Consider the following 226,100-nt stretch of genomic DNA (forward strand, 5'->3'; position numbering starts at 1 on the left):
ATTGGGTCTTAACTGGAATTTAAAGGCTTGTAGACGTTTCATATTACCTATTATACTTTGGTCCATGAAAAATGAAACTAATATTCGCCTTGGCAGACATTGTGTATTCCTGATACACGTCCATTTGGTCTTTGTCATAAAATACAGGCGAAAAATATTTGATCAGGATGCCATTGAAAAATTGCGAGGCTACTTTGCCAGTGTTTGTGCTGATTTTAATGTTGAACTGGTTGAAATGGATGGGGAACGGGATCACGTTCATTTACTGATTAATTACCCGCCAAAACTGGCGATATCTAATCTGGTTAACAGCCTTAAAGGGGTATCGAGTCGATTACTTCGACGTGATCGTCCTGATATTGCCCAACATTATTACTACAAGGGGGTTCTTTGGTCGCCGAGTTATTTCGCGGGGAGTTGTGGTGGCGCACCAATATCCATTATCCGCCAGTACATTGAGCAACAGGAAACACCGAGTTAGTTAAAAAACCGCGCCTTATATCCCCGACCTGAAGGACGGGGTTTTACGGTGCTTTGGATAAAACGACAAAAAAGAAGCCAGTGCAAATAATGTACTGGCCTCTTTTTTTAATTACGGTCAATTTAAATCATGGTGAAAAACGCAATGGGGATTATGCTTCTTCTTCACCACGGTATTTATCTGCAGTCTCTTTTAATAACTTCTGCAATTCACCGCGCTGATACATTTCTAAGATAATGTCACAACCACCGACTAATTCACCATCCACCCATAACTGTGGGAAAGTTGGCCAATGAGCATATTTTGGTAGCTCTGCACGAATATCAGGGTTTTGCAAAATATCGACATAAGCAAAACGCTCACCACAAGCAGAAATCGCTTGAACGGCTTGTGCAGAAAATCCACAGCTTGGTAATTTTGGTGATCCTTTCATGTATAACAGGATGGGATTTTCTTTGATTTGGCGTTCAATTTTTTCGATAGTCGTCATTTATTAAGTCCTTACAACCTTTTTATATTCAGTATGTTTTATATTGAGGAAAACATGAAAGAAGAATACCACTTTATATAAGAAAGCTCTATATAAGTTTAGTTATGTATCTAAATCAATAAATTACGGATAAATTACTCTATAATTGATGAGAAAACATACGACAAGGCATGACGATCTGAGGACAAATAAAATAAGATTAATGTTGGCTTAGCGAAAAATGCCGTAAACCCTCGCCCAATGTGAAGTACCCCCATAAAAAACACCTAAATAAACGCATAAAAGCACAACACTATTTCCTAGAAGGAATAAATATTATTTATCACGTAAATAAGTGGTTTGGACTAGATTTTCTAGTAATACTTCATTTTTAATCACCTTGAAATTTAATGGCTGTTTTAGCTCGCCAAATAAAGGTGTTCCACCGCCAAGTAAGATCGGAAAGCGGGTGATAATCATTTGATCTATTAAATCTTCATTTAGAAAACTTTGAACTGTCACACCGCCATCAATATAAAGTTCATTAAATCCCTTAGCATTCAATTCGGTAATAATATCTTGCAATTCACCTTTAACTAAAAATACTTTTCCGTTATAACCATTTGGAACAGTTGTCATAGAATTACTCAGTACAAACACGGGCTTTGTGTAAGGCCAATCACAATTAAAACTCAGTATCGTGTCTAGCGTATTACGTCCCATAACTAACGCATCAATTTTCTCCATTAAAGTGATAAAACCTGTATCAATATTATTTGGATTTGGTATTGAATATAACCAATCGAGCTTGCCTTGCCTATCTGCAATATAACCATCTAAGCTAGTTGCAATAAATACAATATTTGCCATAAATATCTCATCAAATTCTTTGTAATTGAATAAATCCAAACTATTACTTACAATAATTCTACAGTATAGAATTATTGTAAGCTTATTGGAGTTATTAGATGAATGTCAATGAAAAAAAACGAGGAAGACCCGCAAGAGCACATTCACAGCTAAGCGCTGATGCTATTTTAAACAAAGCCAAGATTTTGATGCAAAACGACGGAAAAGTGCCTAGTATCCGATCGTTAGCAACACAATTAAATGTAGATCCCATGGCAATCTACCACTACTTCAAAAATAAAAATTCACTGCTAGAGACACTAGCTACGTCACTTACAGAAGAGATCTATATTCCTCAAGCATATTCTGACTGGAAAGAAGAATTAAAATATTTATGTGTCAGTTACGTTGAAATATTATGTAAATATAAAGGATTACTGAATATTATACTGACTATGTCATTACAAGGTCCTGCTCAAATATTTGCCAAACGATATAAAATTATCATCTCGCCTTTAGCTCTTCCTAAAAAAGTCGAAGAAGATAGCCTAAATTTAATCGCTGATTATTTGCACGGTTTTACTATTTCAATCAGTTGTAATCCAGACAAAGGTATTATTAAAAATGAAATGATGTATGGTCCATTAGAGCTAATCTGTCATTCATTAGGAATGACCAAAATGTAACGACAAGATGCCAATATTCACATATAGCGCAATGATTACAGTAAAGAACACCAGATAATGTTTTAGTCGACGGATATCTGATGTCCCTGATCACACAAATTTTCAACGTCAATATCAATATCTCGTTAAATTGGATATTGATAAATTTCGTTATTTAATAGGCTTAACAATAATATCCCAACCTGTAGTACCTGAAGCGTGGTAATAATAACCGGCTTTTAATTGCTCTGGTTTTTTACTTGGCCCTTCAGCAACTAAAGTAGATTTCGTTGAGTTATTATCAATACGAATTACACCACCGCGAATACGATCTAATTCATTACCATTGAACAAGGTAATTTGTGGTGAGAAATGCGCATCACTTAAATCAATATGAATAAAAGTGTGCCCTGCATCATAAGCGGCTTTTAATTCTTTATCCGTAATGTCTTTACCATTCTCAAAGGGTAAATCAAAAAATGCTTTTGGATCAATTTTAGCAGTCATAAATACTCCTTTTTATGAATAAACATCAATTGTTAGTTCAATTTAAATTATAGATCATAATTAAGCATTCGGATAAATATCCTGCTCACGCTCTGTGATATATATATAAATTATTTATATATTCAATAAATTAACGTACCTATCTTTTGTTTTGCTTTTATTCAATAGAGATAAAACAATAAGTAAAATTAACTAATTATCTATATATATAAAAATGAGATGTTATTTCTCATAGGGATCTGCCATTATCATGGTTTCGTCAAAACTCGCTTATTTAAACTTATGAGTATTTAGTAATGGAAATGATTTTACTGTTTCTGATTGTGGGATGTATTACTGGATTTTTTGCCGGATTGTTAGGAATTGGTGGTGGAGCCATTATTGTTCCTATTGTGATGTATGTTGTTAGCCAACAAGCTATCCCTGCAGATATGGTAATGAAAATCGCCCTCTCAACCTCTTTTTCTGTCATTATATTTTCTACCGCCTCTTCTGCTTATTCGCATAATAAACATAAAGCGATTTTATGGTCACAATTTCCGCTCCTCGCTGTAGGCACTCTTCTCGGTATGCTAGTTGGGACATTCCTAGTACAAAAACTCTCAAATACCCTATTGCAAATTATCTTTTGTATTTTTATGGCCTATACCATATATGGATTACTGACCAAGAAAAAAGAAGCTGAACGTGTTGAGAATGCCCAAGATCCGGTTGTTTCAAAACCAGCACTGACAACCGGTGGTAGCTTAGTGGGTTTTATTTCAAGTTTTATTGGTATAGCTGGTGGCACCATAACAATACCGCTATTAAGCCACTGGGGGTTTAATACCCGTAAATGTATTGCAACATCATCAATGCTAGGTGTGATTATCGCCACTATTGGGACTGTTATGGGGATCGTTTATGGTTGGCAACAAACTGAATTAGCAGACTATTATTTAGGCTTTGTCTATCTACCTGCTTTTATTGGTATTAGTATTACCAGTATACTTACAGCCCCTATCGGCGTAAAAGTTGCCTATAAACTACCTATTGCCAGAGTACGCCAAATATTTGCCCTATTCTTATTAATCGTCATGGCTAAAATGTTATATACCCTGATATTGGGATAGTGTTTTAACACTTTACCTCTATCTTAGTGAGAGATACTCTTATCAATATAACTAATCTATATGTTCTATACTAATAGATAAAAGATATTTAGCTGTTATTTCAATGAATTTTTGTTAAAATAATTAGCAAAATAGTAACAACTTAGTGAGTTCATTTGCCTCATTTTATCAATTCAGTTGAATTAGATGGAATGGTTTAAGGCACAAAACCCGAAAATGATAGGATAAAGGAGTACGCAATGTCTTTCGAATTACCAAAATTACCTTATGCGTTAGATGCTCTTGAGCCACATATCTCTAAAGAAACATTAGAATACCACTACGGCAAACACCACCAAACTTACGTAACCAACTTAAATAACTTGGTTAAAGGTACTGATTTAGAAAATAAATCTTTAGAAGAGCTCATCAAAACTACTGAAGGTGGTATTTTCAATAATGCTGCTCAAGTTTGGAACCATACATTCTACTGGAATTGTTTAGCACCAAACGCAGGCGGTGCACCAACAGGTAAAATTGCAGAAGCAATCAATAAAGCGTTTGGCTCTTTTGAAGAGTTCAAAAAACAATTTAATGATGCAGCTGCAAAAAACTTTGGTTCAGGTTGGACTTGGTTAGTGAAAAAAGCAGATGGCTCATTAGCCATTGTTAATACATCTAACGCTGCAACACCTGTTTCTGGCGAAGATAAACCACTGTTAACTGTTGACGTCTGGGAGCACGCTTACTACATCGACTATCGTAATGCACGTGTGAAATATTTAGAAGAGTTCTGGGCACTGGTTAACTGGTCATTTGTTGAAGCAAATCTTGCTTAATTGACTGTTTCAGAGATGGGAAAACCATTTTTGATAATCTAATAACAAAGGGCCTAGTGCCCTTTGTTATATTGATATATTTGATTGCTCACTTTGGATAGCTAAAATTTAAGCAATTAACAATCAAAACAATAAACTTGCATATATTACGATCATAACCAGTGCTGCTACTGCGGTACTTAAACCAAATTTCAGATCCGTATCCATCTATTTCTCCCTCAAAATGATTATAATACTCAGATTAAACCATAATCTTGTCATGGTTAATTATTATTACATATCAAGTTTTGCTAAAATAGCGACTAGAGCACAATTTATAACATTGATTAATACTTTCACTTTTGAGCTAGATCATACAAAATTCACAGCTAATCGCTAAATTATTGCCAGTGTTTGCCCTATATATGACTATACTGGCAGTTAAACCATAAAATGAATTAAAAGAGACCAATGAAGGTCAGGAGTTTTCCACACCATGGCAACAATAAAAGACGTGGCAAAACGCGCAGGCGTATCAACCACGACTGTTTCTCATGTGATCAACAAAACTCGTTTTGTTGCTGAGAACACAAGAGCGGCAGTTTGGGCTGCGATAAAAGAATTAAATTATTCGCCAAGTGCTGTCGCACGTAGTTTAAAAGTCAATCACACTAAATCTATTGGTTTATTAGCCACGTCCAGTGAAGCACCTTACTTTGCTGAAGTGATTGAAGCTGTTGAAAATAGTTGTTATAGCAAAGGCTACACGCTAATTTTATGTAATTCACATAATAATCTTGATAAACAAAAAGCTTATTTAGCTATGTTGGCACAAAAACGTGTTGATGGTTTATTAGTCATGTGTTCAGAATATCCCGATCATCTTCTTTCTCTCTTAGAAGGTTATCGTAATATTCCGATGGTCGTCATGGACTGGGGAAAAGCCCGTGGTGACTTTACTGATACCATTATTGATAACGCATTCCATGGTGGCTATATAGCCGGTCGTTATCTTATTGAACGAGGTCATCGTGATATTGGTATTATCCCCGGCCCTCTAGAGCGAAATACCGGAGGCGGTCGTTTACAGGGCTTTTTAAAAGCCATGGAAGAAGCGAAAATTACGGTAAAAGAAGAGTGGATTGTACAAGGTGACTTTGAACCTGAATCTGGTTACAAAGCCATGACCCAAATGCTCAATCAAAAGCAACGCCCTACTGCCGTATTTTGTGGCGGTGATGTTATGGCGATGGGGGCAATATGTGCAGCTGATGAATTAGGATTACGTGTTCCTGCCGATATTTCCATTGTCGGCTACGACAATATCCGTAATGCACGCTATTTCACACCAGCTTTAACCACGGTTCACCAGCCGAAAGAGCGTTTAGGACAAATGGCTTTTTCCATGTTACTCGACCGTATTGTGAATAAACGCGAGGATGCACAAACTATCGAAGTACACCCGCGTCTAGTAGAACGTCGCTCTGTTGCCGATGGTCCATTTATTGATTATCGTCGCTGATCCCCTTCATTAACGAAGCCATTCCTCATTTAAGGTTTGGCTATCGCCTAGATAATCTAATAGCCAAGTTAATGCCGGCGATTCGCTTTTATCAACCCATGTTAGACAGCACGGACTGTCTGGCAGGGGTTGTGCTAAGGTAAGGGTAACCAACTTACCTTGTTCGATTAATGGCTCCGCTCGGTGCCAAGGCACCATACCAACACATAATCCTGCTAATAAACACTCAAGCCCCATATCCCATGAAGGTACTATCATTCGGCGCTGATTATTTAATGCCCAAGTATCTCGTTTTGGTAAACTACGTGAGGTATCTTCTAAACATAAACTAGGATAAGGCCGTAACTCATCATCGGTTAATGGATGTGCCGCGCTTGCAAGAGGATGATCAGCATGACACACACATCGCCACGGCATAAAGCCCATATCTTTAAAACTATAACGTTCACCAATAGGTGAAGCTCTGGTGGCACCAATAGCCAAATCAACACGCCCGTTCACTAATGAATCCCAGACACCGTTAAAAACTTCAGGATAAACATAGAGTTCGATATCAGGAAAATGGCGATAAAAGTCCAGAATAAGTTGCTGTGTTCTAGCCGGTTTGACAATACCATCCACGGCAATGCTAAACTGCCCCCGCCAGCCATTTGAGACTTGCTGGCACATATGGCGAGTGTCATTCATTTTTTTGATAACAGAACGGGCTTCTTTAATAAAGATCTTACCCGCATCGGTTAATTCAACATCACGATGCCGGCGTTCAAACAAAGGAACGGCAAGCCATTCTTCTAATTGTCTCACGGTGTAACTCACCGCGGAGGGTACTCTGTGCAATTCTTGAGCGGCTGAGCTAAAACTCCCCGTTCTAGCGACAGCATCAACGACCTCTAGCGAGTATTCTGACCACATAATATTTATTCCTTTGAATTTTTTTCACAGCATTAACCAAATATTCCCGTTTCACAAGTAAAATCACTCTTAGCTACAATATATAAAATGTTTTACATCACATAACATAGAAAATTAAAATGACTTTAAAGAATTCCACACAATCAAAAACACCTTCTCTCTTTATGGTGTATCTCGCCTGCCTTAGTATGCTGGGCTATTTAGCTATCGATATGTATCTGCCTGCATTTGGTATGATGCAACGCGAATTATCAATCAGTGAAGGCGCAGTCAGTAACAGCTTAAGTATCTTTCTATTTGGCTTTGCTGTCGCTCAACTACTTTGGGGGCCACTCTCAGACAAATTGGGGCGTAAGCCTATTTTACTTATTGGGCTAAGTTTCTTCTCCCTAGGTTGTCTAGGTATGCTTTGGGTAGACAGTGCTGCCGGTTTACTAACCATGCGCTTCTTACAAGCCTTTGGCGTCTGCTCTGCAGCCGTTATTTGGCAAGCACTAGTGATAGACCGTTTTGATGAGTCTCGCGCTCAACACGTTTTCGCATCAATTATGCCATTGGTCGCCCTTTCCCCAGCCTTAGCGCCACTCATTGGTGCTTTTCTGTTAAACCACGGTGGCTGGCGCATGATCTTTATGTTGCTGATGGCAATTACTCTTGTATTAATGCTACCCACATTGATGCTAAAAAATATTAAACAAAAATCAGTTATTGATGCAGGCCCATCTACAGTATCATTTTTAACTTTGCTTAAGTCACCTATCTATGCTGGTAACGTATTAGTTTACGCGTCCTGTAGTGCGGGTTTCTTTGCTTGGTTAGCAGGCTCTCCGATTATCCTTGAGAAGATGGGTTATTCACCACAAGATATCGGCTTAAGCTATATTCCACAAACCATCGCATTTATGGTAGGTGGTTATGGTTGTCGCATTTTATTATCAAAGATGTCGGGTAAGACACTGTTACCTTTATTGTTAATTGGCTACGCAGTGAGCATGACAGCGTTGTTCTTAGTCGCCAAATATACACACCCAACATTAACAACAATTTTAATTCCATTTTGTATTATGGCTGTGATGAACGGTGCTTCTTATCCCATTGCTGTCTCTAATGCGCTATCAGCCTACCCGGAAGTGAGTGGTAAAGCTGCCGCATTGCAAAATGCGCTACAATTAGGTCTATGTAGTTTAGCAAGCTTTATTGTCTCAGCCTTTATTAGCCAACAGCCATTAATTAATACCACAGCGATTATGGCACTCACGGCTATTCCAATGGCGCTGGGTTACTTTATTCAACGTAATAAATCCGTTAGCAAACACACAGTTCAGGCGACAGAATAACGCCGCACCCTGCTTTTAGGAAAAATCTTAAAAAAGGCCATTTATATAAAATGGCCTTTTTATTTTCTAGAGAAAACCTATTTACATCTCTATACTTGTTCAAACGCTTAAGCGTTTTATTCATTTTTCTTTCGGATTTTGAGGCATTAAACAGATAATTTGCTGATTATGTCAGATTAGTTCTCTTAATAATTTTATTCATTCAATCTGTGTTGAATTCAATATTGTTTTAACTCTACCAATCTGCATTATCCTTTCTTGCTTCATGCCTCAAAACCCGCTTAGTTTACGCCGGAGAGTATATGAGTACATCTTGTGTAGAAGAAGGCCGAAAGACCTCCAATGATCCTTATCAACGGATCGCATCAGAGCTGCTCGCTCAAGCAGACATTCATATCAATGGTTCTGAACCTTATGATATCCAAGTGCATAATAAAGATTTTTATAAAAGAGTATTACAACAAGGCTCATTAGGTCTCGGTGAAAGCTATATGGATGGTTGGTGGGACTGCGAACGTCTTGATATATTCTTTCATAAAGTTTTACGAGCAGGTCTTGAAAATAAATTGCCAAGTAACTGGCGCGATATTTTAAAAATAGCCATGGCACGCATTTTTAATTTACAAACACAAAAAAGAGCGTGGATGGTGGGTAAAGAGCATTACGATTTAGGTAACGACCTCTTTACCGCAATGTTAGATCCTTATATGCAATATTCCTGTGGATATTGGAAGGATGCGGATAGCTTAGAAGTTGCTCAACAGCACAAACTCGACCTTATTTGCCGTAAGTTAGAGCTAAAACCAGGTATGACATTGCTCGATATTGGCTGTGGCTGGGGTGGTCTTGCTGCTTATGCTGCCAAAAACTATGGCGTTTCTGTTACAGGGGTGACCATCTCAGTTGAACAACAGAAATTAGCACAAGAGCGCTGTAAAGGTCTTGATGTCAATATCATCTTAGAAGATTACCGTGACTTAAACGAGCAGTTCGACCGTATCGTTTCTGTTGGTATGTTCGAGCATGTTGGCCCGAAAAACTATGCCACTTACTTTGATGTCGCTCGTCGTAATATCAAAGAAGATGGACTATTTTTATTACATACCATTGGTTCTAATCACAATAAAGTTAATGTCGATAGTTGGATAAGTAAATATATTTTCCCTAACGGTTGTTTGCCGTCTATTCAAAAAACCGCTGAGGCAATGGAAAATAAATTTGTTATGGAAGATTGGCATAATTTTGGTGCCGATTATGACAAAACCTTAATGGCATGGTATGAGCGTTTTTTAGCTAGCTGGCCTGAAATTGAATCTAACTATACACCTCGTTTTAAACGCATGTTTAGCTACTACTTGAATGCTTGTGCGGGTGCTTTCCGCGCCAGAGATATTCAGTTATGGCAAATTATGTTAAGCCCGAAAGGTAGAATAGGTGGATTACGCACACCTCGCTGATTTTTAGCTATCAATAGAGGTAAAAATCCCGTTTTCCATAGACTGAAAAACGGGATTTTTTAATTCTAGTCGTCTGATAACAGACTATATTATTTTTCGTTTTCTTCTTCGTGTGTTGCTTGAAGCTTAACCGTTAATGCTTGTTGCGCCATAACACGCTCTACGGTATCAACAATCGCCTGAGTTTGTGGATCTAACTCAATATTAACTTTATCCCCCAAACGCTTACGACCTAACGTCGTTCTATCGCGAGTCTCAGGGATCAGATGGACACAGAAACGATTATTAACCACATCACCAATAGTTAAACTAATACCATCAATGCCAATAAAACCTTTATGCAAAATATACTTCATCAATGTCTGATCAAAAATACGAAACCAGATCTGTAAGTTATTTTCTGAAGTAATAATTTTCGCAATTTCAGCCGTAGTGACAATATGACCAGACATCACATGACCACCAATTTCATCGCCATATTTGGCCGCTCGTTCAATATTAACTTCTGAACCAACCGTTAACTCGCCCAAATTAGTTAAGCGCAGCGTCTCTTTCACTAAATCGAAACTAATTTTATTGCCATCGATTTTTGTGACGGTTAGGCAACAACCATTGTTAGCGATCGAAGCTCCTGTTTCTAAGTTATTGACTAACTCGGAAGGTAATTCAATGATATGGGTACGGAAATCACCTTTATCTTCAATGGCAATAACACGTCCTTTTCCCTGAACAATACCTGTAAACATCTCACATCTCCTTGGACTGATAAGCGAGTTTATCTTAATTAATTTAGTGTAATCAGGATAACATAAGTGATATTACACAAAGGGATCATTATTGCCTTCTCCCCTTATGATGTTTGCCATCAAATATAACGTAAAACCACTTATTTACTTATCAAAATTCTGTGGTTGAAAAACGTCATATCTTTCATTGATAATTAAACATTTATCATTAGAATATGTTTGCTTAAGGATTATTTTACGCCATATTAACATGTGACGTTCTTTCCTCCCTTCCGTCTTATTATAATGAATAAAGGTGTATGCGTGCAGAAGTATATAAAAGAAGCGCGTAGCTTACTTGCTCTTGGTATCCCTGTTATCATCGCTCAATTCTCCCAAACTGCTATGGGAGTAGTTGATACCGTGATGGCAGGTGCTGTCAATGCCACAGAAATGTCTGCGGTTGCTGTAGGTACGTCGATTTGGTTGCCAACGATTTTATTAGGTCAAGGTATATTAATGGCATTGACCCCCATCGTTGCACAATTAAATGGTTCAGGACAACGAAAGCATATTGCTAATCGTACACAGCAAGGTTTTTGGCTTGCCACTTTTTTATCCATCATGGTCATTGCCATTCTTTATAACAGCCGTTTTATTATTGAAGCGCAACATGATATCGAGCCTGAGCTTGCAGAAAAAGCCATTGGATTTATTCATGCCATTATGTGGGGGGCTCCTGGTTGTCTCTATTATCAAGTGCTGAGAAGCCAATGTGAGGGATTATCAAAAACAAAACCAGGCATGATCATCGGCTTTATTGGATTATTAATTAACATTCCTGTTAACTACGCCTTTATTTACGGTAAATTTGGTGCCCCACAATTAGGTGGGATTGGTTGTGGTGTGGCAACCGCCTCTGTTTTTTGGGCGATGTTCTTAATGATGCGCTACTATGTGCGTCGAGCACCAACACAACGGGATGTTATGCCCAAAAAACGCCTAGTGTTACCTGAATTCCACACAATAAAACGTATTACATTGTTAGGGTTACCTGTAGGGTTAGCACTATTTTTTGAAGTAACACTGTTTGCTGTTGTGGCATTATTAGTCTCACCATTAGGTGTAACGGCTGTTGCAAGTCACCAGATAGCCCTTAATTTTAGCTCATTAATGTTTATGTTCCCTCTTTCCTTGGGAATAGCTGCAACAATTCGTGTGGGTTATAACCTTGGGCAACGTTCTACAGAGCAAGCTCGTACTTCAGCCATTACAGCCCTTGCTGTCGGATTAATGCTGGCAAGTTGTACCGCTATTTTCTCTATTATTTTTAGAGAAAAAATTGCTTTAATGTATAACGATAATATTGAAGTGGTGACATTAGCCTCTCATCTTATGTTATTCGCCGCACTTTATCAGTTGTCAGATTCCGTACAGGTTATTGGTTCAGGGGTATTACGGGGTTATAAAGATACTCGCTCTATCTTTTTTATTACCTTTATCGCTTATTGGGTAATTGGTTTGCCTTCCGGATATCTCTTGGGACGAACGGATTATATTGTTGAAGCAATGGGGCCTGCGGGGTTCTGGATTGGTTTTATTTTAGGTTTAACCGCTTCTGCAATTATGATGGGAACACGTATTTGGTGGATCCAGCGTCAATCTGATGAGGTTGTCTTATTACGCTCGGAGCGTTAATACTTCCATTAAAGCGTTATTTTTTGGCAAAGGAATGACACAAATATCAACAAATAGCTTTAAATACGAGCAGTTGAATACAAATTTGTGTTTTTCCTCTTGCCAGAAGCAAATCATCTCGCTAATATTCGTCTCCGTTGTCACCCAGAATAAAGAATGCGTCCATAGCTCAGTTGGTTAGAGCACCACCTTGACATGGTGGGGGTCGGTGGTTCGAGTCCACTTGGACGCACCATTTACTCTGAACAACATTTCAATACAGTGCGTCCATAGCTCAGTTGGTTAGAGCACCACCTTGACATGGTGGGGGTCGGTGGTTCGAGTCCACTTGGACGCACCATTTCTCTTTCTTAATTCTTGTTATATTTCGTGTTACCTCCCCTACACCACAACAAAATAATTACGCAAAATTTAATTGCGCAACAAAACGCTTAAAAAACAAGCAATCAGAGCCCTATTTTGATCACATCACTTAAATTTACCTTTTTTCGATTTTCTTCATGGAAATTAACCTCTATAATACAAAACATAATTTTGTTGAAAGGTTTCAGCGTATTGATTTACAGGCATCTTTAGAAAACAGAACAAATGAATCATGATAGACTATAATGTAAGATGTCTAGCAATCTTTTATACAAAATAGTGACAAAATTTTTATCATGTTGTTGGAGCCACTCACATGTTGCGCAACTTATTAGCTAGAAATGAATGCACTTATCGTGTTTCGCACTGTTAAGATGATTGATATAACCCAACAACATTAATCCTTATTCATCCATTACAATAGAATCATTAATAGACTGCCATGAAAAAGACAAAAATTGTTTGCACCATCGGGCCAAAAACCGAATCTGAAGAAAAACTGACTCAATTACTGGACGCAGGCATGAACGTAATGCGTCTAAACTTCTCTCACGGTGACTATGAAGAGCATGGCAACCGTATCAAAAATCTGCGTAATGTCTGCGCAAAAACAGGCAAAAAAGCAGCCATTTTATTAGATACTAAAGGACCTGAGATCCGCACCATTAAATTAGAAGGTGGTAACGATGTCTCTTTAGTTGCAGGTCAGACTTTTACCTTTACAACAGATACTTCTGTTGTTGGTAATAAAGATCGCGTTGCGGTCACTTATGACGGTTTCGCAAGAGACTTAACTGTCGGCAATACCGTATTAGTCGATGACGGCCTTATCGGTATGAAAGTCATTAAAGTCACTGATACTGAAGTGGTATGTGAAGTACTCAACAACGGTGATTTAGGCGAAAATAAAGGCGTTAACTTACCAGGTGTTTCTATCGGCTTACCGGCATTAGCAGAAAAAGATAAACAAGATCTTATCTTTGGTTGCGAACAAGGCGTTGACTTTGTTGCCGCTTCTTTTATTCGTAAACGTTCAGATGTTGAAGAGATGCGTGCTCACTTAAAAGCACACGGTGGCGAAAACATCATGATCATCTCTAAAATTGAAAACCAAGAAGGTTTAAATAACTTTGACGAAATTTTAGAAGCCTCTGACGGTATCATGGTTGCACGTGGTGACTTAGGTGTTGAGATCCCTGTTGAAGAAGTTATCTTCGCACAAAAAATGATGATCGAAAAATGTAACGCTGCGCGTAAAGTGGTTATCACTGCAACACAGATGTTAGATTCCATGATCAAAAATCCACGCCCTACTCGTGCAGAAGCAGGTGACGTTGCCAATGCTATTTTAGATGGTACTGATGCTGTTATGCTATCCGGTGAAAGTGCGAAAGGTAAATATCCAGTAGAAGCTGTGACTATTATGGCGACTATCTGTGATCGTACTGATCGCATCATGAAATCACGTTTAGAGTCTTACCAATTAGGTGCTAAATTACGTGTAACAGAAGCTGTTTGTCGTGGTGCTGTAGAAATGGCGGAGAAATTAGATGCTCCTCTTATCGTTGTAGCAACTTATGGCGGTAAATCAGCGCGCTCTATCCGTAAATATTTCCCAACAGCGCCTATCTTAGCATTAACAAATAATGAAGAGACCGCACGCCAATTACTGTTAGTAAAAGGTGTGACAACACAATTAGTTAATAAAATTGCTTCTACTGATGACTTCTACCGTATCGGTAAAGATGCAGCATTATCAAGTGGCTTAGCCCATGCAGGTGATCGTGTTGTTATGGTTACAGGTGCACTGGTTGATAGTGGAACGACAAATACTTCATCAGTACACGTTCTGTAATACTCGATTATAGCTAATTTGTAATTAAAAAATTTAAGCCATCCGTTTTAACGGATGGCTTTTTTATCGCAACTTTTTTATAAAAAACATCACTTTGACCTACTGCCAAAGAGATTATTTCTGTTGCTGACTATCATGATCTGTTTTATCTATTGGCACTAAATAATGCGTTGAACGAGCACGAGGATGGATAAAAAAGTGTCCTTTCGGTGCATTATGACTCTTAATGTGGATCATCGATACATTGGTTTTATTACCTTTGCGAGAGCACGCATAAATAATAAAAGGTAAAGCAAAAATAATAATAAAACTCACCACTAGCAATGAAACATACGTTGTATCACTACTGCCACCCGGTAAAGAGCTAGGCGGGAAGAATGAAACAACAAAAGCTAAAATAGACACAATCAGACCGACAACGGCCACTAATAATTTAACACCTTTACCACCGGGAATATTAAATGCACGTTTTTTATCAGCTTGCTTGCAAACCAAATGCATATAGCCAATAAACAGCATGAAATAGCTACATAAATAAATCACCACCGTCAGCGCTAAAGCAATAAGAAATGACATATTGCCCCCACCACCGGTGTTAGTCAGTACCACTATAGCAATAGTAGTAATAATTAGCTGAGTGATCACTAAAGCTACCGGTACACCATTTTTATTTACTTTAGCCAGTGTTGGCGGAAGAATACCTTGTTGTGCGGCCACAAACATTCCCCGTGAAGGCCCTACGATCCACGATGCAATTTCAGCCAAGACGCCAAGCAATAATAGTGCAGCAATAATTTTAACCGCCCAAACTAATCCGCTACTAAAATGGCTGACTAAAACACTAAAGGTTTCAACCACCCCCGCAGATAAGTTGATTTCGTTATGAGGGATCACTGCCGCAACAGATAAACCGCCAATAGAGCTTAAGCATATTGCCACAATCATTAATAAAAACATGGCAAGTGGATAATCACGGCCCGGATTTTTCATTTCGTTGACGTGAGTGGCTGAGGCTTCAACGCCCATATAGCTTAAAATAAAGGCCACAAAAACCACTAAAGTACCAATCTGAGTAAAATCAGGGAAAAAGGTTTTGCTGCTGATTTCTATTGCTAAAGGCGCACCACTGACCAGATAACTAATAGCTAAAAGCACTAAAATAATTGCCGGTAATAATATCCCTGCGAAGAAACCTAATTTAGCAATAGTAGCCGTGTATTTAGTTCCGCCAAATTGAGTTAAAGCTAATCCCCATAAAATCACTAATGCGGCAATCGTTTTGGTGAGCGGATCGGTATTTAACTCAGGCCAATCAAGAATATAAGATAATGCCCCTAATACGAAATAAAGCATTGGAATAAAACCAATCGCTATTTGTAAATAACCAAAAGAGATCGCCGCAAATCCCCAGCGCTCCCCTAGCGTATTAGATACCCAAGCAAATACGCCCCCTTCTTGCCATCCTTCAACGGTTGCCATTTCAGCTGCACATAATGCAACAGGAATAAACCACAACAAACCGCCTAGTAATAAGAAAAAGACTAGACTAAAGCCGGAAGTTGCAAAAGTTGGATACTCATAGACCGCCATCACCATGGATGCAGTTATGGCAAAAAAACCTAATAACGTGAGCTGTTTTGAGGCAGAACTTGTTGCAGATGTCGCCATGCTCATTCTCCTACGTGTATACAATGAAATAATGGTGTGCAGATAATCAAGGCTGGAGAAAAAGAGTCTATTTCTCCAACCTATTACCAAATAAAAGAGCCTGTTTAGCTGTGGTTAAAACCACCGCCGTCCTCTTCAGATAAAGGTGTGCTGACAGGATGTTTTTCGAAATAATCGAGAGTACGTTTCATATCTTCTATCAGTAATGTCGCCAAATCTAAACTCACACCATGACGAACAAGAATACGTTGAATAACTAAATCTTGGCGATCTGCAGGCATAGAATAAGCGGGTACTTGCCAGCCACGGCTACGCAATTTATCAGCGATGTCATATAAGGAGTAGCTTACCTTAGCCTCTTTTTTCAGTTTCCACGCTAATGCAGGTATTCCTTTTTGACTATCACCACTGAAGATCATTTCAAAAGGCCCTAGCTTTTCAATTTCTCGAGCAAGGTATTGCGCGGTGTGATAACAGGCATTGTGGATCTTCGCATACCCTTCTCTACCAAGACGCAAGAAATTATAGTATTGAGCAATAATTTGCCCACCGGGACGTGAGAAATTAAGCGCAAAGGTTGGCATATTACCGCCAAGGTAGTTCACATTAAAAATAAGCTCTTCCGGTAAGTCTTTAGCTTCACGCCATACTACCCAACCAGAGCCCAATGGCGCTAAACCAAACTTATGGCCTGATGAGTTAATGGATTTAACACGCGGCAAACGGAAATCCCATTCTAAATCAGGTGCACAGAAAGGCGCTAAAAAGCCACCACTCGCACCATCGACATGAATAGGAATATCAAGTCCGGTCTCTTTTTGTAGTTGATCGAGTGCATCATGTACCGCTTTTACTGGCTCATAAGTACAGGTGAAGGTCACCCCTAATGTTGGCACTACACCGATAGTATTTTCATCAACACGTTTAATGACCTCTTCAGGACTCATCATCAAGCGATCACCTTCAAGCGGGATCTCTCTGAGTTCAACGTCAAAATAACGGGCAAATTTATGCCAACAGACTTGAACTGGCCCACAAATAAGATTAGGTTTATCTGTCGTTTTTCCAGCAGCAAGGCGTTTTTTACGCCATTGCCATTTTAATGCAAGTCCCCCCAGCATTGCCGCTTCAGAGGAGCCAATGGTTGAACAACCTAGGGTATTGAGTGGATCGGGTGAGTGCCATAAATCAGCAAGCATATGAACACAACGGTTTTCAATTTCTGCCGTTTGTGGATATTCATCTTTATCTATCATGTTTTTATCGATAGATAAATTCATCAAATCACGGATCTCATCATCTACCCAGGTTTGACAAAATGTGGCCAGATTTTGTCTTGAATTGCCATCTAGCATCAGCTCATCCCTTACAGCATCAAAAACATGACGAGGATGGCTCTCTTGTTGCGGAAAATGTGTTTTCGGTAAGGATTGTGATAAATCAACCGATGCATAAACATCATCGAGTGAGCTATAACTTGGCGTTTTTTTATTCATCTTGAAATTACCCTTACTAATTATTATTACATTAGTGACTAAATGATTTTAAATACCTACTTTAAAAGATAGTCTAATAATTCCAGTAATGAAAAATTTTTTATATTTTATGAAAACAATGAGAGTATATTTATCAAATCAGATTTAACACTCCACAAGAAATAACAACCCATTGATTTTAAATAATATTAATAATATCCCACTTGCTTTTATGTTAATTTGTTTATGTACATTTAGAATAAAATATTTGTACTATAATAAAACTTGAATTATGAGAAATAACCGTTATAGCATTAAGTAATAACACTTAATTTAAAATATAAATGTAAATAAAATTTTAAATCTAAGTTTTAAAATTAATAATTATTTAATTTAGATTTGATTTAATAAGGAACAATAAAAGATGATAGAAAATAACCGACACCCCTTCGCTTGCACAACACTTGCGATTACTGACAAGAAAAAACGTGTTTATCATGGTCGGACAATGGAGTTTTCATCTGATGAGCCAACGTCTATCTTAGCTTATTATCCACAAGGTCATACTTTTCAGCAAAATGCCCCTGATGGAACCCCCGGATTAAAGTACAGCGTTAAATATCCTTTTATGGCTATTACCGCTCCTATTAACTTATCGGGTACCAAAGATGTACTTGAAGGTGTAAATAGTCAGGGACTCTCTTTTAGCTTAAATATGCTACCTAACTCTAAGTTAGATGATCTCGATCCCCAATATTATGCAAGCTCTGTTCCTATTGCTGCTATTGGTGAGTGGGCATTAGGGCAATATGCGACGGTTAAAGAGTTAAAAGAGATTATCCCCCAAACCCATTTTTGGTCACAAAAGCTATTATTGTTACGTAACTTACCAAGCCCTTTCCATTACGCATTTTATGATAAAACCGGTGATTGTATTGTTGTCGAAGTCTCTGATGGTAAATTACATATTTATGATAATCCTACCTATTGCATGACCAATGGCCCTATTTTCCCGTGGCATTTGACTAATTTAAACAACTACACTCATCTTTCTAATATCAACGTTTCCAGTAGCACATTAGGTCGTATTAAAATCAACCAACCTGATAGTGGTATTGCGTTAGCAACATTACCTAGCTCAGATACTTCTGTAGATAGATTTATTCGTGCAGTTTATTATTCAACCTATTACCACAAAGTTTCTGATCCCGATAAACAGCTTATTGAGCTTGCTCATATCATGAATCGCTTCGATCGCCCTAAAGATGCAACCATTGATCCACTATTAGGTAATGATACGCTAACTAAACTTCATACTAGTGAATTTTCTGTCTGGACGGCGCTAACTGATTTAGAACGGGGGATCTTTTTCTTCAGAGGCTACAACAACTTAAACTTTCAAAAGTTCACACTTGAGTCATTTAAAAATGAAAGTAGCGCGGTTTTTATTAAGGTCAATTTGGAAGAGGCATTGTAAAATGCTTTAGATAGAAACTAGAATAGTTTAGCACGGAGAAAATTTTTTTATATCAGACTTTTACGAATAAAAATCTTTTGTGAAATAACACGCATTTTTTATACTGGTTATTTGCTTGTTGTAGGTTATTTTTCATATTGTCATATAAAGAGTAAGTAGTTATAGCTAGTTATAAATAAATTCTGTATTTTCTTATAACTGTGCCATACTTACTAGTGGCTTCATACAAAATGCTACTTGTTCCTTTAAACAAACTAATAATAGAGGTTGTCACAATGAAAGCAAAAATTGTACTAGGTGCGGTAATTCTGGCTTCAGGCCTATTAGCAGGTTGTTCTTCTAGCAACAACGCACAATTAGACCAAATCTCTTCTGATGTAAACCGTTTAAATACGCAAGTTCAACAACTAAGTAGTGATGTTCAATCAGCTAACGCTCAAGCAAAAGCCGCTTATGATGAAGCAGCTCGTGCTAATCAGCGTCTAGATAACCAAGTAACTACTTATAAAAAATAATTTGACTGCTTAATAAGCTGAAAACGTTAAGTTAGCTTTAATTAATAATAAAAAGCAGATACCTATGAAGTATCTGCTTTTTTTCATCATTGAATATCTATCATCAATATGCGGTTACATCGACCGGTATACCTGAACGACGAATAATTTCTGCATCCACTTTTGCTTTATCCACTTTGCCACTTTCATACCAAGCCGTAAATTGTTTAGTAAACGTTAGGGGCATCGTCTGGGGATCGTCATCTTCATTTTGTGAGAGTGGTTGGTGCACTTCAATAAATTGCTTACCATCTGCAGTCTCAGTAAATTTAATCGGTTTATTGATCACTTGAACCCGACTGCCTTTGGGTACCACATTAAACAGTGTTTCAATATCATCAGGACGTAATCTAATACAGCCAGAACTCACTCTTAAGCCAATACCAAAATCGGCATTAGTACCATGAATAAGATACTCACCACGACTGTGTGCTAATCTTAACGCATATGCCCCCATTGGATTATCTGGCCCTGCTGGTACCACTGCCGGTAACGTGATCCCCTTAGCCGCATAATTTTTACGAATATTGGCTGTCGGCGTCCAAGTCGGATCTTTAATCAATTGAGAAACAGATGTCACCATTTCAGGCGTTTCCCGCCCTAATTGGCCAATACCGATAGGATAGACATCAACTGTTCCCCCTTCTTTGGGATAGTAATAGAGGCGCAATTCTGCCAGATTAATGACAATACCTTTACGCACGGTATCAGGTAAGATCATTTGTAAGGGAATTTGTAGTGTTTTGCCCGCTTCGGGTAATAGAGGATCAATACCTGGGTTGGCTTCCATCATATTTAGCAAACCCACTTGATATTGTGCAGCGATCGTTTCTAAAGAACGTTTATCATCAGGAACGGTGTAAGAAACATTTTCCCCAATGATACGTGAACCATCCGTAGGTAGCAGGTATTCATGTGCATAAGTTAAGTGACTGCTCATCCCTAACAGCGATGCACCCAATAAGGTTAACCATTTCTTCATTGTTGATCCCGTGTGTTAGCAATAAAATAAACTGACTATTATCATGATAACATTCTCATCGTTATGATTATCATATAATAAGTCAGTTTAGAACATTAATATGGGATCGGGTAACATTTATGCTACAGTGTATTCCGAAAAGCGTTTCATTAACCGTGTTACCATAGCGTGTAGCCCTTGAGTACGAGATGGCGTCAAATGACTTTCCAGTGCTAATGTCGAGAAATAGTGGTTAACATCAGTGGCGAGAGCTTGCTCTACCGTTTTACCTTGAAAAAGAATAATCACTAATGCCACTAATCCTTTTACAATACCTGCATCGCTATCACCGGCTAAGATCAGCTGTTTATGCTCATCTAATTCAACCGCTATCCAGACTTGGCTCTGACAACCTTCAATAAAATTAGCCGCCGTTCTTTGTTCATCTGTTAATGGTGGTAAGCGTTCTCCTAGCTCCATCATATAAAGATAACGTTGCTCCCAATCCTGACAACGAGAAAAATTGCGTAATAATTTTGCTTCATCAGGCAAAGCCGCAATTGCCATGAATAACCTCTTTTTTAATTGTTAGCCTAATAGTTTTTCAATGCGTAACAACGCATTAACCAGTGCATCAATATCCGCTTTATTATTGTACAATCCCAACGAAGCGCGACACATGGCAGGAACCTGATAATAGTCCATAATTGGCATTGCACAGTGATGACCTGTACGAATAGCAATGCCATAGTTATCAAGAAAAGTCCCCACATCATAAGCGTGATGCTTACCTAAATTAAATGCTATCACACCTTGACGTGCTTCATTACCATAAAGCGTTAATGATTTTACTTTGGTTAATTGTTGTTGTGCATATTGCATTAAGCTATTTTCATATGCAGCAATCTTATCCATACCAAATTGAGCAAGATATTCCAAAGCTGCCCCTAAGCCAATGATACCGATAATATTAGGCGTTCCAGCTTCAAATCGCCACGGCGCATCCGCGTAGGTAATATCACCATTGATATGCACATGTTTTATCATAGCGCCACCCCCTTCCCATGGAGGTAATTCATCAAGTAGCGCTTTTTTGCCATATAGCAAGCCAATCCCTGTCGGCCCATAAAGTTTATGACCACTACATACAAAAAAATCACAATCTAACGCACTAACATTGATAGCTTGATGCATCGCACTTTGTGCCCCATCAACTAAAATATGTAACTCGCCCCCTTGCTGAGCCGAATACTCTCTAGCTTGGCAAATAATTTCAGCAATAGGATTGACGGTTCCCAGTACATTAGACTGATGAGTGATCGCCAGTAACTTAGTTCTGTTATCAATTAATTGGGGTAATTGCGCTAAATCGAGTTGCCCATTAGCGAGCAGAGGAATAACACGGACATGAAAACCATACTGTTTTGCTAACATATACCACGGCACTATATTCGCGTGGTGTTCCATTTCAGTAATGATAATGTTATCACCATCATTTAGGAAACGATGGCTATAACTGTAAGCGACTAAATTGATCCCTTCTGTCGTTCCTTTTACAAAAACGATTTCTTCTTCGCTCTTTGCACCTAAGAAATGTGCTGCTTGCTTACGAACATTCTCCACTAAGGTAGTGGCGTTTGCACTTAATGTGTGAATGCCGCGGTGAACCGCGGCATATTGTGTTAAGGCAAACTGTTTTTCACGCTCCATGACACAAGCGGGTTTTTGCGCACTTGCGGCACTGTCGAGATAGACTAAAGGTTTTTCTTTCACCTGTTGGGAGAGAATAGGAAAGTCATCCCGCGCTTTTTCAATGGAATGTGTCATCATGCCTTTTTATACCTCTGATAAGCGTTGATTTATTCTCTCTAGAACATGAGTTTTGATCACACTATTTTCTAATGATTCCGTTAATTCGGCAGCAAATGCATGAATGATCATTTTGCGAGCTTCACTTAACGCAATACCTCGTGAACGTAGATAAAATAGTTGCTCATCATCAATACGCCCAACCGTTGCACCATGACTACATTTCACATCATCAGCATAGATCTCAAGTTGTGGCTTAGTATCAATTTGTGCTTTATCACCTAATAACAAGTTGTTATTGGTCATTTGACCATCTGTTTTCAGCGCTTGAGAGGTGACTGTGATCATGCCATTAAATACGGCTTTCCCTGCATCCATTGCAATACTTTTATGTAATTGACGGCTTAGGCAATTTTTCTCACCATGCACGAGCCAAGTACGAGTATCGGCAATTTCGTTCGCTTTGGGTAATACCACACTATTCATTGATAGCTCACTGTTCTCACCCGTCAGTGCAGCGCTAGTATGATGACGACTCAGTTTATTCCCCAACAAGAATGCATAACTATTAACACGAGCATCTCGTCCAATGCTTAAATCGTTATGGGCAAAATGTTGGCTAATGCCATTTTCAAAACCAAGTTTAATATGGTTGAACGAGGCATTATCACCAATAGTGGCGGTTAATCTCGCCCCGGTAAAATGACGGTTTTCACCATCACTACTAATATAGTGTTCAATCACTTGCATCTGAGCATTAGCGCCAACATCAAGATGGAAACGATAGTTAGCACTGTTAACTTCTTGCCCTACATGACCTTGTGTAATATTAAGGATATAAAGCGGTTTATCTGCCACTACGCCTTTTTTCAAGGTAATGAATAGCGGCTGCTGCGCTAAACTTTCAACTAAATGCAAGAACACTTCACCATTAATGGCTTGCGGTAATTCACTTTGGTTATCCAGTAATGTCACTTGGTATGGACCAAAATCTTGACTACTTTCAGCCGGTGAAAATGCACCATTAACCATCACGATACGGTAGCAATCGAATGAGAGTGCCCGTTGCTCAATTAAATCTTGTACCTCAAAAGGTGGCAACATTTGATATTGCTGACTGAGCGTCTCATCTAATGGCGTATAATGCCAATCTTCGTGTCGATAAGCTGGAAAACCCACTTTTTCCACTTGTAGCCAGTGATTACGTGCATTTAAATTATCTTCCCCTTTACGCTGTTGATATAGCGCAGAGAATTGTTTTAATGCCTGTTGATTACGCTGTTCTACTTGATGCTGTTTTTCACGTTTCTCATTGAGGGTCAATAAGCCAGCCATAACCTTGTTCCTCCAATTTTTGTGCTAATGAAAAATCACCTGATTTAATGATTTTTCCTTGGTAAAGCACATGCACATAATCAGGTTTAATATAATCAAGGATACGTTGATAGTGAGTCACCACGATAAAGGCGCGTTTACCATCACGTAAGCTATTGACACCATTAGCGACAATTTTTAGCGCATCGATATCAAGTCCTGAGTCGGTTTCATCTAAGATGCACAGTTCAGGTTCAAGGGCGGCCATTTGCAAAATATCGTTACGTTTTTTCTCACCACCGGAAAAACCTACGTTAACAGAACGAGTTAACAAATCTTGAGGCATATCCAATAGTTTGATTTTATCTTCAATAAAATCTTCAAAATCAAAGCGATCTAACGGCTCTTGGCCTCGATATTCTCTTACCGCATTGACTGAGGATTGTAAGAAAAACTGGTTACTGACACCGGGGATCTCTACCGGATATTGAAACGCCATAAAGATACCTTCACCCGCTCGCTCTTCAGGCTCTAATTCCAGTAGATCTTTGTTTTTAAAAGTCACACTACCTTCATCAACTTCATACTCTTCGCGACCTGCTAAGGTTGCGGATAATGTACTTTTACCAGAACCGTTTGGCCCCATGATAGCGTGCACTTCGCCGGCACGTACTTGCAAATCTAATCCTTTAAGAATTTCATTGCCTTCAACACTGACATGTAAATTTTTAATATCTAACATAATATATGCCTTCGGTATTTTTATACCCAGAATTTGGTTAATGGTTAACCAACGCTATGTTCTAAGCTGATTGCTAATAATTTTTGTGCTTCTACAGCAAATTCCAGCGGTAATTCTGAGAACACGTCCTTACAAAATCCATTGACAATCATTGAGATTGCATCGTCTTCACTTAATCCACGTTGACGGCAGTAAAATAACTGATCTTCACCAATACGTGACGTTGTCGCTTCATGCTCTAATTGTGCTGAGTTATTCATGACTTCAACATAAGGGAAGGTGTGAGCACCACACTCTGTGCCAATTAACATTGAGTCACATTGTGTGTAGTTACGTGCATTCTGCGCACCAGGTAACACTTTCACCAAACCTCGATAACTATTTTGACTTTTACCCGCAGAAATACCCTTAGAAATAATAGTTGATTTGGTATTTTTACCGATGTGGATCATCTTGGTTCCCGTGTCAGCTTGTTGGTTACCATTGGTCAGTGCCACTGAGAAAAATTCAGCCGTTGAATTATCTCCTTTTAAGATAACACTTGGGTATTTCCAAGTGATCGCTGAACCTGTTTCAGATTGAGTCCACGACATTTTAGCGTTCTCACCTTCACAAAGGGCACGCTTAGTGACGAAGTTAAGAATTCCGCCTTCGCTATCACCGCCAGAGAACCAGTTTTGTACCGTGGAATATTTCACTTCGGCATCTTTATGAATGATAACTTCAACAACGGCAGCATGAAGCTGATAGCTATCACGTACAGGTGCTGAACACCCTTCGATGTAACTGACGTAACTTCCTTCATCCGCAATTAAAATCGTACGTTCAAATTGGCCTGTTTGTGCCGCATTAATACGAAAATAGGTGGATAATTCCATAGGGCAGCGAACACCTTTAGGAATATAAACAAAGGTACCATCAGAAGCGACCGCCGCATTAAGTGCTGCAAAATAGTTATCGTGGCTAGAAACAACTGTACCTAAATATTGGCGTACTAATTCGGGATATTCTTGAATCGCTTCACCGAAGGAGCAGAAAATAACACCATGTTTAGCTAGCTCTTCACGATAAGTGGTAGAAACCGATACTGAGTCAAAAATGGCATCTACAGCCACTGACTGCCCTTCTCTTACTGGCACGCCTAACTGATTAAATGCGTCTTCAACTTCTTTAGTTAAATAATCTTGGGTTTCTTGTGTTGAGACTGCTTCATTGTTACCACTAGCACAACTGCCATTGGCACAACAAGCACCGCAAGATGGCGCTGAATAATAACTATAATCTTGATAATTCAGCGATGGATAATCTGCTTTTAGCCAATGAGGCTCTTCCATCTCTAGCCAATGACGATAAGCATCAAGACGAAACTCTAGCATCCACTCTGGCTCATTTCTTTTAGCTGAAATAGCTCGCACAACCGCTTCATTCAACCCTTTATCTAACGTATCGGTTGAGATATCGGTATAGAACCCTTCTTTATAGTGATGATCACTGAGCCAGCCTTGAACTTCATCACCAATTTCAACATTGCTCTGAGACATAATCTGACTTCACTATGTTATACCCCAAAGCTCTCACCACATCCGCAGACGTTCTGAGCTTTAGGATTATTAAATTTAAACATCTGATTAAGTCCTTCACGGACATAATCAACAACTAAACCATCAATGAATGGCATGGCTTTTAATGCAACAAATAACTTGGCACCATTATGTTCATAGACAAGATCGTCCTCTGAGGGGCCTGCAGCAAGCTCAATAACATAACCATAGCCCGTACAACCTGATGGCTTAATACTTAAGGAAAGTCCCTGACTTTCAGGGTTTTTCTCCACTAATTGGCAAATATGTTTCGCTGCACTATCAGTCAGCACAATGCCTTGCCAAGCAGTATCATTTAGAGAAAAAGTTTCAACATTGTTTGTCATTACTGACCTCATTTCGAAAGGAGATTAATATCTTTCCTGACTCTAATGGTAATGATAACCCTTATCACTTCAACCCTGTCTTTTGAAAGGATATTATAAAATCGTTTAAAAATTGCTCTTTTTTTGCTTTTTAATTGTTAAATATAGCGCTTAATAAATTGAAATGTAACAATTTTTATCTTTTTTCATTACAAAAATAAAACTTTTTTAAATTCCTTTATTTCGCACAATACGCATAAAAGTTGCAAAGCAAATACATTTTATACCTTTGTCACTGAAATGTAGAGAAAAAGCATAAAAAATCAACAATTGATAATCGCAAAATATTTTCTTTTTATGCTTATACTGATAGGTAAGATAGCACCACTTTTGTGATAACTTCTTATTGTATTGTGTGCTTTTATGACTTATTGATTGATACTAATTGAGTTCACATACCTATTAGTACAATCAATAACTTCTTGATTATTATTACTTTTATTTTCAGCAATAAATTGTAATTGCCATACACGATTTGTGTTAGTATCCGCAATTAATACCCCTTCATAGCTCACTTTCTGATTAGACAACTTTCCTTCAAAGAAAATTTGTCGAGCTGGCATTTCTGACACTGTGAAAGGCTTTATTGTTGTTGAAGTTTCTTTCATGCCATCAATAGTGGAAATATTATCAACGATACCCTGTGCTCCAGTATCAATATCATAACTCATCATATCGTCAAGTTTAAAATAAACTAAACGAACTTCTGATAACTGACATACTGGTTTGGCTTGATAAACTAACATCTGTGATGTGACATCTTGGACATGATCAGGTAATAATTGAAAATAGTGTTCTGTATCATCTCTATTTAATGAGAATGAAGTTGGATACGCGATATTAAACCCCGACATAGTACGTACAGGATAATTTATTATCTCTTCACTCTTATTGTGAGTTGATTCGTTATCACATGCTGTAAGTAATAAACTACCGATTAAAATAAAAACGCTTTTATAATTTAGAATGGTTGATGTCATTTTTTCTTACTATTAATAATAATGAAGATAATAATTATCATTAAAATTTAAACTTAAATAAAGATAATTTTTTCACATTACCTAATTTCAATAAATAAAAAACGCCTAAAGTGAAATAATAACCTTAGGCGTCTATTATTAATTAACGAATTAAACAATAACCGCAGTTGTTAAACGTGAAATACAGACTTTACGGTCAGCGTCATCAAAAATTTCTATTGACCATACTTGATGTGTACGACCTAAATGAATAGGTTTACAGACACCTTTTACAACCCCTTCTTTTACTGCTCGCATATGGTTGGCATTGATTTCTAAACCCACCACTTTTTGTTCACCTTCTGTGCATAAATAGCCAGCAATTGACCCTAAGGTTTCAGCTAATACCACAGAGGCGCCACCATGTAATAAACCAAAAGGCTGTTTAGTACGCTGATCTACTGGCATGGTGCCTTCAAGATAGTCCTCACCCAGTGCGGTGAGTTCTATACCAAGGTGCCCCACCATATTATTTGGGCTAATATGATTAAGTTGTCCTAATGTTGTTTTTCGTTTCCATATCATTGCATAATCTCCAAAAGCGCCTGTAGTGGATGTTTTAACTCAATATTATCAATACGTTTTACTTGGCTACGACAAGAATATCCGGTACTCAAGCAACGTGCTGTAGGGAGAGTTTTCAATGCATTTCCCCATGACAGTTGATAAATTCCCAATGAATTTTTATAGTTATTCACTTCATGCCCATAAGTGCCCGCCATACCACAGCACCCCGTAGTTACCACTTCAAGTGGTTGACCATAACGTTGAAATATCGCTTGCCACTGTTGCATACTTTGCGGTAATGCCGTTGACTCAGTACAATGACTAAAAAGATACCATTTTTCAGCATTTTCGCAGATCTCAATCGGCTCACTGACTAACTGATTTAGCCACTCATGAACCAGTTGAACCTTAAAGTTACCGCGTTTATCCCCTAATATCTCCCGATATTCATCGCGGTAGCAAAGAACTAAAGCGGGGTCGACTCCTACCATTGGAATGGACAACTGTGCAACTCGATTAAGCATCGTTGCTGTTTTTTGTGCAGTTTTACTAAATTGCTGTAAAAAGCCCTTAATATGCTGTGCTTTTCCGTTAGGTGAAAAAGGCAATAGCACAGGTTTAAAACCAATTTTTTCAATCAACTTAATAAAGTCAGCAACCACTTTAGCATCGTAATAACTGGTAAATGGATCTTGTACCACGATAACATAATGGCTTCGTTGCTTTTCTGATAACTGCTCTAACTCTTCCAAGCTCATCGCTAATGCGCTATGTCCAGCTAACTGCTGCTTTAATGTCGGAGATGACAATAGAGGCAGATCTACCATACCAATAGTACGTTTACTCAACGATTGCACCAATGGTTGCTTAATAAAGAAATTAAACAGACTTGGTACTTTTGCCATTAACGGTGTGGTGAGTTCGACATTTGCCACAATATGATCTTTTAGCGGACGTAGATAGCGTTGATGATATAACTGAGTAAATTTGGCTCTAAATGATGGCACGTCAATTTTAATCGGGCATTGTGTAGAGCACGCTTTACAGGCTAAACAACCATTCATTGCTATTTTTACCTCATGAGAGAAATCATATTCTCCACGTTTAGCTTTCCATGTATTGCGTGTTTTTTCAATCAATCCCCGTAAGCTAGGTTTGTTATTTGTAAGACTTGTTTCTAACTGCTGAGGGCTTACTCCTTGCTCTGTAAGTAGACGTAACCACTCTCTGACTAATGTCGCTCTGCCTTTAGGTGAATGAATACGTTGTCCAGTTATTTTCATAGAAGGACACATTGGGCTTTTAACATCAAAGTTAAAACATAATCCATTACCATTACACTCTAATGCACCGCGAAAATCTTCGCGAACCGATACAGGAATGGTGCGATCAAATGTGCCACGTTTAATAGCATCGACCTGTTTCATTGGCGCCTCAACCTCAAGAGGAGGACATATTTTCCCTGGGTTAAGTCTATTTCGAGGATCGAACACCGTTTTTATTTGACGTAATTCGTGATAAAGGGTTTCGCCAAAGAATTCTGGACTATATTGCGCTCTAAAGCCTTTTCCATGCTCCCCCCATAGTAAGCCACCATATTTCGCCGTTAATGCAACAATCTCATCAGAAATGGTTTTCATGAGTTGTTCTTGTTGCGGATCACACATATCTAAAGCAGGTCTCACATGCAATACGCCAGCATCAACATGACCAAACATACCGTAATTGAGCTGATAACTATCAAGTAATGCCCTAAATTCAGTAATATAATCCGCTAAATGCTCTGGTGGCACACAAGTATCTTCAACAAAAGGAATGGGTTTAGCATGCCCTTTAGCATTACCTAATAGCCCTACTGCTTTTTTACGCATGGCATAAATACGGTTAATATCGGCGAGGTTATCACAAACCTGATAACCGATAACGCCCCCTTCGCCATTATTCATCAGCTTATCTAAGCGCTGACATAAATCCTCCACTTGTGAGGCAATCAGTGTTTTATCATCACCGGCAAACTCAACAATATTTAGCCCTTGCATATCTTTATCGGGCACATCCGTAATCAATGCATTAACGGAATGCCAGACAATATCTTCTCGAGCAAGGTTTAATACTTTGGAGTCAACAGTTTCAACAGAAAGCGCCTTTGCTTTTACTAAAAACGGCGCGTTACGCAATGCGGAATCAAATGAGTCATACTTCACATTCACTAAACTGCGCTGCTTTGGAATGGGGGTAATATCGAGTGTTGCCTCGGTAATAAAGGCCAAAGTCCCTTCTGAGCCGGTTAGAATACGCGTAAGATCAAAATGCTTCATATCATCGCTAAACACATGGCGTAAATCATAGCCCGTTAAAAAGCGATTCAATTTAGGAAATTTTTCGAGAATAAGCTGACGTTGTGCTTTGCAACGGGATAATACCGTTTGATATATCCGACCAACAGCAGAATCTTCTTTCGCAATAGTTTCAGCTAAAGCGCTGTCCATCGCGCGAGTTTCAAGCAATTCTCCGCCTAGTAAAACGGCTCTGACGCCTAATACATGATCGGAGGTTTTGCCATATACCATAGAGCCTTGCCCTGAAGCATCGGTATTGATCATTCCCCCTAATGTCGCACGATTACTGGTAGACAGTTCTGGCGCAAAAAAGAAACCATAGGGTTTTAAAAACAGATTAAGTTCATCTTTTATCACACCGGCTTCTACCTTTACCCATCGCTGTTCTGGGTTTATCTCAATAATACGTTTCATATAACGAGATAAATCCACCACGATACCCTCGGTTAACGCTTGACCATTAGTGCCGGTTCCGCCACCTCTTGGTGTCAAAGAGAGGGAATGAAAACGAGGTTCATCCACTAAACGTGCTACAATAGTCACATCCGCTGTAGAACGAGGAAAAATAACCGCCTGTGGTAGCAACTGATAAATACTGTTATCTGTTGCCATAGTGAGTCTATCGGCATAAGTGCTCGATATATCACCTGTAAAACCATTTTGTCGGAGTGTATTTAAAAATTCGGTTGTGAGTTCACTGACTTGCGGTGCTTGCGATATACGTGGGATCATTTGTTATAGCTCTTTAATCTAATTTATCCACATTGCTTTATTAAAACTATCTCAATGTATGCCAAGAGGTGCAATAAATTGAATTTGCACTTTCAGACCGATACCTGTTCACCTTATCATACAATTCTGGCAAATTGCGTAGTGACATAAACAACATGATATTTGCCATGTTTATTCATCTGCTTTTAGCATTTTATTCGTGTAGGGATTTAAAATCATGGAAAAACCGCAGATCCATACAGATATACCCAAAATTTTATTCACCGTTCTTTTTATTTCTTTTTTTATTATCGGTAGTTTTTGGATCCTGAATCCTTTTATCGTTGGTTTTATTTGGGCTGGCATGATAGTGGTTGCCACTTGGCCTTTACTCATTATTTTAGAAAAACGAGTAAAATATCGCTGGCTATCAACCATGATCATGATGATTTTAATATTACTGATTTTCGTCATTCCGATTATTTTGTTAATTAGTAGTGTTATTGACAACAGTGCTCCATTGATTGAACTAGCAAAATCACCTTCAGATATTCAACCACCACAACTGCTATGGTTGAAAGAGATCCCCATGGTTGGTAATACGCTCTATGAAACTTGGCACTCTATTCTCGTTTCTGGTGGTAATGCCTTAATGGCGAAGATCCAACCCTATATTGGACAAGCAGCAAATTGGTTCTTTGCACAAGCCTTAAATATTGGCCGTTTTGCGCTTCACTTAGTTGTCATGTTACTTTTTTCAGGATTACTCTTTTTACAAGGTGAAAATGTTGTTGCTTGGTTACGCCATTTTGCTGTGCGTCTTGCCGGACAACGGGGTGATGCAGCCATTTTATTAGCCTCCATGTCAATTCGCGCAGTGGCGCTGGGTGTGGTGTTAACTGCGCTGATCCAAGCCGTTATTGGTGGTATTGGTTTAGGTATTTCGGGTGTGCCTTATGCCACAGTGTTAACGGTATTGATGTTTATTTGCTGCCTTGCGCAATTAGGACCTTTGTTCGTTCTGGTTCCTTCTATTCTATGGCTATTTTGGACCGGTGATACTACATGGGGTATCGTCATGATCATTTGGGGTGGGATTGTGGCGACGATGGATGGTGTACTACGTCCATTCCTCATCAAAATGGGAGCTGACCTACCTATGGTACTGATTTTGACCGGTGTTATCGGTGGTATTTTAACACTCGGTATGATTGGTCTGTTTATTGGCCCTGTTGTATTAGCCGTAGCACACAGTTTATTGAATGCGTGGATCAATGAAGTTCCTAAACCCGATCCAGATTTAACAGAAACTGTAGAATTTATGAATAAAAACTTTATAGAAAAAGAGTAAATAATATAAAAGCATGTAAGTATCAACACTTACATGCTTTATAAGTATTACTTAAAACTTTAATAAAGATTATCAATTTATGAGTATTTTATTATTTTTATATCTTGAAATTTACAATTTGAAACAATTCTTATTTTTTTAAACCTGTTTGCTACCAGCGAGTTATATTCACTTCTTAATATCCTAATATTTTTTTGATTGAGATAATTCTTAGAGAATAATTAACTCATTTCTCTTAATATAAATCTCATCGAAACGAATGTTTCATTTAATTAATGGTTTTGCCTATTTTATTAATAGATTAAAAGGCGAGACCAAAGTATATAAAATATTGCTGTGTGTAGTCTTTGCCTGTCAGCCCATGATAGGCTTTTTTTTTATCTATTATTTATAAATAGTATAAAAAAAGCTCACATTATTTTGTGAGCTTTTAATTATTCAATAATAATATAATTATTGTTGTGCTAATTTCACCCAGGTTTTAATAACGGTATCTGGGTTTAAAGATAAGCTATCAATACCCTCTTCCATTAACCATTGTGCAAAATCTTCATGGTCAGAAGGGCCCTGTCCGCAGATCCCGACATATTTACCTTGACGTTTCGCTGATTGAATTGCCATAGATAATAGCGCTTTTACCGCATCATTACGTTCATCAAACAGTGATGAGACGACACCAGAATCACGATCTAAGCCCAATGTTAACTGAGTCATATCATTAGAGCCGATAGAGAAACCATCAAAATGAGCCAAGAATTGATCGGCTAATAAAGCATTGGATGGAATTTCACACATCATAATCACTTTTAAGCCATTCTCACCACGTTTTAAACCATTACGTGCTAACTCATCTATCACTTCTTCTGCTTGGCGCACCGTACGTACAAATGGGATCATCACTTCCACGTTAGTTAATCCCATCTCATTACGCACACGTTTCACTGCTTCACACTCGAGTGCAAAACAACGACGGAAATCATCCGATACGTAACGACCCGCACCACGGAAACCTAACATAGGGTTTTCTTCATCAGGCTCATAGCGATCGCCACCGACTAAGTTTGCATACTCATTTGATTTAAAATCAGACAAGCGAACAATGACACGTTTTGGCCAGAATGCTGCAGCGAGTGTTGCGATACCTTCGGTTAATTTACCAATATAATATTCAACAGGTGATGCATAACCCGCCATCATTTCATCAATTTCAGCTTTTAGTGCATCTGTTTGATCTTCGTATTCGAGTAAAGCGCGAGGATGCACACCAATCATACGGTTGATAATAAACTCTAAACGCGCAAGGCCTACCCCATCATTTGGTAACCCAGCAAAGTCAAAGGCGCGATCAGGATTACCGACGTTCATCATGATTTTTAAGCCAAGTTCTGGCATGTTATCGATTGCGGAGCTTTGAATAGAAAAATCGAGTTTCCCATCATAAACAAATCCGGTATCCCCTTCAGCACAAGAGACGGTGACCACTTGCCCTTCACTAATACACTCCGTCGCATCGCCACAACCTACCACTGCTGGAATACCTAATTCACGAGCAATAATTGCCGCATGACATGTTCTTCCACCACGATTAGTCACAATCGCAGAGGCTTTTTTCATGATAGGCTCCCAATCAGGATCTGTCATATCGGTGACCAACACATCACCCGCCTCTATTCTATCCATCTCACTTAAGTTATGGATAACCTTAACCGTACCACTACCAATACGATGACCAATGGCACGACCTTCTACAATCACAGTGCCTGTTTCATTTAACTGATAGCGTTCCATGACTTGTTGGTTAGAACGAACTGTTTCTGGACGCGCTTGAACAATATATAGACGACCATTATGACCATCTTTAGCCCACTCGATATCCATTGGACGTCCATAATGTTGTTCAATCAATACCGCTTGTTTTGCTAGCTCTTGCACTTCATCATCAGTTAAAGAGAAACGATTGCGCAATGCTTCTGGCGTATCTTCAATACGGACTTGTTTACCATGCTCAATGCTATCGGCATAAACCATTTGGATCTTTTTAGACCCTAGGTTACGGCGCACAATTGCCGGTAAACCTTTCGCCAAAGTTGGTTTATGAACATAGAATTCATCTGGGTTAACCGCCCCCTGAACCACCATTTCCCCTAAACCATAAGCAGAGGTAATAAAGACTACTTGATCAAAGCCTGATTCAGTATCAATAGTAAACATCACCCCTGATGAGGCTAAATCAGAGCGAACCATACGTTGGACACCGGCAGATAAAGCAACACCGCGGTGATCGTAGCCTTGGTGAACACGATAAGAGATTGCGCGATCATTAAACAGTGAAGCAAACACATGTTTAATCGCAACTAAAATTGCATCGATACCTTGAACGTTTAAAAATGTCTCTTGTTGGCCGGCAAAAGAAGCATCAGGCATATCTTCAGCGGTTGCTGATGATCGTACTGCAAATGAGGCTTCAGATTCACCTTCACTTAAGGTCTGATAAGCATCACGAATATCTTTCTCAAACTGAGGGGTAAAAGGTGTATCAATCACCCATTGGCGAATTTGGTTACCCGCTTGTGCTAATTGATTAACATCATCAACATCAATACTATCAAGTAGCTCATAAATACGCTGATTAATACCACTTTGTTCCAGAAAATCATTAAACGCTTGCGCTGTGGTGGCAAATCCATTAGGAACAGACACACCCAGTTCCGCAAGATTAGTGATCATTTCACCGAGGGAAGCATTTTTCCCACCAACACGATCAACGTCATTCATACCCAATTGGTTATACCAAAGTACATTGCACGGGGTGAGGCTATTGCTGGACATTGAGAACAATCCTTTTTTAAACAAATGAGAGAGAGAAAAAAAAGAAAAACCCGCTGTCAAAACGACAACATAAATAAGCGTATCACAATGTTATGGAGAATATAGAAAGGTGAATCGATCAACCAGAAAACTTTATTTTTTTATCCTTTATAATCACTAAAAATACTATAGATAATATTGTCTGAATTGCTAATTCAGCTAAAAAAAAGGTGAGAGGAATGATATTAAGTTTGAATTCAATTAACTGTGATAATAATGAACTTGTTGATAGAACTGTTTTTTTTATCTCTGACGGCACCGCTATTACTGCAGAAGTCTTAGGCCATGCGGTACTCTCACAATTTCCATTAAAAATGAAAAGCTATACCTTACCTTTTGTATCTTCTGTAGAAAGAGCAGAAGAAATAAAAAATAAGATTAATGAAATTTATAAAAAAAGTGGCGCCAAGCCTCTGGTTTTCTACTCTATTATTAGTCCTGATGTAAAACGAATAATAAATAGTAGTGAAGGATTCTGTCAGGATATTGTGCAGTCATTAGTTCTCCCCTTAGAAAAAGAAATTGGCGTTCAAGCGCTACCTCAATTAAATAAAACGCACGGTTTAACGGAAAAAAATCTCAGCAAATATGATGCTCGAATTGCTGCTATTGAATACACTTTATCTCATGATGATGGGATCTCTTTACGCAATCTCGACCAGGCGCAAGTGATCTTAATCGGTGTCTCACGCTGCGGTAAAACCCCTACCAGTTTATATTTAGCGATGCAATTTGGCATTCAAGCGGCTAATTACCCTTTTACTGCTGATGATATGGATTTTTTAAAATTGCCTCCTGAATTAAAAGAGTATCAACATAAATTGTTTGGCTTAACCATTGCTCCAGAACGCCTTGCTGCTATCCGTAGCGAACGTCGTGAAAACAGTCGTTATGCATCTATTCGTCAATGTCGTATTGAATTAGCGGAAGTTGAAGCGCTATTTAGGAAAAATAACATTTCTTACCTAAATACGACAAACTACTCTGTTGAAGAAATTTCCACTAAGGTAATTGATTCTATGGGATTAGCCAGAAGAATGTTCTAGAGACAGTAAGTCATTTTTTATTTATTTTTCACCAATAACAGTGTTGAAATTAGCTGAATTTCGTTTATTGTGATCTTAATCACTGGGTAGACTTACCCTGTATTTTTATTGAGATAAATTATGTTAAAAACAGACGAATTACGGACAAAGGCTTTAGCCAGCCTAGTAACGCCGGAAACGTTAGCTAATGAGTTACCCATCTCACAAGAGATTATCAGTAATATCACTTCTGCCCGTCAACGCATTGAAGCTATTCTCACTGGTGAAGATAAACGACTATTAGTTATTATTGGCCCTTGCTCTATACATGATCCCAAGGCAGCTAAAGAGTACGCAACAAAACTAAATCAACAAAAAGCGCGTTTTCATGACCGTCTAGAAATCGTGATGAGAACCTATTTTGAAAAACCGCGTACCGTTATTGGTTGGAAAGGCCTTATTTCTGATCCTTTCCTTGATAACTCTTGTAATGTTAATGAAGGCATTCGTATTGCAAGGAAACTGCTAATTGAGATCAACGCATTAGGACTTCCCTCAGCCACTGAATTTCTTGATATGGTCACGGGACAATATATTGCAGATTTAATCAGCTGGGGAGCAATCGGGGCAAGAACAACAGAGAGTCAAGTTCACCGTGAAATGGCCTCCGCCCTCTCTTGCCCTGTGGGATTTAAAAATGGCACTGACGGTAATATACGCATTGCGATAGATGCCATTCGTGCCGCTCGTGCCAGTCACACCTTTTTATCACCTGATAAAACGGGACGTATGACAATTTACCAAACCAGCGGAAATCCCTACGGTCATATTATTATGCGTGGCGGTAAAAAGCCTAATTATCATGCCAGTGATGTAGCAGATGCTGTTGATGCACTGAAACAACTTGATTTACCTGAACACTTGGTCATCGATTTTAGCCATGGTAATTGTGAAAAAATTCATCGTCGCCAACTTGAAGTTGCACGCAATGTCGCTCAACAAATTACGGATGGTTCACAAGCTATTGTCGGTGTTATGGCAGAAAGCTTTTTACAAGAGGGATCACAGAAAGTCACAGCAGATAAGGTGCTGACCTATGGACAATCGATCACTGATCCTTGTCTCAGTTGGGAAGATACCGAACAATTACTGGAATTATTAGCTCAAGCGGTTGAAAGTCGATTTAAATAATATCGCCAAAAAGGAGAGTGTTACCTCTCCTTTTTAACTTACACAAAAAGTCGTTATCCATCTTCATTAAGCCTTATCTTCTTCCACAGCTAATCAACTGTATGATTTTTATTCTAACACCCTATTTTTGTTGTTCTTTTGTTACTAATCATCTTAAATTTAGGCGTTTACGTTAAAAAAAGCTTGTCTAAAATATTCTGATAACGATAATGATTATCATAATCATAACCTCTATCAGTATTGCTATTGAAATGAATAAAAATGTTCATAATTTAAACGATTCATCGATAACACGTGAAACAAGCTCCCCAGTCATTCAATCTATAAATAGCATAGAATTACTGGGTAAATCGGGCGTGGTTTATATTCAACATAACGGAGAGTTGTATCAGTTACGCCAAACAAAAACAGGAAAACTTATCCTAACAAAATAAATATTTAATCCCTTTTCGCAAGCCACCTATTTTGCTAGGCAGCCAGCTAATTCACTCCATATACAAGGACTTTTATGGATATTAATGGTATGTCTATGCTGAAAAGAAATTTCAAATACTCCACATTAGCTACAGCAATTTGTCTGTTATACGCGCCGACTACTTTTGCTCATATTGAAAAAGTAGAGACAGATACATTGACTGTTATTGGGCAACAAGACAATCAAATAACGGATTTTCAATCTGTCGTCGATACCCGTTCAGCACAAGCTCAAACCGCATCTACCACGGGACAATTGTTAAAACAAATCCCGGGGATCACCGTATCAGGGACGGGGATCACCAATGGTGGCAATATTATGATGCGTGGTTACGATCAAAGAGGTGTCAAAATCTTTGTGGATGGTATTCATCAACCTATTGATAATACTATGAACAAGCTTGGTGGCCTTTTTATTGAACCTTCACTTATTTCGCGCGTTAAAGTCAAACATGGTGGCTCTTCGGTTAAACATGGAAGTGGCGCGCTAGGTGGCGTTGTTTCGTTCTCAACTCTCCATCCAAATGAGTTATTAGACGCCAATAAAAACCTTGGTGCTAAATTATTTAGCTCATTCTCTTCTGCGGATAAACATTTTTCTTATGGTGGTGTGATCGCAGGTAGACATCAGTTAGTGGAAGGGTTATTGGCTTATAGCCAAAGAGAGCGTGGCCCGATACGTATTGCTGATGACTCAATATTAAATAACCACGAACGTATCAAAAATTATTTTGCAAAAGCCTATGTTTACCCTACAGAGGAACAAACAGTTATTTTTTCTGCCCGTCAATATAATAATGCAGGAGAGCAAAGAGAAGTTTTAAATCGAATGGGAGGGTTTGGAAAAAGAGACAGTAATAATATGTATCGAGCCACCAAACAAAATGATATCTCACTCACCTATCATTTAAATCCAAATAATTATGATTGGCTCGATCTGAGCACTCAACTTTATTATTCTCAGTTTAAAATTGCGCATACGTTTCTGACGGATACACGCAAAGAAATATATCCAGACATAGAAAGTGTGCTAGGTAATTCTGAAAAACGTACCCAATATACCTATGGTATGAAAGTAGAAAACGCCTTTAATTTAAATTACTTTCAAGATAGGTTGACTCAATCTGTGATTATCGGCATTGATGCTGAAAAACAGAAGATGGTATCGAATAATAAGGCTAAAAATTTCCCTTTATCACATATGGATAATGCCTCAGGTTGGGTTCATAACACGTTCAATACCCCTCTATTACCCATTACTTTAATTGCGGGTCTTCGTTACAACTATTATCAAAATGTCCCTGATAACAGTAAAACTTTAGATTACTACAAAGACTTAAATAAAAAAGGAGACATGACCTCCGCCGACAAATATCAAGAAACATATCAAAATATTTCTAAAAATATTGCGTTACGTCTCACACTGACCAAATGGTTACAGATCTATTCTTCTTATTCTGTTGCCTTTAGGGCGCCGACTTTAAGCGAAATGTATAATGACTCAGTACATTTCACTATAATTTCCCCTTTTAATAAGAAAAGCTATGATGCTCGTTGGGTTCCAAATTCCACATTAGAACCAGAGACGAATAGAACATGGGAACATGGTATCAATTTACAAAAAAATGCGTTGCTTTTTACCAATGACCAGCTAAACATTAAAGCTTCATATTACAGCACTGAATCGATTGACCACATTACTTATCAACAGTGGTATCATAGTCGTAAGCCTATCCAATTAAAAAATAGTCATATTGCGTTATCTCCCATTAAAGATGCTCGTGAACCTTTATTATTTCAATCAGTTAACTTGCCTAAAGCGCTTATTCACGGCTTTGATTTAAGATTGCTATATTCTCATCCATACATCGCTATGGGGGTAAATTACAATCAAACTAAAACCTTGGAACTGTCGTCTCTAGAGACTATTTCAATGGTGCGCCCTGAAACATTAACCGCTTTTATAAATGTACCCATTATCAAAACACCATTTTCTGTTGCTTGGTCAGGAAAGTTTGCCGGTCCAACGGCCAAAAAAGGCACACATAAATACCCTGGTTCAGAGGAAGTGACTACTCGATTAAAAGAAGATCTTCAGCAATACCCCGGCTATGGTGTGCATAGTTTTGCAGTCAACTATCAATCCAATAATAAAGATATACAAGCCTCATTGGTACTCGATAATGCATTCAACAAATTGTATTACTCAACGGTAGGCGTACCTCAAGAAGCTAGAAATATCAAAATGTCTGTCAGTTATCGCTGGTAAACAATAAAAAGAGCAATGATTTTTATCATAACGGGCTGTTGAGTTTAGCAGCCCATTTTAATAACGGAGATCGACCTGTATGTCTCAATCATCGCGATGCATAAAGGTGAGTGTTTTAGTTGTTGCAACAGCGATTAGCAGTGCATTCGCTGAAAATAAAAATCAAATCTATGGAGAAAAAAATAGCGGGGAGAGAAACACACAAATAATAACGGTTTATGCAACAGGTAACGAGCGAGATAGCTTTACATTACCTATGATGTCGACCGTCATAAAAAATAACAGTGCTTTGACAGAAACGGCTGGAAGTGCCACTGAATTGTTGCGTCATATACCAGGCATTTCAATATCAGGAGCTGGCCGCACAAACGGTGAAACTATTAGTATGCGTGGCTACAGTAGTAACGGTGTTTTGACACTAGTAGATGGCATACGCCAAGGTACTGATACAGGTCATATTGACAGTATTTTTGTCGATCCTCTACTCATTAAACAAGTTGAAGTGGTTCGTGGCCCTTCAGCACTTTTATATGGTAGTGGTGCTCTCGGTGGGGTTGTGGCATATGATACCGTTGATGCCAGCGACTTGCTTGCAAAAAATGAACATGGTGGTGTGCGTGTTACCGCCCTTGGTAATACGGCACAACAGAGTCAAGGATTTGGCATTACCGCTTTTGGTCAACAAGACAATTTCGATGGATTACTCGCCCTCTCCGCTCGTGATAAAGGTACAACTCGCTATGGAGGCGGTTATCGTGCGCAAAACGATGAAACAATCATTAACTTATTATCTAAAGGACGTTGGTTTATTGATGATAGCAATACGTTAAGTGGCCAATTACGCTATTATCATAACAACGCACAACAGCCTAAGGATCCACAACTCGCCAATAACCCAACACCGGCTAATGTAGCGACAAATCGTACTACAACACAAAAAGATGCACAGTTAACCTATCAATATCATCCTAGTGATATGTCATGGATTAACCTAAAAACACAAGCCTATTACAGCGAGGTAGATATTAATGCGAAAACACAACAAAAAGGATTTGAAGGTAGAGAGCAAAAAACCTATGGCATTAAACTTGAAAATCGCACTCAATTAACCACCTACCCCTTTGCTGCTCACGCTTTAACTTATGGCGGTGAGATCTATAAGCAAAAGCAATCACCCAGTGCAAATGCCGAAAGCTTCCCTAAAGCAGATATTCGTTTTATGTCAGGCTGGTTACAAGATGAAATGACTTTACGTGATGTACCCATTTCATTCATCGTCGGTACAAGGTTTGATAAATATAGCAGTCAAAATGATCGTTATGATGACATCAGCGCTGATAAATGGTCATCAAAAGGAGCCGTTAGTATTACACCCACAGATTGGTTAATGCTTTATACCTCTTATGCTCAAGCTTTTAGAGCACCAACAATTGGCGAGATGTATAACGATGCTAAACATTTTGATGCCCCATTCCCCGGAGCACCAACCAATTACTGGCGCCCTAACCCTAATTTAAAGCCCGAAACCAATTCAACAACTGAATACGGGTTCGGTTTTCAATTCGACGACTTATTATCTAATAATGATAATCTGAAAATTAAAGCTGCCCATTTCAATACGCGTGCAAAAGATTATATTGATACAGATGTCGCTATTTTTCAGGGATATACACAATCGACGAATATTCCAAGAGCAACTATTTGGGGTTGGGATATCGAGATGAATTATCAATCGAAGTTCTTTAGTTGGGATTTGGCTTATAACCATACAAAAGGAAAAGATAATGCCAGTAATGCCTCTATTACCTCTATTGAGCCAGATACATTAACCAGTCGCCTCGATATTCCCGTACCCAATAGTGATTTTTCTGTAGGTTGGGTGGGACAATTTACTAAAAAAACAGATTTTACAAAACATGATCGCTTTAATCGCCCGACCAATCGCCAACAAGCGGGTTATGGTGTCAATGATTTCTACCTCCGTTATGAAGGTAGTGCTTCATTAACAGGGCTAACAACCTCACTGGTACTGGGTAATGCATTTGATAAAAAATACTACTCTTCTGCGGGTATTCCTCAAGAGGGCCGAAATGCAAAAGTACTGGTGAGTTATCAATGGTAATTAACAATAAAATAAACGAAACAATAGGAGTTTCCGTGACTAAACCTCTTTATGAGAGCTACCTGCAAGCAAAAAATGAAAAAAAAGCATCTTATGCGCGTGATTTAGCAACTTACCTTAATGTAAGTGAAGCTGAGCTTACTCACGCGCGTGTTGGGCACGATGCTAAACGCTTACATGGTGATGTTCGTGATATTTTAACCGCTCTCGCAACCGTAGGCGAAGTGAAAGCCATTACTCGTAATGAAATTGCGGTTCATGAACATCTTGGTGAATATACCAATGCTCGTTTTAACGATCATGCAGGATTGATCTTAAACCCTCGAGCCCTCGATTTACGCTTTTTCTTCTCTCATTGGGCAAGTATCTTTGCATTAACCGAAGAGACGGCTCGTGGCATTCGTCATAGTATTCAATTCTTTGATCTTCATGGTGATTCTCTCCATAAAGTGTATACCACTGATAATACTCATATGGACGCATGGAATACCTTAATCGATACTTATTTATCACCAGAAAATCCCGTATTAGAGATTACCCCCGCTAAATCTTTTACTGATGCACCGGTAACAACGGCATTAGCACAACAGTTAGAACAGCAATGGCGCTCGATGACTGACGTACATCAATTCTTTAAAATCCTGCAAGAAAATAATCTCAGTCGCCAGCAAGCGTTCAAAGCGGTCAGTGATGATTTAGCTTATCAAGTAGATAATAGTGCCTTAAAAACATTATTAGCACTGGCGAAAGAAGTACAAAATGAAATTATGATTTTCGTGGGTAATCGAGGTTGTGTACAGATCTTTACCGGTAAAATTGATCGTTTAGTACCTCATCAATTTGAAAATAGTGAACAAGTATGGATTAACATTTTTAATCCTGCATTTACACTGCATTTAATTGAGAGCGAAATTGTGGAAAGCTGGATCACTCGTAAGCCAACCCAAGATGGTTTTGTCACAAGTCTTGAACTATTTGATAGCAAAGGTCAACAGATTGCTCAGCTCTATGGACAACGCACTGAGGGAACAAAAGAACAACAACAATGGCGTGAGCAACTCAACGCTCTTGCTAAAATAGCTTAATAGAAGGATAGCTCAATGAAAAAATGGCTTCTTTTGATCCTGTGTAGTTTGATGACATTCACCAGCCTCGCTAAACAACGTATTGTCACTATTGGTGGTGATATTACTGAAATTGTTTTTGCATTAGGTGCAGGCGATCAGGTCATTGCTAGAGATAGTACGAGTTTAGTACCAGAGCAAGTTAAATCATTACCCGATGTGGGTTATATGCGCATGCTCAATCCTGAAGGTATTCTTTCGGTTAAACCGACGCTGATTATTGCTAGCGAATTAGCTCGCCCTTCTTTTGCATTACGTCGTATCGAAAAAGCTGGTGTACCTGTTGAAACTATTACGGGTACACGTTCATTAGAAGCCATTAATGAAAAAATCGATGCCATTGCAACCCTCTTACAAAAAGAAACAGAGAGTCAGCAATTAAAAGAAAAGCTCACTCAATCTATTAATCAAATTGCCACGACGCCTATTGATAAAAAAATTATTTATATCATGAGCCATGGTGGTGTTGCCCCTATGGCTGCCGGTCAAAATACTGCTGCAGATACGATTATCACACTGGTAGGCGGAAAAAATGCTATGCAAGGTTTTAGTAGTTATCGCCTATTGTCACAAGAAGGGGTTATTGCCAGCCAGCCTGATATTTTGTTGGTCACTAAAGAGGGAATAAAAGGTATTGGAGGTATCGAAAAACTGTGGGACTTGCCCGGCATAAAGTACACCCCCGCAGGTAAAAATAAGCGCTATATCGTTGTTGATGATATGGGTTTATTAGGCTTTACCTTATCAACCCCCAAAGTTATGCAACAAATTCGTCAAGCATTGGAGCAATAATGTCTCGTTTTCGCTCACCGTGGATGAGTATTGCCATTTTACTCATCTTATTTACCATCATTACGCTTATTTCTGTTAATAGCGGCCCGCTAGCACTCTCATTTAGTACTTTATGGGATCGCTCTTTTGATGATATAGAGTGGCAAATTTGGCTTGATATTCGTTTACCTCGAGTACTATTAGCTATTCTCGTCGGTGGCGCTTTAGCCATATCAGGCACCATCATGCAAGGACTATTTAGAAACTCACTTGCCGATCCTGGATTACTAGGTATTAGCAGTGGTGCTGCGCTAATGGTCGCTATTGTGATTATTTTACCCTTCTCTTTTTTATCCGTATTTTCTTTCTACAGTCATATTATTGCCGCCTTTATTGGCGGCTTAATAGTGGCAATGATTATTTTTTCATTGCATCAATTAAGTGATGGTAACTTGGCAAGATTACTCCTAGCGGGAATTGCCATTAATGCGCTTTGTATGTCTTTTATTGGTGTATTGAGCTATATCAGCACAGATCAGCAACTGCGCCAATTTTCACTATGGATGATGGGCTCTTTAAGTAAAATAGACTGGAACACCTTGGCGATTGCAACTCTCGTGATTATTCCCATTAGTGCATTAGCCTGTTGGCAAGGTCATAAACTTAACCTATTACAACTCGGTGATGAAGAAGCACATTATTTAGGGTTAAATGTAAGAAAAACAAAATTTATTTTACTACTACTCAGTGCCATTTTAATCGGTTGTGCCGTTGCATTAAGTGGTGTTATTGGGTTTGTTGGTCTTGTGGTGCCCCACCTTATTCGTATGCGATTAGGCAGTAACCATATTTGGTTATTACCGGCCACCCTATTAGGGGGAGCAATACTCTTATTAGCCGCAGATACCCTGTCAAGAACCTTGGTATCCCCTGCGGAAATTCCTGTAGGACTTATTACCGGACTTCTTGGTGGACCTTATTTTCTTTGGCTTATTTTACGACAACCAGCAGGACGCATGTCATGATGGAAGATCAACACACTCCATTATTATATGGCAATAACTTGAGCTATAAAATCGGCAATAAAACTATTCTTGAGGATGTTTCTATTGCACTTAACACCGGTGAGCTTGTCACAATCATTGGTCCGAATGGTGCTGGGAAATCATCATTATTACGTTTATTGACCGGCTATACCCCCCCGACACAAGGAGAATGTTTTTTTAAAGGGAAAACTTACTCACAGTGGAATAGCCAATTATTAGCGCAAAACCGTGCTGTTATGCGACAAAACAGCCAGCTATCATTCTCTTTTTCTGTAGAAGAAGTCGTCGCTATGGGAAGAGCGCCACATGGGCAAAAACATAAACAAATCGCAATAGAAACCGCGCTATTACAAACCAATTGTTTAAAGCTCAAAACAAGAGATTACCGTCAATTATCAGGTGGAGAGCAACAAAGAGTGCAACTTGCTAGAGTGCTTGCTCAACTTTGGCAACCGACACCTGAGAATGTTGCGCTATTTCTTGATGAACCCACATCGGCACTTGACCTCTACCACCAGCAACAAAGTTTGCGTTTATTAAAGCAACTGGTCAAAACGCAAAATTTGATGGTGTGTTGTGTTCTGCACGATCTCAACCTCGCCTCCCTTTATGCTGATCGTATTTTATTACTGCATCAGGGAAAATTAGTTTGCGAAGGTACACCTCAAGATGTGCTCACCGCTGAGAATATTGAAAAATGGTATGGCGCCGAGGTCAGTGTTAATACTCATCCTGAGTTATCTCAACCTCAAGTTTTTTTACGCCCATAAATAATAAAAGAGAAAGGACTGAGCCCTGTTGAATACAGAGCTCAGTCCTTAAAAGACGCTTAATAACATAATTTCTATTGGATAATTATTACCTTCACCAAATAGAGTATTACTGCAATGGTAAAGCAAAACTCACTTTTACCGTCTCCATGGGTACTTCTGTTTTTATGCTTTGAATGCTAGGAATTTGTGTTAAATAATCAGCGTGAAAACGGCGATAAGTGGCGAGATCTTTTGTCACAATGCGAATAAGTGCATCACATTCTCCCGCCATTAGATGACATTCAACCACTTCGGGTAATACTTTTATCGCCTTTACAAATTCTTCAATAGTTTCAGCATCTTGTGCTCTGAACCAAATTCGCGCAAATAAAGATAATCCTGCATCAACTTTACTACCATCTAATACGGCAACATAACGCGTGATCACACCTGACTCTTCAAGTAAACGTACACGACGTAAACAAGGAGATGGTGAGAGTCCCACTTCTTTTGCCAGTTCGATGTTTTGAATTTTGCCATCGCGCTGTAACACTTGCAAAATATGCTTGTCTATCTTATCCAATTTTATTGACATCAAAGATTAACCTTAGTTCTATTTGTGGAATTTTATTGCCAATTAATTATTTTTGTTAGCAACAAAGCAACCCGATTTTTACGAAAATATCATATAATTTTTCAGCTAAATTGCACAGCAAAAACGATATTTTCTTCAATTGCTCAATCAGGTGAAAAAGATGGAATTTAACACTTTGTTATTCTTTGCCCTTACAGTACTGCCTTTAATTTGCACACCTGGCCCCGATATTCTTTTTATCTCCTCACAAGGATTAGCGGGAGGAATAAAATCAGCGTGGTTTGCCAATATCGGTGTCATTTCAGGTTATATCACACATGCTATTCTTAGTGCTTTGGGTCTTGCAACGATAATGGCAACCTCTCCCATTTTCTTTTATCTACTAAAGTGGCTAGGTGTGATTTATATTACCTACTTAGCAATCAAAATGCTGATATCTGCATGCCAAAAAGGCCAACTCGCACTAAATGCAGATAAAAAAACACATCTCTTTCGCAAGGGCTTTTTAACGAGTTTTCTTAATCCGAAAGGCTTACTCGTCTATCTGGCTATTTTACCAAATTTTATCAATAACCAGAATGATATCGCTATGCAATCTCTGCTTTTATCTGGGATATTTATCACTATTTGTCTATTTATCTATGGCTTTTTAGGTACGATTTTCGCTTATATTGGTTTAAAAGGCGGATTAAGTGATAAAGGACGCCGTTATAATGATGGCATTGCCGGCAGTTTACTCACCTTTGCAGCCGTTAATTTAGCCCTTAATTAGAGGGCTAGCATCACTTTATAGTGATATTTGCTCAATGCCGTGCAATATGACCATTTAACTGATGAATACGTACGCTAATGTGCTATTTACGACGTAATTTTCGACACCCTTCACCAATAATTTGCATTCCTTTTTCAGTCTGACTATTCCATTGAAAAGAAGAGTTTAAACGAAAAGCATGATTAAACTGTGAACTGGTCGAAAACATAGCACCTGGTGCAATACTCACCCCTCTTTCGAGAGCAAAATGGTACAATGTATTAGCATCAAAGCTTGGCTCGAATTCTAGCCATAGGAAATAGCCTCCGACAGGAATATTCACTTTAACATCTTTAGGCAAATGCGTTTGTATGGCCTGTAACATACGATAACGTCTCTGCTCTAATAATAATCTTAAGCGACGTAGATGCCCGTCATAACCCCCTTGTGATAAATAGTCAGCAATAGCTTGTTGTGTTGGCATACTCGCTGATACAGTACTCATCATTTGTAACTGCTGTATTTTAGTCGCATGTTTTCCGGCTGCGACCCACCCGACTCGAAATCCTGGCGCTAAACATTTAGAAAAAGAAGCGCAGTGCAATACGCTATTGGATTTATCAAAGCCTTTCACAGGCATTGGCGCTTTTGGACTATTATACAGTTCACCATAGACATCATCTTCAATTAAGGTTATCTGTTTTGCCGCTAAAATTTCCACTAGTCTGATTTTATTTTCATCAGGCATAGTGCCACCTAATGGATTTTGGCAATGACTCATCAACCAACACGCTTTAATGTCGTATTGTTCTACCACCTTTTCTAACTCATCTAAACAAATGCCTGTCACCGGATCGGTTTTGATAGCAATCGCTTTTAATCGTAAACGCTCTATCGCCTGTAATGCACCATAAAAAGCAGGAGATTCTATGACAACCCAATCTCCTGGCTCAGTAACAGCTTGTAAACTAAAACTTAATGATTCCATCGCACCTGCGGTGATCACAATATCGTCAGGCGATACATGAATACCTTGCAGTGCATAGCGTTGGGCTATATTACGACGTAGTTTTTCATTACCAGGAGGTAAATTAATCACTGAACTTTGAGGGGCTAAATGTCTAGCGGCAGAGGCTAATGCTCGGCTTAATTTAGGTTGTATGAATAAACTGGGATCTGGAAAGGCGGAACCGAACGGAATGATATTGGGATCTTTACAGGCTTGAAGAACATTGAATATAGAGGCGCTTATCTCAACATTTTCACTCATATGTAGCCCTTTGCTGGCAGTTACTTGAGCAAAACCGGTATTGCGATGTGCAACATAATAACCTGATTGCGGACGAGCGGTGATCCACCCTTGACTTTCTAACAGTTGATAAGATTGTAAAACGGTCATTAAACTCAAACCTGATTGTTTAACCGTATCCCGTAATGAGGGTAAACGATCGCCTGATTGCCAAATATTATCTTCAATTTGTTGGCGTATCTGTGCCGCAAGCTGTTCATATCGAGTCATATTTACCTATTCACCCTCAAACTGTTATAGTCATTTTTAAACTTATTGTCACTATTATAGTTTACTGTCATATGGTCTACTTATCCACACGATTTACCTGCTATTTACAGATCAGCGCGATTTGTATATCAAAATAATGAGGTTGTTTATGTTTGGGTTAAGTGCCTTTGATTTGGCGCGTATCCAATTTGCGTTTACCGTTTCTTTCCATATTATCTTCCCCGCAATTACTATAGGGCTAGCCAGCTTCTTAGCTGTCTTGGAAGGCTTATGGCTAAAAACTCGCAATAAGGATTATTTAGCGCTATTCCATTTTTGGTCAAAAATATTCGCTGTTAACTTTGCTATGGGCGTCGTCTCTGGTCTCGTTATGGCATATCAGTTCGGTACTAATTGGAGCTTTTTCTCCGATTTTGCCGGCTCTATCACCGGCCCTTTATTGACTTATGAAGTACTTACAGCATTCTTCTTAGAAGCTGGATTTCTAGGTGTGATGTTATTTGGCTGGAACAAAGTAGGTGAAAAATTACACTTTTTCGCCACTTGCATGGTGGCATTGGGTACATTAATGTCAACATTTTGGATTTTAGCCTCCAACAGTTGGATGCAAACACCACAGGGATTCGAAATCGTCAACAATCAAGTAGTTCCCGTTGATTGGCTAGCGGTTATTTTTAATCCTTCCTTCCCTTATCGTCTTGCTCATATGGGCGTTGCTGCATTTCTTGCTTCGGCATTCTTTATTGCCGCCTCGGCTTCATGGCATTTATTAAAAGGCAACAAGACCTCTGCAATGAAGAAGATGCTCTCGATGTCTATATGGATTATCTTAATCTTAGCGCCTATTCAAGCACTTATTGGTGATATGCATGGTTTAAATACGTTAAAACATCAACCCGCCAAAATTGCCGCGATTGAAGGGCATTGGCAAAATAATCCTGGTGAGGCTACACCGTTAATTCTATTTGGTATACCGGATATGGATGAAGAAAAAACCAAATATGCTCTTCAAATTCCTTATTTGGGTAGCCTGATATTAACTCATAGTTTAGATAAACAAGTACCAGCACTAAAAGAATTTCCTAAAGATGATAGGCCAAATTCACTGATTGTTTTTTGGTCATTTCGTATTATGGTCGGCCTTGGCATGCTGATGATTTTAGTGGGTGTATGGGGCACATGGTTACGTTACAAGAAAAAATTATATCAATCTAACCTCTTCTTGCGATTCACTTTTCTAATGGCACCTTCAGGATTAATTGCCATTTTAGCGGGTTGGTTTACTACAGAAGTAGGTCGACAACCTTGGGTTGTGTATGGGATACAACGAACACGAGATGCGGTATCTGCTCATGGTGAAATGCATATGAGCATTAGCCTACTGATTTTCTTTATCGTTTATGGATCTGTATTCGGAATTGGATATGCCTATATGTTAAAACTTATCCGCAAAGGTGCGCCGGAGGTTCAAGATGGGAATTGATTTACCCGTTATTTGGTTCATCATCATCATATTTAGCACATTAATGTATATTGTGATGGATGGTTTCGATCTCGGCATTGGCATGCTCTATCCTTTTATAAAAGAGAGAGAAGATCGCGATTTAATGATGAATACTGTCGCCCCGGTATGGGATGGCAATGAAACATGGCTAGTTTTAGGTGGTGCGGCGCTATTTGGTGCGTTTCCTTTAGCGTATTCAGTGATCCTTGATGCTTTAGCCATGCCTTTAACTATCATGCTAGTTGCGCTTATTTTCAGGGGCGTTGCTTTTGAATTTCGCTTTAAAGCCGATGACACTCATAAAGTTTTTTGGGATAACGCCTTTATTGTCGGCTCTCTATTAACCACCTTTATGCAAGGTATAGTCGTCGGTAGTATTGTTCAAGGTTTACCCATTATTGACCGTACTTTTGCAGGAAGCTATTTTGATTGGCTATCACCCTTTGCCCTGTTTTGTGGCTTTGGTCTAGTCATTGCCTACTCACTGTTAGGGTGTGGCTGGCTCATTATGAAAACTCAAGGCCATTTACAACAGAGTTTGTATAAAGTGATCTTGCCATTAACGTTCGTTATGCTAGCAGTGATAGCCATAGTCAGTTTATGGACACCATTAGCACAACCGGCGATTGCTGAACGTTGGTTTTCACTACCCAATATTTTCTTTTTCTTACCTGTACCACTGCTAGTGTTATATAGCGCTTGGTTGATTATTCGCGCAGTAAAGAAAAAAGGTCATTACTTACCTTTCTTTGCTTCTCTAGCGATTATATTTCTTGGTTTTACTGGGCTAGGGATTAGTATCTGGCCAAATATTATACCGCCGGCAATTAGTTTTATCGATGCATCAGCACCACCGGAAAGCCAAGGTTTTATGCTCGTTGGTGCGCTATTTATCATTCCCATTATTCTCGTTTATACATTCTGGAGTTATTACGTATTCAGAGGAAAAACCAATTATGAAGAAGGCTATCACTGATCCGAACCCTGAAACAAAACCCTCATTACTGAAAAAATGGGGTTGGTTAATTACCATTTGGTTTTGTAGTGTTTTAGCGCTATTTGCCGTTTCTTCGCTATTTCGTTTTTTAATGACGGCAGCGGGAATGAAAGTAAAGTAAAAAATCAATCAGGTAATATAAAAATAAAGCGGGATAAATTCCCGCTTTATATTAGTTAAAAAAATTCCTCTTTTTAACTCGCGTTACGGTTAGTGACTCTCCCCTCATAAAAATACAAGCGCTTTAATTTGTTGATTTTTATTTTCTTTATTTACATCTTATTTGAACTACATCACGCTTCGACAAGTCAATCTTATTCATGGCTTTACTAAATTAGTGTTAATAGTGATAATGACTATCATTATTGATTGTAAATGATAATATATAACAAGTAATAAATAGCTTAGATGGGTTGGATAAACGTGAGTAATCAAGACAGCACACAACAAAAGAATATTTATCGTCCTGCACCACCTCGTTTGGTGCAAGTAAAACGTATAGTAGATATCACGCCGGGCATGCGCTCTATTACCTTTACTAGCGATGACTTGGACAATTATCCAAGTCACACAGGGGGTGCCCATTTAAAAATATTTTTACCTGTAGAAGGTCAAACTAAACCAACAATTCCAACACTCACTGACAAAGGCCCTAGTTGGCCCGAAAACCAACCAAGAGCGATAGTGCGAACATACAGTGTGCGAGCTATTCGTCCCGAATTAAAAGAGCTTGATATTGAATTTGCGGTTCATGAAGATGCAGGGCCGGCCATTAATTTTGCTTTAAATGCCAAGGTAGGTGATTATATTGGCATTACTAATCCCGGAGGGCCTGATCCCCTATTGGCTCCCGCTTCTCATTACTATATGGCAGCCGATCCCAGCTCATTACCCGCTTTAATGGCATTAATTGAAACAATGTCACCCGATGTACAGGGTAAAGCGGTGATCCGCATAGAAAATGAATCTGATCGCCAAATTATTGATGCTCCTCAGGGACTAGAAATTGTTTGGTTAGTCGGCTCTGTTGAAACACAAACTCAGCCTCTGATTGATGAATTTATCTCTTGGTCGTTACCAAAGGAAGATGTGGCATTTTGGATCGCCGGAGAAGATAAAATTATCCGTGCACTAAGACGTTATATTCGTCGTGATAAAGGCTATGAGCGCGGACAGATTTATGCTATCCCTTATTGGCGTTTTGGCTTTAATGAAGAAGGTTATCATGCAGAGCGTCATCATGTTATGGATAATGAAGATGTAAGCTAGGCGTATTTTAGATAAAACGAGTTGGCTGTACCGGCAGCATATTAAGACCCTCATTTAATATGCTGCCTTTTTATAGGAATGATAATAGCGAAGAAATCTTTAATATTTAACTTATATAAACAATAATTCACCTAATACAACTCCTGACAAAACAAACAAAAAAACTATCAACTCATCAAAATTAAATAAATAACAGAAATAAAACCCAATTTACACAGTCAATTCAAACAAAAAAATATAAACCATTAAGCCAATCAAAAGTTTTCACTAAAATAATATTTAATTATTATTGAAACAGAACAGTAATTTAATTATTATACCGCAGCTTGACGTTACTCTTTATTAGCTAAAAATAACATATTGAACTTAATTTATTTATATTTTTAGAGTGAAGAATTCAAAAACAATAGCAAATAATAATTTTATTATCTTCAATTGATTATTAGGATTTGACTAAGTCAAAAAATAATAGAGATTAACCTAAATCTATGTATTTTTACTATTGAATTAAGGATGAAAAATGAATTGGTACCTAGAGGTTATTAAAAATAATTACGCTAATTTTTCAGGCCGTGCGCGCCGAAAAGAATATTGGATGTTTATAGTGGTAAATACCATTATTTTAGCCGTGTTATATGGGATCATGTTTTCTTCTATCGACAGTTATACTGGTGAAATGAGTGGCACAGGCTTTGCTGCTTTGATTATTATCGGTATCTACTCTTTAGCAACTATTATTCCTAATATTGCAGTCACAGTGCGCCGTTTTCATGACCAAGATAGATCTGGTTGGATGGTTTTATTATCATTTATTCCTTTCGTTGGCGGACTGATCCTGTTTATTTTTATGTGTTTAGATGGTACTAGAGGTGAAAATAGATTTGGTCTTGACCCTAAAGCTTAATAGCTAATTAATTTCTATCTTAATACAGTAAGTAAACTATTTATATAATTTACTTACTGTGTTGATTCTCCTTTCTCTTACAGTCGCTTCTCTTATCCCCTATTAGCATAGGATTTTATACCTGATTATTTTAAGTAATATTATGCTCATGTACGCCATATAGTAATTTAAATAACATGAATGTTTTTTATCGGCAGCATATTAATACTCTTATTTAATATGCTGCCTTTTTTATTGCTATGCTAAAGAAATATTTTAATCACTATATGCTGTTAATACATGCTGACATAGACTGGAACGCACACAATCTTCTTCATTAAATTTAATGACACCAACACGATCATTAGCTTGAAAACGACTTAGTGCATCAGCTAATCCTGAGTTTACATTGGCAGGTAAATCGCATTGCGTAATATCACCGTTAACAATCACTGTCACATTTTCTCCCATTCGCGTTAAAAATAATTTCATTTGATTAATGGTGACATTTTGCGCTTCATCCAATATGACAAATGCATTTTCAAAAGTACGTCCTCTCATATAGGCAAATGGGGCTATTTCAACTTTGCCGATTTCAGGCCGTAAACAATATTGTAAAAAAGAGGCACCTAAACGTTTAACTAATACATCATAGACGGGACGAAAATAAGGCGCGAATTTTTCTGCTATATCGCCAGGAAGAAAACCTAAATCTTCATCAGCTTGTAATACAGGCCGAGTAACAATAATTCGCTCTATCTCTTTATTAATAAGGGCATCAGCAGCCATTGCTGCACTTAAAAACGTTTTACCACACCCCGCTTCCCCTGTCGCAAAAACTAAATTTTGATGTTTAATAGCGTTCATATATTGGCGTTGAACTTCATTACGAGGAGAGAGTGTTCGTTGATCACGTTTCTCTCTCGCCATACCAATTGTTTCTAGATCCCCAAATCCTGGTAAAACCATAACATTATCTCGATGGGCGGCATTACGTTGCTCTTTACGTAATGTACGTTTATTTTCTCTACGTAAACGTGTTGCTGCTTTTTGTCTACTCATAATGGTATTTACCTTTGTTAGTCTCAAAAAGTCATCAGATCAATCATTGTTTGACTAGAAAATAAGGTGAGCCTCCCTCAGACTCTATTGCGCTGTAGAAAACAAAAAAGCTGGTCACAAACTTGAGCATAAAACATCAATGCACAGTTGCTACCAGCTTTGTCTTGGTGATTTAAAATTTTGATTGCTTCTGTCATTCATATTCCCCATCATGGAGTTAGAGTGAAAATTAACGAAGCTTTATGACAGTATAATGACAGAACAAAAATTTTTTCAATATTTAAGTCATTAATAACGCGATTAAGTTAACATTTTGCTAACAAAGAGCGCTATTGAGGGGAATAAAATGCGTTTTTTAAAATTACCTTTTATTTATTGGCTGCTACTCAATTGCATCCCATTTATTGGCTTTGAACTACACTCAGGCAATATAAAACCCGGTGTTTTTTTCTATTTAGGTGCCCTAACGATCATCACTTCAGGGATTTGGCTATTTTTCTGCCTTTACTTTTTTATCAAACATAATACATCTCCTAACCCTCACCAGACACCGCGCCAGTTAGTCACCACAGGTCCATATAAAATAAGTAGAAACCCCATGTATCTTGGCTTTCTCGATATTAGTATTGGGCTGTTTTTTATTTTTGGTAACTGGGGATTTTTAGGGGCTGCGCTTGCCTTCTACTTTATTACCGATCGCTATACTATTGTGCAAGAAGAGAAAATATTAAGTGAGCGGTTTCCACAAGCGTGGCGACAATATTGCCGCCACGTTCGACGCTGGATATAACAGATGTAGACTAAAGCGCTTTACAGTTATTTGCTAATCGGTAACCCGCTTTAGTTGCTTCATTTTCGGTTTTAAAATATACCGCATTTTTATCTGACATGGTTCTATAACCAGTACAGTGTGAAAAATGATAAATTTTACTATTTAGATTACCTTTGATCTGCTCATCTTGGGAGACTGTGGGCGCTTTAGGCATTTCTATTTTGTCAGTTGTAGGACGATATGTTGCAGTTAATCCTGCACCACTATTTTTATGTCCTAACTGCCACTTCATTTGTCCCGTAACAAAGGGATTATGATGCCCAACAATGTTAGCAATTCGATTATCTCGCTCTCTTTCCCACGGTGTTGGTGGGTAAGCTTTATCCCATGCCATAAAAAGCTGTTGTTGTTGACGTGACATTGAGAGGTTATAACGATCATGCAAGTAGAAATAGACACGTGCAACTTGGCCTTTCACCTCATTACGAGGCTCAAAGGTGCGAGAAGCAAAATCGACCCGACTGCGACACTGGCCATATTGATAAGGCGCTTGAGATGATAATTGACCAAAGCTAAAATTACTGCGATCACCATTCACCTCTCCAATCGAAGGCGCTAGATTATGTAAATCAGCCTCAATTTTGCCAAAAATAGGATCGTTTTTAACACAGTTAGCTCGCCCACCATTTTGCCAGCATTGACGTTGATGACCAAAAACCCAAGCAGGGACGATATGTTCCCATTCAATACGTGAAGCTCGGGTGGCTTGTGCCCTCACTTGATAACCACAACTGGCTAAATTAACACGTCCCCCTGATTTTCCTACCCACTCCCAATGACAACCACAATACAGCGTACCTTGGTTGTTTTGATTTTGATCATAATAAATGCGTTCTCTGGCTAGCTGTTTTGCTTTAGTGAAATTTTCCGGTGCCTGTGCGGATACATTTAGCGTAATAATAAATAAACCTAACGCTAAAACAATATAGTGTAATATTTTTCTCAAAGTGCTATCTACCTTATACTCTCTTTTATTAAACCTAATAAGATTTATTATTAAATAACCAACTAATAATCTTATTTTTATTTGCGCTTACCATACCTTTTTTATTTATTTGAAGATATCTTTTTAATTCATTTTTTGATGGATTTACTAAAACAATACAAATGAAAAGTGCTAGAAAAAGGCGCTATTCATGTCATTGTGTAAAAACATCTTTGCTATGGTTTAAAGATTGGTATTTTAATGGAATAGATAAAATGAATGAGAATATGCTGAATTTAATGAATGAGCTCGTGGAAATAACCAAAAAGCATGCGAACAATGAAGATGTTAAAGCGCATGCTAATTTAGAGTCAGAAAATAAATTAAGAATTCAAATTATTATTTCTGGTAAAAACGAACTGGATATTACATTAAATTCGCTACAACATGCGGTATAAAGCATTTATACACTGGGACGTTTACGATATAACCACAATCCCGGTAAAGATAGCCCAATAGAAAGAGCACCCACAATAAATGAAGCTTTAAGAAAATTAGTCACTAAAGCTTCAAAAATTTCTTCGCTATAGCCTATTTGAGTTAACTTCACCACTGAGATCATCGCAACATAAGCATTGATCCCAGGAAACATAGGAATAATTGCTGCAACAGTGAAAACTTTTGGATGAGCTAGCCACCAGCGTGACCATTGAATACCTATACAACCGACTAGAATAGCGGCACAAAAGCTTGCCCACTCAATATTCATACCACTTATCATTAATACCGTACGAGAGCCATGCCCTATTGCACCTAACAACGCACAATATTTTAATGCACGTAACGGTACATTAAATACCATTGCAAACCCCACCGCAGGTATTGCCGCTAAAATCATATCTTCAATTAGCGTTAGAATAATGTTGATTATGCCCAATCTCTTAACTCCCATACTGCCATCGCTAAAATAACCCCTAAGCAGGTAGCAAGTGTCAACATCGTTGCCATCGCCCAGCGTGCGAGTCCTGTATTAACATGACCTTTAAACATATCAGCAACAGCATTAATTAAAGGAAATCCAGGAACTAATAATAGAACGCTCGCGGCCATTGATATAGTGGCAGTAACTTGAAAATAAGGGAGTTTTAGCAATAAACCTGAGACTGATGTCGCAACAAATGCCGTAATACAAAAGTTGATTAAAGGATTTACTTGACGATGAGTGAGGAGCTGACGAACCCACATTCCCATTCCTCCCCCCAAAGCAGAGACTAAAAAGCCATCCCAATCACCGCCATTCAATTTGGAAAAACATCCACAAGAAAGTGCAACCATAACAATAATTATCCAACGTGGATAACGTAGTGGTTTGATATGTTCAAAACGTTTCCTTGCTTCATCAATATCCGCGAGATGATGCTCAACTAAAATAACAATGTGCTGAACTTCGGTAACAACATGCATATTGATACCACGATCAACAATTTTTCGTGTTGAGGTTTGGCAATGACCATTAACTATTGTCGTTAATACCACCGCATTGGCTGAAATAGCCGTTTCAACTTGATGAACGCCTAAAGCCAGCCCAAGTCGCGTTGAGAGCTGTTCAACCAACATACTTTCAGCACCATGTTGTAACAACAATAGCGCCGTTTGAATACATAATTTCGTAATTTCACGCTGTTTATCTTGTGAAATGGCATATTCTTCAGCCATTATCTGATTATCCATACTACGCCTTAGTATTTATCAAAAAACGCGCCATAACCAATTGAAAGCTTATCAGTATAGTTCAATCATGACGCTATCGTCTTTCTATACTATTATGAATAATTAAAATATTTAAGGCTGAAAGTAGATCAAAGTTTTCTCTTACTATCATATGATTGTAATAAATATAAAATATAGTGATTATATTTCTCAAATAGTATTGATATTAGTCATCATATGTTGCCAAAGGAAATCAAGATCTTCCGGAATTGATTGTGAGTTAAACAACTGTTTTTTAAGTTCTTTTTCTTTTATATTACCAATATGAGAAATAAGCACAGGATAAACTACATTTTTAAAAAAATGTTTCCCGTGTATATATTGTTTTAATTGTTGATCTACTGTGCATGCATTTATTTCTTGCTTTTTATGCTTGAGTTTTTCTAATAATTGAGAAGGCTCAAGATATTGATGCCACTTTTGTAAAATTTGTTCAATTTTTACTGTATCATTGCTTGTATTAAGTTCTAATAACGATTCTTTAAATCCCAAACTTCTTAATCCTTCCCATAAAGGATTAATGATTGCCCATACCGCAGCATGATTTCGCCAATTTTCAAGCTGAGTCTCGATATCTTTCCTTAATGTTTCACATCCATTTTCTATGCTATTTTTCTTATTTTCAGGTAATGCAGACCAAATTTCATCAGGAAGAACAAGATAGTTCTCAATACAAAAACGAGGAAGGATGAATAAATTGGGTAATTGTTCTTGTTTTTCCTCAATTTTAGCATTATCCCATTCATCTCTATCGACAATACCAAGCCAATCTTGTTCTTGGGCTAAAATATCCAACACATTTTGTTTCTTGCCCGTGCTAGCAATAACCCAATACTGTTCCCAACTAGGAAACTTTTTTCTTAAAAAAGCGCCAAAAGCTAACTCATCATCACTGCCTTCAACTAATAATACTTTTTTAGTTGAGCTACCTATTTGTTGATCTTTTATTCGATTAATTGTTCCATCAATTTTCGACATTCACCGATCCTTTTAGCAAAGTAAGATCAATACGTGAACCAAAATTTTCATAGCGTTGCCAAACTTCTGTTGAGTGTGACGTTAAAATTAACTGCCCTTTCTTATTAGCCACAATATTTTCGATAGCCGCTAAGAGAGGTGCGATAACAGAAGGATGTAGATGTAGATCAGGTTCATCTATTAATACAATTCCTCCTTGTTTTAGCCAACGTTGAATTGTAAATAACATAATAAGTATTTGATGTTCGCCAGAACTTAACTCATCAAACGTATGTTGCCTTCCATTTGATAAAATAATCTGTTGACGCGTACCTGGAAGAATTTCACTATCAATTCTTTTATCTGAAAAAAAGTAATTTAAACTCTTTATCATGTTAGGGTATTCATTAGGCAGTGTCGCTTTTAAATTAAACAGTGAAGTTTCTATTTGCCCATTCCAATCATTAGTCACCGTATAAGTCGCGAGCCATGCTTGGTTAAGATCGTCTGGGTATAATGATTTTCTCGTTGCTGTTGGATTTACCCATTTACGCGCTTCTGCATCTAAATAGACAATATTAGGAATAGATAATTCTGGATCCAATTCATTATAAAGTGATTGAATACGTCTTTTCCCTAAATATTTATAGGTCTCAATCAAATTATCATTATGTTTATTTTCACTAGATGGAAAATATAATTTATTTTTCTTTTTATTATTTGAAATTTCACCTATCCACATTACATCTAAATAGTTTGTTACTACTTGGGTAAAAAAATCATCTGAACCATAAAAAAGTCCAATTTTAATCTTATCATCAGAAGAAAGATTAAAATCTTCAAAAATAATAGCGATCCCTCCCCAACGTTCTAACCATTTTCGTGTATTGCTCGCTGTAGCTAACGGTTGTTCAGTACTTAGCCAAATACCTAATGCTTCCCATAAAATAGCTATGCCCCGTAATAAAGTCGATTTACCACAACCATTATTACCGGTAAATAAAACTTGAGCTTCAATCTCATTAGACCAATCATCTTCTAACTTAATAACACCATCAGCTAATGGTCCTACAGATTGTGTGTAAATTGAACTAATTCTCATTGGAATGCCCTGAAATGTTTACTTTAATAGCTAAAATACCATCTCTTTATTCTCGCGTCTTTACCTCTTTCACACAACGATAAAATATTGTCTTTCTGTTGTTAACTTACATCATCAATATGACTATTACGCTTTCAAATTAGTATAAAAGCACCCTAGGATGCTTTTATACCTAACTTAGATTATTCATAATCCTTTATTTATTATTTATTGCCCAGCAGTTTATTAGCTTGAGCATAAGCCCCATCAAGGGTTTCTTCAACAAAGATAGGTACACCGTACACCGCAGAAACAACGGGAGATAACTGCATCAGTTGCTCTTTATCATTTGTTTGTTGATTGACGGTCATGATCATTCCAGCACAATATTGACTTAATGGCATTTTCCCTGTTTTCAGCCAGCGTCTAACGGCTTTCATGCCCTCCATATCCTCTTGTTCATTTTTCTTGTTGATAGGTGGGTAAACCAATACAAAGTTTTGTTTTTGAGCAAGCACTAAGTCCATTTCAGCAATCCAGTTATTAGCATGCTCTAACGTTTCTGGGAAAACCTGCATGGTAATAATGGGAAATTGGTCAACAGACATTATTGTAAAATTGTTATTATTCAACATATTGTTATCTCTCAGTCATTATCTTTACTTTAGATTAGAATAATTATCATTTACATTCAATAAAAAGGCTCTTTATTAGTGCACTGATCGCATTAATAGACAATTTTTGTCAGCAATAAATTTATATCGACTTATATTATATTTATTCTTTTAATATATAAAACACTATAATTATTTTATATATTCTTTATAATTATTTTATTTTTAATAAATAAGCTATTCATAAAATGACCTCTTTATAAATTTGAAAATATATTTGAAGTCATTTAAAGATTATAATGACAGGATTCATTAATTTATAACTAAGAGAAAAATTAATATGGTAAGTTTTTTGAGAACAAAGTCCGCTGTCTTATTATCAATAGTTATTTTTCCTATTTTCTTTTTATTATCAGGCTGTTTTTCATTCGGGTTAATGTTATCAACTAAAAATGATAATGGTTATCATCGTTCTCATTGGAAAGGCGATTCAATTACCGCACTCTCTCTAGCAAAAGATAGTAACGGTACTAGCGGATGGGTATTTATTGGTGATCATTTTGATTATTTATTAATAAGAGGTGGAGATAACGCAGTAAATATTTTAAGAGATCCGCTTATCCACCATGATAAATTGAGCGTAGAAAATCCAGTTGAATTTATTATTGATAATCAAAAGAAGCAATTTAATGGGAAAATTAAAATAAATTATAACTGGATAACTCAAACCGATAAAGAAGCAGCACTAACTTACGGTTTTATATGTAAAAAAGATATAAACACCTGTTCACTAAAAATAGATAATTTACTTGGAACAGTTCATCAAAAAAATAAAGAACAAAAAAATGAGTATTTACTACCTTTTAACCATCCCTTTAATGTTGAATTCTACCAATACAAAGAAAATCTTATTGGTGCCAGCACACCAAGAATATTATTACCCGTTACTTTGGCGCTAGATATAGTTACATCTCCTTTACAATTGCTGATGATCCCAATACTAAGCAAGTAGTATCGATAAAATAATTGATTATCAAACACTAAATATTCTAGTTTGATTAATAAGGAGATAGCGTTACCTCTATCTCCTTTTATACCATATTATACTATGATGTTAGCCTATTTCATCGCTTATAGGATTAACGCACAACCAACACAGATTGTTTGGCGTAAGCCACAATTCCTGATGCATTAGAGCCTAATAAATGAGTTGAAATGCTAGGACGACGAGAGCCAACGACAATTAAATCCGCTTTAATTTTTTCTGCCAGCTCTAACACTTTATCTCTTGCTGAGCCAAATGCGGCAGAGAAATCAACTTGCTCTTTAGGTAAATCTACAGAATTAGCTAATTCTTGCAGTTGTTCTTGAACTCGTTCAATCGCTTTATTAGCAAAAGAGCTTAACATATCATAATGGTAGCTATAACTAATTGAAAAACGTGAAACATCAGGAATAGCATGAAACAAATGGATCTTAGCCCCTTCAAGCTTTGCAATATAAACAGCGTGTTGTAAAGCCTTTTCGGTTAATTCATCTTCTGAAATATCCACGGGCACTAGAATTGTCTTATACATAGCAACTCCTCATTATTAATTATCGTCTGTTTGTTATTTTGATTTTTTCAACCAACAGTATGATTGCTAATCCTCTTCAAGATGCCATTTATGTAATTGTCGATGAATAAAAGGGGTCACCACTAATCCAATCGATAAAATAAAAACACACTGAAGAAACAAACCATAAATCGCAATAAAAAAACGCCCTGTTGGTGTTGCAGGCGCAGGCTCTACCGGTTGACCACTTAACATTGATATTGCGTTTAATGAGGACTCCATAAAAGTATGTCCTTCAATAAAATAGAACCCTAGCACGCCCGGTAATAATCCTAAAAAAAAGAATACAGTACCTATTATATAGTAGCGTAGAATACGTAGAATAAAATGGTCGAGCCTTAAAAGTTCTTGTGTAAATTTTTCCATCCCATTGACTCTATTAATGCGCAACCCAATGAAAATAATTTAATAATGGTAAAATAGATAATTTAAAAGAGAAAAAATAGGTTATGAAACCTCATAACCTATTAGCATGTGTCAATTAACGAACCACTAACACAGAAATATCTGCATAACGAACAACGCCTGCGGCCGTAGAGCCTAATAAATGTGTGCTAATGTTGGGTCTGCGAGAGCCGATAACAATTAAATCTGCTTGAATATCTTTTGCTGTCGTTAAAATTTCATCACGGGGAGAGCCAAAAGTGACAGTGTAAGCCACTTTTTCAGCAGGCAGATCCACCGAATCCACCAGCATTTGCATATCATTTTCGGCTTTTACTGTCGCTTTGTCTTTAATTTCGGGATAACCCAGTGAATAAGCATTAATAATGGCTGAAGAGATAGGAAGCACATGGATAAGATGTAAATTAGCTCCTGTTTCTTTGGCTAAATAAACAGCATGGCGTACTGCTTTACTGGTTAACTCTTCTTCTACAATATCGATAGGCACTAAAATTGTTTTATACATAATAACTCCTCTCAACTCTCCATTTGCCTTAATAGTATCGCAATAACCTCAAGATTACTGTGAGTCAATTAACTAAAACCAACCTAATATCAATTATCAATCGGCTTTAAGTATTAATGAGTTACTACAAAAAATAAACTACTCAGTTAAAATAAATCAGCGCTGTGCTGTTGGTGGGTTGCCCACATTTGGTTGCGAACCGCACGGATGGTATCAATAAGCTCTGATGCGGTTAATCCTATTGGCCCTATTCCTTGTTTTATTAATTGGTCTGCGGCTATACCATGTATCCATACGGCACTCGGCACAGCCTCTGCGATTGGCATACCTTGTGCTAAAAAACTTGCCATGACACCGGTTAATACATCACCGCTCCCTGCTGTCGATAATCCACTGTTCCCTGTTGTATTTACTGTGATATTTCCTTGAGGTGAAGCAATCACCGTTCCTTGTCCTTTCACTATGGCCCAGCAATGATATTGGCGTGTAATTTCTATTGCTGCTTGTTGACGGTTATTTTGAATATCAGCAACATCACAATGAAGTAAAGTTGCGGCCTCTTTCGGATGGGGCGTTAATACACAATTAGCGGTTAACTTAGTGTTAATATGCGATAAGTTTAATTGAGCCAATAACACCAGCGCATCGGCATCAAAAACATAAGGTATTTTCTCGTTACGTTGTGCTAGTACTGTAGTCAGCAATTGTTCCGAATCAGGTGAAAGCCCTAAACCACAGCCAATCGCCCATGCTGATATTTGTGGTTGTTCTAATAATGTTATGGCTGTTTGTAGCATCAGTTCGGGTGCACTATCAATAAAAGGCAGTGGCAATTGTGGTTGTGCAAAGCCCAAAAAGACTTTACCACACCCTGCTTTAAGCGCACTTTTTCCCGCCAAAACAATCGCACCACTCATGCCTTCTGAGCTGCCGATAATGGCTAATGTACCAAAAGTGCCTTTATGTGTATTTCCCATATTTCGCTGAGCGAGTGCAGGATAGTGAGATATTGCTTGTAATAGTTGCTCTCTGTTCATCTATTATTCCTCATATTCCTCACCTTTTATTGCTGAGTGTTTATTTTTATATCAAACCGCATGAAACGGTAATGGGTAATTTAAAGTATAGCGTGATATCGATGACATAATCATAATAAGAGTGTGCTAGCGGAAATGATTTCTTATCTACTATTTGTTTATTCGTTTTATTCATTTATTTCTTTTATGGGCGGTAAGAAAAGCTATTCATACCAGATGAATACAATGTTATTCTGTTACTAGGCATTATTTTTAGGTTAATAAACAAACGATATAAAGGGAAATTCACCATGAATGAGAAGTTTAAAACACAAGCAGATGTTGAAACATTAGCGCAAGAAGTTGCATGCCTAAAAACGCTTGTGACTTATATGTTAAAAGCATTAGGTCAAGCAGATGCTGGACGCGTTATCTTAAATATTGAGCGAGCTATTTCCGAAGTTGCTGATGAACAACAAGCAGAAACCTTCCGCAACACATTAAGCCAAATTAAAACAGCTTATCGTCAATAATGATATTGACGTCATCAAAGTGCAATTGCGCATGATTTTAATTTATTGTCGCTTCTTTTTGTGCTGCACAAATAAGCAAAAAGTAAATCTGAAAAGTCTATATACTTAATTCCGAAATAAACCATTCTTTATTCATTTAACTGCCCCTCTATTGTTATAGAGGGGATTTTTTTATCTGTAATAAATAACTAATGTTAATCCTATTCTGATTTAACGCTATATGGGTTTATATGTTACACTTACAGTGTACGCACCAAAAATAAACCATGAGGCTTATAATGAAACCACTTCTGTTATCCCTGCTTTTACTTCCTGCTGTTGCATTTGCTAACCCAAGTAAAATGGCTGAAGATTATTGCAATACATTCAAAGATATCTCAGTAAAAGCTTATGATACTAATGAAGCGCCTGAGAAAATCGCCAAAGACGCATTAGCAACATTGAAATCTCAAAACTTTGATTTTGCAAAACTAGATGCAACGGAAGCTGATTTTTCTAATGGCACCGTTGAAGTTGTTAAATCTTTACGTGATGCAAAAGCAGAAATTGGTTCACGTGAAGAGTTCCAAGAAGGCTTAACGCAAATTGTTGCTGCATGTAAAATTCAAATGGATTCTGTTTTACAAGAGCAGAAAAAATAATCCATTGACTGCCTTAAATGATTAAGCGCAGAGTCCAAGGAGCAGAAATAATCCTGCTCTTTTTTTATTAAAACTCCCCTATTTCATTTCTTACGTTTAACCCTGCTAACTTTTCCCTGCCGCTATTTATTGTGCATGATAGTATCTATCTATTGCTATTAAGGTTTATAATACTTTAGTAAATAATCATTAGAACTGGCCATAACAAGGAGATATTGTGAGCAACGAACAATCCATCCAGCGATTAAGAAGACTACGCCAGTCAGAGAACCTGCGCGCGCTGTTTCAAGAAACGACACTCAGCAAAAATGATCTAGCCCTACCTATTTTCGTTGAAGAAGGCTTAGAGGATTATCAGCCGATCAAAAGTATGCCAGGTGTGGTACGTATTCCTGAAAAACGCCTTGCTTATGAAATTGAGCGTATCGCTAAAGCGGGTATCAAAACGGTCATGACCTTTGGTGTCTCACACCATCTTGATGAAACAGGTAGCGACGCTTGGAAAAGCGACGGTCTAGTTTCTCGCATGTCTCGTATTTGTAAAGATGCTGTACCAGAAATGATTGTTATGTCAGATACTTGTTTCTGTGAATATACTTCACATGGGCACTGTGGCGTTTTACATGGTGAACATGTCGATAATGATGAAACTATCCATAATTTAGGTCTACAGGCGGTTGCCGCCGCACAAGCTGGTGCTGATTTTATTGCTCCCTCTGCCGCAATGGATGGTCAAGTTGCCGCTATTCGTGCTGCCTTAGATAAAGCAGGATTTACCGATACCGGTATTGTTTCCTACTCAACTAAATTTGCCTCTGCATTATATGGTCCATTCCGTGATGCTGCTGGCTCTCGCTTAATTGGTGATCGTAAAACATATCAAATGAATCCGATGAATCGTCGGGAAGCTATCCGCGAATCATTGATTGATGAGCAAGAAGGTGCGGATATGTTAATGGTTAAGCCTGCTGGTGCTTATTTAGATATTATTCGTGATGTTCGTGAACGTACACTATTACCGTTAGCAGCCTACCAAATTAGTGGGGAGTATGCGCAAATCAAATTTGCTGCATTAGCGGGTGCTATCGATGAAGATCGCGTGGTAATGGAAACACTAGGCTCCATTAAACGCGCAGGTGCTGATTTAATTCTCTCTTACTTTGCGCTTGATTTAGCAGAAAGAAATCTACTTTAATCACCCTTGTATCTAGATGACAAGTGAATAGATCACTAGGAATCTTCAGTATATGACTAACCCCACCACTAAAAACATGGCGGTTAGATACGCTAAATACTTCAAGTTATAACGATAATTTGAAGTATTTTTCACCCTATATTATGAGGCGACTATGGATAACTGTATTTTCTGTCAAATTGTAGCGGGAAAAGCACCTTGCCATAAAATTTGGGAGGACGAACATCATCTTGCGTTTCTTTCAATCTTCCCTAATACCAAGGGTTTTACGGTTGTTATTCCGAAAAAACACTATCCAAGTTATGCTTTTGATTTAAGTGATGAAGCCTTAGCGTTATTGATCATTGCCACTAAAAAAGTGGCAAAAATCCTAGATAAAACATTCTCAGATGTGTCACGCACGGGGATGTTTTTTGAAGGTTTTGGCGTTGATCATGTTCATAGCAAACTCAGCCCAATGCACGGTACGGGTGATATGACAAAATGGGCGCCCATTGAAAACAAACAAAAGATTTTCTTTGATAACTACCCCGGCTATCTTTCATCTCATGATTTTGAGCGCGCAAATGATGAGGAATTAGCGCAATTAGCTGCGCTTATTCGCCAAAATAGTCAGTAATTAATCCAGCCATAATAAACTAATAGCAATAACGGATAAGCATTTATTACTTATCCGTTATTAGTTAATATTGCACAATTATTCTTTATTTATACGTAATTGGTGTTGGCTTAGCTAACATAATTTCTGTCTTAGCCGGCTCGGTTTGTGCAATCACTTTACCGTGACGAATAGAGTAACGTACAGGGACTTGACGACGTAACGCATCAAAACCATTTTCAGCAGGAAGAATAATAAAGTTAGCACTATTACCGACTTCCACACCATAATCCGTTAATGCTAATGTTTTTGCACTATTATGACTGATAAGTTGTAATCCATTATCAATTTGCCCATAGCCCATTAACTGACAAACATGTAACCCCATATGCAGCACTTGTAGCATATTTGCTGTACCTAATGGATACCATGGATCAAAGACATCGTCATGACCAAAGCAAACATTAATACCACTCGCTAACATCTCTTTGACACGGGTGATCCCCCGACGTTTTGGATAACTATCAAAACGCCCTTGCAAATGGATATTCACTAATGGATTGGCTACAAAATTAATGCCTGACATTTTTAATAAACGAAATAAACGCGAAGTATAAGCGCCATTATAAGAGTGCATAGCGGTTGTATGACTTGCTGTCACCCGTGAGCCGATATTTTCTTTATGTGCTAATGCAGCAACGGTTTCAACAAAACGCGATTGTTCATCATCAATTTCATCACAATGCACATCAATAAGTCGATCGTATTTCAGCGCTAATGCGAAGGTTTTATGTAGTGACTCCACGCCATACTCACGGGTAAATTCAAAGTGCGGGATTGCCCCCACAACATCCGCACCTAATTTCAAGGCCTCTTCTAATAATGCTTCACCATTAGGGTAAGATAATATCCCTTCTTGGGGAAATGCCACAATTTGTAAATCAACCCAAGGTTTGACTTCTTGTTTGACTTCTAACATGGCTTTTAAAGCCGTTAACGATGCATCAGAAACATCAACATGGGTTCTTACATGCTGAATACCATTGGCGATTTGCCATTGTAATGTTTGCCACGCCCGTTGTTTAACATCATCATGGGTGAGTAATGCTTTTCTTTCTGCCCAACGCTCAATACCTTCAAATAAGGTTCCTGATTGATTCCAGTTTGGCTGTCCTGCTGTCTGCGTGGTGTCTAAATGTATATGAGGTTCAACAAAAGGAGCGTGAACCAATCCACCTTGTGCATCTAACCCTTGGGGATGAAAATCGCTTTGTGGTTGTGGCTCAATGGCTGCAATCTGGTTATTTTTAACTGTAATGCGCCATAAACCTTCTTTTCCAGCTAAACGAGCATGATTAATTTGTTCTATATTTTTACCCAGCATGACTTATCTCCGCTTGTCGAGCTGTACGACGATTTAATATTGGATTTAATACCGCGTAACTGATTGCGCCACCTAATACGGCATTAACAGGTACGATCCCTGGTAACCAGTGACCGGCAGCAATACCGATAGCCACAGCAAGTAAGGCTACCCAGTTCACATTTTGCATCTTGTCAGCGTTGAATTGATTATACCGCGCTCTATTCATCAGATAATCTGCAATAATAACGCCACCTACAGGGGGGATCGCCGCGGATAGAAAGGTTAACCAACCAACAAAATTATTATAAAGCCATAGCGCACACAATGTACCGATAATGCCATTAACCACAGATAACTTTTTACTCGATAACCCTGTGATATTGGCAAAACCTAACCCTGATGCATATAACGCATTATCATTGGTCGTCCAGATATTTAAACCTAATACAATGATCGCCGGCAGTAATAAACCTTGCGCTATCATCACATCGGAAATATCCGCCATGCCTAATGATGCCGCTCCCGCAGCACCAAAGACAAACATCAAAGTATTTCCTAAGAAAAAAGCCACAATAGCGACAATCACGGCAATTTTAGGGTTACGTCCAAAACGAACAAAATCCGCCGTTAATGTACCGGCACTGATAAAAGAGCCTACCACCATGGCAAGGGCTAAATTAAAATCGAGTTGTTCGGCAGGCTTCACTGCCATTAGTGTATTAAGCCCTCCCATATCATGTACCGCAAGATATACAGAGTAACTTCCTAGGATAGCAATAGCAGGAACCGCAATAATGGAGAGAATAGTTAATGCAGAGATACCAAAAAACACAGTGATAGTCATTAAAATTCCTGATATCGCAATCAGGAGATTAATATCAATCCCCGTGGCTTTACCAACGGGAATAGCAAACATCGCAACACCGACACCAAACCAACCGACTTGTGTACCACCGAGTAAAAATGAGGGGAGCCAAGAGCCTTTAATACCAAAAGAGTAACGAGCAAGAAGATGAGTGGTGAGACCTGTTTTAGAACCAATAAAACCAAGAAATGCGGTGTAAATACCAAGGAGAAGATTACCGATAAGAACTGCGAGGAAGAAATCATTAAAGGAGAGACCAGTACCAAGAGCGCCGCCAGTCCACATACTGGCTGAAAAAAACGTTAATCCCAACATCACAAAGGTTAACGCTAATCCACCCTTTCTTGCGGATATGGGCACCGGGCCCTGACTATAATTGTTGTCCTGAGACACTTTAACCCCCTATTCATTTCACCAGGCCAAAAAATCTGACGCATTCTATCGGCATAAAAATTTTATGCAAACGTTTTCGTACTCTGTTTATGATAATTAATGGGATCGGTGATAGAAAAAAAATTGATATATCTCACATCAATCCTGATGTTATGGTTGTTTTACTTGAGTCACTCGACTTATTTAAAATGATTGTGAAAAGGAGATTGCTTTAGAAATATTTATGATAACAATGGAAGGTTCATAATCATTTAATTATGAAAAAATACATAAATAATATTTAATAAAACTTAAAAAAATAAAATAATAACGAAAAAAGAAGCTTTACTTTCAGTCACAAAAAAGAGGAATTTTCATTCCTCTTGACTATTGTTTTGATAAGTTAATTAATTTCTTCTGGCAGGTGAATGACCAGCAACATAGTAATCTGCTTGGCTTGCTGGCAATGGTTTAATGCCTTTAATTTTATCTGCCATTTTTTCAGCAATCATAATGGTTGTCGCATTTAAATTGCCAGTAATTATATTGGGCATAATGGAAGCATCAATAACTCTTAAGCTTTCTATACCATGAACGCGTCCGGCACCATCTACGACGGCCATTTCATCATTTCCCATTTTACAACTACCACAAGGGTGAAATGCTGTTTCTGCCCGTTCACGTACAAAAGCATCCAGCTGTTCATCCGTTTGAATATCTTTCCCCGGACTAATTTCTTCACCGCGATAGGGATCTAATGCAGGTTGCGCCATAATTTCTCTCGTGATACGAATAGCAGCCCTAAACTCTTGCCAATCTTGCTCTGTTGACATGTAATTAAACAAGATGCTTGGATGCTGATGCGGATCTCGTGAGGTTATTTTTATACGTCCACGACTGGGTGAACGCATCGACCCCACATGAGCTTGAAAACCATGCACTTCCACTGCATTACTGCCATTATAATTAATCGCCACTGGTAAAAAGTGAAACTGAATATTTGGCCAAGCAAACTTTTCACTTGAGCGAATAAAACCCCCTGCTTCAAATTGATTGCTCGCCCCAATACCCGTTCCTTTAAATAACCACTCGGCACCAATTTTAGGTTGGTTATACCATTTTAACGCTGGATAAAGTGAAACGGGTTGTTTGCATTCATATTGCAGATACATCTCTAGATGATCTTGCAAATTCTGCCCCACGCCCGGTAAAACATGTACTGGTGAAATATCAAACTCGTTGAGAACATCTTCTGGGCCGACACCTGAGCGTTGTAAGATTTGTGGTGATGCAATCGCCCCGGCACAAAGCAGTATTTCTTTACGTGCTTTCACATGCTGTGGCGTGGTATTCGTTCCTTTAAAATAGCGCACACCACTTGCTTTTTTACCCTTAAATTCAATAATATCGGTTGTAGCATGTGTCTCAATAGTTAAGTTTTTGCGCGATTTAGCTTGGTCAAGATAGCCCCGTGCCGTACTGGCTCGACGCCCATGGGGGGTTACCGTTCTATCCATAGGGCCAAATCCTTCTTGCTGATAACCATTGAGATCGTCAGTTCTAGGATATCCAGCTTGTACACCGGCTTCGACCATCGCATGGAATAAAACATTATTCCCCTTTTTCGGGGTAGTCACACTAACAGGCCCACTATCACCATGATAATCATTAGCCCCAATATCTCGGGTTTCTGCTTTACGAAAATAGGGTAAGCAATTTAAATAATTCCAATCTTCAAGGCCGGGTAATTTGGCCCACTCATCAAAATCCATCGCATTACCACGAATGTAACACATACCATTAATGAGTGATGATCCTCCTAATCCTTTACCTCGACCGCACTCCATGCGGCGGTTATTCATATGTGGCTCAGGCTCTGTTTCATAAGCCCAATTATAGCGTCTACCCTGTAACGGATAAGCTAATGCTGCTGGCATTTGTGTGCGAAAATCGAACCTGTAGTCCGGTCCTCCAGCTTCAAGGAGCAGCACAGTAACATCAGGATCTTCTGTCAAGCGGGTAGCAAGAACGTTACCGGCTGAACCAGCACCGATAATAATGTAGTCATAGACCATTGTTATCTCCTCTGTTTCAGTCATTAAAATTAAAAATAGAATGGATTAAAAAACGGATGAAAACTCCCCAAGTTCAACTTGAATAGATTTGATTTGAGTGTAATTTTGTAGTGTGACAAGCCCATTTTCACGGCCAACACCGGAATGTTTATAACCACCAACAGGCATTTCTGCTGCAGATTCACCCCAAGTATTGATCCAGCAAATTCCGGCTTCTAATTGATGTATAACGCGATGTGCCGTTGTCAGATCTCGAGTCACCAAGCCTGCGGCTAATCCATAGACACTATTATTGGCGCGTAAAATAACTTCATCTTCTGTTTGATAACTTAAAATGCTCATTACAGGGCCGAAGATTTCGTCCTGCGTGATTTTCATATCATCAGTACAATCGGTAAATACCGTTGGCGCCACATAAGCCCCTTTCGCCAATGCACCAGCGAATAAACGTTCACCACCACAAAGTAGTTTTGCACCTTGAGCTTTACCTAACTCGATATAGCTTAAAACTTTTTCAAGATGAGGGAAGCTGACTAATGGTCCAAAGTTGGTATCCATTTCCAGTGGTGAACCAACGCGAATACGAGAGACACGCTCAATGATTTTAGCTTCAAAAGCTTGTTTTAACTTTTCTGGCACAAATACGCGTGTTCCATTGGTACATACTTGTCCTGAACTATAGAAATTAGCCATCATGGCGATATCGGCTGCGGTATCAAGATCGGCATCATCAAAAATAATTAACGGTGACTTACCACCTAGCTCCATAGTGACATCTTTTAAGCTTGATGAAGAAGCGCTCGCCATCACTTTTTTCCCAGTATCGATCCCCCCCGTAAATGAGACCTTAGCGATATCAGGGTGCTGCGTTAGCCATTGCCCTACAGTGGCATCACCCGTTACCACATTAAATACCCCTTGAGGCAAGCCCGCTTCAGTATATATTTCAGCCAATTTTAATGCCGTTAATGATGTCATTTCACTCGGTTTAAAAATCATCGCATTACCTGCTGCTAATGCAGGTGCTGATTTCCATAACGCAATTTGAATTGGATAATTCCATGCACCAATGCCGGCAACAACACCTAATGGCTCACGACGGGTGTAAACAAAAGCGCTGTCACGTAGTGGGATCTGCTCCCCTTCTAGGGCAGGAATAAGACCCGCATAGTATTCCAATACATCAGCACCGGTGACAATATCGACATAACGTGTTTCAGACAGGGGTTTACCGGTGTCTAACGTTTCTAAATGCGCTAACTCATCATTACGTTCACGTAAAATATCCACGGCACGTCGAAGAATACGGGAGCGCGCCATCGCAGGCATGGCAGCCCATATTTTTTGTCCTTGCTTTGCACTTTCTACCGCCCAATTAATATCTTCTTCACAGGCTGATTGTAAATGTGCAATCACCTCACCTGTAGCAGGATTAATTGCGGCAAATTGTTCACATTCAGGTTGTGCGCAATCAACATATCCACCATGAATATAAAGCTTGTGTAACGGTGGGTTTTGCATATTTTCTCCTTTATAGTGAGTAAGTTAAGTCTGTTTATCCTGGCAAAGATTAAGTTGCATATCGATATACTCATCAGTAATTTTTTTTGCTTCTGCTAACGAAAATGGCTCCTCGCTAAGGGCACTACGTAGCCATAAACCATCGATTAAAGCGGCCAAGCCTTTGGCGGCTAAGCGTGCTTTATCTTTTGTTAACGCACGTCCAAATTCATAACAGAGATTAGAGTACAAACGTCTATCATTAACTTTTTGTAAACGATGCAAATTAGGCTGATGCATGCTACTTGCCCAAAAAGCCAGCCAAGTTTTCATCGCGGTTTCACTGGTTTGTGACGTATCAAAGTTACCATCGACAATGGCTTGAATACGCAATTTAGGCTCAGCATCGCTTAAAATACGTAATCGCATTGCGACGGCAAAACCTAACTGATATTGGATATGGCGCATTGCCGCTTCCAATAAACCATTTTTATCACGGAAGTAGTGGCTTATAATGCCATTAGATACCCCGGCCTTTCGTGCAATTAATGCAATGCTGGCATCTTGCATTCCGACCTCATTAATCACCGCTAATGTCGCCTGAATTAATTGCTGTTTACGTATCGACTGCATCCCTATCTTCGGCATGTTTTCAAGACCTAAAAAATACATTGAACACTTTTATTAAACGTTTTTTTAATTGAACATTCAATCAATATTAACTATTGTTTATCACAATTAATTCACAAATGACATAAGGAGCAGATCGTGAAAATTTGAATCTTTGCATATAAATCAATTGATTAGCAAAGAATGCAACTTTTAACTTTTAGATGAATAAATTTTTGGAATTTCTGATGACAACTCTTAATAGCTCAAAAAAACCACAGAAAGACAAGCTCAATTCTGTTGTTTTTTTCGCTTCCGCAACGCTGATTTTAGCGTTCTCTTTTTTCACTATTTTAATGACAGATACCGCCAATGCGTGGATCATTAAAACACTAGGTTGGGTATCAAAAACCTTTGGTTGGTACTATTTATTAGCGGCAACTTTGTACATTGTTTTCGTTATTTTCGTTGCCACATCTCGCTTTGGTAATATTAAATTAGGCCCAGAACAATCAAAGCCTGAATTTAGCGTATTAAGCTGGTCTGCTATGTTGTTTGCTGCGGGGATCGGGATTGACTTAATGTTTTTCTCAGTCGCTGAGCCTATTACCCAATATATGCTACCGCCTACTGGCGAAGGTGAAACAATAGAAGCAGCCCGTCAGTCGATGGTGTGGACATTATTCCACTATGGCCTGACGGGCTGGTCTATGTATGCACTGATTGGTATTGCACTCGGGTATTTTAGTTATCGTTATAATTTACCCTTGACCATCCGCTCTGCACTTTATCCTATCTTTGGTAATCGTATTTATGGCCCCATCGGTCATACTGTCGATATTGCTGCCGTATTGGGTACTATTTTTGGTATTGCCACCACCTTAGGTATTGGCGTAGTACAACTTAATTATGGATTGAAAGTTCTCTTCGATTTACCGCAAGGGTTAGGTGTACAAGGTGGTTTAATTCTACTTTCCGTAATTATGGCGGTGATCTCAGCCACATCAGGCGTCAATAAAGGCATACGTATTCTTTCAGAATTAAATGTATTACTCGCTTTAGGGTTAATTTTATTTATCCTATTTGCTGGTGATACTGAATTTTTATTAAATGCGTTAGTACTTAATGTCGGTGATTATGTAAATCGATTCTTAGGAATGACACTAAATAGCTTTGCTTTTGATAGACCGACGGATTGGATGAATAGCTGGACACTTTTCTTCTGGGCTTGGTGGGTTGCTTGGTCACCTTTTGTGGGCTTATTTTTAGCACGTATCTCAAGGGGGAGAACTATCCGTCAATTCGTTATAGGCACCTTGATCATCCCTTTTGTATTCACGCTATTATGGTTGTCTATCTTTGGTAATAGTGCACTTTATGAAGTGATCCACGGTAATCAAACCTTTGCTGAAACAGTATTAGCCTCACCAGAAAAAGGCTTTTATTCTCTACTTGAACTCTATCCGGGATTTGGTTTAACCGCTTCCGTAGCGACTATTACAGGATTACTTTTCTATGTAACCTCGGCAGACTCCGGTTCATTAGTTTTAGGTAATTTCACTTCTCAACTGAGTGATATAAATAATGATGCCCCAAATTGGCTGCGCATATTCTGGTCTATCGCTATTGGTCTATTAACATTAGGTATGTTAATGGCAGACGGGGTTTCTGCTTTGCAAAATACCACTGTTATTATGGGATTACCTTTTAGCTTTGTTATTTTCTTTATTATGGCAGGACTATATAAGTCATTAAAAGTAGAAGATTTTAGACGCGTCAGTTCATTAAACACCAATGCGCCAGCACCTCTTTATGGTAACACCACCATGAACTGGAAACAGCGTCTAGGTCGAGTGATGAATTTCCCAGGTACTACCTATACCCAACGGATGTTAGATTTAGTTTGTACCCCAGCGATGCAAGATGTGGCTAATGAGCTGTCATTACGTGGTGCAAATGTCTCGTTTAATCTTTACCCGTTGGAAGAAGAGCCTCGTTTAAACCATTTAGAATTAGTGGTTGATTTAGGCCAAGAGCAACATTTTATTTATCAAATATGGCCACAAAAATATTCAGTACCTGCATTTACTTATCGTGCTCGTCGAGGTAAATCCCATTATTACCGGCTAGAAACCTATTTATGGGAAGGTTCACAGGGTAACGATTTAATGGACTATACCAAGGAGCAAGTGATCAGTGATATTCTCGACCAATATGAAAAACACTTAAACTTTATTCACTTAAGTCGTGAAGCGCCCGGTGCAACATTAACATTTCCAGAATCAAATTAATTAGCGACTGAGCTATCTTATCTCTCAAGGGAACCCGTTTTATCGGTTCCCTTTTTTATTAGCCTGCATCACACACCTCATGCAATACATCGCTATTTTCTGACTTTATTTCATATTGACATGCTTAAGCTAATTCCTAAAAACTGACCTAACAGTGAATAAATAATCAAAATTAAAACATATTTATTTACTTATTGTGTTTTTTTAGTAATCTACATAAACAATAAAAATGTAGAATAATTTACTTGGGAAACATCACATGAATCGTCGTTCATTTTTAACATCATCAAGCTTAGTGATCGGGGGACTTTCATTAAGTTCGTTTGTTAGCGCTGCCTATGCCGCAGAAACTTCAAACCCTAAACAGCTATTTAATGCAGAAAATCCTTTACTGTTAAACTTTAATGAAAACTCGCTAGGCATGTCATCCAATGCCAAACAGGCGATTATTGATGCACTTCCCCATGCTTTTCGCTATCCAGATGATGCGCGAAGCACACTTATCAGTGCATTAGGTGAAGAATTTAAGCTATCAGACAAACACATCACTCTAGGTAATGGCTCCTCTGAAACCATACAAGCAGCCGTACAATATGTGGCTAATAAAGCGCAAAAAGCAGGTAAAACAGTACAACTGATTGTGCCTGATCCAACGTTTAATTATGCCGAACTTTATGCTGAACCTTTAGGTGTTAATATCGTAAAAGTGCCGGTTGATAACACATTGGCTTTTGATTTAACCGCCATGCAGAAAAAAGCACAAGCATTTGATGGTATTAGCATGGTATATCTGTGCAATCCTAATAACCCAACCGCAATGCTGACACCAACAGCGGCATTAACAAATTGGATCACCTCAGCAAAAGAAAATGTCTTTTTTATTATTGATGAAGCTTACGCTGAATTTGTGACAACACCTGAATTTACCAGTGCGATAGCATTAGTTGCTCAAGGTTATAAAAACTTGATTGTTACCCGTACATTTTCAAAAATTTATGCATTAGCTGGATTAAGGGTAGGCTATGGTGTGGCAGCCCCTGAGGTAATTAGTGAAGTAGATAGTTTCGTTTCTATTGATAATACCAATACTGCCGGTGCTGTTAGCGCATTAGCCTCGTTAAAAGATCACGCTTTTGTGGCATATAGTCGCAAGTCAATTGATGTATCACGACAAATGGTGGTTGATACTTTAAACGCCTTAAATATCGAGTATGCACCTTCTCACGCCAACTTTATTTTTCATAAAGTCAAAGGTGATGTGAAAACTTATCAAGAGAGAATGAAAGCGGCAAATATTATGGTAGGACGTGAGTTTCCTCCCGCATTAGGTTGGAGCCGTTTGACCTTAGGAACCCCTGAGGAGATGAGTTATTTTGTCGCGACATTAAAAGAATTTAGAACTAAAGGATGGATATAATCCTCTACAACCAATAGTTATAAATGTATTTAAAAGGGAACGACACAGTTCCCTTGTTATTTACAGATATTCTAAAGAAAATAATACTTCACCATTTGCACTTCCCCCAACTACGTCCTTATTAGTTGCGATATATTGCGCATAAAAATCGAGAGAAATATTATTAGTTGTCTCTACAGGGTAAATCATACTACTTTTTCCCGGTAATATTTTATTCTGATTTTTATCTAAAATAGCAATACCTATATTTTGAGCCGCATTTTTTTCTGCCAACTTAAACAAGGTACTATCCTTACTGTCAGTATCACCACTAAACATTACTTTTACACCGCTAGTAACAATACTGCAATCAGTTAAGTTAAGTGTAAACTTTACTGGCTCTGTTGTATTTTTTTGCTGAAAATCTTTTGTTCCCCAAACCCCTAAGTCAACAAATTTATTTAGCGAATCAGGGCTGACTCTACAAGTATTTGCCACAATGTTCGCTTTTATAACAATATTTGTATTAGCTAATTCTGCTGTTGCATCTTTAGTAAAAAATACTGTATATCCGCTAAAAAGTAGCATTCCCCATAATAGAAAGCGCATTATTTTTCTAGTATGTAATAACTCATTCATGATATTAGCCTATTAAAATTAAGGGAAATCAACTCTTAGAAAGCCACTTGATGTGACAGCGCCTTCAGTTGGTGTTTTTCCATCAATACTTACGGGATAAACATTAATCGTGACATTAGCATCAGCATTTTGGTTGAGTCTGAAAGGAATAAAACTTGATAAATCATTAGGTGTTAATTCAGATCCACTTGAATTAGCAACCACAAAGCCAACACTTTTATTATTAGAAACAATAGCATTACCTTGAACTGAATCTGCTTGTAATCGCATTGTTAAATCAGCACTGGCATCTATATTGTCACATTGAATACTTAAGTTTCTAGAAACCGTATTAACTCCTTCGGCTTTTTTCCCTGCTACTTTAAAACTTGATGCAGGAATATTGTCAAAATCAATATTCAACACTTGCCCTGAATTAATAACGCAAGATTGTGGAACTGTCATTGAAAGATTTAAAAATAGCTTTGTAATGATAGTTTGTTTAGTTGCACAATTCTGTGGTTGGCAAAAACCAAATTCGCCTACAAAAATATTTTTTACATAGGTACCAGAAATAATAGCCTTGTCAATTTTTATTCTGGTTTGATACTTTCTTACAGAAACGACGCTTTCTTCGTTTTCAGTATAAGTACGGGCACCACAAGTAGAGCTTAGCGTAGGTACATTATAAGGGACATAAATTGTTCTACAATTATTAGTCATTCTTAACGCAACAGAAATATAGTCATCTATCTTAGAATAAATCCAGTCATTATTGCTGGTATTTGCACTAGGAATATTACCATTGGAATATGTCGCCCATGTTTGCGCTTGCCCCGCATTCCATCTTAATGTAATTCGATTGGACAAAGTAATATCAGAAGCATCTTTAGTAACACCGACTTTATTTTCCGTCTTTGATAGTTGTCCACTAAGCGTGGAATATTCATTCGCATTACAACCACTGACACAGCTCACAGCGACTGCATTATTTGAAATAATGGCTATTATTGTAAACAATACTATTCTAATCATAATAAAATCCGTAAATATGCTTGTTTTTAATATTGGCATGTGGAAGAAATAAAATAGATACCTTTTTCTTTTGATGACTTCTCATTAATTTGGTAATCAAATATACATTGTTGATCAGCCATTTTTCCCCATTTTGCTTTTAGCCTACCAACAGGTGCTAAACCAGAGATAAAAACATTCCCATTATCGCCAACAATACCACTTACGGAACGCTCTTCATCAACAACCATCGCACCGAAAGGTATAATAGCGCCATCTTTTTTGCTTAATGTAACCATTGCTCGATAGCCAATATTCGTTTTAAAATTAGCTTCAACCAATGCCCCTTTAGTAGGAACTACATTAATAATCGTATTTTCTAATTCAATATTTTCTTCTAATGAATTAACATCTAATGAAACTCGATTATTTTTATATGTTGAAGCAAACGGTAAGACGGCATAACCTTTATTATCAGTTAATATACCATTTGCATTTTCTACTTTAATATTATTAGCATCATTTGCTTTAATAAGAATATTGGTATCCCCTAAAGGTTGAGTTAAAGTAATACCTCCTGCATGAGCAACAACACCACCATTTAAACTATAATTAAACTCATGCCAATCATTACTATAATTATATCCGCTACCTATATTAGCATATTTACCTTTATAATTAGCATAAACCATTCCTGAATAACCAGAACCATTATGCGTATATCCTTGTTGAATATTATAATTTAAATTATTGTCTTCAAGGAGAGTTCCTGTTAGTCCCACTTGATTGACCCAAACATTGTCATCGCTTCTATTCATTGAGTAAACAGCATACATACTATTTCTACTTGAATGTAAGTCACTTACAGTTTGTTGGTTAAATACATCATTAAGAGGAATTGATATATTAAAAGCTACATTTTTATTATCACCACGCATACCCGGTGATTTTAATTTCGATAAACTAAGACTATAATTTATCCTATCAATATTAGCATTATAACCCAGTTGCCATAACTGTTCAGTTTCAGTTGTGCGCCAATAGTTTTGGTAAGAGCCTAAAATATACAAAGAACTATTATTGGTAATTTGCTGATTTATATTAAGTTGAAACCTCCCTTTTTTAGAATAATTTAAATTATAGTAGTTAGATAAGTTATCCTCATCTCTTATTATTCCATTATCTGTTACTATTTCACGCCCTGCCATTTTTTTATAACTAACTTCATTTAGGGTATAATAGCCTTGCGTTGAATATCGATACCCCATTATTTGAAAGTTAGTGCCTGTGCTATTAATCGATTTAGCATAAAGTAATCGGAATGACTGCCCTTTTTTATGCTCATCGTTTGGCAATATACTATTCGCCTGTATTACATCTGCTGATATCGCCCCAAAGGTGCCTAGATTACCACCTAAACCAATCGCATAGGCTTGATAATTATTTGAAAATTGGCTTCCTCCATATAACGTCATATTATAAGGTAAGCCATATACTAAACTTAATTGACCAAAATTAGGTTTATCTTGATAATCTGCTCCGCTACGAAATTCCCCTCCAATCAATTCGTATTTTAAGCGTCCTTCACGTTGTAAAATAGGCACATTTGAATAAGGTACAACAAATTGTGTAATTTTACCGTTATTCTCTTTGATTGTGACATCTAAATTACCGCTACTTGATGTGGCATAGAGATCTTTTATTTCAAATGCACCTGGAGGTACAGAAATTTGATAAATAACAAAACCATTCTGCTTGACTGTAACAATAGCATTGCTATTCGCAATACCCTTTATCGTAGGTGCAAATCCTCTCATGCTATCAGGCAACATATTATCATCAGATTCTAGCTTAATCCCTCTAAAACCAAGACTATCAAAAATGGTTCCATTAGAAAAAGAGTCACCAAGGGTTAATTCTGCACGTAATGGAATAATAGGTTTTTGTACATATGTTCTTATATTTCTCCATTTATTTTGCTTACTTTCACCACTAGCATAGTTCCATGAACTTTCATTTCTAAATCGCCATGAACCAAGATTAATACCAGGATTTAAGTTTAAAAAATAATTATTATTATCAACGTTATCCTTAAAGTTCTTACTATTTCTTCCTGTGAAATTATAATTTAGTAAAAACGCATTAATTCCATTATCCCATTTTTCAGGTGGGATAAAGCCACGAACATTATTTTTAAACATTATTTGTGGAATACTTAAAAATAATTTTTGTCCTTCAAAATCGAATTTAACACTTGAGTTTTCTATTTTATCTAAAATATTCTCACAAGTACTATCTTTACTTTCTACCTCTTCTGATTTCTTTTTGCTATTTTCAGTTAAAGTTACTCCAAAATTTGTCAAAGTTTTATTATCTATACAAGGTAATAAACCTGTATCATCGGATGATGCATCGCTTTCATAAAATATTAAATTTTTTGTTTCAACATATTCATCGTTTACATAAATTTCTACTGAATACATTCCTTCAGGTTGGCCTTCACCTTTATCAAATCGAGATAAATCTGCTACTTCATGATCAATATTTGAAATTAAGTTAGGATTAAAAAAACTATCCGCATACACCACACCAGAAAAGCATGTACCTAAAAAGATATATAAATTAAAACATATAGTTTTAGATTTTAGCATAATAAAGCCTTATCATTAATGAATGTTATAGCATTACTTACCAATCTGTTTCGTTACTTTGGGTGTACTAGCACCATAATCATTAATAGTTTGATAAGATATTTGACTATAGTTAGGCTTGCTGACTTTAATCATTACTGTTCCCATAGGAGGAACCATAATACTATTTAGCTGTTCATTATCAGCTTCTAAATTAATTAATGTCGCATAATAAGGTGAAGGATTATTTACTATTATGTTTCCTTGTGATTTTTTAAACTCAAGACTATTAGGTACATCCTCTATGTTAAAATTTAATCCTTGAGGTCTAATAAAAATTTTTATTCTAGATAATACTGCTAGCTGTAATATATTTTTATCTTTTATTTCTTCTCGCTCAATTTCAGGGATTGCTTTTGTATTTAACCAGAACAAACTTTCTCTATCATTTGGTAATGCCTTACCAGCATAAATTATTCTTAGCTTGTTTTCACTTTCTGGTTTGCTGACAAACAGTGGTGGTGTAACAATAAATTCATTACTTTTTTGATCTTGGCTATCATCAATCCATGATTGCACTAAAAAGCGTAATCTTTTATCTGTATTATTAAGAGTAATTGACGTCTGTTTTGCATCCATAGGATAGACTATGCGTGTTGCAGCTAATGCAACACCTCCCGCATATGATAGCGATGAAAAACTGAAGAGAAAAAATAACGCAATAAAGTGTTTAGATATTAAATGCATATTAACCTCAAATGATAGGTTTATTTATTGATAATTGAAAACAAACCAAACTACGCTGTCAGCTTTTCCACCGATAACGTTTTCTTTCGTTGCCAGATAACTTGCTTTAAATTTTAGTTTTAATTCATTCTCTTCAATAAATTTATACTTATTGAATTTATTAGGAATAATTATTTCACCTTCATCATTAAATAATGCAACACCTAATCCTGAAGCTGAATTTTGTTGATCGGTGATGCTAAATAATCGTTTATCATTATTGTTTACATCACCTATAATAATTATACTGACTTTATCCGTAATACTTTTATTACATCCCATTAATTTAATAAAAAATGGAATTTTTATAGATTGACTTCCTACTCCATGAAATTGGTTACTACTAATAACACCAAGATCAACAATTTGATATTCACTTTCAGAAGATACTGTACAAGCAGGCTCTACAATTCCCCCTTTAAAAGTCACAATACCATCGTCTAAAGAAATATTTTCCCTGTCATTAGAATAGGCTGTAAATGAAAGAGTAAAAAATAGGACAATAGAATATATTAAACTATATTTCATATTTCCCTCGATATAAAAGTATGACCTTTATCAGGTCATACTTTAAATTAATCCAATTTATTTATTCATATTGCATTTTGAAAGTTACATCAGCATCAGCATGACCAGGGGTAACGGTATCTAATGTAGATTTATAACGTGCAACAAAGTTAAGTGTATTTGATCCATCAATTAACTGTTTTGCTGTAGAAAAAACAGAGCCGTCTGGTGGTAACACTTTTCCTGTATGGTCTGTAATTTCAATACCAACGCCCGTCGCAGCACCCGCACCACCTGTTGTAATGTTGCTTACAGCTAATACTGTTTTATCATTTGAATCACTTACACCTGAAAATGAAACTGAGGCATTCTGTGCGACAGTCGTATCACAAGCTTCTAAATTGATATAAAAATCAGTATTACCAACTGTTTTCCCTACACTATCAAATTGTGCGGTACGATATTGTCCAATATTAACAGTTTGATCTATTGATTTTGTACTAACAACACATGCAGCATTAACAATTTCTCCAGTAAAATTAATTTTACCACCATTAACAATAGTCGCTGCAGAAGCAACACCGCTCAGTGATAAAACAGATACTGTAAATAGAGCTTTAACTAACATCTTTTTTTTAAGCATTGACTTTTCCTTTTACATTACAGGTAAATATACACAACAACTTCACTTATAAATTAAAATAGTAAATCTATATTAGATAACAATATTTGAATCCATATACTAATTATATGATAAAGCGTTAACTGCCTTAATAAGGGTAATTTAATAAACATTAAATAAATAGGATTTTAATTTTAAATAAAATCCCTATTAATTAATTCATTGATATACTTGCCACCAATAATATTATTTATCTTACATTTAAATAATATTCTCAAAGAATGGAATATTATTATCAGAATCATATTTTATTTTATATTTTAATGTGATAACTCTTTTGGAAACCTTTTCAAAGAAATCACTTATTGAAATATCAAATATATTTAGTATGTGAAAAAGTATATCAATAGGTATTTTATTTATTCCTCGTTCATAACGAGAAATTTGTTGTTGAGAGATATTCAATAATTTTCCTAACTCAGCCCCCGTCATAGAATTACGTTGCCTTAAAAGAAAAAGTTCATATCCAATCGAATGACAAAATATTTTTCTTTCTGAAATATATTCAAAATTCAATGAGAAATTATTTATTTCCAAAATTCACTTCCTCAACTGTATTTGCATTTAATTTACTTTATGAGATTAATAAAATCAATTATTCAAAAATTTCTAACGAATTAAAAACCTCATAATAAAACACTAAATAAGAGTAGGTAAATATACTCATTTTATTTGTATCAGGGAGTTAATTGATTATCTAATTTGAATAGTCGTTTTAAGGCAGTGATTAATTCTAAAATTACGGAAAAATAGACACAAATAAGACATAATAATCTATTAATAAAAACATATTAAATTTTTATTAATTTTTAATAGAAATATTTTTTATTGTTTTTGCCTACTGTAAAACCAAGGGTTAGTACAAAACTTATACTTTTTGTTTCAAATGTTATTTTAACAAAGTTACAATAATAAGTTTTATTAATGATTACGCCTTTATATCTCATCCTAAAAATTTTTACTTGATATAAATTAATATTTATTTATTTTTTTGGTACTGATATTTGTAATTAGATAAGTTTTTTTAACCATTATTTTATATTATTAAAAAATAATATTTTTATAACTATAAAAACTTTTGATATTAAAATTACAAACTGATAGAAACAAAATAACTTATTGATAATAAATGATTTTTATTATTACCAACACTTTCATATTTAAAAAAATGATAATATCAAATAGAAAATAAATTTTTAGAAAAAATCTATTACAAATAAGTTTATTTGAATATTAAATTTTTGAGCCATATGCTTTATATATAAAGAAAAAGGGCCTGAATAAATTCAGGCCCTTTTTCCTATTAATATAATTTTATTATTTATTAAAGCGGATCGACTTTTAAACAAGATACCGCATGGCGGAAACTTCCCTCTAATAAGGGGCGCGTTTTAGCACATTCTTCATCAGCCATCGGACAACGTGTACGGAAAATACAGCCTGATGGTGGATTAATTGGTGAAGGAAGCTCTCCTTCTAACAAATCAATATGCTTGTTACGCTCTTTATCCGGATCAGGAATAGGCACCGCTGACATCAATGCTTTGGTGTAAGGGTGTAATGGGTGATGATAAACTTCATCATAAGTCCCCAATTCCACCGCATGACCTAAATACATCACTAAGACACGATCTGAGATGTGTTTCACTACCGCAAGATCATGCGCAATAAAGATGAGCGATAATCCCATCTCTTTTTGGATATCTTTCAGTAGATTGACTACCTGAGCTTGAATAGAAACATCCAGTGCCGATACAGGTTCGTCACAGATAACCAGTTTTGGCTCTAAGATCAGTGCGCGAGCAATACCAATCCGTTGACACTGTCCACCAGAAAACTCATGAGGATAGCGGTTAATTAAGTTTGGTAATAACCCGACTCGCATCATCATCGCTTTGACTTTCTCAACCACTTCAGCCTGTTTCATTTTCGGATGATAGGTTTTTAGTGGTTCAGCAATAATATCGCCAATCGTCATTCTTGGGTTTAAGGAGGCAAGTGGATCTTGGAATATCATCTGAATATCTTGACGAACATCGCGCCACTGTTTATTGCCCATGCCTAATAAGTCATTGCCTAACCAAGTGACTGTACCACCCGATGCTTTAACTAAGCCGATAATGGCACGCGCAAAAGTTGATTTGCCACAACCTGATTCCCCTACTACACCTAAGGTTTCACCTTCGTATAAACGTAAGGTAACGCCATCAACGGCTTTGAGGCTTTTTTTAGGTTGCCAGAACCACTGTTTATTATCTTGTACATCGAAATAAACTTTTAGATCGTTAACTTCGAGGATCACTTTTCTATCTTGTAAGGTGGCTTGGCTCATACTAACTCCTCCGCCGCTTTAAAACAGGCTCGTAATCTTCCCTGAGCAAATTGTGTTAATTGAGGTTCACTATTCAAACACTGCTCTGTTGCATATTGGCAACGAGGCTGGAATGGGCAACCTTTAGGTAAACGCAATAAGTTAGGAGGATTACCCGGAATGGTCGCCAAACGTTCATCTTCACCATCTAAACGAGGTACTGCTTGCAGCAACCCAATAGAATATGGGTGTGATGGTTGGTAGAAAATATCTCGCGCATTACCATATTCCATGGTTCGCCCAGCATACATTACCAGTACTTTGTCGCAAATACCCGCAACCACACCGAGATCATGGGTGATCATGATAATGGCTGTATTAAGCTCTTTTTTTAGCTCGTTTAGCAGTGTCATGATTTGTGCCTGAACAGTCACATCCAGTGCCGTTGTTGGCTCATCAGCAATTAATAGTTTTGGCTTACATAATAGTGCCATCGCTATCATTACCCGTTGGCGCATCCCACCAGAGAACTCATGGGGATACATGCCCATACGTTTATGGGCTTCGGGCATTTTTACTGCATCAAGCATGCGAACTGATTCCGCATATGCATCATTTTTACTCATACCCTTATGAAGCATAAGCACTTCTATTAACTGAGTGCCGACTTTCATATAGGGGTTAAGTGAGGTCATTGGATCTTGAAATATCATGGATATTTCTTCAGCACGCATTTTGTTTAATTGACTTTGGCGTAAGTTTAAAATTTCACGACCATTAAAATGCGCACTTCCAGCAGTACGACCGTTTTTAGCTAATAATCCCATTAAGGCGAACGCAGTTTGCGATTTCCCAGAGCCAGATTCACCGACAATTCCTAAGGTTTCCCCTGCAGATAGCTCAAAGTTGAGTTTATTTACTGCGGTTACATCCCCATCTGGAGTACCAAAGGTGACACAGAGATCTTTTACACTTAACAATGGCTTATTTGTTGAATTTGTCATCATGTTCTCCTTAACGATCTTTCGGATCTAACGCGTCACGTAAACCATCACCGATAAAGTTAAAGCAAAACAAGGTGACAACTAAAAATGCAGCAGGGAAAAGTAATAACCAAGGAGAAACTTCCATTGAATTTGCACCATCACTCAGTAGTGCTCCCCAACTACTTAATGGCTCTTGTGTGCCTAATCCTAAGAAACTTAAAAATGATTCAAATAAGATCATGCTAGGAACCAGTAATGAAGCGTATACCACAACAACACCTAATACATTCGGCACGATGTGTTTAAGGACGATATTACGTGATGACACACCACAGACTAACGCCGCTTCAATAAACTCTTTACGTTTTAAACTGAGTGTTTGTCCCCGTACGATACGAGCCATATCGAGCCAAGATACCATGCCGATGGCAACAAAGATCAGTAAGATATTTTGCCCAAAAAAGGTCACCAGTAAGATAACAAAGAACATAAATGGGAAGGAGTTTAATATCTCCAGTAAACGCATCATCACTGAGTCAACGCGCCCACCAATATAACCTGCCATCGCGCCATAGAGGGTGCCAACAATCACCGCGACAAATGCCGCTGCAATACCTACCATCAGTGAAATACGTCCACCAATTGCTACACGAACTAATAAGTCACGTCCTGATGAGTCAGTGCCAAAATAGTGCGCAGAGGCAAAATCAGGTGGCATTGACATCATTTCCCAATCCGTATCGTCATAAACAAAAGGCGATAACATGGGGGCGAAAATGACAAAAAGTAAAATACAAAATAGTAGTACTAGGCTGGTGATCGCCGCTTTATTGTGCATAAAACGACGACGGGCATCTTGCCATAAACTACGACCTTCAACATCTAGCTGCTCCGAGAAATTCCCCAGAGCTTCGCTATTTTCTTTCATCGATAACATAACGTGCTCCAGTCTCTATTAATAACGAATTTTCGGATCGATTACGGCGTATAAAATATCAACAATGGCATTAAATAAAATGGTTAAACCACCCACAATAATGGTTAAACTCAATACCAATGAGTAGTCTCGATTTAATGCACCATTAACGAAAAGTTGACCAATACCCGGTAATCCAAAAATGGTTTCAATGACCATAGAGCCTGTAATAATCCCCACAAATGCCGGCCCCATATAAGAGATCACTGGCAGTAATGCTGGTTTTAACGCATGACGTAGCACTATGCGTTTCATTGGTAAGCCTTTAGCTTTGGCCGTTCTGATAAAGTTTGAGTGTAAAACTTCAATCATAGAACTACGTGTGATACGCGAAATACTTGCAATGTAGGAGAGCGATAATGCAACCATCGGCAGTAACATGTACTGAATTTGCCCACCATTCCAACCTCCCGCCGGTAACCAACGTAAGGTAATCGCAAAGATAAGCACTAATAGTGGCGCCACCACAAAGCTCGGTATCACAACCCCCGTCATGGCAAATGTCATGACGGTATAATCCCATTTGGTATTTTGATTCAGTGCGGCTATCACGCCTGCCCCCACACCAAAAATAACCGCTAATACAAAGGCCGATAGCCCTAATTTTGCAGAAACAGGGAATGCTTTACCGACTAAAGTGTTAACACTGTAGTCTTTATATTTAAAAGAAGGCCCTAAATCCCCTTTCGATAATTGAATTAAATAATCGAAGTATTGTTTGTAAATGGGATCGTTTAAATGATATTTCGCTTCGATGTTGGCCATAACTTCAGGGGGTAATTTCCTTTCCCCAGTAAAAGGGCTACCCGGCGCTAAGCGCATCATAAAGAACGAAATCGTTATTAGAATAAAAAGTGTCGGGATCGCTTCCAAAAAGCGACGAAAAATAAATTTGAGCATTGCCCGTTCCTATAACACAAACCTATTCAGGCGTGGTGATAAAAAGACCTCGCTTAACTTAAGCAAGGTCTCGCCCGATTATTTAGCAATAATATACAAGTCTTTAGTATGTAAATTATCCAGTGGATCTTTACCAGAATAACCACCGACATAAGGTTTAACCAAACGGGTGTTTACGTAGTAGTAAAGTGGAACAATGGCAGAATCTTTATCTAATACACCTTCTGCTTTTTGATAAATTTCTGCACGTTCATCATCCGATTTCACGCGTAAAGATTCTTTCATATACGCATCAAATTGTTTGTTTTTATAGTGAACGGTATTATTACTGCTGTAAGACAGCATCATGTTAAGGAATGAAGAAGGTTCGTTATAATCTGCACACCATCCTGCACGTGCAACATCATAATTACCTTGGTGACGTGTATCTAAGAACGTTTTCCACTCTTGGTTTTCAAGAGAAACCTCAGCACCTAAGTTTTTCTTCCAAATAGAAGAGGCCGCAATCGCAACTTTTTTATGTAGATCAGAGGTGTTATACAGTAACTTGAATTTTAATGGATTGGCTTTGTTATAACCCGCTTCTTCTAATAATTGGCGCGCCTTTTCATTACGTTGCTCTTGGGTCCAAGAAGCGAACCACTCTGGTTTACTCTCTTTAATGCCATCGGTGAAAGGCGGTGTAAATCCGTAAGCAGGGATATCACCTTGGTTTTTCACTTTATAAGTGATGATATCTCTATCCATAGATAGTTTTAGTGCTTCACGTACTCGTGGATCGTCAAAGGGAGCTTTCTCATTATTAATTTCATAATAATAAGTACATAAGTATGGGCTGATACGTAATTCATCTGGGATCTCTTTTTTCAATTTTTGGAAAAATTCAATCGGCAGATTGCTATAAGTCATATCGATTTCACCCGCACGATAGCGGTTTACATCGGTGACTTCTGATGAGATAGGTAAAAAAGTAACTTTATTGATAACCGTATTTTTATTGTCCCAATAGGTTGGACTACGCTCTAATTCAATACGTTCGTTTACCGTCCAATTTTTCAGTACATAAGCACCATTGCCAACAAAGTTCGCAGGTTGCGTCCACTTTTCACCAAATTTTTCAATTACTTTTTGATTCACTGGCGACATCGAGGAGTGAGCTAGCAATTTAGGTAAATAAGGTACGGCCTCTGATAATGTGATTTCTAATGTATTATTATCAAGCGCTTTAACACCTAGTTCCGTCGGTTTTTTCTTACCGGCGATAATATCGTCAATATTAACAATATGGGCATATTGTAGATAGCTTTCATAAGGTGATGCTGTATTCGGATCTGCTAAACGTTGCCAGCTATAAACAAAGTCTTGCGCTGTTACAGGGTCACCGTTTGACCATTTCGCGTCTTCACGAATTTTAAACGTCCAAACGGTAAAATCTTTATTTTCCCAGCTAGTCGCAGAGCCCGGTAGAATTTCACCATCAGGCCCTACAATCGTGATCCCTTCAAATAGATCTCGTGCTAATGCTGATTCAGGTACACCCTCAATTTTATGAGGATCAAGTGATTGTGGCTCAGAGCCATTATTACGCACTAACTCTTGTTTATCAGCCAGTTTTACCCCATCAGGCACAACAGCCGCAGTAGCATTGAGCGCCGTAAAACCAAAGATAGTACCAATGGCGATCGCTAGCGCACTTTTTTTAGTTACATTTATCATCTTATCAAATACTCCCAGTTAGTGAGTCGGCCATTGTTCGGCCTTCCTGTGATGCTTCGCTGTGTTTTTGGAACGTTTTACACAACTTATTGTTTTACAAAAAAATAAAATATTGTTTCGGATTGACTATCTATGCTTAACTGCATGATGTCTTTATCATTTTTGTGCCGTTATATTTTGTGTAGTACTTTTTATGCTGTACTTTTTTAAATTGCTTTTGCTAATTAAAATCAGATATAGCTATAGATGCGTTATAACTTACCAGTTTTATTTATCTGCCTTTATAAAATAGCGCTTTAAGTCCGTATAATCAAAGGGGTCTTTACCGGTAAATCCGCCCACTTTAGGACTGACCATTCTGACACTCACACGATAATAGACTGGTACAATAGCGGAGTCCTTGTCTAACAAGGCTTCAGCACGTTGATACAGTTGGTGACGCGCTTCATTATCAGTGGCCAGTAACGCATTTTTTAATGCGGCATCATAATCACTATTTTCATATAAAATAGTATTTAGACTGCTAGTGGAGAGGAAAGAGTTTAAAAATGATGTTGGTTCATTGTAATCGGCACACCATGTTGCCCTTGCTACTTGGTAATTACCTTGGTTACGATTTTCTAACGTCGTTTTCCACTCTTGATTTTGTAAAGTGACATTAGCACCAATATTCTTTTTCCACATAGAAGCGGCAGCAATAGCTTGTTGCTTATTCTGATCGGATGTGTTGTACAGCAATGTAAAAGATAATGGGTTTTGGCTGTCATAACCGGCTTCTTTTAATAATTCACGCGCTCTTTCATGACGCTGTTGTTGCGTCCAACCTGCCCATTTAGGGGGTTTAAACTTGCCATTATTAATAAAAGGTGGAGTAAAAGAATAAGCCGGTATTTGCCCTTGCCCCATGATCTTTTCCGCGATAATTTCTCTATCTAAACTTAATTTTACCGCTTCACGCACACGGGGATCATCAAAAGGTGGACGTTTATTATTAAGCTCATAAAAGAAAGTACATAGGTAAGGCGTAACATGTAGATTCTCTGGTTGCTCTTGTTTCATCTTTCGATAAAGCGTAGGAGGAATAGCGCTATTGGTGATTTGAACTTCACCGCTACGGTAGCGATTAATATCACTGGTTTCTGAACTAATAGGTAAAAAAGTCGCTCGTTCAATAATGGTGTTTTTGTTATCCCAATAAAGTGGATTACGTTTTAAAGTGATTTTTTCATTAACCACCCAATTATCAATTAAATACGCCCCATTACCGACAAAGTTTTCCGGGCGAGTCCAATTGACACCATATTTTTCAACAATCTCTTTTTTAACTGGTTTTAATGAGGTGTGGTTTAGCATATCCACCAGATAGGGAACCGGTTGTGTGAGCGTAACTTGCAAAGTATGTGGATCAATTGCTTTTACCCCTAGACTCTCTGGGGATTTCTTGCCTGTCAGAATATCTGCAACATTTTCCACATAGGCATATTCAAGATAACTGGCATAAGGCGAGCCAGTTTGGGGATCAGTTAATCGACGCCAACTATAAACAAAATCATCTGCAGTAACCGGTGTACCATCACTCCATTTCGCATCATCGCGTAAATAGAAAGTCCATGTTTTATTGTCTTCTGAACTCTCCCATTTAGCGGCAACCCCCGGCATACTTTCGCCATTAGGCCCCATATAAGTGAGCCCTTCTAATAAATTTAAAATAATATTACTTTCTGGTACCCCTTCCACTTTATGTGGATCAAGGGAGGAAACTTCAGTGCCATTATTAATAACAATATCTTGTTGTTTCGCAAGAAGAGTACCTTCTGGAGGTATTACCGCATGAGAAAGAAAAGAGGTCAGCGCAAGTGATATAATGCTGACAGGAAACATCATTTTTAACATAACTTTCTTTTTCATGGGTACCTCTCCTAATAAATAATCATCTATAGCGGGGTTACTCAATTTACATATAAATTATTTTTAAATAATATTCAGATATTTCATGCTATTTAATATGTTGAGATAATTGTTAGATAAAATTAATAACAATATTCTTCTTTTTTACACTTATAGTGAATTTTGTCAATTAGTGCGGTGTTATTATCACTTAAACTTTACTAAGCCCAGTAGACTTCTATCTTATGAAAAAAGAAAATTCTCATCACGGTATCTACAACAACAAATAAACATTTAATTAACACCGCGCAACTTTTATAGATAGAAAACCTACATAGCTCACAAAATTAATATAATCAGATGGGTTTTTAGCGAGGATACAGAACTTTATGATGTGTTCGGTGTAAGTTTTTTTTCACGCAACTTGATTATAAACAATAACAAATCTGTCTTTAAATGACAGAAACTGGCTAATCTAAAAATACCGGTAGATTAATAAAAAAACATTTTTATTATTTGTTTTTAAAAATTAATATATTTTTTGAAATGCAATTAAAATCAGTACTATTTTCATTTATATCCCGATGAATTAGCAAAAAAATATCCTTTATCGTTGTTATGAACCATAAAGGATATTCTGAGCGTTAGCCTACTTATTCAAAATTTTTGCTTTAATTAGCTAAAGTCGTACCAAACCATTGTAGCTTTTGATTTAAACTGACGACTTCACCAACAATAATTAATGCAGGACTTTGCATTGAGTTTGCCATTTCAGCCAGTTGCTGTAATTGACCAACAACCACTTTTTGTGTCGCCAGTGTACCTTTTTCTACTATTGCCACTGGCATAGTGGCACGCATATGCTGATTAAGTAACATTTGCTGAATGTAATCGGCTTTACTTAGCCCCATATAAAAAACCAAAGTTTGGTTATCTTGTGCGATACATTGCCATTGTGCGTCGTTCAGCCCTTTTCCATGCCCAGTAATAAAACGTACACTTTGTGCATAATCCCGATGTGTTAATGGAATACCGGCATAAGTGGTACAGCCTGATGCCGCAGTAATGCCGGGCACCACAGAAAAAGGTATTTGATGCTCAATTAAAGCTTCTAACTCTTCACTTCCTCGACCAAATATAAAAGGATCACCCCCTTTTAACCTCACTACCCTTTTCCCTGCCTTAGCGTGATTAATAAGAATTTGGTTAATCTCCTCTTGAGGAACACAATGAAAACCAGCTCGTTTACCAACATAAATACGTTCAGCATCTCTGCGCACTAAATGCATAACCTCATCAGAGACTAATCTATCATAAACCACGACATCGGCTTGCTGACATTGTTGCAGCCCTTTAATAGTCATTAATCCTGCATCTCCAGGGCCTGCTCCCACCAACACCACACTCCCTTGGGGTTGGTTATTTTCCGCTAGCAATGTGCTGATACGTTGTTGAATACCGTTATCTCTACCTGCATCAATTTCCGCTTGTAGCGCTTTATCTGCAAAAAAACGCTCCCAAAAATAGCGTCTAGCACTCATGGTGGCAAAACGTTGTTTAACTTGCTCACGTAATTTCCCTGCTAACTGCGCTAAAGCGCCTAGCGAGTTGGGCAACCACTGTTCCATTTTTTCACGTAAGATGCGTGCAAGTACTGGGGCTTTTCCTCCCGAAGAAATCGCAACCATAATAGGGGAACGGTCAATCACTGAGGGCATAATAAAGCTAGCTTGCTTGGGCGAGTCAACCACGTTACAAAAAATGCGTTGTTCTGTGGCCTGCTGATAGACAAGTTGATTCACTTGCTCATTATCTGTGGCCGCAATGACTAGCCATTTGTCAGCTAAATCAGCAACACTAAATTCAGCCATGAAACACTGCAATCGTTGCTCGTTTTGCCACTGCATAAATTGTGGTGTGAATGTCGGTGCAACGACGGATATAACCGCTCCCGCTTCCATCAGTAAACGTGCCTTACGCTCTGCCACTTCACCGCCACCTACTAATAAACAAGGTTTATTGTTGAGCTGACAGAATATTGGAAAATAATCCATCTGGGTCCCCTATTTATTGGTTTTATCAATGACACGAACGCACACTGACTGTATTACCTTCGACTTTGACTTCATAATGAGTAATTGAATAGTGCTCATCTTCAAGGCAATAACCATCTGTTAAGCGAAAATGCTGCTTTTTCAATGGACTGACGATATATAACTCATTGTCGTGCTCTGCAATTAATCCCCTTGATAAAACACTCGCTTGCGCGAAGGGATCAATATTGCTTAATGCGTAGAGCCGTTCATCTTGGTATGGACGGAAAATAGCCACCTGATCTTGCTCCACCAGCGCACAAACGCCAGTTCCCACAGTGATGTCATCTAATTGGCAAACCGCTATCCATTGACTCATGATTGCGTCTCCTCTGTTACCATTTTGATATCAATACGTTCATGCACGCGGGCAGGACGATGCTGAGCACGCTCTTTTACCATCTGTATATTAGGATCGGGCATCGGATTGTTAATAAAGTGCGCAAAACGTTTCAATGCTTGTGGTGAATCAAGGGTTTCTTGCCACTCACAGGCTACGCGCTCTTGTAAAACTTTAAGCTCTTTTTCTAACTGTGCATTTAAGCCTAACTTGTCGTGAATAATGACTTCACGTAAATATTCAACGCCCCCTTCTAGGCTTTCTAACCAAACGGAGGTTCGTTGTAATTTGTCTGCCGTACGGATATAGAACATCATAAAGCGGTCAATATAATGGATCAGCGTTTCTTCATCTAAATCCGCCGCGAATAGATCGCCATGACGCGGTTTCATGCCTCCATTACCACCAAAATAGAGATTCCAGCCTTTTTCTGTGGCAATAATCCCTACATCTTTCCCCTGAGCTTCGGAGCATTCACGGGTACAACCAGATACCCCAAATTTCATTTTATGCGGCGTGCGGATCCCTTTATAACGATGTTCTAAAAAGACACCTAATCCAACACTATCGCCAACCCCAAAACGACACCAACTGTTTCCTACACAAGTTTTTACCATACGGATCGCTTTGGCATAGGCATGGCCTGTTTCAAAACCCGCGGCAATTAATTTCTGCCAAATCGCCGGTAAATCTTGCTTCTGTGCACCAAACATCGCCATACGTTGAGAGCCTGTGATTTTGGTGTATAAATTGTATTCTTGTGCAATTTGTCCAATCGCAATAATACCCGCTGGCGTAATTTCACCGCCAGGGGAGCGTGGAATAATAGAGTAAGTGCCATCTTTTTGCAGATTGGCGAGGAAGTTATCATTCGTATCTTGTAGCGCAACTAAGTCATCACGCAAGATATAGTCGTTCCAACACGAAGCCAGCAGAGAGCCGACGGTTGGTTTACAAATTTCACAGCCATAGCCTTGACCATGTTTTTTCAATAGTTCATCAAAGCTTTTCAGCCCTTCAACACGAATAAGATGATAAAGCTCTTGGCGAGAATAGTGAAAATGTTCACAAAGGTGATGGTTAACTTCAATGCCTTGTTTTGTGAGTTCCGCATTTAATACTTGAGTGATAAGCGGAATACATCCCCCACACCCCGTTCCCGCTTTTGTTTCTGCTTTAATCGCCGCAACCGTATGACAACCACGCTCAATAGCTTGAATAATGTCGCCTTTGCTTACATCAAAACAGGAGCAAATTTGTGCTGTTTCAGGTAATGAATCAACCCCGATAGCCGGTTTACTTCCAGCATGAGCAGGTAAGATTAATGTGTCAGGATGTTCTGGTAATTCAATTGTATTTAATGCTAACTGTAACAGATTGCCATAATCTTCCGTATCCCCAACCAATACCGCACCTAATAGGTATTTATTGTCTTCACTCACTATCAGGCGTTTATAAATCTCTTTACCTTCATCAAGATAAATATAGCTACGACAACCTGTTTGGCGACCATGGGCATCACCAATTCCCCCTACATCAACCCCGAGTAGTTTTAATTTTGCACTTAAATCCGCCCCTTGGAATGCAGTCTGTTGACCTAATAGATGATCAACGGCTACCTGAGCCATTTTATAACCCGGGGCAACTAACCCAAATGTTTGGTTATGCCAAGAAGCACACTCCCCAATGGCATAAATATCTGCATCTGAGGTTTGGCAATAGTCATTAATCACAATCCCCCCTCGTGGGGCTATATCGAGAGAACATTGACGTGCTAATTTATCTTTCGGGCGTATCCCGGTTGAAAATACGACAAAATCAACCTCAAGTGAGGAGCCATCGGCAAACTGTAATGTTTTTCGCGCATTTTCCCCTGTCGATAAGATCGCTTGGGTGTTTTTCGCTGTGTGTACTTTAACCCCCATGCGCTCTATTTTACGTTTAAGTTGCTCTCCTCCCATGCTATCAAGCTGTTCTGCCATTAGCGTTGGCGCAAATTCAATCACATGGGTTTCAATACCTAAACTTTTTAGCGCACCAGCGGCTTCTAAACCTAACAGCCCGCCGCCAATAACCGCCCCTTTACGGCTTAAACGAGCACAAGCTTCAATCGCATTTAAATCTTCGATAGTTCGGTAAACAAAACAATCTGGTGAGTTGTTTCCATTAATAGGAGGAACCCATGGGTAGGAGCCTGTTGCCATGATCAATTTGTCGTAGCTAACACAACGCCCAGTATTGGTGTGCACCACTTTTTCTTCACGATTAATGGTGATCACACGCTCACCCACTAATACTTCAATATGATGTTTCTCGTAATAGCCGGGTTTAACTAACGAGAGCTCTTCAGCGGTGTGATGAGAAAAATAGGAAGAGAGATGGACTCTATCATATGCAATACGAGGTTCTTCACAAAAGACGATAATATTGAACGTTTCATTGCCGCCCTTATCAATCAATTCTTCTATATAACGGTGTCCAACCATGCCGTTACCGATGATTGCGAGTGTTTTCTTGCTCATTTTTGCCTCAGATCTAAAGGTATCTAAGGTTAAAATACGAGGCTACTCATAAGAGATATTGATGAATATCAAAGACAGCTTAATCAATTCAGCCAATACAACTTAATAGTCAACATATTACTACCAAAGTAGTATTTTATTCGTCGTTTGTTGCGATTAATTATTCCTCAACCATAATTAATTCAAAAGGCTTATAACGAGGTGTTATATATAAGTGTAATAAAAACTTTGCGAAATGCGCTTATTTTGCCTAAGTTAATTTCCAAAAGTAATAACTAATAAGTTATTGACATAATAACGAAAGCGAGACTATTTCAGGGAGCGTCCAATGAAAGTGAAAACCAAATTATTATCATTACTTGTGATGGGTGCTCTCAGTGCCCCTGTATTGGCAGCAACACCTGCCAATACATTGATTGTAGTACAAGGCCTTGATGATATTGTTAGCCTTGATCCTGCTGAAAGTAACGAGTTATCAAGTATTCAGACCGTACCAAGTTTATATCAACGTATTGTTCAGCCTAACCGTGACAATCCAGAAATTAACGAGCCAATTTTAGTCGAGAGTTGGCAGGCTCACCCTGAACAAAAATCTATCGTCTTTAAAATTAAACAGGATGCAAAATTTGCCTCCGGTAATAGCGTACGCCCAGAAGATATTATCTTCTCTTACCAGCGTGCAGTGACGATGAATAAATCCCCTGCTTTTATTTTAAATGTGCTAGGTTGGAAAGCAGATAATATTAATACCCTATTGAAAAAAGTCAGTGATAAGGAGATTGAAGTACGTTGGACAGCAGATGTTAGCCCTGATGTGGTACTTAACATCCTTTCTACACCAATCGCTTCTATTGTTGATGAGAAATTGATTGCCGCACATATTAAAAATAATGACTTTGGTAATAATTGGCTAAAAATGAATTCGGCTGGTAGTGGTGCTTATAAAATGCGTGCCTACAAACCTCGCCAAGCCATTGTGTTAGAAGCTAACCCTCTTTCACCGACCGGTGCGCCTAAGATAGCCAATATTATTATCAAAAATGTGCCCGATCCCGCTTCACGTCGTCTGTTAATTGAAAAAGGCGATGCGGATATTGCCCGTGACTTAGGTACAGACCAAACTGCAGCATTAGCAGGTAAACCTGGCATTCAAATTTTAAATATTCCTTCTGCTGAGCAAGTCTATATGGCGTTTAATACCGGTAGCGGAAATCCGCTTCTTAGCAATCCGGCATTTTGGCAAGCAGCACGCTATTTGGTCGATTATAAAGGGATCACTAATGACTTAATGCGTGGGCAATATTTTATTCACCAAAGTTTCTTGCCGGTAGGATTACCGGGGGCATTAGAAGATAATCCATTTAGTTTTGATCCGCAAAAAGCGAAAGATATCTTAGCAAAAGCAGGAATTACTCATGCACGTTTTACTCTCGATGTAGAAAACAAAGTTCCTTACATCACCGTTGCACAATCTATTCAAGCAAGCTTTGCACAAGCGGGTGTACAGGTTGATCTGTTACCTGCTGCCGGTAGTCAAGTTTATAGCCGAGTGAGAGCAAGGCAGCACCAAGCGGCGATCCGTTTTTGGATCCCCGACTATTTTGATGCTCACTCCAATGCTAGCGCTTTTGCCTATAATGACGGGCAATCAAATACCGTGGCTTGGTTAAATAATTGGAATATTCCTGAGTTAAGTAAACAAACACTCGTCGCCCTTAATGAAGCGGATAAGGCTAAACGTCAGTCCCTTTATACTGAAATGCAAAAAGAGCTACAACGCAGTTCACCTTACGTGTTTATCGACCAAGGCAAAAATCAGATTGTATTACGGGATAACGTGAAAGGTTATGCTCAAGGTCTAAATGCCGATATGGTCTATTACGACAAAGTCACTAAGTGATCATTTTCCTGCCGCCACTCACAATCATGCTATTGTGAGTGGTCTATTTTTTGCGATTTCAAGGCTGTTGCCGTATGAATACACTCACAATATCCACTCGCCTAAAAGGCCAGTTGTTTACCTTGGTTCAAGGTATATTGACATTGGCGCTAACACTTTTAGGGTTACTGGTTATTACTTTTACGCTTTCTGCGTTTTCCCCTGTTGATCCTGTTTTACAAATTGTTGGTGATCACGCCAGTATTGAAACTTATAATCAAGTAAAACATGAGTTAGGGTTAGATTTACCCATCTACATGCAATTTTTCCACTATGTAGAAGCACTATTGCAAGGAAATTTAGGTACGGCGACGTCAACGGGTCAACCGGTATTTGATGATTTAATCGCCACCTTTCCAGCCACTTTAGAATTAGCCACTGTCGCCTTAGTCATTGGCGCTAGTTTGGGGGTTTTATTTGGTGTGTTATGTGCGCGTTTTGTTGGCACTCCCTTTGATTTTATCTTACGTTTTTTAACGCTATTAGGTAGCTCAGTCCCTATTTTCTGGTTAGGTTTAATACTACTCCTTATTTTTTATGCCACATTGCAATGGACAGCAGGCCCAGGACGTTTGGATGATATCTATCAATTTACCATTGAGCCAGTAACCGGCTTTGCCTTGATTGACACCCTACTGGCAGGTGATAAAGATGCCTTTCTAAACGCCCTATCACATCTCATATTACCGGTTTCTCTGCTAGCCTATTTTGCACTGGCATCTATTACCCGTTTAACACGCTCTGCCTGTTTAAATGAGATGAATAAAGAGTATGTCACTCTCGCCAGAGCAAAAGGGATTGGCGAATTACGTCTTTTATTTACCCATGTATTACCTAATATTCGCGGTGTGTTGATGACCATTATCGCCTTGTCTTATACAGGGATGTTAGAAGGTGCCGTATTAACAGAAACGGTATTTTCTTGGCCGGGGATTGGTCGTTATCTCACAACGGCTCTCTTTGCGGGTGATACCACCGCAATTATGGGGGGCACACTTGTTATTGGTCTATGTTTTGTGCTGATTAATAATATGACAGATATCGTTATTCGTCTGACTGATCCGAGGTTACGCTAATGTCACTCTCCTTTTTAACAAAAATAGCGCGTTCACCTTCAGCGTTTATCGGTCTGTCATTGCTGCTCCTTCTGCTACTAATTGCCATTTTTGCCCCTTGGTTAGCGCCTTATGATCCGAATTGGCAACACGCTGCACAACGCTTATTAGCCCCTAATGCCGCACACTGGTTAGGTACTGATAGTTATGGTCGCGATATTCTTTCACGCTTAATTTATGGTACACGCCCAATGTTAGGTTTGGTGGGTCTTGTTGCCTTGATAACACTACCATTAGGGCTATTTATTGGCATTTTATCCGGTTATTACGGCGGTTGGACAGAGCGGATTTTAATGCGTTTTACCGACATCATTATGTCTATGCCCTCCTTAATTTTAGCCTTTGCCTTTGTCGCCATGTTAGGGCCGGGATTACTTAACGGTGCATTAGCCCTTGCACTTACAGCATGGCCGGCTTATGCCCGCCAAGCCCGTAGTGAAATTCAACACTTACGCAATAGTGATTACCTTGCAGCCGCTGAAATGATGGGAATTAAAGGTATTAGACTATTATGGGGGCATATTCTTCCTTTATGTTTACCTTCTGCCATTGTACGTTTAGCCCTTAATTTAGCGGTGATCATTCTTGCTGCAGCAGGTTTAGGTTTCCTTGGGCTAGGTGCTCGCCCTCCCATGGCGGAATGGGGAGCAATGATTGCCGAAGGGATGCCCGTTATTTTTGATCAGTGGTGGGTGGCCGCTATTCCGGGTACGGCAATTTTAATCAGTAGCCTTGCTTTTAACTTATTGGGAGATGGATTACGCGATGTATTAGGAGAAAGCCATGAATAAAGCCCCTTTAATCGAAGTCGATAATCTGTGTATTGATTTTCCACGTGCTAGAGTGGTGAATAATGTCTCCTTTCAGTTAGGACAAGAGCGGTTAGCACTGGTGGGTGAATCTGGTTCAGGAAAATCGATGACGGCACGCTCATTAATGGGCTTAGTGCGTAAGCCGGGCAAAGTTTCTGCTGATAAATTGCATTTTATGGGGGACGATCTACTCGCTTATTCTCCTAAGCAATGGAACCAGTTACGAGGAAAAACAATATCAATGGTATTACAAGATCCTCGTTATGCATTAAACCCAGTGAAAACCATTTATCAGCAAGTAGAAGAAACGGTAAAACTCCATCAAAAATTATCCCATAAAGAGCGACATGCATTAATTACTGAAACTTTGCTTTCCGTGGGATTACCGGAACAGAGTATTTCTCGCTACCCCGGTGAATTATCGGGCGGTATGGGACAACGCGCGATGATCGCTATTGCGCTGATTAATAACCCAGCGGTACTGATTGCGGATGAGCCAACTTCCGCACTAGATGCACAGCTACGACATCAAATATTAGAACTTATCATTACCCAATGCGCACAACGAGATATGGCTTTGTTGTTAATTAGCCATGATCTACCTTTAGTGGCTGAATATTGTGATCGTGTTATGGTCATGTATCAAGGGGAGCAAGTGGATGAACTTGAGGCAAAAGCATTACCTCAAGCCACACATCCATACACCCGCACCTTATGGACCTGTCGCCCTAATGCGAGTACCTATGGCACACAATTACCGGTATTAGATAGAACACTGAATTTTAAAGGTACACCTTATGCTAATTGATATTCATCATTTACGCGTTCAATTTGAACAAAATAGACAGATTAAGCAGGTGGTAAAAGGTGTCAATCTACAAGTTAAACAAGGCGAAACCTTTAGTTTAATTGGTCGTTCTGGTTGCGGTAAATCAACTGTATTACGTGTTATAGCCGGATTATTACATCATTGGCAAGGGGATATTAAGTTGTTAGGGCAAGCAATTAAGCCACAGCAACGCTTTCAAGGTAAGTTACGCCGTAACATACAGATGGTGTTTCAAGATCCCTATGCTTCATTACACCCTCAACATCGGATAGAACGAGCATTTATTGAGCCGTTAAAAATTCATCATATTGCTTATGATAAAACAACAATAACCTCAGCGTTAGAGCAAGTCGGTTTAGAAGGCGATATTGCTTATCGTTATCCACATCAACTATCAGGTGGACAACGTCAACGTGTGGCTATAGCCAGAGCATTACTGTTGCAACCACAGTTGTTATTGTTAGATGAGCCAACCTCTGCACTGGATATGTCGGTACAAGCAGAAATTTTAAATCTGCTTAATACCTTAAAAAAACAACATAACATGACTTACCTTTTGGTCAGCCATGATGCAGATGTTATTGCACATATGTCGGATAGCGCAGCGCTAATGGAAGAGGGTCAATTGACTTGCTATTATGATAGAAAAGCGCTTTCTCAAGGGCTTCATCGTCTTGATTAATTAAAAATAGCCACAAAAAAGATAACAAAGAGAGAAATGATAAGAGCAGTATTAAATATCAATACTGCTCCTTTGGTAATATTACACTGTGCTTATACTAATAATCCCGGAAAAATAGAACGTAACCCGGTGACAATAAATTCAATACCTAACGACATCAACAATAACCCCATAATACGCGTGACAACGTTGATACCGGTTTGACCTAAGTATTTAACTAATAAAGTGGCACTACGAAACAGTAACCAGCAACAAAAAGCAAAAAAGATACTGGTCGCAGCAAGACCTAAGAAATTAGTCACCCCTTCCCAGCGTGAACTCCAAACAATACAGGAGCTAATTGCACCAGGACCTGCCATCAACGGTAATGCTAAAGGCACCACCGCAACACTGCTACGTACTGCTGATTCATTTTTTTCTTGGTTATTTTGTTTATCTTCTCCTAAGCGCCCATTTATCATGGTCATTGCGATTGTCACTATCAGCATCCCCCCAGCGATACGAAATGAGTCAATAGAGATGCCAAAAATACTCAGTATCGAATCACCTATTAATAGGGAAATAACCAAAATAATCGCAACGGAGCCATTGGCAATTAAGTTTGTTTTATTACGTCCTGCATCCGTTTGATAACTCGTCATACTGATAAATACAGGCAAGATCCCTATCGGGTTTACAATAGCAAAAAGACCGACAAAAAATTTAATATAACCGGATAAATCCAGCAGTGCCCCCATGAAAAGCCCCTTCTTGGCTAATAAACATGCGAATTATGCTCTAAAAGATAGAGTAACTCCAAAAAATGCGCGTTACTTTAAATCAATAAACCAGTTAATTCTATTACTTAACATTATTTTGGCTAAATTTTTCGCTAGTAAACAACCATAACTCTAGTGATTTAATTTTATATCCTAGAGAGTCTTACAACAAAAAAATAGTCCATTTATTTTTGTAATTAATTATCATTACCATTTAAACACTTGCTGAAAGGTGTCAGCTTGCTATTATTGTGATGTAGATCACTTTAATTAATTAGAAAGATGATAAGCTGTCATCATTCAGAAAAAGGAGATCTTTTTAAAATATATTTGTATTTGTTATTGTTTTTTCTTAGCTTTTTAAGCAAATTAGAGCTTCTAATAATAATGACTTAAATAAGTATAGAAATTTTGATTTGAGCTATTCTTATTTAGTGATGATTTTACCGGCTAATTTGCTTAAAAAGTTTAACATTTTATCAGGAGTCTCTTTATGTCTGTAACTAACGTTACTGAACTCAATGATCTGGTTGCTCGTGTAAAAAAAGCTCAGCTTGAATTTGCTAACTTTTCTCAAGAAAAAGTTGACGCAATTTTTCGTGCTGCTGCATTAGCTGCCGCTGACGCCCGTATTCCTCTTGCAAAATTAGCTGTTGAAGAGTCTGGCATGGGTATCGTTGAAGATAAAGTGATCAAAAACCACTTTGCTTCAGAATATATCTACAATGCGTATAAGGACGAAAAAACCTGCGGTATTTTGTCTGAAGATTTAACCTACGGTACTATCACTATTGCTGAACCTATCGGTATTATCTGTGGTATCGTGCCAACCACTAACCCTACTTCTACCGCTATTTTTAAAGCATTAATCAGCTTAAAAACACGCAACGGTATTATTTTCTCTCCACATCCACGGGCGAAATTAGCCACAAACCGTGCGGCTGAAATTGTGTTAAACGCTGCAATCGCCGCGGGTGCACCAAAAGATATTATCGGCTGGATCGATGAACCTTCAGTGGCATTATCCAATGCATTAATGCACCATGATGATATTAACCTGATCTTAGCAACAGGTGGCCCAGGAATGGTAAAAGCCGCTTACAGTTCAGGTAAACCTGCTATCGGTGTTGGTGCGGGTAATACTCCTGTTGTTATTGATGACTCAGCAGATATTAAACGTGCAGTTGCTTCTATTTTGATGTCAAAAACCTTTGATAATGGGGTTATTTGTGCTTCAGAGCAATCTGTTATCGTCGTAGACAGTATCTATAAACAAGTTCGTGAACGTTTCGCCACTCACGGCGGCTACATGTTAACCGGTAAAGAGTTAAAAGCTGTTCAAGATATTATCTTAAAAGATGGTAACTTGAATGCGGCCATCGTTGGTCAACCGGCAGTGAAAATCGCAGAAATGGCCGGTATTGAAGTGCCTGTTAACACTAAGATTTTAATTGGTGAAGTTAAAGAAACTACTGATGCAGAACCTTTTGCTCACGAAAAACTATCTCCTCTGTTAGCAATGTACCATGCACAAAACTTTGAAGATGCGGTACATAAAGCAGAAAAATTAGTTGAAATGGGCGGTATTGGTCATACTTCTTGTTTATATACCGATCAAGATAACTGTCCTGAACATGTTGCCTACTTTGGCGACAAAATGAAAACTTCCCGTATTTTAATCAATACACCGGCATCACAAGGGGGTATTGGTGACTTATACAACTTTAAACTCGCTCCTTCTCTCACTTTAGGCTGTGGCTCATGGGGTGGTAACTCCATTTCTGAGAACGTAGGGCCAAAACACCTTATCAACACTAAAACCGTGGCGAAAAGAGCAGAAAATATGTTGTGGCACAAACTTCCTAAATCAATTTATTTCCGCCGTGGTTGCTTACCTATTGCACTGGAAGAGATTGCAACTGATGGTAAAAAACGCGCATTTATCGTTACAGACAGTTTCTTATTCAACAACGGTTACGTTGATGAAGTGACCAATGTACTGAAAAAATTTGGTGTTGAAACGGAAGTTTTCTTTGAAGTTGAAGCAGATCCCACATTAAGTGTCGTACGCAAAGGTGCAGAGCAGATGAACAGCTTTAAACCTGATGTGATCATCGCATTAGGTGGCGGTTCACCAATGGATGCGGCTAAGATTATGTGGGTAATGTATGAACACCCAGAAACACACTTCGAAGAATTAGCATTACGCTTTATGGATATTCGTAAACGTATTTATAAATTCCCGAAAATGGGTGTGAAGGCTCAAATGGTAGCAATTACCACAACATCAGGTACAGGCTCTGAAGTTACACCATTTGCTGTTGTGACTGATGATGAAACAGGCCAAAAATATCCATTAGCAGACTACGCATTAACGCCAGATATGGCGATTGTAGATGCCAATCTGGTGATGAATATGCCTAAATCACTCTGTGCTTTTGGTGGTTTAGATGCGGTGACTCACGCATTAGAAGCTTATGTTTCTGTATTAGCCAATGAGTATTCTGATGGTCAGGCACTGCAAGCTCTGAAATTGCTGAAAGAATATCTGCCAGCAAGCTATCATGAAGGTGCTAAAAATCCGGTTGCTCGTGAGCGTGTCCACAATGCAGCCACCATCGCAGGTATTGCATTTGCTAACGCCTTCTTAGGGGTTTGTCACTCAATGGCGCATAAATTAGGCTCTGAATTCCATATTCCTCATGGTCTTGCCAATGCGTTATTAATTTCTAACGTTATTCGTTATAACGCGAATGATAACCCAACAAAACAGACTGCATTTAGCCAATATGACCGTCCACAAGCACGTCGTCGTTATGCTGAAATTGCTGATCACTTAGAACTGTCTGCTCCTGGTGATCGCACTGCAGCTAAGATTGAAAAACTGTTAGCTTGGTTAGAAGAGATGAAATCTTCATTAGGTATCCCTGCTTCTATCCGTGAGGCGGGCGTACAAGAAAGTGATTTCTTAGCGAAAGTGGATAAATTATCAGAAGATGCGTTTGATGATCAGTGTACTGGTGCTAACCCGCGTTATCCGCTGATCTCTGAGTTAAAACAACTGTTATTAGATTCTTACTACGGCCGCGAATTTAACGAGCACCCGGTTGCTGAGGTAAAAGAAGCGAAGCCTGCTAAAAAAAGCAGTAAGAAATAATAGCGCTATCTCTGTATTAACAGATTAGCCTTCAATCTTCGATGATTGCTTTACTATAAAACCAGCCACAAGGCTGGTTTTATTTTGTCTACCAATGGATAACAATAATGTTCTAATCCCCTTATCTCTCAATTTATTTTTCTTCCTTATATTTAATATGACGTCCAGCAAGATAGATGAGAGCGCCGCCTTGTGATTATCACTTTTAGGTATACGTTGCTAAAACAGCACCAATCGCCCTCTCCCTCATTTTTATCAACATCCATCTCTTTATTCAGCTTAACCGTGATTAAGCGCTTAACGTGCTTTACAGCGCTTTGATATCTGATTACCTAGAAATGAAAACGCTAAAATTTCTCATTGAGTTAAACCGCACTACTCAATTACTCCTATGATAAGGCTTATCACACAAAAATGAGAGTTGAGCAAAAGTAGGCACTATTAATGTAATAAAATGAGGTGCTTATTTTTTAATAAGCACTTTTTACCGCAGCACCATAAAAAAGAGAAATATCAAAAGATTTTGATCTATCGAAGAAAGGAATAAACTTATAAAAATAAAATTTCAATAAAATATTATCGAACTCACTTTTGCTTATTAAGCGGTATATAACATTAAAAGTAGGGGCTATTTGTGTATTTTTTATCTAATTAATACTACTTTAGTGGTAATTCACATGTTTAAATTTGGCCTATTAAGCACAGTTTCCTCTTTTTTACTCATAACGAATATGAATATTTAGATATAAACATTTCACCTAGCCCATTAAATGGTTGAAATATTTTTTCACTCACAAGCATTTTTTCTCTTCTTTATTCAGTTTTATTAAACTATAAATAATGGCGAAGTATCAAATGTCATCATCTTAGAACATTTGTAAAAATCAATATCTACATCACAAAACAAAGAACCTACGTATATCTGATTACCTTTTTATTGATTAAAGATAATGAAACGGAGAAAACGAATAAATGTTTCTAGAAAAAAACTAACATTTTTTTACATTATTGATGCTATTTTCAGTTATGAATTATAAAATACAGTAAATATAAAACGTAACTTCTAAAAATAGATAACCTTTTTTTAGTATAACAAGAGATAACATTTATTTAGACGATTATATTTCCCCCTCTCTATTCCCGCACCAATTAACAATAGAGAAGAGGAATTTTGCATTATAACTGTTCAATTCGTCCTTTTAACGTAGCCTCTGTATAATGTTTTCGGCACACTGAAACATATTTTTCATTACCACCTATTTCCACTTGTGCGCCGTCTGAAAGTACTTTCCCATTTGCCGCTAATCGTAATACTTTATTTGCTTTACGCCCGCAGTAACAAACTGTTTTAAGCTCAACGAGCTTGTCAGCCCATGCAAGCAAATAAGCACTACCGGTAAATAATTCACCTCTAAAATCCGTTCTTAAGCCATAGGTTAAAACGGGTATATCATAACTATCGGTAATTTCACAAAGTTGTTCTACATGTGCTTTAGTCAAAAATTGGCATTCATCAATCAAAACACAATGAATAGGCTCTTTATTATTTTCAGCTAAAATAGCATCACGAATATTCATATCATCACTGAAAAGCAATGCATCAGCACTTAACCCTATCCTTGAGGTTACTTTTCCCTTGGCAAAACGCGTGTCTATCGCTGCCGTAAAAATCAAAGTTCGCATTCCTCGCTCATTATAGTTATAAGAAGACTGCAATAAAGATGTTGATTTTCCGGCATTCATAGCTGAATAATAAAAGTAAAGCTGAGCCATCAGCTCTCTCCTTAAATAGTGTGTATTATCGCGGGAAGCAGTTTAACATAAACAAACGAGAAGTTATCAACGACAACTATTTATAGCCTTTATTTCTATAAAAGATATAGCGAAAAAAGCGCAGGATCACTGATGAGGCAAATTTTTTGTTTAAAAAATAAATAGCCTTAATAGGTACTTAACATATTAACCCCGCCTTTGATATACAGTTATTAAACTATGAAAGTTACTCTAAGCGCATTTTTAGAAAAAAATCCGTTATTATAAAAAAGTAGACAACGTTTTCTATTCTTTTACATTAGCGCTATCACCAGTTAAAAGATGTATATCATTACTAATATTTCCTTTATTGGCGAAAGATGCCCCAACTTTTAATATTTTTTTGTAAAGATATTCGTTTTAAAAAAAGAAAATTTACGTTTGGTTTGTATTTAGCTATTGCAGAATTTTAAATAGCAATCTATTATTAGTATTACATCAGCCAACAACATTTATTTGAGACCAGGAAAATGAGCGAATCTTTAAAAATATTAAATAACATCCGTACTCTTCGTGCACAGGCAAGAGAAACTTCTTTAGAAACTTTAGAAGAAATGCTTGAGAAACTTGAAGTCGTTGTTAATGAACGCCGCGAAGAAGAACAAGCAATGCAAGCTGAAATTGAAGAACGTCAGCAAAAATTACAAAAATACCGTGAGCTATTAATTGCCGATGGTATTGATCCAACTGACCTGCTTGAAGCTGCTGGCGCAAGCAAAACTGGTCGTGCTAAACGTGCAGCACGTCCTGCTAAATATTCATACGTTGATGATAATGGTGAAACTAAAACTTGGACAGGCCAAGGCCGTACACCAGCTGTAATCAAACGTGCAATTGAAGAAGAAGGCAAATCTTTAGAAGATTTCCTCATCTAATTTAATGCATACTCTATTTAAAATACCCTTTTAAAAATTAAAAGGGTATTTTTCTTGTTTAGTCATTTTTATTAAACGAGCGTTTAACTTTAATAGGCTGATGAAGCTTTTAAATAAAAAGGGCTTTACAAATATAGTGAATGCATTGATAAAATTAATTAGTTAATTTTATAATAAAAAAGGAGCTTTAAGGCTCCTTTTTGTCTTGTGCATTATATCTATGCTCTGATTATTGCTGGTAATAATCTACATACCAATCCACAAACTGCTTCACACCATACTCTACTGCAGTGTTGGGTGAAAAACCTGTTGTCTGAGCTAAATCGCTACAATCAGCACAGGTTGAAAGTACATCACCATCTTGCATCGGCATTAAGTTCAATTTAGCTTTAATATTGAGTGATTTTTCTATTGCTGTAATAAAATCCATTAACTTTGTAGGTTGCCCATTACCCACATTATATATTTTATAAGGTGCAGAACTTGATGAAGTTTCCCCCTGCTCTACGGTCCAATTTGGGTTGGGTTGAGGAATAATATTAATTAAACGTACCACAGAACTGACAATATCATCGACATAAGTGAAATCACGGGTCATATTTCCGCCATTATAAACATCGATAGGCTCACCCGCTAACATAGCTTTAGTAAATTTAAATAGAGCCATATCAGGACGCCCCCAAGGACCATATACGGTAAAAAATCGCAGTCCTGTTGTGGGTAGCTGATATAAATGAGAATAGCTATGAGACATTAATTCGTTTGCTTTTTTCGTCGCAGCATAAAGTGACACCGGATGATCAACACTATCTTCTGTAGAGAAAGGTTGCTTTTGATTTAAACCATATACCGAGCTTGATGACGAATAAATCAAATGCCCAACGTTATGATGGCGACAACCTTCTAATATATTAATATGGCCTACAATATTAGCATCGATATATGCCATTGGGTTTTCAATTGAATAACGAACGCCAGGCTGAGCCGCCAAGTGAATAACTCGATCAAAACGGTGATCAGCAAATAATTGCGCAATACTCACTGAATCTGTAATATCAATTTTCTCAAATTGGAAGTTATCCAACTGATTAAGTTTAGCTAATCGTGCTTCTTTTAAGCGCACATCATAATAATCATTGAGATTATCTATCCCGATAACATGATAACCCATTTCTATCAAACGCTGGCTTAAATGATAGCCAATAAATCCTGCTGCACCTGTTACTAATATTTTCATATTATACTCAAATAACCCAATTAATTGATTTCTGCGCTAAACGCTATCATGCTTAATATCACCTCAATTAACATCATAACGCTTAACCTAGTCAATGCCGATATATATATCAATATTAGCACTGTAATTTATCATCTTTTATAGCGGTACTTTTAAGCTTTAAGCCATAAATAAATGCCGCACCACATTATAAAATTAAAATGACAGTGCGACACTATTAACAAGATAAATCGTTAAATTTTGTTACTCAACACATTAAGCTTGCAGTGATTTTATCCATTTCGTGAACTCTTCGCCAAACTCTTCGTGCTGTAAACCATATTCAACAAAAGCTTTCATATAGCCTAATTTATTACCACAATCGTGGCTTTTCCCTTGTAGGTGATAAGCTTCTACAGGCTCTTTTTCAATTAACATTGCAATCGCGTCAGTTAATTGAATTTCATCCCCTGCTCCTGGTGCAGTTTTGGCTAATAAAGGCCAAATGTTTTCAGACAACACATAACGACCAACAATAGATAAATTTGAAGGTGCTTCTTCTTTCTTCGGTTTTTCTACCACACGAGTAATGGGTTTACTGTCGCCAGGCTGTAAATGTTCTCCCATGCAGTCAACAATCCCGTAGTTAGATACTTCCTCTTCAGGAACAGGCTCTACTAAAATTTGACTTGCGCCAGATTGTTCAAAATGAGAAAGCATCTCTTTTAAATTAACCTTAGTCAGATCAGCACTATATCGGTCTAAAATAACATCCGGCAAGATAACAGCGAAAGGCTCATCACCCACCAAAGGTTTTGCACATAAAATGGCATGGCCTAACCCTTTTGCTATTCCTTGGCGAGTTTGCATAATAGTAACGTGACTTGGACAAATACCTTGTACTTCTTCCAACAACTGACGTTTAACTCGTTTTTCTAAAATAGCTTCTAATTCAAAACTGGTATCAAAATGGTTTTCAATAGAATTTTTTGAAGAGTGTGTAACTAGCACAATTTCATTGATGCCAGCTGCAATACATTCATTAACAACATATTGAATTAAAGGTTTATCAACAACAGGTAGCATCTCTTTTGGGATAGCCTTGGTGGCAGGCAACATTCTTGTTCCTAGCCCTGCAACAGGGATCACCGCTTTTCTTACTTTACGCACCACTGATGACATTACTCTTCTCCTACAAATTAAGTACCATGATATTCCTATGATGTTATGGTACATATAAAAAAATAATCGCCAGAGTATACCAGCTAATATCTACGGATAAACAGAGCATCATCGCTTAATTGAGATTGTTCTTCATTTATGTTTAATATATGTGCAATAACAGATTTTATTTAATCTAAATTTAACGTTTATGTATAGGTGAGAACATTAAATTAATTTTATGGTAGTGATTCCAAATTTTACATTGCCAATCTATTCCCACACACTTTATTTGGTTAATATATAAAGAGTGTAGTGTTCCTAAAGGTACACCACTATTTAAAACATATTTTTTATTCTCTGTTTTTATTTCAGCTCGTAGTCCTGCTGACGCTAATAATATATTTTTTTCCTTGGTGTGGTAATAACCTAAAATTAGCGGGAATGATCCTCTCACCCCCATATCCTCAAGCATTTTATTGATTTTATTCAATATGTTATACATACTAGGTAAGAAGCGTCTTTTCTCAGTAGCTTTTAGGAAACGATTAAAAACCACCCTTAAAAGCAGCGCAACGAGTAACCCATTTTCTTCATCATTAGAGACGTCAACACAGTAAAAAATGATTTGATCTTTTGATAAAGTCGCTATATCAAATAACAACCCCATTTGGGATGCATCATTTAATTGACGATAATTAACATTATATCCTGCGACAATTTGTTTAACTTGCGGTTGCATCTGTTTAACAAAGGATTGAATATAATGAGGCTGTTCTCGTAAGTTATTCCAAAGAGGTCCAAGTTGTCCCCTTGCAATTAATTCAGACTCAAAAAAACCTGGACATAATACTTCAATGACCTTCTGTTTTAACTTAGCTAAATTAGTTACGGGCTTAAGAAAAACGTCCTGAGCGCCAAAGCGCAACATATCATCAATTTCAGCCATGTTGTCAGTACATGAAATAGCAATAACAGGAAAAGACCAGTGACGCTGCTCTAGATGACATAAAAAAGTCGGCCCATTCATAACAGGCATTCTGATATCACATAAAATAAGATCAGGTCTTAGCCCCTCTTCAAGTAACAACAATGCTTGGCTACCATTGTCAGTCGCATAAACGCAAGCCTTTTCGTGTGAAAAATACTCAGTGAGCATTGTGCGAAATACAACCTCATCATCAATAATGAGAATTTTTTTACCGACTAAGGCTTTATTCATTAGTAATACCCATAACTATCATTTCACTTGCGGTTTATTTAGCGTTACATTATTAGTTTAGTTCAACATTGACGTTTATTATTCCTAATCGCTATTTTTCTGATGGGGATCGTCGTATAAAAATGGATCAGGACATTACCTTGTCAAATTTATGCCCCTGCAATAGCCAATTGCCTTATAGTGAGTGCTGTGAGCCTTACTTATTAGGGACAAAAAATGCCCCTACAGCTCAAGCGTTAATGCGCTCTCGCTATAGTGCTTTTGTGACTCATAATGCAGATCACCTAATCAAAACATGGCACCCTTCGTGTCGTACACCTTCTTTACGGGATGAGTTAATCGCCACGTTTCCCAATACACAATGGCTAGGGTTACATATTATATCGGCACAAGAAAACCCTCGTGATAACGAAGCCTTTGTTGAATTCTCAGCTTGCTTTATTGAAATAAATGCTGATGATAAGCAGTATCTACATGAACGCTCTCGTTTTCTAAAAATAGACGACTGCTGGTTTTATATTGATGGTGTACAGCCTAAAGTAGGACGAAACGATCCCTGTCCTTGTGGCTCAGGCCGTAAATACAAAAAATGTTGTGAACACAACAGAAAATAATTGCAAACACAGAAGTAAATTAAAGGATTTATCCATACATGCAACACCAAAATACTCAAAAGAAAATACTACGTACTATTTGTCCAGATGCGAAAGGGCTTATCGCAAAAATTACTAATATTTGTTATAAACATCAGCTCAATATTGTTCAAAATAATGAGTTTGTTGATCATCGCACTGGCCGCTTTTTTATGCGCACTGAGCTAGAAGGTATTTTTAATGATGAAACCTTTTTAGCCGATTTAGATGATGCACTTCCACAAGGCTCACAGCGAGAGCTTAATACTGCCGGTCGCCGCCGTATCGTCATTATGGTCACTAAAGAAGCCCATTGTATTGGTGACCTCTTAATGAAAAGTGCTTTTGGTGATCTGGATGTTGAAATTGCAGCAGTTATTGGTAATCACGACACGCTAAAACACCTTGTTGAGCAATTTGGGATCCCTTTCCATCTCATTAGTCATGAAGGGTTAACCCGTGATCAGCATGATGAAAAACTGATAGCACAAATTGACCAATACAAACCTGATTATGTGGTATTAGCTAAATATATGCGTGTATTAACCCCCGCATTTGTACAACATTACCCAAATCAAATTATTAATATTCATCACTCTTTCTTACCTGCATTTATTGGCGCCCGCCCATATCATCAAGCCTATGAACGTGGTGTAAAAATTATTGGCGCCACAGCTCACTATGTAAATGATAATTTAGATGAAGGCCCTATTATTACTCAAAATGTAATAAACGTAGACCACACTTTTTCAGCAGAAGATATGATGCGCGCAGGACGGGATGTAGAGAAAAACGTACTAAGCCACGCCCTCTATTGGGTGCTCTCGCAACGTGTTTTTGTCTATGGCAACAGAACAATTATTTTGTAGGCTTACCCGTTTTAAATTAGTGTAACTACGACACAAGCCTAAAGTAACAAGAGCCTGAGATAGTTATTTTATCACAGGCTCTTTTTATTTTTTGTTACACATCCAAGTCAATCACTATAGCTTTCTATCTAAAATCAATACGATATAGCACAACAGTTAAGCAAAGCGGATATTTTTACAGCAGTTGATCGCTTTTTCTTAAAATAGCACTTTACACATCTCAGGTATTTGGTATTATTGCGCCCGCTGTCACGGACAGCAAGACAATTTAATGTTGGTGGGATACCCAAGCGGCCAAAGGGAGCAGACTGTAAATCTGCCGTCACAGACTTCGAAGGTTCGAATCCTTCTCCCACCACCATCTTCAATACTCTTCACTATTTTTTCATTCCAATTCTTTTATTAAATCAACAAACCTGTTCAATATACTCGAGTGGTATTTGGATTTATAGATATAACAATTATAAATCAGCTCCGTTTGTGTTAAAGGTATAAAGCACAGTTGCTTTTCATCCTCACTTTTAATCGGGTTTTCATCAGTAAATAATAGCGAATGGTGAGTTTGAATAAAGTTTAAACAACAATTTAAATCATCCATCAATCTAATACTGACAGGTTTACCCTGATCCGCTATTTCATTTTCTAATTTCTTTATTTTTGCTGTTTTATATAAAGCGGGATCACATAACCAAATATTTTCTTTTAGCAATGTATTGATATTCTCTTGTGCTTTTTGTGCTAAGATTTGTTGGCAACATATTCCTAGATATTTATTTTTAACTTGATGTATTAAGCTAAACTTTTCACTAATAATTTTATCTGAGCTTAAGATTAACGTGTTTCCATCATAATCTGGTATCTCTTCAAAATTATCTTTCGAAAATCTCATCATATTTATATGTGAACAATTCTTATTGGCTGCTTGATAGAGTGCTGTTAAATATTGACTTTTACCCCAATCATAATAAACATGAATGCTATTATTAATAACGCCCGATGTGTGTTTTTTTGTTATCTCTTTTTCTTGCAGATAAAGTGATTTTAAATCATTATAGAGTTCTAACCCTTCTTGCGTTAAACTCATACCAAACTTTTCCCGCTTAAACAAGCGCTTCCCTAGCACGGCTTCAAAATCTTTGATTGATTTCGCTACAGGTGGTGTCGTTCGGTTCATCACACGAGCAGCTTTACTTAAGGATCCATTTTCAACGACGGCCATAAAGGCCTCTAATTTACGAGAAAAAAACATAATCCACCATTCCTTTGCTGTGTTAAACAAAACAATTAAATTAATTTTATTAATATAAATAAAACACATATTAACTGAAAGAAATCCATGCGAAATAAATATTATTTTTAATTATCTTCACCTCCTATAAATATAATTTATAATTCAATTGATATTTTTATTCTGTCATTTTGCTTTACATATAAAAAATGATAATACTTATATTCTTCTATCAAAGAATAGTTTATGTTTCTACTTTATTTAATTAATATTTTTTGTTAGGCATAAACTTATTAATATTATTAGTTGCCATACATTTTGCTATTTGGCTACGATTTATCTATATCACGCGATTATATCTCGATGACAGGTATTAACATTGGTATGTAACCGACTTACATTTATTTCATTATCCTGTTAGTATAAGTTATCCTATTATTCAATCTATAAATGGTTATAGTCACATGAAATTTGTCTCATTCAATATTAATGGATTACGTGCTCGCCCTCATCAGCTCGAAGCCATTGTAGAAAAACACCAACCCGATGTTATTGGACTGCAAGAAACAAAAGTTCATGATGATATGTTTCCATTAGAAACTGTCAGTGCCTTGGGCTACCACGTTTTTTATCATGGACAGAAAGGCCATTATGGTGTGGCTTTGTTAACTAAGGCGAAACCTGTCGCGGTACGTAAAGGATTCCCTGGTGATGGTGAAGAAGCTCAGCGTCGTATGATCATGGCGGACATTGAAACCCCCGCTGGATTATTAACGGTAATGAATGGTTATTTCCCTCAAGGTGAAAGTCGTGATCATGAGACAAAATTCCCTGCTAAAGCAAAATTCTATGCTGATCTACAGCAGTATCTGACCACCAGCTTAACGCCTTCCTCTCCCGTACTGATCATGGGGGATTTAAATATTAGCCCAACCGATAAAGATATCGGTATCGGCGAAAATAATATGAAACGTTGGCTAAAAATGGGTAAATGTTCATTTTTACCGGAAGAGCGAGAGTGGTTAGCAACGCTTATGGGTTGGGGATTAACCGATACTTACCGCGCCCAACATCCTGAAGTCGAAGACCAATTTTCTTGGTTTGATTATCGCTCAAAAGGCTTTGATGATAACCGAGGCTTACGTATCGATTTACTGCTAGCAAGTCGTTGCTTAGCAGATAATTGTATTTCAACCGGCATTGACTACGATATTCGTGCGATGGAAAAACCTTCCGATCACGCACCTGTTTGGGCCGAGTTTAAGCTTTAATTCCCTCTCCCCCCTTATTGATAAACCCCACTTTAAATAGATTAAAAGTGGGGTTTGTTTATATATTAGTTAGCGTCTTACACAATCAACTAAGCATCACTCTTTATATTGCGATTCGTAGATTGAGACTGCGCTGAACGACTTTTCCCTTGTGCACTTTTTTTCGTCGCACCTTTACGTTTTTTATTCTGCGCAGGCGCAGGCAGGTTTCTAAACGCTTGAATATTAGGACGACGTTTAGCTTGAGTAATTAATTCAAATAGTGTGTTACTTAATGGCATCATAAAATCTTGATACTTAAATTGCTTCTCACTAATTTGCGTTAATATTGATTCCCAATGAGCGGTCATATCGGGTAATGTCGCCATATCTGGTAAAACATGAATTAATGCTCTTCCTGCTGGTGTCGAGTTGATAGCTCGCCCTTTCTTTTGCAGAAAGCCACGTTTAAACAGTAATTCAATAATACCAGCCCTAGTCGCTTCAGTACCTAGCCCATCCGTCGCTCTTAGGATTTTCTTTAGCTCTTTGTCTTGCACAAAACGTGCAATACCGGTCATAGCCGAAAGTAGCGTAGCATCTGTAAAAGGTCTTGGTGGTTGGGTCTGCTTGGCAACAATTTCGCCTTTTTCACAAAGTAACTCATCACCTTTAGCCACAATAGGTAAGGCGCTACCATCATTTTCCGCATCTTGCTCTTTACTACCTAATAAGGTACGCCAGCCGGCTTGTGCTAAAAATCGTGCCTTAGCAATAAACTTTCCATTTTCAATATCGAGTTCAATCACACATTTGCGGTACACCGCATCTGGCATAAATTGCATTAGATATTGTCGGGCGATCAAATAGTAAATATTCTTTTCATTTTCACTTAATGAAATATTACCTGTTTTCGCAGTAGGAATAATGGCATGGTGCGCATCTACTTTCTTGTCATCCCAGCAACGGTTCTTTTTATCAATATCTAATGTTTCTTGTGGTAAAAGACTATTATCATGCACACTAATGGCATTCATCACCGCATGACGCCCAGCAAAGTGTTCATCAGGCAGATAGCGACTATCGGAGCGTGGATAAGTAATAAGTTTATGCGTTTCATATAAGCGTTGACATGTGTCTAACACTTGTTGAGCGCTTAAACCAAAGCGTTTCGCCGCTTCAATTTGTAAAGCAGATAATGAAAAAGGCAAAGGTGCTATTTCAGACTCTTGTTTATCTTGATAATCGGTAACATTAGCAGGCTTGCCAGCTATTCTATCAACAACATGCTCTGCTAATTTGCGATGTAATAAACGCCCTTCTTCATCTTGCCAAGGCTCGCAGTGTTCACTCGGCTGCCAAATAGCGGTAAATCTCTCATCTGCAGGAGTAACGATATGCGCTTTGACTTCAAAAAAATCTTTCGGTACAAAGTTTTCAATTTCTTCATCACGGCGTACGACTAAACCCAGCACCGGGGTTTGTACTCGCCCAACAGAAAGTACGCCTTGGTAACCATTGCGCTGTCCTAATAACGTGTAAGCGCGTGTCATGTTAATGCCATATAGCCAATCCGCCCTCGCTCTTGCTAAGGCAGAAACACATAATGGAATAAATTCATGATTGTAGCGGAGCTTATCAATTGCTCGAGATACCGCGGCGGGGTTTAAATCGTTAATCAGGCAGCGGCGTGCCTGTTTTCTTTGAGCATCACTAATATTAAGGTAATTAAGTACTTCATCTACTAACAGTTGCCCTTCGCGATCGGGGTCTCCTGCGTGGATCACTTCATCGGCTTGTTTTAGTAATGTGTTGATCGTATCTAGCTGTTTTTTCACATCAGCGCGCGGTTTGAGTTGCCATTTATTCGGAATAATGGGCAAATCATCTAACGACCAACGCGCATAGCGCGGATCATATGCATCCGGCTCAGCCTGCTCAAGTAAATGACCAACACACCACGTCACATACTGGTTATCACCACAAACAATAAAACCATCACCACGTTTATGCGGTTTTGGTAATACATCAGCAATAGCTCGAGCAAGGCTGGGTTTTTCTGCAATAAATAATCTCATTACGTTAGTTTGTCACTTCAATTAACGCTCTTCCTGCTTTCGGCTCTGTTAATTCACCGATCGAGGTCAAATCAATATTAAAGCGTTTAGCAACTTCTTTTACTTGCTCAACGGCTTCTGGCTGTACTGCCAGTAATAAGCCACCTGAAGTTTGCGGATCACATAATAATTTACGTTGCATTTCGCTGATATTACCAATCAAATGGCCATAACTTTCAAAATTACGTTCAGTACCGCCCGGTACACATCCTTGCTCTATATACGCTTCTACTTCAGGTAATCGTGGTACTTGTGAAAAGTGAATAGTGGCTTGTAATCCAGAGCCTTCACAAATCTCGCTAAGGTGACCTAATAGACCAAAACCTGTCACATCGGTCATTGCCGTGACCCCTTCAATATCAGAAAAATCAGTACCGGCTTTATTCATACGGCACATAATTTCAGTAGCTAGGCCTTGATGCTCAGGTTTTAATAAGCCTTTTTTCTCTGCGGTAGTTAATACTCCAATACCTAAAGGTTTAGTTAAAAAAAGTTGGCATCCTGCTTTAGCAGCACTGTTTTTCTTAATTTTACTCACCGGTACAACGCCCGTTACCGCTAAACCAAAAATAGGTTCAGGAGCATCAATCGAATGCCCACCAGCAAGGGAAATCCCTGCTTCTTGACAGGCAGCTCGTCCACCTTCGATAACTTCACGAGCAATTTCAGGCGCAAGTTTATCAATTGGCCAACCTAAAATTGCTATTGCCATAATAGGTTTACCCCCCATAGCGAAAATATCACTAATCGCATTAGTCGCCGCAATACGCCCAAAGTCATAGGGGTTATCAACAATTGGCATAAAAAAATCAGTGGTACTGATAATTCCAGTGCCATTACCTAAATCATAAACAGCGGCATCATCTTTCGTTTCATTACCAACCAATAAATGGGGATCGTGAAACTTAGCCTGTTCACTATGTAAAATCGTTTCCAAAACTTTTGGTGAAATTTTGCAGCCACATCCGGCACCATGACTGTATTGTGTTAAACGAATTGCTTCAGACATAACATGTCATCCTTTTAAAAATAAGTCACAAAATCAGTTAAATCAGCAGGAGAAACCGTTGTAGGTGCTTTCAATGCGGGAGTACCAAGATATAAGAAACCAACAATATGGTCGTGCTCTCCACAACCTAATCCCGCTCTTACCACTGGATCATGAGTCCAAGAGCCTGAACGCCAAATACCACTATAACCTTGTGCCACTGCAGCCATTTGCATCGCCTGAACACAACAGCCTGCCGCAACAATTTGCTCCCATTCAGGAACTTTAGGATGCGCTTTAACTTTGGCAATCACGGTAATAATTAAAGGTGCACGAAAAGGTGCGTTTTTTGCTTTTTCTTCTACTTCAGCACCTAGTTGACTCACCACCGCCGCTTTATGTAATAATTGACTAAAACGCTCAATACCATCCTCTTTCATCACGACAAAGTGCCAAGGTTTAAGGGCGCCATGATCGGGGGCTCTCATACCAGCTTGTAAAATAGCTTCAAGCTGTTGGTTATTTGGGGCTGGAGTAGTCAGTCGAGACGCTGAACGTCGATTTAAAAGCAGTGTTAATGCATCCATTTTTGTATTCTCCTGTCAGTATTATTGTAGCAAAATCCCTTAAGAGCAGGGATAGACAGTTGTTATCAATTCGCAGTATAACAAAATGTTATATTACCACCACCGAGAAATTTAAGCGGATATTTTTAGCTAAAATAGGATTGTACTTAAGCCAATATTGAGCGTTTGTTCAAAATATGAATGTGTTAGCTTTTAGGTGTAATACACTGCCCAAGCGCAATAAAATACGTGACAGACTTTCGCTAGTCGCTATATTAGAATGGTGTTTAAATATTTGCAGTCTAAGTAGTCAATCGAGTTTTGTTATTAAAGGATCGAAGTGAGATGTAGGGAATATTAGCGTTTTTTATTCTAAAAATAGCCGTGACCTTTGCTGTCTATTGTTCACCTGCAAGGCATACTCTCATGTAAATAAGGTATGTTGTGGCTATACAGCTAATTTCTTGAGTCGCTCAATATTGAAATAAATACTTTAATAATAGAAACTTAAACCTTTACCATCAATTCTAGCATAACTGTTTAGGATTAATTTTTAGCTTTACATGATGTGGAGATAATATGAGTAAAATTATGGAGTTAATCGGCACTATTTTTCGATTTAGTTGGCAGGCGATTAACTTTATCAGGAAACTAATCTTAAACGTTATTTTCTTCTTTCTACTTTTTATGGGTGTAGGACTCTATTTCATCGTCCAAGAAACGCAAAAACCTACCGATTATCAAGGTGCATTACTGGTTGATTTAAAAGGCGTTATTGTTGACCAAACAGCTAACCAAAATCCTTTAGGGCAAATGAGCCGAGAGCTTTTGGGTGTTTCGGGTAGCCAGTTACAAGAAAATTCGTTATTCGAAGTCGTTGATACCTTACGCAAAGCAGCGACTGACCCCAAAATTAAAGGAATGGTACTAAAACTTGACGAATTTGCTGGGGCAGACCAACCTTCACTCAATTATGTTGGTAAAGCGCTGACTGAATTTAAAAAAACAGGTAAACCTATCTATGCGATTAGTGGTTATTATAGCCAACCGCAATATTACTTAGCCTCTTATGCAGATAAAATTTATTTAGCATCACAAGGTGCTGTGGGTATTTATGGTTTAGGTTTTAGTAATCTCTATTACAAATCGCTATTAGAAAAACTTAAAGTTAATACCCATATATTCCGTGTGGGAACCTATAAATCAGCTGTTGAACCGCTGATGCGCGATAATATGTCTGATGAAGCCCGAGCCGCATCTAGTCGATTAGTTTCCGTACTCTGGTCTAATTATTTAACGCAAGTTGCAGAAAATCGTAGTATTACCAAGGAAGATGTTTTCCCTGGTGCAAAAGAGATGATAGTTGAGTTGCGTAAAGCCGATGGCGATAATGCTACTTATGCACTTAATCGCAAATTGGTCGATACTGTTAGCTCTTATGCCCAATTTGAAGCGGATATGAAAGAGACCTTTCAATGGGATCATGAAGCTAAGCAGTTTAACAATATTAGTATTTATGATTATGCTGATAACCTCACCGCATTCGCCCCAGAAAACGAAGACGGCAATATTGCGGTTGTGGTCGTTCAAGGCGCAATTATTGATGGTGAAAGCATTCCTGGCTCCGCAGGTGGTTCAACCATTGCTAATCAAATCCGTCAAGCGCGTTTAAATCCTAATATTAGAGCATTAGTATTACGAGTTAATAGCCCCGGTGGTAGTGTGTCTGCATCTGAGCAGATCCGCAGTGAAATAGCCGCCTTTAAACAAGAGAAAAAACATGTCGTGGTTTCAATGGGCGGAATGGCTGCATCAGGGGGATATTGGATCTCTACACCTGCGAGTAAAATTATCGCTAGCCCTTCAACATTAACAGGCTCTATTGGTATATTTGGTGTCATCAATACCTTTGAAAATAGCTTAGAATCAATAGGTGTGCATAGTGATGGCGTGAGTACATCACCTCTTGCAGGGCTTTCGGTAACCAATAAATTACCAGAAGATTTTTCAGAGCTATTCCAACTTAATATTGAAAGTGGCTATAAAACATTCCTGAAATTAGTAGCTGAATCACGTAATAAAACACCGGCACAAGTTGATCGTATTGCGCAAGGTCGTGTTTGGGTTGGCGTTGATGCTAAACAAGTAGGATTAGTTGATGAATTTGGTGATTTCGATGATGCTATTAATGCAGCTGCAACCATGGCAAAAATCAAACAACCAGTCATTGATTGGATGAAACCGGAATTAAGCTTATCAGAGCAAATATTAATGAGCTTATCGGCCAATGCAAAAGCTATTATTCCTGATCCATTACAAGCCTATTTACCTGCACCGGTATTTAAAGAAGTTAAAACACAAACTGAGTTTTATCGTAATATGAACGATCCGCAAAACCGCTATGCGTATTGTTTATCTTGTGGTGATATTCAATAAATAAGTGTGCTCCCGCTCAATATGAGCGGGATTATCTTAGCCTTTGATTATTTTTTAGTTATTTTGCTAAATGGTGTAAATAATGATTTAAAACATCAATTGCTGTATTTCAATTGTGCTTTTTGTCTCCCCTTTCTTTTTTTATTCTGCAAACCCCCTATAATCAACTCTTTCTTATCGCTTAATTCATAAGAGTGTTAGGTCTGATGCAAAAAAAATCTATTTACGTTGTGTATACTGGTGGAACTATCGGTATGCAACATTCTGATCACGGCTATATACCTGTATCAGGACATTTACAACGCCAATTAGCTAAGATGCCCGAATTCCATCGTGAAGAGATGCCCAATTTCACAATCAAAGAGCACCTTCCTTTAATTGATTCATCAAATATTACCCCCGAAGATTGGCAATCTATCGCTGATGATATTAGCGAGAATTATTGCCACTATGATGGTTTTGTCATCTTGCATGGTACCGATACCATGGCATTTACCGCTTCTGCACTTTCCTTTATGTTTGAGGGGCTGGCAAAACCAGTTATCGTCACCGGCTCTCAAATTCCATTAGAAGCTTTACGCTCAGATGGACAAACTAACCTATTAAATGCTCTCTATATTGCTGCACATCATCCGATTAATGAAGTTGCACTGTTTTTCAACAATACTCTGTATCGTGGTAATCGTGCGATAAAAGCACATGCAGATGGCTTCAATGCTTTTGCTTCTCCTAATAGTGCGCCTTTATTAGAAGCAGGCATTAATATTAAAACGTTTAAAATAAACCCATTACCTAAGCCAAAAGGTGAGTTTATTGCTCATCATATTACCCCTCAACCAATTGGTGTGGTGACAATATATCCGGGACTTTCTGATGAGGTGGTGAAAAATATCTTAATGCAACCCGTTAAGGCACTTATTTTGCGCTCTTATGGTGTGGGTAATGCCCCTTCTCATCCTGCCTTGTTATCAACGCTACGCGAAGCAACTGAGCGCGGTATTGTCGTTGTTAACCTAACACAATGTATTTCTGGTCGTGTCAATATGGGGGGCTATGCAACAGGACAAGCACTCGCCGATGTTGGGGTGATCAGTGGTTATGATATGACTTTTGAAGCAGCGTTAACTAAACTCCACTATCTACTTAGTCAACAATATAGCTATACTGAGATCTGCCGTTTAATGCAACAAAATCTCCGTGGTGAAATGACATTAAACGATGACGACTAGGTCTAATCAAAGGTAACTCCTGTGAAAAATTCAGCGTTATTATTAGTTGATCTACAAAATGATTTCTGTACCGGTGGCGCATTGGCTGTTAAGGAAAGTGATACTGTCATAGATACGGCAAATCGGCTTATTGATTATTTTCAACGCCATCAGCGTCCTATTATTGCGAGCAAAGATTGGCATCCCGCAGATCATCTCAGCTTTGCAAAAAATTCAGGTACTGTTGTTGGCGAAGTTGGCCAATTAAATGGCCGTCCACAAGTTTGGTGGCCAGTGCATTGTGTACAAAATAGTCATGGCGCTGATTTTCATCCCTTATTAAGGGATGATTTAATTAGTCATATTATTTATAAAGGTCAAAATCGACTTATCGATAGTTATAGTGCTTTTTTTGATAATGACCATGAATATCAAACAGGATTGCATACTCTTTTACAAAGTATGCAGATCGAGCATCTCACCATTTTAGGGATAGCAACTGATTATTGCGTTAAATTTACCGTGTTAGATGCATTACAATTGGGTTATCAAGTATCAGTGGTTATGGATGGTTGTCGAGGTGTCAATATTCAACCAGATGATAGCCAGCTCGCATTTAATCAAATGCAACAACATGGGGCAGTTTTAGTTGATTCAGTAACAGTGCTTAAAAGTAACAAATAATATAAACAACATGATTAGCAATTATCATTCTCTACTTGTATGAATAGTAGAACTAAAAAGTGGTGATTTATCAAAATAAATCACCACCGTTACGCTAACTTTCATTATTTAAATTTAAAAACGTCTTAATCATCATCCATTGGTGTTAATGTGGCTAAACGTTCAGCTTGAAATTGCGCTTTTAGCTCTTGTTTGCTTTTCATCGTAATTTGTCCGTTTGTGCCAACCGTCATATGTTCCGGATTATGGTTATTCTGCGCTTGCCATAAGAGAACAATTTGCATGCAATGCTCTTTTTGCTCTGCCGTGAGTGCAACGCCGTCTGGCCATTTACCTAGCTCAACTGCGGTAGAAAGACGTTGATAAATCTCAGGTGTGACCATTGAAATTAAATCATTAACTTCCATTGATTGCTCCATATATCAAATTACCACGCAAAAGCTGAATCGTTTTTTTTATTTGTTAATTCATTGTTAATAGTAACTGTTTAGCCCTTTTGCACTTCACCTGTTTCTGTATTGCTAAATGCCAAAGAGGCAGAATTAACACAATAACGTTGTCCTGTCGGTGCTGGGCCATCATTAAATACATGCCCTAAATGAGCACCACATTGATGACAGCGGATCTCTGTTCTTTTCATATTATGCGAAAAATCATCAAGATAAAGAATTGCATCATCACTTACAGGTTGATAAAAACTTGGCCAGCCACATCCTGCATCAAATTTAGTTTCCGAATAAAACAAAGGCGCAGAACAACATAAGCAATGATAAATACCTGTTTCTCTATTATGTAATAATTTACCACTAAACGGCGGTTCAGTACCCCGCTGTTGCGTCACATAATGCTGCATTTCATTGAGGTTTGATAAATCAATGTGATTGTTATCACTTGAAATATGCACTTTTTTTTCATTATTGCTCATAAACACCTCACACTGACAAAAATGTTTTTTAAAACAACAGCAAATAATAACAAAGATTTAACAACAAATCTGGAAAATATAGTCTAAAATCAATGAGAGTAATCTTTAGTTTTTGAAATGTGATACATTTCACATAACGGAGCAAAGGTAACTTCATTTATCGGCAATGATCCCGATAATACACAGCGTAATATTTATCTAAAACGACCAATCCTTAAGCAAAAAGTGTTTTTTTAATTGATTTTTTGCAATTATTGACACGATTCCGCTTGACGACTGGCGCGGTTTTGGTAACTTTAGAAGCAACTTTTTAATTCACTAATAAAGCTGGTGGAATACATATGACTATCAAAGTAGGTATTAATGGTTTTGGTCGTATCGGCCGCATCGTTTTCCGTGCTGCACAAGAACGTTCAGATATCGAAATCGTAGGTATTAACGATCTGTTAGACGCAGAATACATGGCATACATGCTGAAATACGATTCAACTCATGGTCGTTTCAACGGTACTGTTGAAGTAAAAGATGGCCACCTCGTTGTTAATGGTAAAACCATCCGCGTAACATCAGAAAGAGATCCAGCAAACCTGAAATGGAACGAAATTGGTGTTGATGTTGTTGCTGAAGCAACTGGTCTGTTCTTAACTGACGAAACTGCACGTAAACACATCCAAGCTGGTGCGAAAAAAGTTGTTCTGACTGGTCCTTCAAAAGACAGCACACCTATGTTCGTTATGGGTGTAAACCACAAATCATATGCAGGTCAAGATATCGTTTCTAACGCATCTTGTACAACTAACTGCTTAGCGCCTTTAGCAAAAGTTATCAACGACAAATTCGGTATCGTTGAAGGTCTGATGACAACTGTTCACGCAACAACTGCAACTCAACGTACTGTTGATGGTCCTTCAATGAAAGACTGGCGTGGTGGTCGTGGTGCTTCTCAAAACATCATCCCTTCATCAACTGGTGCTGCTAAAGCAGTAGGTAAAGTTATTCCTGAACTGAACGGCAAACTGACTGGTATGTCTTTCCGTGTTCCTACTCCTAACGTTTCTGTTGTTGACTTAACTGCACGTCTGGAAAAACCAGCAACTTATGCTCAAATCTGTGAAGCAATCAAAGAAGCTGCCGAAGGCGAACTGAAAGGCGTTCTGGGTTACACTGAAGATGCAGTTGTTTCAACTGACTTCAACGGTGAAGTATTAACTTCAGTATTCGATGCTAAAGCAGGTATCGCGCTGAATGACAACTTTGTTAAATTAGTTTCTTGGTACGATAACGAAGTTGGTTATTCAAACAAAGTTCTAGATCTGATTTCTCATATCTCTAAATAATTAGAGTTTAGAAAGCCAAGATTGATTTTAGAGCCACCCTTTCGGTGGCTCTTTTATTTTTTTACTCGGCAGTTTATTGTATTCAAATAGTCCGCGACATAAGGTTATAAAATAATGAATGAGAAAATTTTTTCTTTGCCAGTTATTGAACAAATATCACCTTACTTAAGTCGACGCCAATTAGGTGAACTCCCTATTCTGGTGATCTCTCACCCCAAAGTACGTGCGGCTATTAGTCTTCAAGGTGCCCATCTTATCGCATGGCAACCCGCACAAACGCATCCCGTGTTGTGGCTTAGTGAAGATGCCTTATTTACTCCCGGTGTTGCTATTCGTGGTGGTATCCCTATTTGTTGGCCTTGGTTTGCCTCAGCGGGAACACCAAGCCATGGATTTGCACGTATCTTACCTTGGGAATTTAGTGCTCATTCTGAACAAGAAGACGGAGTGCTTATCACCATGACACTCAAAGAAAGTGCACAAACTCAAAAGTATTGGCCTCATGAATTTACTGTTATTGCTCGATTTAAATTAGGTGATACCTGTGAAATTGAATTAGAGTCATACGGTGACTATGAAGCCACTGCGGCGCTACACTCCTATTTTAATGTCAGTGATATCGATAAAGTTTCCATTACAGGCCTTGGTGGTCACTATATTGACACAGTAGCGGATAAAGAAGTTTATACCGACGAAACCGCCCTACGCTTTAACGGCCGTACTGACAGACTTTATACTGAACCTGAAGATTTTAATCTTATTCATGATGATGGTTGGGATCGTACTATTGAGGTTCACCATTATCATCACAGTGATGTCGTTTGTTGGAATCCGGGTGCAGAACTCGCCAGTTCAATGAAAGATATGAGCTCAGGTGGTTACCGTAAAATGGCATGTGTTGAAACAGCTCGTATTCATCGTCCACTTAAGCCGGATAATGTTCATCCTGGACGTTTATCTGCTGTGATACGCGTACGCAAAAATATTGCTGAAAAATAGTTTGCCACTCTACTTTGTCGAACGAAAAAAGCTTCGAACAAATTCGAAGCTTTTAGTTATCGAAAGCAACTTAACTTACCGTTTTACCGTTTTACCGTTTTACCGTTTTACCGTTTTACCGTTTTACCGTTAGAAAGTATAAGTGACACCTGTCCATAAAATAGCCGTTACCGATTTATTTACCATCGGGCTATCTTTAACTTCGCTGGGTAAGCGATCCACTCGTCCCATCGCGAAGAAATCCCAGTTTTCAGCAAACTTATAGTTAGCTGAGATTTCAACATAAGGTCTCCAGCTATCATTTGGTCGATATTCTGCTAAACCACTACGCTGAGATTCTCCCTGACTAATCCCATATGCGTAACGATTCTGCTTTTTATTTTCCCAAACAGCACCAATTCCCGGTTGAAGTGACCAATTGCCTAGTTCAAAAGGATAAAGGTAAGCAGCATCAGCAATAATGCCATTACTTTTACCTAAAAGATCACCAGAAATAATCCCTCGTAAACTTCCCCATGACTCATGATGTTTATAGGTAAATCCACCCATGACGGTATCACGGCGACGATTAAGTTTTTTCATCTGCTCATCATCAGAGTCACTTGGTTTAAATGCTTGTGGGTAATAGTGAACATCGACAGACAGCTGATCTTTCGGTGAATTCCATAAATAATATCCTGCGGCTAATGTCGCAAAATAGAAATTTTCAGATTGATAATTAACCAAAGGTACAGGTAATAAATAGTCTTTAGATTTAGCACCCTTATAAGGTGTTACTTGTGATAATACAGAACCCCCTATTGACCATTCTCCCGCGAAGGCTGTCGGTGTACTCAATCCAGCGATTATGGCTAAAGAAATAACAATTTTCTTTTTACTCACGATGATTTTCCATATTGTCTTTGATAAAACAGTGACCAAAAAACGACTGTTGTTATGGTGCACTAAAAGTTAGCTAATAGATTACAATCATTTTATTTTTTACATAAAATGACTGGCAATAAGTGCTTGTCCTAATGCAATTCCACCATCACCAGATGGCAATATCATAGGGGTTAATACCTTTTTATTGTTTAATTTTTGCTTAAACAGATCCTTAAGTAAGATATTATTGAAAACCCCTCCTGTTAAAACAATAGTATCAATCTGATGTTCTTGCGCAGCTTGCAGAGCAATATCACCCAAACTTTCGGCTAATAAATAGTGAAATAACCAAGCCTTCTCACTGGTATTCAATGTGATGCTTTCCCATTGTGACCAGAAAATGGACAAATCAACATGCTTATCTTTTACAGGCATTAAATGTCCATATTGCTTGATGATATCAGCATACCGATCTACGTGACACTGTAACGCAGCGCTTTGTAAGTAGCATGCCGCTTCGCCTTCCCAGCTTATTTGTTTAGGTGATAATCCCAAAGAGCAAGCAACTGCGTCAAATAATCGTCCACAAGATGATGCTAGCGGTGAATTTAAACCACGAGCCACTGCCTTACTCAAAATCTGTAACTCAGTGAGCGGAATTGCTTGGGTGATAACACTACCTTGCCAATCTTTTGTAAAAGTAGCTAAATGTGCGAACCAATTTCGCCAAGGCTGTATTGAAGCTAAATTTCCTCCCGGCATAGCAACCGCAGGTAGCCCGCCAATACGTTGGGATTTTTTATAATCCACCAGCAAACACTCGCCTCCCCATAAAGAGCCATCTTGTCCATACCCTAAACCATCAAGGGCTATACCAATTACTGCGCCTTGTTGCTGTGTATGTCCATGCTCTGCTAAACAAGAGACAATATGTGCATGGTGATGGGGAACTTCTATAACAGGAATATGTTGCTGTTCAGCTAGCTGTTTACCTATTTGATGGCTGATATAATTAGGATGAGCATCAATGGCAATCGCTTTGGGCGTAAAACGATAGATCTGTTGAAACAGCGTGAGCGATTTCAGTAATTGTTGCCTCACACTTAAATCATCTAAATCACCTAAATGCGGCCCCATAATAGCTTGGTGCTCTTTTAAGAGACAAAACACATTTTTCAGATCCCCTCCTAAAGCCAAAATTGCAGGTTGTGCATCAAAAGTGGTTGGCAATGCGATAGCATCTGGTACATAACCCCGTGAACGGCGGATCATCACACACTGATCATCTTCAATACGCACTAATGAATCGTCCGCTCTTTGTATAATCTCCCTATTATGCATTAGAAATAATTCTGCAATATCACCAAGCTGAGTTAACGCCTCTTCATTGGTTAATGCAGGAGTGTGCCCCGTGGCATTACCAGAGGTCATGACTAATGGAATTTGTGTTTCATGTGCGAGAAGATGTTGCAAAGGATTAGCTGGTAACATAACACCCACTTCTGTTAATCCAGGTGCAATCAGTTCACTTAATGAAATAGGGGCGATTTCTTTAGGAATAAGTACGATAGGTGCTGCGGTACTGGTTAATGTTTCTATCACTTTTGAGTAAAACTCGGCATTATCGTCCGGTTTTTGGAGCTGCTCAATCCCGGTTAACATCACCGCAAGTGGTTTGGCTGGACGATGTTTACGCGCTCTTAAACGCGCAACACTTTCACTATTGCGTGCGTCACAGACTAAATGAAAGCCACCAATGCCTTTTACAGCAACAATTTTCCCCGCTAATAACGCCTGACAAGCTTGCGTTAATGCCCGCTCTTTTATTGCAAGTTGTTGCCCTTGATGATCTGACAACCAAATATGAGGTCCACAGACAGGACAGGCATTAGGTTGTGCATGAAAACGCCTATCTGCGGGATCTTGATATTCATGTTGGCAAGTCGGACAAAATGGAAATGCAGACATAGAGGTAAAAGGCCTGTCGTAAGGCATTTTTTTTATAATAGTAAAACGGGGGCCGCAATGGGTACAGTTTATAAAAGGATAGTGATAACGACGATTTTGTGGATCAAACAACTCATCAATACAAGCCTGACAAGTCGCTGCATCAGGTACAACTTGTGTATCCATTTCTCCACCACCACTTTTTACAATAGTAAAGTCCGTGGGGAGTTGCTCCCATTGATAAGGTGTTTGTTCAATACGTTCAATGCGTGCAAGAGGAGGACATTGAGCTGTTAATGCATTAATAAAGTGTTGATTTTGCGGTGATAACGTTAAGTGGATCAATACTCCTAAGCTATCATTACTCACCTGCCCTAATAAACCAAAATGATGTGCTAATTGCCAAACAAAAGGGCGAAAGCCAACACCTTGAACCTTTCCTTTCACACGCAATGTAATGCCGTTACTCATAGGATCACCAAATCAAAATAAGTTTAAGCTTATTCTAGTTTAGTGATTATTAACAACTTTCATTTAGATCAGAAAAAGTAGAGTTTGCTACATTTATCGTCACCTCAACCGCCACTCGCGGTGCAATAGCGCACAGTAATTCATAACCAATAGTGCCACAAGCCAGTGCAACTTCATCAACCGGTAATTGATTTCCCCATAGCTCAACAGGGCTTCCATGTTCAACATCCGGCAAATCGGTTACATCAATAGTAAGCATATCCATTGAAATACGCCCAACTAATTGTGTTTTATGTCCTTTAACGATAACGGGTGTACCATCTGGGGCATGCCTTGGATAACCATCAGCATAACCACAAGCGACAACAGCAATTCTCATATCACGTTGTGCGGTATATCGGCTACCATAACCAATTTGTTCACCTTTTTTTACTGACTGAATAGCTAATACTTCACTGTTAAAGGTCATCACAGGTTGCAAATCAAAATCAGCAATATCTTGCCACACCCCTGAGGGGGATACACCATATAAAATAATACCGGGACGAACCCATGAATGATGGGTTTGTGGTTCAAATAAAATAGCCGCAGAATTGGCTAAACAGCGCGGTAAATCATTCACCATTGAGCTATCAATAATCTGTTTTTGTGTCGCCATATTCAGCCCTGAATCAGCATTAGCAAAATGGGACATTTGTACAATAGAGCCAATATTAGTTATGCGTTTTGCTCTTTGTATAGCTTGCTGATAGTTTTCTGGTCGGTAACCTAACCGATTCATGCCACTATTGAGTTTCAGATAAATATTGATAGGCCGCTCTAATTGCGCTTGCTCAATGGCTTCAAATTGCCAATCAGCATGCACAACCGTCGTTAATGAATAACGCTCTAATAAATACACATCATCTGGTTTGAAAAAACCTTCAAGCAAAAGAATGGGGCCTACCCATCCTTGCTCTCTTAGCATAATTGCTTTATCTAATTCAATTAAGGCAAAACCATCGGTATGACTTAATGCAGGCCAAACACAAGAAAGACCATGTCCATAAGCATCAGCTTTAACCACTGACCATACTTTACTTCCCTGCGCTTTCGATTTGATCACCGAAAGATTATGACTCAGCGCATCTAAATTTATGCTAATTTTGGCAGGTCTGGACATCGTCTCTCCTTAATTAATAAACAGCGTCAAGTTTTTGCCCTGGACGGAGCAATTTAGTATTAAATCCATCGATATAACGGAACACGGAGAGATCATCTGCAGCAATTGCCGTTTTATTACCTGATATTAAATCAGCTAACAGCTGTCCTGAGCCACATGCCATCGTCCATCCTAATGTACCATGCCCCGTATTTAGGGATAAATTACGATATGCGGTTGGCCCAACTATCGGTGTACCATCTGGCGTCATTGGCCTTAAGCCTGTCCAGAATGTGGCTTTACCGATATCACCACCACCCTCATAGAGATCTTGAACAACCATTTTGAGCGTTTCACAACGTGATTTTAAAATATTCAAATTAAAACCTACCACTTCCGCCATACCGCCCACACGAATGCGATTATCAAAGCGAGTCACCGCAATCTTATATGTTTCATCTAAAATAGTGGATGTTGGTGCTCTGCTTGCATCAATAATAGGCATGGTTAATGAATAGCCTTTTAAAGGATAAACCGGAATTGTGATTTTGTTTTTCAAAAATTCAGTCGAGTACGATCCCATGGCGACAACATAGTGATCTGCGGTTAATAAACCATCATGGCATTGTACACCGGTGACTTTATCACCATCAAAAAGTAGGTGTTTTATTTCTTTATTAAATAAGAAGGTAACCCCGGCCTCTTCAGCCATTTTAGCCAGTTTCTTAGTAAAGATTTGGCAATCACCCGTTTCATCATTAGGAAGACGTAATCCTCCGGTAAGTTTATGACTCACATGCTCTAAAGCGGGTTCTGCTGATTTTAGTTGCTCGGCTGTTAGCAGTTCATAAGCCACACCTTCTTGCTTTAATACAGCGATATCATTAGCGGCATTATCAAATTGTTTTTGATCACGAAATAGCTGTAACGTTCCCCCTTGGCGTCCTTCGTATTCAATACCGGTATCTTGGCGTAATTGACGGATACAATCACGACTATACTCAGCAATACGCACCATACGACTCTTATTCATCGCATAATGAGAAGCATCACAATTACGTAGCATTTGCCACATCCAGCGTAATTGGAACAGTGAGCCATCAGGTCGGATCGCTAAAGGTGCATGTTTTTGAAACATCCATTTTACTGCTTTTAATGGAATACCCGGGGCACCCCAAGGTGTTGCATAACCCGGAGATATTTGCCCTGCATTACCTGCACTCGTCTCTTCTGCCGCACTACTTTGCCTATCGACAACAATGACTTCATGCCCTTGTTGTACTAAGTACCACGCACTTGTTACACCAATAACGCCGCCACCTAAGATGATCACTTTCATGGCTAGACTCCAAATAATTTACATTAATATAACATAAGAATAATATTCCATACACAAAAAGCCAGCACAGAATAATCATCTAGCACCACAAAAAAGCAAATTTTAGAGTCAAATCACATTTAATTAGTAATAACAGTGTTAGTTTTGCAGAGCAATTATTAATTCTATTTAAAAATCAAATTGATAGAGTATTTATCGCTTTTTATAAAAATAATACATAAATATATTATTCAAATATAAATTAAATAAGCCAATAAAAACCCATCATGCGATTTTTATGAAAAACCAAAAAACTTATCATTATCAGAACATAATATTAAGATGAGATATGTTTCAAATTTTTTTTACTAAAAATAGCCAAATTAAAGTATCACCTAAAAATGGCTGGTTAAACTAGGCTTGCTGTTTTTAGCCCGCTATTCTTTCACTTCTCCAATAATAGTCATCATATTTCTATTACTACCATTTTCTGGATAATAAAAAATCAGCACTGGATCAATAAGATCCAATGCTGATGTTAAGACAGGATAAACGCGATGAATTAACGTTTTACTTCTTCTAAGTCACTAGGTAGTGGCGATTGAAGCTCATGCCAAATAATGCCACTCTCTTTTCCGTATTGGCGAACGCAATCCATAACGTGCTCAGTATCTTTTTGCTCACATAGTAACGCCAATTTTTTATAAAATGATAGCGCCAACTCTTTCGCCTGAACATTAGAGAAATAATAACGCCCTACACGGGTATATAATCCCTTAAGTCCGTTTAAGATCAATCCATAAATAGGATTACCGCTGGCAAATGCCAAACCACGGAAAATGTTATAGTCCAACTCACTAAACTCATCAGCACTATTTTCAGTCGTTAGTTGATGAGTCAGTACTTCTAGGGATTTTTCTGGATTATTTTTAAATGCCGTGCGAATAAAAATTGCTGAGATATTCGTTCTTACGGCTAATAAATTATCGATTAATTGTGGCACGCGATCATGATCAAGACGCGCGACAGTTTCAAGAATATTAAGACCTGACGTTTCCCAAAAGTTATTCACTTTAGTTGGTTTTCCATGCTGGATAGTTAACCAACCATCACGAGCTAAACGTTGTAAAACCTCTCTCAATGTCGTTCTTGTCACACCAATTAATTCGGAAAGCTCACGTTCTGCGGGCAGAATAGAACCTGGTGGAAAACGGTTGTTCCAAATACTTTCAACAATGTACTCTTCCGCAAAACCTGCGGGGCTTTGAGCCTTAATAACCATATTTTTATTTCTTCCGAAGCGTTTTTTCTGCTAATAATAGAAAAGATAATATCAGAATGCTTAATTTTGATATAGCTCAACCATCGCTAAATAGTGAATGGCATCATAAAACATGACACTGTTTTATCAATTTATTATTTACGAATACGCTTAATTTCACAGCGATTAGAGCGTATTATGACTAGATTGCGCATTTTAGGCGCCTAAAATCTCTATTCGGAGGATAAAAAACATAATGGATATGAGTATAAGACAAGCATTACTGAAAAATTTCATGGGGAACTCCCCTGATTGGTATAAGCTTGCTATTATTACTTTTTTAATCATCAACCCACTGATTTTTTTCTTTGTTGACCCTTTCATTGCTGGCTGGCTACTCGTTGTTGAGTTTATCTTCACTTTAGCCATGGCATTAAAATGTTATCCGCTACAACCAGGGGGATTACTTGCTATTGAGGCCGTCATTATTGGTATGACAACGCCGAAACAAATAGGTCATGAAATAGCCAACAACCTTGAAGTCATTTTATTACTGGTCTTTATGGTTGCGGGTATTTATTTTATGAAGCAATTACTTCTATTTGCTTTTACAAAATTACTCCTCTCTATTCGATCTAAACGCTTATTATCATTAGCATTCTGTTTTGCTAGTGCCTTTTTATCTGCTTTTTTAGATGCTTTAACCGTGATTGCCGTGGTGATCAGTGTTTCTTTAGGCTTCTATTCCATCTACCATAACTTTGCCTCTAACCAAGCTGATGCAGAGTTAAGCAATGATGGCTTTATTGATAGCACAGAGAAAAAACAGACCTTAGAACAATTCCGTGCTTTCTTACGTAGCTTAATGATGCATGCCGGTGTTGGTACAGCATTAGGTGGTGTGATGACGATGGTTGGTGAGCCACAAAACTTGATCATTGCAAAACACCTAGAATGGGATTTTGTCACCTTCTTTATCAGGATGTCACCCGTTACTATTCCCGTTTTCTTTGCTGGACTTGCAGTATGTTATTTGGTTGAGCGCTTTAAGCTGTTTGGTTATGGTGCCGAGCTACCTGAATTAGTGCGTAAAGTTCTCACTGATTACGATAAAAAGAACAGTGAAAAACGAACTCAACAAGAAAAAGCCCAGTTATTAATCCAAGCATTAATTGGTATTTGGTTAATTATTGCACTGGCCTTACACCTTGCTGAGGTCGGTATTATTGGTCTTTCTGTTATTATCTTAGCCACCACTTTCTGTGGTATCACTGAAGAGCACGCTTTAGGTAAAGCTTTTGAAGAAGCACTGCCTTTCACCGCATTACTTACAGTATTCTTCTCCGTTGTTGCCGTGATTATTGATCAACAGCTATTTGGTCCTATTATTCAATTTGTTCTACAGGCATCAGAATCTTCACAACTGTCACTCTTTTATCTCTTTAATGGCCTACTTTCTGCCATTTCAGATAATGTATTTGTGGGTACAGTCTATATCAGTGAAGCATTAAGCGCATTGCAAGAAGGATTAATTAGCCAATCTCAATATGAACATATTGGTGTCGCAATTAATACAGGGACTAACTTACCGTCAGTGGCAACGCCAAACGGACAAGCGGCTTTCTTATTCTTATTAACTTCTGCATTATCCCCGCTGATCCGCTTATCTTATGGACGTATGGTGATGATGGCACTTCCTTATACCATCGTTATGACACTATTAGGATTACTGGCTGTAGAATTCTGGCTCGTGCCTATGACACATTGGTTATATGAAATTGGCTTAATCGCTATTCCATAAAAAACCATCATGAAATGAGTATTTTTTAGGGCTTTTAATGTTTAAAAGCCCTATTTTTTCATAAAAACACCTATTAATGTAAATATTTGTGAAATAAGAGATTTTACCTTTTTTTTAGTCTAGTTTTTAGGCAGAATAACAACTTATTTCAATATTATCATGGACATTGTTATGTTGAGTGCTCTTCGTCACTGGTCACAAAGTCGTTTTTCATGGTTACTGCTGGCATTAACGGCAATTGGTCTTGAAGGTGCGGCATTGTATTTTCAGTACGGAATGGAATTAATGCCTTGTGTGATGTGTGTTTATCAGCGCATTGCTGTATTAGGGATCTTAGTTGCCGCATTAATTGGTTTTTCTTCGCCAAAACTGACACTAATGCGCATGGCGGGTAGTTTTTTATGGCTTTATGCCTCATACCGCGGTATTGAACTGGCTTGGGAACATACGCAACTTATTCTTAATCCATCACCTTTTGCAACTTGTGATTTCTTTGTTACCTTGCCTTCTTGGTTTGCATTGCAAGATTGGTTCCCTGCCGTATTCCAAGCATCGGGGGATTGTTCTGTTAGCCAATGGCGGTTCTTGTCATTAGAAATGCCACAATGGATGTTAATTATCTTTTCTGCTTATTTTATTGTTGGTTTATTAGTATTAATCAGCCAAGTCACCTCTTCTTTTTCCAAAAAAGACTAACATACGCTACTGTTAGCTATAGAAAGATAGAACGCAGATAAATTATTATCATCACAAAAATAGGCGCTTAATCAGACATTAAGCGCCTATTTTTCTAATTATCATTTATTTATGCATATTCCCCAAGCGTATTAACCTGGAATACAGGCACCATCAATCAACGCTTGTTCACTACAACGTTTACCATTAGCAAATTGACAAACGGGTGTTTGACCGCCGTGTAATTCATAAGTTAACGCAGGCACTCCACCAGAAAATATACAGGTCTCTTTTGCTGGTTCCTCTAAAGGAATAGAAGGTGTGGTCGCTATCGTTTTATTGCTATTAATCACTTGAGCGGTGGTATTTTGTGTTTGTTTAGATTGACTACAACCAGTAAGAAACGCAAAGCTGGTCAACATCAACAAAAAACACGTTGTTTTCATTTTTCTTTGCATTATAAAAACACCTAAATATCTCTGTTATTTCTGATTAGTGTGAGGTGCTATTGGAAAGTAAGTTAATCACTAAGACGCCGGCAATAATTAATGTCATACCGACGATGGCGGGTAAATCGAGTTTTTGTTGATAGACAAAAACAGCCGCAACAGAAACTAAAACAATACCTAATCCGCTCCAAATTGCATATGCAATACCCAGTGGCATGACTTTCACAACCTGAGATAGCGCCCAAAAAGAAAAACAATACCCCACCACGACGACAATAGATGGATATAATCGACTAAAGCCATCGGATGCTTTTAACACCGTTGTTGCAATAACTTCAGATATAATGGCTAATATTAGGTAAGTTAATCCATTCATTTCTTCGCCCTACTAAGATCCAAATTCAATTTTGTGAATTCTATCACAAGATATTTCTGTGATATCTATTTTAGAACAACAAAAAAGGCATCTATTCAGCGCAATAGATGCCTTAAAATGCTATTTATAGGTTTTGTTTAATGGAGCCGGTTTTTTTCGCGAGGTTTGCCTCCCATCGCAACACGATAACGGGTAAAAATAAAGCCACACCACGCTAGTGCAATAATACTTAAGGCTGTTCCTGCATAGCCGATATTTGGCATTCCCGCGTGCAATATTACTTGATTACCTAACAAAGCCCCTGCCCCAATACCGATATTAAAGATACCTGAGTAGATCGACATGGCGATATCTGTTGCATCAGGTGCTAAGTCAATCACTTTAACCTGCAATCCTAACGCAATACACATAAAGCCTATCCCCCAAAAGATGATTAAGGCAATAAATGTGAGTGTATGTTGGCTACTTATCATCAGCGTACTTAAGCATACGGTTAAGAGAATAAGTGCAAAGAATAAGAATGAGGTTGGCATTTTGGTACTATAGCGACTAAATAACACACTCCCCAAAATTCCTGCACCGCCAAAAATCAGTAATACAATAGTGGCAAAATTTTCATCTAATTTTGCAATATCAATAACAAAAGGCTCAATATAACTATAAGCAGTAAAATGAGCGGTCACTGCGATCACCGTTAGTAAGAAAATACCCACTAATGGTGCTCGTTTTAGCAATATTGGGACACTTTTTAACGAGCCGGAATGTTCACTGGGTAATAAAGGTAAATAGCGCATTAAAGCAAGCATGGTTATCAGCGCCAGTACACCTATACCCAAAAAGGTAGCTCGCCATCCTAACCATTGTCCAACCACCCTTCCCAGAGGTAAACCCAGCACGGTAGCTAGTGCAACACCGGTTGCTAATAAACTTAATGCTTGTGCTTTTTTACCATGGGGTGCCATTCTTATTGCTAATGAGGCAGTAATCGACCAAAAAACAGCATGAGCAAAAGCGACTCCAATCCGCCCTACAATTAGCGAATTAAAATCCCATGCCACGCCAGATAAGACATGGCTTAGAATAAATACAATAAACAAAATAATCAGTAGCTTACGTCGCTCTACTTTGCTGGTCATTATCATTAATGGCAAAGACATTAGGGCAACAACCCAAGCATAAATAGTGATCATCAACCCTGTTTGAGCCGGCACCATGGCAAAACTTTCAGAAATATTACTTAACAATGCAACAGGTACAAACTCTGTCGTATTAAATACGAAAGCAGCAAATGATAGAATAATTACCCTGATCCACGCCGTTTTACGGCTTACTTCATTAACGCTATTGGGTGTGGTGATATTCATAATTGTTTAAATACTTTTCAGTGAATTTTATAAATAGATAAAAGATACTTATGTACTACTGCCAGTGAATTTCATAAAAAGAAGCGCAAATACCCATCGTTATATTTTATAACATCTAAATAGAATAGATAATAAAGTGTGTTTTATAAAGCGATAAGTAAAGATAAAAACAAACTAATGAATAGAAAAACATCTGACTAAAACGAATCAGCCTATTATGTTAGCATAGGCATAACGCTAAATTAAATCCCTACATTGGCTTCTTTTTAACGTTAACATTTTATTTGGATCGCAAAAGGGAGATCGGCAAGGAAAAATAGCGTTACTGAATCACATTTTTATTAATAAAAAATGATAACCATTTCATGCTATTATAAATAGATCTTCACGGGCTTATTGTTGCAGTTAGTCTAATAATAGAGAGTCTATATTATAAAAATAAAGAGAATAACTATACAGTAGCTTAATACTTATGGATTAATTCTGTCTATAAATTGAATAGCTTGCTCACAGGCAAAGCTTTGGGCTGGAGATGAGCTATCATTAAGGCTATTTTTAATAGAAAAAATTTGCTCAATTGATGACCGAGGAAGTAACAAACTACCTTCCGCTAGTGCTTTTTCAACACTGTCTAATTTAGACACGAGTTGATTACAAGTTTCACTGTTTTCTAATGATTGATAACGTGCCATGACATCATCACGCTTACCTTTGACAAAAGAAAACATATCGTTGATTTGTGTTGAGGAGTTTTCAATAACATTACGGCTATTATTCCAAGCAGCAACGGTATCTTCTTTAAATACAGAAACAACTAGGATTGCAACAAAAATAGCAATCATAATAGTCAATGATATAATTCCTCCTGCAATAATAATTATTTGTTTCATGAAAGCCCCCGCATCACTAATCACCTTTATATCTGTATATAATTAAAGTCATTCATATTCAATATTGATTACAATTCTTTTTAATTTTTACATTTTATTACGCAGACAGGTAGCCCTATTGGCATAAGAAATAATTTATTATTATAATTTAAATATTGTTAAGTTATTATACTTAAATTCTGATTTTAATTATTATTTGGATATACGTTAAAAATAAGATTTATCGCAAGTATATCTGGTTTTCATTATAGCCATTATAACGATTATTTATTCAAGCATATTGATAATACTTTATAAGATGAAACGTCATTAAAAGTAAAGTATTCTAAACTTTTAGTTGTAACCTTGACCTTCCCCTAAGGGGGATCTTTAGAATAAGAATAATTCATACAATATAAAGGGAACACTGATGAAAAAAGTTTTACCTATCGCCATCGTTTTAATGGGTTCACTCTCTTTTGGTGCAATAGCCAATAATTCACATATGAATATGAGTACTAATGTGGCACAGAGTAACTCTCCTATGAACCAAGAGCTCATGGATTCAATGAATAAAATGCATGAAAATATGGCAAAAGGAATGAATAGTGATAATGCAGATGTTGCATTTGCGCAGGGAATGATCGCTCACCATTTGGGAGCAATTGATATGGCAAAAATCGAGCTAAAGTATGGTACTGATCCTGAAATGCGCAAATTAGCACAAGCTATTATTGATGCACAAGGCCCTGAAATTGAACAAATGCAAAAATGGTTAGAAAAAAATAATACCAATATGCAAAATAACTAATATTTGAAACGCAGGCGTTCTATTAAGGAAAGTCTGCGTTTTCTTACATTGCCATGTCATTAACCTGTAACTATTAGCGAAATAACGGCATTATATCTTCTCTATGTAACGTTATTGCACTATTAAACATAAGTATACCTAAAAATATAAACAATATTCCTGCTAATAGACGTAGTAACTCCGCCATATACCTAAAAGATAAATTAGTATTTTTTACCGAAAACCGATAAGCAACATTTCGCATATAATAAACTGTTAATGCAATTGCAGTAATGGTTAAAGCCGTTCCTATTGCCATTGCAATGACAGCTGCTATTCCCCAAAGATAGATATTTAATGCATATGAAAATAACAATACTAACAATGCGCCAGAGCAAGGGCGGCTACCAATAGCGAATAGTACCAACAATTGTGCCGACCAATTCCCTTGTAATTCATTGGAAGTCACCACATGTTTATGACCACAACATGATGTTTGTGAGATGGTTTGATTGCTTTTATGTTTATAGAGATATCTAGATCGCTTGATGATAGGTGTTGCCTGTTTAATATAAAAAGCACGCTTTTTATAGTCTGACAATAAACGACGAATAGACTGGATAAAAATAATAATGCCAGATAATGAAATTAATAAATAGCTACTATTTTCAATGTAATGACTCGCTATTTTTAAATGAGAGCTTGATAGGTTTAATATTATTAATATAACAGTAATGATAACTATGGCAACTGTACCTTGTAGCAATGAAGCAAGGACACTTAACCACGCACTTTGTTTTAATTTGGTCGGGTGAGTAGCAATATAAGTACTAATAATGACTTTTCCATGCCCAGGGCCAACAGCATGCAGTAACCCATACAAAAAACTAACACCTATTAATATAAAGCCTACTTGCCAATTATTTTCGCTAATATCTTGCATTAATTCTGCAAGATAGCTATTGATAACTTTTTGCCATTGAACATTAAAATAAGTTAGTTCAGACCAATAATAAGCAATCAATAACAAACAACTGGCTATCACTGTGAGTAAGCTAATTAGTAGTCCCCTTTCCTTCGTTATATTTATTGGCATAATACTTGTACTCGTTGTGTAAAAGAGAGCCCTAAATTTAAATCACTATCAGCAGAGCCATTGATATCTAATGATTGTGCATATTCTTTTAAACTTTCATCAGCAAAAGGTTCAATCAGTTTGTGTTTACAATCAGCGATCATTTCTAAAGGTAATATGATCTGTGTATTGTCACGATAGGTCATGCTGACATAAAAAGTGGGATCATAAGTTAAAAGTTCAAAATGATGTTTAGCGAATGGCAATGGGGTGATAAATAGCACATCAAAGCTAAACTTCACCTGTAACTTCTCTTTTATAAGAGTGTAATGGCTTGGTATACGACGAAACTTTTGTTTTTTCCCATCCATATAAAACTCGGAAAAATAGTTCTGAGACAATATATTGCTCATTAATCTCGCCGCCTGTTTTTTCCAAATATCACTTTCTGGTTGCGCATTATATATATCGTACAGAATATCCATTGAGGTCATCGGATCCATAACCCAAGAAAAAGTTAATCCAATTAACTTATCATCTTGTGTATTAAAAGTTGTTTGCATATCAATAAAGCTATGAGGATGTGCTAAAACTTTTGGTGTAGTCATCAATAAAAAGAAAGACATCAATATCGAAACTACTCGCCAAGAGAAATTTTTAAAATTAACTATCCACATAAACAAAACCACCCATGATATTTTGTTATAATATAACATCACGGATTTGTAAAATGATAGTCATTTTATGAAATTATTCTAGGTGTGTTATAACTTGGTTTAGTGAAAGCGAGGTGTTTAGAAAGCAAAAAGCCACCCTATTGGGTGGCTTAGTATTTTTAACTTACTAAAGTAGTAGTAAAGTTTTATATGGTGCCCAGGGCGGGACTTGAACCCGCACAGCCTAGAGGCCGAGGGATTTTAAATCCCTTGTGTCTACCGATTTCACCACCTGGGCTAAATTGTATTTATTTATTTTTGGTACTTATTTATTAGTTAAGTACATAATAAATAAACTTAAATCATTTTTTGTTTTAACTTTATGTAGCTAATAACAATATTTATTACGCTAAAACTACTTTTCCTATACCAACCACCAGCGTTGTGGTTAGAAGAAAAAACGGACCTAAATTAAGGTCCGTATTTTATATGGTGCCCAGGGCGGGACTTGAACCCGCACAGCCTAAAGGCCGAGGGATTTTAAATCCCTTGTGTCTACCGATTTCACCACCTGGGCTAAATTCTGTGGTGCGTCCGTAAAATTATAACTAATTTTTACTGGTAAGGACGATTAACTACTTCCCAATGCCATTATTTATGGTCTTTTTACACCACTCTCTCAATTAGGAGTGGTGCCCAGGGCGGGACTTGAACCCGCACAGCCTAAAGGCCGAGGGATTTTAAATCCCTTGTGTCTACCGATTTCACCACCTGGGCATTTATGGAGGCGCGTCCCGGAATCGAACCGAGGTACACGGATTTGCAATCCGCTGCATGACCACTCTGCCAACGCGCCTCAACTGCTCAATCTCTTAAGAGATTGGAGCGGGAAACGAGACTCGAACTCGCGACCCCAACCTTGGCAAGGTTGTGCTCTACCAACTGAGCTATTCCCGCTTTACCGAACTTGCTGATTTACTTATTTATTTCTGTAAACCGTTGTGCCTTTCGATGCGTTGCATTCTACTGATTTCCTGAATCTAGTCAACACTATATTTGCATCTTTTTGACTGTTCGGTGAATTTTCAGTCATTTCGATCAAGCTTCACGCAAATCTGACCATGCAGCACTCAAATATTGGAACATAGACCAGAATGTTAATACCGTCGCAATGTATAACAATACAAATCCGAACCACTCAGCTTCAATAGTCGGACGCCATAATAGCACAACAAGTGCACCCATTTGTGCGGTAGTCTTCACTTTTCCGATCCAAGAAACTGCCACACTATTACGTTTACCTAATTCAGCCATCCACTCTCTTAGTGATGAGATGATAATTTCACGTGCGATCATGGTCGCTGCCGGTAAAGTGATCCACCATACATGATAGTGTTCAGTAATTAATACTAATGCTGTAGCAACCATTACCTTATCCGCAACCGGATCAAGGAAAGCCCCAAAGCGAGTGGTTTGCTTCCAACGGCGGGCTAAAAAACCGTCAAACCAGTCAGTGGCGGCAGCTACCATAAAAATAATGGCACAAATAAGGGGAGCATCTTTAAATGGTAAATAAAACACCAAAACAAAGAATGGAATTAAAGCGACACGAAATAAAGTTAGCCAAGTTGGAATATTTAGTTGCATAGCGTTCTACACGACCTAGAAAAGTGAGAGTTATTAATATGGTGCATCAATACACTTAGTGTTTCAACGCATTAAAAATTTTTTCTGCTAACGCGGTCGAAATTGTGGGAACTTTCGCAATTTCTTCAACGCTTGCATCACGTAAAGCTTGTAAACCACCCATATACTTCAATAGCATTTGACGTCGTTTTGGTCCCACCCCCTCAATCGATTCTAGAGAGCTGGTGTTTTTAACCTTAGCACGACGCTGACGATGCCCCGTTATTGCGTGACGATGCGACTCATCACGAATATGTTGGATCAAATGTAACGCGGGTGAATCAGAAGGAAGTGCCACACCTTCGCCTTCTGGTTTAAAAAATAGTGTCTCTAACCCCGCTTTACGATCACTCCCCTTCGCGACACCAATTAATTTAGGGTGTGATTTATCCCAATCGACATCAAGTGATTGAAATACGTCAATGGCTTGTGCTAATTGCCCTTTACCACCATCGATAAAAATAATATCAGGTATTTTACTCTCTTCTAATGACTTGCCATAACGACGAGTCAATACTTGATTCATCGCAGCATAATCATCCCCCGGAGTGATCCCACTAATATTATAGCGCCTGTATTCCGATTTTAATGGGCCATTCATGTCAAATACGACACATGAAGCCACAGTTTGCTCTCCCATAGTGTGACTAATATCAAAACATTCCATTCGTTTTATCTCTTTCATCTCTAAAAGTGACATTAACGAGTTATAACGTTGAGAAATGGTTGATTGTTCAACTTGCTTAGTAGCTAATGCCGTAGCTGCATTAGTTCGTGCTAGTTTTAAATAGCGTGCTCTATCACCACGGGGTTTGGTTTGGATATGGATCTTACGTCCTGCTATCGAAGAAATTGACTCCGCTAAAATCGTTTTATCTTCAAGATTAAAATCGAGCAAAATTTCTGTGGGTAAAGTGCGGATCGCACTGCCTTGTAAATAAAATTGTCCAATAAAGGTTTGTACCACTTCGTCTAATGATGTATTTGCCGGTACTTTAGGAAAATAACTACGACTACCAAGCACTTTACCTTGACGGAAAAAGAGCACATACACACAAGCAATAGCACCATTAAATGCCACGCTAATCACATCGAGATCATCGCCAATATTAGCCACAAACTGTTTTTCAGTAACTTGTCTTACCGCGTGAATATGGTCACGAATACGCGCAGCCTCTTCAAAGCGTAACGCTTGGCTTGCCTCTTCCATCCGTTTAATTAAGCCTTCAATCACTTGGCTGTCATCGCCGGATAAAAAAAGACGCACATAATTGACTTGCTGGGCATATTCTTCATCAGAGACATAGCCTTTTACACAAGGGGCGAGACAACGGCCTATTTGATATTGTAAACAAGGGCGTGAGCGATTGCGGTAAACACTATCTTCACATTGACGAATAGGAAATAATTTTTGCATTAAAGCTAATGTTTCTCTCACCGCCAAAGAGTTAGGGAAAGGGCCAAAGTATTCCCCTTTAGCATGTTTAGCACCACGATAACTCGCCAATCTTGGGTGTTTGTCTGCACTTAAATAAATATACGGATAGGACTTATCATCTCGTAGTAACACATTATAACGAGGCTGATAACGCTGAATATAGCTATGCTCTAAAAGTAGCGCTTCTGTCTCCGTATGTGTCACGGTAACATCAATATTGGCAATACATTTTACTAATGCTTCTGTTTTACGACTATTCACCTGAGCACGAAAGTAGCTTGATAATCGTTTTTTCAGATCTTTTGCTTTTCCAACATAAATAACGGTGCCTGAGGCGTCATACATTCGATACACACCCGGTTGACTCGTTACTCGACTTAGAAATGCTTTAGCATCAAATATGTTTTCCACTTTGTAAGTAACTCTCTATCTCGATTAACCCATAACGAACTGCTATATGAGTTAATTCTACATCACCTGAGATTTTAAGTTTACTAAACATTCGATAACGATAGCTATTTACTGTTTTAGTACTGATATTCAGCTCTTGTGCAATTTGTGCTATTTTTTTCCCTCTTATAATCATCGACATTATCTGTAACTCTCTTTCAGAAAGATGATGTAGCGGATTTAAGTCTGCTTGTACTTTCGTTAATGCAATATCCATAGCAATTTCTGGGCTAATATAACGTTGACCAATACAGACTTGTCGAATGGCCTGAAGCACATTCGCAGCAGAGGAATCTATAACGATAAACCCTTCAATACCTAACTGTAGCAATGTGACGGAAAGTATTGAGTCTATTTTAGGCGAAATAACCACTATTTTTATAATGGGAGAAAAACGTTTAATTCTTTTTATTACATCTATTAAAGAGACAGTAGGTAAAGAATAAAAAATAATAAGATTGACAGAATATTGTCTGCAATAACGAAAAGCTTCACTTTCATCATTCATAATCTTACGAATATTAATTTTTTTAATCTGGCAAAGTAATTTTTCTATACCTAAACTAAATATTTCAACTTGACTGATTACTAGAGTATTTATCAACGATATCAATCCTTAAAAATATTTAATAAAATTAAAAATAAATCAAGGCAATAAAATTTATAATGACAAATGCTATTATAATATCGTTAGAATTTCCATATTTTTATTTTTTATTCACGCAATAATGATATTATAAAGAAATTATTATTTTTATCGCATTAATTAATAATGTATTTAAATTATACACACATTTATAAAGAATATAAAATAAAGCTAATAACATATAATAATAATTAATTATAGGAATAAAGTACTTCCTATATAAAATATAAGAAGCACTTTAGTACTTTAAAAATGATCAAATGTCACCGCTTTATCAAAAGATAATTTACCTAATCGTGGAAAAGGTTTTCCTTTACCTTTACCAATGGCAATCATTAAACAGATAGCATAGTGCTCAGGCAAGTTAATCGTTTTTGCTACCTCTGCAAAATCAAACCCATCCATAGGACAAGAATCCAAACCGCGCTCTTGTGCTAATAACATCAGTGTTTGAGCAAACAAACCCGCACTACGCATAATCTCATCCCGTTGTACTTGTGGTTTATTACGATAATAACTATCAACAGCACTGCACATAATATCTCTGACTTCAGGGGTAGCATCTTGCCAAATTGTTTTAACTTCACTCTCCCAAACATTGAGATCTGCACATAAAACAATCAGCATAGCAGAGTCTGTTATTTGAGGCTGATCCCAACCCACTTTTCTTAATGCTTGACGTTGCTTAACATCATCAACAACCAAAAGACGCCAATGCTGCAGATTAAATGCACTTGGCGTATATTGTAACGCATCTTCAAGTAAGGCTTTTTTCTCTTCTTGTGGTATTTTGAAATCAGCATCAAACTGTTTTGTTGCACGACGGTTTTTTACTGCATCGATTACATTCATTATTTTCCATCCATTTGCTAATCATTGACATTTATTTATCTATTATAGAAGAAATGCGTTCAGTATACAGACTGTGCTATTATTTCTAATTATCTTTGTTAATTAACCAGTTATAACAAAAAAACACTAGTTAATAACAAAATATCGTTATAATAGTATTATCAAATATACGATAACCCTTTATTTTTTCTATTTGTTTTTAAGCGTAAAAGAAGGCGAAAACAATTGATTTAAGCCTAACACTTAAATTTGAAAAAAGGGTATCATCAAAGGCTACTATTCAATATAACAGACCTTGCAAAGTATATTAACCCTATGAAATTAAATGATGAATTAACTAATTCTATCGCATCAGTCACAGAAGCCGCTGCTATTGCGGCTATGCCATGGGTAGGTAAACAAGATAAAAATGCGGCAGATGCTGCTGCAGTTGCCGCCATGCGAGAGCGCCTTAATAGCCTTAATATCAATGGCCAAATTGTTATTGGTGAAGGTGAAATTGATGAAGCACCTATGCTCTATATTGGCGAACCAGTAGGCAACGGCCAAGGTGAAAAAATAGAAATTGCCGTTGATCCTATCGATGGAACTCGCATGGTCGCTACCGGTGAAAATAATTCTTTGGCTATTTTAGCCGCAGGTTTTGAAGGTAGTTTTTTACAAGCACCCGATATGTACATGGAAAAACTGGTTGTCGGTAAAAAAGCAGCAGGTGTGATCGACCTTAACCATTGCCTTGAATATAACCTTGATGCTATTGCACAAACATTAAATAAATCATTAAGCCAGTTAACACTCGCGATTTTAGATAAACCGCGCCATCACGATATTATCATTGATTTGCGTAATAGAGGTATTAATGTCATCACTTTGCCGGATGGCGATGTGCTTGCTTCTTTATATGCCACAATGCCTAATAATCCTATTGATGTTATGTACGGGATTGGTGGTGCGCCAGAAGGTGTAATTAGTGCCGCTATTGCTAAAGCTTTAGGTGGTGATATGCAAGCACGCCTTATTACCCGCGATATTGCTAAAGGTAATAATGCAACAAATAGAGAAATTGCAGCACAAGAAATCTCTCGATGCCATAACATGGGAACTGATGTTAATATTACATTGCCACTTGAAATATTGGTGCGCCATCAGGATGTTATGTTTGCAGCAACCGCAATTACTGCCGGTGACCTATTATCCGGTGTCACTGAACAAAGCGATTATTTGCGTACACACTCGTTAGTGATTAATGGCTCCACACACTCATTACGTTATATCGAAAACTATCATTTACGCTAACACGAGAATAACAACTAAAAAAGCGACACGGGCTTACGTGTCGCAAAATGTATTTAAGGGGTATTTATAGTTATAATTAATTCATGCTAATAAATTAGCTGGATTATCAATACACAGCTTATCTATTATCGCCTTATCAATGCCACGCTGTGCTAATAATGAAAGAAAAACGTTAGGCACAAACCCCCAACCATTTCCGCCATTTTTTGCCCACATCTGTTTTAAAAACACATCATGACTTAATACAATTTGGTTACCATAACCTCTTTCTATTAAGGTTGCGACAGCTTCAACCGTATCCATCACACTGGGTGCGGCGCCTTCTTTAGGGAAAGAAATATCAAGACCTATCATGTCAAATTCAAGCCAAACACCTCGATCAAGCATTTTGCATTGATAATCGATATCTTTACCAGAAGGATCTGAATGGGCTAACGATATTTTGGCTGGATCACACCCCATTTCTGTTAAAAGAATATCTAATACTTCATCACCACGGCGTTGCCAACCTGGCATATGAATATTCATTGAGGCATAAGGGTTATTATTTTGAGCCAGTGCAGCGGCACGTAAACTATTTTTTTCACCATCTGTAAAGAAAGGAGATACACCAATTTCGCCAATCATACCAGCACGAATATCTGTGCCGTCAATGCCGATATTTAATTCATCATCGATCATTTTTGCCATCGCATCAATATCATCAGCTAGGCGTTTTCCTTCAAATTTCTCAATATAAAGGCCGGAAGAAGCAACAACATTAATCCCCGTTAATTCTGCAACTTGTTTTAATTTTCTAATATCACGACCAATTGACGATGAACCTGTAGCATCAACAATCGTTTTGCCCCCAAGCTCTTTAAAATTATTTAATTCAAAAATAACGTCTTCAATAGGTTTTTTATCCATATTATCGCAACAACAATATGGATCGTATTTTAGTCCCCACTGAATATCTGCACTGACTTTTTTATCTACTAAAACGTGTGAGAATTCATAAAAAGGTTCATCAACAACGCCAGATAAATCATTAAATAAATGTTCGTGAGGTAGTGTCAGCCCCATATCCGCTTTTTTAACCGGACCCGTTACCGTTTGAATATAGCCTTTCATGATTATGCCCCTGCTCTTTTTACTGATTTAGTCGCTTTAAACTCAGGAATGGTAGTAACAATGGCGCCGACTAAGGCAAATAACGTACCGATGATTGTGACTAAATAAACAGTATTTCCTAACGAAGGTAATAATAGGTCAATTAATACCGAACCCAGTAATTGGCCCGCAGTTGATGCAACACCTAACATCAGTAACCCTAAGCCTCGTACTAAAATAGCCATTAATGCAATAGACATTAACCCTAAAGGCCCACCTAAATACATCCACCATGTAGCAGGAAGCTCCAGTGTTATATGCCCTAACGCCATACGTACTACTAACGCAATCGTTAAAACAGTAAATCCAACAATAAAGTTCCAAGTAATAGAAACCATCATCGAACCTGTTGCTTCAGCCACTTTTGAATTACCTGCTGGTTGCCATCCCGCTAATAAACCCGCTAAAAAAGGTAGAATAGCTAAGTAAATAAAAGAGGTTGAATGCCACTGTGGAGAAACGACAAAAAGAGTAGCAACAACAGCTAATACGGCACCTAATACACGATATGGGGTGAAGTATTTCTTCTCATCCACACCTATACCAAAGCGGTCACATAATAAACCAGATAATAACAGTGCTGAAATTAATGCTGTTTGGAATGTGGCTATTCCTAATGCACTGGCTGATGCTCCTTCAGAAAAAACCACCATTGCGCCACAGAGGCCAGCAAACCAGTTCCATAATGGAATTTTACGTGTTTTAATTAATGTCGGAATAGAAGCAAATTGCTGACGATATTGTTTTTTGGACATAATGATAAAAAACATGACCACTAAACCACTGGCAAAAGAGATAACTGCACTAGCATTACCGTCTTTTAATACATGTCCCAGTTGCCCATTCACCGCAGACTGCATTGGTGATAGCATCCCTGCTAACACAGTTGCTACCATCAGCAAGGGTGTTGATAAATTTTTTGTACTCATAAGATGTTCCTTTTGGATTATTGACTATGAGTGATTTCTTTTTTATTTTTCAAGTAATCGGTTATTTTGTTATTAGCGCAGAGTGTATCTCCGCGCTTTTTTACTTTTCTTACTGCTATTGTTATTAAGAACTAACGTGCGATTTGCTTTAGAATATTGACCCACATATCAGCATAATGTGGCCATGCTAAAAACTCTTTGCTCCCCCAATGCGGTGAACAGTCACTCATAAAACAAGCTGTTTTTCCTTTTTCAAATTGACCAAACACCAGTAGTGGATCTTCGCCAATATTCAAAACCGTTTCAGTGTTATGTTTAGCGAACACTTTGTTATAACCAAGGAACATCGGCCATTCACTAAAACCTTTTATCGTGGCATGCTCTGCATTAACTGGAGTTGCGAATACTCCTTCTGGGGCTTCCACCCGATCGTCACCCTCTAACATTTCAACAGGTAACACTTGTGCCAATAAGGTATTTTTATAGTTTGCTTTCGCTTCAATACCCATAAATGATAGATAGCCGCCAATCATTAATAAGCCACCACCATTAGCAACAAACTGTTTAATCAGCCCTAATGCATTTGGAAGTACTTTCATGTTGTAGAAAGTATCGTTTTGCAAGAGGAAAGTATTAGCACCAATATCACTGATCACGATGACATCATATTTTGCTAATTCTTCATCAGTCTGAGGAAATGCAACCTGAACGGTATGTGCAGGCATATAATCAACTGCTACCCCTTTTTCCCTTAAACAATTTAATAAAAAAGTAGCACCTTCCTCATATTTACTAGAAGTGAAACTGTCGTAGCCTTTTGAGTGGATCATATGAATGTGCCATGACTCACCAATAAATAAGATTTTCATTTTTTTTCCTCTTTCAAAAAGATTATTTATTCAGGGGATTGAGTGACAATCTGTGAATATGTTGTTTGATTGATGCGATGCATGACATTAATATCTTCAGGCATTTCTGAAGCATTACTCGTCTCAACAGCTAGTGATGCAAAAGCTGATGCATAGCGTAACGCGTAAGAAAACTGCTTTCCTTTTGCTAGTGAGGCTGCTAGTGCACCATTAAAAGCATCACCAGCGCCCGCTGTATTTTTTACCACCGCAGGATAAGCTGGTGAGTAAATATATTTATAACCGTCATAAGCTAATGAACCTTTACTACCTAAAGTAATGACAACTTTATTAACACCTTTTTGATAAATAGCATTGGCTGCATTTTTAGCAGATACTAAATCAACAACTTCAATACCTGATAATAAGCTGGCTTCTGTTTCATTAGGTGTTAATATATCTAACATTGGCAATAGCTTATCAATAACTTTATTGTAAGGTGCAGGATTTAAAATAATAGGAATATTATTTTCATTTCCGATTGAAATAATTTCCTTTAATGCTTCAATATTAGTTTCTAATTGCAATAAAATTATATCGGCATCTATAATTTTATCTTTTTGTATTTTTACCTCATCAGAAGAAATATCCATATTAGCCCCTGAATAAATAGAAATAATATTTTCACCACTCTCTTCTGACACAAAGATTGATGCTGTTCCAGTTTGATGATTTTCAGTTTGATATATCGTTGATGTTTTTATTCTTGATGATGATATAAAATTTACTGCATAATCACTAAACTGATCAGTACCGATTTTGGTGATAAAATGCACCTGTGCATCAGCATAACTTGCCGCTAATGCTTGATTACATCCTTTACCTCCTGGTGAGAAGATAAATTTATTCGCCAATAAAGATTCCCCGGTTTCTGGCAGTCTGGGCAAATAACTAATCATATCAACATTAAATGAACCTAATACACATACTTTATTTACTGCCGGCTGCCCCGCTAAATTAATTTTATCAATTTGATCATTACATTCTAAAAATTGTATGATTTCTTTTTTGGCAACTTTGTCTAATGTTTCAAATTCAATAAAGGCCCCACCATGGCATCTTTTAATTATTCCTTTCTCAGCCAATGTATTTAAATCTGATCGTATGGTTTCTTTGGTAACACTAAGCTCTTTTGCTAAAACAGAAACTTTTACTGCACCATGACCTTTGATCAGATTAACAATTTTTTTATGACGCTCTGCTTTCATTTAATGTTACCTCTATGGCAACAACTTTAATTTATTAGTTGTTATGGGATTGTGATTACAATCATATGTTATTTATTAAAAGCAAAAAAAAGCAGAAACACAAAAATAAAAAACAAAAAAAAGCAGAAATAAATAATGATAGTAATAAGATTACTTAATATATAGAAGCCATCTCCCCTCTCATTAAAACACAAATAAAATCAAATAATAAAATAACAAACACTATATTGATTATAAAACAATCTAATATTAATTATTTGCTTTTTAAAACTTAAATAATTAACTTAAAAAACAATAAAAAATAAAAACCTTATTTTATAATAATTTAGAGTTATTAGAATAATCAAAAATAAAAATAATCATCACTATGTTTAAATAATCAACTATTTTAGTGAATCGAGCAAAGCTTAAAATAAATTAATCTTCCATTTTTATAGTTCATAAATTAGTACAATTCTTCTTACCATTAAAATGTATAGCCAATGATAATGTAAATTAATCATGTCAACTTATAATTAGAAATACAGATACAATGATTAAAATAGAAGCAGTTTTTATTGTCTCATTTTGTGAGGTAGATAACATTAATAACAACAGTCATTGAACAAACTAAGTATAAATAACCTATTTTAAGTAGGCAAAGTAAGTAAAAATCTTGCTTTATTTATTGATTTATTTTTTTACTCGTCAATCTTTGGCTTATTTTGTAAATAGCTGAGAATACTAAAGCACTAACAGCAACTCACTGATACAAAATATAACTCCAATAAAAAATAAAAACTTAGATATAAAAACTAAAAATCACAAAATTCAAGAAGATAAAATCAGCAACAATGTGTTCTAAAATATCTAATACCTAAATAGATTGTAAAACAACCTATTTATCAGACATATTCCGACACATTTATTTTCTAGCGATGTTTAAACTTAGTGTCTAAGATTATAAATATAAATTGAGCACCAATAATCTGATAAATACACAACGTAAAGACATAAGGATATACCTATGAAAATAAAATCACTTATTGCTATTTCATTATTAAGTGTTAGTGCTTCTCTTTTTGCCGCTGAAAGCACCAGCACAACACAACAAGTTCAGGGCGTAACTCAAGCACAAAAAGATCTCAATGATTATGAAAAAGTCATGGTAGAAAAAGTTTGGGTTACCACACAAGCCATTGACGAGAAAGGCAATAAAGTTGACGCTAATAATCCACAAGTCAGTAATTATTTTGGCCTAGCAGAATATTATCCTAATGGCACTTTTATTATGTTTACCCCTGAAGGTAAACAAAAAATGCAAGGGGATTGGTCAATGTCTAATGATGGAAAAACGCGTACATTAGTTGCCAAAGATGCACAAGGAAAAACACTATTTACTCGTGATGTAGAAAATATCACCATCAATAATGATGAGTATACCTATCGTATTTACCCAACTGAAGGGGATAATACTGTTTATTTTGATATTATTCATCACGTTAAGAAGTAATCATAATACGTTGTTTCACCTGTTATAAATAATTAAGGGCTATTTTATGGTAAGTAAAATAGCCCTTTTCTTAGTTGTATGATCTTAATATAACTAGCCTTAAATCAAATTTTGAGCTTCCCCATCAACCCAATAAATCACGTTAAGCGCTTCTTCTGGTGTTGGGACTTCCAGTTTGCTCAACATTCTTTCCATCACTTTATCGGGAACCGCTTCCTTTCTTGCGCTGTTTTGTTTTTTCCATTGCAAATAAGGGACTTCAATATATACCAATGTCACTTTAGCTTGATAACGATAAAACAGAGCAATAAGTTGATTACGCATTTGTTTAGTAATATTTGTTGCATTCCAAACAAAAGGCTTATGCTCTCTTAAATATATTCTCGCTTGCTCTTTGGCAAGTTGTGCAATCCATCCATTCGCATCACGATCATCTGGTTTTATATTATGCTGCTGACGTAATGCATCTAAACTTACCACAGGCATATCTGCACAATATTGGCGAATATAACTATCTTTGCCCATTCCCGGTAGCCCACAAAGCACAATAACTTCACTTCCTTGCTCAGGATAAGGTTCATAGTGAGGATCGACATTATTTTCACTATGAAAATAGTGAAATCGAGCGCCATCAGAAATAAATCGTGCGGGTGTTCTCCAACAATTTAATTCTTCACAGTAAAGTGTAAATAACGCTATTTTATCCAATAAAGCGGGCTTATCTTCACAGCTTCGTCCCAGAACATCCGCCTTAGCCAGCAATGCCAATAAATAGCAATCTACTCTTAACGAAGCCGCTAATAAGGCTTTTTTAGGATCGGGTTTATCCATTAACCATAAAGGTAATCCGTGATAGCGTACTAATGCCGCAATCTGTTCTCTATCAATAAAGCTAACCGGCACTTTTTCATATAAAAAACGTCTTGTCGTTAATTCTCCTTTACGAGCATGGCCTGGCGAAATAATTCGCCCATTCTCTTCACGGGTAGTTGAACGTTTTTCTACATCATGTAAAAGTGCTGCAATCCATAGAATTTGTTGCTCTCTTTCTGACAGCTCTTGGTATTCAGGGAGTGATTTTATAGCGTGGATCACCTGCTGTGTATGAATAGCTACATCACCTTCAGCATGGTGGATCGGATCTTGTCTAACACCGGACATATCACTAATTTCATCATAGTACTCACCAAGTTGTTCCCATGACATTTCGCTATGTAATTTTTTATGAAGCATCATGAGACTCCTGTGTTTTTTCCCAAATCAGTGGCGCTCTTTTCCAATTACGTTTCCAATGCACATCTGTTTTAACATGATCTTTTCTCACATATTTAAACACCCGATGTGAAAATTCATCTAATGAAAATGCTTGAGCATCTCGTGTGACAATGCCTTCCATCGCACTTGGTTTCTTGGTTAACACATCTCGTGATTGAAAAGAGCTATGCTTTTGTGCGTGTAAAACAATATTCTTTTCAAACTCTATTTTATTTTCCGATTTTGGTAGCGAGATTTCCGGTACGGTGGGTAAATCAAATAAAGTGGCATAAAATTGCACTTCTTCCCAACTTAGCCATTTATCCTGACAACGTATGGCAAAAACATAGAAATACTCTTCCAAGTGTTGGTATTCAATAGAATGAATGGCATAAAGATTTTCACCAAAAATATCTAAATTACCTAAATCATTTTTGATGGATTGCCAACGCTGGCGTAGTTGTACTGTCCATGCAGATTGTGTCGGAGTCGCATGAGAGCGAGCAAAAACCCCCATTCGATTTAAGCAATTATTTTCACCATCTAATTTTTCAGTATGAATAAGATGCTTTATTTTGCAGATATCTTGCCACCAATTGGCATTAATACGATCATCGCTTGTTGTGCCTGGTGAAAAAGGATAGTGATATGTTCTGTCATATTTTTTTGATTGATTATTCATTGTGTTATACTCATTAAGTAACAGGAACCCTACTAAATTTATATTAAAATTCAGTGAGTATATTTATCTGTATTTGCACTATTTATCTTCAGTGCCTTAATGCGTATTACATAACCACAACCTAATAACTCAAAAATAACAAAAGAAATAATTTTTGACATACTACCTGTATTATCAAGATAGCACTAGAAAAAAATGTTTATATTTATTATTCATTTTCTCTCAATTTTTTTCGTTATTTAACACTCCATGATGATTGTTCATCTATCCTTAATAGGGTGACAACGCTAATAATGTCACTCTATGGGTATTTATACTTAAATAATGATAAATATCTTAATCCTCAGTCGCTGTTTACATAACGATATTGCACATGGGAGGTAGTATGTATCACGATCTTCAAGGAAAAGTTGCTGTAGTAACAGGTTCGTCACGAGGAATTGGTGCAGCAGTAGTGACGAGATTAGCTCAAGAAGGAATGAACGTTGTTATCAATTATCACTCTGATGAAAATGAAGCTCAAGCATTAGCCGATAGCTTAAATAAACATGGTAAAGGTAAAGCAATTATTTTTGGCGGTGACATTAGTGATGAAAAAATTGCTCATAACTTTATTTATAAAGCGATTGACCACTTTGGTCAGCTCGATCTTCTGATCAATAATGCGGGAATTGAGACACAAACCCCTTCCCATGCAGTGAATTTAGAAGATTGGCGTAAAATTATTGATATAAATTTAACCAGTTATTTTCTAACGGCTCGCTCCGCATTGAAATATTTCGTTGAGAATAAGATCAAAGGCAATATTATTAATATGTCTTCTGTTCATGAAGTGATCCCATGGCCGACTTTTGCTAGTTACGCTGCCAGTAAAGGTGGCGTGAGAATGTTAACGCAATCACTAGCTCTTGAATATGCACACTATGGTATTCGTATTAACGCCATTGGCCCAGGTGCTATTAATACCCCAATAAATAAAGAAAAAATGCAAGATGATGCGTTGCGCAAAGAATTAGAAGAGATGATCCCAATGAAATATGCCGCAGAGCCTGAAGCAGTGGCTAATGTTGCTGCTTGGTTAGCATCGGAGCAATCTACTTATATTACTGGACAAACTATTTTCATTGATGGCGGTATGACACTTTATCCTTCATTTCAAGGTGGAAAAGGTTAAAGCCGTTCACTGTCGTCCATACCGTTAAGATAACCTTCTTTCCAAATTTTGCGGTTTATTTATACTTATTCTTTGGGAAGAAGGCTTTTATCCTTAATTTATTCAATCAAAATAACATTTTCGGAATGGATAATATTATCAGGAAAAATAAGTGCTCTTTCAGAAATAAACGGCATATGTAATGTACGTGTGCCCGTTGAAATAGAAACCCCTGCTTTTAGCCATGCATCAGCCACCAGCTCTGTACAATAAACACCTTTATCTTGCTGAATACTGAAGTTTTCCCCTACTCGATTTAAAACAGCTTCTAACGCTTGTTGTCGTGCTTGTTCGCTTCCACGCACTTGGTAAAAGCGTACAGAATTAGGCTTAGCACGACTGATAAAGAAATCCAAACTATCGATAGTAACACCATCTTTACTATCAGCATGTTCACTGGGTGTTGAGTGAACAACCTGTATACCTTGCTCAGTTATCCACAACATTCCTACGTGGCTGAACCCGCTGTTATCAACTTGCTTTATTATGTCGCTAATAACTTCATCACCATCGCGAAAAACCAGATCACCACTTTTTAACTGATGAGGCAAAGCGAGCACAGTCAATGTGCTCGCTAAGTATAAAGTTAATGCAAGAGTAAAGCGTATTATCACTTAACTTCAACTTTCCATTTGCCATCAACTTTGATCATATTTTGGTTTTCTGTTTTTTCTTCACCATTTTTCAACACTGTTTTGAGTGTGACAACGGCTTTATTTTTATCTTCGCTGTATTCAACTTTTGCTACTTCAACCTTACCCAAGCCACCTTGCTCTTTAATTTTTTTGCCCGCTTCAGCAACGATCATTTTAAATTTGCCGGTAATTTGCTCTGCCATTGGATCTTTTTCTAAATCACCAAAATACATTAATGACACAGCCTTATCACCATCACCGGAAGCGACAGCTTCAATAAATTCAACCGCGGCTTTTCCTGCTTCGTCTTGTTTATCACCACATGCAGATAATGTCATCATTGCCACCGCAAGAAACATAAATCCCATCATTTTCTTTAACATAAATTCACCATCACCATAAATATTTAATTTAATACAATAAGCATCTTATATAAAAAGGAAAACCATCTCATACAACACACTAATTTATTTATAAACTATGTTTGTGCAATAGAAAAATAACTTTTCTATCGCGGAATTATACGTGACATTAATAGGTTTCGTCATAAATTTTTTTTAATATAGAATAATCCTAGTAAAAAATATTTGAAAAAATCCCCCCAACAATCGAGTAAAATATTTCTATCTATATTTATAAAAAAATATTGAATATATAATGAATCTAAAAGTGAGCAGAAACATTATTGCCATATAAAACTTTTTTATGTTCTATTTTTGTATTTTAATCTCGAAAAAAGAGGATCGGCAACGCATCACGCTGTCGCCATTAACACATTCAATAAAAATAGTTATCTGTTAGCGAAATAGGTAAAATGCCATATCATTGACAAAGCTTATTTTAAAACACACAAATACAGTATGTTGCAAAATCAGTTACGATAGTGATACAAAATTACAATAATGTTTATCTCAATAAAACAAATCTATTTGTTTTTTAATATTTAATCATGATATGACAACACGATTTTCTAAGTAGACCTATAACATTTCGGTGTAAAATACAAATAAAGACTAGAAATTTTGTGACACAATGCGCCTTTTTACACCATTAAGTCAATTTAAGATAAATAGAAACTGCATTTTGGATCATGAATAGGTAATCTAGCCATCTGATTTCAATGACCAAACATGAATAGTTATAAGGGTATGCTATGTTTACTTCACAGCTCATGCTGGTCGGTTATGTTTTATTAGTCAGTCCATGCGGGCATGATTCTTGTGATGCGGTTCCAGTAACAGAAACCATTTATACCAAAGATGAATGTACTATTCGCTTAAACTATCTCAAAAAGAAAAGACCCGATCTCTATATTTTTTGTGGTGAAGTATTACGTGATCCCGAAGTGACCGATGAAAATCCATACCTAACACCGCCAAATAGCGCCGATGATGTCTTTCAATTAAAATAATCACCCTTTTTCGTTGAACACCCCACAAAATACAATTTAATTTGTTTTCTAGTTACGGTATACTCTTTATACTTAAAATATGTAAGGACACGTATTAGGAGTCACTCATGTCTATTGCAAAACGCACCAAAGACAAACGTATTGCGTTAGGTTTAACACAATCTGAGCTTGCTACCTTGGCTGGTACAACGCAACAATCAATTGAACAGCTTGAGAGTGGCAAAACCAAACGCCCTCGTTTTTTACCTGAATTAGCAAAAGCGTTAAATTGTGAATTATCGTGGTTGCTCGAAGGGGATAATAAACAAACACACGCGTCTGAAATTCCTCCCCAAGATGAATGGCATTCAGTCAGTGAATGGGATAACGATACCCCTCTCAATGCTGATGAAGTCGAGATCCGTTATTTTAAAAGTATTGAACTTGCCGCTGGTGATGGCTGCTGTACTAACGAAGATCATAATGGTTATAAATTGAGATTCTCCAAAAGCACACTACGCCGCTATGGCGCTTCACCACAAAATGTGATCTGTTTTTCCGTCTATGGTGATAGTATGTCTCCGGTTATTCCAAATGGTTCAACAGTGACCGTTGATACAGGTAATACGCGGATTGTGGATGGCGGTATTTATGCTATCGAACAAGATTCATTATTTAGAATAAAATTACTCTACCGTCAGCCAGGCGGAAAATTAATTATTCGTAGCTACAATAAAGATGAATTTCCTGATGAATTTGCAGAAATTGATTCCGTTAAAATTATGGGACGCGTTATTCACTGGTCTGTGATGGCTTGGTGATCATCTGCATATTTTTATTTTAGTTTTTACTTTCTTGCACAATTTTTCCATTAGATAATAACAGCGTTTTATCTGCTAATGCTTGCAATTCACGAGGCTCATGAGTGACTATTATCATCGTTATCTGCTGTTTTTTTAATGAGATAATAAGCTCCCACAGCTGATAACGTGTTTCCCAATCCAAACTTGAAAAGGGTTCATCCATTAATAACAGTTTGGGTTGGCTAATGAGTGCTCTTGCTAATGCAACTCGTTGCTGCTCTCCCCCTGATATTTGAGATGGATAACGTGTTGCTAAATGAGCAATTCCCATCTGTTCAAGTAACGCTATCTCTTTTTCTTTACTGCGCTTTTGCTTGGCCGCATATTGTGCCAGCCATAAATTTTGCTTTACAGTGAGAAAAGGGAATAAATAAAGACGCTGATTTAAATAACGACAGGGGCGCTGCCAAACAGGTAATTTATTCATATTTTGGTTAGCTAAAACAATATCCCCTGTATAGCCGGTATAACCCGCAATAGCATTGAGTAACGTTGTTTTGCCGCTACCTGATGAGCCACTGATCCCTAAACAACACCCTTGCTCTAGGTGTAATGAAACCTCGGTTAAAATACCGGTAGTCAACGAGTGAATGGTTAACATGCTAATTTCCTATCACGCTGTAAACGGTGTAAAGCAAACAATAGAGTAATTGCAATTGCTATCAGTACTAAAGCGCAACCTATCGCAAGCGAGAAATCACCACTCGCTATATTTAAATAGATTGCCATTGGTAAGGTTTCTGTTTTTAATCGTGTGGCCCCTGCCAACATTAATGTTGCCCCAAACTCCCCTAATGCTCGAGAAAAAGCCACAATACAACCACTGATTAATACAGACCAACAAAGTGGGATCTCAACCAAAATAAGCGTTTTTGTTGGTGTTAATCCTAAATTCTGTGCGGTTTGAATATAAGCAGGATCAATAGCTTTAAACGCCGCAAGGCTATTACGCATAATGATTGCACTTGCAACATATGTTTGAGCAATAATAATCCCCAAGGGAGAAAAAAGGGCACGAGATAATTGAGGGAAAACCCCTGTTAAAGGCCCTTGATGACCTAACAATAATAATAATCCAATACCTATTACCAAAGGAGGCGTGACTAAGGGTAAATCGAGTAACGCATCAATAAAACGCTGTCCTTTAAATGACGATCTTGCCATCACCCAAGCTGCAGGTACAGCTAAGAGCACGGCTAAACACAATGATGTTAACGCGGTGCTCAGTGACATCAATACGGCAAAATGAAATTCAGCATCAGTAATAACCATGGTGAGTTCGTGATAAGAGAGTTGGCAAATTAATGCAATAAGTGATCCCAATATCAAAAATAATAATAATAAAAGTGGTATTAGTGCCCAACGATACACAGTGAAGCCTTCTCTTAATTTACTGATGACATTTATTGTAAAAATGAAAAAAGCCACCTGTGAGCCGGTGGCAAAAATACAAATAATGTGAGAAAAATCTATGGTTTTGAAATAACAGGTAGAAAACCATAATCAGTAAAAGCCTTTATTCCTTCGGGACGAGAAAAATAATCAGCCAATTGTTGTGCTTGTGTGGGATTTGTTGAAGTTTTTAATACCGCTAATGTCGCAATTTCTTCGGGGCTTCCTTCAGGTATGGGTAATAAAACTAATTTATCTTGATTTTTCATTGCATCAGCGTAACCAATAATGGCAGCATCAACCTCACCATTTAATAAATACATAAGTAACTGTTTAATGGTTGCTGTACGAACAACCACTTTATTTCGTAACTGCTCACCTTGGCCTGACGCTTCGATTAATTGTTCACCGCTTTTACCTAATGCAATTGCTTTTGCATCTCCCATACCTAATTTCAATGAACTATTTGCAAGATCTGTAATAGTTTTGATCTCCCCGATTTTATCTTTTCTGACAGCAATAACAGGAATATGACGCACAATAGGATATTGGCTAACCACCTGATTTTGTTTCGCTAATTTTTCTACATACTCTTGAGAGCCAGGAAAAAACAGATCACCTTGTTGAGTGAGATTAAAGCGTGTAAGAATTTGGCCTGAACCGCCATATTCGATAGTCACTGTATTGCCGGTTTCTTTTTCAAATAGACCAACAACTTGCTCTACAGGCTGTTTTAATCCTGCGCCAGCATAAAGATGAAGCTCTACAGCAAAGCTATTATGGCAAAATAATCCTAGCGCAAAACCTAAACCTACCAAAACTTGGCGTTTCATAACATCCTCAAACACAATATCGTTATATAATTTTTTATATAATGATAGATATGAGAAATTAAGGCAAGATCTTAGTAAGAAAAAAACAGCAAAGTGTTAGCAAGCTATCATTTTACTTTTCATCTCTAATTTATTTATTAAGATATTTTTATCACTCTGTACCTAGAATAAAAATACATAATCACTCATATTTTAATAAGCGATCTAGATGAAAAATAACAGCGATATTAATAACAAATCCTCGTTTAAACGAGGATCTCACTATTAAATACTCAATTCCAATAATGCTAATGCCGTCACTTCATCGATGACAATATCTGTAGCATATCCCCCTTTTATTGCGCCTATGGTTGCAGCAACATTTTCAACGCCTCCAGCAATAAAAATACGCTGTGGGATCTGTCTTAACTGTGCAAGACTAATTCCCATAATTCTAAGGTCGATATCAGAAAGCAGAGGATTACCTTGTGCATCATAGAATCGACCACAAATGACACCAACAGCACCTAAATCGCGATATTGTGCCATCTCATTTGTGGTGAGTACGCCTGTTGTAATCAAAGGATTGTCATCTTGAGTATTACCCACTACAAACAAAGCTTTATTACATTGATTTAAAGCAGAGAAATTACGCCGTATTATGGGTTCTGCTTGTAGTTCCATTGCCAAACGTGCATTTGACACTACAGCCGGCACATGCAAATTAATACTGCAACCTGAAAACTTATTGGCGATCAAAGCGGCAGATTCCGCAGTAGTAAAATCAGGTTGTGGAGCTACAGCCCCAATCATTTGTAACACGGTGACATTTTCTAGTGTTTTAGTGGGGAGATAGTGCCCTAGTTTATGGATTGTTCTTCCCCAAGCTACGCCTAAAATATCATCATTGCTGATTATCTGAGAAAGATACATAGCCCCTGCTTTAGCTAATCTTTCTCGATTCATATTTGATGTTTGTTGCGATTTATTCTTTTCTTCATCAGGTAAAATAAGCACATTATTAAGATTAAATTTTGCTTTTATTCTGATTGAATAATCAATCGTAGAAAATACTGATGAATCCAAGCTTATATTAACGAAACCTTTTTCTCTCGCGAGATGTAAATACTTCACAACAGTCACTCGAGAAACGCTCATAATATTTGCAACTTCACTTTGACTGAGTCCGTCCTGATAGTAAAGCCATGCAGCATAAAGAACGGGATCATTATCAAATAAACTCGCATTTTTTAGCGAATTATTATCCATTTTAAACCCCACTATTTTTTATAAATCTTATTAATAATTAATTTATTTTATATTTACGATATTGCAGAAGGTAATAACAATTTTTATTGAATATGTTCTTATAACACAATTAGATACATTTCATTTAACAACTACTAATATCGGCAAATGGGTGTTTTTCTTTACAAAAAGAAACTCAAAATATGTAAAATCCACTTAATAATGCCGTAATTATCTCATATCGAGAAAGTTTTTTTTGAAAATATGTTTTTATTCGGTTAAAAAGAGAAATCTTAGCGTTAAGTTTTAAAAAGTTTTATTTTGATGATATTAAAGTTAATTACCCTATAACAAATTAACCGTAGACCCATTAATACAGAGGAAAAATATGATTATCGCTTATTCAACAGCCCCTAATGAAACTGTCGCCCATGAAATAGCTCACCATCTTATACAGGCGAAGCTTGCAGCTTGTATTAACGTCCTTCCTAATATCAAATCTATCTATCATTGGAATAATGAAATTGTTGAAGATAATGAGGTACTTATGATGATCAAAAGCGAGAGTTCAAAACAACAGATTTTGATTGATACACTAGTAAAAATGCACCCTTACGATACACCAGAAGTCATTATTGTCCCTATAGAAAATGGGTTTCATGGTTATCTAGAATGGATACATCAAAGCCTAAATTAATGATTATTTCATTGCATTATTATCTTATTTCATCTTATTTGTGATAAAAATGATAGAATTTTGTAAATAAAACAATACTTACAATCTCAATAATGAGACAAATAAACAAAGTAAAATATTAAGATTAATTACTATTTAACTGCTAAATCATTTTTAAAAACTTTTCTTTTTGAGATTATATTTATATTCACAGAAAAAATATAAACAATAAATTATTATTAAATTTTTATAAGTCAAGGAAATGAACAATAATACGCTAATGAGCAAAGGAAAAAATAAAAAAACAACAAACTGGTTTTTATAGGTTATTATCCTAAAGAATAAATTTAACCGATATCTTACCCTAGTTATTTTCTGTTATAATTAACAAGCTTTCTCTATATTACATGTAAAAAAGGAGTGAGTTGTGAAAACAAACAGAGTCGCAAGACGTATTTTAGGTTTACCTTATAATTTAAGTCGGTCTAAAAAGAAAGTGCGTTTTTCCATTATTACGCCTACAGAAAGTGATAATCTTCCCGCAGAGTTAAAAAATGCAACTCGGATCTGTTTAAAACAAGATTTCAGAAAAAATGCGCAAAATAAGCGTATTTATATGAAATTAACCGATGCTTATCCAGATTATCTTCTAGTAAGTTAATTACTTATGCCTAATGTTAGATTATAAATAACTTTTATTTTATTATTTATAACTAATAGTTTATCCCTTACAACCTTGTAAGGGATAATAGTATTCTATTATTGATATAATTCTTTACGAATATTCACTAATACTTGTTTAATTAATTCGGGATTGATTTTTTCTGGTAATTGACTTTGTTGAAAAGCTTGCTCAATTTTTTCTATTAATATTTTGCTTCGCTCAAATAATGTTTCATAACTTAAAGCACCAGATTTAATTTCTAACAATTCATCCCTGTTATCACACCAAACTTTGACTTTTTTTTCAGTGTCAATTCCTAATGCAATATAAAGCAACCTAAAAGTGTGCATCATATTTTTACTATCGTAACTTCGTCCATGTTCAATATTTTGCTGATAGCGGGCTTCATTACGCTCTTCAACCCATTGCCAATAAGCATGATACTGCTTGCAATAGGTACTGTAGCCGTCTTTATTAAAACTAAGATAGGCTTGTAATATGGCTGTTTCAGAGACACTGCTTAGTAAAACATCGGTAGCATTATCTTTTTTTATTACGCCTTGATAATCACTATTTGGATCATAAAAAACTGCATAAAGATTTTGTGCATGATTGATTTTAACCAACCCAATATTTTGCTGCTCCCAACAACGTTTTTTAAGCCAATTATTCAGTAATAGGCTTTTTCCATCTTCAATGATATAACAGAAATCAAGGATTGTTTTTAACTCTTTATCTATAGGATCCATGATCTTCTTATTTAACCCTTGCGCTTTTTTTATTTGCCCTTGAGCATAATGCACAAAAGTCTGTACGCATTCCTTTGATAAAAACCATTCTGGGTTAAATTGCATAAATAATGGATGACGATAAATAACAACATGCTCTGGTGCATTTAATAATTCTAAAATATTAGGATTAGACGCACACAGTAATTCAACAAATCGCCCTAATTCATAATAAACGATATCATTAGTTTTATTACTTACTTGTGGCACATAATCAGAGCAATAAAACATCTCTTTAGGTAGATAAAAAACACCTTTAATATCAGTATCTGAACTGTCTGTTGCCAAATTTTGTGAACGACTACCTGAAATTGTTTCAAATAAAAGGTAAGGCTTTATATTGTCAATGGTCAGTTTCATCAAGTATTTTCCTAAACCAATTATTTAATATTTCACTATCTGGTACGGTGCGTTTCGCTAATTGAGTTGCTGTTTCTTGCCATAAAAAAGTGATCAGTTTTTGCATATTATCGGTTGGTAGCCAAGTAAAGTGTTCATCTTTATCTGCTTTAAAGCTCACTAACTCTCGAATAATTATTTGCTCATCTGTGGTTAATATATTTATTAGCTGATTAAGCTCCATCGGTGGGATATTCCCCGTTTTTACTGTCCAATAAGCAGCTAAAAGTGAACGTAATAGATAGAAATATTTTTTTAATTTTATGGGTTCATCTATCGCTTTACTTGCATGACTCTCTTCAAAATGATGTCTACTAACGGCTTTTGCGATCCCTCTATAATGATGAACAATGATTTGGGGTTGATAATATAATTGTGCCAACTCAAATAATTCTTTTTGGATACCAGCATATTGTTGATAAACAATAGGTGATTGTAACCACTCAAATAAGATAGCATTTGACTTACGTAATAGATGCAATGCTTTCGTAATATCCCAAGCTCCTACATCAAACCAATTATTTTCTATCCACTCAAATGTTTCTTTAGGTTTATCAATTGAAAGATATGCATTGCGAGGCCGTATAAAAATACCACGTACATCATAGTCACTATCCGTTGATGCGAAGCCCCAAGCACGGCTTCCACTTTCAGCAACATAAAGTAGTTTTATTTGATGCATTTGCTCTATTTGTGGCAGTTTTTTTAATATCTGATTATGCATGATGATGTTACTCGGTATTTCCTTACAACTCTTAAATTTAATAATGTTGCCAATTATGATGATGACTAGAGCTAACAATAGCAACATAACTACTTTAGTGTCTTAATTTTATAATTTATTTTTTGATACCGTCTCCTATACCGTCATTTTTTTCGGTTTTTGTCAACCATTAGCAACCATAGAAAACAAAAAAGCCACCAGTAACATACTGATGGCTCTTGGTTTTTTAACCTTTATCAACTATTGCTGATAAACGTTATTTTATTCCCACTCAATTATATTCTAGTAACTTAACTAACTGATAAATATAAATTATATTTAAATTAGATATCACTAACACCGTCATCGATACCGTCATTATGAAATCTGTCTACTTTTTCATCGGTAAGAATTGAGGAGTTTTTCCTTTGCTTTCAGCTCTGAAATACAAAGGTTGAGTGTTCTGGTATTTTCATCTGCACGCTGAGCTTCACGCCCATATCGTTCAAGTGTTTCTCGTAGTTGTCGAGAAAGTTCACTGGCTTTGGCTTTCTCAATTCGGCAGGTATTGGTGTTATCGGTACTTGCAACTTCTGTTTTCGTGGTACCGGTTGAGAGCTGCACCCTGTCAAAGTGATTAAGAACACGATCAAGCAAAGCATCTGTGCGTATCGTATCATGCTGTTGTGCATCATGATATATCTCCAACCTATTCTGCTGTTCATTGTCTGCTTGTTTACGCAGATCAATATTTGTGGCCACATCCTTTTCATCTAATTGATTACCTACAATCTGTTTACTCATTGCTCGGTTATCAAAATAAATACCGCCAGCAACAAAGCCAGCGGTAAAGGAAACAGCCAAAGCAATTAACGCTATGACGGTTTTATTCATTAATCATCACCATTATTAAATTAATGAAAAGGCTCTATCGAAAACATCATCAACATAAGGTTGTTGAGCATTTTCAACAGAAATGATTGCTTTTGCCATTTTGATTGATGTTGATTTATCAAATAGGTTTAAGCATTCGTGACGTTCAAAGCCAGTATCCTTACAAACTCGTTTAATATAATTTTCAGTATGGTTGTTATCAGATGATGGCGCCCATCGTTCTATGATTTCTTCAACAGTATCTATTTTGTCACAACCAACATTAGGCTTACCTTTTTGCTTACTATAAGTTTGAAGCAATTTCATTAATGCCCGAACACCATAATAAACATTGATAAAAGTACAAAATTTATCATCATTTTGTACTGTTGCTAGACCTTGCCATTTAGAAGAACCATGTCGAATGTTACCCGGATTATTATTTCTGATACCTCTAACGCCAGTGTTAACGTAATTGCTTTTAAAAACTGACATATTCACCCCTTTATAAACTTGATGACATTGCCCTTACTGACCAGCAACGTTGTGCAGATCAGGATATTGGCAAAGATGTTGTAGATATCAGCGTGGTAATTAGGATCGAAGTAAGCGCGAATAGGTACGCTTGAAGAGTAAGCAAGAATGAGGAAAGCTAACCATCCACCTTTTTTACAGTGTTGTCTGCCGTCACGTTTAAAATAGAACACACGTAGAAATATGACGGTACAGATGATGGCATTAACAATAGTGAGCAATGTTTCGCATTTCATTGTTGCCCTCCTTGTTTCGGTATATCAGCCCTTCCGTATGCTTTTACGCTTAACTTAACCACAAGCAAAGCGGAAACAAAAGCACCTACGGCATCGATATGTTCGATTTCGTATTGCTCAGGTTTCACACCGAAAAGGCCAGTAACAGAAATAAAGATAGTTGCTGCAGGGCTAAAGAATATAAGACCACAAACGAAGCTTAGAAAGGCTAATACCGATCTACGTTTAAAGCTATATTCAGTAGCAGCAGTAGTAAAGAAGATGGCTCCCAACAGTGAACCCATAACAACTTCTGCTGGAAGCCCTGCGAAGTAACCAAGAAAAGCAGTAGTGCCGATCCCAGCTTTTGTGTAGACATCTTCTTGCATGAGTGTAGTACCAGTGATTAATGAATAGTCATAATACTACACACCCAATAAGATAAACAAAAATGCAAATAAGGTAAAATAAAAACAAAACAATAGAAATACTGAACAATCTTTACTTTAATGATAAAATTCAGACATTCTATTGGTAAAATAAATAATAATTTAATATGCAAAGTAAAAAGTTTAGAGCTGACATTAATGGATTAAGAGCTATTGCAGTTTTATCTGTCATGTTTTTCCATTTTAATCAAGAGTTAGTACCTGGTGGTTTTGCAGGTGTTGATGTATTTTTTGTTATATCTGGTTTTTTAATGACATCAATAATATTTAGAGGATTAGAAAGCAATAATTTTTCTCTCTGGAGTTTTTTAAAAGCAAGAGCTAGACGTATTGTTCCAGCACTAATAACTATCATATTGATTGTATTAGCACTTGGTTATCTATTTTTTGAACCATTAACATACCAGTTAGTCGGTAAGCATGGGTTTTCTAGTTTACTTTTCATATCTAATATAACTTATGCTAATGAAGCTGGATATTTTGATGCAGACTCTTTTAGCAAGCTATTTTTACATACATGGTCATTATCAGTAGAATGGCAATTCTATATAGTATATCCAATAATATTGCTTATCTTATCAAAGCTATTATCAATAAGTACTCTGAAAAAAATTGTTGTGATTTCTGCTATTATAAGCTTTATTTTTTGTATTTATTTATCCTCAGTAAATAAAACTCTTTCCTACTTCATGATATACACTAGAGGGTGGGAAATGCTTTTGGGTGGTATTGCATTTCTATTCCCATTATCGACAACAGATAATAAAAAAAGAATAATTGAGATAGTGGGGTTAATTTTAATTATTACATCATTCTTTATTTTTTCAAACTCTGACAACTGGCCTAGTTATAATGCATTGCTACCTGTTTTTGGTGCATATCTTTGTATTATTTCTAATAACGAAAAAACTCTTTTATCTAATTATGCATTTCAAAAAATAGGCCTTTGGTCTTATTCTATTTATCTTATCCATTGGCCTTTTATTGTATTCTTTAAAAAAATAAATATAGAGACCTCTATTTTTACTTATTTTATATCTACCATATTACTTGCATTTATAACTTATAGTGTTATAGAGAAAAGAAGAAATTATAAATATGGATTATTATTATGTTGGTTGCTATCAGTTTCTTTATCCTACTATATATCTATTGATGGAATTGGAAACAGAGTTGATGAAAAATACAGATTAACTAAAGAAGAGTTCCATAAAAAATATTATGGTGGAACAAAGATAACACAAGGAAGCATCATACAATATTTTGATATGAAAGATACTGATAAACCTGATTTTATAATTAGTGGTGATAGTTTCATGAGACAGTACATGAATTCTATAAGGCATCAAAAATTAAAATCAATAGGTATTTTTAAAGATGGATGTTTTATTACACCTAATTTAATCTCACTTAAGGATGAGTTCAATGATCAGCGTTGTATTATGCGATATAATAATTTCATTTTAGCAATGAAAACTCACCCTAAAACAGATGTTATAATATCTCAAGCTTGGGATTCATATAAGATATATAGTAGAAGTACACAAAAAGAAATAAAATCAAATGTAGAAGAAAGAATTATTAATGATATTAATGAAATTATTAAAATTGGTGGAGTTGATAGAAATTATTTTATTATAGGCAGACCACAAAGAAGTAATATATCAACATTTGAATGTTTAGCAAGACACAATTTACCAATTTGGAAATTAGCAAAATCCTGTGATAAATACATGGATCAGAAAGTCTTAAACATTAACATGAAATTAAATGAATTTGCAAATAATAAGAACAATGTTATATTTATTGATCCGAATGAGATTCTTTGTAAGAATGGAAAATGCTTGCTATTAAATGATGATAACGAACCTATCTATTCTGATAATAGTCACATGTCTTTATTTGGCTCTGATATTGTCATTGATTATTTTTTTAAAAAATTATAATAAATAAGGAACCAATATTTTATTGGTTCCTTATTATCACTACTTTATAGCTAAAATAAGTTAATATTTCCTTTACTAATAGCAGAACTACCATCAAGAATTCTAATAGCATTTGAATCAGAGCTAATACAACCAACTGCATACCCTGTAGCTCCAGAATTAAAAATACAAATAGCGTTATTAACATTACTTGTTTCATTTAACATGATACAATTATTTAAAAACGTTTTAGACCCACTCATAGCATTAACCCCAGTTGCACCTACTCTACCAAAACCAAAATCAGTGCCAGAACAATGTAATTCACCTGAGTTTTCAATAATGCTTCCTGAATTGATTACAGAAAATTTCACATTTCCAAGCGTCATAGCCCCTGAATTAGTTAATCTAACATATAAATCTTTAGTGATACTTTTTGTTTTCATAATACCTGTAATAATCTCTACTAAACTTCCTTTATCAGTACAAAGTATATTTAAATTTCCACCATCCACATTAACTAAACCAACACTAAATGTACTAGAACCAGAAACATATACTTGTTCAGATTCAATGCCAGAAGAATGATTCCACGTTTTCGTTTTAAAGGTGCTACCAGCACTACACTGAATTAAACGACCACCACCAGAGTTAAATATATTAACAAAAACAGAACTTCCATTAAGACATCGCAAGGTATTAGAAACTGCTTTTTTTAAGTTACAATTTAAAGTACCGATATTAATATTTTTAACTCTATCAAAATAAAATCCATCATAAGCTTTTAAATCACCAGAATAGTCATCTAATACACTTTGATATATTTCACTTATGTAAATATTTTTTAACAATCCAATATTAGAGTTTTCAGTCGCCTTTACACTTAATGCCCCTCTTCTACCATTGATTGAAATTAAGCTTCCAATACTAATATTATCCATTATTCTTGTTCCATCATTACTAAATATATTAAATGTATATCCATTACAATTAATACCAGTCACTCTATTAATAGTAAGCCCTTTCAATGGAACAAAGTTATTTACCTCAATATCAAACGCACCTTCTGGAGGAGCTCCTTTTATATTTTTACATATCTGCTCACCAATAAAATGAATATCTCGCCCCCCAGTTACACTAAATCCTTGTCTACGACAATTATTAAATACTCCATTAATAATTTTAATATTCTTTGTAGCATATTCAGACTCTACTAGATCTGACTCAATCGGTGAAGTAATACATATTCCATCCCCAAACATTTGGCTAATATCAGGATCAACAATAGTTATATTTTTACATGATGTAATATATAACCCATGCCCCCACTCACCATCATTACCTATATGTTCAATTCTATCACCTATTAATTTAGGCCTAATGACCATGGAGTTATTCGCTCCAACAAAATTAATTACTTCATATTTTTCTTTATTTGTTGGCTTTAATTTTAAACAACCTCCATTTAGCCATTCTATATATGAATTAGGTTTTAGTTTAATTGCTGATGAATCATTATCAACATTAACAATATATTCATCATCAATATATACAGGGTGACCTTTTTCAAGCATTAAATTAATAGCCTCAGTGGCATCATCTCCTCTAAACACACCTAAAGAATGTAATGAATAATTAACTAAAACTGCTTTTAAGTTATTTTTTAAAAAATGATCTGCTATACTATTTGTATTATTATCTTCTTCAATAATATATTTAGAACCACCACCATCATTAATATCATAATATCCTAATGTTTCAATTACATCTCCTTTTTTTCCATTAAAGTTATCTATCATATCCTTTACATTAGAATACCTTTTAACGATTATCCCTATATCATTTCTTAAAGAAGAATCACCAATACTAACCCAAGCACGATTACCTACTCCGCCTGAATTTTCAGGAGTTGACTTCATAGAAACTATTTTGGGTAATTCACCATCCCAACGATAATATTCTCCATTACTTTCCCAATGTAACGCCTGATACCGTGTGGTTATCTCCGCGCCTTTCTCAAAAGAATCAACAAGTACATAACCAAGCGAACCAGTTTCAGCAGGATCAAGTAATTGAGGATAACCTTCATTATCAAAACCGAGCTGTTTATTTCTGCGTTGTTCAGCGGATGGTAATGCAGGTATAGGCTTATCCTTTACCCTTAATGTCTTACTATCAATATCCTTAATACTGTTATCAACGTAGTCTTTATTAGCACTATCACTGCCGAGCTTAGGAGGCGCTAAATTAGCAATACGATTGTCCTTGGCATCATAGTAATTCGATAGATAGGTAGGCTTACGTAAGCTTAAAGAGAAAGTACCCAATGCTTTTTGAATTAACATCGTTAGATAATCAAAGGCATCTTCATGTACTTCTGCAAAAAATTTACCCTGATTACGTAAGTCAGTTTCTTGTACAACAGGTAAATCGCGTTCTAATAATATCTTCCATCCTTGGGCTAAAGGTTTATTTAAAACCACCTTACCGCCATGATAGGAACCTGCACCAACAATAGTGTAATCAGTACCATTCTTTAATGTTTTTTCATTGCCGTCACTGTCAGCAACCACAACAATCAAATGCTTGCCTTCAAAGATACGGAAACGAAAATCAAAATCCGTTGTTACGCCATTACCTATATACTCTTCATGGCTTAGCTCAGTAGATACCGTCATTGCTCATCTCCTCTGGTGTTAATGAGGATATGATACTTTTAACTACAAAATATATCCATATTTGCAATAATGGTTATCAAATAGAAAATTAAATTAACCATTTAGATGAACATTTTAATGCATTTACATTATTATAGTTTACGTAATTATTTTCATTAGTGAGGACTTTAGCCATGGAAAAGAAGTATAAATACCCTGCACCAGCTAACTATCCAGATGTAGTGAACACCGATAAAGGGATTGAAAAGTTAATTACAAAATCAAACCTTGAAGCACTTTTAACAAAGATGGAAAGCGATGGTCATGATGTATCAGCTCCACTTGTAGAACTGATAGCAATGAGAAACTTTATAGTTCAAAAAATGAGAGGCAATAAAAATATAATACCGTTAGTGGAATGTATTTTAGCTGAATTGAAAAAATGAGAACAAAGCACCGCTAAGCGGTGCTATTTATATATTTCGTTAATAAAATCACTTTTTGATTCTTTATATTTCTTACCAAAAAGACTTTTACAAGCATCGTCCATTATTAACTCTGCTTTTTTAAGCTTATCTTTGCAGTGAAAAAAGTATAAACAGAAACCTATTGTCGCAAAAACAAATAATATGGTTTCGCCACGTAGGAAGATAAAGCTCATAGACATACCAAAAACACAGGCAATAAGAATATATTTTGCTGTATTGTAGCTAAGCATTGCATCATCATAATCTTTTTGTATTTTTAATAAATTATCTTTATTCCACATGGCGTTTTCTCTACTTCATCTGCTCTTCCACTTGATTCAATAATGGTGACAAATAAAACAAGTTTTGGAAAGGTAATAGTTTGCGCACAGATCGCACTTCTCTATCATCAAACTCACCATTTAATACACCTGATGTAATGTTTTTAATATCACCACCGAGGTCAAATGTAGGACCTAATAAGGCACCAATTCCATTACGGCTTTGATAACGTGATGCTGGTGGTCCACCAAACATAGCACTCATACCATAAGTACCACCGCTAAGGTTTTCCAATACGTTATTAGGCTCACCTAGCCAGCCCATCATCCCTGACCAGTCTAACCCTTCTTTTACTAAGTTAGCCGGTTCGGTATTAATATCTCGTCCTGCCATTTTAGCCTTGAGGACATAGACTAGGGATCCAAGTGCTACCTGAAGCAATGCTCCATAGTAAAATGATGCATCACCTGATTGTATGCCTGAAACCAACGCTCTATTGTGAGTAGCAAAGAAGAAGGTTTTAAACTGCATCACAATCTTACCTAGTTCACTACTCATCATTAATGGTGTATCACCAATACCCGGAGTGATTACCGTAGTTCTGACATCTTTTAATACCGCAGCTTGGAAAGTTTCACGCACAACAAGATCATCCCACAAATGGCTATGCCCTGTTAACATGCCGTCTAAGTCTTCCCCGTGTCGTTTAAACTGATCTGCTATACGCTTTAGCATTGATTCATCAATACCTATATGAGCCAGTTTCTTTATTTCTCGTTTACTTAACGAACCACCAGCATCTAAAGTGTTTGCTGCTTTCAGTACCTTAGATTGAGTAATAAGCCCAGACCACATTTTCATCGTGTCTGTATATTGGTTCATTAATGTGAAGTTACCAAATTTCTGTGATGACCACTGTAAACCACGCTCTAAATAGCTACGTCTGCTATAGGGATCGCTAAGGTCAGCAATCACTTTAGAACGACTGGATAATGCATATTCAAGGCCAATACCCATTTCACGCAAATCGGCCTTAGCAATGCGCATAGCACTGATATCAGTTAGCATCTTACCCAATGGTTTTAACGCACTACGTAAACCGTGTTGCATAATCGGACGAGCCATATCAGGTAACGATGATATTGTCATACCCCCCAATAAACGTAAAAAGTTAACGTGACGAGCAACACGGCCAGCTCGCACAAATAGACTTGCTGGATCTTTAGGTGCTCCATAAGTACCTAATAAACGGTCACGCATCGCGCGAATATCACGTAAATCCGCCTCTCTTCGTGCTTCTAATCGACTGCGTTCTTTAGGCGTGGTTGCATCAGCAATAAGTTGGTTGTATTCCTCTGTAATCGCTTTGATTTGATTATCCATATCAACACGGCCAAATTTAGCCGTAAGTTCAATTTCAGGCGCAACTTGGCGAATATAGTTTTCCATCACATAGTTAACATCTGATTCGAGATAGTCTTTAATTCGTTCATCAGGAATGTTTAGGGTTCTATCTTTTGTAAAACCAGCACGTTTAACTAACCCATCAGGGATCAGTTCACTGGGTACAATGCCAGACGGAGCACCAATAATTTTATTAACGATATCATCTGCAGCCGCATCTAACTCTTCACGCTCTAAAGGTGTCATGCGATTTAATGCGGACTGTCTAATTCTGTCATGGCGAGTTAATGAATTTGCTGTTCGTGTTAAACGACGATGTTCATTTCTAAACTTGCGAGGGTTATCAAGAATATCAACGCTACGTTGTAATGCAGGTAATTTATTCTCAGCATCATTAATACGCTGTAATTTTCTTTGTAATGTTGCTTGTCTTCTTGTTTGCGTTTTATTTAGCTTAGCAAGGTTAGATAGTGAATTTAACTCAACTTCTACCGCATTCTTTTCATTAATGATTTTTTGATATTTATTAATATCATCCATCAACAAAGATTTTTTACCTGACCAATTCTCAGCTTCTTTAATTTCAAGCCCTAAACGTTCGGCTTGTGGTGAAGCGTTACGTGCTTTATCAATACCGATTTCAGCACGATCAAGGCTACCTTTGGCTTTATTTATTGATGTTTGATTAATCTCTTCTAACCAGTCAGCAATGATTTTCTTAAACTCAGTACGATCATTTAAAATTTTGTCGAATTTATAAATACGAGGGAAATAACTTTGTGCCGTTGTCACCTTTACACCTTCACGTAAGATCCCTAATTCAACCATTCTATCTTTGGTTGCTTCGACAATAGGTCTAATAGAACGTGCCGCTTCTGCCACTTGTGGTATTGCATGAGTATCACCATTGCGCATAGCATCACCAACAGCCTCACTAAATTGGTAATAGCTCATATCACGGCCACCAGATTGACGATACTGTTTAAAGTGATCTTTCGTTGATTCTACTTGTTTATAAACGAGAGTTTCATAACCTCTCACTTTTGTTTCAACAGCGGTAAATGTCGCAATACCTTCTTCATTTTTAGCAAAGGTAAAGTTATTTTCTGTGAGTTGTTGGTTAATTTGGCGCGCTGTTTTAGAGGGGGATTGAGCAACACGGCCAACAGGGCTAACATTCATCGTACGATTAATAAATGATGGCCCTTTTAAGGTTTCTTGTTCTAATGTGGTGTTAGGTACTTCCATTGCACCAACACTAGAATTATCAGGAATATTATTTGGAATATTTTGTTGCCCTGATTGTTGTTCTCCAATTAAATCATTTCTTACTTTTGTTACCAATTCACCACGGTTTTTTACTAACTGTGCGGCTGAACCTAGGGTTCCACCGATCATGGCGTCAAGTGTAATGTTAATTGCACTTTCAGTTAATGTTCGTGTTTCTTGGGTACTATGCAATGCCATTTCAGAAGCTACACCACCAGCGACATTTGCCAATGCAAACTTACCTGCGGTTGTGGCCACACTGCCACCTTTTACAATGGCTCCCCCTGGTATCATCATTGCAGCAACATTAATTGGATCAATAACCCCCATAGCAATACTACTCACAACACCAGCACCGCCAGCATCTGCTAACATTTGCTTATCGTTACGCTCACGATCAATACGTTGTTTTATTGCAGCTGTTTCTTGAGGAGAGTTTGAATGAATAAAGGCATCGGCATAGTCTTCATAACCTGAAAGCGTTAATTCATCTTCAAATGGGTTATAGCCTTCTACATCTTCAAATTGATTAAAAGGTGCAGTAGCAATCAAGCTACCCACTGAGTTATCGATACGAAACGCCGCATCACGTAATTCTTTAGTTTGCCGTCTATCATCAAGCGGATTAATAGGGTCATACCAAGACGGTGAAACATTATCACCGTAAGTAGGTTCTGTTTGCTGAACAGCATTAATATCCGCAGATAAAATATTATCAGGTTGTTGTTCGTAAATAGGCATCAGTCTTTATCCCAAGAAAAATAATTATTGAATTTATTTACTCGCTCATTGTGAGCTTCTTTATATTGCTCACGGATACTTTGACGACGTTCATCAAATTCTGAGCGCGATTTATCCAATGCTTCTTCTCGTTCCCTTTTATCCTGAGCTTCCTTAACACTGCGCTGGCGTTTTTCCATTACCTCTTTATACATTGGTGATGATGACTGTTCTGGTTTAAAACGAATAGGTAAGCCGTTATCTCCCGTGTATGGACGATAAATAGGGATATCATCACTACCGGTTTGTTTTATCATTATGCCGTAGCTGTAATCTCTTGGTGTCACTGCATCAGAGACAATAACGATTTCAGTGCCAGAAGAAGCACCACCAAATGACTTAGACATTAATTGCTTTTTCTCTTCTTCCCATTGACCCGAGATCCAGTTGCCAGCACCTGATTCATTAATACCGTACACGGCTTCTGGTGCATAACGCATAACTTCTTCACTGCCATTGATATTAGATACTGCCCACGTCCTTTTAATTTGAGCGTTAGTCATTTTCTTGGCGAGTTCTGCGTCACCGCCTGTTTCAGCAAAGTTAGCGTCATACAGTGTTTGATAGTCACGTAAGTAAGCGCCATTTTGAGTACCAGGCTTACTGACGTTTGGTGAAGAAAATGGTTTATACCAAGGGTAAAAATCATTGATATTAGATTGCGCTGCTTTATCTCTATCCTTGATATATCCTTTATCCCTGATTTGAGAAGCGATCATTTGCTTAGTGCGTTCATCTTGTTCAAATGTCGTCTTAAATGCAGTTTCTACCGCTTTCTCATCAGGCATACCCGCACGACTTAAACTATATACTTTTGAGTAATACGCCATTGTGCTTGATGGAATATCAGTTGCTGATGCCGGATTGTTATCAAATATCTGCCCATACATTTTCGCGATAGGAAGAACAACTTCAGGATCTTTAGATGTTGCCCCCATATTCAATACAGACTTAACTTGTGATGGGATAATCCCTGTCCTTGCTGTAAGTTCGGCAACGGCATTTAAGCTATTATCATCACGTAAATTAAAGCTCTGCTGAATATGTTGTTCAAAGTAATCATCTGCTGCCTGCTGATTATTCTTATCATTAGGATCAAGTGGAAAATTATTTTGAATGGAAAGCTGTAATCGGTTAGCTGCAAACTGTTTATCTTGTTCCTTGATATTACCTTCAACGAACTTACCAAATTTCTCCCAACGTTGAATTTTGCTTTCGTAGTTTGCTTCACCCGTTTGAGGTCTAATTTGTGATAACAAAGCTTGCTGTGCTTGTGGAGACATCTCTTTAGCTGCTGACATAAAACCAGCATAACGCTTAGCTTCTTGCATATCAGCAGACATAGCCGAACCTTTGTCATAGCCAAACGCAGAGATTAATTCATCATGAGTAGGCGCATTAGGTGCTTCAAGCCCTCTTTCCCATGCTGCGTAAGAGTCCGCTACACGAGTACCGAGTTGTTGCTGTAACTCACCTTGTTTTTGCTTGCGTAGCTGTTCTGCTTGTCGTAAATATTTTGCTTGGTCAGCTTCATCTAAGGCATCGAAAGCAGCAGATCCGGTTAATAGTTTTGGTGCTTCTGATGTCGCTTGTAACTCAACAAAACCAAGTGCTGACTGTATGCCTGTTGCTATCTGCTCATCAGTGTAATTAACACGGTTACGCCCATTCTCTTTATACATTATCGCTGTCGATAAATGCGTTAAGGTATCTAAATTCGTTAAATCTAATGGTTGATTAGGTGCAACACCAAGGTAATCAGATACATACTCAATGTATGCTTGAGTATCATTATTATCTTCTGGTGGCGCCCAACGATTAATGATCTGCTCTGGTGTAACAAAACCCTGTCGAGCATAAGAAAGTAGATTTTTACCTAATGCTCTAATACCGTGCTCAGGTGTGGCAAACTTAGCAAATGCACCATCATCACCGGTTTGCCCTACCCATTTATTGCTAGATATACGAATATTACCAGGGTTGTTGTTTCTAACACCTCTTGTATCACCGTTACTAGGTGTATACATATTCTCTTGCTGTTTATGCAGATTATCAGCGTAAGCAGTAGCATCTTCAGGGTTATCAAAAATCCCTAAGTGCTTACCTGTTTGCTCGTATAACGCAATAGCTTCATCATCAGATAACAGCTTGCCATCGTCACTTACGGTAGGTATTAGCACTTCACCATCATCGGTACCAATAGAAATCGTTCTTACTGTACTAATTGAGCCGTCTTCGTTTTTAACTGTTGGCCTATTGAGTAAATTAATATTACCCTGTTGGGTCATTCCTTTAACTTTACCAACAGTACCACCATAGAACGCATTATTTCTGGTAGCACCACCAAGGCTTGAAGGTTCTCCATTTCGTTCTAAGAACCCCATATAATCAGCACCGAGTTGGTTTTCAATCGCTTTACGAGCAGTTGCCACTTTGAATTCTTGTTTCTTGGCGAGGATCTGCTCTTCACCCCAACCGTGTGATAATCCAAACTCTTCTATTTGCTGAAACACTTGTTTATGTGCAGAGATATAAGCCTGATTATCACCGTACATTGATGCGGCAGACTCTGCATTTAATGTTAGCGTTGATTGAAACTGATCTTGTTCATAAGCTTTGATTTGCCCCATCTCATGACGATTCGCTTGTGATGCAAACTGAACACCCATTTCTTGCGCTTGTTGCATAAAGCTTTGTCGAACAATATCGTCAGGTAATGTTGATGATATTTCACCAGCATAATCACGAAATGACTGCTCATACTCAGACGCTTTACCAATCGCATTCTTACCTTGCTGTGAAAGTAATCCATTTTGCGGATCGGTCATCAGTTCATTGGCTTTTTGTCGTAGCTGTAATGCGGCATCTTGCGCCAGTGCGACATTGGCCCTTTGTTTTGCTTCTGCAAACAAACCAACATATTGCTCACCAACACGACCAATGCCAGCGCCAAAAGCATCAGGTGATGATTGAACAGAAAACCCATTATTCGGTAACTGTTCAGGCATAACCGTTCTATTATCGTATGTAGGAACCTTTGGCATAATTAAAATCCTTTTGGTGCTTTAGCGAATGTTTTGCCGGCTTTCGCAGCACCTGAGCCACCACCACCGAACGGACTCCATGTACCACCAGCCAACTGATACGCGCCATAAGCTTGAATAGGGGCTGTTAATAACGTTGTCATTGCACCCATATTGCCTGAGCGTCTTGCCATTTTTGCATTAAGGCGATCATTCTCAGCTTGCATACGATAGCCATACGCTTCACGAGAAGCGTTATTAACCATAGTTAACGCATCAAGCTCACCCATTGCAGCAGTATCACCTAAAATATCTAAAGCCCCAGCAGTGCTTAAATCAATACCACTGGCTGACATTGTTGCTGCCTGTGTACCTGCTAATTGGCGAGTGCGTCTACGCTGTTCTTGTGCCTGAGCATTGCCTTTATTAATTGCATCAAGTGCAGCATCTTCATTAATTTTGGCGTTTTGATTAGCCACTGATGCTTGAAATTTACCATCGGTATATTGTCCGTATGCTTGCAATGCAGAAGTACCAATTACTGCTGCCGCTAATGTTGTTGGTTCACACATTATTTAGCCCTCAATGTAAAACGATGGAAAGGTAACTGAAGTAAACCTGTTGGCTTTGCTTCTTCAATCTGAAACCCCAACCAATGGAGCCACGCCTTAGCAATATGATTACGTTCATCGACATAATTCATCAGTGTTGGGTATTGCCCTAACATCTGTTTTAAGATGGGTTTACAGCGTCGTAGAAAGGTTTTCTGGTGTTGCTCTAATAAATCAGTCCCCACTAGCCAAGGGATACCTAAACCAGTAAGTAATGAGCCAGAAGCAACACCAAAAATAGTCACCACCTCATCATTAATAATGCCGACATAGGCTTTAGTAGAAACAGATAAGCCATGTCGTAATACCTGCTCAGGTGTTTGCATTGACATAGCGTAGAACTCATCAACATCAGCTTGTCTTACATGTGGTAATAAACGAACAATATGTTCATGAGTAGCAGGAATAATTTGTACATGATGTTTTTTCATATCAGAAACCACCAGCATCAATACGCGGAATAACAGAGAGCACCGCTAACGGTAACGGATCAACCTGTCTAATAAAGACACGTCCGTTTTTGCTCCAATCTGCATCTAAATTAATTTCAACAATGCCTGTGGCATCATCAACAGGATTGTCGTAAAACTCGAATTGACGTTGAGGATACTCATATAGCCGTTCTTTTTCAGTACCAGCCCAAATACCCCGACTACTATTTACAATTAAGCTGGCAACCTTAATAAGCTTCTTCTTATCAAGTAATGTTTCTTGCCCATTGATATGGATATCAAGCGTTTCTAATTCGCTGGTAATAGGTAATCCGATATGTACTACGGCTGATGGCGTATCAATTTCCACTGCACCATTGGTGACAATGGCCTGCGGTGAAACATTAGCATCGGAAAGAATATTAACTGTCTTACCTTCAAGATGATTTAAGCCAGCAAAGCGATAGCGGGCTATGCTCCATTCAGTAGTGGGCGTATTTTGTAATACTGGTGGAATGTTGCGATTAGCAGAAATAACCACTTGATTTGCAGATACATATTGAACAATCTTACAGCGAAGCTCTTTATGTTCATTATCTTCAAAATAAGGAATATTGACGGCACTACCAATATCAGAAGCACTAAAAACTGGATCGCCTGAAACCACTAATTGATAGTTTTCTTGATAGTTCCACTCACCCGATCCACCCGTGATGGTTACTGTTTTTACATCATCGGTGTTTCTACCGTCATAACTTAAGCCAGAATCCACAAAGAAAGCATCTTCTGTGCGAGTAAATAAACGGCTAGCCAAGCGCTCTACATACCGAACCTGTTTACCGTTTACTGTGCGCTGAACAATAAAATAGGCTGAATCTTCATTGCCTTCACTGATAGAACACGTTGACTCAAATTTCCCTTCTGTCGATTGTGGCGCCCATGCAAAAACTTGCTGTTCTCTTAAATAGGTTAAAGCCAACATTAACCCATCGTCACGTATGCACCATGCAATAGAATATGGAACCGTAGTAAATGACCAATCAACAATGCGGTGACGTTGAAATAGGTGATTTGCCAACATAGTTAAGTCAGTGCCTTGATACCCATCAACATCAAAGGAATACGATAAATCACGCACAGCACTGCCTTTCTCTTGTATATAAAGCGCAATATTCGCAACAGAGATTGGCGGTAAATCACTTGAGCCGTTAGCCCCTTGTGATGACATTGAAAAACTGGAAGGTGTAAGTACTTTATTCTGATCGCCTGTGATTTGATATTCACCACCAGAGGTCAATGCCACCAGCGAACCGACATCGATCAAATGGCGAATTTCATTTACTTGACGGCCTGCATACGTGTAGATAATGCGATCATCATCTTGGATAGGGTTGTTGCGTCCAAAGTCTTTATAGTCACCGCTACGACTGGCCCATATCGTTTGTGGATAGGCACGAGAGCCGGCAAAGAATAAACGTTGTTGGTAATAAACAACGGTGCTTGGATAACCATCAACATCATTCCACACTGCACGCGCCCATTTATGGCTTGCATTATCTTCACCAACGGCATTGGATGGAATATAAGAGAGCACCTTTCCTGTGGCTGTTTTGCCATCTTCACTAACAGTTTCAATTTTTACGATACCAAAACCACTATGCAAATATTCCCACTGGATCCCTGTATCACCACCCCAACCATCCCAACTCATTCCTTCCGTGTGAGAAGGTCTTAGTGTTCCTGTTTTACCGCCACTATTGGCACGATAGTAGTTACTGTCAGCACGGCGTTGATCATTAAGGTTGGTTGTTTTATCTGTTTCCCATACAGGAACCGCATCAATATCACGTTGCTCTAAATAGAACTGTTTACCTATTTGCTCGCTACCAAAAATATCATGCGTAGACGTTAACGTAATTTGCCCTGTGCTTGCACTGGCATAGACTTTCATTGCCTTATCGGTATTGATATCTTCAAAGGGGCCGTTCTTGGTTTCAACGGAGACTAACTTCCAATCATCATGATCGTAACGCTGTAACTCCATTGGTGGATAATCAGTATGAACAATCGTCATAACATCGGCTGATTGCGTATACTTCAAATCAAATAAATCAGCTTCTTTATAAGGTGTCGCTAATTCAAACACTTCGCCTTTATGTTCACCATCAGCATAGAGAACCTGCCCACCATCTTTAAACACGCGAATATAACGATCACCAAACTCTAACGCATAGGTTTGTACGGTGCTGAATTGGAAAGGAATAAGGCGAGACTTCTTATTTTGATACTTTGTTTCAGCAATAAATCGTGTGCCTGGTCTATTCTCAACGCCACCATATTGACGAACAATAAAGTTATGGCACTTGCGCAGTGCAGTTGAATACTTCGCAAGATCAACACGACCATATAGGCTTGGTGCAATTTCACCGCCTGAAAAACTAGGTTGAATAAGACTAAATGACATTATGACAACCTCGCTTGTGTGAATTCATCCATATAATCAGTTGGCTCTGCTGACTCACTTAATGAATGTGCGGCCGCGCTTTTAATAACACCTTGATAAATTTGTAGTGCTTCACCACCAATACCCGCATTTGATGCCAATGGACGAGCCAATTCAGCCGCTAAACGCCATGCAAGCGCATCTTTAAATAACGCATCAAACATATTTACGTCAGTAATACGTGCAACATATTCAAGCCATGCACTAGGGTGATCAGTAAAAATTAATCGACCAGTACCGTTTTCATCTGAACCAACATGAAAATGGATTGCTGTATCTGGTCTACGGTACTTTTGATGAGGTTCGACAATACCAATGGCTTTTAGACAATCATTAGGATAGCGATAGGCATACGCCCAATTAGGCGGGGGATTATTTGTATTGGCTAATGCCACCTTTTTAGTCGCAAAGTTCCAAGGAAAATCGGCCAGCACACTATCACGGCATTGCGCATAATGAAGGTTGCATTGAACGGCTTCTTTGCTGGCTTCGGTCATGCTATTAATTGAACGACTATTACCAATGCGACTTAATGCAATATTGCAAATTTCAATTTCTGAGGCCATTACTCACCCCCATCAAAAAGAACATCTGCCGTTGATTTTGTGTCGCCTGCACCTAGAGCCAGATCGGTTATTTGTAACTCTACATATACTGACTTCTTACCTTCACGTTCATTAATGGATTTAGACAGTATTTTGGCAACAGCAGACAGCTCAATACTTTCACCAACATCAGGAATAGAAACACCTAATTTTTCTATTGTGTCGTTTTCAAGTGAAATACGTAGCCCGTATGGATATTCTTCACGAGTTTCTTTTTCACCTTTGGCATTTTCATACGTTTCTGTGCTGGTTTTTAGATTGATTAGTTTCATTGGATATCTCTCGGCTCAGGTAGAAAATAAAAAAGGGGCTTTCGCCCCCTTTATCATCGGGGGTTAAACCCCAAGTTCTTTCCGCTTTCCATCTATTGCGGTGCGCATTTTATCTGCGCCCATATTGTGATGAGGTGCTTTACCAAATAGCTGGGTATATTGCTCACGAAGCGCATCAAGGCTTGAATCAATTGCCACACCTGAACCGCTTACAGCAATATTACTTATGCCTTCACCAGTATTATCACCAGTCCCATCAGCCACACTATGAGTATTAAGTCGAGCATCAGCGCCACCAATTAACGCTAAGTTATCGCCAGCTATACCGTCGTACTCAACCTCTTCACCGATTTCAAGTAGACGCCCAGCGATAAATGATTTTTTTAAAACCTTATATCGTGACATGTCACACCTTATTGAGTTACAGCATCGTAAATAGGATGAGCATCAACAGTTAGGTTAATGCCCGCGGTGAACTTACCCGCCGTTAATGGCCCTTCTGCAACAACATATTGCAGGCGCAGGTATTTCAGAACGCCTTGAGGTACTTTCGCCACAATACGTTTACCTGCATTTAAATCAGCAATTGGTATTGCCACAGATTCAAAGATAGATTTAGCATCAGAGAATTTATCGTCTGTCGCGGTTTCTAACTTAATTTGAACCGTCGCTTCACCTGCTGCTTTAGCCTGTTCAGTCACTTGTGCAAACAGCTCTAATGGCTCACCAATACCGATATCACGAAATGCACCATGCACTGGCGTTAAGTCGATAATTTGCTTACTTACAGCAGATGCAGTAACCGCCTGATCCAGTGAAAAAAGCGTTTCTTTATCTAAAATCATTTTGACTATCTCCAAATAAATGAAAGTTAGCGGAGCCGTTAAACGACACCGCAATAACTTATTTCACCTGATCTTCAGTCGTTAAAATGGCATCAACACGGCGAACAGGAATTTCATCGAATGAAACAACTTTCTTACCGGCAACTTCTGCCATGGAAATATTGACGTTTTTGCTGTTTTTAATTTGACGACGCATCCAGCTACGAATTTGCTGGTTACAATAAAAAACAGGACGCCCCATAGAGAGGTTAGGGATCTTCTCAATTGCTTGAATAAACAAGTCTGGCAAATCGAGTGTGTCCGCTTTTTCTGGATCTTTACCAATTTTGGATAAATCAATATTGGCGATACGGACAACATAACGCCAGTCACGAACTGAGATACCATTTTTCCATTGGAAGTGAGTACGAAAGCCTTGGTATTTACCTTTGTTTTCATCTTCTAAAGTAACTTCACCTAAATGGTTTTGCTCTAAACCTGCTTTAGAACCTTTAGGGAAAATACCGTGAACCGTGTTTTCACCCCATACCACTAACCACACAGAAGTTAAGTTACTGCCAGTACCACCAGCATCAATGATATTGACTGCATTCTTTGCTTTCATATCGTTAAAGCGTGCAGCTAATCCCGTAAAGCGCTGAGGATGAACCGTAGCATCACCATAAATAACTGTTTCAGCCATTTGCTGGTTCATTGACTCTAAGAATGCAATTGATTCAGACAATAGAAATTCATTCTTTTGCCCGTTCAAGTTAGCAAGATCTTTATCAACTTCAGAATAGGTTTCAAGCATACCAATCGCATCAGTAACCTGTGCTGTGGTTGATTTGCTTGGCGGTACACCATAATTAAGCAAACGCCATGTCGCAGATGGTAAACCAGTACGAACGGTTGTACGGTGACCCGTTGGTAAATTACCTTCAACGAAAACCATATCATCAAGAATTTCATTAGACTGATTCAGCAATTCGACGATCTTAGCTTGCTTGCTGTCAGGGCCTTGTCGTTTAGCCCAATCAACGAGAGTTAAAGCAGGCATGTTATTTCCTCTTTGTTATCCAAATAAAACATCAGCAGCACTTTTACTGCCGTTACTGTTGCCAGTGACAAGACCGTCCTCTGACATTGCTTTGCCTATCTTGGCAAAAGCCCGAATAATCTCTGGGTGATTACCTAACCCTGTTTCTGTTAAATACAATTTCAAATCATCAGAACCATAGGTATCTAATGCCTTTTGTGCTGCACCAATAGACTCATTTGATCCTAATTCTTCATCTGCTTTAACAGTTTTAACCCATTGCTCAGTCTGCTTTTGCCAAACATCATTGATTTGTTTCTGAATAGCAGGCATGATTTTAGAGCCATAAACATCAACCAGTTTTTGCGCTTGTTCGTTGTTTAAATTCAGCTCACGAGCAATAGGCTCAAAGACTTCTAATGCACCTTTATCAAGTTCTTGCCCTTCTTCTGGTGCTTTAAATTCATACTTTTCAGGCGCACCTACATCTGATTTATTGGCATCATTTTTCTTATCAGCCGGCTTGCCCTGCTCTCCACCATTCTCTTTTTCAGTGCTTTTAGTAGGATCATCACTATTTGCTGGTGGCTCATTTTTATCTGTTGCTGATGTTTCTTGAGTAGGTTCCGTTGCTGTACCGCCACCGCCTTCACCTCCCTCGCTGTGTTGCTCGTTATACAAACGACGCATAATTAATTTCTGCCATAAGTTCATGACTGTTTCTCCCGTTGTTAAACGCTTGGTGTAGTTGCTTCATTTGCCATTTGCGCATAAAGCTCAGGGCAAACTTGGTGTAATTGATTGAAAACTTTTAACCCATAGTTACGTTCGCCCTCTCTAAATGCCATTGCATAGGGATCATTAGAAAAAGAGCTACGAAATACGCCAGAGTCAGAAATCAAACGCCAAATAACAGCACGCCCAGCTTCTGTGGACATAACCTCTTTTAGCTGTTGTTCCTCTTTCTCTTGCCTATTTTTTTGTTGAATATCGTATTCAGTGCGAGCAATTCTCTCGTCTTCATACGCATCGAATGGATGTGTCATTGAGCACCTCCACCAGCCATAGCGGACAAGGCACTATCATTATCAAGATTGGTATCACTGAGGGTTTTAGCACCATCAATAGCAGACTGCGCCATTTGCATCTGCGCCATTTGTTGTTGCTGTGCTTGTCGCTGTTGGCGTATGGCTTGTACTTGCTCATTGGTTGCAACGATAGTTGGAGAGACACCAATTGCTGATGCATAGTTATCAATAGCATCATCAGCATTAAGTTTATCTAGGGCCTCTGGCTTAACTCTTGCCAGATTGCCAACAAAGCCAGCAAAGCGTTCGATACTGCCAACACCAATCGCTTTCTGCGCCTGAGCCATTACAGAAATGTACTCAACCTTTAGATCCATTCCCTGCATTTCATCAGGTGCAATGGGAAGTAAGTTTTTATTTACTAAGATTGAGAAAGTGCGATTAATCAGTTTGTCGAGTAACTCAGAATCAAGGCGTTGCAGAACAGGCCCTAATTGCAATAGCTTCTCTTCACGCATTTCAACAACGGCTTCAATCGGCATAGAGCGCGTATTCACCATTTGCATCATGCGGAACAAATCAACAAAGTAAGCGGTATCAATCAGTTGACGGGTATCTTGAACATCTTCAAGTAGTGCTTTCAATGCTACGGGTTGAACATCAAAAATCGTTTGAATTTTATTAGTAGGATTTGCCTCATCAAGATAGTTAATGCCACCGGGTATGGTATTTACCCGTTGGTTTTTTAATGATGCTGGCACTTGTAAAGGCGGATTGGTCAGCTTATCAATTATTTGCGCTTTACGTTTTTGCATTAATTGAAGCGCTTTAGTGCCACCTAACGCCAACATGCCCGGGCAAGATGAACCATAAACATCTTCACCATTCACTTCCCAGCGTGGCGCCATAATAGGAAATTCATCATAACCAGATTCACGTAACACTTTCTCGTTATCACCCGCCACTTCAAAATAAACGGATTTAAAAGGCTTGTGCTTCGCCTCTAACTTTCCTGTTTGTCGTTCAAGGTTTGGATATACGGCATGAACCACTTCAACCCATTGACTGTACTGGCTTGAATTCCACATTGATTTAACAGTATCGCTGACGCTATCAAGCCCGAACTCCATCACCAACTGGCGAACGGTCATCGTAAACTTGCGATAGCAAACATCAACACTCAGGCTTGGGCTATTCGCAATGTAATAACTACCAAGGGGGAAATGAACGGTACGGATAATACGCTGGCTATCTTCAACAACGGCCATTGCAGCAGTGCCAAAGGTACCTAAATCGCCATACATCAACGGTAATGACTGATAGAGGTTAGAACGATTGAACACTTCGTTCATGCGTTGTTCGGTGGTTTCTAGCCAAAGTTTTACAGGACCATAATCCATTAAATCAGGATCAGGTGTTGCTAAACGAAACCAAGGACGAGCAGGACTTGTAATACCTGACATCATGCCACTGGAAAGCACCGATGAAGCCAAAGACGCCGTAGGGTCAATGATCTTACTATTACGGCGATCACCTCGATTAACATCAGATGCAGTAAAGCGCATACTACGCGGACGAGTGAAATCTGACAATTCACGCCAATGCGGTTCAAATGAGCTACGCTCTGTTTCCAACTGATTAAGTTGTTGCAGTAGCTGTTGTTTCAATGGCGTTGACATAGTCACCCCTTATTGACCAAGTAAGGTTTTACCGCTGGTGGATGCTGAACTTGTCGCACCCTGCGCACCCGTTAGTAACGTAGACTTACGACCTGCGGCTGCACGGCGACGACGCATTTCATCATCACGACTACCCGTTACTGCCGCATCTTGTTCTTGAGGTGCTGCCTGAACTGGTGGAGGGGTAGTAATTTTTGGAGTTGAGCCTAATCCGCACATAATTCACCCATATATTAAATTAACCAATATTGCATATTAAATTAATAATACATGTTATTTGACAATATTGAAAATTATAACTACCATTTTGGTTATGCAATGCCACTGCATTTTTCTCGGTATTGTTACCACGACAGCGTGCTTTACCTTAGGACTGTTTGCCCTCTACTCCAGAGGGCTTTTTTTATGCGAATGGATCGTAATCTGAATTGCTGACATTAACGCCAGAATGAGGTGAGGAATAATTTCTATCTATTTTAGTGACTGGATAGGCGAATGTCAGTGCTAGTGCGTCCGCTTTACCTGGTGAACGACCTAAGCGTTTTTTTATATCATCTTTACTTTCTAATTTTATTTTTCCGTCAAGACGAACAACATATTCAGGCGCTGATAAATCATCGGCTGTCTCTTGGTCATCAATAGCCCCGCCAATTTTAAGCCATGTCTTAACGCTGTTATACATCTCACCGCGTTTGTTTGCCATCTGTGGATCGGTTGAACTGCTGTTAAATGGCACTAAACGCCATACTCTACCCCACCCATTTCCAATTGAATGAATACCGGTACCATATCCAAAGTCAATATGAACACCATCAGCCTTGTATTGATCCTCAAAGTCAGCGATACGCTTTGCCATAACAATATCGTCTATTGTTTTAGCTCCAGTCCACAAACATTTACTAAATAAACCTTGACGTAAATAAATTACCGCATCATCAGCACCGGAGTATGCAGGGTCAACACCAATAATTACGGGAGCATGAGCAACTTCTGCCTGTGTGACAATTCGCTTCATGGCTTCATCGGTTAAACCTGTTGGAATAAACTGTAGTTCTGATGCTGATGGGAACACACCACGAACACGGACTTTAAAGAAGTCGCTATCTTCGCCGTAATCCTCTTCCCAATTTTTAATCTGCTCTTTGTTGCTACCTTCAACGGTACGGCTATCAATCTGCTTAGTATTCCAACGATGTTTAAACTTACGAAAGCACTCACGAAAGCGCCCTGTGTTACGGGTTGGGTTACCAAATGCAATCCAAATGATTTCAGTACCTTCATCCGTTAACGCCCCTTCTGCCACTTCCCATACCAGATCGGCAATATTAGACGCTTCATCAAACACGAGGATAATACGCTTTCCTTTGTTGTGAAGCCCTGCAAATGCCTCTGTATTGTTCTCTGACCACGGTACCGCATCAGCACGCCAAGCATTAGCATGATTAGGATCGTTTGAGTAGATAGCTGTCTTAGTACAAGTAAACCAATTATTGGTAAGTGATAGCCGTTGCCACTTCGCTATTTCTGGCCACGTTTTAGTACGTAGCTGATTTTCGGTGTTGGCAGTGACGACTACCTTACAATCTTCGCAGGTATCCATACCCCACTTGATGATCATTGAAATAAATGCAGATTTACCGATACCATGACCAGAAGCACGAGCAAGTAACAATGGCTGGTGGCGTGTCTTTGGATTACGCAGATGTTCACCGATTTCATTTAATGCTTCGGCTTGCCACTGACGAGGGCCATTGTATTCTTCAAGCTCTCCACCAGCTTCACCCCACGGAAATGCGTAATACGCATAACCTAATGGATCATGCGTAAATGATGCGATATCTTCAATGAGTTGCTCTTCTGGTGACTTCTGTAAAGCTTCTGACATTACTCAATGCTCCCTTGCTGAGCACGTTTACGAGCAGATGCCAACTTATCAGCCAATGATACGTTTACATCGACCTGTACTCTGTCTCTAAAGGCATTGATATCAACGTGCTTACCAATCAACTCAAGCACCTTGATTTTATCCAGCAACTTCACTTTTTTAATGCGTGTATCACCGTCAATATCAATGATATCGAATGCAGCAACACTTTTACGCCAAATAGGTGACCATTCAGATATTGGTTTAATATCGCCTTTCTCATTGAGAATATCAGCAATATCTGCATCAAGCATATCAACCAAACGCTTAAGTACATTGTCTGCACTCATCTTGGTGCGCTTATTACGCTGTTGCATAAGTTGTGCGATACGCTCTTGAATACGGGGATCAGCCATTAGCTGTGATGCGCGCTTGCAAGCACTGCCAGATGCATATCCAGCAGAGATTGCAGCATCAGTTTGATTATCGGGGGATTTGATATATTCCTGACAGAAGCGTTCCATCTTGTCGTTGATAGGCGTTGGCTGTCGTGCAGGTTTCTTTCTTGGTCTTTTGATAGTCATAATCATCACCTCTTTGGTTATTATGACTATTGAAAAGATAAACATCAAATCATGATAACTTGGCTATTTCTTTTTTTATAATCTCAAATTTGGCAATAACATTGTTATATATTGGATAGTACTGTATTTCTGGCTCAAGAATCCCAATCGCACTAATTACATCAGTCACTAAACCAAACAGGTGAAATTCTCCTTTTTTGTTCCTATCAAACATTTTTTTAAAATCAGCAATTTTCCCTTGTTTTGCATAAATACATGCGACATCAAAAAGATCTGCAAACGCATCAATTCCATTATTTATTTTTATAGCTGTAGCTAATAATTCGTTATTTTTATCAGCAAGAATTGAGCAATTAAGCATGATATCGTCACTAAGATATCTACCATTTTCATGTATCTTAAATGGCAACAACCTAAATGTATCTGGTTCGTCTCCAGGATAAATCAATCTTATTGATTTAGTTTTCTCTTTGAGATACAAACCAACACCAATAGGCTCAGTAGTTAGAATATGAAGAAAAATCAAGCATAAAGTATCAGCCATCTGGCATAACGGTACAGATTTATGGGCAAGCAATCTATTCATCGCTTCTACTTTCAATAAATTATCTGCGATATTTTTTCTTTTTTCCTGTCCTCTTTCATATAGGAAAATACCGACTGCCACAGCAACAGCGCTAGCGGATGCTAAGCTACCACTAACTGTAAACCAATCAACAGCGTGAAAACTCATAATTACTCCAAATAATTTATTTTTTTTATCATTCTACCTTTAACATCATTTCACGCCAGCCCTTTGTTACCCAACACTTAGCATCACCAGATAAACAGCATTGCTGAACGGGTAATTGTTCACCACAGCGCTCACATTTACGCTTAGATAGCTCCTCAGCTTGTCGCTTATACTCGGCATCATCTTTACGAATAAGCATCTGCAAGTATTCAACAACATCATACGGCTCACGACCAGGCATACGTAGAACACAATTACGCTGTAACATATCCAGCTCTTGATTATCCACCAGCAATTCAATCTTTGTTACGCCAAGTTCCTTTTGGCGTTTACGTTGTAGTGCCTTACGTTCAGCAGGTGATTTAGCCATTTACTATCTCCTTTGGCACATCAACTTCACCACCTAACACCACAGCGACAGTAGCGCGACAAATTGCCTCTTGAGGTGTATCACCATCGTAATAATCATCTTGTAAGTAATTACAGATAGCAGACCATGCAATTTGATAATGTCCGAAATCGTTACTCAACATCTCATTGATAAGTTCGATAGCGTAAGTCTCAATAAACTCACCACACTTTAACCAGTCGCTAGATGGGCTATATACGCAGTTATTAGCATCAACAATAAACTCTTTGCCAATACGAACATCGACGCCAACGGCTTTACCTACCGCCCAATCAAGTGCTAATCCTTTTAGTTTTGAGGTTTTAATTTTCATCATTTGCCTTTGCGTGACATGTCACGGTTGTTTGTTTAATTGAATTAACGGAATATCGAAATCTATGTGATTACCGTCAGTTAACTGTTCAAACTCTTTCTTGACTGCACTAATTACTTCACCTTCTCTATCCATAAATGCCACAGGGTTTTGTTGAGTAAATGTGAGATTTTCACGTACTACCTCATCGAGATATGTACAAATGGCATATACCTCTTCTGATGAGATATTTTCTGGCAATACAGAACCATCAAGAATGTCGTAACAAAGCCTAATAGCATCAATTTCTTGGCTCATAATTTCTTCCCAAACTTATTCAACGATTAATTAACTCAGTCACTAACTTAACGAATGGTAATAAGTTCATGATTTTCTGTATTTTCAGGTAACGTTACCCCTATCTTTCCCTGCTCACCCCAAAGCTTTGACGCGCTGATATTCCACACTCTGCAATCTTCATCAAAGATAGCGTCCATAACGGCTTTAATCAGGTTATCGACATCAGGACGTTGCTGGTGGGGTTTGCCATTCATCTCAATACGTTTCTTCTTACTCCATGATTTAGGCATAGGGATAACAAACGTTAGGTGAGCACCGCTTTCCGGTAGCGTAAAACGGTTAGCTCTCATCTCGTCACAAAAAGCGTGGTACTTAACGACAACGGGCCTTTTCTTCCATGCATCACGCTGTGTCATACGTGGTTTTGGTACAGGGTTGATATAATAAATTTGCTGTTTCATGCACGTACCGCCACCAGCATTGCGTTCATACGGTTATGAATATCGGCAATCTTTCCATGCTGTAACGGTGGTAAGCTCTTTCTGACGTAGGTTAGTGAGCCTTTCTGACAGATAACATGCTTATCCGTAGGTTTTGCTGGCTTCTTGGTCATTAGAGATGCTTCTTTTTTGATATCTAATTCACGTAGGCGCTCCATGTAATCAGGCGTTAGTTTGTAGACATACCCAATGCCAACTACCGCTTTGCGTTCTACAACGGAGCTTTCAATCAATTTAATCAGCGCATAATTGGTTGTTGAGCGGTTCTTCTTTCCCTTGAGATCAGAAGCAATTGCCGTTATCTCGTTAACTGACAATGATTTTTTATTGTCACGTAAAATATCAACAACTAAATCCTGCATAAATTTCATGTACGATAACCCTTAATAGATTAATCATTATGGTTAATATATCCAATTTGGTTATGTTTTCAAGTATAAAAAAACAGAGTTTTTAATTAAACTCATACCTACTTAAAACGCTCTCAAATCGTATATACGCTGTTTTCACTACTCAGGCACCCAATCGCATACCTACAACAAATAAAACTCACCAGTGTTTATTACGCTAAGGATTTTGATATCCAATAAACCCTATTCGATTTTTAGTTTATGAAATTACTTAACTAAACGCCGATAGCTTTGCCATGTGAAATTTATCGTTGTTGGATTTCCCATTCGGAGTCGATCTATTACTCGTTCATCCAACACTTTGGATAGTTGGGTATAATTTAGGTTTGTAAGCACTCCAACAGGCTTTTTGTTTGCTAGTCTTCGATCCACTACTTGAAATATAATTAATTCCTCATTGAGGTTTCCACGTTGCACACCCACATCATCAAGCACTAGCAAATCAACATCACACAGATCATCTATCAGTTTTGACTCAGTTGTTTTAGCATCCTTTTGATAGGTTTCACGAACCTTCATCATTATGTCCGGCAGTGTAGCGATCAGAATACTTTTCCCTTTTTGGATAATGTGGTTGCCTATGGCTGACGCTAAATGATTTTTTCCAGTACCAGGATTACCACTGAAAATGAACCCACCAAATGATTTACCAAATTGCTCAGCGTATCTCTTAGCTTTGTACAACGCTCTTTGTTGGTCTTCACATGTAACGTCATAATTATCGAATGAACAATTTTGGTGTAATGGGCTAATACCTGATCTACCCATGATTTTATTTAAACGAGCTACTCGGTTTTCATTTGCGATCCTCATTGAATCAATTTCACCCTGCTCTCGTTGCCATGCCATTAATTCAGTAGAAGTAGTAAATTTAGGTTTAATATGCTCAGGCATTATTCGCTTTAGCCTTGCTAAGGTTGATGATGCAGTCATCAGAAGTCCTCCGGTATAAACTCATCGTTCTTTTGAGGTTGAATGATCCGTTGTGGTGGTGAAACGTTTGGTTTGAATAGTCCTTGCCAGCCATTTGTAATGGTTTTGCTAATTATTTCTTCAGGTGAAAAACCTAACTCATAACACTCAGTGAGTAATTTTATTTGTCCACTGAACGTTTGTTTCGATTTTATCGGGTGCTTGATTTCCTTTCGGTACTCAATCCACTTCTCCCAAACTTCAGGATTTAGCCAATCAGGTATTTTTTCTTCCAAGATATTAAAACCTCGCTTTTGTACCGACTTTTTTTTCAAGGGGGATTTAGGGGGTTTTATATCTTGTTCTTGTTCCTGCTCCTGTTCTTGGCTTCGTAGGGTCTTCAAAGCCCCTTCCAAGCCCCTTTCATTTTTTATCGATGATTCTCTTGCAGAACTTAAATTAAAAGCATCTTTATACTTATCATAAAACATTGATAGAAATTGATTTTTAGGCTGAGAGTCATACTCTCTTTGTATACCGATACACCGGTTATCTGATGGCTTCAAAGATGATGCTATTTGATATTTTGCCATCTCGATCACCCAAACAACTTCAGCATCCTCATCATAGTGGCAAAAACCTGCTTCAATGCACCTTAGAAGCCCCTTAGAAGCCCCTTCTAAACCTAGCCCTGTTTCGTGCGCCATATAGATAATAGGTAGGTAATACATTCCGATCATATTGGCGTGAGGATTGGTTAATAAGTACATAGAGACAATAAGTGCTTCATGCCCTTTTTCTCTTATTTCCTTACCTGTTTTTCCTATCCAAAATTGTGGGGAAACTTTTCCATAGTCACGCATAAAACACCATTCACTTAGCGCTGTTAATTAATTGCTTTAACACAGAGCGATAGACTGTTGAATTTTCAAAGTTGCATTTAACGCAAACACCATTACAAACATAACGTTCAGCAACATGACCGTTCTTGCATTTCTTACCTGTAAAAAATTTTCCAAGCCCTTTTGAAGCAGCTTCTTTTCGACTAATAATCTCCATTTCAACCTCATTTGATTATGTGTATGTGCAAATGCTATCCGTTATTTTAAAATATATCAACCTAAAAAGACTTATTGGTTATCAATAAAAAATTAAGGACCACCGAAGTGATCCTTATCAATAAATAGCCTTTGAATTATTATCGAATAAAGAAATTGATTAATTGCTCTCTGGTTGTATCTGCACCGAACTCAATACAAATATCATATAACTTATTGAGTTTACTTAGTGAAGGCTTACGTTTTGCATAGCGTAGCTGATGTGATAGATACAGTTGGCTATACCCCGTTCTTTGAGAGAATACTTCTCTTTGCTTAATCGTTAAGCTATTCCAAAATTTTTTAAAGTCGAAAACTTCCATAATTTCACCAATTTGATTAACCAATAAATAATAGTAACCGTTTAGGTACTTTACCAAAAGGGTTATTTGTTTGTTTAATACACCATAACTTAATCAAATTTGTATAAAGAATAGACACCAAAGGACTTGGAGAAATGAAAAGCATTGCTGAAATTAGAAAAGATAACCTGATTTATATTATTGAACGCTACTACAACGGCAAACAAAAACTATTGGCTGATGCGTTAGGCGTAGCACCAAGTATGATCTCTCGTTACCTATCACCAAAAGATTTAAAAAGTCATCGTGAACTCACCGATCCAATGTCACGTAAAATTGAATATGTGACTAGAATTAGTAAATATTGGATGGATGTAGACCATTTAAAAGAAGGTCATGCGGAGTCAGAAAAAGAAGAATATATTCCGACCGAGATCGGAAAAATACTCTCAGATAACATCACAACATTTATGTTAAACGATGGAATAAAATCAAGAGTTAAGCTTTCTGTCGATTCAGGGCTTGCACAATCAACAGTTAACCGCATTATCAATTGTGAAGCCAGCGCCACCGCTGAAAGCATTGATGCTATTGCAAAAGCAATGGGCCGCCAAGCCTATGAACTACTGATCCCTAAAAATGATAAAGGCACTATTAACTATGATAGAAGAGCCTATTCAAAACTTCCTGCCAGCGAACAAGCTGCTATTGAAAACTTTATTGAATTTATCATTAATAAAAACCAGCCTATCTCCCACGACTAACCCTTTCCATTAAAAAGAAGTCATATACTGGCTTCTTTTTACTCTTAATAAATCATTAAATTTCATAGTGATAAAAACAAACATAACCATATTGGTGATTTATTTGTTTTTCATGGTTGACAATGGTTAATTTATGGTTATGATTGAAAGCATAAGTTAACCAATACGGTTAATTTGCTCTTTAACAATATGGATAAAAGAGACTGATTTTTTAATGCGCTCAGACATAACCAATTTGGTGATTAGCCATGATCTTTTATATCAAAGACGGTAAGCATGTATTTACCTTATCTGGCTTAAATGAGTCACAGTCATTTGACAATTTTAAAGCCGGTATTGAGTGGGCTTATGTAAGAAAGCTCGCATTACAAACAGAACAATTAGTAGGTAAACAAAATGTCAGACACTAAGCACTTAAATGTGTTGATTGCAAAAGCTCTTTTACTTAACCAAGATGTTACTGATAGCGAACAAGTAGATATGCTAACAGCTCATATCAATGGTGATATTGAAAAAGAAGAGTTTAAGCAATATGACCACTTTATTAATATCACGCTACTTGCACTTTCATTGGTTCCTGATATCAGTAGTGAACTCAGTGAAGAGCAAATCGTTAACGCTATTATGTCATTTATTGATAACCCTGATATGCGTAGCGTTCGTCATAGAGTTAATCACTTTAACTCATTAATAAATCCAAAAACCACCTCAAATGAGGTAGAAAAAAAGGAAGTACCTCAGGAAGAGGTGATTTTTAACGCCAGTAAAGATAATCAAAACGGTCAACATAAGGAGGCGGAAGATATTCCAAAGGAAGAAAATGACCAACCTGCTTATTTTGAACCTGGTCGTTATCCCGATATTCCTAACGAGGTGTATCACAGTTCAAACGGCATCAGTAGTTCGATGCTAAAAGATGCTCGTATTAGTTTGATGTATTACGAGTTACTCCATGTAACAAAAGTTATTGAGCGTGAAAATAATCGTTGTTTCGACTTAGGTAGTGCATTTCACACGTTAACAATGGAACCTGAAAAGTTTGATGCTGAATTCAGTGTTAAGCCAATTATTCCAGAAGATGCCTTTACAACAACGGAAACAATGAAGTCATGGATTGACGAATACAACAATAAGTTGCCTAAAAAGCTCTCACAAGATGAGTTAAAAGCAATTATTGAAGAACATAATGCCACTCTGACACCGCAACTTTCCACCAGCGGAAAAGCCGAAGAGCTAGGTCAGATATACATGCAGTTGCCCGATGAATTTAAAACCATCCCCGAAGATGGAAAATTCACAGGTGCCGCAATGAAAGCCTGTATCAAAGCCTATAACGATACTTTGCCAACACCATTGAAAACCTCAGGTAATACAGATGCATTACTTGAGCAGATATACCACCACATCAATCCTGAATTATATTTTGCAGAAACAAATAAACCTGAGCCACTTAGAAAACCCGTCAAGAAAGATGATCTCATGCAGGTCATTAAAGAAGTTAACCCTGATGCTGTATTTGAGGATGAAATCATTAGCCAATGGCTTAGTGACGATTCAAAAATTCATGTTCAAACCGTTGACTATGAAATGGCGAATAACATGCGTAACGCTGTTATGAACCACAAAGAAGCATCCAGTTTATTAAACCACCCTAACCGTGTATCAGAAGTGAGCTACTACGGCATTGATGAAGATACTGGCCTTGAAATTCGAGTTCGTCCTGATATCGAAATTCAAACAGAAAATAATCGATTAGGTTTTGACCTCAAATCGGTAGCACTTGGTCGATTTAAACAAGATGCCATTGAAACCATGATCCGCAAAGAAATCATTAATCGCGATTATCACATCAGTGCAGCTATGTATTGTGATGTGGCAATGCTGGATCAGTTCTTCTGGATATTCGTTAACAAAGACGAGCATTACCACTGGGTCGCTATCGTTGAAGCCTCTCCTGAATTACTTGAACTAGGTCGCGCAGAGTACAAAAAGACACTGCGTGATATCCGTGAAGCTATGGATACAGGATATTGGCCAGCACCTATCACCACTACTCTCACTATCGGTATCACTGACTTTGAGCAGAGAAAGTTAGAAGAACTGCAAAACGAAGTCGCTTAATAAAACTGCGCTTGAACAATCAGGCGCACGCTTGGAGTAAATATTATGTCAGAAGTAGCAACTCTCGAAAGAAATCAATCAGTAATGAATAACACATCATTACTTTTTAATCCTGAATCATTAGACCGCATTGTCAAATTTGCTGAGCTAATGGCATCAGGTACAGCAACGGTGCCAAGACATCTGCAAGGTAAACCATCTGATTGTCTTGCTATCACAATGCAGTCTGCACGCTGGGGAATGGATCCTTTCGTTGTCGGTCAAAAAACACATGTCATCAATGGTGTGCTTGGTTATGAAGCCCAATTAGTAAATGCAGTTATTACCAGTTCAAATGCTGTTGTAGGTCGGTTCCATTACAAATACGGTGGCGACTGGGAAAAGATTGTAGGCATGAAAGATAAACGTGATGAATCGGGTTTATTTATTGAAGTTGGTGCAATTTTAAGAGGTGAAGAAGAAATTACATGGGGTGAGCCTGTTTACCTTGCTGATGTACAAACGAGAAACTCACCACTTTGGAAAACAATGCCTAAGCAACAAATCGCGTATCTCGCTGTAAAATATTGGGCCCGTCTTTATTGCCCTGAAGTTATTCTTGGTGTGTATACGCCAGAAGAACTTGAAGATCGACCGATTAAAGACATCACCCCACCGAAAGAACGTGTAAGCATTGATGAAATCACCACTCAACAACAGCCAATCAATGATGAACCGGTAAAAGAGACTCAAGGCGAGTTTATACCTAAGTTCGATGCTGAAACCTTTAGATTAGCTATTGATGATGTTCAAACTGTCGAAGAAGCTAAAAATATTCGTGCAGAAATTGAGAACTTAAAAAATGAAATGGGGATCAACCTATTTACTGAATTAAAAAATAAAGCAGTACAGGCATACCACCGCATTGATGCACGCAATGCCCTAGAAGCTTCTATTAACTCACTTCCTGAATCTGGCTCACCTGAGGCTACCGAAGCATTTGAAAAAGTAGACAAGCTACTTAAATCAAGCAAAAGAAAACTTGGTGATGAATTATACGAGTCTTTCTCTATCACACTTGATGATATGCGCCCTGAATACCAGTGATCCTATTTAATGCGGAGCTGTATCGCTCCGCAGGAGTTTAAATATGAATATTAAATTACCTACCAACCCTATCCGTATGCCTGCTGTTTTAAAGCTAACAGGACTTTCTCGCTCAACTATTCGCACCTTAGAGAAGAAAGGTGATTTTCCAAAGCGTATGTATTTGTCGGTGCGTTGCGTGGCATGGGAGGCTCATGAAGTATATGAATGGATAGATAAGAAAGCTAAATCAAGAGAGACACCCAAGTGTTACACCGAACGTAAGCGCAATGAAGCTGGGCAGTTTGTGAGCAATACTTAAACACTGTTTTTTATAAGGAATTAATTATGAAATTGAATATCACAGTAGATTTAGATTGGTTAGAAGAAGATGGAAACATTGATGAAGAAGTTAAACATCAAATTATACAGGGTGTAAAAAGTGCAATTTCCAGGCAGTGTTTGGATAAAGTAGAAAAGAAAGCATCAGAACAAATAAATCAAGCCATCAATGATTCTATCACAGCTGCGAAAAAAGCAATTGAGAAAAAAGCGATTACATTTGCCGATGAGTGGCTAGAAAAAGAAGTAACTATTACCGATAAATGGGGTGATGTGCAAGATTGCCTTTCAATCACCGACCTTATTAAACGAACCTTTGATAATCTTCTGGAGAAGAAAGTTAATGATAACGGAAGTTTTACCGATGGTTATGGAGGTGGGACACGATTAATTACATGGCTAACAGACAAACGAGTTAAAGATGTCGTTCAGGAAAAATTAAAAGGTATCAATAAGGATATTGATCGACAAATCACAGAAGCTGTCAACGCTGGAATTCGAAAAAATGTCTCAGATAAATTCGCTGAGATGGTTGTAATGACAGCCAAGCATCAAAACGCTCTCGAACACAAGTAATCCACCGCACCAACACCAGATAACCACCCTACCCGTTTAACCAAAGGATATAACAATGAACACACCTGAGAAATTGCAGGATTTTATTTATTATTTAACTAAAGACGCCGCCCGAAATTCATTTGAAGAATGGCGGGAAGATATTGGAATTAGTTATGAACAATACGCCGAAATAAAAGAATGGTTCAAGCAATTTGATATTAAGCCATACGTTTAATTATAGGGCTCAGTGCAAGGATGCAAACGGGAGATAGATATATGAAATTGGAAGTAACCAAGGCTCAACTTGAAGCTATCAAGTCTCTTACTGATGATTGCGCGGGAATGATTGGTGGAGGATGCGAGGAAGCCGATAGGATTTGGAGTAAACATATTCGGCTAATAGATAGAATGCTACGAAAAAACGGACATGATCGCTATTTTAACTCGCAGGGATGCAATGAAGAGGAATGAATATGAGAGTAGATAAGTGTGTCTTTTATGTTTGCAGCGAAGTAACAATAGATGGGAGCGTATACTTTACTCTAACTGTTTCTGATGCGTTCAGTTATATAGAAAAAAACAAATACTTCCCAGTTAAACCAACCAAAAAGCAAATACGAAAATTCACTAAATATGTTATCTCACTCATTGAGCAACATGATGACGAAGAGAGCTGGTAAATAAGGTGGAGTGATGGATAAATCAAGGCAGCAATTTGAAGAGTTTATTAAGTTTCACATGGATGATGCAGAAATAAATAATAAATTCGAAACAGCAAATAACGGATTAAATTACGCTGACCAATATGTAGATTTAATGTGGATTACATGGCAAGCATCACGCGAGAGTGCCGAACCAGAAATTAAACATCATCAACTAAGAGAGATCGTTAATACTTCGAGAGATACGGCAATTAAATATCAAGGGTGTCAATGCTTACGTTCAGCGTTAGAAGCATCCATAAGAAACAGCTTAATCAGCAACGGAGTTAAAATAAAAAAATGAATAATGAATATAACAGAGAGCAAATGAAATCAGGAATTCTATATGCTCGTAATCATTTAATTAGCGCATACAGAGCTAACTTTATAGAGTGTGATGAGAAGCAGTTCGCTTATATCATGGCCCAATTATCTCACGTTGCAAAGGAATCTATCGATATTGAATTAATGATGGATAGTGTTTTGTTATGCAATGATGAAGCTGAAAATTGGATTAAATCAAAGTTGGTATATAAAAATGAAACCAATACTTGATATGTGTTGTGGCTCTCGCATGTTTTATTTTGATAAACAAGACGACCGAGTTTTATTTAATGATATTAGAGCTGAACAACATATTTTATGTGATGGAAGAATTTTAAATATAACACCAGATATTATTTCTGATTTTAAAAACCTTCCATTACCAGATAATACCTTTTATCAGGTGCTATTTGACCCTCCTCATTTAATTAGGGTTGGTAAAAATAGTTGGATGTTTAAAAAATATGGTGCATTAAATAAAGACTCATGGAGAGAAGATTTAAGTAAAGGGTTTAGTGAAGCATTTAGAGTGCTTAGGCCTGGAGGAACATTGCTGTTCAAATGGAATGAAACCCAAATACCTGTCAAACAAATTTTAGCACTAACAGACCAAAAACCAACAGCAGTACAGCGTGTAGGTAAGAACGATAAAACGCACTGGATCTCTTTTCTTAAGGAGGTTAAATGAAAAAATACGACCTAATCTATTGTGATCCTCCGTGGGATTACAAAAATAAAGTTTCAAACGGTGCTGCTAAAAATCATTATCCAACAACCTCCCTCTTCAATTTAACCCATATCCCTATTCATTCTATTGCATCTGATAACGCAGTTCTTGCCATGTGGTATACAGGTAATTTTGTACTCGAGGCTATTAAATTAGCCGAAGCGTGGGGCTTTAAAGTGCGCACAATGAAAGCTTTTACTTGGGTTAAGTTTAATCCTTTAGCATGGCAACGAATTGATAAAGCCATTCAAAACAGCGAGTTATTTGATTATCACGACCTATTTGAACTATTAGATGCTGAAACAAAAATGAATGGGGGAAACTACACTAGAGCCAATAGTGAAGATGTTTTAATCGCTACTCGAGGCAATGGATTACAGCGCATTAGTGCTAGCGTTAAGCAAATCGTATTTAGTTGTTTAGGTGAACATAGCGAAAAACCGTGGGAAGTAAAAAACCGTCTTGAACAGTTGTACGGTGATGTAAATCGCATTGAGCTATTCGCTCGTGACATGTCACAAGGTTGGGATGCATGGGGCAATCAATGTCCTAACAACAGTATCGAACTTATCAATTCTCATTTTATTTGTAAGGAATAAATATGCCTGATATCGCAGATGATGCTAATGACTTAACGGATCTACAAATCAACACCGCATTAGCAAACAGAGAGCCACCAGCAAAAAGCTTAACGGGATTTTGTATCTGGTGTCGTGAAGAGCCTGTAACAGAGAACAGCGCTTACTGCTCTAAAGAGTGTGGTGATGATCACGCTCAGTACAAAAGGAAAAACGGCTAATGATTATTTTACTCACATTATTAGCTGTGTACTTATGGCTTGCTGGGTATCTGTTTTCAGAGTCTAAGCACGAAAGCGACAATATAAAAGATATTGTGGCCAGACTGTTTTACTCCACAATCTGGCCTGTTGTCGGTGTACTTTACCTATCGTCACTACTTGCTTATAAAACACTTGGCGAAGAATGACAAAGCGTTAATCTTTCTCTTTTATCCATTCATCCACCATATCAGCCCACTCTTGTAACATCTTTCTACGCTGTTCAGCATATTCAGCTTTGTTGTAAACGGCTCTAACGCCATTTTGAACGTGTGCTAAACATTTCTCTATCCAATCTGAGTTATAACCTGCTTCGTGCAATAGCGTGCTTGCTGTGCGTCGTAAATCGTGAACAGTAACCGGTTCGAACTCAATACCTTTTTCATTGATACGTTTTACGGTGCCATCAATCACGTTATTCAATGCAGCATTAGAAAGTGGCTTTTTAATATCATATCGACCAGGCATTAAGTAATCGCTTCCCATAGCACAAACTTTCATACCGGTTAAGATATCCATTGCTTGATCAGAGAGATAAATAACATGCTCTTTTCTCCCCTTCATTCGCCCTTTAGGGATCACCCATTGTCTGTTTTTAAAGTCTATTTCATCCCATGTTGCATGAATAAACTCAGACTTTCTGACTAATGTTAGCAATACAAATTTAACGGCCAATTTTAAGGTTGGATAACAACTATAGTTTTCTAGTTCATGAAATAAGATACCGATTTCTTTCGGCGACATTGCCCTTTCGCGCGCTTGAAAAGTCCCTATCGAAGAAGCCTTTATCGCATCTGCTGGGTTACTAATTTCATAACCTCTATCTATGGCATAAGTAAAAACAGAGCCAACAATCTCACGCACTTGTAATGCGGTCGCTTTTGCGCCTCTATCCTTTATCTTTTCACACAAAGCTCTAAGCCGTGGTGTGGTGATCTCTTCTAGTTGAAGCTTGCCGAATACAGGATAGATTTCTTTTTCAATAATTGCTTCTTTCATGGCCCTAGTAGAGTCGGCATATTGAGCATCATTAAGGAAATTGACGGTATAGTCTTTGAATACCGTCCCTATTTTTTTACTCTCAATACCGTCACGTTTCTTTGAAGCTGGCGATATACCTGCGTTTAGTAGCCTTTTTGCTTCAATTAATTCGGCTCTTGCTTCTGCAAGCGTGATACCGTCAGCACTGTATCGACCAAAAGTAACCGTTTCTCTTCTTCCATTAAAACGATAATCATATCTAAATGAAATAACACCACTTTTTGTCACTGCAACGTATAAACCATCTCTGTCAGACACTTTATAAAGCTTGTCTTGTGGCTTTAAACTTCTTAGTTTTGTATCGGTCAGCATGCTATAACCTCAATGCTGATACCGTCAAATGACAGCAAATTTATGACGGTATCAGTGTCTTAATTTTATAATTTATATTTTGATACCGTCTACTATACCGTCATTTTTTTCGGCTCTTGTCAACCATTACCAACCATAGAAAACAAAAAAGCCACCAGTAACTTACTGATGGCTCTTGGTTTTTTAACCTTTATCAACTATTACTGATAAACGTTATTTTATTCCCACTCAATCGTTGCTGGTGGTTTTCCGCTAATATCATAAACCACGCGAGAAATACCATTTACTTCATTGATAATGCGATTAGAAACACGGCCTAAGAAATCGTAAGGTAGGTGTGCCCAATGTGCAGTCATAAAGTCTACGGTTTCCACAGCACGTAATGAAACTACCCAGTCGTATTTACGACCATCGCCCATAACACCCACTGAACGGACAGGTAGGAATACTGTAAATGCTTGGCTGACTTTATTGTATAAATCGGCTTTATGTAGCTCTTCAATAAAGATAGCGTCAGCACGACGTAGTAAATCACAATACTCTTTCTTGATTTCACCCAATACACGAACCCCTAAACCTGGTCCTGGGAATGGATGACGGTATAGCATGTCGTAAGGTAAACCTAACTCAAGTCCGATTTTACGCACTTCATCTTTAAATAGTTCTTTTAGTGGCTCCACTAAACCTAACTTCATATCTTCAGGTAAGCCACCTACGTTATGGTGTGATTTGATCACATGCGCTTTACCTGTTGCAGATGCGGCTGATTCAATCACATCAGGATAGATTGTGCCTTGTGCTAGCCATTTGACTTGCGGTAATTTAACCGCTTCTTCATCAAAGATTTCAATGAAGGTATGACCGATAATTTTGCGTTTTTTCTCCGGATCGTTTTCACCTTTTAGCGCAGTTAAGAAACGATCTTCAGCTTCAACATGGATAATATTAAGGTCAAATTTGCCTTTAAACATCGCCATAACTTGTTCGGCTTCGTTAAGGCGTAATAAGCCATTATCAACAAATACACAGGTTAAGCGTTTACCAATGGCACGATTTAATAATAATGCGGTAACAGAAGAGTCTACACCACCCGATAGCGCGAGAATAACGTGATCGTCGCCAATTTGTTGTTTTAAACGAGCAACAGTATCTTCAATAATCGCCGCGGATGTCCATAATGCGTCACAACCACAGATATCTAACACAAAGCGTTTTAAAATGGCTAAACCTTGATGGGTATGGGTAACTTCTGGGTGGAACTGTACACCATAGAAACGCTTCTCTTCATTTGCCATAATCGCAAATGGGCAAGTTTCAGTGCTAGCAATAGTGACAAAATCAGCGGGAATAGCCGTAACTTTATCACCGTGGCTCATCCATACATCTAATAAAGGTTTGCCATCTTCACTTACGGAGTCTTGAATATCACGGAACAGTTCGCAGGTTTCGCGGATCTCAACTTGTGAATAACCAAATTCACGCTCACCTGAGACTTCAACATCACCGCCTAATTGCATAGACATAGTTTGCATGCCATAGCAGATACCTAATACCGGCACACCCGCATTAAAGACGTATTCCGGAGCGCGTGGGCTATTGTCTTCTGTAGTACTTTCAGGGCCACCAGACAGAATAATACCATTGGGGTTAAATTCACGAATTTGTTCTTCTGTAACATCCCATGCCCAGAGTTCACAATAAACGCCGATTTCGCGAATACGGCGAGCAATAAGCTGTGTATATTGCGAACCGAAATCAAGGATAAGAATGCGATGATTATGGATATTTGCTGTCATTTGTGGTGAATTCCAAAACAAATAAAAAGTCATTAAATTGAAAGGTTTGTTAACATTTTCTGTTTTCAAGCCTTTCTCGAATAATTACATACCTAAACGATAGTTAGGCGATTCTTTCGTGATAGTCACATCATGAACATGGCTTTCCTGAATACCCGCACCACTGATGCGAACAAATTCAGCTTTGGTATTTAATTCTTTGATGGTTGCACAGCCTGTTAAGCCCATACATGAACGTAAGCCACCCATTTGTTGGTGAACGATATTTTTCAGTAAGCCTTTATATGCCACACGACCTTCAATACCTTCTGGTACTAATTTGTCTGCTGCATTATCAGTTTGGAAATAACGATCTGATGAACCTTTAGACATTGCGCCTAAAGAGCCCATACCACGGTAAGATTTATAAGAGCGACCTTGGAATAGCTCGATTTCACCCGGAGATTCTTCTGTACCTGCAAACATAGAGCCAACCATTACACATGCTGCTCCAGCGGCTAATGCTTTAGCAATATCACCAGAGAAACGAATACCACCATCGGCAATCACCGGGATGTTGCGATCTTTCAGTGCTTCAACAGCATCAGCAATCGCAGTGATTTGTGGAACCCCAACACCTGTTACGATACGAGTGGTACAAATAGAGCCAGGGCCAATACCCACTTTAACAGCACTCACACCTGCATCCGCCAGCGCTAAAGCCCCTTCTGCGGTTGCCACATTACCCCCAATAATAGGTAAGTTTGGATATAAAGCGCGAGTTTCACGAATACGCTGTAATACCCCTTCGGAATGACCATGTGAGGAGTCGATAAGAAGAACATCAACACCAGCTGCCACTAATGCGGCGATACGCTCTTCGTTACCTGCGCCAGCGCCAACCGCAGCACCTACACGTAAACGACCATGCTCATCTTTACATGCATTAGGCTTACGCTCTGCTTTTTTGAAATCTTTAACGGTGATCATGCCTTTTAAGTGGAAATGATCATCGACTACTAAGGCTTTTTCTACGCGCTTCTCATGCATTTTTTGCATAACAACATCACGCGCTTCACCTTCTTTAACGGTAACTAAACGCTCTTTTGGCGTCATTACCGCAGTGACAGGTTGATCTAAATCAGTGACAAAGCGAACATCGCGACCAGTAATAATACCCACTAATTCATTGTCTTTAGTCACTACCGGATAGCCAGCAAAACCATTACGCTCTGTCATTGCTTGGACTTCGCGTAAAGAAGTTTCTGGTGTTACCGTGATAGGATCCGTTACAACACCGCTTTCATGTTTTTTAACACGACGAACTTCTTCAGCTTGGCGTTCGATAGGCATGTTTTTGTGGATAAAACCAATTCCACCTTCTTGAGCTAATGCAATAGCTAAAGATGCTTCAGTCACAGTATCCATTGCAGCAGAAAGCATAGGCACATTTAAGCGAATTGTTTCAGTCAGTTGAGTAGATAAATCAGCAGTATTAGGAAGGACAGTCGAGTGTGCAGGAACTAACAAAACATCATCAAATGTAAGTGCTTCTTTTTTAATTCGTAACATAGCAATATCTCACCAAGGCGGCTTTTAAGAAATGGAAAATATTGCCGCGGCATTATACACACCGTAATCGGTTGCTTCTAGCTTTTTTTGAAAATTTTTATTGATCCTCTGGCTAACTTAGGTAGTATCAGTCAATTAAGTCTTTGTTTTAAAATTTGATCTGGCTCACATGACTCTACCGATAAACAATAATATTTTTACTGTTAGCCGTCTAAATAAGACCGTTCGCCAGTTATTAGAAATGGAAATGGGTCGCATTTGGATCAGTGCTGAAATTTCCAATTTTACTCAACCTGCTTCTGGTCATTGGTATTTCACGTTAAAAGATACCCATGCTCAAATTAGAGCGGCGATGTTTCGCGGTCAAAACACAAAAGTCACTTTTCGCCCTCAACATGGTCAGCAAGTATTAGTACGTGCGACTATCACGCTGTACGAACCTCGTGGTGATTACCAACTGATTGTCGAAAGCATGCAACCGGCGGGTGATGGATTATTACAGCAGCAATTTGAGCTTTTAAAACAAAAACTAAGCGCTGAAGGTTTATTTGATGCTCTTCATAAAAAACCACTACCAACACCTGCTAAACAAATTGGGGTGATCACCTCCTCAACTGGCGCAGCCTTACACGATATTTTAAATATTCTACGTCGTCGTGATCCCTCGTTACCTATTATTATTTATCCCACAGCCGTTCAAGGTGCGGAAGCACCAATGCAGATAGTCCATGCCATTGAACTGGCTAACCGCCGTAAAGAATGTGATGTGCTAATTGTCGGCCGAGGCGGTGGCTCATTGGAAGATCTCTGGGCATTTAACGATGAGCGCGTAGCCCGTGCTATTTTTGCTAGTGATATTCCTATTGTCAGTGCCGTGGGTCATGAAACCGATGTGACTATTGCTGATTTTATTGCCGATCTTAGAGCGCCAACCCCTTCTGCCGCCGCTGAGTTAATTAGTCGCAACAAACTCGAGTTATTACGCCAATTGCAGTCACAGCAACAACGTCTTGAAATGGCAATGGATTATTATCTAGCAAAAAAATTACGCGCACTAACACAACTTCATCATCGCTTACAACAACAGCATCCGCACTTACGGCTTGCTCGCCAACAAAATGTATTGGCTACAACTAAACAGCGTTTAGTGACCAGTTTTCAGCGCCTCCTACAAACAAAACAGAATCAACACACTCAGCTAAAAAAACGCCTTAATTACCAAGAGCCAAGTCCACAAATACAAACACTACTGCGCCAACAACAACAGTTAATTTATCGTATGAGAGAAAGTATTTCACAACAGCTTGCTCGTCAACGTGAACAATTTGCAATTAGCTGTTCACGTTTAGAAAGTGTGAGTCCTCTCGCAACCCTTTCTCGCGGTTACAGCATTAGTGAAGTTGCTTCAGGTGACGTACTGAAAAATACGAAACAAGTTAAAAAAGGTGATACGCTAAAAACGCGTGTTGAAGATGGCTGGATCACCAGTGAAGTGATAAATACACAAAAAATATCTGTTAAACGTAAACCAGCCCCCAAGAGCAAGTCATCCATTTAAACCATATACATGGCAACCATAACAACGGCATCTTAATGATGCCGTTTTACTTGGTAACGATGGATAGCAGAAAACGCTTTCGCCCTGCTTTCACGGTATATTACCGTTTATATTAAAAACGAATTTCTCCACCAAACAGGAAACTTCTGCCTCTAGCCGTTTGTTTATTTTGTCCCTGTTCATCCATAATTGGCGCTGAATTACTTCTATCAAGTGCATTTGAATAATTTTTATTCATGAGATTATGTACCGCAAATTTTAATGACACATTTTTATTCATTTGATAGTTAGCGTACGCGTTGATCACGGTAGGGATTTTTTCTTGTTCGACCATGGGAATAGTGCCTGTATCAAAATCAAACCCTTCAGCTGAAGCTTTACGACTTTTACCGGTAATTTGAATGATGGTGCCTAATTCGAGAGATCGGTCATCGAATAACCTCACACCAGCATCAATTGTTGCGTAGTATTTGGGAAGTTCTGATGCAGGACTTTGCCCAAAATCCCCCATCGCAAGAGAAGTGGGTTGTGAGGTACGCTCATTGCTATAAGAAAGTGTGGTATAAAATACATCAACATCATAGTTTACTTGTAGTTCATAGCCTCTCATCGTGACAGGATCAAGGCTATTTGTGTATAAATAGATATTTCCATCGTATTCCATGCCACTGTAGTCATCGTCAGTAAAAGTGCCATCGATTTTACAGCGTTTACCCCCTTTACAAACATTATAAGAATCACTGGAAATATAGTTTTTAACTTTAGTATGATACCAAAGTGCTTTTAAGCGAAAGCTGTCTCCGGCAACAATTAAATCAGGGCGATAACTATTAAAACCTATTTGGAAAGTATCCGCTTTCTCACTTCTTAAAAAGGGGTTCATCGATGCCCCACCTTCATTAGCAAAGAAAATTTCCTGTGGGTTCGGCGCCCTTGTCGTATGGGCATAACTGATAAATGGTTCAAATTCAGGGATAATTTGTGCAGAAAAGAGTGCTCCCGGCTCCCATGCTTTTTCGTGGCGATTAACATTCATCGCACCTTCAGGGAAACACGCTGCTTTGGGATCACAAGCGGGTTTATATCCTTTAATATGATAATCCGTATAGTTTAAATTTAATGCGAGGGTATAAATATCGTATTCAAATTTTATTTGTGAAAAAAGACTGCTGATGTCGTTTTTTCCTTGCGGAGCAAATACATTGTATTCAATCATATTTTGTGATTGCCATGGATCGCTCGAAGGAGCTGTCACTTCTCGATTATAATCAATCGACATCAGTTTAGTGCCTAATGTTAGTGCCATATCCAGCTCATGATAATTAAATCGACTGGTATTTTTAGCGACAAGTGCATTGGAAATATTTTTCGCATGCCCATTGCGTAATGACATTAAAGAGTCACCGGCAAATTTTTGTGAAGCTTGGCTTCTGCTCAATAATATTTCACTATCAAAAAGATCGTTTAGCGGGGTATAACGATATTTAGCATAATAATCTTGGCTCTCTATGGTTCTTCGATTAAATTTATTATTATAAAACCGACCACTTAATTCTATTTCATGAGAATCATTGGGTTTAAACGATATTTTTGCTAATTCAGAATGTGGCTTTTGGTTAAAGTCTTTAGTGGTTGCAAACTCATGACTATTAAAACCCGCCCCATTTTTATAAGAAGATTCAATATTATGTCCACTTATGGCAAACATAGCGCCAATATAACCATCATGATTAAGTATCGGCTGTTTTCCTGCAATCGCAACCATACCGTTATAACCTAATCCATTAGTCCCTCGAGCCGCTTTACTTCTTATTCCCCAACGATGATTAGAAAATAAAACATCATCAATACCTATTGTTTTAAAATTAGCACTCCCCGCTAATGCATTAATACTATTTTCACCATCTTGTTGACCACGAGAAATATCAATTTGCACAATAAAGTTAGGATCGATCATGCTATTAAACTGGTTGTATGGTTGTCCACCATGCGCATATTGGCTAGGTGACGTGCTATACATCGTTTGTGTCACCCCATCAATCATCATATTGACTCGACCAAAACCACTTAATCCCCGGATATTAACCCCAACCCCCGGCTGACTGGCATCCATTTGGGTGTAAGTTCCCGGTGTAGATCGTAATGCTTGTTCTACCGAGCTAAGATTATTGATTTCACCAATAGCGCTATAAGCCCCCGGCTTAGCTAACGCTTTTTGCTCTGGTGTTTGTTTTTGTGCCGATGAGACTTTTAAACTACTAAATTGAACTGTTTTTTCCGTTTCAGCCGCAAATACCAGAGAATGAATACCAGAAAATAAAATACAAGAGCCAAGTATGTTCCTTGTTAATTGAGTTTTCATAATAAACCTATTCTTTGTTTTATTTAAATAGGCTCACTTTGCTTTCTATAAGCTAAAAGTTATTTAATTTAATAAATAACGATATTGTTATTATTGTTTTATAAGATAAGAATCAATAGCATTAACCCTGTCTCTCATTAAAGAGAGACAGGCTAATCATTAAAAATTTAAAAGGCTTGATTTAATTACTTGATATTTTGTGTCTTAAAATAAATATCAGGCTGCTCTAACATTAAAATAAAGGCATATTCTCTCGCAGTATCACGTAGACGATTAAAACGACCGGATTTACCTCCATGTCCTGCACTCATATCGGTTTCAAGCAGAAGTAAATTATTATCTGTTTTTAATTCACGTAATTTAGCCACCCATTTTGCCGGCTCCCAATATTGAACTTGAGAATCATGTAAACCTGTAGTGACCAATAAATGAGGATAGGCTTTAGCCTCAACATTATCGTAAGGACTATAAGATTTTAAGCGGAAATAAACGTCTTTATCTGCAGGATCACCCCACTCTTCATATTCACCTGTTGTTAATGGAATAGAAGCATCCAGCATGGTTGTCAAAACATCTACAAATGGTACCTGGGCCACAACACCACGGTAGAGTTCAGGTGCCATATTGATAACGGCTCCCATAAGTAATCCACCAGCACTACCGCCCATCGCGTAGACATGTTTGGGTGCACCATAACCTTGGTTAATAAGGTATTTTGTGGCGTCGATAAAGTCAGTAAAGGAGTTGACTTTATGCTCCATTTTCCCTTGGTTATACCAGCGTTTGCCTAATTCACCACCACCTCTAACATGGACAATGGCATATACAAAACCTCTATCTAATAAACTTAAACGGGCAGAGCTAAACGAGGGGTCGATACTGCTGCCGTAAGAGCCATAACCGTAAATTAAGATTGGATTTTCGCCTTTCTTAAATAAGTCTTTACGATAAACCAGCGATACAGGCACCTCTACACCATCTTGTGCTTTTACCCAGATACGTTCACTTTCATACAAATCATGCTTAAAGCCTTTCACTTCCTGCTGTTTAAGCAATTGTTTTTCTTTGGTTTGCATATTCCATTGATAGGTAGAAGAAGGCGTGGTCATTGAGGTATAACCAAAACGTAACTCTTCGCTATCAGCTTGTGGATTGACACTTAGCCATGCCATATAGACAGGATCATCAAAAATAATATTTGTTGATTGTCCTGTTTTCCAATCAATTTGGCGTAATGACACTAAACCTTGTTTGCGCTCTTCAAGCACTAACCAACGATTAAACAGTTCGAAGCTTTCCAAGTCTACTTCTGGCTGAGGAGCAATTACGGTTTGCCAAGGTGCATCGATAGAGGCCGTTTTATAAAGACCATATAGCTCACTTTCATGATTAGAGCGAATATAAAATTCACCTTTAAAATGATCGATATAATATTCTCGACCTTCTTGGCGAGGAGAAAAAACCACCATGGGTTTTTCTGGTGCATTGGCATCAATTAAACGATATTCAGAGGTTGTAGAGCTTGCAATAGTGACTAGAATATAATCTTCTGATTTGCTTTTCTCCATCCAGGTATAAAAACGATCATCAGTCTCTTCAAAGATTTTCACGTCTTGTTTTCTATCACTACCGTATTGATGGCGATAAATTTGGTATGGCAATAAAGTTTGCGGATCTTTATCTACATAGAACAGTGTTTGGCTATCATTTGCCCACACTAAATTTGCTGAAATATTGGTTAAAACATTCTCTTGCCATGTTTTATCTGTCAGATCTTTATAAGCAACTGTATAGTTGCGACGTCCTTCTTTATCTTCAGCAATAGCAATACGTTTGTTATCTGGACTAATGGCTAAATCACCTAATTGATAAAACTCATGTCCTTTAGCTCGTTCATTACCATCAACAAGAATTTCCCATTCTCCATCACTTCCTATTGGTTTACGTTGATAAATAGGAAAGTCTTTACCTTCTTGGTAAATGGTTTGGTAAGTATAGCCATTATAATCATAAGGCACTGAGGCATCATTTTGTGCCATACGCTCGACCATCTCATTATAGAGCGTATTTTCTAGTGTTTTGCCCGCTGCCATTACTGACTCAGTATAAGCATTTTCAGCCTTAAGATAGTCAATAACTTGTTTATCTTTGCGTGCATCATCCCTAAGCCAATAATAATTATCAGTACGAGAGTCACCATGTTCTGTCATCACATGGGGGATTTTATTCGCTTTCGGTGGCATCATAATAACGTCCTTCTCTGTTTGAGCCATTGTCGGTGTTGCGGTGATCAAGATTGCCATCATGGCACCTGTTAATCCCTGCGTCACCGTTTTTCTTGTCGCGGATAACATGTTTAATTCCTTGTTATGTTAGGATTATAAAGTCAATGTGGAAAATTCAATTGCCATTTCAATTGTTATTTGACCATTAAAAAGCAGTTCTTCTGGGGGCTTTGGTAATGGCTGAGCACGCTTAATAACACTTTGTGCCTCTTTATCTAGTGAGCGCACACCACTGCTATTAATCAATTCGCAGGCTATGACATAACCTTGTCCATCAACAATAAAACGCACTTTAGGTGCTCCCGTACGCCCTTTTCTTTTCGCTTCTTCAGGATAAGCTTTATAACGATTTAAATGACCTTTGGCTTTAGCTTGCCATAATGCCAAGGCATCTGCTTCTTTATTTGCATCACTATCATAATTTGCAGAAACATCGTTAGCCTGTTGTTTCGCAACAGAATGACTTGTTGAGGGCGCGGATAGGCTCGATACATTTTCACTGACAATAGGTGAAGGTTTGGTTGGTGCAATTGAAGGGGCAACCTTAACTGAGGTCTGGTTTTGTAGCACTTTTTTCGGCTTTTCAAGCAAAATATCTGCATTTTCATTAATAATAAGATTGGGTTGTTTCTCCGCAATCTCTTGCTGCTGTTTTTTTTGGCTGGCGACAGCCATTTGCTGATCAACACCGACAATCTGTTTTTCTTTATTCACCGCTTGGACGTTTTCACTTAAGCTAAGCATAACAGCCGGTGCAGGTTGATGGATTATCACTGGGCGTTGTTGCGTGATATAGAAATAACTAATGACTAAAGTAAAATGAAATACTATTGATAAAATAAAGCCTGAATATCGACAAGGCTGTAATTGCGCCATTTGGTTAACGGAAGAGGAGATCAACATATGCGTATTATCAATAATCAAGGATGGGCTGCAGGAGTTATCCACAAATAATCGGCATGTTCAGAGGTAATATCGCTACCTTCTTCTGCCATAATAAGTACCGTGACTGTTTCATTAGGGGCTAAATCCTTAATATGTAAAGGTACACCCATTAATTTAGTGGCATGAAATGAGCCGGCAATCAACAGTGCGGGCATAGGGGCATTTAATAAACTTTTTGCCATTGCACGATCACGCAGTTGTTGGATCACGGTCATTTTTTCAATTTGTGTTTTATCAAGTGCACCACCATGAGAAAGCTCAATAGTTTTACTAATAAGCTGACGAACAGCAGGTTGCGTTGAATATTCACCTTCAATATTAGGTGGATTTTTATATGCATTTGTAATATCACTGCGATCGATATTAGCAGCTAACAATGGATAATCTGCTTGTAGCCCTTCTTTAATCAGATTGCCATACCCTTTCCAAGACCAGCCTTTATTCCAATTGAGTACAGACATTAAACGTTCATCACGTAAATATTGTGAGCTAGAGTAACGTTTTTTCGTATTATCAACTAAATTTTGCTGATCTGGCGTCAACATCTCTAATAAAACCGCACCTTGAGGACGTTTATTGGGAAGTTGTGTCATTAACCAATACTCAATCTCATGGTGATATTGATTGTCATGTTTTTCGCCAACAATCACCCGCGATTGGCTGGCTAATTGAGTTAATAGCGCATTAGCTGTGATTGTCTTTCCTGTACGCGTATCAATAATATTGGCTGATGTAATAATAGCGGGAGTTGTGCTAGGTACGGTGTTTTTTTCTACTGTACTACATGCGCAGACAGTAATAAGTGAAACTAATAACAGGAACCATTTAGATATTGAAAAAAACATATTAACCTTATAGTTATATTTACTTATTTTTAATATAGGCTTAGATTAATATTAATAATAATAATTATCAATATCATTGTTATAATTATTTGTATTTAATGTTGACAGATTGATACCGTAAAATAAAAACGCCTTTTATTAAAAAAGGCGCTTTGCTTAAAGTGGTTATTTTAATCAGTTTAGCGATTAGCGTTGAGATTGTGTTTGTGCTTCAACCACAGCTAATGCCACCATATTAACAATGCGACGAACAGATGCAATTGGCGTTAAAATATGGGCAGGCTTAGCAACTCCCATTAACACTGGACCTACCGTTACCCCATCGGAGCTAGTGACACGTAATAAGTTATAGCTAATGCGCGCCGCTTCCATTGTTGGCATCACTAACAGATTAGCTGAACCTTTTAGTGGGCTGTCTGGCATAATATCGCGACGAATTGACTCAACTAAAGCAGCATCAGCATGCATTTCACCATCAATTTCTAATTCTGGTGCGCGTTGTTTAATAAGCTCTAACGCTTTTCTTAATTTTATGGATGATGGGCTGTCAAAAGAGCCAAAACTTGAGCGGGATACTAATGCTGCTTTTGGCTCAATACCAAAGCGACGAATAGTATCTGCCGCCATTATAGTGATGTCAGCAAGTTGCTCAGCGGTAGGATCTTCATTTACATAGGTATCAGTAATAAAGGTGTTGCCACTAGGCAGTAATAGTGCATTCATCGCCCCTGCAGTATTAGATCCTTCACGTAAACCAAAAACATTTTTATATATTTCAAAATGTTCCGAATAACTTCCCACGGTTCCACAGATCAAGCCGTCTGCTTCTCCTCTACGTACCATAATTGCGCCAATTAGTGTTGGATTACCAATAACGGCTCGACGAGCTTGTTCTTGCGAAACACCACGACGTTTCATTATTTGATAATATTCTTGCCAATATTCTTTAAAACGCGGATCGTTTTCATTGTTTACAACTTCAAAATCTCTACCCGCTTGAATATGTAAGCCTAATTTCTGAATACGCATTTCAATCACACTAGGACGACCAATTAGGATCGGCTCAGCAAGTCCTAAAGTGACTAATTCTTGAGTCGCATGCAGAACGCGGTTATCTTCCCCTTCCGCCAATACAATGCGTTTTTTCTCTTTTTTCGCTTGAGCAAAGATAGGTTTCATAAATAAATTCGTTTTATAAACGAATTCATTGAGGTGTTCGATATAAGCGGCGAAATCTTCAATTGGACGGGTTGCCACACCTGAATCCATTGCAGCTTTTGCAACGGCAGGCGCAATTTTAACAATTAAACGTGGATCAAAAGGTTTTGGAATAATGTATTCTGGACCAAATGACAGTTCTTGATCGCCATATGCGCTAGCAACCTCTTCATTTTGTTCTGCCAGTGCCAATTCAGCAATTGCATGTACACAGGCAAGTTTCATCTCTTCATTGATAGCGGTTGCCCCCACATCCAGCGCACCACGGAAAATGAACGGGAAACAGAGAACATTATTGACCTGATTAGGAAAATCAGAGCGTCCGGTACAAATAATCGCATCTGATCGTACCGCTTTGACTAACGGTGGTAAAATTTCTGGCTCCGGATTTGCTAGCGCAAGGATCAGCGGGTCCCGTGCCATTTTTTTCACCATCTCTTGGGTCAGTACCCCCGGCCCTGAGCACCCTAAGAAAATATCGGCATCGTTGATCACATCATCAAGTGTGCGGCTGCCGTTATCTTTAATCGCATAAGCCGCTTTAGTTTCTGCCATATTGGCTTCACGGCCTTGATAAATAACCCCTTTTGAGTCACAAACAACAATATTTTCACGCTTTAGCCCTAAAGCGACAAGAAGGTTCATACACGCGATAGAAGCAGCACCGGCACCTGAAACCACTAAGCGAACTTTATCAATATTTTTACGAACAATACGTAACCCGTTGATAATAGCGGCCGTAGAAATAATTGCCGTACCATGCTGATCATCATGAAAGACAGGGATATTCATCCTCTCACGCAGTTTTTGTTCAATATAGAAGCATTCCGGTGCTTTAATATCTTCTAAATTGATCCCACCAAAAGTCGGTTCTAATGAAGCGATAATATCCACCAATTTATCAGGATCGGTTTCATTCACTTCAATATCAAATACATCAATGCCGGAGAATTTTTTAAATAATACGCCTTTACCTTCCATCACAGGTTTTCCTGCTAAGGCGCCAATATTACCAAGTCCTAAAACAGCCGTACCATTAGAGATAACGGCAACCAAGTTACCTTTCGCTGTAAAGCGATACGCAGCTAAAGGATTAGCCGCAATTTCAAGGCAAGGAGCCGCAACACCCGGTGAATAAGCTAATGCTAAGTCACGTTGTGTTATTAGTGGTTTAGTTGGTGTCACTGTGATTTTGCCAGGATTAGGGAATTCATGAAAATCCAATGCACTTTGTTGTAGTTTGTCTTCCATCTTCATATCCTTTGTATCAATAGGGTAAGGGCTTGGTTAGTATAATGGTAATAGCTCGTTAAATCATGATGGTATCGACACTTTTTTCAAATTAGTTCATCTCATTTATTATAAACTGTTCATACCTATTTATGGGTATATTATTAACCCAGTTTAATTTCATTATGGAAATAAACACGAACAGAAAAAATACAATCTTTGTTTATTATTTATCTATAACTAAATTAACTCTTAAAATAATTAAACTTTTTATATTGTTTTATAAATCAATAACTATTTTTACTTGTAGTTGCATTTTAATATAGTTAAAAATTAACTTAATACATTGTAATAAAAGGATTTATCTATCATTAGAACTTTTATTAGTCGTTTTGGTTATTTTCTTTTTTACCCGTAACAATAATTGGTGTAATATTGCCAACCGTCAATTTTATTTTCTTATTGTTTTAATAAGATATCTGATTCTAATTTTTATTCCTTATTTGGAATTTATTTTTTATTTTCTGCTGTTGAAAAGATTACGCATATTATTTTTTAGGGAGAGGGGTTATGCCTAGCTACTCAATTATGATAGTGGATGATCACCCTATCATGAGATATGGATTACGGCTATTGTTAGAGCAAGACAAGGAATTTATTGTAGTAAGCGAAAGTGGCAATGCTCAAGAAGCAATCACCACAGCAAAACAGTTAAATCCTGATCTTATTATGATGGATTTACACCTTCAAGGACGCTCTGGTATTGATATTATTCGTTCTCTGCGTCGCTGTGGTTTAACATCTTATGTATTGGTTTTATCAATTTCAGATTCTCGCAATGATGTGTATGCTGCATTAGATGCTGGTGCTAACGGTTATTTATTGAAAGAGTGTGAACTTGATATGTTGCTACTCAGTTTACGTAAAGCGGTGGTTGGGCGCCCCGTTTACAGTGAAAAAGTTTGGCAATATATCCAATTAAGACAAAACTATTCTGATCCGCTATCTGCATTAACAAAAAGAGAGCTTGATGTCCTTCAAGAAGTGGCGGTGGGAATGAAAAATAAACAGATTGCCGAAAATCTGTTTATCTCAGAAGAAACCGTCAAAGTACATATTCGTAATATCTTAAAGAAACTACAAGTGACATCACGTTTAGCGGCGAGCCTTATCTTAATTAAGCATCAGCACTAAACGAATTTACCCCGACATTAAGTCGGGGTAATTAAGTTCTTAAGGAAGCCATTCTCTCACTTTAGAAAATCACTCAATAGGGACAGGATAACTTAATACTTTGAAGTGATTATCGGGTAACTTTTCAATTTTTAACTGATAAAGCTCTCGGTTGATACCGTTAATCACTATATCCAGTTCACTAAATGCTGACTGTACATCACTATTTCTAGCCCAAGCAGGAATATCTTTGACACCATAATAAAAATAGATAGTACTTTTATCTGAATCGATAGGTTGTATCTCTTTTATTTGGCTAATAAAAAGGTGTCCATAACAAAAATCTTGATATGGTTGCCAAGCTTTTCGTCCCTTCTCGCTTAGAGAGAACACCCACTCGTCACCATCGACAGTTTGTTCAATTAAACCAGCATCCATTAATGCATTCATTCGCTCTAAAACCCATGGAGCATCATTTTCATTACTGTAAACGGGCCATTTCCCTTCGCCTAAACACAATAAATAATCACTGTTAAAAAATGCCTGTAGGGCTGTTTTATACTCATCAACCTTTTTGCTGTCTTCATCTTCATTAGCCCAGCTAAAAGTAGAGAGTAAAAGCAATATAAGACTCAGTGAAATACTTTTCATATTTTCTTTTACCAACGGAAATCTTTATTTCTATTACTCTACGTTACACAATTCGTTACACTTAGGTGACAGGTTAATATCCAATATATTTTATAATGTAAATAGGATTTTTCACTACAACAAAACCTGCTACTTTGGATCTGTATAACACTTATACGTATTGATACCAATATTACGTATTGTCATATAAGGAAAATATCATGTCTACTACTAACCTGACATACACGATGTACGGCATAAAAAATTGCGATACAATCAAAAAAGCACGTAAATGGCTAGATGATAATCATATTCCTTATGTTTTTCATGATTACCGTAAAGACGGTTTGAAGGAAGCATTATTACTCACCTTTACAGAAAATTTAGATTGGCAGACATTGGTGAACAAAAGAGGAACAACTTGGCGTCAATTATCTGATGAAGAAAAAAATGCTATCACTGATGTGAATGCAGCCATTGCACTTATGCTTGATAAACCTGCCATTATTAAACGTCCAATTTTAGTCTCTTCTGATAATCGTTTTATGGTAGGTTTTAATGCTAATGATTACCTGACTTTTACAGGAGCCTAATTTTTATGTCCTGCCCTGTTATTGAACTTGCACAACAACTTATTTCTCGACCTTCCGTAAGCCCAGATGACCAAGGTTGTCAGCAACTGATCATCGAAAGATTAGCACCTTTGGGCTTTACCATTGAAAAAATGCCTTTTGGTCAGACCGAAAATCTTTGGGCATGTCGTGGTGGTGAGGGAGAAACCCTCGCATTTGCAGGACATACCGATGTTGTTCCTCCCGGCGCTAATGCATTATGGGATCACCCGCCTTTTGAGCCGTCTATTCGTGATGGAATGTTATATGGCCGAGGTGCCGCCGATATGAAAGGCTCTCTCGCAGCCATGGTTGTCGCGGCTGAACGATTTGTGCATGCTTATCCACAACATCGTGGACGTCTTGCTTTTTTAATTACCTCTGATGAAGAAGCCGATGCTCATGATGGTACCGTTAAAGTGGTCGAGTCATTAATATCTCGAGGAGAGCGACTTGATTATTGCTTAGTGGGTGAACCATCAAGTCAGCATCAACTCGGCGATATGATAAAAAATGGCCGACGGGGTTCAATAACAGCAAATGTCACTATTTATGGGACGCAGGGCCACGTTGCTTACCCTCACCTTGCACAGAACCCTATTCATATGGCTTCACCTTTTATTCACGAGTTAGTGAATACAGTATGGGATAATGGCAATGAGTATTTTCCCGCCACTACCATGCAAATTGCCAATATTAATAGTGGAACTGGCAGTAATAATGTGATCCCAGGTGAGTTATTTATACAGTTTAACTTTCGTTTTAGCACCGCTATTACAGATGAAGAAATTCGTCAACGTACTGAAGCATTATTACAAAAATATCAGCTGCGTTATCACATTTCTTGGTCTTTATCTGGGCAACCTTTTATCACTGGTGAAGGAAAATTACTGGATGCGGTACGTTATTCAGTAAAACACTACACCAATATAGAGCCAACGCTTTCAACTAGCGGAGGCACCTCCGATGGACGATTTATCGCCCAAATGGGTGCACAAGTTGTTGAATTAGGGCCTATTAATGCCACCATTCATAAAGTAAATGAGTGTGTCAGTGCTGCTGATTTACAACAACTTAGTCGCATCTATCAGCGGATCATGGAGCAGATTATTTTATGATAACCCCTTTAATGTTAACGGGTCGTTCTACGGATCATTTAGTGACTTTATCAGAGCGACATCATTTACAGTTTAATGCGACAAAAGCCTTTTTAGCGTTACAACAACAAGCGGCCAAAGCGGGATTTAAATTAATGCCTGCCAGTTCATTTAGAAGTTTTGAACGTCAATTAGCGATATGGAATGGCAAATTTGAAGGCACTCGCCCTGTATTAGATGCTGAAAGTCAACCTATTGATATTCAGACATTATCAGAAGGCCAACGCTGTGAGGCGATTTTAAAATGGTCTGCATTACCCGGAGCAAGTCGCCATCATTGGGGCACCGAAATTGATTTTTACGATCCTTTCCGTTTACCTAATGGGCAATCATTGCAATTAGAACCTTGGGAGTATGAACAAGGGGGCTATTTTGCACAACTTAATGACTGGCTGACTGAAAATATGTCAGCTTACGATTTTTATCGCCCTTTTACCGATAAAGAGAGTTATATTGCCTATGAGCCTTGGCATATCAGTTATTTGCCTCTCTCTTATGAAGCTTCGCAGGCCTATACTATCGATATCCTTCGCGCTGTTTTAGAAGAAGAGCCGATTTTAGGTAAACAATGGCTATTAGATAACTTAGAAATGGTTTATCAACGCTATATTGTGCTACCAGAATAATTAGATTTTATCCAAAGCACCGTAAAACCCCGTCCTTCAGGTCGGGGATATAAGGCGCGGTTTTTTAACTAACTCGGTGTTTCCTGTTGCTCAATGTACTGGCGGATAATAGATATTGCTGCGCCACCACAACTCCCCGCGAAATAACTCGGCGACCAAAGAACCCCCTTGTAGTAATCACGTTGGGCAATATCAGGACGATCACGTCGAAGTAATCGACTCGACACCCCTTTAAGGCTGTTAACCAGATTAGATATCGCCAGTTTTGGCGGGTAATTAATCAGTAAATGAACGAGATCCCGTTCCCCATCCATTTCAACCAGCTCAACATCAAAATCAGCACAAACACTGGCAAAGTAGCCTCGCAATTTTTCAATTGCATCCTGATCAAATATTTTTCGCC

At 37.8% G+C, this 226,100-nt stretch carries 217 protein-coding genes and 8 tRNA genes; 85 read left to right on the forward strand and 140 right to left on the reverse strand.

Going from position 1 to position 226,100, the window contains the following annotated elements:
- Positions 1 to 64 precede the first annotated feature (64 nt).
- Positions 65 to 481: an IS200/IS605 family transposase gene (gene tnpA, locus AACV01_RS12225; RefSeq protein ID WP_161682997.1), complete on the forward strand. Its 417-nt coding sequence runs from the start codon at positions 65 to 67 to the stop codon at positions 479 to 481.
- A 151-nt stretch (positions 482 to 632) separates the two neighbouring features.
- Here the strand turns inward: tnpA (AACV01_RS12225) and AACV01_RS12230 are convergent, their stop codons facing one another.
- Positions 633 to 971 (reverse strand): Grx4 family monothiol glutaredoxin, encoded by a 339-nt coding sequence (locus AACV01_RS12230; protein WP_004243134.1) that lies wholly within the window; start codon positions 969 to 971, stop codon positions 633 to 635.
- Positions 972 to 1,286: 315 nt separating this feature from the next.
- Complete coding sequence (locus tag AACV01_RS12235) at positions 1,287 to 1,820, reverse strand: dihydrofolate reductase family protein (RefSeq protein ID WP_036969621.1); 534 nt, start codon at positions 1,818 to 1,820, stop codon at positions 1,287 to 1,289.
- A gap of 98 nt (positions 1,821 to 1,918) precedes the next feature.
- Here AACV01_RS12235 and AACV01_RS12240 point away from each other — a divergent pair, with 98 nt between their 5' ends.
- Positions 1,919 to 2,485, forward strand: coding sequence for a TetR/AcrR family transcriptional regulator (locus AACV01_RS12240; RefSeq protein WP_004250993.1), 567 nt, complete (start codon positions 1,919 to 1,921; stop codon positions 2,483 to 2,485).
- 150 nt (positions 2,486 to 2,635) lie between these two features.
- Here AACV01_RS12240 and AACV01_RS12245 read toward each other — a convergent pair whose 3' ends face one another.
- Positions 2,636 to 2,971, reverse strand: a complete 336-nt coding sequence (locus AACV01_RS12245) for a hypothetical protein (protein WP_004248163.1) — start codon at positions 2,969 to 2,971, stop codon at positions 2,636 to 2,638.
- Positions 2,972 to 3,267: 296 nt separating this feature from the next.
- Here AACV01_RS12245 and AACV01_RS12250 point away from each other — a divergent pair, with 296 nt between their 5' ends.
- Together AACV01_RS12250 and sodB are read left to right on the forward strand one after the other, a co-directional pair.
- Positions 3,268 to 4,083, forward strand: coding sequence for a sulfite exporter TauE/SafE family protein (locus AACV01_RS12250; protein ID WP_004248165.1), 816 nt, complete (start codon positions 3,268 to 3,270; stop codon positions 4,081 to 4,083).
- A 239-nt stretch (positions 4,084 to 4,322) separates the two neighbouring features.
- A complete protein-coding gene (gene sodB / locus AACV01_RS12255) occupies positions 4,323 to 4,901 on the forward strand; it encodes a superoxide dismutase [Fe] (protein WP_004243139.1) in 579 nt (192 codons plus the stop codon).
- A 123-nt stretch (positions 4,902 to 5,024) separates the two neighbouring features.
- Here the strand turns inward: sodB and cydH are convergent, their stop codons facing one another.
- A complete protein-coding gene (gene cydH, locus AACV01_RS17880) occupies positions 5,025 to 5,108 on the reverse strand; it encodes a cytochrome bd-I oxidase subunit CydH (protein WP_096043109.1) in 84 nt (27 codons plus the stop codon).
- Positions 5,109 to 5,376: 268 nt separating this feature from the next.
- Here cydH and purR point away from each other — a divergent pair, with 268 nt between their 5' ends.
- A complete protein-coding gene (gene purR, locus AACV01_RS12260) occupies positions 5,377 to 6,402 on the forward strand; it encodes an HTH-type transcriptional repressor PurR (protein WP_004243141.1) in 1,026 nt (341 codons plus the stop codon).
- Between the two features lie 9 nt (positions 6,403 to 6,411).
- Here the strand turns inward: purR and punR are convergent, their stop codons facing one another.
- Complete coding sequence (punR, locus tag AACV01_RS12265; protein WP_004243142.1) at positions 6,412 to 7,314, reverse strand: DNA-binding transcriptional activator PunR; 903 nt, start codon at positions 7,312 to 7,314, stop codon at positions 6,412 to 6,414.
- A gap of 119 nt (positions 7,315 to 7,433) precedes the next feature.
- Between punR and punC the strand changes: the two genes are divergently transcribed.
- Together punC and cfa are read left to right on the forward strand one after the other, a co-directional pair.
- The gene (gene punC, locus AACV01_RS12270) at positions 7,434 to 8,651 is read left to right on the forward strand and encodes a purine nucleoside transporter PunC (protein ID WP_004248166.1); all 1,218 of its coding nucleotides are present in this window, start codon (positions 7,434 to 7,436) and stop codon (positions 8,649 to 8,651) included.
- A gap of 302 nt (positions 8,652 to 8,953) precedes the next feature.
- Positions 8,954 to 10,108 carry a cyclopropane fatty acyl phospholipid synthase gene (cfa, locus tag AACV01_RS12275; RefSeq protein ID WP_004243144.1) on the forward strand — a complete coding sequence of 385 codons (1,155 nt, stop codon included), beginning with the start codon at positions 8,954 to 8,956 and terminating at the stop codon, positions 10,106 to 10,108.
- Positions 10,109 to 10,197: 89 nt separating this feature from the next.
- Here cfa and AACV01_RS12280 read toward each other — a convergent pair whose 3' ends face one another.
- The gene (locus AACV01_RS12280) at positions 10,198 to 10,854 is read right to left on the reverse strand and encodes a riboflavin synthase (protein ID WP_004243145.1); all 657 of its coding nucleotides are present in this window, start codon (positions 10,852 to 10,854) and stop codon (positions 10,198 to 10,200) included.
- A 303-nt stretch (positions 10,855 to 11,157) separates the two neighbouring features.
- Here AACV01_RS12280 and AACV01_RS12285 point away from each other — a divergent pair, with 303 nt between their 5' ends.
- The 4 genes from AACV01_RS12285 (at position 11,158) to pykF (ending at position 14,749) form a co-directional block, all read left to right on the forward strand.
- Complete coding sequence (locus AACV01_RS12285) at positions 11,158 to 12,531, forward strand: MATE family efflux transporter (RefSeq protein WP_004248167.1); 1,374 nt, start codon at positions 11,158 to 11,160, stop codon at positions 12,529 to 12,531.
- A 158-nt stretch (positions 12,532 to 12,689) separates the two neighbouring features.
- A tRNA-Val gene (locus AACV01_RS12290) sits at positions 12,690 to 12,766 on the forward strand.
- Positions 12,767 to 12,794: 28 nt separating this feature from the next.
- Positions 12,795 to 12,871 (forward strand) — tRNA-Val (locus tag AACV01_RS12295).
- A 465-nt stretch (positions 12,872 to 13,336) separates the two neighbouring features.
- Complete coding sequence (gene pykF / locus AACV01_RS12300; protein ID WP_004248168.1) at positions 13,337 to 14,749, forward strand: pyruvate kinase PykF; 1,413 nt, start codon at positions 13,337 to 13,339, stop codon at positions 14,747 to 14,749.
- Between the two features lie 114 nt (positions 14,750 to 14,863).
- Here pykF and gadC read toward each other — a convergent pair whose 3' ends face one another.
- Both gadC and AACV01_RS12310 read right to left on the reverse strand, forming a co-directional pair.
- Positions 14,864 to 16,417 carry a glutamate:gamma-aminobutyrate antiporter gene (gene gadC, locus AACV01_RS12305; protein WP_020945718.1) on the reverse strand — a complete coding sequence of 518 codons (1,554 nt, stop codon included), beginning with the start codon at positions 16,415 to 16,417 and terminating at the stop codon, positions 14,864 to 14,866.
- A 104-nt stretch (positions 16,418 to 16,521) separates the two neighbouring features.
- Positions 16,522 to 17,913 (reverse strand): glutamate decarboxylase, encoded by a 1,392-nt coding sequence (locus AACV01_RS12310; protein WP_046334757.1) that lies wholly within the window; start codon positions 17,911 to 17,913, stop codon positions 16,522 to 16,524.
- A gap of 403 nt (positions 17,914 to 18,316) precedes the next feature.
- Between AACV01_RS12310 and AACV01_RS12315 the strand changes: the two genes are divergently transcribed.
- Positions 18,317 to 19,369: a linear amide C-N hydrolase gene (locus AACV01_RS12315; protein ID WP_004248170.1), complete on the forward strand. Its 1,053-nt coding sequence runs from the start codon at positions 18,317 to 18,319 to the stop codon at positions 19,367 to 19,369.
- A 275-nt stretch (positions 19,370 to 19,644) separates the two neighbouring features.
- A complete protein-coding gene (locus AACV01_RS12320) occupies positions 19,645 to 19,884 on the forward strand; it encodes an Lpp/OprI family alanine-zipper lipoprotein (protein ID WP_004248171.1) in 240 nt (79 codons plus the stop codon).
- A 103-nt stretch (positions 19,885 to 19,987) separates the two neighbouring features.
- Here AACV01_RS12320 and AACV01_RS12325 read toward each other — a convergent pair whose 3' ends face one another.
- The 10 genes from AACV01_RS12325 to ydiJ form a co-directional block, all read right to left on the reverse strand.
- Positions 19,988 to 20,905, reverse strand: a complete 918-nt coding sequence (locus tag AACV01_RS12325; protein WP_004243156.1) for a L,D-transpeptidase family protein — start codon at positions 20,903 to 20,905, stop codon at positions 19,988 to 19,990.
- A gap of 117 nt (positions 20,906 to 21,022) precedes the next feature.
- Positions 21,023 to 21,451: a cysteine desulfuration protein SufE gene (gene sufE, locus AACV01_RS12330; protein ID WP_004243158.1), complete on the reverse strand. Its 429-nt coding sequence runs from the start codon at positions 21,449 to 21,451 to the stop codon at positions 21,023 to 21,025.
- Between the two features lie 21 nt (positions 21,452 to 21,472).
- Positions 21,473 to 22,714: a cysteine desulfurase SufS gene (gene sufS / locus AACV01_RS12335; RefSeq protein ID WP_004243160.1), complete on the reverse strand. Its 1,242-nt coding sequence runs from the start codon at positions 22,712 to 22,714 to the stop codon at positions 21,473 to 21,475.
- A gap of 6 nt (positions 22,715 to 22,720) precedes the next feature.
- On the reverse strand, positions 22,721 to 24,028 hold the full coding sequence (gene sufD, locus AACV01_RS12340) for a Fe-S cluster assembly protein SufD (protein WP_161682999.1): 1,308 nt from the start codon (positions 24,026 to 24,028) through the stop codon (positions 22,721 to 22,723).
- Entirely contained in the window at positions 24,003 to 24,749 is a 747-nt protein-coding gene (gene sufC / locus AACV01_RS12345) for a Fe-S cluster assembly ATPase SufC (protein WP_004243163.1), read from the reverse strand. The genes sufD and sufC overlap by 26 nt, the downstream gene beginning before the upstream one ends.
- 44 nt (positions 24,750 to 24,793) lie before the next feature.
- Entirely contained in the window at positions 24,794 to 26,290 is a 1,497-nt protein-coding gene (sufB, locus tag AACV01_RS12350) for a Fe-S cluster assembly protein SufB (RefSeq protein WP_004243165.1), read from the reverse strand.
- Between the two features lie 17 nt (positions 26,291 to 26,307).
- Positions 26,308 to 26,676 (reverse strand): Fe-S cluster assembly scaffold SufA, encoded by a 369-nt coding sequence (sufA, locus tag AACV01_RS12355; RefSeq protein ID WP_004248176.1) that lies wholly within the window; start codon positions 26,674 to 26,676, stop codon positions 26,308 to 26,310.
- Between the two features lie 407 nt (positions 26,677 to 27,083).
- The gene (locus AACV01_RS12360; RefSeq protein ID WP_020945721.1) at positions 27,084 to 27,695 is read right to left on the reverse strand and encodes a hypothetical protein; all 612 of its coding nucleotides are present in this window, start codon (positions 27,693 to 27,695) and stop codon (positions 27,084 to 27,086) included.
- A 150-nt stretch (positions 27,696 to 27,845) separates the two neighbouring features.
- Complete coding sequence (locus AACV01_RS12365) at positions 27,846 to 28,259, reverse strand: hotdog fold thioesterase (RefSeq protein ID WP_004243169.1); 414 nt, start codon at positions 28,257 to 28,259, stop codon at positions 27,846 to 27,848.
- Positions 28,256 to 31,312, reverse strand: a complete 3,057-nt coding sequence (gene ydiJ, locus AACV01_RS12370; RefSeq protein WP_161683001.1) for a D-2-hydroxyglutarate dehydrogenase YdiJ — start codon at positions 31,310 to 31,312, stop codon at positions 28,256 to 28,258. Before ydiJ ends, AACV01_RS12365 begins: the two co-directional genes overlap by 4 nt.
- Before the next feature lie 217 nt (positions 31,313 to 31,529).
- Between ydiJ and ydiK the strand changes: the two genes are divergently transcribed.
- On the forward strand, positions 31,530 to 32,642 hold the full coding sequence (gene ydiK / locus AACV01_RS12375; RefSeq protein WP_004243171.1) for an AI-2E family transporter YdiK: 1,113 nt from the start codon (positions 31,530 to 31,532) through the stop codon (positions 32,640 to 32,642).
- Between the two features lie 453 nt (positions 32,643 to 33,095).
- Here the strand turns inward: ydiK and ppsA are convergent, their stop codons facing one another.
- A complete protein-coding gene (ppsA, locus tag AACV01_RS12380; RefSeq protein WP_004243172.1) occupies positions 33,096 to 35,471 on the reverse strand; it encodes a phosphoenolpyruvate synthase in 2,376 nt (791 codons plus the stop codon).
- 218 nt (positions 35,472 to 35,689) lie between these two features.
- Between ppsA and ppsR the strand changes: the two genes are divergently transcribed.
- The 9 genes from ppsR to AACV01_RS12425 all read left to right on the forward strand — a co-directional run bounded on the left by ppsR (position 35,690) and on the right by AACV01_RS12425 (position 46,302).
- On the forward strand, positions 35,690 to 36,556 hold the full coding sequence (ppsR, locus tag AACV01_RS12385) for a posphoenolpyruvate synthetase regulatory kinase/phosphorylase PpsR (RefSeq protein WP_161683003.1): 867 nt from the start codon (positions 35,690 to 35,692) through the stop codon (positions 36,554 to 36,556).
- 120 nt (positions 36,557 to 36,676) lie between these two features.
- Positions 36,677 to 37,726, forward strand: coding sequence for a 3-deoxy-7-phosphoheptulonate synthase (locus AACV01_RS12390; protein ID WP_161683005.1), 1,050 nt, complete (start codon positions 36,677 to 36,679; stop codon positions 37,724 to 37,726).
- A gap of 209 nt (positions 37,727 to 37,935) precedes the next feature.
- Positions 37,936 to 38,160 (forward strand): hemin uptake protein HemP, encoded by a 225-nt coding sequence (gene hemP / locus AACV01_RS12395; protein ID WP_004243175.1) that lies wholly within the window; start codon positions 37,936 to 37,938, stop codon positions 38,158 to 38,160.
- A gap of 74 nt (positions 38,161 to 38,234) precedes the next feature.
- On the forward strand, positions 38,235 to 40,469 hold the full coding sequence (locus tag AACV01_RS12400; protein ID WP_060554690.1) for a TonB-dependent receptor domain-containing protein: 2,235 nt from the start codon (positions 38,235 to 38,237) through the stop codon (positions 40,467 to 40,469).
- Positions 40,470 to 40,548: 79 nt separating this feature from the next.
- Positions 40,549 to 42,591, forward strand: coding sequence for a TonB-dependent hemoglobin/transferrin/lactoferrin family receptor (locus AACV01_RS12405; RefSeq protein WP_041701143.1), 2,043 nt, complete (start codon positions 40,549 to 40,551; stop codon positions 42,589 to 42,591).
- Between the two features lie 35 nt (positions 42,592 to 42,626).
- The gene (locus tag AACV01_RS12410; RefSeq protein WP_036907935.1) at positions 42,627 to 43,676 is read left to right on the forward strand and encodes a hemin-degrading factor; all 1,050 of its coding nucleotides are present in this window, start codon (positions 42,627 to 42,629) and stop codon (positions 43,674 to 43,676) included.
- 15 nt (positions 43,677 to 43,691) lie between these two features.
- The gene (locus tag AACV01_RS12415) at positions 43,692 to 44,507 is read left to right on the forward strand and encodes a heme/hemin ABC transporter substrate-binding protein (RefSeq protein WP_004243179.1); all 816 of its coding nucleotides are present in this window, start codon (positions 43,692 to 43,694) and stop codon (positions 44,505 to 44,507) included.
- Positions 44,507 to 45,511, forward strand: coding sequence for a FecCD family ABC transporter permease (locus tag AACV01_RS12420; protein ID WP_004248185.1), 1,005 nt, complete (start codon positions 44,507 to 44,509; stop codon positions 45,509 to 45,511). The genes AACV01_RS12415 and AACV01_RS12420 overlap by 1 nt, the downstream gene beginning before the upstream one ends.
- Positions 45,508 to 46,302, forward strand: coding sequence for a heme ABC transporter ATP-binding protein (locus AACV01_RS12425; protein ID WP_161683007.1), 795 nt, complete (start codon positions 45,508 to 45,510; stop codon positions 46,300 to 46,302). The genes AACV01_RS12420 and AACV01_RS12425 overlap by 4 nt, the downstream gene beginning before the upstream one ends.
- Before the next feature lie 109 nt (positions 46,303 to 46,411).
- Here the strand turns inward: AACV01_RS12425 and AACV01_RS12430 are convergent, their stop codons facing one another.
- Positions 46,412 to 46,879, reverse strand: coding sequence for an Lrp/AsnC family transcriptional regulator (locus tag AACV01_RS12430; RefSeq protein WP_004243182.1), 468 nt, complete (start codon positions 46,877 to 46,879; stop codon positions 46,412 to 46,414).
- 160 nt (positions 46,880 to 47,039) lie between these two features.
- On the opposite strand from AACV01_RS12430, the gene AACV01_RS12435 reads away from it, so the two are divergent.
- Positions 47,040 to 47,651, forward strand: a complete 612-nt coding sequence (locus tag AACV01_RS12435; protein ID WP_004248186.1) for a LysE family translocator — start codon at positions 47,040 to 47,042, stop codon at positions 47,649 to 47,651.
- Between the two features lie 82 nt (positions 47,652 to 47,733).
- Here the strand turns inward: AACV01_RS12435 and AACV01_RS12440 are convergent, their stop codons facing one another.
- Entirely contained in the window at positions 47,734 to 49,149 is a 1,416-nt protein-coding gene (locus AACV01_RS12440) for an aminotransferase-like domain-containing protein (RefSeq protein ID WP_017628073.1), read from the reverse strand.
- Between the two features lie 148 nt (positions 49,150 to 49,297).
- Here AACV01_RS12440 and AACV01_RS12445 point away from each other — a divergent pair, with 148 nt between their 5' ends.
- The 5 genes from AACV01_RS12445 (at position 49,298) to AACV01_RS12465 (ending at position 53,823) form a co-directional block, all read left to right on the forward strand.
- Entirely contained in the window at positions 49,298 to 50,632 is a 1,335-nt protein-coding gene (locus AACV01_RS12445; RefSeq protein ID WP_012367992.1) for a cytochrome ubiquinol oxidase subunit I, read from the forward strand.
- Positions 50,622 to 51,629, forward strand: coding sequence for a cytochrome d ubiquinol oxidase subunit II (cydB, locus tag AACV01_RS12450; RefSeq protein ID WP_046334750.1), 1,008 nt, complete (start codon positions 50,622 to 50,624; stop codon positions 51,627 to 51,629). The genes AACV01_RS12445 and cydB overlap by 11 nt, the downstream gene beginning before the upstream one ends.
- Positions 51,610 to 51,771, forward strand: coding sequence for a DUF2474 domain-containing protein (locus AACV01_RS12455; RefSeq protein ID WP_004243187.1), 162 nt, complete (start codon positions 51,610 to 51,612; stop codon positions 51,769 to 51,771). Before cydB ends, AACV01_RS12455 begins: the two co-directional genes overlap by 20 nt.
- A gap of 287 nt (positions 51,772 to 52,058) precedes the next feature.
- Positions 52,059 to 52,919: a siderophore-interacting protein gene (locus AACV01_RS12460; protein ID WP_004243188.1), complete on the forward strand. Its 861-nt coding sequence runs from the start codon at positions 52,059 to 52,061 to the stop codon at positions 52,917 to 52,919.
- A 520-nt stretch (positions 52,920 to 53,439) separates the two neighbouring features.
- Positions 53,440 to 53,823, forward strand: a complete 384-nt coding sequence (locus AACV01_RS12465) for a DUF805 domain-containing protein (RefSeq protein ID WP_004243189.1) — start codon at positions 53,440 to 53,442, stop codon at positions 53,821 to 53,823.
- Between the two features lie 255 nt (positions 53,824 to 54,078).
- Here the strand turns inward: AACV01_RS12465 and phoH are convergent, their stop codons facing one another.
- Positions 54,079 to 54,864: a phosphate starvation-inducible protein PhoH gene (gene phoH / locus AACV01_RS12470; RefSeq protein WP_161683009.1), complete on the reverse strand. Its 786-nt coding sequence runs from the start codon at positions 54,862 to 54,864 to the stop codon at positions 54,079 to 54,081.
- A gap of 346 nt (positions 54,865 to 55,210) precedes the next feature.
- Here phoH and AACV01_RS12475 point away from each other — a divergent pair, with 346 nt between their 5' ends.
- Positions 55,211 to 55,654 carry a methyltransferase family protein gene (locus AACV01_RS12475; RefSeq protein WP_004248191.1) on the forward strand — a complete coding sequence of 148 codons (444 nt, stop codon included), beginning with the start codon at positions 55,211 to 55,213 and terminating at the stop codon, positions 55,652 to 55,654.
- A 10-nt stretch (positions 55,655 to 55,664) separates the two neighbouring features.
- Here AACV01_RS12475 and AACV01_RS12480 read toward each other — a convergent pair whose 3' ends face one another.
- Complete coding sequence (locus AACV01_RS12480; protein ID WP_004243194.1) at positions 55,665 to 56,642, reverse strand: endonuclease; 978 nt, start codon at positions 56,640 to 56,642, stop codon at positions 55,665 to 55,667.
- Between the two features lie 254 nt (positions 56,643 to 56,896).
- Here AACV01_RS12480 and AACV01_RS12485 point away from each other — a divergent pair, with 254 nt between their 5' ends.
- On the forward strand, positions 56,897 to 57,079 hold the full coding sequence (locus AACV01_RS12485; protein ID WP_004248195.1) for a hypothetical protein: 183 nt from the start codon (positions 56,897 to 56,899) through the stop codon (positions 57,077 to 57,079).
- 5 nt (positions 57,080 to 57,084) lie between these two features.
- Here the strand turns inward: AACV01_RS12485 and AACV01_RS12490 are convergent, their stop codons facing one another.
- The 5 genes from AACV01_RS12490 to AACV01_RS12510 form a co-directional block, all read right to left on the reverse strand.
- Positions 57,085 to 57,573: a threonine/serine exporter gene (locus tag AACV01_RS12490; protein ID WP_004243197.1), complete on the reverse strand. Its 489-nt coding sequence runs from the start codon at positions 57,571 to 57,573 to the stop codon at positions 57,085 to 57,087.
- Positions 57,549 to 58,352: a threonine/serine exporter family protein gene (locus tag AACV01_RS12495; RefSeq protein ID WP_004243198.1), complete on the reverse strand. Its 804-nt coding sequence runs from the start codon at positions 58,350 to 58,352 to the stop codon at positions 57,549 to 57,551. Before AACV01_RS12495 ends, AACV01_RS12490 begins: the two co-directional genes overlap by 25 nt.
- A 189-nt stretch (positions 58,353 to 58,541) precedes the next feature.
- Entirely contained in the window at positions 58,542 to 59,369 is an 828-nt protein-coding gene (locus tag AACV01_RS12500; RefSeq protein ID WP_004248198.1) for a DUF4435 domain-containing protein, read from the reverse strand.
- Complete coding sequence (locus tag AACV01_RS12505) at positions 59,356 to 60,450, reverse strand: AAA family ATPase (RefSeq protein WP_060554693.1); 1,095 nt, start codon at positions 60,448 to 60,450, stop codon at positions 59,356 to 59,358. The genes AACV01_RS12500 and AACV01_RS12505 overlap by 14 nt, the downstream gene beginning before the upstream one ends.
- Positions 60,451 to 60,653: 203 nt before the next feature.
- The gene (locus tag AACV01_RS12510) at positions 60,654 to 61,064 is read right to left on the reverse strand and encodes a hypothetical protein (protein WP_004243201.1); all 411 of its coding nucleotides are present in this window, start codon (positions 61,062 to 61,064) and stop codon (positions 60,654 to 60,656) included.
- Between the two features lie 331 nt (positions 61,065 to 61,395).
- Here AACV01_RS12510 and AACV01_RS12515 point away from each other — a divergent pair, with 331 nt between their 5' ends.
- Complete coding sequence (locus AACV01_RS12515; protein WP_161747501.1) at positions 61,396 to 62,055, forward strand: YidX family protein; 660 nt, start codon at positions 61,396 to 61,398, stop codon at positions 62,053 to 62,055.
- Positions 62,056 to 62,182: 127 nt separating this feature from the next.
- On the opposite strand, the gene AACV01_RS12520 is transcribed toward AACV01_RS12515, so the two are convergent.
- The 4 genes from AACV01_RS12520 to AACV01_RS12535 all read right to left on the reverse strand — a co-directional run bounded on the left by AACV01_RS12520 (position 62,183) and on the right by AACV01_RS12535 (position 64,606).
- A complete protein-coding gene (locus AACV01_RS12520) occupies positions 62,183 to 62,620 on the reverse strand; it encodes a universal stress protein (RefSeq protein ID WP_004243203.1) in 438 nt (145 codons plus the stop codon).
- Between the two features lie 66 nt (positions 62,621 to 62,686).
- Positions 62,687 to 63,025: a hypothetical protein gene (locus tag AACV01_RS12525; protein WP_004243204.1), complete on the reverse strand. Its 339-nt coding sequence runs from the start codon at positions 63,023 to 63,025 to the stop codon at positions 62,687 to 62,689.
- 115 nt (positions 63,026 to 63,140) lie between these two features.
- Positions 63,141 to 63,569, reverse strand: a complete 429-nt coding sequence (locus AACV01_RS12530) for a universal stress protein (RefSeq protein ID WP_004243205.1) — start codon at positions 63,567 to 63,569, stop codon at positions 63,141 to 63,143.
- A gap of 146 nt (positions 63,570 to 63,715) precedes the next feature.
- Positions 63,716 to 64,606 (reverse strand): NAD(P)H-hydrate dehydratase, encoded by an 891-nt coding sequence (locus tag AACV01_RS12535; RefSeq protein ID WP_046334745.1) that lies wholly within the window; start codon positions 64,604 to 64,606, stop codon positions 63,716 to 63,718.
- Between the two features lie 290 nt (positions 64,607 to 64,896).
- Between AACV01_RS12535 and AACV01_RS12540 the strand changes: the two genes are divergently transcribed.
- From AACV01_RS12540 to AACV01_RS12555, 4 genes are all read left to right on the forward strand, one after another.
- On the forward strand, positions 64,897 to 65,118 hold the full coding sequence (locus tag AACV01_RS12540; RefSeq protein WP_036905633.1) for a DUF2594 family protein: 222 nt from the start codon (positions 64,897 to 64,899) through the stop codon (positions 65,116 to 65,118).
- Positions 65,119 to 65,396: 278 nt separating this feature from the next.
- Positions 65,397 to 65,759 carry a hypothetical protein gene (locus tag AACV01_RS12545; protein ID WP_004248202.1) on the forward strand — a complete coding sequence of 121 codons (363 nt, stop codon included), beginning with the start codon at positions 65,397 to 65,399 and terminating at the stop codon, positions 65,757 to 65,759.
- Positions 65,760 to 65,976: 217 nt separating this feature from the next.
- A complete protein-coding gene (hemB, locus tag AACV01_RS12550; RefSeq protein WP_004243210.1) occupies positions 65,977 to 66,954 on the forward strand; it encodes a porphobilinogen synthase in 978 nt (325 codons plus the stop codon).
- Between the two features lie 154 nt (positions 66,955 to 67,108).
- Entirely contained in the window at positions 67,109 to 67,573 is a 465-nt protein-coding gene (locus AACV01_RS12555) for an HIT family protein (RefSeq protein WP_004248203.1), read from the forward strand.
- Positions 67,574 to 67,658: 85 nt separating this feature from the next.
- On the opposite strand, the gene AACV01_RS12560 is transcribed toward AACV01_RS12555, so the two are convergent.
- The 5 genes from AACV01_RS12560 to betI form a co-directional block, all read right to left on the reverse strand.
- Entirely contained in the window at positions 67,659 to 68,936 is a 1,278-nt protein-coding gene (locus tag AACV01_RS12560) for a cytosine deaminase (protein ID WP_004243212.1), read from the reverse strand.
- Positions 68,926 to 70,176 (reverse strand): cytosine permease, encoded by a 1,251-nt coding sequence (codB, locus tag AACV01_RS12565; RefSeq protein ID WP_004248204.1) that lies wholly within the window; start codon positions 70,174 to 70,176, stop codon positions 68,926 to 68,928. The genes AACV01_RS12560 and codB overlap by 11 nt, the downstream gene beginning before the upstream one ends.
- A 386-nt stretch (positions 70,177 to 70,562) precedes the next feature.
- The gene (betA, locus tag AACV01_RS12570) at positions 70,563 to 72,230 is read right to left on the reverse strand and encodes a choline dehydrogenase (RefSeq protein ID WP_017827792.1); all 1,668 of its coding nucleotides are present in this window, start codon (positions 72,228 to 72,230) and stop codon (positions 70,563 to 70,565) included.
- A 45-nt stretch (positions 72,231 to 72,275) separates the two neighbouring features.
- Complete coding sequence (betB, locus tag AACV01_RS12575) at positions 72,276 to 73,751, reverse strand: betaine-aldehyde dehydrogenase (RefSeq protein ID WP_004243216.1); 1,476 nt, start codon at positions 73,749 to 73,751, stop codon at positions 72,276 to 72,278.
- 24 nt (positions 73,752 to 73,775) lie between these two features.
- Positions 73,776 to 74,378, reverse strand: coding sequence for a transcriptional regulator BetI (gene betI / locus AACV01_RS12580; RefSeq protein WP_004248206.1), 603 nt, complete (start codon positions 74,376 to 74,378; stop codon positions 73,776 to 73,778).
- Positions 74,379 to 74,587: 209 nt separating this feature from the next.
- Here betI and AACV01_RS12585 point away from each other — a divergent pair, with 209 nt between their 5' ends.
- The gene (locus AACV01_RS12585) at positions 74,588 to 76,630 is read left to right on the forward strand and encodes a choline transporter (RefSeq protein WP_004248207.1); all 2,043 of its coding nucleotides are present in this window, start codon (positions 74,588 to 74,590) and stop codon (positions 76,628 to 76,630) included.
- Between the two features lie 259 nt (positions 76,631 to 76,889).
- Positions 76,890 to 78,047 carry a pyridoxal phosphate-dependent aminotransferase gene (locus tag AACV01_RS12590; protein WP_161683011.1) on the forward strand — a complete coding sequence of 386 codons (1,158 nt, stop codon included), beginning with the start codon at positions 76,890 to 76,892 and terminating at the stop codon, positions 78,045 to 78,047.
- A gap of 60 nt (positions 78,048 to 78,107) precedes the next feature.
- On the opposite strand, the gene AACV01_RS12595 is transcribed toward AACV01_RS12590, so the two are convergent.
- The 16 genes from AACV01_RS12595 to nirB form a co-directional block, all read right to left on the reverse strand.
- Positions 78,108 to 78,665, reverse strand: coding sequence for a fimbrial protein (locus tag AACV01_RS12595; protein ID WP_004248209.1), 558 nt, complete (start codon positions 78,663 to 78,665; stop codon positions 78,108 to 78,110).
- 18 nt (positions 78,666 to 78,683) lie between these two features.
- Entirely contained in the window at positions 78,684 to 79,622 is a 939-nt protein-coding gene (locus tag AACV01_RS12600) for a fimbrial protein (protein ID WP_020945751.1), read from the reverse strand.
- Between the two features lie 83 nt (positions 79,623 to 79,705).
- On the reverse strand, positions 79,706 to 82,309 hold the full coding sequence (locus AACV01_RS12605; protein ID WP_161683013.1) for a fimbria/pilus outer membrane usher protein: 2,604 nt from the start codon (positions 82,307 to 82,309) through the stop codon (positions 79,706 to 79,708).
- Positions 82,310 to 82,342: 33 nt separating this feature from the next.
- Positions 82,343 to 83,035 carry a fimbria/pilus periplasmic chaperone gene (locus AACV01_RS12610; protein ID WP_004243223.1) on the reverse strand — a complete coding sequence of 231 codons (693 nt, stop codon included), beginning with the start codon at positions 83,033 to 83,035 and terminating at the stop codon, positions 82,343 to 82,345.
- Between the two features lie 24 nt (positions 83,036 to 83,059).
- Entirely contained in the window at positions 83,060 to 83,602 is a 543-nt protein-coding gene (locus AACV01_RS12615) for a fimbrial protein (RefSeq protein WP_046334742.1), read from the reverse strand.
- Positions 83,603 to 83,663: 61 nt separating this feature from the next.
- The gene (fimA, locus tag AACV01_RS12620; protein ID WP_004243225.1) at positions 83,664 to 84,224 is read right to left on the reverse strand and encodes a type 1 fimbrial major subunit FimA; all 561 of its coding nucleotides are present in this window, start codon (positions 84,222 to 84,224) and stop codon (positions 83,664 to 83,666) included.
- Between the two features lie 240 nt (positions 84,225 to 84,464).
- Positions 84,465 to 84,800: a helix-turn-helix domain-containing protein gene (locus tag AACV01_RS12625; RefSeq protein ID WP_012368005.1), complete on the reverse strand. Its 336-nt coding sequence runs from the start codon at positions 84,798 to 84,800 to the stop codon at positions 84,465 to 84,467.
- Positions 84,801 to 85,587: 787 nt separating this feature from the next.
- Positions 85,588 to 86,595, reverse strand: a complete 1,008-nt coding sequence (gene oppF, locus AACV01_RS12630; RefSeq protein ID WP_004243227.1) for a murein tripeptide/oligopeptide ABC transporter ATP binding protein OppF — start codon at positions 86,593 to 86,595, stop codon at positions 85,588 to 85,590.
- Complete coding sequence (locus AACV01_RS12635) at positions 86,592 to 87,581, reverse strand: ABC transporter ATP-binding protein (RefSeq protein WP_004243228.1); 990 nt, start codon at positions 87,579 to 87,581, stop codon at positions 86,592 to 86,594. The genes oppF and AACV01_RS12635 overlap by 4 nt, the downstream gene beginning before the upstream one ends.
- A gap of 7 nt (positions 87,582 to 87,588) precedes the next feature.
- Positions 87,589 to 88,497, reverse strand: a complete 909-nt coding sequence (oppC, locus tag AACV01_RS12640) for an oligopeptide ABC transporter permease OppC (RefSeq protein ID WP_004243229.1) — start codon at positions 88,495 to 88,497, stop codon at positions 87,589 to 87,591.
- Positions 88,498 to 88,515: 18 nt separating this feature from the next.
- Positions 88,516 to 89,436 (reverse strand): oligopeptide ABC transporter permease OppB, encoded by a 921-nt coding sequence (oppB, locus tag AACV01_RS12645; protein WP_004243230.1) that lies wholly within the window; start codon positions 89,434 to 89,436, stop codon positions 88,516 to 88,518.
- Positions 89,437 to 89,514: 78 nt separating this feature from the next.
- The gene (gene oppA, locus AACV01_RS12650) at positions 89,515 to 91,152 is read right to left on the reverse strand and encodes an oligopeptide ABC transporter substrate-binding protein OppA (RefSeq protein ID WP_004248215.1); all 1,638 of its coding nucleotides are present in this window, start codon (positions 91,150 to 91,152) and stop codon (positions 89,515 to 89,517) included.
- 267 nt (positions 91,153 to 91,419) lie between these two features.
- On the reverse strand, positions 91,420 to 93,060 hold the full coding sequence (locus AACV01_RS12655) for an ABC transporter substrate-binding protein (RefSeq protein ID WP_004248216.1): 1,641 nt from the start codon (positions 93,058 to 93,060) through the stop codon (positions 91,420 to 91,422).
- 650 nt (positions 93,061 to 93,710) lie between these two features.
- Entirely contained in the window at positions 93,711 to 95,093 is a 1,383-nt protein-coding gene (gene cysG / locus AACV01_RS12660) for a siroheme synthase CysG (RefSeq protein WP_046334974.1), read from the reverse strand.
- A gap of 25 nt (positions 95,094 to 95,118) precedes the next feature.
- Entirely contained in the window at positions 95,119 to 95,451 is a 333-nt protein-coding gene (nirD, locus tag AACV01_RS12665; RefSeq protein WP_060554700.1) for a nitrite reductase small subunit NirD, read from the reverse strand.
- Positions 95,448 to 97,994, reverse strand: coding sequence for a nitrite reductase large subunit NirB (gene nirB / locus AACV01_RS12670; RefSeq protein ID WP_060554701.1), 2,547 nt, complete (start codon positions 97,992 to 97,994; stop codon positions 95,448 to 95,450). The genes nirD and nirB overlap by 4 nt, the downstream gene beginning before the upstream one ends.
- A gap of 334 nt (positions 97,995 to 98,328) precedes the next feature.
- Here nirB and AACV01_RS12675 point away from each other — a divergent pair, with 334 nt between their 5' ends.
- The 5 genes from AACV01_RS12675 to AACV01_RS12695 all read left to right on the forward strand — a co-directional run bounded on the left by AACV01_RS12675 (position 98,329) and on the right by AACV01_RS12695 (position 103,371).
- On the forward strand, positions 98,329 to 99,894 hold the full coding sequence (locus AACV01_RS12675; RefSeq protein ID WP_170827679.1) for an ABC transporter substrate-binding protein: 1,566 nt from the start codon (positions 98,329 to 98,331) through the stop codon (positions 99,892 to 99,894).
- A 74-nt stretch (positions 99,895 to 99,968) separates the two neighbouring features.
- Entirely contained in the window at positions 99,969 to 101,009 is a 1,041-nt protein-coding gene (locus AACV01_RS12680) for an ABC transporter permease (RefSeq protein WP_046334973.1), read from the forward strand.
- Entirely contained in the window at positions 101,009 to 101,839 is an 831-nt protein-coding gene (locus tag AACV01_RS12685) for an ABC transporter permease (protein ID WP_020945758.1), read from the forward strand. Before AACV01_RS12680 ends, AACV01_RS12685 begins: the two co-directional genes overlap by 1 nt.
- Positions 101,832 to 102,668, forward strand: coding sequence for an ABC transporter ATP-binding protein (locus tag AACV01_RS12690; RefSeq protein WP_046334972.1), 837 nt, complete (start codon positions 101,832 to 101,834; stop codon positions 102,666 to 102,668). The genes AACV01_RS12685 and AACV01_RS12690 overlap by 8 nt, the downstream gene beginning before the upstream one ends.
- Complete coding sequence (locus AACV01_RS12695) at positions 102,658 to 103,371, forward strand: ABC transporter ATP-binding protein (protein WP_004243243.1); 714 nt, start codon at positions 102,658 to 102,660, stop codon at positions 103,369 to 103,371. The genes AACV01_RS12690 and AACV01_RS12695 overlap by 11 nt, the downstream gene beginning before the upstream one ends.
- A gap of 92 nt (positions 103,372 to 103,463) precedes the next feature.
- Here AACV01_RS12695 and AACV01_RS12700 read toward each other — a convergent pair whose 3' ends face one another.
- Complete coding sequence (locus tag AACV01_RS12700) at positions 103,464 to 104,108, reverse strand: YchE family NAAT transporter (RefSeq protein ID WP_004243244.1); 645 nt, start codon at positions 104,106 to 104,108, stop codon at positions 103,464 to 103,466.
- Between the two features lie 514 nt (positions 104,109 to 104,622).
- On the opposite strand from AACV01_RS12700, the gene adhE reads away from it, so the two are divergent.
- Positions 104,623 to 107,286 carry a bifunctional acetaldehyde-CoA/alcohol dehydrogenase gene (gene adhE, locus AACV01_RS12705; protein WP_004243246.1) on the forward strand — a complete coding sequence of 888 codons (2,664 nt, stop codon included), beginning with the start codon at positions 104,623 to 104,625 and terminating at the stop codon, positions 107,284 to 107,286.
- Positions 107,287 to 108,462: 1,176 nt separating this feature from the next.
- Here adhE and AACV01_RS12710 read toward each other — a convergent pair.
- Positions 108,463 to 109,059 (reverse strand): thymidine kinase, encoded by a 597-nt coding sequence (locus AACV01_RS12710; protein ID WP_004243248.1) that lies wholly within the window; start codon positions 109,057 to 109,059, stop codon positions 108,463 to 108,465.
- Positions 109,060 to 109,568: 509 nt separating this feature from the next.
- On the opposite strand from AACV01_RS12710, the gene hns reads away from it, so the two are divergent.
- A complete protein-coding gene (gene hns / locus AACV01_RS12715; RefSeq protein WP_004243249.1) occupies positions 109,569 to 109,973 on the forward strand; it encodes a histone-like nucleoid-structuring protein H-NS in 405 nt (134 codons plus the stop codon).
- A gap of 229 nt (positions 109,974 to 110,202) precedes the next feature.
- On the opposite strand, the gene AACV01_RS12720 is transcribed toward hns, so the two are convergent.
- From AACV01_RS12720 to rssB, 3 genes are all read right to left on the reverse strand, one after another.
- Positions 110,203 to 111,210, reverse strand: a complete 1,008-nt coding sequence (locus AACV01_RS12720) for an NAD-dependent epimerase (protein WP_020945763.1) — start codon at positions 111,208 to 111,210, stop codon at positions 110,203 to 110,205.
- Between the two features lie 255 nt (positions 111,211 to 111,465).
- Positions 111,466 to 112,371, reverse strand: coding sequence for a UTP--glucose-1-phosphate uridylyltransferase GalU (gene galU, locus AACV01_RS12725; protein ID WP_004243251.1), 906 nt, complete (start codon positions 112,369 to 112,371; stop codon positions 111,466 to 111,468).
- Between the two features lie 181 nt (positions 112,372 to 112,552).
- Positions 112,553 to 113,572, reverse strand: a complete 1,020-nt coding sequence (rssB, locus tag AACV01_RS12730) for a two-component system response regulator RssB (protein ID WP_049197403.1) — start codon at positions 113,570 to 113,572, stop codon at positions 112,553 to 112,555.
- A 122-nt stretch (positions 113,573 to 113,694) separates the two neighbouring features.
- Here rssB and AACV01_RS12735 point away from each other — a divergent pair, with 122 nt between their 5' ends.
- From AACV01_RS12735 to AACV01_RS12745, 3 genes are all read left to right on the forward strand, one after another.
- Positions 113,695 to 114,186 carry a YchJ family protein gene (locus AACV01_RS12735; RefSeq protein ID WP_004243253.1) on the forward strand — a complete coding sequence of 164 codons (492 nt, stop codon included), beginning with the start codon at positions 113,695 to 113,697 and terminating at the stop codon, positions 114,184 to 114,186.
- Between the two features lie 38 nt (positions 114,187 to 114,224).
- On the forward strand, positions 114,225 to 115,073 hold the full coding sequence (gene purU / locus AACV01_RS12740) for a formyltetrahydrofolate deformylase (protein WP_004243254.1): 849 nt from the start codon (positions 114,225 to 114,227) through the stop codon (positions 115,071 to 115,073).
- A gap of 276 nt (positions 115,074 to 115,349) precedes the next feature.
- A tRNA-Tyr gene (locus tag AACV01_RS12745) sits at positions 115,350 to 115,434 on the forward strand.
- Positions 115,435 to 115,458: 24 nt separating this feature from the next.
- On the opposite strand, the gene AACV01_RS12750 is transcribed toward AACV01_RS12745, so the two are convergent.
- On the reverse strand, positions 115,459 to 116,322 hold the full coding sequence (locus tag AACV01_RS12750; RefSeq protein WP_017628061.1) for a helix-turn-helix domain-containing protein: 864 nt from the start codon (positions 116,320 to 116,322) through the stop codon (positions 115,459 to 115,461).
- Between the two features lie 443 nt (positions 116,323 to 116,765).
- Between AACV01_RS12750 and xthA the strand changes: the two genes are divergently transcribed.
- Positions 116,766 to 117,572 carry an exodeoxyribonuclease III gene (gene xthA / locus AACV01_RS12755; protein WP_004248228.1) on the forward strand — a complete coding sequence of 269 codons (807 nt, stop codon included), beginning with the start codon at positions 116,766 to 116,768 and terminating at the stop codon, positions 117,570 to 117,572.
- A gap of 89 nt (positions 117,573 to 117,661) precedes the next feature.
- Here xthA and AACV01_RS12760 read toward each other — a convergent pair whose 3' ends face one another.
- Genes AACV01_RS12760 through AACV01_RS12770 form a run of 3 tightly spaced genes read right to left on the reverse strand, consistent with a single transcriptional unit; the run spans position 117,662 to position 121,243 of the window.
- Positions 117,662 to 119,629, reverse strand: a complete 1,968-nt coding sequence (locus AACV01_RS12760) for a DNA topoisomerase III (RefSeq protein ID WP_004250914.1) — start codon at positions 119,627 to 119,629, stop codon at positions 117,662 to 117,664.
- Between the two features lie 4 nt (positions 119,630 to 119,633).
- On the reverse strand, positions 119,634 to 120,677 hold the full coding sequence (selD, locus tag AACV01_RS12765) for a selenide, water dikinase SelD (RefSeq protein WP_161683015.1): 1,044 nt from the start codon (positions 120,675 to 120,677) through the stop codon (positions 119,634 to 119,636).
- A gap of 14 nt (positions 120,678 to 120,691) precedes the next feature.
- Entirely contained in the window at positions 120,692 to 121,243 is a 552-nt protein-coding gene (locus AACV01_RS12770) for an NAD(P)H nitroreductase (protein WP_004243260.1), read from the reverse strand.
- A 558-nt stretch (positions 121,244 to 121,801) separates the two neighbouring features.
- Between AACV01_RS12770 and sppA the strand changes: the two genes are divergently transcribed.
- From sppA to pncA, 3 genes are all read left to right on the forward strand, one after another.
- Entirely contained in the window at positions 121,802 to 123,658 is a 1,857-nt protein-coding gene (sppA, locus tag AACV01_RS12775; RefSeq protein ID WP_004248232.1) for a signal peptide peptidase SppA, read from the forward strand.
- A 206-nt stretch (positions 123,659 to 123,864) separates the two neighbouring features.
- Complete coding sequence (gene ansA / locus AACV01_RS12780) at positions 123,865 to 124,887, forward strand: asparaginase (RefSeq protein ID WP_004243262.1); 1,023 nt, start codon at positions 123,865 to 123,867, stop codon at positions 124,885 to 124,887.
- A gap of 21 nt (positions 124,888 to 124,908) precedes the next feature.
- Positions 124,909 to 125,550, forward strand: a complete 642-nt coding sequence (gene pncA / locus AACV01_RS12785) for a bifunctional nicotinamidase/pyrazinamidase (RefSeq protein WP_161683017.1) — start codon at positions 124,909 to 124,911, stop codon at positions 125,548 to 125,550.
- Between the two features lie 125 nt (positions 125,551 to 125,675).
- Here the strand turns inward: pncA and AACV01_RS12790 are convergent, their stop codons facing one another.
- On the reverse strand, positions 125,676 to 125,957 hold the full coding sequence (locus AACV01_RS12790; RefSeq protein WP_004248238.1) for a YeaC family protein: 282 nt from the start codon (positions 125,955 to 125,957) through the stop codon (positions 125,676 to 125,678).
- An 80-nt stretch (positions 125,958 to 126,037) separates the two neighbouring features.
- Positions 126,038 to 126,475, reverse strand: a complete 438-nt coding sequence (gene msrB / locus AACV01_RS12795) for a peptide-methionine (R)-S-oxide reductase MsrB (RefSeq protein WP_004243267.1) — start codon at positions 126,473 to 126,475, stop codon at positions 126,038 to 126,040.
- Between the two features lie 341 nt (positions 126,476 to 126,816).
- Here msrB and gapA point away from each other — a divergent pair, with 341 nt between their 5' ends.
- On the forward strand, positions 126,817 to 127,812 hold the full coding sequence (gapA, locus tag AACV01_RS12800; protein ID WP_004243268.1) for a glyceraldehyde-3-phosphate dehydrogenase: 996 nt from the start codon (positions 126,817 to 126,819) through the stop codon (positions 127,810 to 127,812).
- A gap of 114 nt (positions 127,813 to 127,926) precedes the next feature.
- The gene (locus AACV01_RS12805; RefSeq protein ID WP_004243269.1) at positions 127,927 to 128,811 is read left to right on the forward strand and encodes a D-hexose-6-phosphate mutarotase; all 885 of its coding nucleotides are present in this window, start codon (positions 127,927 to 127,929) and stop codon (positions 128,809 to 128,811) included.
- A gap of 129 nt (positions 128,812 to 128,940) precedes the next feature.
- Here AACV01_RS12805 and AACV01_RS12810 read toward each other — a convergent pair whose 3' ends face one another.
- From AACV01_RS12810 to fadR, 5 genes are all read right to left on the reverse strand, one after another.
- Positions 128,941 to 129,693 (reverse strand): MipA/OmpV family protein, encoded by a 753-nt coding sequence (locus AACV01_RS12810; RefSeq protein ID WP_004243270.1) that lies wholly within the window; start codon positions 129,691 to 129,693, stop codon positions 128,941 to 128,943.
- A gap of 99 nt (positions 129,694 to 129,792) precedes the next feature.
- A complete protein-coding gene (hypF, locus tag AACV01_RS12815; protein ID WP_064505783.1) occupies positions 129,793 to 132,093 on the reverse strand; it encodes a carbamoyltransferase HypF in 2,301 nt (766 codons plus the stop codon).
- Positions 132,094 to 132,142: 49 nt separating this feature from the next.
- On the reverse strand, positions 132,143 to 133,255 hold the full coding sequence (gene alr / locus AACV01_RS12820) for an alanine racemase (RefSeq protein ID WP_020945773.1): 1,113 nt from the start codon (positions 133,253 to 133,255) through the stop codon (positions 132,143 to 132,145).
- Positions 133,256 to 133,268: 13 nt separating this feature from the next.
- Positions 133,269 to 134,573, reverse strand: a complete 1,305-nt coding sequence (locus tag AACV01_RS12825) for a D-amino acid dehydrogenase (protein ID WP_020945774.1) — start codon at positions 134,571 to 134,573, stop codon at positions 133,269 to 133,271.
- A 541-nt stretch (positions 134,574 to 135,114) separates the two neighbouring features.
- Complete coding sequence (gene fadR, locus AACV01_RS12830) at positions 135,115 to 135,834, reverse strand: fatty acid metabolism transcriptional regulator FadR (protein ID WP_004243274.1); 720 nt, start codon at positions 135,832 to 135,834, stop codon at positions 135,115 to 135,117.
- A 235-nt stretch (positions 135,835 to 136,069) separates the two neighbouring features.
- On the opposite strand from fadR, the gene nhaB reads away from it, so the two are divergent.
- Positions 136,070 to 137,614: a sodium/proton antiporter NhaB gene (gene nhaB, locus AACV01_RS12835; protein WP_020945776.1), complete on the forward strand. Its 1,545-nt coding sequence runs from the start codon at positions 136,070 to 136,072 to the stop codon at positions 137,612 to 137,614.
- Positions 137,615 to 137,785: 171 nt separating this feature from the next.
- Positions 137,786 to 138,310, forward strand: coding sequence for a disulfide bond formation protein DsbB (gene dsbB, locus AACV01_RS12840; protein ID WP_004248244.1), 525 nt, complete (start codon positions 137,786 to 137,788; stop codon positions 138,308 to 138,310).
- A 131-nt stretch (positions 138,311 to 138,441) separates the two neighbouring features.
- On the opposite strand, the gene AACV01_RS12845 is transcribed toward dsbB, so the two are convergent.
- The 4 genes from AACV01_RS12845 to AACV01_RS12860 form a co-directional block, all read right to left on the reverse strand.
- Positions 138,442 to 138,747 (reverse strand): putative hemolysin, encoded by a 306-nt coding sequence (locus tag AACV01_RS12845; RefSeq protein ID WP_161683019.1) that lies wholly within the window; start codon positions 138,745 to 138,747, stop codon positions 138,442 to 138,444.
- Between the two features lie 34 nt (positions 138,748 to 138,781).
- Positions 138,782 to 139,114: an SMR family transporter gene (locus AACV01_RS12850; protein ID WP_004243278.1), complete on the reverse strand. Its 333-nt coding sequence runs from the start codon at positions 139,112 to 139,114 to the stop codon at positions 138,782 to 138,784.
- Positions 139,115 to 139,251: 137 nt separating this feature from the next.
- The gene (locus AACV01_RS12855; RefSeq protein WP_087726508.1) at positions 139,252 to 140,478 is read right to left on the reverse strand and encodes a sugar transporter; all 1,227 of its coding nucleotides are present in this window, start codon (positions 140,476 to 140,478) and stop codon (positions 139,252 to 139,254) included.
- 470 nt (positions 140,479 to 140,948) lie between these two features.
- A complete protein-coding gene (locus AACV01_RS12860; protein ID WP_202611877.1) occupies positions 140,949 to 141,368 on the reverse strand; it encodes a hypothetical protein in 420 nt (139 codons plus the stop codon).
- Between the two features lie 409 nt (positions 141,369 to 141,777).
- Between AACV01_RS12860 and copM the strand changes: the two genes are divergently transcribed.
- Positions 141,778 to 142,158 carry a CopM family metallochaperone gene (copM, locus tag AACV01_RS12865; RefSeq protein WP_020945778.1) on the forward strand — a complete coding sequence of 127 codons (381 nt, stop codon included), beginning with the start codon at positions 141,778 to 141,780 and terminating at the stop codon, positions 142,156 to 142,158.
- Between the two features lie 73 nt (positions 142,159 to 142,231).
- Here the strand turns inward: copM and AACV01_RS12870 are convergent, their stop codons facing one another.
- From AACV01_RS12870 to AACV01_RS12920, 11 genes are all read right to left on the reverse strand, one after another.
- Positions 142,232 to 143,233: a nickel/cobalt transporter gene (locus AACV01_RS12870; RefSeq protein WP_161683023.1), complete on the reverse strand. Its 1,002-nt coding sequence runs from the start codon at positions 143,231 to 143,233 to the stop codon at positions 142,232 to 142,234.
- Positions 143,224 to 143,889, reverse strand: coding sequence for a DUF1007 family protein (locus AACV01_RS12875; RefSeq protein WP_004248252.1), 666 nt, complete (start codon positions 143,887 to 143,889; stop codon positions 143,224 to 143,226). The genes AACV01_RS12870 and AACV01_RS12875 overlap by 10 nt, the downstream gene beginning before the upstream one ends.
- 190 nt (positions 143,890 to 144,079) lie before the next feature.
- Positions 144,080 to 144,166, reverse strand: a tRNA-Leu gene (locus tag AACV01_RS12880).
- A gap of 192 nt (positions 144,167 to 144,358) precedes the next feature.
- Positions 144,359 to 144,445, reverse strand: a tRNA-Leu gene (locus AACV01_RS12885).
- A 113-nt stretch (positions 144,446 to 144,558) separates the two neighbouring features.
- Positions 144,559 to 144,645, reverse strand: a tRNA-Leu gene (locus AACV01_RS12890).
- Positions 144,646 to 144,650: 5 nt separating this feature from the next.
- Positions 144,651 to 144,724: transfer RNA gene (locus AACV01_RS12895), tRNA-Cys, on the reverse strand.
- A gap of 25 nt (positions 144,725 to 144,749) precedes the next feature.
- Positions 144,750 to 144,825, reverse strand: a tRNA-Gly gene (locus tag AACV01_RS12900).
- A gap of 141 nt (positions 144,826 to 144,966) precedes the next feature.
- Complete coding sequence (gene pgsA / locus AACV01_RS12905; protein WP_004243285.1) at positions 144,967 to 145,515, reverse strand: CDP-diacylglycerol--glycerol-3-phosphate 3-phosphatidyltransferase; 549 nt, start codon at positions 145,513 to 145,515, stop codon at positions 144,967 to 144,969.
- Positions 145,516 to 145,570: 55 nt separating this feature from the next.
- The gene (gene uvrC / locus AACV01_RS12910) at positions 145,571 to 147,403 is read right to left on the reverse strand and encodes an excinuclease ABC subunit UvrC (protein WP_161683025.1); all 1,833 of its coding nucleotides are present in this window, start codon (positions 147,401 to 147,403) and stop codon (positions 145,571 to 145,573) included.
- Positions 147,387 to 147,950 (reverse strand): LuxR C-terminal-related transcriptional regulator, encoded by a 564-nt coding sequence (locus AACV01_RS12915; protein ID WP_109024023.1) that lies wholly within the window; start codon positions 147,948 to 147,950, stop codon positions 147,387 to 147,389. Before AACV01_RS12915 ends, uvrC begins: the two co-directional genes overlap by 17 nt.
- A gap of 384 nt (positions 147,951 to 148,334) precedes the next feature.
- On the reverse strand, positions 148,335 to 148,940 hold the full coding sequence (locus tag AACV01_RS12920) for a nitroreductase family protein (RefSeq protein WP_046334958.1): 606 nt from the start codon (positions 148,938 to 148,940) through the stop codon (positions 148,335 to 148,337).
- Between the two features lie 315 nt (positions 148,941 to 149,255).
- Here AACV01_RS12920 and glpX point away from each other — a divergent pair, with 315 nt between their 5' ends.
- A complete protein-coding gene (gene glpX, locus AACV01_RS12925) occupies positions 149,256 to 150,236 on the forward strand; it encodes a class II fructose-bisphosphatase (protein WP_004248255.1) in 981 nt (326 codons plus the stop codon).
- A gap of 81 nt (positions 150,237 to 150,317) precedes the next feature.
- On the opposite strand, the gene AACV01_RS12930 is transcribed toward glpX, so the two are convergent.
- The 4 genes from AACV01_RS12930 to AACV01_RS12945 form a co-directional block, all read right to left on the reverse strand.
- On the reverse strand, positions 150,318 to 151,349 hold the full coding sequence (locus tag AACV01_RS12930) for a methylphosphonate esterase (RefSeq protein WP_004250910.1): 1,032 nt from the start codon (positions 151,347 to 151,349) through the stop codon (positions 150,318 to 150,320).
- A 2-nt stretch (positions 151,350 to 151,351) separates the two neighbouring features.
- Positions 151,352 to 152,317: a DMT family transporter gene (locus AACV01_RS12935; RefSeq protein ID WP_004243293.1), complete on the reverse strand. Its 966-nt coding sequence runs from the start codon at positions 152,315 to 152,317 to the stop codon at positions 151,352 to 151,354.
- Between the two features lie 131 nt (positions 152,318 to 152,448).
- Positions 152,449 to 153,186 carry a glutamine amidotransferase gene (locus tag AACV01_RS12940; RefSeq protein WP_004243294.1) on the reverse strand — a complete coding sequence of 246 codons (738 nt, stop codon included), beginning with the start codon at positions 153,184 to 153,186 and terminating at the stop codon, positions 152,449 to 152,451.
- Between the two features lie 26 nt (positions 153,187 to 153,212).
- Positions 153,213 to 154,433, reverse strand: a complete 1,221-nt coding sequence (locus tag AACV01_RS12945) for a PfkB family carbohydrate kinase (RefSeq protein WP_004243297.1) — start codon at positions 154,431 to 154,433, stop codon at positions 153,213 to 153,215.
- Between the two features lie 1,006 nt (positions 154,434 to 155,439).
- Here AACV01_RS12945 and AACV01_RS12950 point away from each other — a divergent pair.
- Positions 155,440 to 155,925: a DUF4822 domain-containing protein gene (locus AACV01_RS12950; protein WP_004243298.1), complete on the forward strand. Its 486-nt coding sequence runs from the start codon at positions 155,440 to 155,442 to the stop codon at positions 155,923 to 155,925.
- Between the two features lie 99 nt (positions 155,926 to 156,024).
- Here the strand turns inward: AACV01_RS12950 and AACV01_RS12955 are convergent, their stop codons facing one another.
- Positions 156,025 to 157,161, reverse strand: coding sequence for an AAA family ATPase (locus AACV01_RS12955; RefSeq protein WP_036918470.1), 1,137 nt, complete (start codon positions 157,159 to 157,161; stop codon positions 156,025 to 156,027).
- Positions 157,148 to 157,861, reverse strand: coding sequence for an RNA ligase family protein (locus AACV01_RS12960; RefSeq protein ID WP_004248257.1), 714 nt, complete (start codon positions 157,859 to 157,861; stop codon positions 157,148 to 157,150). The genes AACV01_RS12955 and AACV01_RS12960 overlap by 14 nt, the downstream gene beginning before the upstream one ends.
- Before the next feature lie 385 nt (positions 157,862 to 158,246).
- Between AACV01_RS12960 and AACV01_RS12965 the strand changes: the two genes are divergently transcribed.
- Positions 158,247 to 159,035 (forward strand): glucose 1-dehydrogenase, encoded by a 789-nt coding sequence (locus AACV01_RS12965; protein ID WP_004248258.1) that lies wholly within the window; start codon positions 158,247 to 158,249, stop codon positions 159,033 to 159,035.
- A gap of 98 nt (positions 159,036 to 159,133) precedes the next feature.
- Here AACV01_RS12965 and AACV01_RS12970 read toward each other — a convergent pair whose 3' ends face one another.
- Positions 159,134 to 159,688, reverse strand: a complete 555-nt coding sequence (locus AACV01_RS12970) for a YiiX/YebB-like N1pC/P60 family cysteine hydrolase (protein ID WP_036918473.1) — start codon at positions 159,686 to 159,688, stop codon at positions 159,134 to 159,136.
- Entirely contained in the window at positions 159,685 to 160,092 is a 408-nt protein-coding gene (locus AACV01_RS12975; RefSeq protein WP_004243305.1) for a DUF4878 domain-containing protein, read from the reverse strand. The genes AACV01_RS12970 and AACV01_RS12975 overlap by 4 nt, the downstream gene beginning before the upstream one ends.
- A 770-nt stretch (positions 160,093 to 160,862) precedes the next feature.
- Between AACV01_RS12975 and AACV01_RS12980 the strand changes: the two genes are divergently transcribed.
- Both AACV01_RS12980 and AACV01_RS12985 read left to right on the forward strand, forming a co-directional pair.
- The gene (locus tag AACV01_RS12980; RefSeq protein ID WP_004243308.1) at positions 160,863 to 161,120 is read left to right on the forward strand and encodes a hypothetical protein; all 258 of its coding nucleotides are present in this window, start codon (positions 160,863 to 160,865) and stop codon (positions 161,118 to 161,120) included.
- A gap of 107 nt (positions 161,121 to 161,227) precedes the next feature.
- Positions 161,228 to 161,920, forward strand: a complete 693-nt coding sequence (locus AACV01_RS12985) for an XRE family transcriptional regulator (RefSeq protein WP_004243309.1) — start codon at positions 161,228 to 161,230, stop codon at positions 161,918 to 161,920.
- Positions 161,921 to 161,939: 19 nt separating this feature from the next.
- Here the strand turns inward: AACV01_RS12985 and AACV01_RS12990 are convergent, their stop codons facing one another.
- The 4 genes from AACV01_RS12990 to AACV01_RS13005 form a co-directional block, all read right to left on the reverse strand.
- Entirely contained in the window at positions 161,940 to 162,563 is a 624-nt protein-coding gene (locus AACV01_RS12990; RefSeq protein WP_012368025.1) for an ABC transporter ATP-binding protein, read from the reverse strand.
- Positions 162,557 to 163,333, reverse strand: coding sequence for an ABC transporter permease (locus AACV01_RS12995; protein WP_004243311.1), 777 nt, complete (start codon positions 163,331 to 163,333; stop codon positions 162,557 to 162,559). Before AACV01_RS12995 ends, AACV01_RS12990 begins: the two co-directional genes overlap by 7 nt.
- A 98-nt stretch (positions 163,334 to 163,431) precedes the next feature.
- Positions 163,432 to 164,187, reverse strand: a complete 756-nt coding sequence (gene modA / locus AACV01_RS13000; protein WP_004250908.1) for a molybdate ABC transporter substrate-binding protein — start codon at positions 164,185 to 164,187, stop codon at positions 163,432 to 163,434.
- Between the two features lie 264 nt (positions 164,188 to 164,451).
- Positions 164,452 to 165,435 carry a sugar-binding transcriptional regulator gene (locus tag AACV01_RS13005; RefSeq protein WP_004243314.1) on the reverse strand — a complete coding sequence of 328 codons (984 nt, stop codon included), beginning with the start codon at positions 165,433 to 165,435 and terminating at the stop codon, positions 164,452 to 164,454.
- Between the two features lie 367 nt (positions 165,436 to 165,802).
- Here AACV01_RS13005 and cutA point away from each other — a divergent pair, with 367 nt between their 5' ends.
- Both cutA and sra read left to right on the forward strand, forming a co-directional pair.
- Positions 165,803 to 166,111 (forward strand): divalent-cation tolerance protein CutA, encoded by a 309-nt coding sequence (gene cutA, locus AACV01_RS13010; RefSeq protein WP_004243315.1) that lies wholly within the window; start codon positions 165,803 to 165,805, stop codon positions 166,109 to 166,111.
- 406 nt (positions 166,112 to 166,517) lie between these two features.
- Complete coding sequence (gene sra / locus AACV01_RS13015) at positions 166,518 to 166,751, forward strand: stationary-phase-induced ribosome-associated protein (RefSeq protein WP_004243316.1); 234 nt, start codon at positions 166,518 to 166,520, stop codon at positions 166,749 to 166,751.
- Between the two features lie 98 nt (positions 166,752 to 166,849).
- On the opposite strand, the gene AACV01_RS13020 is transcribed toward sra, so the two are convergent.
- From AACV01_RS13020 to AACV01_RS13045, 6 genes are all read right to left on the reverse strand, one after another.
- A complete protein-coding gene (locus tag AACV01_RS13020; RefSeq protein ID WP_161683027.1) occupies positions 166,850 to 167,902 on the reverse strand; it encodes a DNA polymerase beta superfamily protein in 1,053 nt (350 codons plus the stop codon).
- Positions 167,886 to 168,665, reverse strand: coding sequence for a nucleotidyltransferase domain-containing protein (locus AACV01_RS13025; protein WP_004250905.1), 780 nt, complete (start codon positions 168,663 to 168,665; stop codon positions 167,886 to 167,888). Before AACV01_RS13025 ends, AACV01_RS13020 begins: the two co-directional genes overlap by 17 nt.
- A 378-nt stretch (positions 168,666 to 169,043) precedes the next feature.
- On the reverse strand, positions 169,044 to 169,538 hold the full coding sequence (locus AACV01_RS13030) for a hypothetical protein (protein WP_161683029.1): 495 nt from the start codon (positions 169,536 to 169,538) through the stop codon (positions 169,044 to 169,046).
- A 15-nt stretch (positions 169,539 to 169,553) separates the two neighbouring features.
- The gene (locus AACV01_RS13035) at positions 169,554 to 170,012 is read right to left on the reverse strand and encodes a hypothetical protein (RefSeq protein ID WP_004250892.1); all 459 of its coding nucleotides are present in this window, start codon (positions 170,010 to 170,012) and stop codon (positions 169,554 to 169,556) included.
- Between the two features lie 2 nt (positions 170,013 to 170,014).
- Positions 170,015 to 170,287 (reverse strand): phage holin family protein, encoded by a 273-nt coding sequence (locus AACV01_RS13040; RefSeq protein ID WP_004243326.1) that lies wholly within the window; start codon positions 170,285 to 170,287, stop codon positions 170,015 to 170,017.
- On the reverse strand, positions 170,284 to 170,655 hold the full coding sequence (locus tag AACV01_RS13045; RefSeq protein ID WP_020945795.1) for a putative holin: 372 nt from the start codon (positions 170,653 to 170,655) through the stop codon (positions 170,284 to 170,286). The genes AACV01_RS13040 and AACV01_RS13045 overlap by 4 nt, the downstream gene beginning before the upstream one ends.
- Positions 170,656 to 170,822: 167 nt before the next feature.
- Here AACV01_RS13045 and AACV01_RS13050 point away from each other — a divergent pair, with 167 nt between their 5' ends.
- A complete protein-coding gene (locus AACV01_RS13050; RefSeq protein ID WP_161683031.1) occupies positions 170,823 to 172,661 on the forward strand; it encodes an acyltransferase family protein in 1,839 nt (612 codons plus the stop codon).
- A gap of 50 nt (positions 172,662 to 172,711) precedes the next feature.
- Here AACV01_RS13050 and AACV01_RS13055 read toward each other — a convergent pair whose 3' ends face one another.
- Positions 172,712 to 175,318, reverse strand: coding sequence for a tail fiber/spike domain-containing protein (locus AACV01_RS13055; RefSeq protein ID WP_237585029.1), 2,607 nt, complete (start codon positions 175,316 to 175,318; stop codon positions 172,712 to 172,714).
- Between the two features lie 173 nt (positions 175,319 to 175,491).
- On the opposite strand from AACV01_RS13055, the gene AACV01_RS13060 reads away from it, so the two are divergent.
- Complete coding sequence (locus AACV01_RS13060) at positions 175,492 to 175,743, forward strand: hypothetical protein (RefSeq protein ID WP_161683032.1); 252 nt, start codon at positions 175,492 to 175,494, stop codon at positions 175,741 to 175,743.
- A gap of 23 nt (positions 175,744 to 175,766) precedes the next feature.
- Here AACV01_RS13060 and AACV01_RS13065 read toward each other — a convergent pair whose 3' ends face one another.
- From AACV01_RS13065 to AACV01_RS13195, 27 genes are all read right to left on the reverse strand, one after another.
- Positions 175,767 to 176,066 (reverse strand): hypothetical protein, encoded by a 300-nt coding sequence (locus AACV01_RS13065; RefSeq protein WP_152134572.1) that lies wholly within the window; start codon positions 176,064 to 176,066, stop codon positions 175,767 to 175,769.
- A 10-nt stretch (positions 176,067 to 176,076) separates the two neighbouring features.
- Complete coding sequence (locus AACV01_RS13070) at positions 176,077 to 179,460, reverse strand: hypothetical protein (RefSeq protein WP_161683034.1); 3,384 nt, start codon at positions 179,458 to 179,460, stop codon at positions 176,077 to 176,079.
- Positions 179,460 to 182,543, reverse strand: coding sequence for a hypothetical protein (locus AACV01_RS13075; protein WP_161683036.1), 3,084 nt, complete (start codon positions 182,541 to 182,543; stop codon positions 179,460 to 179,462). The genes AACV01_RS13070 and AACV01_RS13075 overlap by 1 nt, the downstream gene beginning before the upstream one ends.
- Positions 182,544 to 182,545: 2 nt before the next feature.
- Positions 182,546 to 183,094 carry a hypothetical protein gene (locus AACV01_RS13080; protein WP_004243338.1) on the reverse strand — a complete coding sequence of 183 codons (549 nt, stop codon included), beginning with the start codon at positions 183,092 to 183,094 and terminating at the stop codon, positions 182,546 to 182,548.
- A complete protein-coding gene (locus tag AACV01_RS13085) occupies positions 183,094 to 183,564 on the reverse strand; it encodes a hypothetical protein (RefSeq protein ID WP_107337200.1) in 471 nt (156 codons plus the stop codon). Before AACV01_RS13085 ends, AACV01_RS13080 begins: the two co-directional genes overlap by 1 nt.
- Before the next feature lies 1 nt (position 183,565).
- Positions 183,566 to 186,028, reverse strand: coding sequence for a hypothetical protein (locus AACV01_RS13090; RefSeq protein WP_161683038.1), 2,463 nt, complete (start codon positions 186,026 to 186,028; stop codon positions 183,566 to 183,568).
- A complete protein-coding gene (locus tag AACV01_RS13095; protein WP_004243342.1) occupies positions 186,028 to 186,633 on the reverse strand; it encodes a hypothetical protein in 606 nt (201 codons plus the stop codon). Before AACV01_RS13095 ends, AACV01_RS13090 begins: the two co-directional genes overlap by 1 nt.
- A complete protein-coding gene (gp10, locus tag AACV01_RS13100) occupies positions 186,633 to 186,944 on the reverse strand; it encodes a capsid staple protein (protein ID WP_004243343.1) in 312 nt (103 codons plus the stop codon). The genes AACV01_RS13095 and gp10 overlap by 1 nt, the downstream gene beginning before the upstream one ends.
- Before the next feature lie 63 nt (positions 186,945 to 187,007).
- Positions 187,008 to 187,349, reverse strand: coding sequence for a hypothetical protein (locus AACV01_RS13105; protein WP_161683040.1), 342 nt, complete (start codon positions 187,347 to 187,349; stop codon positions 187,008 to 187,010).
- An 8-nt stretch (positions 187,350 to 187,357) separates the two neighbouring features.
- A complete protein-coding gene (locus AACV01_RS13110; RefSeq protein WP_060555916.1) occupies positions 187,358 to 187,789 on the reverse strand; it encodes a Bbp16 family capsid cement protein in 432 nt (143 codons plus the stop codon).
- Positions 187,790 to 187,847: 58 nt separating this feature from the next.
- On the reverse strand, positions 187,848 to 188,828 hold the full coding sequence (locus AACV01_RS13115; RefSeq protein ID WP_004243350.1) for a major capsid protein: 981 nt from the start codon (positions 188,826 to 188,828) through the stop codon (positions 187,848 to 187,850).
- Positions 188,829 to 188,843: 15 nt separating this feature from the next.
- Positions 188,844 to 189,521, reverse strand: a complete 678-nt coding sequence (locus tag AACV01_RS13120; protein WP_161683042.1) for a peptidase — start codon at positions 189,519 to 189,521, stop codon at positions 188,844 to 188,846.
- A gap of 17 nt (positions 189,522 to 189,538) precedes the next feature.
- A complete protein-coding gene (locus tag AACV01_RS13125; protein ID WP_004243354.1) occupies positions 189,539 to 189,853 on the reverse strand; it encodes a Bbp19 family protein in 315 nt (104 codons plus the stop codon).
- Entirely contained in the window at positions 189,850 to 191,514 is a 1,665-nt protein-coding gene (locus AACV01_RS13130) for a portal protein (RefSeq protein WP_161683044.1), read from the reverse strand. Before AACV01_RS13130 ends, AACV01_RS13125 begins: the two co-directional genes overlap by 4 nt.
- A gap of 9 nt (positions 191,515 to 191,523) precedes the next feature.
- The gene (locus tag AACV01_RS13135; RefSeq protein ID WP_020945812.1) at positions 191,524 to 191,733 is read right to left on the reverse strand and encodes a hypothetical protein; all 210 of its coding nucleotides are present in this window, start codon (positions 191,731 to 191,733) and stop codon (positions 191,524 to 191,526) included.
- Positions 191,734 to 191,917: 184 nt separating this feature from the next.
- The gene (locus tag AACV01_RS13140) at positions 191,918 to 193,399 is read right to left on the reverse strand and encodes a terminase (RefSeq protein ID WP_161683046.1); all 1,482 of its coding nucleotides are present in this window, start codon (positions 193,397 to 193,399) and stop codon (positions 191,918 to 191,920) included.
- Positions 193,399 to 193,962: a terminase small subunit gene (locus AACV01_RS13145; protein ID WP_049203721.1), complete on the reverse strand. Its 564-nt coding sequence runs from the start codon at positions 193,960 to 193,962 to the stop codon at positions 193,399 to 193,401. The genes AACV01_RS13140 and AACV01_RS13145 overlap by 1 nt, the downstream gene beginning before the upstream one ends.
- Before the next feature lie 49 nt (positions 193,963 to 194,011).
- Complete coding sequence (locus tag AACV01_RS13150; protein ID WP_161683048.1) at positions 194,012 to 194,695, reverse strand: hypothetical protein; 684 nt, start codon at positions 194,693 to 194,695, stop codon at positions 194,012 to 194,014.
- Between the two features lie 28 nt (positions 194,696 to 194,723).
- Positions 194,724 to 195,065, reverse strand: coding sequence for a hypothetical protein (locus AACV01_RS13155; protein WP_161683050.1), 342 nt, complete (start codon positions 195,063 to 195,065; stop codon positions 194,724 to 194,726).
- Positions 195,058 to 195,417 (reverse strand): phage protein NinX family protein, encoded by a 360-nt coding sequence (locus AACV01_RS13160; protein WP_339382637.1) that lies wholly within the window; start codon positions 195,415 to 195,417, stop codon positions 195,058 to 195,060. The genes AACV01_RS13155 and AACV01_RS13160 overlap by 8 nt, the downstream gene beginning before the upstream one ends.
- 21 nt (positions 195,418 to 195,438) lie before the next feature.
- Positions 195,439 to 195,714, reverse strand: a complete 276-nt coding sequence (locus tag AACV01_RS13165) for a hypothetical protein (RefSeq protein WP_161683054.1) — start codon at positions 195,712 to 195,714, stop codon at positions 195,439 to 195,441.
- Positions 195,715 to 195,761: 47 nt separating this feature from the next.
- Positions 195,762 to 196,157 carry a RusA family crossover junction endodeoxyribonuclease gene (locus AACV01_RS13170; protein WP_049203709.1) on the reverse strand — a complete coding sequence of 132 codons (396 nt, stop codon included), beginning with the start codon at positions 196,155 to 196,157 and terminating at the stop codon, positions 195,762 to 195,764.
- Entirely contained in the window at positions 196,154 to 196,567 is a 414-nt protein-coding gene (locus AACV01_RS13175; RefSeq protein ID WP_046334325.1) for a hypothetical protein, read from the reverse strand. The genes AACV01_RS13170 and AACV01_RS13175 overlap by 4 nt, the downstream gene beginning before the upstream one ends.
- A 246-nt stretch (positions 196,568 to 196,813) precedes the next feature.
- A complete protein-coding gene (locus AACV01_RS13180; RefSeq protein WP_161683056.1) occupies positions 196,814 to 197,539 on the reverse strand; it encodes an ATP-binding protein in 726 nt (241 codons plus the stop codon).
- Complete coding sequence (locus AACV01_RS13185; RefSeq protein WP_036976826.1) at positions 197,539 to 198,381, reverse strand: hypothetical protein; 843 nt, start codon at positions 198,379 to 198,381, stop codon at positions 197,539 to 197,541. Before AACV01_RS13185 ends, AACV01_RS13180 begins: the two co-directional genes overlap by 1 nt.
- A 10-nt stretch (positions 198,382 to 198,391) precedes the next feature.
- The gene (locus tag AACV01_RS13190; RefSeq protein WP_004243371.1) at positions 198,392 to 198,577 is read right to left on the reverse strand and encodes a hypothetical protein; all 186 of its coding nucleotides are present in this window, start codon (positions 198,575 to 198,577) and stop codon (positions 198,392 to 198,394) included.
- Positions 198,578 to 198,716: 139 nt separating this feature from the next.
- Positions 198,717 to 198,938 carry a hypothetical protein gene (locus AACV01_RS13195; RefSeq protein WP_237585030.1) on the reverse strand — a complete coding sequence of 74 codons (222 nt, stop codon included), beginning with the start codon at positions 198,936 to 198,938 and terminating at the stop codon, positions 198,717 to 198,719.
- Between the two features lie 134 nt (positions 198,939 to 199,072).
- Here AACV01_RS13195 and AACV01_RS13200 point away from each other — a divergent pair, with 134 nt between their 5' ends.
- The 14 genes from AACV01_RS13200 (at position 199,073) to AACV01_RS13260 (ending at position 206,318) form a co-directional block, all read left to right on the forward strand.
- Positions 199,073 to 199,681, forward strand: coding sequence for a hypothetical protein (locus tag AACV01_RS13200; protein ID WP_004243373.1), 609 nt, complete (start codon positions 199,073 to 199,075; stop codon positions 199,679 to 199,681).
- Between the two features lie 248 nt (positions 199,682 to 199,929).
- Positions 199,930 to 200,091, forward strand: coding sequence for a hypothetical protein (locus tag AACV01_RS13205; protein ID WP_004243375.1), 162 nt, complete (start codon positions 199,930 to 199,932; stop codon positions 200,089 to 200,091).
- A complete protein-coding gene (locus AACV01_RS13210; RefSeq protein WP_161683058.1) occupies positions 200,078 to 201,802 on the forward strand; it encodes a PD-(D/E)XK nuclease-like domain-containing protein in 1,725 nt (574 codons plus the stop codon). The genes AACV01_RS13205 and AACV01_RS13210 overlap by 14 nt, the downstream gene beginning before the upstream one ends.
- A gap of 45 nt (positions 201,803 to 201,847) precedes the next feature.
- Entirely contained in the window at positions 201,848 to 202,888 is a 1,041-nt protein-coding gene (locus AACV01_RS13215) for a RecT family recombinase (RefSeq protein ID WP_161683060.1), read from the forward strand.
- Positions 202,889 to 202,931: 43 nt separating this feature from the next.
- Entirely contained in the window at positions 202,932 to 203,189 is a 258-nt protein-coding gene (locus AACV01_RS13220; RefSeq protein WP_109910732.1) for a helix-turn-helix transcriptional regulator, read from the forward strand.
- A gap of 26 nt (positions 203,190 to 203,215) precedes the next feature.
- Positions 203,216 to 203,785, forward strand: a complete 570-nt coding sequence (locus tag AACV01_RS13225) for a hypothetical protein (protein WP_135024000.1) — start codon at positions 203,216 to 203,218, stop codon at positions 203,783 to 203,785.
- Between the two features lie 55 nt (positions 203,786 to 203,840).
- Positions 203,841 to 204,002 (forward strand): hypothetical protein, encoded by a 162-nt coding sequence (locus AACV01_RS13230; protein ID WP_153274246.1) that lies wholly within the window; start codon positions 203,841 to 203,843, stop codon positions 204,000 to 204,002.
- Positions 204,003 to 204,043: 41 nt separating this feature from the next.
- Complete coding sequence (locus AACV01_RS13235) at positions 204,044 to 204,238, forward strand: hypothetical protein (RefSeq protein ID WP_046334322.1); 195 nt, start codon at positions 204,044 to 204,046, stop codon at positions 204,236 to 204,238.
- Between the two features lie 2 nt (positions 204,239 to 204,240).
- On the forward strand, positions 204,241 to 204,447 hold the full coding sequence (locus AACV01_RS17885) for a DUF7279 family protein (protein WP_442956617.1): 207 nt from the start codon (positions 204,241 to 204,243) through the stop codon (positions 204,445 to 204,447).
- A gap of 13 nt (positions 204,448 to 204,460) precedes the next feature.
- Complete coding sequence (locus AACV01_RS13240) at positions 204,461 to 204,772, forward strand: hypothetical protein (RefSeq protein ID WP_161683062.1); 312 nt, start codon at positions 204,461 to 204,463, stop codon at positions 204,770 to 204,772.
- Entirely contained in the window at positions 204,769 to 205,023 is a 255-nt protein-coding gene (locus tag AACV01_RS13245) for a hypothetical protein (protein WP_237585031.1), read from the forward strand. Before AACV01_RS13240 ends, AACV01_RS13245 begins: the two co-directional genes overlap by 4 nt.
- Positions 205,007 to 205,480 (forward strand): class I SAM-dependent methyltransferase, encoded by a 474-nt coding sequence (locus AACV01_RS13250; protein WP_161683066.1) that lies wholly within the window; start codon positions 205,007 to 205,009, stop codon positions 205,478 to 205,480. The genes AACV01_RS13245 and AACV01_RS13250 overlap by 17 nt, the downstream gene beginning before the upstream one ends.
- Positions 205,477 to 206,118 carry an MT-A70 family methyltransferase gene (locus tag AACV01_RS13255; protein ID WP_112843754.1) on the forward strand — a complete coding sequence of 214 codons (642 nt, stop codon included), beginning with the start codon at positions 205,477 to 205,479 and terminating at the stop codon, positions 206,116 to 206,118. Before AACV01_RS13250 ends, AACV01_RS13255 begins: the two co-directional genes overlap by 4 nt.
- 2 nt (positions 206,119 to 206,120) lie before the next feature.
- A complete protein-coding gene (locus AACV01_RS13260; protein WP_004250849.1) occupies positions 206,121 to 206,318 on the forward strand; it encodes a hypothetical protein in 198 nt (65 codons plus the stop codon).
- A gap of 195 nt (positions 206,319 to 206,513) precedes the next feature.
- Here AACV01_RS13260 and AACV01_RS13265 read toward each other — a convergent pair whose 3' ends face one another.
- The 3 genes from AACV01_RS13265 to guaB form a co-directional block, all read right to left on the reverse strand.
- Positions 206,514 to 207,710 carry a tyrosine-type recombinase/integrase gene (locus AACV01_RS13265; RefSeq protein ID WP_049203688.1) on the reverse strand — a complete coding sequence of 399 codons (1,197 nt, stop codon included), beginning with the start codon at positions 207,708 to 207,710 and terminating at the stop codon, positions 206,514 to 206,516.
- A gap of 218 nt (positions 207,711 to 207,928) precedes the next feature.
- On the reverse strand, positions 207,929 to 209,506 hold the full coding sequence (guaA, locus tag AACV01_RS13270) for a glutamine-hydrolyzing GMP synthase (protein WP_004250844.1): 1,578 nt from the start codon (positions 209,504 to 209,506) through the stop codon (positions 207,929 to 207,931).
- 84 nt (positions 209,507 to 209,590) lie between these two features.
- The gene (gene guaB / locus AACV01_RS13275; protein WP_004243391.1) at positions 209,591 to 211,057 is read right to left on the reverse strand and encodes an IMP dehydrogenase; all 1,467 of its coding nucleotides are present in this window, start codon (positions 211,055 to 211,057) and stop codon (positions 209,591 to 209,593) included.
- Positions 211,058 to 211,226: 169 nt separating this feature from the next.
- Between guaB and xseA the strand changes: the two genes are divergently transcribed.
- Positions 211,227 to 212,615, forward strand: a complete 1,389-nt coding sequence (xseA, locus tag AACV01_RS13280) for an exodeoxyribonuclease VII large subunit (protein WP_020945832.1) — start codon at positions 211,227 to 211,229, stop codon at positions 212,613 to 212,615.
- 112 nt (positions 212,616 to 212,727) lie between these two features.
- On the opposite strand, the gene AACV01_RS13285 is transcribed toward xseA, so the two are convergent.
- The 5 genes from AACV01_RS13285 to maeB all read right to left on the reverse strand — a co-directional run bounded on the left by AACV01_RS13285 (position 212,728) and on the right by maeB (position 221,521).
- Positions 212,728 to 214,977: a TonB-dependent receptor domain-containing protein gene (locus AACV01_RS13285; RefSeq protein ID WP_161683068.1), complete on the reverse strand. Its 2,250-nt coding sequence runs from the start codon at positions 214,975 to 214,977 to the stop codon at positions 212,728 to 212,730.
- 185 nt (positions 214,978 to 215,162) lie between these two features.
- Entirely contained in the window at positions 215,163 to 217,331 is a 2,169-nt protein-coding gene (locus AACV01_RS13290; protein ID WP_080973416.1) for a S9 family peptidase, read from the reverse strand.
- 24 nt (positions 217,332 to 217,355) lie between these two features.
- The gene (locus AACV01_RS13295) at positions 217,356 to 218,210 is read right to left on the reverse strand and encodes a TonB family protein (RefSeq protein ID WP_223304308.1); all 855 of its coding nucleotides are present in this window, start codon (positions 218,208 to 218,210) and stop codon (positions 217,356 to 217,358) included.
- On the reverse strand, positions 218,183 to 219,052 hold the full coding sequence (locus tag AACV01_RS13300) for a ChaN family lipoprotein (RefSeq protein ID WP_004248271.1): 870 nt from the start codon (positions 219,050 to 219,052) through the stop codon (positions 218,183 to 218,185). The genes AACV01_RS13295 and AACV01_RS13300 overlap by 28 nt, the downstream gene beginning before the upstream one ends.
- Positions 219,053 to 219,238: 186 nt before the next feature.
- The gene (gene maeB / locus AACV01_RS13305) at positions 219,239 to 221,521 is read right to left on the reverse strand and encodes an NADP-dependent oxaloacetate-decarboxylating malate dehydrogenase (protein ID WP_004250839.1); all 2,283 of its coding nucleotides are present in this window, start codon (positions 221,519 to 221,521) and stop codon (positions 219,239 to 219,241) included.
- 549 nt (positions 221,522 to 222,070) lie between these two features.
- Between maeB and AACV01_RS13310 the strand changes: the two genes are divergently transcribed.
- On the forward strand, positions 222,071 to 222,694 hold the full coding sequence (locus AACV01_RS13310; RefSeq protein WP_004248273.1) for a response regulator: 624 nt from the start codon (positions 222,071 to 222,073) through the stop codon (positions 222,692 to 222,694).
- Positions 222,695 to 222,763: 69 nt separating this feature from the next.
- Here AACV01_RS13310 and AACV01_RS13315 read toward each other — a convergent pair whose 3' ends face one another.
- Positions 222,764 to 223,324: a hypothetical protein gene (locus AACV01_RS13315; protein WP_004248274.1), complete on the reverse strand. Its 561-nt coding sequence runs from the start codon at positions 223,322 to 223,324 to the stop codon at positions 222,764 to 222,766.
- A gap of 200 nt (positions 223,325 to 223,524) precedes the next feature.
- Here AACV01_RS13315 and AACV01_RS13320 point away from each other — a divergent pair, with 200 nt between their 5' ends.
- From AACV01_RS13320 to AACV01_RS13330, 3 genes are read left to right on the forward strand one after another with little or no spacing between them, the layout of a single operon-like run.
- Positions 223,525 to 223,896: an ArsC family reductase gene (locus AACV01_RS13320; protein WP_004248275.1), complete on the forward strand. Its 372-nt coding sequence runs from the start codon at positions 223,525 to 223,527 to the stop codon at positions 223,894 to 223,896.
- A gap of 5 nt (positions 223,897 to 223,901) precedes the next feature.
- On the forward strand, positions 223,902 to 225,032 hold the full coding sequence (gene dapE / locus AACV01_RS13325) for a succinyl-diaminopimelate desuccinylase (RefSeq protein ID WP_020945839.1): 1,131 nt from the start codon (positions 223,902 to 223,904) through the stop codon (positions 225,030 to 225,032).
- Positions 225,029 to 225,697: a M15 family metallopeptidase gene (locus AACV01_RS13330; protein WP_004248277.1), complete on the forward strand. Its 669-nt coding sequence runs from the start codon at positions 225,029 to 225,031 to the stop codon at positions 225,695 to 225,697. Before dapE ends, AACV01_RS13330 begins: the two co-directional genes overlap by 4 nt.
- A gap of 68 nt (positions 225,698 to 225,765) precedes the next feature.
- Here the strand turns inward: AACV01_RS13330 and tnpA (AACV01_RS13335) are convergent.
- Positions 225,766 to 226,100 (reverse strand): IS200/IS605 family transposase (gene tnpA / locus AACV01_RS13335; protein ID WP_161683070.1); only part of this gene is annotated, 335 nt, incomplete at its 5' end.

The sequence above is a fragment of the Proteus sp. G2609 genome, from assembly GCF_963896135.1.
GTDB lineage: Bacteria > Pseudomonadota > Gammaproteobacteria > Enterobacterales > Enterobacteriaceae > Proteus > Proteus mirabilis.

What these genes read in the sequence shown, in the direction of transcription:
- AACV01_RS12720 (WP_020945763.1), bottom strand. Translation starts at nt 111,210, where the DNA reads ATGAAAATATTAGTAACAGGTGCAGCAGGATTTATTGGCTATCATTTA.
- AACV01_RS12475 (WP_004248191.1), top strand. Translation starts at nt 55,211, where the DNA reads ATGCGTTTTTTAAAATTACCTTTTATTTATTGGCTGCTACTCAATTGC.
- AACV01_RS13175 (WP_046334325.1), bottom strand. Translation starts at nt 196,567, where the DNA reads ATGAAATTTATGCAGGATTTAGTTGTTGATATTTTACGTGACAATAAA.
- AACV01_RS13130 (WP_161683044.1), bottom strand. Translation starts at nt 191,514, where the DNA reads ATGTCAACGCCATTGAAACAACAGCTACTGCAACAACTTAATCAGTTG.
- oppA (WP_004248215.1), bottom strand. Translation starts at nt 91,152, where the DNA reads ATGATAAATGTAACTAAAAAAAGTGCGCTAGCGATCGCCATTGGTACT.
- nirD (WP_060554700.1), bottom strand. Translation starts at nt 95,451, where the DNA reads ATGAGTCAATGGATAGCGGTTTGCCAATTAGATGACATCACTGTGGGA.
- AACV01_RS12535 (WP_046334745.1), bottom strand. Translation starts at nt 64,606, where the DNA reads ATGAACAGAGAGCAACTATTACAAGCAATATCTCACTATCCTGCACTC.
- AACV01_RS13205 (WP_004243375.1), top strand. Translation starts at nt 199,930, where the DNA reads ATGATCTTTTATATCAAAGACGGTAAGCATGTATTTACCTTATCTGGC.
- AACV01_RS13180 (WP_161683056.1), bottom strand. Translation starts at nt 197,539, where the DNA reads ATGACTGCATCATCAACCTTAGCAAGGCTAAAGCGAATAATGCCTGAG.
- AACV01_RS12400 (WP_060554690.1), top strand. Translation starts at nt 38,235, where the DNA reads ATGGATATTAATGGTATGTCTATGCTGAAAAGAAATTTCAAATACTCC.
- AACV01_RS12990 (WP_012368025.1), bottom strand. Translation starts at nt 162,563, where the DNA reads ATGTTAACCATTCACTCGTTGACTACCGGTATTTTAACCGAGGTTTCA.
- AACV01_RS12390 (WP_161683005.1), top strand. Translation starts at nt 36,677, where the DNA reads ATGTTAAAAACAGACGAATTACGGACAAAGGCTTTAGCCAGCCTAGTA.
- AACV01_RS12955 (WP_036918470.1), bottom strand. Translation starts at nt 157,161, where the DNA reads ATGATGCTTCATAAAAAATTACATAGCGAAATGTCATGGGAACAACTT.
- galU (WP_004243251.1), bottom strand. Translation starts at nt 112,371, where the DNA reads ATGTCATCAGTGGTGCGTAAAGTAAGAAAAGCGGTGATCCCTGTTGCA.
- fimA (WP_004243225.1), bottom strand. Translation starts at nt 84,224, where the DNA reads ATGCTTAAAAAAAAGATGTTAGTTAAAGCTCTATTTACAGTATCTGTT.
- AACV01_RS13235 (WP_046334322.1), top strand. Translation starts at nt 204,044, where the DNA reads ATGAAATTGGAAGTAACCAAGGCTCAACTTGAAGCTATCAAGTCTCTT.
- AACV01_RS12280 (WP_004243145.1), bottom strand. Translation starts at nt 10,854, where the DNA reads ATGTTTACAGGTATTGTTCAGGGAAAAGGACGTGTTATTGCCATTGAA.
- AACV01_RS13255 (WP_112843754.1), top strand. Translation starts at nt 205,477, where the DNA reads ATGAAAAAATACGACCTAATCTATTGTGATCCTCCGTGGGATTACAAA.
- AACV01_RS12250 (WP_004248165.1), top strand. Translation starts at nt 3,268, where the DNA reads ATGGAAATGATTTTACTGTTTCTGATTGTGGGATGTATTACTGGATTT.
- AACV01_RS12590 (WP_161683011.1), top strand. Translation starts at nt 76,890, where the DNA reads ATGAATCGTCGTTCATTTTTAACATCATCAAGCTTAGTGATCGGGGGA.
- AACV01_RS12445 (WP_012367992.1), top strand. Translation starts at nt 49,298, where the DNA reads ATGTTTGGGTTAAGTGCCTTTGATTTGGCGCGTATCCAATTTGCGTTT.
- AACV01_RS12615 (WP_046334742.1), bottom strand. Translation starts at nt 83,602, where the DNA reads ATGAAATATAGTTTAATATATTCTATTGTCCTATTTTTTACTCTTTCA.
- gadC (WP_020945718.1), bottom strand. Translation starts at nt 16,417, where the DNA reads ATGGCGACATCTGCAACAAGTTCTGCCTCAAAACAGCTCACGTTATTA.
- AACV01_RS12695 (WP_004243243.1), top strand. Translation starts at nt 102,658, where the DNA reads ATGCTAATTGATATTCATCATTTACGCGTTCAATTTGAACAAAATAGA.
- AACV01_RS12420 (WP_004248185.1), top strand. Translation starts at nt 44,507, where the DNA reads ATGTCTCGTTTTCGCTCACCGTGGATGAGTATTGCCATTTTACTCATC.
- AACV01_RS13045 (WP_020945795.1), bottom strand. Translation starts at nt 170,655, where the DNA reads ATGCAAGAAGATGTCTACACAAAAGCTGGGATCGGCACTACTGCTTTT.
- selD (WP_161683015.1), bottom strand. Translation starts at nt 120,677, where the DNA reads ATGTCTGAAGCAATTCGTTTAACACAATACAGTCATGGTGCCGGATGT.
- AACV01_RS12985 (WP_004243309.1), top strand. Translation starts at nt 161,228, where the DNA reads ATGTCTATTGCAAAACGCACCAAAGACAAACGTATTGCGTTAGGTTTA.
- xthA (WP_004248228.1), top strand. Translation starts at nt 116,766, where the DNA reads ATGAAATTTGTCTCATTCAATATTAATGGATTACGTGCTCGCCCTCAT.
- AACV01_RS13065 (WP_152134572.1), bottom strand. Translation starts at nt 176,066, where the DNA reads ATGTGGAATAAAGATAATTTATTAAAAATACAAAAAGATTATGATGAT.
- xseA (WP_020945832.1), top strand. Translation starts at nt 211,227, where the DNA reads ATGACTCTACCGATAAACAATAATATTTTTACTGTTAGCCGTCTAAAT.
- maeB (WP_004250839.1), bottom strand. Translation starts at nt 221,521, where the DNA reads ATGGAAGACAAACTACAACAAAGTGCATTGGATTTTCATGAATTCCCT.
- AACV01_RS13140 (WP_161683046.1), bottom strand. Translation starts at nt 193,399, where the DNA reads ATGTCAGAAGCTTTACAGAAGTCACCAGAAGAGCAACTCATTGAAGAT.
- AACV01_RS12560 (WP_004243212.1), bottom strand. Translation starts at nt 68,936, where the DNA reads ATGCTGGGTAAAAATATAGAACAAATTAATCATGCTCGTTTAGCTGGA.
- ansA (WP_004243262.1), top strand. Translation starts at nt 123,865, where the DNA reads ATGCAAAAAAAATCTATTTACGTTGTGTATACTGGTGGAACTATCGGT.
- AACV01_RS13145 (WP_049203721.1), bottom strand. Translation starts at nt 193,962, where the DNA reads ATGACTATCAAAAGACCAAGAAAGAAACCTGCACGACAGCCAACGCCT.
- guaB (WP_004243391.1), bottom strand. Translation starts at nt 211,057, where the DNA reads ATGTTACGAATTAAAAAAGAAGCACTTACATTTGATGATGTTTTGTTA.
- AACV01_RS12860 (WP_202611877.1), bottom strand. Translation starts at nt 141,368, where the DNA reads ATGAAACAAATAATTATTATTGCAGGAGGAATTATATCATTGACTATT.
- AACV01_RS12235 (WP_036969621.1), bottom strand. Translation starts at nt 1,820, where the DNA reads ATGGCAAATATTGTATTTATTGCAACTAGCTTAGATGGTTATATTGCA.
- AACV01_RS12455 (WP_004243187.1), top strand. Translation starts at nt 51,610, where the DNA reads ATGAAGAAGGCTATCACTGATCCGAACCCTGAAACAAAACCCTCATTA.
- AACV01_RS12435 (WP_004248186.1), top strand. Translation starts at nt 47,040, where the DNA reads ATGGAATTTAACACTTTGTTATTCTTTGCCCTTACAGTACTGCCTTTA.
- AACV01_RS12425 (WP_161683007.1), top strand. Translation starts at nt 45,508, where the DNA reads ATGATGGAAGATCAACACACTCCATTATTATATGGCAATAACTTGAGC.
- AACV01_RS12825 (WP_020945774.1), bottom strand. Translation starts at nt 134,573, where the DNA reads ATGAAAGTGATCATCTTAGGTGGCGGCGTTATTGGTGTAACAAGTGCG.
- cysG (WP_046334974.1), bottom strand. Translation starts at nt 95,093, where the DNA reads ATGGATTATTTTCCAATATTCTGTCAGCTCAACAATAAACCTTGTTTA.
- fadR (WP_004243274.1), bottom strand. Translation starts at nt 135,834, where the DNA reads ATGGTTATTAAGGCTCAAAGCCCCGCAGGTTTTGCGGAAGAGTACATT.
- phoH (WP_161683009.1), bottom strand. Translation starts at nt 54,864, where the DNA reads ATGAGTAGACAAAAAGCAGCAACACGTTTACGTAGAGAAAATAAACGT.
- AACV01_RS12495 (WP_004243198.1), bottom strand. Translation starts at nt 58,352, where the DNA reads ATGGATAATCAGATAATGGCTGAAGAATATGCCATTTCACAAGATAAA.
- AACV01_RS12915 (WP_109024023.1), bottom strand. Translation starts at nt 147,950, where the DNA reads ATGAATGATGAAAGTGAAGCTTTTCGTTATTGCAGACAATATTCTGTC.
- AACV01_RS12750 (WP_017628061.1), bottom strand. Translation starts at nt 116,322, where the DNA reads ATGTTTTTTTCTCGTAAATTAGAGGCCTTTATGGCCGTCGTTGAAAAT.
- AACV01_RS12315 (WP_004248170.1), top strand. Translation starts at nt 18,317, where the DNA reads ATGATAGAAAATAACCGACACCCCTTCGCTTGCACAACACTTGCGATT.
- ppsR (WP_161683003.1), top strand. Translation starts at nt 35,690, where the DNA reads ATGATATTAAGTTTGAATTCAATTAACTGTGATAATAATGAACTTGTT.
- sodB (WP_004243139.1), top strand. Translation starts at nt 4,323, where the DNA reads ATGTCTTTCGAATTACCAAAATTACCTTATGCGTTAGATGCTCTTGAG.
- AACV01_RS13240 (WP_161683062.1), top strand. Translation starts at nt 204,461, where the DNA reads ATGGATAAATCAAGGCAGCAATTTGAAGAGTTTATTAAGTTTCACATG.
- AACV01_RS12605 (WP_161683013.1), bottom strand. Translation starts at nt 82,309, where the DNA reads ATGCTAAAATCTAAAACTATATGTTTTAATTTATATATCTTTTTAGGT.
- sufS (WP_004243160.1), bottom strand. Translation starts at nt 22,714, where the DNA reads ATGATGACACATTCCATTGAAAAAGCGCGGGATGACTTTCCTATTCTC.
- cutA (WP_004243315.1), top strand. Translation starts at nt 165,803, where the DNA reads ATGATTATCGCTTATTCAACAGCCCCTAATGAAACTGTCGCCCATGAA.
- AACV01_RS12930 (WP_004250910.1), bottom strand. Translation starts at nt 151,349, where the DNA reads ATGAAAGGCTATATTCAAACGGTAACGGGTCCGGTTAAAAAAGCGGAT.
- AACV01_RS12635 (WP_004243228.1), bottom strand. Translation starts at nt 87,581, where the DNA reads ATGATGACAAATTCAACAAATAAGCCATTGTTAAGTGTAAAAGATCTC.
- AACV01_RS12610 (WP_004243223.1), bottom strand. Translation starts at nt 83,035, where the DNA reads ATGCATTTAATATCTAAACACTTTATTGCGTTATTTTTTCTCTTCAGT.
- sppA (WP_004248232.1), top strand. Translation starts at nt 121,802, where the DNA reads ATGAGTAAAATTATGGAGTTAATCGGCACTATTTTTCGATTTAGTTGG.
- ppsA (WP_004243172.1), bottom strand. Translation starts at nt 35,471, where the DNA reads ATGTCCAGCAATAGCCTCACCCCGTGCAATGTACTTTGGTATAACCAA.
- AACV01_RS12945 (WP_004243297.1), bottom strand. Translation starts at nt 154,433, where the DNA reads ATGAAAGCAGAGCGTCATAAAAAAATTGTTAATCTGATCAAAGGTCAT.
- AACV01_RS12405 (WP_041701143.1), top strand. Translation starts at nt 40,549, where the DNA reads ATGTCTCAATCATCGCGATGCATAAAGGTGAGTGTTTTAGTTGTTGCA.
- oppB (WP_004243230.1), bottom strand. Translation starts at nt 89,436, where the DNA reads ATGCTCAAATTTATTTTTCGTCGCTTTTTGGAAGCGATCCCGACACTT.
- AACV01_RS13025 (WP_004250905.1), bottom strand. Translation starts at nt 168,665, where the DNA reads ATGCATAATCAGATATTAAAAAAACTGCCACAAATAGAGCAAATGCAT.
- AACV01_RS13090 (WP_161683038.1), bottom strand. Translation starts at nt 186,028, where the DNA reads ATGTCATTTAGTCTTATTCAACCTAGTTTTTCAGGCGGTGAAATTGCA.
- AACV01_RS13195 (WP_237585030.1), bottom strand. Translation starts at nt 198,938, where the DNA reads ATGGAAGTTTTCGACTTTAAAAAATTTTGGAATAGCTTAACGATTAAG.
- betB (WP_004243216.1), bottom strand. Translation starts at nt 73,751, where the DNA reads ATGCAAAACCCACCGTTACACAAGCTTTATATTCATGGTGGATATGTT.
- AACV01_RS12770 (WP_004243260.1), bottom strand. Translation starts at nt 121,243, where the DNA reads ATGGATGCATTAACACTGCTTTTAAATCGACGTTCAGCGTCTCGACTG.
- AACV01_RS13265 (WP_049203688.1), bottom strand. Translation starts at nt 207,710, where the DNA reads ATGCTGACCGATACAAAACTAAGAAGTTTAAAGCCACAAGACAAGCTT.
- AACV01_RS12365 (WP_004243169.1), bottom strand. Translation starts at nt 28,259, where the DNA reads ATGATATGGAAACGAAAAACAACATTAGGACAACTTAATCATATTAGC.
- gp10 (WP_004243343.1), bottom strand. Translation starts at nt 186,944, where the DNA reads ATGAAACTAATCAATCTAAAAACCAGCACAGAAACGTATGAAAATGCC.
- AACV01_RS13230 (WP_153274246.1), top strand. Translation starts at nt 203,841, where the DNA reads ATGAACACACCTGAGAAATTGCAGGATTTTATTTATTATTTAACTAAA.
- AACV01_RS13320 (WP_004248275.1), top strand. Translation starts at nt 223,525, where the DNA reads ATGTCTACTACTAACCTGACATACACGATGTACGGCATAAAAAATTGC.
- AACV01_RS13060 (WP_161683032.1), top strand. Translation starts at nt 175,492, where the DNA reads ATGGAAAAGAAGTATAAATACCCTGCACCAGCTAACTATCCAGATGTA.
- pykF (WP_004248168.1), top strand. Translation starts at nt 13,337, where the DNA reads ATGAAAAAGACAAAAATTGTTTGCACCATCGGGCCAAAAACCGAATCT.
- AACV01_RS13250 (WP_161683066.1), top strand. Translation starts at nt 205,007, where the DNA reads ATGAAACCAATACTTGATATGTGTTGTGGCTCTCGCATGTTTTATTTT.
- AACV01_RS13300 (WP_004248271.1), bottom strand. Translation starts at nt 219,052, where the DNA reads ATGTTTTTTTCAATATCTAAATGGTTCCTGTTATTAGTTTCACTTATT.
- AACV01_RS12505 (WP_060554693.1), bottom strand. Translation starts at nt 60,450, where the DNA reads ATGAGAATTAGTTCAATTTACACACAATCTGTAGGACCATTAGCTGAT.
- AACV01_RS13225 (WP_135024000.1), top strand. Translation starts at nt 203,216, where the DNA reads ATGAAATTGAATATCACAGTAGATTTAGATTGGTTAGAAGAAGATGGA.
- dapE (WP_020945839.1), top strand. Translation starts at nt 223,902, where the DNA reads ATGTCCTGCCCTGTTATTGAACTTGCACAACAACTTATTTCTCGACCT.
- AACV01_RS12950 (WP_004243298.1), top strand. Translation starts at nt 155,440, where the DNA reads ATGAAAATAAAATCACTTATTGCTATTTCATTATTAAGTGTTAGTGCT.
- AACV01_RS12230 (WP_004243134.1), bottom strand. Translation starts at nt 971, where the DNA reads ATGACGACTATCGAAAAAATTGAACGCCAAATCAAAGAAAATCCCATC.
- AACV01_RS13310 (WP_004248273.1), top strand. Translation starts at nt 222,071, where the DNA reads ATGCCTAGCTACTCAATTATGATAGTGGATGATCACCCTATCATGAGA.
- AACV01_RS12870 (WP_161683023.1), bottom strand. Translation starts at nt 143,233, where the DNA reads ATGCCAATAAATATAACGAAGGAAAGGGGACTACTAATTAGCTTACTC.
- tnpA (WP_161682997.1), top strand. Translation starts at nt 65, where the DNA reads ATGAAAAATGAAACTAATATTCGCCTTGGCAGACATTGTGTATTCCTG.
- alr (WP_020945773.1), bottom strand. Translation starts at nt 133,255, where the DNA reads ATGTCCAGACCTGCCAAAATTAGCATAAATTTAGATGCGCTGAGTCAT.
- AACV01_RS12320 (WP_004248171.1), top strand. Translation starts at nt 19,645, where the DNA reads ATGAAAGCAAAAATTGTACTAGGTGCGGTAATTCTGGCTTCAGGCCTA.
- glpX (WP_004248255.1), top strand. Translation starts at nt 149,256, where the DNA reads ATGAAATTAAATGATGAATTAACTAATTCTATCGCATCAGTCACAGAA.
- AACV01_RS13005 (WP_004243314.1), bottom strand. Translation starts at nt 165,435, where the DNA reads ATGGATAATAATTCGCTAAAAAATGCGAGTTTATTTGATAATGATCCC.
- ydiJ (WP_161683001.1), bottom strand. Translation starts at nt 31,312, where the DNA reads ATGATCCCACGTATATCGCAAGCACCGCAAGTCAGTGAACTCACAACC.
- betI (WP_004248206.1), bottom strand. Translation starts at nt 74,378, where the DNA reads ATGCCGAAGATAGGGATGCAGTCGATACGTAAACAGCAATTAATTCAG.
- AACV01_RS13150 (WP_161683048.1), bottom strand. Translation starts at nt 194,695, where the DNA reads ATGAGTTTTCACGCTGTTGATTGGTTTACAGTTAGTGGTAGCTTAGCA.
- AACV01_RS13055 (WP_237585029.1), bottom strand. Translation starts at nt 175,318, where the DNA reads ATGACGGTATCTACTGAGCTAAGCCATGAAGAGTATATAGGTAATGGC.
- AACV01_RS12975 (WP_004243305.1), bottom strand. Translation starts at nt 160,092, where the DNA reads ATGTTAAAGAAAATGATGGGATTTATGTTTCTTGCGGTGGCAATGATG.
- sufA (WP_004248176.1), bottom strand. Translation starts at nt 26,676, where the DNA reads ATGACAAACAATGTTGAAACTTTTTCTCTAAATGATACTGCTTGGCAA.
- AACV01_RS13155 (WP_161683050.1), bottom strand. Translation starts at nt 195,065, where the DNA reads ATGGCTAAATCACCTGCTGAACGTAAGGCACTACAACGTAAACGCCAA.
- AACV01_RS13160 (WP_339382637.1), bottom strand. Translation starts at nt 195,417, where the DNA reads ATGAAAATTAAAACCTCAAAACTAAAAGGATTAGCACTTGATTGGGCG.
- AACV01_RS13215 (WP_161683060.1), top strand. Translation starts at nt 201,848, where the DNA reads ATGTCAGAAGTAGCAACTCTCGAAAGAAATCAATCAGTAATGAATAAC.
- AACV01_RS13040 (WP_004243326.1), bottom strand. Translation starts at nt 170,287, where the DNA reads ATGAAATGCGAAACATTGCTCACTATTGTTAATGCCATCATCTGTACC.
- AACV01_RS12875 (WP_004248252.1), bottom strand. Translation starts at nt 143,889, where the DNA reads ATGTGGATAGTTAATTTTAAAAATTTCTCTTGGCGAGTAGTTTCGATA.
- AACV01_RS13290 (WP_080973416.1), bottom strand. Translation starts at nt 217,331, where the DNA reads ATGTTATCCGCGACAAGAAAAACGGTGACGCAGGGATTAACAGGTGCC.
- copM (WP_020945778.1), top strand. Translation starts at nt 141,778, where the DNA reads ATGAAAAAAGTTTTACCTATCGCCATCGTTTTAATGGGTTCACTCTCT.
- gapA (WP_004243268.1), top strand. Translation starts at nt 126,817, where the DNA reads ATGACTATCAAAGTAGGTATTAATGGTTTTGGTCGTATCGGCCGCATC.
- AACV01_RS12680 (WP_046334973.1), top strand. Translation starts at nt 99,969, where the DNA reads ATGAATACACTCACAATATCCACTCGCCTAAAAGGCCAGTTGTTTACC.
- AACV01_RS12555 (WP_004248203.1), top strand. Translation starts at nt 67,109, where the DNA reads ATGGATAACTGTATTTTCTGTCAAATTGTAGCGGGAAAAGCACCTTGC.
- sufB (WP_004243165.1), bottom strand. Translation starts at nt 26,290, where the DNA reads ATGTCTCAGAGCAATGTTGAAATTGGTGATGAAGTTCAAGGCTGGCTC.
- AACV01_RS13075 (WP_161683036.1), bottom strand. Translation starts at nt 182,543, where the DNA reads ATGCCAAAGGTTCCTACATACGATAATAGAACGGTTATGCCTGAACAG.
- AACV01_RS12760 (WP_004250914.1), bottom strand. Translation starts at nt 119,629, where the DNA reads ATGAGATTATTTATTGCAGAAAAACCCAGCCTTGCTCGAGCTATTGCT.
- AACV01_RS13170 (WP_049203709.1), bottom strand. Translation starts at nt 196,157, where the DNA reads ATGAAACAGCAAATTTATTATATCAACCCTGTACCAAAACCACGTATG.
- AACV01_RS12240 (WP_004250993.1), top strand. Translation starts at nt 1,919, where the DNA reads ATGAATGTCAATGAAAAAAAACGAGGAAGACCCGCAAGAGCACATTCA.
- AACV01_RS12850 (WP_004243278.1), bottom strand. Translation starts at nt 139,114, where the DNA reads ATGAATGGATTAACTTACCTAATATTAGCCATTATATCTGAAGTTATT.
- AACV01_RS13030 (WP_161683029.1), bottom strand. Translation starts at nt 169,538, where the DNA reads ATGAATAAAACCGTCATAGCGTTAATTGCTTTGGCTGTTTCCTTTACC.
- cydH (WP_096043109.1), bottom strand. Translation starts at nt 5,108, where the DNA reads ATGGATACGGATCTGAAATTTGGTTTAAGTACCGCAGTAGCAGCACTG.
- betA (WP_017827792.1), bottom strand. Translation starts at nt 72,230, where the DNA reads ATGGTCTATGACTACATTATTATCGGTGCTGGTTCAGCCGGTAACGTT.
- oppC (WP_004243229.1), bottom strand. Translation starts at nt 88,497, where the DNA reads ATGTTATCGATGAAAGAAAATAGCGAAGCTCTGGGGAATTTCTCGGAG.
- hypF (WP_064505783.1), bottom strand. Translation starts at nt 132,093, where the DNA reads ATGAGTAACGGCATTACATTGCGTGTGAAAGGAAAGGTTCAAGGTGTT.
- AACV01_RS13210 (WP_161683058.1), top strand. Translation starts at nt 200,078, where the DNA reads ATGTCAGACACTAAGCACTTAAATGTGTTGATTGCAAAAGCTCTTTTA.
- sufE (WP_004243158.1), bottom strand. Translation starts at nt 21,451, where the DNA reads ATGGCAATTGCGGCTTTGCCTGATGAAGCAAAATTATTACGCAATTTT.
- dsbB (WP_004248244.1), top strand. Translation starts at nt 137,786, where the DNA reads ATGTTGAGTGCTCTTCGTCACTGGTCACAAAGTCGTTTTTCATGGTTA.
- AACV01_RS12960 (WP_004248257.1), bottom strand. Translation starts at nt 157,861, where the DNA reads ATGAATAATCAATCAAAAAAATATGACAGAACATATCACTATCCTTTT.
- sufC (WP_004243163.1), bottom strand. Translation starts at nt 24,749, where the DNA reads ATGTTAGATATTAAAAATTTACATGTCAGTGTTGAAGGCAATGAAATT.
- AACV01_RS12735 (WP_004243253.1), top strand. Translation starts at nt 113,695, where the DNA reads ATGGATCAGGACATTACCTTGTCAAATTTATGCCCCTGCAATAGCCAA.
- AACV01_RS13135 (WP_020945812.1), bottom strand. Translation starts at nt 191,733, where the DNA reads ATGTGCGGATTAGGCTCAACTCCAAAAATTACTACCCCTCCACCAGTT.
- hemP (WP_004243175.1), top strand. Translation starts at nt 37,936, where the DNA reads ATGATTATCATAATCATAACCTCTATCAGTATTGCTATTGAAATGAAT.
- AACV01_RS12855 (WP_087726508.1), bottom strand. Translation starts at nt 140,478, where the DNA reads ATGAATATCACCACACCCAATAGCGTTAATGAAGTAAGCCGTAAAACG.
- AACV01_RS12460 (WP_004243188.1), top strand. Translation starts at nt 52,059, where the DNA reads ATGGGTTGGATAAACGTGAGTAATCAAGACAGCACACAACAAAAGAAT.
- pgsA (WP_004243285.1), bottom strand. Translation starts at nt 145,515, where the DNA reads ATGCAACTAAATATTCCAACTTGGCTAACTTTATTTCGTGTCGCTTTA.
- AACV01_RS12430 (WP_004243182.1), bottom strand. Translation starts at nt 46,879, where the DNA reads ATGTCAATAAAATTGGATAAGATAGACAAGCATATTTTGCAAGTGTTA.
- AACV01_RS12325 (WP_004243156.1), bottom strand. Translation starts at nt 20,905, where the DNA reads ATGAAGAAATGGTTAACCTTATTGGGTGCATCGCTGTTAGGGATGAGC.
- AACV01_RS13085 (WP_107337200.1), bottom strand. Translation starts at nt 183,564, where the DNA reads ATGAAAAAACATCATGTACAAATTATTCCTGCTACTCATGAACATATT.
- AACV01_RS12690 (WP_046334972.1), top strand. Translation starts at nt 101,832, where the DNA reads ATGAATAAAGCCCCTTTAATCGAAGTCGATAATCTGTGTATTGATTTT.
- AACV01_RS12805 (WP_004243269.1), top strand. Translation starts at nt 127,927, where the DNA reads ATGAATGAGAAAATTTTTTCTTTGCCAGTTATTGAACAAATATCACCT.
- AACV01_RS13035 (WP_004250892.1), bottom strand. Translation starts at nt 170,012, where the DNA reads ATGTCAGTTTTTAAAAGCAATTACGTTAACACTGGCGTTAGAGGTATC.
- AACV01_RS13080 (WP_004243338.1), bottom strand. Translation starts at nt 183,094, where the DNA reads ATGTGTGAACCAACAACATTAGCGGCAGCAGTAATTGGTACTTCTGCA.
- AACV01_RS12545 (WP_004248202.1), top strand. Translation starts at nt 65,397, where the DNA reads ATGAAACCACTTCTGTTATCCCTGCTTTTACTTCCTGCTGTTGCATTT.
- AACV01_RS12790 (WP_004248238.1), bottom strand. Translation starts at nt 125,957, where the DNA reads ATGGAAGTTAATGATTTAATTTCAATGGTCACACCTGAGATTTATCAA.
- AACV01_RS12655 (WP_004248216.1), bottom strand. Translation starts at nt 93,060, where the DNA reads ATGAAAAAGAAAGTTATGTTAAAAATGATGTTTCCTGTCAGCATTATA.
- rssB (WP_049197403.1), bottom strand. Translation starts at nt 113,572, where the DNA reads ATGAATAAAGCCTTAGTCGGTAAAAAAATTCTCATTATTGATGATGAG.
- AACV01_RS12490 (WP_004243197.1), bottom strand. Translation starts at nt 57,573, where the DNA reads ATGGGAGTTAAGAGATTGGGCATAATCAACATTATTCTAACGCTAATT.
- purU (WP_004243254.1), top strand. Translation starts at nt 114,225, where the DNA reads ATGCAACACCAAAATACTCAAAAGAAAATACTACGTACTATTTGTCCA.
- modA (WP_004250908.1), bottom strand. Translation starts at nt 164,187, where the DNA reads ATGAAACGCCAAGTTTTGGTAGGTTTAGGTTTTGCGCTAGGATTATTT.
- AACV01_RS12540 (WP_036905633.1), top strand. Translation starts at nt 64,897, where the DNA reads ATGAATGAGAAGTTTAAAACACAAGCAGATGTTGAAACATTAGCGCAA.
- AACV01_RS12415 (WP_004243179.1), top strand. Translation starts at nt 43,692, where the DNA reads ATGAAAAAATGGCTTCTTTTGATCCTGTGTAGTTTGATGACATTCACC.
- AACV01_RS12965 (WP_004248258.1), top strand. Translation starts at nt 158,247, where the DNA reads ATGTATCACGATCTTCAAGGAAAAGTTGCTGTAGTAACAGGTTCGTCA.
- AACV01_RS12935 (WP_004243293.1), bottom strand. Translation starts at nt 152,317, where the DNA reads ATGAGTACAAAAAATTTATCAACACCCTTGCTGATGGTAGCAACTGTG.
- AACV01_RS12525 (WP_004243204.1), bottom strand. Translation starts at nt 63,025, where the DNA reads ATGGAAAAATTTACACAAGAACTTTTAAGGCTCGACCATTTTATTCTA.
- AACV01_RS13200 (WP_004243373.1), top strand. Translation starts at nt 199,073, where the DNA reads ATGAAAAGCATTGCTGAAATTAGAAAAGATAACCTGATTTATATTATT.
- AACV01_RS13330 (WP_004248277.1), top strand. Translation starts at nt 225,029, where the DNA reads ATGATAACCCCTTTAATGTTAACGGGTCGTTCTACGGATCATTTAGTG.
- punR (WP_004243142.1), bottom strand. Translation starts at nt 7,314, where the DNA reads ATGTGGTCAGAATACTCGCTAGAGGTCGTTGATGCTGTCGCTAGAACG.
- AACV01_RS13285 (WP_161683068.1), bottom strand. Translation starts at nt 214,977, where the DNA reads ATGAAAACTCAATTAACAAGGAACATACTTGGCTCTTGTATTTTATTT.
- AACV01_RS13070 (WP_161683034.1), bottom strand. Translation starts at nt 179,460, where the DNA reads ATGCCTATTTACGAACAACAACCTGATAATATTTTATCTGCGGATATT.
- AACV01_RS13260 (WP_004250849.1), top strand. Translation starts at nt 206,121, where the DNA reads ATGCCTGATATCGCAGATGATGCTAATGACTTAACGGATCTACAAATC.
- AACV01_RS12440 (WP_017628073.1), bottom strand. Translation starts at nt 49,149, where the DNA reads ATGACTCGATATGAACAGCTTGCGGCACAGATACGCCAACAAATTGAA.
- AACV01_RS13110 (WP_060555916.1), bottom strand. Translation starts at nt 187,789, where the DNA reads ATGATTTTAGATAAAGAAACGCTTTTTTCACTGGATCAGGCGGTTACT.
- AACV01_RS13125 (WP_004243354.1), bottom strand. Translation starts at nt 189,853, where the DNA reads ATGACACATCCATTCGATGCGTATGAAGACGAGAGAATTGCTCGCACT.
- msrB (WP_004243267.1), bottom strand. Translation starts at nt 126,475, where the DNA reads ATGAGCAATAATGAAAAAAAAGTGCATATTTCAAGTGATAACAATCAC.
- AACV01_RS13190 (WP_004243371.1), bottom strand. Translation starts at nt 198,577, where the DNA reads ATGGAGATTATTAGTCGAAAAGAAGCTGCTTCAAAAGGGCTTGGAAAA.
- hns (WP_004243249.1), top strand. Translation starts at nt 109,569, where the DNA reads ATGAGCGAATCTTTAAAAATATTAAATAACATCCGTACTCTTCGTGCA.
- AACV01_RS12845 (WP_161683019.1), bottom strand. Translation starts at nt 138,747, where the DNA reads ATGCAAAGAAAAATGAAAACAACGTGTTTTTTGTTGATGTTGACCAGC.
- nirB (WP_060554701.1), bottom strand. Translation starts at nt 97,994, where the DNA reads ATGAGCAAGAAAACACTCGCAATCATCGGTAACGGCATGGTTGGACAC.
- AACV01_RS12710 (WP_004243248.1), bottom strand. Translation starts at nt 109,059, where the DNA reads ATGGCTCAGCTTTACTTTTATTATTCAGCTATGAATGCCGGAAAATCA.
- AACV01_RS12245 (WP_004248163.1), bottom strand. Translation starts at nt 2,971, where the DNA reads ATGACTGCTAAAATTGATCCAAAAGCATTTTTTGATTTACCCTTTGAG.
- AACV01_RS12485 (WP_004248195.1), top strand. Translation starts at nt 56,897, where the DNA reads ATGAATGAGAATATGCTGAATTTAATGAATGAGCTCGTGGAAATAACC.
- AACV01_RS12360 (WP_020945721.1), bottom strand. Translation starts at nt 27,695, where the DNA reads ATGACATCAACCATTCTAAATTATAAAAGCGTTTTTATTTTAATCGGT.
- AACV01_RS13220 (WP_109910732.1), top strand. Translation starts at nt 202,932, where the DNA reads ATGAATATTAAATTACCTACCAACCCTATCCGTATGCCTGCTGTTTTA.
- AACV01_RS12585 (WP_004248207.1), top strand. Translation starts at nt 74,588, where the DNA reads ATGACAACTCTTAATAGCTCAAAAAAACCACAGAAAGACAAGCTCAAT.
- AACV01_RS13120 (WP_161683042.1), bottom strand. Translation starts at nt 189,521, where the DNA reads ATGAACTTATGGCAGAAATTAATTATGCGTCGTTTGTATAACGAGCAA.
- AACV01_RS13095 (WP_004243342.1), bottom strand. Translation starts at nt 186,633, where the DNA reads ATGGCCTCAGAAATTGAAATTTGCAATATTGCATTAAGTCGCATTGGT.
- sufD (WP_161682999.1), bottom strand. Translation starts at nt 24,028, where the DNA reads ATGGCTGGCTTATTGACCCTCAATGAGAAACGTGAAAAACAGCATCAA.
- AACV01_RS13050 (WP_161683031.1), top strand. Translation starts at nt 170,823, where the DNA reads ATGCAAAGTAAAAAGTTTAGAGCTGACATTAATGGATTAAGAGCTATT.
- AACV01_RS12530 (WP_004243205.1), bottom strand. Translation starts at nt 63,569, where the DNA reads ATGTATAAAACAATTTTAGTGCCTATCGATATTGTAGAAGAAGAGTTA.
- AACV01_RS12700 (WP_004243244.1), bottom strand. Translation starts at nt 104,108, where the DNA reads ATGGGGGCACTGCTGGATTTATCCGGTTATATTAAATTTTTTGTCGGT.
- AACV01_RS12980 (WP_004243308.1), top strand. Translation starts at nt 160,863, where the DNA reads ATGTTTACTTCACAGCTCATGCTGGTCGGTTATGTTTTATTAGTCAGT.
- AACV01_RS12310 (WP_046334757.1), bottom strand. Translation starts at nt 17,913, where the DNA reads ATGAATAAAAAAACGCCAAGTTATAGCTCACTCGATGATGTTTATGCA.
- AACV01_RS13115 (WP_004243350.1), bottom strand. Translation starts at nt 188,828, where the DNA reads ATGCCTGCTTTAACTCTCGTTGATTGGGCTAAACGACAAGGCCCTGAC.
- AACV01_RS12595 (WP_004248209.1), bottom strand. Translation starts at nt 78,665, where the DNA reads ATGAATGAGTTATTACATACTAGAAAAATAATGCGCTTTCTATTATGG.
- oppF (WP_004243227.1), bottom strand. Translation starts at nt 86,595, where the DNA reads ATGAGCCAAGCCACCTTACAAGATAGAAAAGTGATCCTCGAAGTTAAC.
- AACV01_RS12685 (WP_020945758.1), top strand. Translation starts at nt 101,009, where the DNA reads ATGTCACTCTCCTTTTTAACAAAAATAGCGCGTTCACCTTCAGCGTTT.
- nhaB (WP_020945776.1), top strand. Translation starts at nt 136,070, where the DNA reads ATGGATATGAGTATAAGACAAGCATTACTGAAAAATTTCATGGGGAAC.
- AACV01_RS12520 (WP_004243203.1), bottom strand. Translation starts at nt 62,620, where the DNA reads ATGTATAAGACAATTCTAGTGCCCGTGGATATTTCAGAAGATGAATTA.
- purR (WP_004243141.1), top strand. Translation starts at nt 5,377, where the DNA reads ATGGCAACAATAAAAGACGTGGCAAAACGCGCAGGCGTATCAACCACG.
- ydiK (WP_004243171.1), top strand. Translation starts at nt 31,530, where the DNA reads ATGGAAAAACCGCAGATCCATACAGATATACCCAAAATTTTATTCACC.
- AACV01_RS12500 (WP_004248198.1), bottom strand. Translation starts at nt 59,369, where the DNA reads ATGTCGAAAATTGATGGAACAATTAATCGAATAAAAGATCAACAAATA.
- cydB (WP_046334750.1), top strand. Translation starts at nt 50,622, where the DNA reads ATGGGAATTGATTTACCCGTTATTTGGTTCATCATCATCATATTTAGC.
- AACV01_RS12510 (WP_004243201.1), bottom strand. Translation starts at nt 61,064, where the DNA reads ATGTTGAATAATAACAATTTTACAATAATGTCTGTTGACCAATTTCCC.
- AACV01_RS13245 (WP_237585031.1), top strand. Translation starts at nt 204,769, where the DNA reads ATGAATAATGAATATAACAGAGAGCAAATGAAATCAGGAATTCTATAT.
- AACV01_RS13185 (WP_036976826.1), bottom strand. Translation starts at nt 198,381, where the DNA reads ATGCGTGACTATGGAAAAGTTTCCCCACAATTTTGGATAGGAAAAACA.
- AACV01_RS12465 (WP_004243189.1), top strand. Translation starts at nt 53,440, where the DNA reads ATGAATTGGTACCTAGAGGTTATTAAAAATAATTACGCTAATTTTTCA.
- cfa (WP_004243144.1), top strand. Translation starts at nt 8,954, where the DNA reads ATGAGTACATCTTGTGTAGAAGAAGGCCGAAAGACCTCCAATGATCCT.
- punC (WP_004248166.1), top strand. Translation starts at nt 7,434, where the DNA reads ATGACTTTAAAGAATTCCACACAATCAAAAACACCTTCTCTCTTTATG.
- AACV01_RS13165 (WP_161683054.1), bottom strand. Translation starts at nt 195,714, where the DNA reads ATGAGCCAAGAAATTGATGCTATTAGGCTTTGTTACGACATTCTTGAT.
- guaA (WP_004250844.1), bottom strand. Translation starts at nt 209,506, where the DNA reads ATGACAGCAAATATCCATAATCATCGCATTCTTATCCTTGATTTCGGT.
- AACV01_RS13315 (WP_004248274.1), bottom strand. Translation starts at nt 223,324, where the DNA reads ATGAAAAGTATTTCACTGAGTCTTATATTGCTTTTACTCTCTACTTTT.
- AACV01_RS13105 (WP_161683040.1), bottom strand. Translation starts at nt 187,349, where the DNA reads ATGTCACGATATAAGGTTTTAAAAAAATCATTTATCGCTGGGCGTCTA.
- AACV01_RS13020 (WP_161683027.1), bottom strand. Translation starts at nt 167,902, where the DNA reads ATGAAACTGACCATTGACAATATAAAGCCTTACCTTTTATTTGAAACA.
- AACV01_RS12940 (WP_004243294.1), bottom strand. Translation starts at nt 153,186, where the DNA reads ATGAAAATCTTATTTATTGGTGAGTCATGGCACATTCATATGATCCAC.
- adhE (WP_004243246.1), top strand. Translation starts at nt 104,623, where the DNA reads ATGTCTGTAACTAACGTTACTGAACTCAATGATCTGGTTGCTCGTGTA.
- AACV01_RS17885 (WP_442956617.1), top strand. Translation starts at nt 204,241, where the DNA reads ATGAGAGTAGATAAGTGTGTCTTTTATGTTTGCAGCGAAGTAACAATA.
- AACV01_RS12920 (WP_046334958.1), bottom strand. Translation starts at nt 148,940, where the DNA reads ATGAATGTAATCGATGCAGTAAAAAACCGTCGTGCAACAAAACAGTTT.